Origin of the sequence: Thermoanaerobacterium xylanolyticum LX-11, assembly GCF_000189775.2 — a bacterium.
GTDB classification, from domain to species: Bacteria; Bacillota; Thermoanaerobacteria; order Thermoanaerobacterales; family Thermoanaerobacteraceae; genus Thermoanaerobacterium; species Thermoanaerobacterium thermosulfurigenes.
In genome coordinates this window covers 2,117,474-2,348,159 of record NC_015555.1, presented here as the reverse complement: position 1 = coordinate 2,348,159, position 230,686 = coordinate 2,117,474, and the positions used below count along the sequence as shown (strand labels likewise).

General features: G+C 36.2%; 207 protein-coding genes, 2 pseudogenes and 1 other annotated feature (2 of these 210 cut by a window edge). Of the genes and pseudogenes, 182 read left to right on the top strand and 27 right to left on the bottom strand.

The features are described from left to right. The 8 genes from THEXY_RS11300 to THEXY_RS11265 form a co-directional block, all read left to right on the top strand. Positions 1–1,125: the 3' portion of a glycosyltransferase family 39 protein gene (locus THEXY_RS11300; RefSeq protein WP_013788967.1), read on the top strand. It extends 483 nt beyond the left edge of the window; 1,125 of the gene's 1,608 nt are visible here — the last part of the coding sequence; its start codon lies off the left edge, out of view; the stop codon is at positions 1,123–1,125. 300 nt (positions 1,126–1,425) lie between these two features. Beyond that, positions 1,426–3,483, top strand: a complete 2,058-nt coding sequence (locus tag THEXY_RS11295) for a glycosyltransferase family 39 protein (protein ID WP_013788966.1) — start codon at positions 1,426–1,428, stop codon at positions 3,481–3,483. Between the two features lie 42 nt (positions 3,484–3,525). After that, positions 3,526–4,491: a glycosyltransferase family 2 protein gene (locus THEXY_RS11290; RefSeq protein WP_013788965.1), complete on the top strand. Its 966-nt coding sequence runs from the start codon at positions 3,526–3,528 to the stop codon at positions 4,489–4,491. Further along, a complete protein-coding gene (locus THEXY_RS11285) occupies positions 4,463–4,870 on the top strand; it encodes a GtrA family protein (RefSeq protein WP_013788964.1) in 408 nt (135 codons plus the stop codon). Before THEXY_RS11290 ends, THEXY_RS11285 begins: the two co-directional genes overlap by 29 nt. Before the next feature lie 94 nt (positions 4,871–4,964). Beyond that, positions 4,965–5,675 carry a glycosyltransferase family 2 protein gene (locus tag THEXY_RS11280; RefSeq protein ID WP_013788963.1) on the top strand — a complete coding sequence of 237 codons (711 nt, stop codon included), beginning with the start codon at positions 4,965–4,967 and terminating at the stop codon, positions 5,673–5,675. A 13-nt stretch (positions 5,676–5,688) separates the two neighbouring features. Beyond that, positions 5,689–6,060, top strand: a complete 372-nt coding sequence (locus THEXY_RS11275; RefSeq protein WP_013788962.1) for a DUF2304 domain-containing protein — start codon at positions 5,689–5,691, stop codon at positions 6,058–6,060. Next, the gene (locus tag THEXY_RS11270; RefSeq protein ID WP_013788961.1) at positions 6,057–6,395 is read left to right on the top strand and encodes an EamA family transporter; all 339 of its coding nucleotides are present in this window, start codon (positions 6,057–6,059) and stop codon (positions 6,393–6,395) included. The genes THEXY_RS11275 and THEXY_RS11270 overlap by 4 nt, the downstream gene beginning before the upstream one ends. A 9-nt stretch (positions 6,396–6,404) precedes the next feature. Then, positions 6,405–7,589 (top strand): ArnT family glycosyltransferase, encoded by a 1,185-nt coding sequence (locus THEXY_RS11265; RefSeq protein WP_013788960.1) that lies wholly within the window; start codon positions 6,405–6,407, stop codon positions 7,587–7,589. Here THEXY_RS11265 and THEXY_RS11260 read toward each other — a convergent pair whose 3' ends face one another. Beyond that, positions 7,590–8,522 carry a hypothetical protein gene (locus THEXY_RS11260; protein WP_013788959.1) on the bottom strand — a complete coding sequence of 311 codons (933 nt, stop codon included), beginning with the start codon at positions 8,520–8,522 and terminating at the stop codon, positions 7,590–7,592. A gap of 207 nt (positions 8,523–8,729) precedes the next feature. On the opposite strand from THEXY_RS11260, the gene THEXY_RS11255 reads away from it, so the two are divergent. Genes THEXY_RS11255 through THEXY_RS11240 form a run of 4 tightly spaced genes read left to right on the top strand, consistent with a single transcriptional unit; the run spans position 8,730 to position 12,260 of the window. Then, on the top strand, positions 8,730–9,557 hold the full coding sequence (locus tag THEXY_RS11255) for a DeoR/GlpR family DNA-binding transcription regulator (protein WP_013788958.1): 828 nt from the start codon (positions 8,730–8,732) through the stop codon (positions 9,555–9,557). Continuing rightward, positions 9,502–10,434 carry a 1-phosphofructokinase gene (pfkB, locus tag THEXY_RS11250; RefSeq protein ID WP_013788957.1) on the top strand — a complete coding sequence of 311 codons (933 nt, stop codon included), beginning with the start codon at positions 9,502–9,504 and terminating at the stop codon, positions 10,432–10,434. The genes THEXY_RS11255 and pfkB overlap by 56 nt, the downstream gene beginning before the upstream one ends. 5 nt (positions 10,435–10,439) lie before the next feature. Further along, positions 10,440–10,889 carry a PTS sugar transporter subunit IIA gene (locus THEXY_RS11245; RefSeq protein WP_013788956.1) on the top strand — a complete coding sequence of 150 codons (450 nt, stop codon included), beginning with the start codon at positions 10,440–10,442 and terminating at the stop codon, positions 10,887–10,889. Between the two features lie 12 nt (positions 10,890–10,901). Next, positions 10,902–12,260: a PTS fructose transporter subunit IIC gene (locus THEXY_RS11240; protein WP_013788955.1), complete on the top strand. Its 1,359-nt coding sequence runs from the start codon at positions 10,902–10,904 to the stop codon at positions 12,258–12,260. Positions 12,261–12,807: 547 nt separating this feature from the next. Here the strand turns inward: THEXY_RS11240 and THEXY_RS11235 are convergent. After that, a complete protein-coding gene (locus THEXY_RS11235; RefSeq protein WP_013786890.1) occupies positions 12,808–14,004 on the bottom strand; it encodes an IS701 family transposase in 1,197 nt (398 codons plus the stop codon). A gap of 176 nt (positions 14,005–14,180) precedes the next feature. On the opposite strand from THEXY_RS11235, the gene THEXY_RS11230 reads away from it, so the two are divergent. From THEXY_RS11230 to THEXY_RS13060, 4 genes are all read left to right on the top strand, one after another. After that, positions 14,181–16,163 (top strand): methyl-accepting chemotaxis protein, encoded by a 1,983-nt coding sequence (locus THEXY_RS11230; protein WP_013788954.1) that lies wholly within the window; start codon positions 14,181–14,183, stop codon positions 16,161–16,163. 368 nt (positions 16,164–16,531) lie between these two features. Beyond that, complete coding sequence (locus tag THEXY_RS12590) at positions 16,532–16,681, top strand: hypothetical protein (RefSeq protein ID WP_013788953.1); 150 nt, start codon at positions 16,532–16,534, stop codon at positions 16,679–16,681. 55 nt (positions 16,682–16,736) lie between these two features. Then, on the top strand, positions 16,737–17,282 hold the full coding sequence (locus tag THEXY_RS11225) for a helix-turn-helix domain-containing protein (protein WP_041592141.1): 546 nt from the start codon (positions 16,737–16,739) through the stop codon (positions 17,280–17,282). Then, entirely contained in the window at positions 17,264–17,542 is a 279-nt protein-coding gene (locus tag THEXY_RS13060) for a transposase (RefSeq protein ID WP_083815344.1), read from the top strand. The genes THEXY_RS11225 and THEXY_RS13060 overlap by 19 nt, the downstream gene beginning before the upstream one ends. Positions 17,543–18,546: 1,004 nt before the next feature. On the opposite strand, the gene THEXY_RS11220 is transcribed toward THEXY_RS13060, so the two are convergent. Together THEXY_RS11220 and THEXY_RS12845 are read right to left on the bottom strand one after the other, a co-directional pair. Further along, entirely contained in the window at positions 18,547–19,539 is a 993-nt protein-coding gene (locus THEXY_RS11220) for a transposase (protein WP_230197597.1), read from the bottom strand. Further along, on the bottom strand, positions 19,484–20,059 hold the full coding sequence (locus THEXY_RS12845; protein ID WP_230197596.1) for a hypothetical protein: 576 nt from the start codon (positions 20,057–20,059) through the stop codon (positions 19,484–19,486). The genes THEXY_RS11220 and THEXY_RS12845 overlap by 56 nt, the downstream gene beginning before the upstream one ends. Before the next feature lie 458 nt (positions 20,060–20,517). On the opposite strand from THEXY_RS12845, the gene THEXY_RS11215 reads away from it, so the two are divergent. Continuing rightward, a complete protein-coding gene (locus THEXY_RS11215; protein WP_230197595.1) occupies positions 20,518–21,792 on the top strand; it encodes an extracellular solute-binding protein in 1,275 nt (424 codons plus the stop codon). Positions 21,793–22,271: 479 nt separating this feature from the next. On the opposite strand, the gene THEXY_RS13055 is transcribed toward THEXY_RS11215, so the two are convergent. Then, the gene (locus THEXY_RS13055; RefSeq protein ID WP_432416177.1) at positions 22,272–22,340 is read right to left on the bottom strand and encodes a hypothetical protein; all 69 of its coding nucleotides are present in this window, start codon (positions 22,338–22,340) and stop codon (positions 22,272–22,274) included. A gap of 544 nt (positions 22,341–22,884) precedes the next feature. On the opposite strand from THEXY_RS13055, the gene THEXY_RS12445 reads away from it, so the two are divergent. From THEXY_RS12445 to THEXY_RS11180, 6 genes are all read left to right on the top strand, one after another. Next, the gene (locus tag THEXY_RS12445) at positions 22,885–27,426 is read left to right on the top strand and encodes a carbohydrate binding domain-containing protein (RefSeq protein WP_013788951.1); all 4,542 of its coding nucleotides are present in this window, start codon (positions 22,885–22,887) and stop codon (positions 27,424–27,426) included. Positions 27,427–27,581: 155 nt separating this feature from the next. After that, a complete protein-coding gene (locus THEXY_RS11200; RefSeq protein ID WP_268257787.1) occupies positions 27,582–28,628 on the top strand; it encodes a LacI family DNA-binding transcriptional regulator in 1,047 nt (348 codons plus the stop codon). A 279-nt stretch (positions 28,629–28,907) separates the two neighbouring features. Further along, positions 28,908–30,287, top strand: coding sequence for a sugar ABC transporter substrate-binding protein (locus THEXY_RS11195; RefSeq protein ID WP_013788949.1), 1,380 nt, complete (start codon positions 28,908–28,910; stop codon positions 30,285–30,287). Between the two features lie 66 nt (positions 30,288–30,353). Beyond that, a complete protein-coding gene (locus THEXY_RS11190; RefSeq protein ID WP_013788948.1) occupies positions 30,354–31,286 on the top strand; it encodes a carbohydrate ABC transporter permease in 933 nt (310 codons plus the stop codon). Positions 31,287–31,300: 14 nt separating this feature from the next. Beyond that, positions 31,301–32,200: a carbohydrate ABC transporter permease gene (locus tag THEXY_RS11185; protein ID WP_013788947.1), complete on the top strand. Its 900-nt coding sequence runs from the start codon at positions 31,301–31,303 to the stop codon at positions 32,198–32,200. A 29-nt stretch (positions 32,201–32,229) separates the two neighbouring features. Then, a complete protein-coding gene (locus tag THEXY_RS11180) occupies positions 32,230–33,570 on the top strand; it encodes a GH1 family beta-glucosidase (RefSeq protein WP_013788946.1) in 1,341 nt (446 codons plus the stop codon). 83 nt (positions 33,571–33,653) lie between these two features. Here THEXY_RS11180 and THEXY_RS11175 read toward each other — a convergent pair. Further along, a pseudogene (locus THEXY_RS11175) lies at positions 33,654–34,399 on the bottom strand (transposase family protein). Between the two features lie 249 nt (positions 34,400–34,648). Between THEXY_RS11175 and THEXY_RS11170 the strand changes: the two are divergent. The 31 genes from THEXY_RS11170 to THEXY_RS12440 all read left to right on the top strand — a co-directional run bounded on the left by THEXY_RS11170 (position 34,649) and on the right by THEXY_RS12440 (position 69,322). Further along, positions 34,649–37,069 (top strand): GH116 family glycosyl hydrolase, encoded by a 2,421-nt coding sequence (locus THEXY_RS11170; RefSeq protein WP_013788945.1) that lies wholly within the window; start codon positions 34,649–34,651, stop codon positions 37,067–37,069. After that, positions 37,059–39,395 carry a glycosyl hydrolase gene (locus THEXY_RS11165; RefSeq protein ID WP_013788944.1) on the top strand — a complete coding sequence of 779 codons (2,337 nt, stop codon included), beginning with the start codon at positions 37,059–37,061 and terminating at the stop codon, positions 39,393–39,395. Before THEXY_RS11170 ends, THEXY_RS11165 begins: the two co-directional genes overlap by 11 nt. A gap of 425 nt (positions 39,396–39,820) precedes the next feature. Continuing rightward, positions 39,821–41,569, top strand: a complete 1,749-nt coding sequence (locus tag THEXY_RS11160) for an ABC transporter ATP-binding protein (RefSeq protein ID WP_013788943.1) — start codon at positions 39,821–39,823, stop codon at positions 41,567–41,569. 33 nt (positions 41,570–41,602) lie between these two features. Continuing rightward, complete coding sequence (locus THEXY_RS11155) at positions 41,603–43,387, top strand: ABC transporter ATP-binding protein (RefSeq protein ID WP_013788942.1); 1,785 nt, start codon at positions 41,603–41,605, stop codon at positions 43,385–43,387. Positions 43,388–43,655: 268 nt separating this feature from the next. Further along, on the top strand, positions 43,656–45,569 hold the full coding sequence (locus tag THEXY_RS11150) for an FAD-dependent oxidoreductase (RefSeq protein ID WP_013788941.1): 1,914 nt from the start codon (positions 43,656–43,658) through the stop codon (positions 45,567–45,569). 208 nt (positions 45,570–45,777) lie between these two features. Continuing rightward, a complete protein-coding gene (locus THEXY_RS11145; RefSeq protein ID WP_013788940.1) occupies positions 45,778–47,208 on the top strand; it encodes an N-acetylmuramoyl-L-alanine amidase in 1,431 nt (476 codons plus the stop codon). A 189-nt stretch (positions 47,209–47,397) separates the two neighbouring features. Beyond that, positions 47,398–47,751, top strand: coding sequence for a response regulator (locus tag THEXY_RS11140; RefSeq protein WP_013788939.1), 354 nt, complete (start codon positions 47,398–47,400; stop codon positions 47,749–47,751). Between the two features lie 73 nt (positions 47,752–47,824). Next, a complete protein-coding gene (locus tag THEXY_RS11135; RefSeq protein ID WP_013788938.1) occupies positions 47,825–48,676 on the top strand; it encodes a class II fructose-1,6-bisphosphate aldolase in 852 nt (283 codons plus the stop codon). A 66-nt stretch (positions 48,677–48,742) separates the two neighbouring features. After that, positions 48,743–49,390: a fructose-6-phosphate aldolase gene (fsa, locus tag THEXY_RS11130; protein WP_013788937.1), complete on the top strand. Its 648-nt coding sequence runs from the start codon at positions 48,743–48,745 to the stop codon at positions 49,388–49,390. 348 nt (positions 49,391–49,738) lie between these two features. Further along, positions 49,739–51,580, top strand: a complete 1,842-nt coding sequence (gene rho, locus THEXY_RS11125) for a transcription termination factor Rho (protein ID WP_013788936.1) — start codon at positions 49,739–49,741, stop codon at positions 51,578–51,580. 63 nt (positions 51,581–51,643) lie between these two features. Beyond that, positions 51,644–51,853 (top strand): 50S ribosomal protein L31, encoded by a 210-nt coding sequence (gene rpmE / locus THEXY_RS11120; RefSeq protein WP_013788935.1) that lies wholly within the window; start codon positions 51,644–51,646, stop codon positions 51,851–51,853. A gap of 350 nt (positions 51,854–52,203) precedes the next feature. Then, on the top strand, positions 52,204–52,785 hold the full coding sequence (locus THEXY_RS11115; protein ID WP_041592139.1) for a thymidine kinase: 582 nt from the start codon (positions 52,204–52,206) through the stop codon (positions 52,783–52,785). A 24-nt stretch (positions 52,786–52,809) separates the two neighbouring features. Further along, on the top strand, positions 52,810–53,739 hold the full coding sequence (locus THEXY_RS11110; RefSeq protein ID WP_013788933.1) for a DUF1385 domain-containing protein: 930 nt from the start codon (positions 52,810–52,812) through the stop codon (positions 53,737–53,739). Further along, complete coding sequence (gene prmC, locus THEXY_RS11105) at positions 53,726–54,565, top strand: peptide chain release factor N(5)-glutamine methyltransferase (RefSeq protein WP_013788932.1); 840 nt, start codon at positions 53,726–53,728, stop codon at positions 54,563–54,565. Before THEXY_RS11110 ends, prmC begins: the two co-directional genes overlap by 14 nt. 51 nt (positions 54,566–54,616) lie before the next feature. Next, the gene (prfA, locus tag THEXY_RS11100) at positions 54,617–55,678 is read left to right on the top strand and encodes a peptide chain release factor 1 (RefSeq protein WP_013788931.1); all 1,062 of its coding nucleotides are present in this window, start codon (positions 54,617–54,619) and stop codon (positions 55,676–55,678) included. A 309-nt stretch (positions 55,679–55,987) separates the two neighbouring features. Then, positions 55,988–56,707 carry a ZIP family metal transporter gene (locus THEXY_RS11095; protein ID WP_013788930.1) on the top strand — a complete coding sequence of 240 codons (720 nt, stop codon included), beginning with the start codon at positions 55,988–55,990 and terminating at the stop codon, positions 56,705–56,707. A 23-nt stretch (positions 56,708–56,730) separates the two neighbouring features. Further along, positions 56,731–57,780 carry an L-threonylcarbamoyladenylate synthase gene (locus tag THEXY_RS11090; protein WP_013788929.1) on the top strand — a complete coding sequence of 350 codons (1,050 nt, stop codon included), beginning with the start codon at positions 56,731–56,733 and terminating at the stop codon, positions 57,778–57,780. 17 nt (positions 57,781–57,797) lie between these two features. Continuing rightward, entirely contained in the window at positions 57,798–58,238 is a 441-nt protein-coding gene (locus tag THEXY_RS11085; protein ID WP_041592138.1) for a low molecular weight protein arginine phosphatase, read from the top strand. 14 nt (positions 58,239–58,252) lie between these two features. Beyond that, positions 58,253–58,699 carry a ribose 5-phosphate isomerase B gene (gene rpiB, locus THEXY_RS11080; RefSeq protein ID WP_013788927.1) on the top strand — a complete coding sequence of 149 codons (447 nt, stop codon included), beginning with the start codon at positions 58,253–58,255 and terminating at the stop codon, positions 58,697–58,699. A gap of 16 nt (positions 58,700–58,715) precedes the next feature. Continuing rightward, the gene (gene upp, locus THEXY_RS11075) at positions 58,716–59,348 is read left to right on the top strand and encodes a uracil phosphoribosyltransferase (protein WP_013788926.1); all 633 of its coding nucleotides are present in this window, start codon (positions 58,716–58,718) and stop codon (positions 59,346–59,348) included. 13 nt (positions 59,349–59,361) lie between these two features. Further along, a complete protein-coding gene (locus tag THEXY_RS11070) occupies positions 59,362–59,808 on the top strand; it encodes a deoxycytidylate deaminase (protein WP_041592137.1) in 447 nt (148 codons plus the stop codon). Positions 59,809–59,873: 65 nt separating this feature from the next. Beyond that, entirely contained in the window at positions 59,874–60,908 is a 1,035-nt protein-coding gene (locus THEXY_RS11065; protein ID WP_013788924.1) for an MraY family glycosyltransferase, read from the top strand. An 18-nt stretch (positions 60,909–60,926) separates the two neighbouring features. Beyond that, a complete protein-coding gene (gene wecB, locus THEXY_RS11060; RefSeq protein ID WP_013788923.1) occupies positions 60,927–62,078 on the top strand; it encodes a non-hydrolyzing UDP-N-acetylglucosamine 2-epimerase in 1,152 nt (383 codons plus the stop codon). Between the two features lie 199 nt (positions 62,079–62,277). Continuing rightward, complete coding sequence (locus tag THEXY_RS11055) at positions 62,278–63,030, top strand: YwmB family TATA-box binding protein (RefSeq protein WP_041592136.1); 753 nt, start codon at positions 62,278–62,280, stop codon at positions 63,028–63,030. Positions 63,031–63,039: 9 nt separating this feature from the next. Continuing rightward, positions 63,040–64,293: a UDP-N-acetylglucosamine 1-carboxyvinyltransferase gene (murA, locus tag THEXY_RS11050; protein WP_013788921.1), complete on the top strand. Its 1,254-nt coding sequence runs from the start codon at positions 63,040–63,042 to the stop codon at positions 64,291–64,293. A gap of 257 nt (positions 64,294–64,550) precedes the next feature. Next, positions 64,551–65,378, top strand: coding sequence for a 5'-methylthioadenosine/S-adenosylhomocysteine nucleosidase family protein (locus THEXY_RS11045; protein WP_013788920.1), 828 nt, complete (start codon positions 64,551–64,553; stop codon positions 65,376–65,378). A 112-nt stretch (positions 65,379–65,490) separates the two neighbouring features. Next, positions 65,491–67,005 carry a glutamate/gamma-aminobutyrate family transporter YjeM gene (gene yjeM, locus THEXY_RS11040; RefSeq protein ID WP_013788919.1) on the top strand — a complete coding sequence of 505 codons (1,515 nt, stop codon included), beginning with the start codon at positions 65,491–65,493 and terminating at the stop codon, positions 67,003–67,005. Positions 67,006–67,099: 94 nt separating this feature from the next. After that, positions 67,100–68,494, top strand: coding sequence for a dipeptidase PepV (pepV, locus tag THEXY_RS11035; RefSeq protein WP_013788918.1), 1,395 nt, complete (start codon positions 67,100–67,102; stop codon positions 68,492–68,494). Positions 68,495–68,604: 110 nt separating this feature from the next. Beyond that, positions 68,605–68,829 (top strand): DUF1659 domain-containing protein, encoded by a 225-nt coding sequence (locus THEXY_RS11030; protein ID WP_013788917.1) that lies wholly within the window; start codon positions 68,605–68,607, stop codon positions 68,827–68,829. Positions 68,830–68,867: 38 nt separating this feature from the next. Beyond that, the gene (locus THEXY_RS11025) at positions 68,868–69,086 is read left to right on the top strand and encodes a DUF2922 domain-containing protein (RefSeq protein WP_013788916.1); all 219 of its coding nucleotides are present in this window, start codon (positions 68,868–68,870) and stop codon (positions 69,084–69,086) included. 92 nt (positions 69,087–69,178) lie between these two features. Beyond that, positions 69,179–69,322 (top strand): YvrJ family protein, encoded by a 144-nt coding sequence (locus tag THEXY_RS12440; protein ID WP_013788915.1) that lies wholly within the window; start codon positions 69,179–69,181, stop codon positions 69,320–69,322. A gap of 20 nt (positions 69,323–69,342) precedes the next feature. Here the strand turns inward: THEXY_RS12440 and THEXY_RS11020 are convergent, their stop codons facing one another. Further along, positions 69,343–69,633 carry an MTH1187 family thiamine-binding protein gene (locus THEXY_RS11020; RefSeq protein ID WP_013788914.1) on the bottom strand — a complete coding sequence of 97 codons (291 nt, stop codon included), beginning with the start codon at positions 69,631–69,633 and terminating at the stop codon, positions 69,343–69,345. A gap of 419 nt (positions 69,634–70,052) precedes the next feature. Here THEXY_RS11020 and THEXY_RS11015 point away from each other — a divergent pair, with 419 nt between their 5' ends. The 10 genes from THEXY_RS11015 (at position 70,053) to THEXY_RS10970 (ending at position 84,796) form a co-directional block, all read left to right on the top strand. Beyond that, entirely contained in the window at positions 70,053–75,305 is a 5,253-nt protein-coding gene (locus THEXY_RS11015) for an IPT/TIG domain-containing protein (RefSeq protein WP_013788913.1), read from the top strand. 13 nt (positions 75,306–75,318) lie between these two features. Then, the gene (locus THEXY_RS11010; RefSeq protein ID WP_013788912.1) at positions 75,319–77,814 is read left to right on the top strand and encodes an S-layer homology domain-containing protein; all 2,496 of its coding nucleotides are present in this window, start codon (positions 75,319–75,321) and stop codon (positions 77,812–77,814) included. A gap of 15 nt (positions 77,815–77,829) precedes the next feature. Then, entirely contained in the window at positions 77,830–79,290 is a 1,461-nt protein-coding gene (locus tag THEXY_RS11005; RefSeq protein WP_013788911.1) for an S-layer homology domain-containing protein, read from the top strand. 57 nt (positions 79,291–79,347) lie between these two features. Then, positions 79,348–80,415 (top strand): stage II sporulation protein D, encoded by a 1,068-nt coding sequence (gene spoIID / locus THEXY_RS11000; RefSeq protein ID WP_013788910.1) that lies wholly within the window; start codon positions 79,348–79,350, stop codon positions 80,413–80,415. A gap of 79 nt (positions 80,416–80,494) precedes the next feature. Beyond that, a complete protein-coding gene (locus tag THEXY_RS10995) occupies positions 80,495–81,310 on the top strand; it encodes a M23 family metallopeptidase (RefSeq protein ID WP_013788909.1) in 816 nt (271 codons plus the stop codon). A gap of 134 nt (positions 81,311–81,444) precedes the next feature. Then, complete coding sequence (gene spoIIID / locus THEXY_RS10990) at positions 81,445–81,696, top strand: sporulation transcriptional regulator SpoIIID (RefSeq protein WP_013788908.1); 252 nt, start codon at positions 81,445–81,447, stop codon at positions 81,694–81,696. A gap of 129 nt (positions 81,697–81,825) precedes the next feature. Then, positions 81,826–82,854 (top strand): rod shape-determining protein, encoded by a 1,029-nt coding sequence (locus THEXY_RS10985; RefSeq protein WP_013788907.1) that lies wholly within the window; start codon positions 81,826–81,828, stop codon positions 82,852–82,854. Positions 82,855–82,866: 12 nt separating this feature from the next. Further along, positions 82,867–83,613: a flagellar basal-body rod protein FlgF gene (gene flgF / locus THEXY_RS10980; protein WP_013788906.1), complete on the top strand. Its 747-nt coding sequence runs from the start codon at positions 82,867–82,869 to the stop codon at positions 83,611–83,613. A gap of 15 nt (positions 83,614–83,628) precedes the next feature. Beyond that, positions 83,629–84,429, top strand: a complete 801-nt coding sequence (gene flgG / locus THEXY_RS10975; RefSeq protein WP_013788905.1) for a flagellar basal-body rod protein FlgG — start codon at positions 83,629–83,631, stop codon at positions 84,427–84,429. 25 nt (positions 84,430–84,454) lie between these two features. Continuing rightward, positions 84,455–84,796, top strand: a complete 342-nt coding sequence (locus THEXY_RS10970) for a rod-binding protein (protein WP_013788904.1) — start codon at positions 84,455–84,457, stop codon at positions 84,794–84,796. A gap of 52 nt (positions 84,797–84,848) precedes the next feature. On the opposite strand, the gene THEXY_RS10965 is transcribed toward THEXY_RS10970, so the two are convergent. Then, on the bottom strand, positions 84,849–85,346 hold the full coding sequence (locus THEXY_RS10965; RefSeq protein ID WP_041592135.1) for an ABC transporter ATP-binding protein: 498 nt from the start codon (positions 85,344–85,346) through the stop codon (positions 84,849–84,851). Between the two features lie 188 nt (positions 85,347–85,534). Here THEXY_RS10965 and THEXY_RS10960 point away from each other — a divergent pair, with 188 nt between their 5' ends. The 3 genes from THEXY_RS10960 (at position 85,535) to THEXY_RS10950 (ending at position 88,406) form a co-directional block, all read left to right on the top strand. Continuing rightward, a complete protein-coding gene (locus tag THEXY_RS10960; protein ID WP_013788903.1) occupies positions 85,535–86,356 on the top strand; it encodes a DDE transposase family protein in 822 nt (273 codons plus the stop codon). 169 nt (positions 86,357–86,525) lie between these two features. Next, complete coding sequence (locus THEXY_RS10955; protein WP_013787621.1) at positions 86,526–87,779, top strand: transposase; 1,254 nt, start codon at positions 86,526–86,528, stop codon at positions 87,777–87,779. A 219-nt stretch (positions 87,780–87,998) separates the two neighbouring features. Then, the gene (locus THEXY_RS10950; protein ID WP_013788902.1) at positions 87,999–88,406 is read left to right on the top strand and encodes a transposase; all 408 of its coding nucleotides are present in this window, start codon (positions 87,999–88,001) and stop codon (positions 88,404–88,406) included. 300 nt (positions 88,407–88,706) lie between these two features. Here THEXY_RS10950 and THEXY_RS12965 read toward each other — a convergent pair whose 3' ends face one another. Continuing rightward, entirely contained in the window at positions 88,707–88,790 is an 84-nt protein-coding gene (locus tag THEXY_RS12965; RefSeq protein WP_432416176.1) for a putative holin-like toxin, read from the bottom strand. 197 nt (positions 88,791–88,987) lie between these two features. Here THEXY_RS12965 and fabZ point away from each other — a divergent pair, with 197 nt between their 5' ends. The 6 genes from fabZ to THEXY_RS10925 all read left to right on the top strand — a co-directional run bounded on the left by fabZ (position 88,988) and on the right by THEXY_RS10925 (position 95,295). After that, the gene (fabZ, locus tag THEXY_RS10945; protein ID WP_195890961.1) at positions 88,988–89,416 is read left to right on the top strand and encodes a 3-hydroxyacyl-ACP dehydratase FabZ; all 429 of its coding nucleotides are present in this window, start codon (positions 88,988–88,990) and stop codon (positions 89,414–89,416) included. A gap of 16 nt (positions 89,417–89,432) precedes the next feature. After that, entirely contained in the window at positions 89,433–90,989 is a 1,557-nt protein-coding gene (gene murJ, locus THEXY_RS10940) for a murein biosynthesis integral membrane protein MurJ (RefSeq protein ID WP_013788900.1), read from the top strand. 13 nt (positions 90,990–91,002) lie between these two features. Continuing rightward, positions 91,003–92,121, top strand: a complete 1,119-nt coding sequence (locus THEXY_RS10935; RefSeq protein WP_013788899.1) for a DUF362 domain-containing protein — start codon at positions 91,003–91,005, stop codon at positions 92,119–92,121. Between the two features lie 98 nt (positions 92,122–92,219). Next, the gene (locus THEXY_RS12665) at positions 92,220–92,357 is read left to right on the top strand and encodes a hypothetical protein (protein WP_168170199.1); all 138 of its coding nucleotides are present in this window, start codon (positions 92,220–92,222) and stop codon (positions 92,355–92,357) included. A gap of 58 nt (positions 92,358–92,415) precedes the next feature. Next, positions 92,416–93,231 carry a peptidoglycan editing factor PgeF gene (pgeF, locus tag THEXY_RS10930; protein ID WP_013788897.1) on the top strand — a complete coding sequence of 272 codons (816 nt, stop codon included), beginning with the start codon at positions 92,416–92,418 and terminating at the stop codon, positions 93,229–93,231. A gap of 87 nt (positions 93,232–93,318) precedes the next feature. Then, complete coding sequence (locus tag THEXY_RS10925) at positions 93,319–95,295, top strand: methyl-accepting chemotaxis protein (RefSeq protein WP_013788896.1); 1,977 nt, start codon at positions 93,319–93,321, stop codon at positions 95,293–95,295. A 38-nt stretch (positions 95,296–95,333) separates the two neighbouring features. Here the strand turns inward: THEXY_RS10925 and THEXY_RS10920 are convergent, their stop codons facing one another. Next, positions 95,334–96,404: a tetratricopeptide repeat-containing glycosyltransferase family 2 protein gene (locus THEXY_RS10920; protein ID WP_013788895.1), complete on the bottom strand. Its 1,071-nt coding sequence runs from the start codon at positions 96,402–96,404 to the stop codon at positions 95,334–95,336. Between the two features lie 77 nt (positions 96,405–96,481). Then, on the bottom strand, positions 96,482–97,531 hold the full coding sequence (locus THEXY_RS10915) for a DNRLRE domain-containing protein (protein WP_230197591.1): 1,050 nt from the start codon (positions 97,529–97,531) through the stop codon (positions 96,482–96,484). 179 nt (positions 97,532–97,710) lie between these two features. On the opposite strand from THEXY_RS10915, the gene THEXY_RS10910 reads away from it, so the two are divergent. From THEXY_RS10910 to THEXY_RS10885, 6 genes are all read left to right on the top strand, one after another. Beyond that, entirely contained in the window at positions 97,711–98,880 is a 1,170-nt protein-coding gene (locus tag THEXY_RS10910; RefSeq protein ID WP_013788893.1) for an iron-containing alcohol dehydrogenase, read from the top strand. A gap of 150 nt (positions 98,881–99,030) precedes the next feature. Continuing rightward, positions 99,031–99,288 (top strand): UPF0175 family protein, encoded by a 258-nt coding sequence (locus THEXY_RS10905; protein ID WP_013788892.1) that lies wholly within the window; start codon positions 99,031–99,033, stop codon positions 99,286–99,288. Further along, on the top strand, positions 99,281–99,748 hold the full coding sequence (locus tag THEXY_RS10900; protein WP_013788891.1) for a PIN domain-containing protein: 468 nt from the start codon (positions 99,281–99,283) through the stop codon (positions 99,746–99,748). The genes THEXY_RS10905 and THEXY_RS10900 overlap by 8 nt, the downstream gene beginning before the upstream one ends. Before the next feature lie 208 nt (positions 99,749–99,956). Continuing rightward, positions 99,957–100,910 carry a phosphodiester glycosidase family protein gene (locus tag THEXY_RS10895; RefSeq protein ID WP_041592134.1) on the top strand — a complete coding sequence of 318 codons (954 nt, stop codon included), beginning with the start codon at positions 99,957–99,959 and terminating at the stop codon, positions 100,908–100,910. A gap of 12 nt (positions 100,911–100,922) precedes the next feature. Next, positions 100,923–101,948, top strand: a complete 1,026-nt coding sequence (locus tag THEXY_RS10890) for a hypothetical protein (protein ID WP_013788889.1) — start codon at positions 100,923–100,925, stop codon at positions 101,946–101,948. A gap of 80 nt (positions 101,949–102,028) precedes the next feature. Next, positions 102,029–102,751, top strand: a complete 723-nt coding sequence (locus tag THEXY_RS10885) for an SGNH/GDSL hydrolase family protein (protein WP_013788888.1) — start codon at positions 102,029–102,031, stop codon at positions 102,749–102,751. A gap of 6 nt (positions 102,752–102,757) precedes the next feature. On the opposite strand, the gene THEXY_RS10880 is transcribed toward THEXY_RS10885, so the two are convergent. Next, complete coding sequence (locus tag THEXY_RS10880; RefSeq protein ID WP_013788887.1) at positions 102,758–103,639, bottom strand: selenium metabolism-associated LysR family transcriptional regulator; 882 nt, start codon at positions 103,637–103,639, stop codon at positions 102,758–102,760. Positions 103,640–103,776: 137 nt separating this feature from the next. On the opposite strand from THEXY_RS10880, the gene THEXY_RS10875 reads away from it, so the two are divergent. The 5 genes from THEXY_RS10875 (at position 103,777) to THEXY_RS10855 (ending at position 111,829) form a co-directional block, all read left to right on the top strand. Further along, positions 103,777–105,585 (top strand): NAD(P)/FAD-dependent oxidoreductase, encoded by a 1,809-nt coding sequence (locus tag THEXY_RS10875; protein WP_013788886.1) that lies wholly within the window; start codon positions 103,777–103,779, stop codon positions 105,583–105,585. Between the two features lie 165 nt (positions 105,586–105,750). Next, positions 105,751–107,070, top strand: coding sequence for a xylose isomerase (xylA, locus tag THEXY_RS10870; RefSeq protein ID WP_013788885.1), 1,320 nt, complete (start codon positions 105,751–105,753; stop codon positions 107,068–107,070). A gap of 66 nt (positions 107,071–107,136) precedes the next feature. Beyond that, positions 107,137–108,642, top strand: a complete 1,506-nt coding sequence (xylB, locus tag THEXY_RS10865) for a xylulokinase (RefSeq protein WP_013788884.1) — start codon at positions 107,137–107,139, stop codon at positions 108,640–108,642. Between the two features lie 254 nt (positions 108,643–108,896). Then, the gene (locus THEXY_RS10860; RefSeq protein WP_013788883.1) at positions 108,897–110,099 is read left to right on the top strand and encodes an ROK family transcriptional regulator; all 1,203 of its coding nucleotides are present in this window, start codon (positions 108,897–108,899) and stop codon (positions 110,097–110,099) included. Positions 110,100–110,215: 116 nt separating this feature from the next. Then, positions 110,216–111,829, top strand: coding sequence for an MBL fold metallo-hydrolase RNA specificity domain-containing protein (locus THEXY_RS10855; protein WP_013788882.1), 1,614 nt, complete (start codon positions 110,216–110,218; stop codon positions 111,827–111,829). A gap of 247 nt (positions 111,830–112,076) precedes the next feature. On the opposite strand, the gene THEXY_RS10850 is transcribed toward THEXY_RS10855, so the two are convergent. After that, positions 112,077–113,273 carry an IS701 family transposase gene (locus THEXY_RS10850; protein WP_013786955.1) on the bottom strand — a complete coding sequence of 399 codons (1,197 nt, stop codon included), beginning with the start codon at positions 113,271–113,273 and terminating at the stop codon, positions 112,077–112,079. 244 nt (positions 113,274–113,517) lie between these two features. Here THEXY_RS10850 and THEXY_RS10845 point away from each other — a divergent pair, with 244 nt between their 5' ends. The 12 genes from THEXY_RS10845 to THEXY_RS10790 all read left to right on the top strand — a co-directional run bounded on the left by THEXY_RS10845 (position 113,518) and on the right by THEXY_RS10790 (position 124,815). Next, positions 113,518–114,543 carry a LacI family DNA-binding transcriptional regulator gene (locus THEXY_RS10845; protein ID WP_013788881.1) on the top strand — a complete coding sequence of 342 codons (1,026 nt, stop codon included), beginning with the start codon at positions 113,518–113,520 and terminating at the stop codon, positions 114,541–114,543. Between the two features lie 27 nt (positions 114,544–114,570). After that, positions 114,571–115,200: a bifunctional 4-hydroxy-2-oxoglutarate aldolase/2-dehydro-3-deoxy-phosphogluconate aldolase gene (locus THEXY_RS10840; RefSeq protein ID WP_013788880.1), complete on the top strand. Its 630-nt coding sequence runs from the start codon at positions 114,571–114,573 to the stop codon at positions 115,198–115,200. Positions 115,201–115,214: 14 nt separating this feature from the next. Next, positions 115,215–116,150 carry a sugar kinase gene (locus THEXY_RS10835; RefSeq protein ID WP_013788879.1) on the top strand — a complete coding sequence of 312 codons (936 nt, stop codon included), beginning with the start codon at positions 115,215–115,217 and terminating at the stop codon, positions 116,148–116,150. A 98-nt stretch (positions 116,151–116,248) separates the two neighbouring features. Further along, positions 116,249–116,461 (top strand): hypothetical protein, encoded by a 213-nt coding sequence (locus THEXY_RS10830; RefSeq protein WP_013788878.1) that lies wholly within the window; start codon positions 116,249–116,251, stop codon positions 116,459–116,461. A gap of 122 nt (positions 116,462–116,583) precedes the next feature. Beyond that, a complete protein-coding gene (locus THEXY_RS10825; protein ID WP_013788877.1) occupies positions 116,584–116,880 on the top strand; it encodes a colicin immunity domain-containing protein in 297 nt (98 codons plus the stop codon). 141 nt (positions 116,881–117,021) lie between these two features. After that, positions 117,022–119,139 (top strand): BglG family transcription antiterminator, encoded by a 2,118-nt coding sequence (locus tag THEXY_RS10820; RefSeq protein WP_013788876.1) that lies wholly within the window; start codon positions 117,022–117,024, stop codon positions 119,137–119,139. A gap of 97 nt (positions 119,140–119,236) precedes the next feature. Beyond that, positions 119,237–119,509 carry a PTS sugar transporter subunit IIB gene (locus tag THEXY_RS10815; protein ID WP_013788875.1) on the top strand — a complete coding sequence of 91 codons (273 nt, stop codon included), beginning with the start codon at positions 119,237–119,239 and terminating at the stop codon, positions 119,507–119,509. Positions 119,510–119,544: 35 nt separating this feature from the next. Next, positions 119,545–120,864, top strand: coding sequence for a PTS ascorbate transporter subunit IIC (locus THEXY_RS10810; RefSeq protein WP_013788874.1), 1,320 nt, complete (start codon positions 119,545–119,547; stop codon positions 120,862–120,864). A 161-nt stretch (positions 120,865–121,025) separates the two neighbouring features. Next, on the top strand, positions 121,026–122,084 hold the full coding sequence (gene ulaG / locus THEXY_RS10805) for an L-ascorbate 6-phosphate lactonase (RefSeq protein ID WP_013788873.1): 1,059 nt from the start codon (positions 121,026–121,028) through the stop codon (positions 122,082–122,084). Positions 122,085–122,100: 16 nt separating this feature from the next. After that, on the top strand, positions 122,101–123,144 hold the full coding sequence (locus tag THEXY_RS10800) for a hypothetical protein (protein ID WP_013788872.1): 1,044 nt from the start codon (positions 122,101–122,103) through the stop codon (positions 123,142–123,144). 32 nt (positions 123,145–123,176) lie between these two features. After that, a complete protein-coding gene (locus tag THEXY_RS10795) occupies positions 123,177–124,022 on the top strand; it encodes an L-ribulose-5-phosphate 3-epimerase (RefSeq protein WP_041592132.1) in 846 nt (281 codons plus the stop codon). Positions 124,023–124,116: 94 nt separating this feature from the next. Next, a complete protein-coding gene (locus THEXY_RS10790) occupies positions 124,117–124,815 on the top strand; it encodes an L-ribulose-5-phosphate 4-epimerase (RefSeq protein WP_013788870.1) in 699 nt (232 codons plus the stop codon). A gap of 352 nt (positions 124,816–125,167) precedes the next feature. Here the strand turns inward: THEXY_RS10790 and THEXY_RS12920 are convergent, their stop codons facing one another. Continuing rightward, positions 125,168–125,320, bottom strand: a complete 153-nt coding sequence (locus THEXY_RS12920) for an anti sigma factor C-terminal domain-containing protein (protein ID WP_268257773.1) — start codon at positions 125,318–125,320, stop codon at positions 125,168–125,170. A gap of 153 nt (positions 125,321–125,473) precedes the next feature. On the opposite strand from THEXY_RS12920, the gene THEXY_RS10785 reads away from it, so the two are divergent. The 4 genes from THEXY_RS10785 (at position 125,474) to ltrA (ending at position 131,348) form a co-directional block, all read left to right on the top strand. Further along, positions 125,474–127,471 carry an oxidoreductase gene (locus THEXY_RS10785; RefSeq protein WP_013788869.1) on the top strand — a complete coding sequence of 666 codons (1,998 nt, stop codon included), beginning with the start codon at positions 125,474–125,476 and terminating at the stop codon, positions 127,469–127,471. A gap of 19 nt (positions 127,472–127,490) precedes the next feature. Continuing rightward, entirely contained in the window at positions 127,491–128,081 is a 591-nt protein-coding gene (locus tag THEXY_RS10780) for a TetR/AcrR family transcriptional regulator (protein WP_013788868.1), read from the top strand. A gap of 264 nt (positions 128,082–128,345) precedes the next feature. After that, a complete protein-coding gene (locus THEXY_RS10775) occupies positions 128,346–129,491 on the top strand; it encodes an MFS transporter (RefSeq protein WP_013788867.1) in 1,146 nt (381 codons plus the stop codon). 450 nt (positions 129,492–129,941) lie between these two features. Next, positions 129,942–131,348 (top strand): group II intron reverse transcriptase/maturase, encoded by a 1,407-nt coding sequence (gene ltrA, locus THEXY_RS10770; protein WP_013786870.1) that lies wholly within the window; start codon positions 129,942–129,944, stop codon positions 131,346–131,348. A 71-nt stretch (positions 131,349–131,419) separates the two neighbouring features. Here ltrA and THEXY_RS10765 read toward each other — a convergent pair whose 3' ends face one another. Genes THEXY_RS10765 through nikR form a run of 5 tightly spaced genes read right to left on the bottom strand, consistent with a single transcriptional unit; the run spans position 131,420 to position 134,412 of the window. After that, complete coding sequence (locus THEXY_RS10765) at positions 131,420–132,154, bottom strand: energy-coupling factor ABC transporter ATP-binding protein (RefSeq protein ID WP_013788866.1); 735 nt, start codon at positions 132,152–132,154, stop codon at positions 131,420–131,422. After that, entirely contained in the window at positions 132,145–132,975 is an 831-nt protein-coding gene (gene cbiQ, locus THEXY_RS10760; RefSeq protein ID WP_013788865.1) for a cobalt ECF transporter T component CbiQ, read from the bottom strand. Before cbiQ ends, THEXY_RS10765 begins: the two co-directional genes overlap by 10 nt. Beyond that, positions 132,968–133,285 (bottom strand): PDGLE domain-containing protein, encoded by a 318-nt coding sequence (locus THEXY_RS10755; RefSeq protein WP_013788864.1) that lies wholly within the window; start codon positions 133,283–133,285, stop codon positions 132,968–132,970. The genes cbiQ and THEXY_RS10755 overlap by 8 nt, the downstream gene beginning before the upstream one ends. Then, on the bottom strand, positions 133,282–133,974 hold the full coding sequence (gene cbiM / locus THEXY_RS10750) for a cobalt transporter CbiM (RefSeq protein ID WP_013788863.1): 693 nt from the start codon (positions 133,972–133,974) through the stop codon (positions 133,282–133,284). The genes THEXY_RS10755 and cbiM overlap by 4 nt, the downstream gene beginning before the upstream one ends. Before the next feature lie 12 nt (positions 133,975–133,986). Beyond that, positions 133,987–134,412: a nickel-responsive transcriptional regulator NikR gene (nikR, locus tag THEXY_RS10745; RefSeq protein ID WP_013788862.1), complete on the bottom strand. Its 426-nt coding sequence runs from the start codon at positions 134,410–134,412 to the stop codon at positions 133,987–133,989. Positions 134,413–134,585: 173 nt separating this feature from the next. Between nikR and THEXY_RS10740 the strand changes: the two genes are divergently transcribed. From THEXY_RS10740 to THEXY_RS10690, 11 genes are all read left to right on the top strand, one after another. After that, the gene (locus THEXY_RS10740) at positions 134,586–137,069 is read left to right on the top strand and encodes an ASKHA domain-containing protein (RefSeq protein WP_013788861.1); all 2,484 of its coding nucleotides are present in this window, start codon (positions 134,586–134,588) and stop codon (positions 137,067–137,069) included. A gap of 96 nt (positions 137,070–137,165) precedes the next feature. Then, a complete protein-coding gene (locus tag THEXY_RS10735; protein WP_013788860.1) occupies positions 137,166–138,041 on the top strand; it encodes an ABC transporter ATP-binding protein in 876 nt (291 codons plus the stop codon). 12 nt (positions 138,042–138,053) lie between these two features. Next, entirely contained in the window at positions 138,054–138,851 is a 798-nt protein-coding gene (locus THEXY_RS10730) for an ABC transporter permease subunit (RefSeq protein WP_013788859.1), read from the top strand. Positions 138,852–138,863: 12 nt separating this feature from the next. Continuing rightward, on the top strand, positions 138,864–139,664 hold the full coding sequence (locus tag THEXY_RS10725) for an ABC transporter permease subunit (protein WP_013788858.1): 801 nt from the start codon (positions 138,864–138,866) through the stop codon (positions 139,662–139,664). Positions 139,665–139,682: 18 nt separating this feature from the next. After that, positions 139,683–140,312 carry a TetR/AcrR family transcriptional regulator gene (locus THEXY_RS10720; RefSeq protein ID WP_013788857.1) on the top strand — a complete coding sequence of 210 codons (630 nt, stop codon included), beginning with the start codon at positions 139,683–139,685 and terminating at the stop codon, positions 140,310–140,312. Positions 140,313–140,433: 121 nt separating this feature from the next. Beyond that, positions 140,434–141,213, top strand: a complete 780-nt coding sequence (locus tag THEXY_RS10715; RefSeq protein ID WP_013788856.1) for a serine hydrolase — start codon at positions 140,434–140,436, stop codon at positions 141,211–141,213. A 314-nt stretch (positions 141,214–141,527) separates the two neighbouring features. After that, positions 141,528–142,667, top strand: a complete 1,140-nt coding sequence (locus THEXY_RS10710; protein WP_013788855.1) for a DNA polymerase IV — start codon at positions 141,528–141,530, stop codon at positions 142,665–142,667. Between the two features lie 10 nt (positions 142,668–142,677). Continuing rightward, entirely contained in the window at positions 142,678–144,045 is a 1,368-nt protein-coding gene (locus THEXY_RS10705) for an MATE family efflux transporter (protein WP_013788854.1), read from the top strand. Positions 144,046–144,113: 68 nt separating this feature from the next. Beyond that, a complete protein-coding gene (locus tag THEXY_RS10700) occupies positions 144,114–144,620 on the top strand; it encodes a DUF6106 family protein (RefSeq protein ID WP_013788853.1) in 507 nt (168 codons plus the stop codon). Between the two features lie 15 nt (positions 144,621–144,635). Further along, positions 144,636–145,106: a tRNA (uridine(34)/cytosine(34)/5-carboxymethylaminomethyluridine(34)-2'-O)-methyltransferase TrmL gene (gene trmL / locus THEXY_RS10695; RefSeq protein WP_013788852.1), complete on the top strand. Its 471-nt coding sequence runs from the start codon at positions 144,636–144,638 to the stop codon at positions 145,104–145,106. Between the two features lie 353 nt (positions 145,107–145,459). Next, positions 145,460–147,223 carry a restriction endonuclease gene (locus THEXY_RS10690; RefSeq protein ID WP_013788851.1) on the top strand — a complete coding sequence of 588 codons (1,764 nt, stop codon included), beginning with the start codon at positions 145,460–145,462 and terminating at the stop codon, positions 147,221–147,223. 16 nt (positions 147,224–147,239) lie between these two features. On the opposite strand, the gene aroF is transcribed toward THEXY_RS10690, so the two are convergent. After that, positions 147,240–148,247 carry a 3-deoxy-7-phosphoheptulonate synthase gene (aroF, locus tag THEXY_RS10685; RefSeq protein WP_013788850.1) on the bottom strand — a complete coding sequence of 336 codons (1,008 nt, stop codon included), beginning with the start codon at positions 148,245–148,247 and terminating at the stop codon, positions 147,240–147,242. 48 nt (positions 148,248–148,295) lie between these two features. Further along, positions 148,296–148,526: a binding site (T-box leader), on the bottom strand. 138 nt (positions 148,527–148,664) lie between these two features. Here aroF and THEXY_RS10680 point away from each other — a divergent pair. The 32 genes from THEXY_RS10680 to THEXY_RS12580 all read left to right on the top strand — a co-directional run bounded on the left by THEXY_RS10680 (position 148,665) and on the right by THEXY_RS12580 (position 181,254). Next, positions 148,665–149,393, top strand: coding sequence for a fumarylacetoacetate hydrolase family protein (locus tag THEXY_RS10680; RefSeq protein WP_013788848.1), 729 nt, complete (start codon positions 148,665–148,667; stop codon positions 149,391–149,393). 11 nt (positions 149,394–149,404) lie between these two features. Beyond that, positions 149,405–151,867 (top strand): MBL fold metallo-hydrolase, encoded by a 2,463-nt coding sequence (locus THEXY_RS10675; RefSeq protein WP_013788847.1) that lies wholly within the window; start codon positions 149,405–149,407, stop codon positions 151,865–151,867. A 26-nt stretch (positions 151,868–151,893) separates the two neighbouring features. Further along, on the top strand, positions 151,894–153,147 hold the full coding sequence (larAH6, locus tag THEXY_RS10670) for a nickel-dependent malate racemase, LarAH6 family (RefSeq protein WP_013788846.1): 1,254 nt from the start codon (positions 151,894–151,896) through the stop codon (positions 153,145–153,147). Positions 153,148–153,188: 41 nt separating this feature from the next. Beyond that, a complete protein-coding gene (locus THEXY_RS12430) occupies positions 153,189–153,332 on the top strand; it encodes a nucleotidyltransferase domain-containing protein (protein ID WP_013788845.1) in 144 nt (47 codons plus the stop codon). A gap of 304 nt (positions 153,333–153,636) precedes the next feature. Next, positions 153,637–154,503 carry an Rpn family recombination-promoting nuclease/putative transposase gene (locus tag THEXY_RS10660; protein WP_013788844.1) on the top strand — a complete coding sequence of 289 codons (867 nt, stop codon included), beginning with the start codon at positions 153,637–153,639 and terminating at the stop codon, positions 154,501–154,503. A 181-nt stretch (positions 154,504–154,684) separates the two neighbouring features. Further along, positions 154,685–155,446, top strand: coding sequence for a DeoR/GlpR family DNA-binding transcription regulator (locus THEXY_RS10655; RefSeq protein ID WP_013788843.1), 762 nt, complete (start codon positions 154,685–154,687; stop codon positions 155,444–155,446). 153 nt (positions 155,447–155,599) lie between these two features. Further along, complete coding sequence (locus tag THEXY_RS10650; protein ID WP_013788842.1) at positions 155,600–156,382, top strand: class II aldolase/adducin family protein; 783 nt, start codon at positions 155,600–155,602, stop codon at positions 156,380–156,382. Positions 156,383–156,414: 32 nt separating this feature from the next. Continuing rightward, positions 156,415–158,079, top strand: coding sequence for a propanediol/glycerol family dehydratase large subunit (locus tag THEXY_RS10645; RefSeq protein WP_013788841.1), 1,665 nt, complete (start codon positions 156,415–156,417; stop codon positions 158,077–158,079). A gap of 13 nt (positions 158,080–158,092) precedes the next feature. Beyond that, positions 158,093–158,719: a propanediol/glycerol family dehydratase medium subunit gene (locus THEXY_RS10640; protein WP_013788840.1), complete on the top strand. Its 627-nt coding sequence runs from the start codon at positions 158,093–158,095 to the stop codon at positions 158,717–158,719. 16 nt (positions 158,720–158,735) lie between these two features. After that, complete coding sequence (locus tag THEXY_RS10635; RefSeq protein WP_013788839.1) at positions 158,736–159,134, top strand: diol dehydratase small subunit; 399 nt, start codon at positions 158,736–158,738, stop codon at positions 159,132–159,134. A gap of 13 nt (positions 159,135–159,147) precedes the next feature. Beyond that, positions 159,148–160,965 carry a diol dehydratase reactivase subunit alpha gene (locus THEXY_RS10630; RefSeq protein ID WP_013788838.1) on the top strand — a complete coding sequence of 606 codons (1,818 nt, stop codon included), beginning with the start codon at positions 159,148–159,150 and terminating at the stop codon, positions 160,963–160,965. 4 nt (positions 160,966–160,969) lie between these two features. Further along, positions 160,970–161,308: a glycerol dehydratase reactivase beta/small subunit family protein gene (locus THEXY_RS10625; RefSeq protein ID WP_013788837.1), complete on the top strand. Its 339-nt coding sequence runs from the start codon at positions 160,970–160,972 to the stop codon at positions 161,306–161,308. A gap of 11 nt (positions 161,309–161,319) precedes the next feature. Continuing rightward, a complete protein-coding gene (locus tag THEXY_RS10620) occupies positions 161,320–162,291 on the top strand; it encodes a cob(I)yrinic acid a,c-diamide adenosyltransferase (RefSeq protein ID WP_013788836.1) in 972 nt (323 codons plus the stop codon). Next, positions 162,288–163,691: an aldehyde dehydrogenase family protein gene (locus THEXY_RS10615; protein ID WP_013788835.1), complete on the top strand. Its 1,404-nt coding sequence runs from the start codon at positions 162,288–162,290 to the stop codon at positions 163,689–163,691. Before THEXY_RS10620 ends, THEXY_RS10615 begins: the two co-directional genes overlap by 4 nt. Positions 163,692–163,702: 11 nt before the next feature. Further along, entirely contained in the window at positions 163,703–164,914 is a 1,212-nt protein-coding gene (locus THEXY_RS10610; protein WP_013788834.1) for a zinc-dependent alcohol dehydrogenase, read from the top strand. Between the two features lie 5 nt (positions 164,915–164,919). Continuing rightward, positions 164,920–165,228: a BMC domain-containing protein gene (locus THEXY_RS10605; RefSeq protein ID WP_041592131.1), complete on the top strand. Its 309-nt coding sequence runs from the start codon at positions 164,920–164,922 to the stop codon at positions 165,226–165,228. A 22-nt stretch (positions 165,229–165,250) separates the two neighbouring features. Continuing rightward, entirely contained in the window at positions 165,251–165,529 is a 279-nt protein-coding gene (gene pduA, locus THEXY_RS10600) for a propanediol utilization microcompartment protein PduA (protein ID WP_013788832.1), read from the top strand. 26 nt (positions 165,530–165,555) lie between these two features. Continuing rightward, the gene (locus THEXY_RS10595) at positions 165,556–165,873 is read left to right on the top strand and encodes a BMC domain-containing protein (protein WP_013788831.1); all 318 of its coding nucleotides are present in this window, start codon (positions 165,556–165,558) and stop codon (positions 165,871–165,873) included. Between the two features lie 91 nt (positions 165,874–165,964). Then, the gene (locus THEXY_RS10590; RefSeq protein WP_154645638.1) at positions 165,965–166,243 is read left to right on the top strand and encodes a BMC domain-containing protein; all 279 of its coding nucleotides are present in this window, start codon (positions 165,965–165,967) and stop codon (positions 166,241–166,243) included. Positions 166,244–166,253: 10 nt separating this feature from the next. Beyond that, complete coding sequence (pduL, locus tag THEXY_RS10585; RefSeq protein ID WP_013788829.1) at positions 166,254–166,898, top strand: phosphate propanoyltransferase; 645 nt, start codon at positions 166,254–166,256, stop codon at positions 166,896–166,898. A 5-nt stretch (positions 166,899–166,903) separates the two neighbouring features. After that, positions 166,904–167,182 (top strand): EutN/CcmL family microcompartment protein, encoded by a 279-nt coding sequence (locus tag THEXY_RS10580; protein WP_013788828.1) that lies wholly within the window; start codon positions 166,904–166,906, stop codon positions 167,180–167,182. Positions 167,183–167,200: 18 nt separating this feature from the next. Further along, positions 167,201–168,568 (top strand): 4Fe-4S dicluster domain-containing protein, encoded by a 1,368-nt coding sequence (locus tag THEXY_RS10575; RefSeq protein WP_013788827.1) that lies wholly within the window; start codon positions 167,201–167,203, stop codon positions 168,566–168,568. Continuing rightward, entirely contained in the window at positions 168,543–169,091 is a 549-nt protein-coding gene (locus THEXY_RS10570) for a BMC domain-containing protein (protein ID WP_013788826.1), read from the top strand. Before THEXY_RS10575 ends, THEXY_RS10570 begins: the two co-directional genes overlap by 26 nt. A 209-nt stretch (positions 169,092–169,300) precedes the next feature. After that, complete coding sequence (locus THEXY_RS10565) at positions 169,301–169,627, top strand: L-rhamnose mutarotase (protein ID WP_013788825.1); 327 nt, start codon at positions 169,301–169,303, stop codon at positions 169,625–169,627. 47 nt (positions 169,628–169,674) lie between these two features. Continuing rightward, a complete protein-coding gene (locus tag THEXY_RS10560; protein WP_013788824.1) occupies positions 169,675–170,952 on the top strand; it encodes an L-rhamnose isomerase in 1,278 nt (425 codons plus the stop codon). Positions 170,953–170,980: 28 nt separating this feature from the next. Beyond that, complete coding sequence (locus THEXY_RS10555) at positions 170,981–172,393, top strand: rhamnulokinase (protein ID WP_013788823.1); 1,413 nt, start codon at positions 170,981–170,983, stop codon at positions 172,391–172,393. A 239-nt stretch (positions 172,394–172,632) separates the two neighbouring features. Further along, positions 172,633–175,644, top strand: a complete 3,012-nt coding sequence (locus THEXY_RS10550; RefSeq protein WP_013788822.1) for a hypothetical protein — start codon at positions 172,633–172,635, stop codon at positions 175,642–175,644. A 253-nt stretch (positions 175,645–175,897) separates the two neighbouring features. After that, on the top strand, positions 175,898–177,199 hold the full coding sequence (locus THEXY_RS10545; RefSeq protein WP_013788821.1) for an ABC transporter substrate-binding protein: 1,302 nt from the start codon (positions 175,898–175,900) through the stop codon (positions 177,197–177,199). 202 nt (positions 177,200–177,401) lie between these two features. Beyond that, a complete protein-coding gene (locus THEXY_RS10540; RefSeq protein WP_195890937.1) occupies positions 177,402–178,157 on the top strand; it encodes a carbohydrate ABC transporter permease in 756 nt (251 codons plus the stop codon). Positions 178,158–178,160: 3 nt separating this feature from the next. Next, positions 178,161–179,024, top strand: coding sequence for a carbohydrate ABC transporter permease (locus THEXY_RS10535; RefSeq protein ID WP_013788819.1), 864 nt, complete (start codon positions 178,161–178,163; stop codon positions 179,022–179,024). A gap of 106 nt (positions 179,025–179,130) precedes the next feature. Then, positions 179,131–181,074 carry a thioredoxin family protein gene (locus THEXY_RS10530; protein WP_041592130.1) on the top strand — a complete coding sequence of 648 codons (1,944 nt, stop codon included), beginning with the start codon at positions 179,131–179,133 and terminating at the stop codon, positions 181,072–181,074. A 3-nt stretch (positions 181,075–181,077) separates the two neighbouring features. Next, entirely contained in the window at positions 181,078–181,254 is a 177-nt protein-coding gene (locus THEXY_RS12580; RefSeq protein WP_154645623.1) for a hypothetical protein, read from the top strand. Positions 181,255–181,507: 253 nt separating this feature from the next. Here the strand turns inward: THEXY_RS12580 and THEXY_RS10525 are convergent, their stop codons facing one another. Continuing rightward, positions 181,508–183,019, bottom strand: a complete 1,512-nt coding sequence (locus tag THEXY_RS10525) for a hypothetical protein (RefSeq protein WP_013788818.1) — start codon at positions 183,017–183,019, stop codon at positions 181,508–181,510. Between the two features lie 281 nt (positions 183,020–183,300). On the opposite strand from THEXY_RS10525, the gene THEXY_RS10520 reads away from it, so the two are divergent. Continuing rightward, complete coding sequence (locus THEXY_RS10520; protein WP_013788817.1) at positions 183,301–184,815, top strand: glycoside hydrolase family 43 protein; 1,515 nt, start codon at positions 183,301–183,303, stop codon at positions 184,813–184,815. A 438-nt stretch (positions 184,816–185,253) separates the two neighbouring features. Here THEXY_RS10520 and THEXY_RS10515 read toward each other — a convergent pair. Next, positions 185,254–186,487 (bottom strand): annotated as a pseudogene (locus tag THEXY_RS10515) (IS110 family RNA-guided transposase). Between the two features lie 575 nt (positions 186,488–187,062). Between THEXY_RS10515 and THEXY_RS10510 the strand changes: the two are divergent. From THEXY_RS10510 to THEXY_RS10490, 4 genes are all read left to right on the top strand, one after another. Beyond that, positions 187,063–187,410: a hypothetical protein gene (locus tag THEXY_RS10510; protein ID WP_041592129.1), complete on the top strand. Its 348-nt coding sequence runs from the start codon at positions 187,063–187,065 to the stop codon at positions 187,408–187,410. Between the two features lie 625 nt (positions 187,411–188,035). Beyond that, positions 188,036–188,449: an NfeD family protein gene (locus tag THEXY_RS10500; protein WP_013788816.1), complete on the top strand. Its 414-nt coding sequence runs from the start codon at positions 188,036–188,038 to the stop codon at positions 188,447–188,449. A 2-nt stretch (positions 188,450–188,451) separates the two neighbouring features. Beyond that, positions 188,452–189,384 carry an SPFH domain-containing protein gene (locus THEXY_RS10495; protein ID WP_013788815.1) on the top strand — a complete coding sequence of 311 codons (933 nt, stop codon included), beginning with the start codon at positions 188,452–188,454 and terminating at the stop codon, positions 189,382–189,384. 103 nt (positions 189,385–189,487) lie between these two features. Continuing rightward, positions 189,488–189,991 (top strand): flavin reductase family protein, encoded by a 504-nt coding sequence (locus THEXY_RS10490; RefSeq protein WP_013788814.1) that lies wholly within the window; start codon positions 189,488–189,490, stop codon positions 189,989–189,991. On the opposite strand, the gene THEXY_RS10485 is transcribed toward THEXY_RS10490, so the two are convergent. Beyond that, complete coding sequence (locus THEXY_RS10485) at positions 189,992–190,984, bottom strand: sodium:calcium antiporter (protein ID WP_013788813.1); 993 nt, start codon at positions 190,982–190,984, stop codon at positions 189,992–189,994. It lies immediately after the preceding gene. A 236-nt stretch (positions 190,985–191,220) separates the two neighbouring features. Continuing rightward, positions 191,221–191,358 (bottom strand): putative holin-like toxin, encoded by a 138-nt coding sequence (locus THEXY_RS13050; protein ID WP_432416175.1) that lies wholly within the window; start codon positions 191,356–191,358, stop codon positions 191,221–191,223. A gap of 162 nt (positions 191,359–191,520) precedes the next feature. Here THEXY_RS13050 and galT point away from each other — a divergent pair, with 162 nt between their 5' ends. The 5 genes from galT to THEXY_RS10460 all read left to right on the top strand — a co-directional run bounded on the left by galT (position 191,521) and on the right by THEXY_RS10460 (position 197,052). Continuing rightward, the gene (galT, locus tag THEXY_RS10480; protein WP_013788812.1) at positions 191,521–192,492 is read left to right on the top strand and encodes a galactose-1-phosphate uridylyltransferase; all 972 of its coding nucleotides are present in this window, start codon (positions 191,521–191,523) and stop codon (positions 192,490–192,492) included. A 9-nt stretch (positions 192,493–192,501) separates the two neighbouring features. Further along, a complete protein-coding gene (locus THEXY_RS10475; protein ID WP_230197674.1) occupies positions 192,502–194,079 on the top strand; it encodes a hypothetical protein in 1,578 nt (525 codons plus the stop codon). Further along, on the top strand, positions 194,072–195,238 hold the full coding sequence (glgA, locus tag THEXY_RS10470) for a glycogen synthase (protein ID WP_013788810.1): 1,167 nt from the start codon (positions 194,072–194,074) through the stop codon (positions 195,236–195,238). Before THEXY_RS10475 ends, glgA begins: the two co-directional genes overlap by 8 nt. Before the next feature lie 108 nt (positions 195,239–195,346). Beyond that, the gene (locus THEXY_RS10465) at positions 195,347–195,967 is read left to right on the top strand and encodes a DedA family protein (protein WP_041592127.1); all 621 of its coding nucleotides are present in this window, start codon (positions 195,347–195,349) and stop codon (positions 195,965–195,967) included. After that, positions 195,940–197,052 (top strand): GNAT family N-acetyltransferase, encoded by a 1,113-nt coding sequence (locus THEXY_RS10460; RefSeq protein ID WP_013788808.1) that lies wholly within the window; start codon positions 195,940–195,942, stop codon positions 197,050–197,052. Before THEXY_RS10465 ends, THEXY_RS10460 begins: the two co-directional genes overlap by 28 nt. A 38-nt stretch (positions 197,053–197,090) precedes the next feature. On the opposite strand, the gene THEXY_RS10455 is transcribed toward THEXY_RS10460, so the two are convergent. Together THEXY_RS10455 and THEXY_RS10450 are read right to left on the bottom strand one after the other, a co-directional pair. After that, the gene (locus THEXY_RS10455; protein ID WP_013788807.1) at positions 197,091–197,825 is read right to left on the bottom strand and encodes a DUF881 domain-containing protein; all 735 of its coding nucleotides are present in this window, start codon (positions 197,823–197,825) and stop codon (positions 197,091–197,093) included. A 150-nt stretch (positions 197,826–197,975) separates the two neighbouring features. After that, the gene (locus THEXY_RS10450) at positions 197,976–198,503 is read right to left on the bottom strand and encodes a hypothetical protein (protein ID WP_013788806.1); all 528 of its coding nucleotides are present in this window, start codon (positions 198,501–198,503) and stop codon (positions 197,976–197,978) included. Positions 198,504–198,686: 183 nt separating this feature from the next. On the opposite strand from THEXY_RS10450, the gene THEXY_RS10445 reads away from it, so the two are divergent. From THEXY_RS10445 to THEXY_RS10430, 4 genes are all read left to right on the top strand, one after another. Continuing rightward, positions 198,687–199,622, top strand: a complete 936-nt coding sequence (locus THEXY_RS10445; protein WP_013788805.1) for an L-lactate dehydrogenase — start codon at positions 198,687–198,689, stop codon at positions 199,620–199,622. 95 nt (positions 199,623–199,717) lie between these two features. Continuing rightward, positions 199,718–200,179: a hypothetical protein gene (locus THEXY_RS10440; protein ID WP_013788804.1), complete on the top strand. Its 462-nt coding sequence runs from the start codon at positions 199,718–199,720 to the stop codon at positions 200,177–200,179. Next, positions 200,176–201,252, top strand: a complete 1,077-nt coding sequence (locus tag THEXY_RS10435; RefSeq protein ID WP_013788803.1) for an FAD-dependent oxidoreductase — start codon at positions 200,176–200,178, stop codon at positions 201,250–201,252. Before THEXY_RS10440 ends, THEXY_RS10435 begins: the two co-directional genes overlap by 4 nt. 35 nt (positions 201,253–201,287) lie before the next feature. Continuing rightward, a complete protein-coding gene (locus tag THEXY_RS10430) occupies positions 201,288–202,343 on the top strand; it encodes an NAD(P)/FAD-dependent oxidoreductase (protein ID WP_013788802.1) in 1,056 nt (351 codons plus the stop codon). Between the two features lie 37 nt (positions 202,344–202,380). On the opposite strand, the gene THEXY_RS10425 is transcribed toward THEXY_RS10430, so the two are convergent. Further along, positions 202,381–202,809 (bottom strand): PPC domain-containing DNA-binding protein, encoded by a 429-nt coding sequence (locus THEXY_RS10425; RefSeq protein WP_013788801.1) that lies wholly within the window; start codon positions 202,807–202,809, stop codon positions 202,381–202,383. Positions 202,810–202,956: 147 nt separating this feature from the next. Between THEXY_RS10425 and THEXY_RS10420 the strand changes: the two genes are divergently transcribed. The 25 genes from THEXY_RS10420 to THEXY_RS10305 form a co-directional block, all read left to right on the top strand. Then, complete coding sequence (locus tag THEXY_RS10420) at positions 202,957–203,307, top strand: LysM peptidoglycan-binding domain-containing protein (RefSeq protein ID WP_013788800.1); 351 nt, start codon at positions 202,957–202,959, stop codon at positions 203,305–203,307. Between the two features lie 133 nt (positions 203,308–203,440). Continuing rightward, positions 203,441–204,841 (top strand): glucuronate isomerase, encoded by a 1,401-nt coding sequence (uxaC, locus tag THEXY_RS10415; RefSeq protein WP_013788799.1) that lies wholly within the window; start codon positions 203,441–203,443, stop codon positions 204,839–204,841. Between the two features lie 31 nt (positions 204,842–204,872). Beyond that, complete coding sequence (locus THEXY_RS10410) at positions 204,873–205,874, top strand: LacI family DNA-binding transcriptional regulator (protein ID WP_013788798.1); 1,002 nt, start codon at positions 204,873–204,875, stop codon at positions 205,872–205,874. Positions 205,875–205,977: 103 nt separating this feature from the next. Further along, entirely contained in the window at positions 205,978–207,063 is a 1,086-nt protein-coding gene (locus THEXY_RS10405) for a glycoside hydrolase family 88/105 protein (RefSeq protein ID WP_013788797.1), read from the top strand. Between the two features lie 89 nt (positions 207,064–207,152). Beyond that, positions 207,153–208,496, top strand: coding sequence for an ABC transporter substrate-binding protein (locus THEXY_RS10400; protein ID WP_013788796.1), 1,344 nt, complete (start codon positions 207,153–207,155; stop codon positions 208,494–208,496). Positions 208,497–208,590: 94 nt separating this feature from the next. After that, a complete protein-coding gene (locus tag THEXY_RS10395; RefSeq protein ID WP_013788795.1) occupies positions 208,591–209,472 on the top strand; it encodes a carbohydrate ABC transporter permease in 882 nt (293 codons plus the stop codon). Further along, a complete protein-coding gene (locus THEXY_RS10390; protein ID WP_230197589.1) occupies positions 209,469–210,377 on the top strand; it encodes a carbohydrate ABC transporter permease in 909 nt (302 codons plus the stop codon). Before THEXY_RS10395 ends, THEXY_RS10390 begins: the two co-directional genes overlap by 4 nt. Positions 210,378–210,401: 24 nt before the next feature. After that, complete coding sequence (locus tag THEXY_RS10385; RefSeq protein WP_013788793.1) at positions 210,402–211,958, top strand: glycoside hydrolase family 28 protein; 1,557 nt, start codon at positions 210,402–210,404, stop codon at positions 211,956–211,958. Positions 211,959–212,021: 63 nt separating this feature from the next. Beyond that, positions 212,022–213,473 carry a tagaturonate reductase gene (locus tag THEXY_RS10380; protein ID WP_041592258.1) on the top strand — a complete coding sequence of 484 codons (1,452 nt, stop codon included), beginning with the start codon at positions 212,022–212,024 and terminating at the stop codon, positions 213,471–213,473. A gap of 3 nt (positions 213,474–213,476) precedes the next feature. Then, on the top strand, positions 213,477–214,967 hold the full coding sequence (locus tag THEXY_RS10375) for a UxaA family hydrolase (protein WP_013788791.1): 1,491 nt from the start codon (positions 213,477–213,479) through the stop codon (positions 214,965–214,967). A 23-nt stretch (positions 214,968–214,990) separates the two neighbouring features. Next, on the top strand, positions 214,991–215,953 hold the full coding sequence (locus tag THEXY_RS10370) for an AEC family transporter (protein WP_013788790.1): 963 nt from the start codon (positions 214,991–214,993) through the stop codon (positions 215,951–215,953). 24 nt (positions 215,954–215,977) lie between these two features. Then, a complete protein-coding gene (locus THEXY_RS10365) occupies positions 215,978–217,315 on the top strand; it encodes an MATE family efflux transporter (RefSeq protein ID WP_013788789.1) in 1,338 nt (445 codons plus the stop codon). Beyond that, positions 217,294–217,932 carry a sugar phosphate isomerase/epimerase family protein gene (locus THEXY_RS10360; RefSeq protein WP_230197588.1) on the top strand — a complete coding sequence of 213 codons (639 nt, stop codon included), beginning with the start codon at positions 217,294–217,296 and terminating at the stop codon, positions 217,930–217,932. The genes THEXY_RS10365 and THEXY_RS10360 overlap by 22 nt, the downstream gene beginning before the upstream one ends. Positions 217,933–217,941: 9 nt before the next feature. Continuing rightward, positions 217,942–218,169, top strand: coding sequence for a hypothetical protein (locus tag THEXY_RS13045; RefSeq protein WP_230197587.1), 228 nt, complete (start codon positions 217,942–217,944; stop codon positions 218,167–218,169). 163 nt (positions 218,170–218,332) lie between these two features. Further along, entirely contained in the window at positions 218,333–219,097 is a 765-nt protein-coding gene (locus THEXY_RS10355) for a DeoR/GlpR family DNA-binding transcription regulator (RefSeq protein ID WP_013788788.1), read from the top strand. Positions 219,098–219,129: 32 nt separating this feature from the next. Next, the gene (locus THEXY_RS12575; RefSeq protein ID WP_013788787.1) at positions 219,130–220,578 is read left to right on the top strand and encodes a tagaturonate epimerase family protein; all 1,449 of its coding nucleotides are present in this window, start codon (positions 219,130–219,132) and stop codon (positions 220,576–220,578) included. An 18-nt stretch (positions 220,579–220,596) separates the two neighbouring features. Next, positions 220,597–221,577, top strand: a complete 981-nt coding sequence (locus THEXY_RS12570; RefSeq protein WP_013788786.1) for a D-isomer specific 2-hydroxyacid dehydrogenase family protein — start codon at positions 220,597–220,599, stop codon at positions 221,575–221,577. A 15-nt stretch (positions 221,578–221,592) separates the two neighbouring features. After that, on the top strand, positions 221,593–223,077 hold the full coding sequence (locus THEXY_RS10340; RefSeq protein WP_013788785.1) for a gluconokinase: 1,485 nt from the start codon (positions 221,593–221,595) through the stop codon (positions 223,075–223,077). Between the two features lie 18 nt (positions 223,078–223,095). Next, positions 223,096–224,496, top strand: coding sequence for an NADP-dependent phosphogluconate dehydrogenase (gene gndA, locus THEXY_RS10335; RefSeq protein WP_013788784.1), 1,401 nt, complete (start codon positions 223,096–223,098; stop codon positions 224,494–224,496). Positions 224,497–224,514: 18 nt separating this feature from the next. Next, the gene (locus THEXY_RS10330) at positions 224,515–226,131 is read left to right on the top strand and encodes a mannitol dehydrogenase family protein (RefSeq protein WP_013788783.1); all 1,617 of its coding nucleotides are present in this window, start codon (positions 224,515–224,517) and stop codon (positions 226,129–226,131) included. A 101-nt stretch (positions 226,132–226,232) separates the two neighbouring features. Next, entirely contained in the window at positions 226,233–226,457 is a 225-nt protein-coding gene (locus tag THEXY_RS10325) for a DUF2281 domain-containing protein (RefSeq protein WP_013788782.1), read from the top strand. 33 nt (positions 226,458–226,490) lie between these two features. Further along, positions 226,491–227,480 (top strand): LacI family DNA-binding transcriptional regulator, encoded by a 990-nt coding sequence (locus THEXY_RS10320; protein WP_013788781.1) that lies wholly within the window; start codon positions 226,491–226,493, stop codon positions 227,478–227,480. 86 nt (positions 227,481–227,566) lie between these two features. Further along, positions 227,567–228,397 (top strand): 5-dehydro-4-deoxy-D-glucuronate isomerase, encoded by an 831-nt coding sequence (gene kduI, locus THEXY_RS10315; protein WP_013788780.1) that lies wholly within the window; start codon positions 227,567–227,569, stop codon positions 228,395–228,397. Between the two features lie 12 nt (positions 228,398–228,409). After that, complete coding sequence (gene kduD / locus THEXY_RS10310) at positions 228,410–229,189, top strand: 2-dehydro-3-deoxy-D-gluconate 5-dehydrogenase KduD (protein ID WP_013788779.1); 780 nt, start codon at positions 228,410–228,412, stop codon at positions 229,187–229,189. A gap of 513 nt (positions 229,190–229,702) precedes the next feature. Then, positions 229,703–230,686, top strand: the 5' portion of a protein-coding gene (locus THEXY_RS10305; protein WP_013788778.1) for an ABC transporter substrate-binding protein. 339 nt of this gene lie beyond the right edge of the window; 984 of the gene's 1,323 nt are visible here — the first part of the coding sequence; its start codon is at positions 229,703–229,705; the stop codon falls past the right edge of the window.

Below are 230,686 nucleotides of genomic sequence, written 5' to 3'. Positions count from 1 at the left end.
GGGCTTTTTAGAAGCTGGGCACAGTCTGCATCGCAGGACATCTTAAACTTTTATAAAAATACTCCAAGCTGTGATTATCCACCGCTTTACATCTACGTGCTTTACTTAATAGGCAAGATAGCATCAATCGGAAATCTATCACATTACTACAATGTGATTTTAAAGCTTCCATCGATTTTAGCTGATATTGCATCATCTTACATCATATACAAAATAGCAAATAAGCATTTTGCAAAAAACATAAGTGCATTTATGTCGGCTTTGTACATTTTCAATCCGGCTGTATTCATAAATTCATCTGCGTGGGGACAGGTTGATTCGTTTTTCACGATGCTTGTAATAGTAGCGGTGTACTTTTTGTCAGAGAAAAAGCTGGGACTTTCGTCAGTGTTTTTCACCGCAGCAGTGCTTATGAAGCCACAGGGAATCATATTTGCACCAGTCTTGTTTTTTGAGATTGTAAATGAGAGAAGCTTTAAAAATTTCTTAAAGGCTTTTGTGGTGTCACTGGTTACGGCAGTTATAGTATTAGTGCCGTTTGCCATAGGTCAAGATCCTTTGTGGATATTTAAGCTGTATGAAAAGACCATTTCAGAGTATCCATACGCATCTGTAAATGGCTTTAATTTATACGGATTGCTGGGAGCAAACTATGTCAATTCTGGTACAAAATTGTTTGTATTTAGCTACAGCACATGGGGATTTTTATTCATAGTTCTAACGACTGCATTTTCATGGTTTATATACATTAAAGGGAAAAACAGCAAATTGTCATTTTTAGCAGCTTTAATTCAGATTGCAGGTGTATTTACATTTTCTACAGGGATGCATGAGAGGTACCTTTTCCCTGCTGTAACATTGGCGATAATAGCATTTTTGTATGTAAAAGACATGAGGCTATTTGGTTTTTTTGCCGGTTTCAGCATAACAAGCTTTTTAAATATGTACTATGTTTTGTTTGGAAGTTTAAGGAATTCTTTTGGTTTTATACCTATGATGGTTTCATTGGCAAATGTTGTGATGGCAATTTACCTTGTAAAAGTATCTTACGATGTGGCTGTATTAAATAGGGTATGTACTTTTGATTTAGATTTAGAATCACACGAAATTCACACAACTATTTGAAACTTATAAGACATTCTGAGGTTATATTGAGATATGTGGAATAAGCTTATATGAACGATAGAATTCAAGCAAGTACTTAATTTGTAATAATTTTATGAGCGAATATATTGCGTAGTGTTCGTTAATGTATCCGATGAACGTAGCGAAGTTTTGTGTATGAGCGTTAGCGAAAGCCGTCACAACGCATAGACGGCGTTAGCAAAACGAGGGAAGTGAATCGAAGATACATAGAACACGAAGCTTATATGAGCGACAAAATTATTACAATAATCTTACAGCAAAAAGGATTGGAGGATGACTATGAAAAGATTGAAGTTTAATAAAGACAATATCGGATTATATTTAATCTTACTATTATCAGCAATATTGAATTTTACTAATTTAAGTATTGAAGGATATGCAAACCAGTATTACGCTGCAGGCGTAAAAAGCATGAGCATGAGCCTTAAGAATTTTTTCTTTGTATCTTACGATCCGGCTGGATTTGTCACGATAGACAAGCCGCCGCTGGGCTTTTGGATACAGACTATTTTTGCTAAAATATTTGGATTTAGCGGCATAAGCATATTGCTGCCGCAGGCCATAGCAGGTGTCATATCAGTAGCCTTAATATACGTCCTCGTTAAAAGGTATTTTGGCAAGACAGCGGGGCTTATATCAGCATTGGTTTTGGCCACAACACCTGTATTTGTGGCAGACAGCAGAAACAATACAATAGACAATATGCTCCTTATGACCCTTTTGTTTGCAGTTTTAGCTTTTATGAAAGCCTTGGACACAGGCAAACTTAAGTATTTGCTGTTAAGCTTATTTTTAGTAGGCGTTGGCTTTAATGTAAAGATGCTGGAGGCATACATGATAATTCCAGCAGTGTATATAACGTACATCTTAGCATCAAAGATAAGTTTTAAGAAAAGGATCGGCTATTTGTCATTAGCTACTGTTGTGTTACTTATTGTATCCCTTTCGTGGGCAATCATTGTTGACATGACTCCTCAAAGCATGAGACCTTATGTAGGTAGCAGCACAGACAATTCAGAATTAGAGCTTATTATAGGGCACAATGGGCTTGAGAGGCTTGGGCTTGGCAGAAACACAGGTTTTGGCGGTGGATTTGGCGGCGGTCGCATAGGAAATTTCAATGGTGGAGAATTTAGGAGAAACTTTGGCAATTTCAATGCTCAGGTTAACCAAGGCAATTTTCCAAGGTTTAATGGGCAAAATGGTGCAAATCCAAATTTCGCAGGCGGCAATTTTGGAAGGCCAAATGGCAATAGAGGCGGAATGGGCGGTATGTTCGGCGGAGATGAAAAAGCCAGCATATTGAGGCTTTTTTCAAACAACAGCTTGTCTGATCAGATAATATGGCTTTTCCCTATGGCGATCTTTGGATTTTTAGCAGAACTTTTAAGAAAAAGGCTTAAAAGGCCATTTGATGATGGTAGGAAGCTTTCTCTGATATTGTGGATTTCATGGCTTGTGCCTGTGTTTATATACTTTAGCTTTACAACAGGCATGTTCCATCCGTACTATTTGACGATGATGGCACCTCCTATAGCGACACTTACAGGCATAGGCATCGTTTCAATGTGGGAGATGTATAAAGAAGGTGGTACAAAGTCGTGGCTTTTGCCTTTATCATTTGTGGCTGACGGCTTAGTCGAACTTCTCATATTGTACTACCACTACAATACATCTAACATTACAAAGTACATCATGTTGTCTGTTGCAGTGTTTTCTATCGGATCGGCAGTAGTTTTGTCATTGATGACTTTTGCTAAGAATGGCGGATTTAAAGTCAAAAAGGCGATGCTTACAGTAGGTGTAATAGGGCTTTTGATAGCGCCTACTATCTGGTCAGCTACGACGCTATTTTATCCTATGAACGGTACCATGCCATCAGCAGGATTAGAGCTTATGACAGGTAGAAATAGGTTTGATTTCGGTGGCGGAAATATAAATAGCAGTGCAGATTCTAAGCTTATAAGTTTCCTTGAGAAAAACAAAGGTAGCGCAAAGTATCTTTTAGTCGTATCATCATCACAAAGCGCCGATAGCATAATTATAAAGACAGGCGAACCTGTGATGGCATTAGGAGGTTTCTCAGGCTCAGACAATATTTTGACCTTAAGTCAATTTAAAGAGCTTGTGAAAAAAGGCGAAGTAAGGTATGTGATGACTGGCGGCATGGATAGAGGCTCTAATAGTGAGATAATGAACTGGGTAAGAGAAAATGGAAAGCTTGTGCCAACAAGCGAATGGAGCAGCACAAATTCTACTCAAAGCGGTAATGGCTTCGGAGGATTTGGCAGAGATTTTGGGGAACTTTATGATCTTAAAGGTGTCAATGTCAACTGACATTGACACTTGAACATAAATATTTTGAAAGAAGGGATAGATATGTCTCATATAAAGTATTCTGTTGTCATACCTGTGTACAACGAAGAACTTCTTATTGAAGAATCGTACAGGCGACTTAAAAAAGTCATGGACTCAACTGATGAGACTTACGAGCTTATATTTGTAGATGACGGCAGCCATGACAAGTCAGCAGAGATTCTAAGTGGGATAAGCATGAATGATAGAAATGTGAAACTTATAAGCTTTTCGAGAAATTTTGGGCATCAGACAGCTATAACCGCTGGCATGGATAATGCGAAAGGTGATGCTGTTGTTGTCATCGATGCAGATCTGCAGGATCCACCTGAAGTGATATTGAAGATGATTGAGAAGTGGAAAGAAGGATACGACGTTGTGTATGGCAAAAGGGCAGAAAGAAAAGGTGAGTCATTCTTTAAGCTCTTTACAGCAAGAGTATTCTACAGATTGCTAAAAAGTCTTACAAATGTAGATATACCAGTCGATACAGGTGATTTTCGCTTGATAGATAGAAAAGTATGTGATGTAATGAATTCTATGACATCAATAAAAGAAAAAAACAGGTATATAAGAGGGCTTGTAAGCTGGGTAGGTTTTAAGCAAACAGGTGTAGAATACGTAAGAGATCCAAGGCTTGCAGGTGAAACGAAATACACACTTAAAAAGATGCTTAAGCTTGCCATGGATGGTATTACGTCGTTTTCGTATGCACCGCTTAAATTGCCTTTGAATTTGGGCGTTTTTCTGTTAGTTACAGGATTTGCGTATTTGATTGTAGAGCTTGTTTTAAGGATTGCAGGCGTTGATGTATCGATAGAAAATACAGTCATAGCTATAAATATGATCTTATTTGGTCTAAACTTTTCAGTCTTAGGAGCATTTGGTGAGTACATCGGAAGGATATACGATGAAGTAAGGGATAGACCATTGTACATCATAGCGAGAAAGGTGGGGTTTGATGATGGAAAGACAGGAGAAACAAGATAATAGCAAAGCAGGGATTATACAGTTTATAAAGTTTAATCTTGTAGGCATAGTAAATACTTTGGTGGATTTTTCGGTTTTCACTGTTCTTACGTTTTTTGGAATGTACTACATGGCGGCGCAGGTGATATCTTATAGCTGTGGTGTTGTAAACAGCTTTATGATGAATAAATACTGGACATTTGGCGATAAATCAACTCCACATGGTTATGAAATATTCAAGTTTATTGCTGTCAATGGTGTATCATTAGCTGTATCTCTTTCCATCCTGTATCCAATAAAACCCGTTTTAGGCGTACTTTCCGCTAAGATTATTGCCACATTGTTTTCAATGATGATAAATTTTGTAGGCAGCAAGCTTTGGGTATTTAAGAAGGCTTAACGCAAATTTTGATGTAAAAATAAGGCAAAATTTAGTTATGTGATAAATTTATGATATAATGAAATGTGTATTAATGTGATGGGAGTTGAATAAATTGCCAAATGTCATTGTCATCATTCCGGCTTACAACGAGGAAAAGACTATCGATAGCGTCATTAATAACATAAAGTTAACAAATAAAGATGTAGATATACTCGTTGTCAATGACGGTTCCAGCGATAAGACGTCTTTTATCGCTAAAAACAATGGTGTCACAGTCATAGATCTTCCTTTTAACCTTGGGATCGGTGGATGTATGCAGACAGGGTATAAGTACGCTTACAAGTATGGATATGATATAGCAATACAGATTGATGCAGATGGGCAGCACGATGCAAGATTCATAGATAAGCTTATAAAGCCTATATTAGAAGATAAGGCTGATCTTGTTATAGGGTCCAGGTATGTTTCGAAGACCAATTACAAAGGATCGTATTTAAGGAGAACAGGTTCATACTTCTTTACGTTTTTATTAAAAGCTTTAACGGGAAAAGCCATATATGATACCACATCAGGCTTTAGGGCAGCTAACAGGAAAGTCATCAAATACTTTAGCGAAAGCTATCCTCAAGATTATCCGGAAGTTGAAGTTGTAGCAAAGCTTAGCAAAAGCGGATTTAAAATCATGGAGATACCTGTTGAGATGTATGAGAGATTAGGCGGACGTTCTTCTATCAATTTTAGGCGCTCAATTTATTACATGGTAAAGGTGACGCTGGCTATACTTATAAACTGCATCAAAACCAAAGAACAACAAAAAGCATAGGAGGTTTCTTTTTGTGTTTTTTAATGTCTACAGTTTTTCTTTAATTTTTAGCATACTGTTCTTAATTATAATCATAGTTGAGATAAAAAAAGGCAATCTGTTAGAGAAGTACAGCTTATTTTGGATATTTTTCTCCATAGTGATGATTGTCATATCGGCAAATTTGAGATTTTTAAATCTTTTAAGCCGAGCGCTTCACATATACTACGCTCCATCTGTCCTATTCTTGTTAGGACTTTTGTTTATCATCTCATACTGTTTTCACCTTACATTGATAATATCTAAACAAACAGAAAGCATTGTGAAACTGACGCAGGAAGTGGCCATATTAAAGAATATGGTAGAAAAAAGCAGCAGAGATATAGAAGGAGGCAAAGACAATTGATATACGTACTTGTTGCAGTAAATGTCCTGCTTTTGGTGACAGGACAAGTGCTGTGGAAAGTAGGCATTGGAAGTGCCAGCAGTTTTAAAGGCGTACTGATGTCACTCATGTCGCCGTACGTCATAAGTGGGATAATAGTATACGCATTAGCTACTGTCTTGTGGCTATACATTCTTGCAAAAGGAAAATTCAGCATCGTCTATCCTTTGCAGAGTACTGCTTATGCTTTAGGAGTATTTGTAGCATGGCTCATATTTAAAGAGACTATACCATTGACAAGATGGATTGGCGTAGTTCTAATCTTTGCAGGTGCATCGTTAATTGCGTTAAGATAGGAGGTAATCATGGTTATCAAACAAAAACTTAGCTTGAAGAAGTTTTTTGTCGCTGTTTCATTGATTGTTGTTTTGGCTATTGCTTTGTATTTGAGATTCCTATTTGTCTACAAAGTAATGCAGCCACCCCTTTCAGGTGATGCCAAGAATTACGACATAATGGTGAAACAGTTTTTGACAAAAGGCTTCTTAGGTTATATGTCAAATTCTCCAAATGCTTATGTGACACCGGGGTATCCTTTATTTCTCGCTTTAATCTACAAGATTTTTGGCTTTTCTAATGGTAGTCCGCTTCAAGCTGTAAGGATCGTGCAAAGTGTATTAAGCGTGTTGACGGTTTTATTTATTTTCCTCATAGGCAAAGAAATCAAAAATAGCAAAGTAGGGATTATGGCGGCTTTAATATCAGCTATTTATCCTACATTTATATGGGCATCTACGCTAATCCTTACAGAGACAGTGTACACTTTTGTTTTCATGGTGTATTTGTATTTGCAGGTTATTGCGCTTAAAAGACCTAAGGCGTATATAAATGTTTTAACAGGTATCTTATTTGGACTGGCAATCTTAGTAAGACCTGCTGCAGCACCGCTTATAGTGATACCTTACATTTTAATGTACATCGAAAATAGGGATCTAAATTACACTGTAAGGAATTTTTTGCAGGTTTTAATCGGATTCATAGTTACCATGATACCTTGGTGGATTAGGAACATTGTCACACTTCACAAGCTTATTTTATTTGCAACTCAAACTTGGAATCCAATGTTAGGAGGCGCCTTCCCTTTCTTCAATGGAATAGAGCATGTTCCACAGAACATTCGCTCCACCACGGATGTCATCAAGTTCATCATAAAAGGCTTTGAGAAAAGCCCCATCTATTATTTTAAATGGTATACCATAGGCAAGTTCAATATAATCTTCGGAAGCATGTGGTATGATCTTGACTCAAAATATCAATACTTGCGAAATATATATCTTCTTCACAGCTTTGTAATGGCTATAGGTTGGCTTGGAGCATTTTATTCCCTTAGAAAATATGAAATACGCTTTATCGGTTTATATGCTATTCTTTTGACGCTTATTCAGCTTATGTTTATACCGACTAATAGATATGCGTTTTCAATCATGCCGCTTCTCATAATTCTCGCATCTTATGTGATTGATAAGCTGCTATTTGAAAAAAGCATTTGATTATTGTCTAGTCCTCTTTCTTGACACTTCCAATAGCTTTTTCTCCAGCTCATCTACGTCGTACTTTCTTTGTGGGTATGAATTAAAGTAGTTTCTTGGTGCCGTATTTGACGATGCGGCATCTTTTAGTATTGATTTGTCTTTTAAGTAGTTTTGTATCACTTTCTCTAAAAATTTTGCTGGATATTTTATGTCCTTACCCTTCATGCGAGATATGCACAAATTCATCTCGTCATCTGTAAGATGGTACCTATTTTTAAGCATACTTTTGTCTATGTACTTAGGTGTGTTTTCACTTTTTTGATGCATCATATCATTGATATGATTGATAGATATACTATCAGAATTAATATCTATCATATCATTCATATCTGATATGATCATATTGTCTTCATTTTTTGAAAATGGAATGTTTTCAATGTTTTTAACATCATCTACCTTTTCGCTATCTGAAATACGGTTTTCACTTTCTTTATCTGCGTATTCATTTTTGTCGATGTATGGTATATGAGCAGAATCACTTGTTGTCATATTTTGCCAATCACCAAATTCGGTTATTCTACCGTTTTCGTCATATTTGTACGTGATGCCTTCGATGGATGTATTTTGTCTTAATGTGTAGTATTTTTTCTGCCGCAATTTGTCCTCGTTGTCGACGTAGCACACCAAAAATCCGTCTTTTATGGCATTTTTCAAGCTTTTACTTATGATGCCTGTAGATAGACCTGTGCCACTGTCTATCCTTTTGCCATTTTCAAATTTTCCCTTCTGAATTTCATTTATAGTAAGCTTTACTGGTTCAATACGTCCATTCTTTATTGTATGCTTTGCTATGTACATTATGATTTTTAACTGTGAACCGGATATTGAAGATAGACTTTCAAAAAAATTCTTTGGTACTATCCTGTATTCTCTCTCAAAACTATTTATCATTTTTTATTCCCCCATTTTCATTTTTAAATAGATGCTGTTTGAAAATATTATTATAAGCGAACAATTAATGAAGCTTTACATTTATAATATAGTAAAAAAGTGAAAATCTTATATATAAGCGATTGACAAAAAAACATTTTCAATGTATAATCATAATTGAGCATAATCAATCAATAATTATCATCTATTTTGAATGGATGTGATTGGATGTTTGGGGAAGAGCGCAGGATGAAGATAGCTGAGATACTAAGCAAGGATAAAAGCATTACGGTGTCTGAGCTTAGCGAGATTTTAGGCGTATCGGAGTCCACCATAAGAAGAGATCTAAAGATGTTGGAGATAGATGGGTTTATACAGAGGACACATGGCGGTGCTATATTGAATACGCATACACACTATGAGCCATCGTTTGTTGAGAAAGAGGACTATGAGCTTCCGTCAAAGATGCAGATCGGCAAGATAGCGGCTTCACTCATAGAAGAAGGTGATTCTGTAATCCTTGATGCTGGCACTACTACGCTGATGATCGCAAAATCCCTTCAAGATATACATCTTACAGTTGTCACAAATTCTCCTATCATCGCCATAGAGCTTTCAAACCGCAATAATATTGAGCTTATAGTTACAGGCGGTATAGAGAGGTTAAACACAAAGGCACTTGTAGGTCCTATAGCTGAGATGGTGATAAGGAATTTTAAAGTCGACAAGGCTTTCATCGGTGCAAATGCCATATCGTATGAAAACGGGCTTATGACACCAGACATCATAGAGGCGAATACGAAAAAAGCAATGATAGATGTCTCTAATGAAGTTTATGCAGTTGTAGACCACACCAAGTTTGGGAAGAAGTCTTTCGTAAAATTTGCGGACATAAGCGATATAACTGCCATTATAACCGATGACGAGCTGGACTACGAGATAGTGAAGAAGTATGAGCAGGCCAATGTGGATGTACTAAACTTTGGAAAGGATGTATTAGATGGTTACGACGGTGACGGTAAATCCGGCGATAGACAGGACGCTAATAGTAAATGATTTTAGATTAGGAGCAGTAAACAGGGTGTCAAGAACCATAATCGATGCAGGCGGTAAAGGCGTAAATGTCGCAAAAAACTTGAAAAATTTAGGCTGCGACGTTAAGTGTTTAGGCTTTATGGGGCCAAACGGCAAGTACATCGAAAATGTCTTAAGTGAATTAGGGATAAAGTTTAACTTTGTACAAATAAAAAATGATATAAGGACAAATATAAAGATAGTTGATGAGATTAGACACACTTATACAGATATAAACGAAGCTGGTCCAGATGTTTCTCGAGGTGAAATAGAAAAGCTGATTTTGAGCATAAATGAGCATGCTGATTTATCGGATGTGATTGTTTTGTCAGGGAGTCTACTACCTAACATGGATAAAGATTTTTACAGACAGATAATTGAGAAAGTCAGCGGTAAAGGCGTAAAAGTCATATTGGATGCTGATGGAGATGCTTTAAAGCTTGGCGTAGAAGGAAAGCCTTATATGATAAAGCCAAATATTCACGAGCTTAGAAGGATGACGGGGAAAAATCTTGAAAGTGTTGATGAGATTATTGAAGAAGGCATGAGGATAATTGAAAGTGGGATTTCAATTGTGGCAGTATCGATGGGTGGCAGCGGAAGCATCGTGGTGACGAAAGAGAAGGCTTACAAAGTAAACCCAATAAAAGTTCAGGTGAAAGGGACAGTAGGAGCTGGAGATGCCTATGTGGCAGGTTTTGCCTATGGCTTAAGTAAAGACCTTCCCATAGAAGAAGCTATAAAGATGGCATCATCTGCATCTACATCAGTTATCATGAGGGAAGGCACTAAGGCGTGTTCTTTAAAAGATGTGGAAGAACTTAAAGAAAAAGTTGAGATTGAAGTAATAGAAAGGTGATAACTATGATTGAAGAGATACTTGATAAAGACATGATGATATTTGATTTAAAATCAAAAGACAAATTATCTGTATTAAAAGAGCTTATAAAGCCATTGGCAGCAAAAGGAGCCATTGACGATGAAGGCAAGTTTTTGGAAGTGGTGCTAAAAAGAGAAGAGGAGTTTTCCACAGGCATTGGAATGGGTGTTGCAATACCACATGGAAAAAGCAGTTTAGTGAAAAAGGCGTCATTGGTTTTTGGAAAGTCGAAATATGGCATAGACTATAACTCCATGGATGGAAAACCAGCTTATCTGTTTTTCTTGATAGCGGCTCCTGAGGATTCTGACAATTTACATCTTAAGATTTTAGCTAAACTTTCAAGGTCATTAATGCATGAGGAGGTGAGAGATGAACTAAATAGGGCTGAGACTTACGAGGATGTCATAAATGCTTTCAAAAAATATGAGTAAGGGGGATTTTTGATGAAAAAGATTGTTGCCATCACTGCATGCCCTACAGGTATAGCACATACCTATATGGCTGCAGAAAACTTAGAAATGGCAGGTAAAGAGCTTAATGTAGCTATAAAAGTTGAGACACAAGGGTCTATAGGGGCAGAAAATCAATTGACAGAAAGTGACATAAATGAAGCAGATGCAGTCATAATTGCTGCTGCGACAAAAGTCGACAAGTCACGTTTCGAAGGTAAACCTATACTGGAAGTTCCAGTAGAGGAAGCTATAAAAAATCCAAAAGAATTGATTGAAAAAGCATTGAAGATGGAAAAACCAAAGAATTACGTAGAAAAAGTGGAAAAGATTCACGAAGAAAGGTCCAGCCAAAGAACAGGTGCCTACAAGCACTTGATGACAGGTGTATCATATATGATACCTTTCGTAGTAGCAGGAGGTATATCAATAGCACTTTCATTCCTATGGGGATACAAGGCATTTCAGGTGCCAGGGACTTTGCCTGCTGCACTGATGCAAATCGGTGGTGGCTCTGCATTCGCACTTATGGTTCCAATACTTTCGGGATTTTTGGCTTATTCTATAGCAGATAGACCTGGACTTGTACCAGGTATGGTAGGCGGTATGTTAGCAGTATCAACTGGTGCAGGATTTTTAGGCGGTATTATATCTGGTTTTCTTGCTGGTTATACAGTCTACTATCTGAAAAAGACCATAAAATTGCCTAAGACGATGGAAGGCCTCATGCCTGTCCTTATACTGCCTGTATTATCGACGCTTATTGTAGGTCTTCTCATGATATATGTAGTAGGAACACCTATGAAGACCATAATGACAGGACTTACAAATTGGCTTAAAGGTATGAGCTCTACAAATGCAGTCATATTTGGTGCACTATTAGGACTTATGATGGCATTTGATATGGGTGGTCCAGTTAACAAGACAGCATACACATTTGCAACAGGTCTTTTGGCATCAAATGTATTTATGCCTATGGCAGCAGTAATGGCTGCAGGAATGACACCACCTTTAGGCTTGGCACTTGCCACAGTCATATTTAAAAATAGATTTACTAAAGAAGAAAGAGAAGCAGGTAAAGCGGCATGGGTTTTAGGTGCATCATTTATAACAGAAGGTGCTATACCATTTGCTGCAGCAGATCCATTTAGAGTAATACCATCTATAATGGTAGGATCTGCAGTTACAGGCGCGCTTTCCATGTTGTTCCATATAGAACTTAGAGCGCCCCACGGCGGGATATTCGTAATACCAATCGCTGTATCAAATCCGCTCTTGTATATTCTTGCCATACTTGTCGGCATGGTTGTGACAGCTTTCATGATAGGACTTTTGAAAAAGAAAGTATCGTGATTGATACAAAAATCGCTCCAGAATATGGGGCGATTTTTTTGTAGTGTGTCCGGTGTGGGCGAGATTACGGAAATCACTACCCGAACCGCAAGGGTGCCTATCGTGAGTGAAATCTGAAGGAAGCGATAGGTAAAATCTTGACATTATAGAAAAAATTAGATGAGCGGCTGAATTTGGGTGACGAGTTTGCGATACAAAATGAAGTCTAACACTACCCGAACCCCATACAGTAAATCTGGCAGATATATGAGATGAAGGTTATCGTTCTTACCCGGGGAGTTCTCAAGGATAAGTCATTAAAGTGAACTCTGAAATGACAACCAATACAGTGATGTATGGCTGAACCTTGAGAAAGCAGTAGAGATCATGGTACGGTAATCTGTCTTATATATTATGCTAAAAAAATATTTAAAAAGTATCAATTTTTAATTATAAAAGCCGAAATTATATACTGTAGGTAAATTAATTTTAAGATTTAAATTTAATTTTTAAGCTATAGATGAGAAAAAATGATAACAAATATTACCATCAAATAGATACACTACACCTATGCTAACTGTAGTTCTGCTAAAATTTCATCAATAGGTACTTTATTATTAGCTTGCTCATATAGCCATTGAACACGCTGCTTTTGTACTTCTTTGCGTACTATTTTTATTCCTTGCCCAAATTTGCAATATTCGTCGCCTGAAGTCGTACAATACATGTATGTCAATGATATAAGCCATAATAATCTATCTATTGATTTTGTTGAGCGTACTTGATATGTATTTAGTCCAAGATTATTCTTTGTCTGCCTAAAGAATATTTCTATAGGCCATCTCTGACTATAGTATTTTAGAATAGTCTCAGTATCTAATTCAGTATCAGTACAGATAAATGCATGTAGAGCATTTTCATTTTTAAAAGCTTTCTCAGGCCAGCACATTAGAACTACAGCATTATCTATGCCATTTAAGGCTCCTTCATAGCGATATACCCAGTAATTAGAACCGTTCACTGTAACGAGGTGAACTTCGTTCTTTTCGATATATTGGGCAAAATCTTTTATCTGAATTCTGATGCCTTGTGGATAGATAATCCTGTTAGTTTTTAGTGCTCCTATGAGATGGTATCCTCTTTCGAAATGTGCTTCTATTACTTTTTTGTTTATGTACCATGAATCACATAGTCCATATGCTGGTCCTTTAGGTATTGGAAGCATAGATACCATTTCACATATTCTTTCGATTTTGCTTTTGCCACCTTTTTCATAGCGCTCAATACAGTAAGGTAATACCACATTGCCGCAAGATAGCATCATGGTAAGAAGTTGATGTCCCCAAACTTGCTTCCCTTTTAAATGTGATTGATGGAATCCTGTTGCCTGGATAGTATGTTTAGCCTGTAACGAAGGCTTTGTCTTCTCAGCAATAGTATCATCAAAAATCACAAATATCGGCTTGTTGCTAGTTTGGAATAATTCAAATATAATGCGAATAACTTCTCGCCTTATAGCTCTCCATGCATACTCTATATTCCAAACACCTTGGCTTAAGAATTTGCCAAAGGTAGTTCTATGGCAATTAGCAAGGCTTAAATTAACTATATCTGTAACAGTACCACTATAACCTTTTTGAGTGGCAGCAATTATAAATTCTAAAACATGACGAATAACAGGTTTAGTAAAATATAATGCAAAATTTAATTTCATTAAGTACTGGATTATTGATGAATTTTCTGTTATTCTTTTATTATGAGACATTTGCTCCACTCCTATGGTTAATATTGTTATAGTGTAACAACATATTAATACCATAAAAGCGAGCATTTGTCTCTATTTTTTATTAAATTTTTTCATGTAAGTTTATTATGGTAATTTATGTTAGTGAATTTTCTCATCTATAGTTTTAAGCTTAATTTATAAATGGAGGCTTTTAGATGAAAAGTATAAAAACAAAACTTCTTGTGTTCATAGCATTATTAATTTCTGTTTCATTAATAGTAACTGGATATTTTTCTATAAGTATTGCTGAAAGTGTATTAAAAACAAAAGTGAATGAATCCAATCAAGCTGCATTAGAGGTGTTTAATAAATATGTAAATTCTTTTAAAGTAGATACCGAATCATTGTTAAATGCTGTATCAGAGTCTAATGCATTTGTAGATTATGATGGAAGCAGTGCTTCAGAACAGTTGATATTTAATAAATTAGAAGAAACTAAAAAATCAATGCCAAATATATTATATGCATATTTTGGAACTCCTGATAAAAAATACATTCTATATCCACCAGATCCAACATTAAAAGATTATGATCCGACAAAACGACCTTGGTATATAGAAGCATTAAAATCAAATGGTAAAATTATTTGGACTGAACCATATCAAGATTATGGTACAAAAACGCCAATGATAACTATTGCTAAAGCTGTTATAAATTCGGATGGCAAAATGCTTGGAGTAATTGGTATTGATATAAGCTTATCTCAGTTGTCAAAAGACTTATCAAGCATAAAATTAGGTCGATCGGGACATATATATGTTATAACAAAAGATGGCACAATAGTTTCAGATCCTGACCAAAAGCGGTTATTTACTTCTATAAAAAAGTATAATTATGGGAATAGATTACTTTCAACAAATAATTCAATAATTAATTACATATCGAATAATGATTATAAATATGCAAGCATAAGAAATCTTAGCGATTTTAACTGGAAAGCAATAGTTGAAATGAGCAATAGTGAATTAACTGGAGACCTTTCAAAAATCCGTGATACTTTGATTGTTGTTAGTATAATTGTGCTATTAATTGGTTTCTTTATAGCATATCTATTTGCAAATTTAATAACTTCTGGAATAAAAAAGATTGTTAATGCGATGTCATTAGCATCTAAGGGAAATATATCAGTAAAAATTGCTCTGAAATCTAAAGATGAAACAAGTGTATTAGCTGAAAGTTTCAATAATATGATTGAGCAAATTAAAAATATGATATTAAATATAAAAAATGTTTCTAATTCCTTATCAGAGTCAGCTACAAATATGTCTAGCTCATCTGAACAAGCTGCACAGGCTACACAAGATATAGCTAAGGCTATAGAACAAGTTGCACAAGGTGCATCAAGCCAAGCAAAGGATGCAGAGGAGAGTGCAAATGAAGCTGTTATGCTTGCTAGACTTATTGATAAGTCTGTCGGTGACGCTGAAGTAATGAATAATGAAATAAAAAATGTCAATACTGTATCTAATGAAGGATTAACAACAATAAATAATTTAGTTGAAAAAACAAATACAACAATAGAAACGAACAATGATCTAAAGAAATCGACGGATTATTTAATGGAAAAATCAGAAGAAATCAGCAAGATAATAGACCTGATAACAGAAATTTCAGATCAAACTAAATTATTATCTCTTAATGCTGCTATAGAAGCAGCAAGAGCTGGCGACGCTGGAAGAGGTTTTGCAGTTGTAGCTACAGAAATAAGAAAATTAGCCGAAAAATCATCTGAAGCTACAAATAATATAACGAACTTAATAAAAGCCATAAAAGATACTATTTCTGATACTTATAAGACAGTTGAAAATTCTATTAATTCAATAGAAGAACAAAACAATGCTGTTGATATGACGAGAAGTGCTTTTGAAGGAATTATTTCTACTGTGAGTGTTATTGTAGAAAAAATAAACAACTTAAATAATTCTTTAAAAGAATTAGAATCTCATAAAAATAAAATTGTAAATTCTATTGAAAATATTGCTGCTGTTTCTGAAGAAACTGCGGCATCAACACAAGAAGTATCAGCATCTTCAGAAGAACAATCGGCTATTGTTGAAGAAATGGCTTCAACAGCTAATCAATTAAAAGAATATTCAAATATCCTTAGTAAAGAAGTTGAAAAATTCAAAATAGATTAGTTAAAACTTAATAAGAACAAATATAAGGTGGGATATAGTCCACCTTATGTTTTTGTTAAACAGTGAGATAGCACATCCTAAAAAATAGAGATTAATTATAGAAAAAATGGTTCTATTTTTAAACCCTCAATTTTTTAGTAAAAATTGGAGTTTACATATTTCAATCGCAATTCATTTAATAATTGATATATTAAAGGGCTTCACTCTATATATTTTGTCAGTTACGAAATCTCTGGCTTAGTGTATAATTTTAGTAGGCGGTAAAAAATAGAAAAAGGAAGGAATCCAAAAGATACCTTCCACTTACATGAATCATCCGCTATAATGTTTAAATAGAAAAAACAAAAAAGCGTTATAGAGGTGATTACATGTTCAAATTAAGTTTAAACGAAAATGAAATAAATTTCAAGGATTTAGAAGTAAAAATTTACAAATTAGTCTGCGAAGAAGCTTGCAAAATAATGGCTCAAATCCTTATGGAAATAGATGATATGTTACTATATATGAGTGTAGAATAATTCCGAAATATTCGATATATATAAGAGAAAAAATATATCGGGGGCGTATTTACAAATGAAAAAGAAAAGTATTATTAAAAATGAACATGGGCAGACCATAAAGAGTTTAAAGAAATTCAAAAGAGGACTTAAAGATTCAAGGAAAATAGACCGTATTAATGTTATTATTCTTGCATTTCGAGGGAAGAATCGGCTGGAGATAGCAAAAATACTTGGATTTAACAATCAAACCGTTGGAGAATATGTGAAAAAATACAATGAAGGCGGCTTGGAGGAATTGCTGACCATAGGGAAGGCACCTGGACGTATTCCGAAAATCACTCCTGATATTCAGGAGGAGTTAAAGGAAGTAATTTTAAAGACACCAAGTGAAATCGGGTATGCTGTGAATGTAAACTGGAATTCAAGAATTATCGCTCAATATGTAAAAGATGTTTATAATATTAATATTGAAGCCTCAAGCATTAGACGATTGATGAAGCGGATGGGTTTTACCTATACCAGGCCCACATATGTTTTGATGAAAGCAGACGAAGAAGAGCAGAAAAAATTTGAGGAAAAGTTTGAAGATATAAAAAAAACATTAAAAGAGATGAAGTAATTCTTTTCGAAGATGAATGTAAAATCAGGGATTATCAAGCCATTACAGCTACTTGGTTTTTAAAAGGGCGTCAGAGAATTGTTAAGACATATGGGCATCACATAGGAGTCGGAATATTTGGAGTCATTGACTATTTTACAGGGGATATTATATATTCCGAAACTGAGACGTTGGATGCACAATCATTTTTGGACTTTTTAAGAAAGGTTGTGGAAGCCTATCCTGGCAAGAAAATAAAGATGATTTTGGACAATGGTTGAAGGAAACTGTCATATATAATACTTTTTATAAAATTAGAAAGGAAATTAGTAATGTTATAAAACGATTTATGGATACTATTTCTAAGAATAAATCAGCCATTATTAAAATGGTTATGTTGGTAATTTCGAAATTATATTACACGAGTATATAATAAAAAAATATTATTGACAATAAAAAAAATATATTATATAATCTAAATTAAGCTAGTTAAATATAAACACGTGTTTATTATACTCGTGGTATGGAAGATAACTTGGCATAAAAGTCCGATGCGTGCAAGGCTACATGAACCGCTAGCTGAACCGCAAGGGTGTTCAATCGTGAGGTGGAATCTGAAAGAAGCGGTTGACAAAATCTCAGTCTGAAAAATACGAAACATATAAGAGGCCTAATTGTGGCTGATGAATTTGCAATACAAAACGGAGTCAAACACTATCCGAACCCTATACAGTCAACTTTAAGATATATGATTATGAAGGTTATCGTTCTTACACGGGAAGGTCTCAAGGACAAGTCATTAAAAGTGAACTCTGAAATGACAACGCATACAACGATGTATTGCTGAACCTTGAGAAGTTAGCAACGGTACATACGGTTGTGTAAAAGAACGATGAATAATAATTATTAAACTGCTACTTGATTTTATTTATAATATGTCTGACGATTTAAAAAAACATAAAAATAATTAAAAACTTGTCGACTTATGCAAAGGCAACATTATGTTATCGTTTTGTAAACACGTGTTCATAAAACGATAATATAATAGACAAGGATGTAATAAGAATTACATTTCATTTTTTGAGTGATTTCGGAAACTAATTTCCAGCGTCATACTATGGCATAAATTAGAAATTAGATACAGAAAATAACAAAGCCTTTGCGATAAAATACTGAAAAGAGGAAAGAAAATGTAAAATAATGAAAATCAATTTTAAAAAAGAGTATAAGAAATAAAGCCTAATAAAATAGGTTTAAAAATTAACAGTATATGGAATCTCAATATTTATGCTGCTCTACCTAATAATCCATCAAGCATAGAAATAAAATCAAACTTAGATTTTTTCAATCTAGCATCAAGATGGATATTAATAGAATGTATCATAATCCAGAAAGACCAACGCTTTTTGCCTCTGGTTTTAGATAGCTCCAACTCATAGTCATTAAGAAGCCTTTTGTTAACACGCTCAGAAGAAGTTCGCTTTTTCATCTCGCTTTTCCATTCATCAGAACCACGTGGAATGACGGTAAACAAGCGAGGATCAGATGAAGGCTTCGTATAAACGGTTCTACCATAATCAGAAGAGGAGCACTTATCTTTACAATTACATGAATCAACTTTACCAGTCGCAAAAGGACAGCGCCATTTAATTCTGTTACGGTCTTTCATAAAACCATTGTAAACCATAGATAATCCTGCCATACAGACAGGAATACCATTTTCATTGATTTTAATAGTACCTTGGTACTTGCTGTTGTTTTTATTCTTCTTATTAAGCGGAATTACAGGTTTAATATTCCACTTATTAAGAAGATGATAAGTAGGGTAATTATCATGAGCACAATCACCAATAAATTTATCAAAAACGAAATCAGGATACAAAGCCCTTGCTTCAGACAAAGCAATAATAGCAGTAACACCATCATAACGAGGAGCCTCAACCAAGCGAAGATAAATCGGAATATCAGATTTAAGCTCTTCGTTGTATGTCACTAAAAAATAACCAGAATAACCATAAAACCATGTCTCATGATAACTATCCCAACCATAGCGAGCATCGGGGTCAGAGAACTTGCGATGGCAGTCACAATTAAATATACCCTTATTAGCACAATCACAAGTTCTAATACCGAAAGGACTTCCGCCGGTTTTAATGCAAGTACCGTCACCGGAGATAGTAAGTTTTTCAATATCACCGAGGATGCCATCATTGGCGGAAGGCCTAACAGCAACATCGGCAAAAATTTGTTGAAGAAGCTTTCTCAGGTCTTGACTCAAAAATTTTACCCTGTAAAGCCAAATCAACAAATTTCTGTATAATACCAGGGTGGCGTGGTGGAAGCTTCTGATTTTTAGCAAGTTTTTTACGTGGTTTGCGTTTAAAAGGATGGAGAGAATCCTGTCGGTCTTTTTCAATATCAGGATCCTCAAGCCATAACCTGTTAATCAAGTCATAATGAGTACCGACACCAGGAATATTATCAGGAGACACGCCAATCATGTAACACAAAAGGTAATCATGATGAAGCATGTAAACCCATTTAGTAATACTGTGACATTTAAGAAGAGACATAAGTACAAAAGACCGAAAAACTTCAGGCTGATTTTTGGCTGGAGAACCAGTATTAGAGTAATAAGGTTCCAGTACAGGTTTAAGAACATCAAGATCTAAATTATAGAGTTTAGATAAAGCTTCAGAAAATTGAATGACACGATTTTTATCTGAAGCATAAATGGGTTGAATATTTTCGACAAGGAAAGACTTATAATCAGGATGCGAACGCCATGCGCCCAACATAAAATCACCTCAATAACAAGTAGTATGGTAAAAACACCATCCATTTCGATTATTGGGGCGATTTAAAAAAGTCAAGATAGAATGTAACCATATATGTTAAATAAAGGGAAATATAAAGAAAAAATTTTACAATGTAAATAAAGATGTAAATGAATTGGAAATCGGAAAAGGATTTCAGAATGAAATTTTGGGGGATAAATTTAAAATATGTCTCCTGAAATTCAGATATATCAGGCAACAGAAGTTGCCGAGAATATTCATTATTAAGAAGGAGGAAGAGATAATGGCAAAAAAATTCAGTCAAAATTTTAGTGTTTCTGATACTTTTTTCGCTTTTATTGACTTCATTTACCGGGTGTAGCAGCAGAAGTGTATCTACAAATGAACAATCCAATAAAGCTACTGAAACTCAAAAAACGGACCAAAAAACTGCAATTAAGGATGAGCCTGGCTGGAAATTGGATACTTCACCTATTACTTTCGATTGGTATGTAAATTTTTCGTGGTTTAATGCAAAATGGGGTGAAGATGCTGTTTCAAAATATGTAACTAAGAAAACAGGTGTAAACATTAATTTTATAGTTCCGGCAGGTAATGAACAAGAAAAATTGAATACAATGATTGCTTCTGGACAATTACCAGATTTTATCACTTTAGGTTGGTGGGAAGATGCTGTAAAGAAGATGATAGAAGGACAATTAGTTTTACCATTAAATAAGCTAGCTGAAAAATATGATATATATTTTTTTAAGGTAGCAGATCCAGAAAAATTAGCATGGTATAAACAGGACGATAGAAATGTTTGTAAATATCCTAATGCTTCTTCTTCACCTAAGGATTTTGCCAAATACAAAGATTTAAAACCATCTAACCAAACTTTTGTGGTTAGAAAAGATATTTATGAAGCAATTGGAAGCCCAGATATGCGTACACCGGAAGGATTTCTTAATGCGTTGAAAGCAGCTAAGGAGAAGTTTCCTACGTTTGATGGCCAACCTTTAATTCCTCTGGGATTGCATGAATTTACTGATACAGGTAATTATTCATTAGAAAGCTATTTACAAAACTTTTTAGCGATTCCTATGGTTAAAGATGGGAAATTATATGATCGCTATACTGATCCAGAATATATAAGATGGTTAAAGACATTAAGAAAGGCTAGTGAAATGGGTCTTCTCTCAAAAGATATCTTTATCGATAAAGATCCTCAGATAAAAGAAAAAATAGCTCAAGGACGCTATTTTGCTATGCTTTATCAAAGAAGTGATTTTACTCAACAGGAACAAGCGCTGTATAGCAAAGATCCAAATAAAATTTATATTGCAGTTGATGGGCCAGCAAATTCTAAGTTAGATCCTCCAACATTAGCTGGTGATTCAATATCTGGATGGACAGTAACATTAATTTCGAAAAATGTTAAAGATCCTGCTAGAGCAATTAGATTCTTAAGTTATTTAGTCAGTGAAGAAGGACAAAGAGATCTTTACCTTGGTATAAAAGGACAAACATGGGATACTATTGACGGAAAGGATCAGTTTAAACCAGAAGTGCTTAATTTATTAAATAAAGATCGTGCTCAATTCGATCAAAAATATGGTGCAGCTTTTAAATATTGGATGCTAATGGATACAAATATGATGCTGCAATGGGTTCCACCTACAGCTGAGCCTTTTAAACAACTTGAAGATTGGACAAAAGGTAAGACCGTAAGCTTTGCTGCATTTGACGAATAAGTCCAACTGGAAGCTCAGATGAAGGAGTCGCAGCAAATAAAATTGCGCAATTGTGGGGTCAAACTTTACCTAAATTATTGTTAGCAAGATCTGATGAAGAATTTGATAAAATTTTTAATAATTTTCTCAAAAAACGTGAGGAATATGGGTATGAAAAGGTTCTTAAATATCAGCAAATGAAATATGAAGAAAAACTGAAAAAGTTAGGGCAATAATATAAGTATTCAAAAATGTCAAGATGGGTTTTCTTCCTCCTATATACTATTGTAAATATCACAGGGATTAATTTTCTAACAGTTACGATAGGGCACGTTTATGTGGTGTTTAGGTATCTGGCAATGCTTCTTGTTGTAGTACTCTTTAAATCTCACTGCCTGCTCATAATACAGTTAGTGGCTTCAATAAGATAGTATTGTAGGTATTTATCACAACATTTAACTAAAGAAGTATACAGTGCATCGGAATTACCAGACTAATATTTATATCCAGATGAGGTCGGCATATTTGGCAATAGCGGCTTCAATATTAAACTTTTTGATATCTCCAATTTCAGCGATGATACCAGCAGCAATAAAATCCCCAATGCCGAGGATAATAGGGCTAAATGGTTTGCTTCAACGAAATCAGGATGAAGTCTGTAAGCTTAGTTAGAACGCTTTTAAAGTCTTGGCGATTAAATGGTATTTGAGAGTCCGCTATTGCCAATTTTCACATTAAAGTTTATGAGGTCAACAAGAGGCATGGAAGCAATATCAGCAGGAGTAAAAATTCAATGATAGCTAAGAAAATTTTACCAAGCACGTTATTAAGAGAAAAAAATATAAAGGATAGGTTAAGAACTCGTATAATAAGGCTTATGGTGCGATTTTTTCACGGATCAAACCGCAGACAATATGATCGCATGCGAGTTAATCTTTGAAATGCAGTGTACCTCAAGCCTGGTAGATGAGTTGGCTTGACTGCCCAAACCTAGCACATTCGGTGATAACAGCTGCATCAATGGAGTCTGTTTTAGGAAGATGAATAAAGTGTCATAAATTATTTTTAATAATATCATTAAGATAAATAATTTTAGAAAAGGGGATTTGAGAAATGAAATTAAGTATAGAAAAAGTGTTCTCTGTGTTTATGGTATTTGTATTAATAATATCATTTTTGCCGAGAATTGCTATGGCTGATACTATACCTAATAATCAAAATACAGAGGATACATGGAAGCTTATATGGGAAGATGATTTTAGCAAAGATACTAGCATAGATACTAGCAAGTGGAATTTTACAATTGGCGCTGGTGGATATGGAAATAACGAATTGCAGTATTACACTGATAGACCTGATAATGCAAGAATTGAGAATGGTAAATTAGTTATTGAAGCAAGAAAAGAAAATTATAATGGTAGTCCTTATACTTCGGCAAAACTTACGACGCAAGGAAAGTTTTCATTTACTTATGGAAGAGTAGAAGTAAAGGCGAAACTTCCTGAAGGGCAGGGCATGTGGCCAGCTATTTGGATGATGCCAGAAGACATGAACCTATATGGGGGATGGCCTGCTTGTGGTGAAATAGATATAATGGAATTGTTAGGAAACGAACCTAATAAAGTATACGGAACTATTCATTATGGTGATCCACATACTTATCGTGGAGGAAATTATGCATTGCCAGATGGTAAAAAATTTTCTGATGATTTCCATGTTTTTGCACTTGAATGGGAACCAGGAGAAATTAGATGGTATGTTGACGATGTTTTGTATTATCAAACGAGTGATTGGTTTTCGCGTTCAATGAATGAGGCTTTTGACTATACGTATCCTGCTCCGTTTGATAGAAATTTTTATTTAATACTGAATGCGGCAGTTGGAGGTAATTGGCCGGGATACCCTCCAAATGATGCTAACTATTTTCCTCAAAAAATGGAAGTTGAATATGTAAAAGTATACCAAAAAGATGCGTATAAAGAGGCTGTAAAGCCAGTATCTGATACAAGTGCAACATATCCAGAGAATGCACGACCTCCATTAAATGATGGCAACCTCATTTATAATGGGAGTTTTAACACCACTGTTGATAATGTATATGGAATACCTAGTGTTCCTAATACAAGCTATTGGCAGTTTGTACATTTAGATCAATTTGGTGGTAATGGGACTATTGAAAATACAGGGCAAGGTGTAAAAATAAATATTACAAATGGTGGTAGTCAGACTTATTCTGTTCAGCTTATGCAAAGACCTATTTGTCTAATAAGGGGTAAGACATATAAGCTTTCGTTTGATGCAAAAAGTGATGGACAGCGTACGATTGAAACCAAACTATCAAGTGGAGGTGGGGATGATGGTAATACATGGATAGACTATGCTCTACAAACTTTCACATTAGATAGCAATTGGAAGAATTATTCTTATTTGTTTACAATGCAAAATGATACCTATGTAAATTCGCGATTAGAATTTAATGTAGGTTTGAGTACGTTACCTGTTTATATAAATAATGTGAGATTAGAAGAGTATAATTTCTTGGATCCTAATGCTATTAAAGAACCACTTCCTAATGGAAATCTAATATATAATGGAACTTTTGATCAAGGAGATGACAGGTTTGCAGCCTGGGAATTTATAAATTTAGAAAATACTGGTGCTTCTTATGAAATAGGTTCATTACCTGATGATAGGTACTTCAAATCAGTAATTACAGATGGTGGTAAAGACTTTGCAGATATAAAATTAGTACAATCAAACTTAAAAGTAAAAAGTAGCTCTACTTACCTTTTAGATTTAAAAGCAAAAGCTTTTGATTCACCGAGAGAAATAAAAGTATATTTGTCTGACCAAGATTATAATCCAATATCAGATGTAAAAGTTTTAAAACTTTCATCTGACTGGGATGATTATAGGATTAACCTTACAACTAATAAAAGTTTTTCTAATGGTTGTAAACCTAAGTTTGTAATTGAATTTGGAGGATCCAATGTCAACATAGGACTTGATAATATTTCTATGAAAGAAGTATCACCTTCAAGCTTTGTGACTGTTTTTCCAGATCAATTTTATGATCTTGAAAATGCGCAAATTGGAAACGAAATGGTTGGTTTTACACAGAATGGTAAAGCAAAATTTGATGTAAATATACCAAAAAACAGCAACTATGTAGTTTCATTTAAGTTAATGAAAGCACAAGAAAATAGCAGTCTTAAACTTATTGTATCTGATAAAACTTATGAAATTCCCACATATATTACTAACGATAAAGCTGCCATAGTGACAAAACAAGTGTATTTAAATGAAGGTAATAATAATATTGAAATAAATGCTGAAAATATAGAATTAGCTTATATTGAAATATCGCCTAATTTAATAAAAAATGGAGATTTTTCTGATGATTTAAATGAATGGACAAATTGGATTGGTGAAGGTGGAACGGGGAATATAACAACATCATCAGGCCAATTAAAGGCAGAGATTAATAATATCGGAAATCAGTTTTGGAGCATTCAAATAAAACAGGCACCTATGGAATTAGAAAGTGGTAAAATTTACAGAGTATCTTTTGATGCTAAATCTACAGAGCCTCGTGATATATTTATAAAAATTGAAGACAGTGGATATTTCGGACATTTAGAAAAATATATTCCTTTAACTACAACAATGAAAAATTACACATTTGATTTTGAGATGGATTCTACGAGGTCAGACATAGACTTAGTTATAGGTTTAGGCAACATGGAGCCAGGTGGCAAAAATCCAACTAATATGAGTCATGTTGTTACAATGGACAATATATCGATAGCTGAGGTTTCGGAGAATAACGGTTATTTTGAGAGCGATGTGCCTGAGGAAATTTCTAATGAAATTCAATCAGAGACAGAGACACCAGCACAAAAAATAGGTGACAAATTGCTACCTGAAGGACAATTTAATGACAATTCTGCATTAAATTATTGGAAATACTGGTCTTCAGCATCAGCAGGGAACAATGCACAAATGACAATAGAAAACGGAGAATTAAAGGTTCATGTTACATCTATAGGAAATGACTCTTGGGATCCTCAGATATACAGGGAAGGAATTACCCTTATAGATGGGAAAACTTATAAAATTTCCTTTAAAGGAAGAGCGAATGAAGATAGAAAGATAAATGTTGTGATAGGTAAACCACTTAATTCGGATCCATGGTTTATAGAATATATGCCTAAAAAGACCTTTGACATAACAAAAGATACAAAAGAGTATGAAGTAACCTTTAAAATGGATAATTCTACAGATACAAATGCAAAACTTGTATTTGAGATTGGGAAAGTAGATGGATATAATATAGTGCCTTCTGATTTATATTTTGATGAAATACAAATTGAAGTGGTTGATCCAAATGCAGAAACAAAACCAGAAAATAATAGTGATGGTAGTGGAAGTAATTCAAGCAGTGCAGGGAATAATAACACTGAAAGCACAAGTACAAGCACAACAAGTACTACAAGCGTCAATAGCAGCAATACAAACAATACAAACAATACAAACAATACAAACAATACAATTGGAGCAGTCAATAAGAATGGTAACATTATTACATTGACGCTTGATGCAGGAAAAGCTAAAGACCTGATAATAAATTCAAAAGACAAGAAAGTAGTATTTGACATAACTACAATAGGCCAAGGACAGCAAAAAGTCGTGCAGATTTCCAAAGACATTTTAGATACAAGTGCTGCTAACGGCAAAGACATCGTCATAAAATCAGATAACGCATCAATAGCACTTACAAAAGATGCACTTAACCAAAACCAGATACAAAACGGCGTCAATGTATCTATAAAAGACAATGGAAAGCCTAATGTAACAAACTATATGCCGCTTTCTAATGTAGTAGACATAACAATAGGTAATAGCAGTGGAAATGTAGCATTGGCAAAACCAGTAGAAGTAACATTAAATATATCAAAAGCTAACGATCCAAGAAAAGTAGCAGTTTACTACTACAACCCAACGACAAATCAATGGGAATACGTGGGTGGAAAAGTAGACGTGTCATCTAGAACAATAACATTCAATGCGACGCACTTCTCGCAATATGCAGCATTTGAGTACGACAAGACGTTTAATGACATAAAAGACAATTGGGCGAAAGACGTAATAGAAGTATTAGCATCAAGGCATATAGTAGAAGGAATGACAGACACTCAGTATGAACCCAATAAGACAGTGACGAGAGCAGAATTCACAGCAATGATACTGAGGCTTTTAAACATAAAAGAAGAAACATACAATGGAGAATTTAGTGATGTTAAGAGCGGAGACTGGTATGCAAACGCAATAGAAGCAGCATACAAAGCAGGAATAATAGAAGGTGACGGAAAGAACGCAAGGCCCAATGACAATATAACAAGAGAAGAGATGACAGCAATAGCAATGAGAGCATACGAGATGCTGACACAGTACAAAGAAGAAAACATAGGTGCTACATCATTTAGCGATGACAAATCCATAAGCGACTGGGCAAGGAATGTAGTAGCAAATGCAGCGAAATTAGGAATAGTAAATGGAGAACCTAACAATGTATTTGCACCTAAAGGTGTAGCTACGAGAGCAGAAGCAGCAGCTATCATATACGGCTTATTAGAGAAAAGCGGAAACATATAATCATTTCAACTGCCAACACTTCGTAAGAAGCTGTTGGCAGTTGCTATTTATACATTCTTAATAGATAATAATGGAGATGCTTTTTATTAAATAGAATTTGTGTTATAATAAAATATAAACACGAGTTTATAATTTTATTGATTTTTAGAGGAGAAATAAATATGAATAGCAAAGAAATAGCAAAAATTGCAGGTGTTTCACGCAGTACTGTTTCAAGAGTAATAAATAATTACCCAAATGTACCTCCTGATACAAGAGAAAAAGTATTAAAAGTTATTAAAGAATACAATTATGTTCCACACGCATCAGCAAGAATGTTGAGGGGCAAAACATCTAAAACAATAGGCCTTGTCATAGTTGATATAAAAAAAGATTCAGAAATACATAGAATATACGATAACGTATATTTTGGACCGTTTACTACTGCAGTAGTAGATTTTGCAAATAGAATTGGCTATAATGTTCTTATAACAACGGTTTTTAAAGTTAAGGATTATAAAAAAGTAAAGGAGATTTTTTATAACAAAACTATCAGTGGTGCTATATTTGTTGGTGTGAGAAATAGTGATCCTGAAATAAAAAGTCTTATCGAGGAAGGATTCAAGATAGCAATTGTAGATCAAGAAATAAAAGAAGAAGATGAAGTATTCAATAAAAGTATTATTGTAAATATGGACAACTTAAATGGATCTTATGAAGCGACCAAATATCTCATAAACTTAGGACATAAAGAAATTGCTCATATAACAGGCGATTTGGATAAACTGTCAGGCTTTGCACGATTAGAAGGATATAAAAAAGCATTAAAAGAAGCTGATATTACTTACGATGCACACTATATTGTGAAAGGTAATTTTGTTGAAGAAAGTGGATATAACGCAATACATAAATTGTTTAAAAAAGTAAAACCAACTGCAATTTTTGCGGCAAATGACCAAATGGCAATAGGTGCTATGCAAGCACTTCAAGAATTAGAATATGCTGTACCTGAAGATGTTTCGATTATTGGGTTTGATGATATTACTATATCTCGATATGTAAAGCCATCATTAACAACAATGAGTGTTTCACTATTGCAAATGGCAGAGTTATGTGTAGAGAATTTAGTTAAATCGATTGAAGGTGAATCAAGCATTGTGGCAAAATTTCTTGTATCAGCAAAATTGATAGAAAGAGATTCGTGCAAAAAAATTATTGATTAGTTTGGGTTTGATGTTTACTATTGACAATGCAAAAAATATATTGTATAATAAAAGTGAAAAGTTTGTAAACATTTAAAATAAACACGTGTTTACAAACAATAAAAATAAATCGAATGTTGCGTATTATTATATATTGTTAATACATATAATTATTAATGGCTTTAAGTGATTTTAAACTAATTTTAAGCAGATTTTTGTCTAAATATGCATAATAAAGGTATTACCTTTATTATAAATAATTATTAACACGTGTTAATATATTTTGAGGGGGTTATTTGCATGAACAAAAAAGTTATTGCTATGTTGCTAGTATTAATGCTGGCATTAGGAAGTTTAGCTGGCTGTGGTAATTCATCAACAAAAACCACCAGCAGCAATAATGATCAATCTAAAAGCACATCATCTGAAAAAGTTACTTTACAAGTATGGATTATGCCTAATAGTGCTCAAAGTGCTAGTGACTTTTTAAACGTCGTAAAACCATTTACAGATGCTCATCCTAATATCAACATAAAAGTGACAGTTATAGATTGGGGATCCGCATGGACAAAAATTACTACGGCAGCAACAAGTGGCATAGGGCCTGATGTTTTGCAGCTTGGTACGACGTGGGTTCCTGCTATCGCTTCAATGGGTGCACTTGAAGATTTGACAGATAAAGTTTCTGATTTAGGCGGAGCAAGTGCTTTTTTACCTGCAGCGTGGAGTTCAACGGGTATTAAAGATTCTGGTAAAACGTCTGCAGTACCTTGGTTCGTCGATACGAGGGGGATATTTTATAGGACAGATGTATTTGAAAAAGCTGGAATAGATCCGAAACAAGCTTTTGCAACATGGGATTCTTTTTTAGATGCTGCTAAAAAGATTAACAATATGGACATTAATGGTCAAAAGATAGCTGCTATAGGTATACCTGGTAAAAATGACTGGAATGTAGTGCATAATTTTGCTGCATGGATATGGGGCGCAGGTGGGGATTATTTATCGCCTGACAATAAACATGCTGTGTTTAATAGCCAAGCAGCTTTGAAGGGAATAGATTTTTACACAGGTCTTGCGCTACAAGGATTAGTGCCTAAAGCTGTACTTGAGAAAAATAGTGCTGATGTTGAAAGCCTTTTTGCAAAAGGACAATTTGCAATAACCTTTTCAGGTCCTTGGTTAGTTAAGAATTTTTCAACGCCGGCTGATAAAGGTGGATTAGCAGATACTATAGCAGCTAAAAATTATGCAGTTGCTAATTTGCCAGAAGGGCCTGCTGGGAGATATTCTTTCTTTGGCGGTAGCGATCTGGCAATATTTAAAGCATCGACACATAAAAAAGAAGCTTACGATTTGGTTAAATATCTTGTAACAAAAGATGCACAAGTAAATTATGCAAAAGTAACAGGTATGCTTCCTGCTTTGAAAGAAGCGCTTGATGATCCTTATATAACATCAGATCCTAATATGGCGGTATTTAAAGAGATTGCTCAATATGGTCGTTCTTATCCTGCAGTACCTGCATGGGGACAAATAGAAAATATTTTACTAACACATTTAGGCAATGTGTGGGACGATGTAGCTGGTGTAAAGGGACCATTTAATCAGAATATGATAGCTGATGAAATGAATAAAGCTGCTGAAGAGGTAGACGGAGTATTGCAACAAGCAAAATAATAAAAATTTTTAGGGAGTATTATTGCTGATTGCAATAATACTCCTGTTGTAAAGGAGTTGAATAATTTGGAGTATATTAAACAAAATTTCAAAAAGAATAAACTGGCTTATTTACTAATTTTACCTGCTATTATCGCTATGCTTATGATACATTTTATTCCGATGGTAGAAGGATTATATATTTCTTTGCTAAACTTAAATCAGTATACACTATTAAAATTTTTACATGCTCCTTTTATTGGATTAAAAAATTTTTATACAATATTATTTGATCCGTCTAGTACATTAAGAATTGGTTTCATGGATGCAGTTAGGAATACGATTATTTATACTATAGTTACTAATTTATTAGTTTTAATTATTGGATTATGGCTTGCTCATGTTTTAAAGCAAGAATTTAAAGGGAGAGGTATAGCACGTACACTGCTTTTGCTACCTTGGGTTGTACCTTCATATGTTGTAGGTTTACTTTGGGGATTTATGTGGAGACAGGATAGCGGCATTATAGACAAGATTCTCGTTGATTATCTACACATTTTACATCATAAACCGTTTTGGCTTATTGGTCCCAATGTTCTAATAGCAATAATTATTCCAACAATATGGAGATCATTCCCTATGACTATGATAATGTTGTTAGCTGCATTACAAACAATATCAGATGATTATTATGAAGCGGCTGAAATTGATGGTGCTACAGGTTGGCAAAAGCTTATATATATTACATTGCCATTTTTGAAGCCAGTTATAGGTACTCTAATACTTTTCGGTATGATAGGAAGCATTTATTCTTACAATATAGTGGCAATGATGTTTGGAAATGGTGCTGGATACCCGGGCGATTGGGGTGATTTAGTCATGACAAACATTTCAAGAAACTCATTTAATATGTGGCAATTTGGTACTGGCGCTGCTGCCTCTGTAATGTTGATGATAGGTGTTTTGGCTTTAACAGGCATTTGGTATAAAGTATTTAAAGATTCATTAACAATGCAATAAAGGGGGTTATTATTTTGATTGCAAACAAAGTGAACATACAAAATACATCAAAAAAACATTTAAGTTATAGACAAAAGAAAAAAATAAAGAGATATATTTCGCTTACAATGTTGTGGATATTTATTGGTATTACAATATTTCCTTTGATATGGATGGTAATATCATCAATGAGTGATCAAGAAGGATTACTAACAGGGAAGATACAACCACAGTTAAAGAATATTTTAGTAAATTACCATGATATGTGGACAAACATAAATTTTGGATTATATTTCAAAAATAGTCTTATTATTGATGCATCAACAACAGTTATAGCTTTATCGATTGCAGTTTTAGCTGGTTATGCATTAGCCAGGTTTAAATTTATAGGATCAAATTTATTTGGGATAGCGACACTTGGTACACAAATGATTCCAGGTATATTGTTTTTACTTCCACTATATTTGATATTTCTTCAAATCCAACAGACTTTTGGAATAAAAATGGTGAATACTTATCAGGGAATAATTATTACGTATTCTGCGTTTTATATTCCATTTAGTATCTGGATTTTAAGAGGTTTTTTTGCATCTATACCTTTGGAAATAGAGGAAGCGGCAAGAATAGATGGATGCACGCAGTTTAGTGCATTTATACGTGTGATTTTGCCGTTAGCTATACCAGGTATAATTGCAGCTGCTATTTATATTTTCTTGATGGCATGGGATGAGTTGTTGTTTGCATGGGTACTTACAACATCAGCTGATGTACAGACTATACCTGTCGGTATAAGGCTTTTTGTAGGCAATTATCAAAACAGATATGATTTACTTATGGCAGCGGCTACAGTTGTTACAATACCAGTCGCTTTAATGTTTTTCTTGTTGCAGAAGTATTTTATTAGTGGAATGACAGCAGGAGCTGTAAAAGGTTAAATTTATTATAAAAGACAGGAGTGAATATAATGGCTAATTTTCCAAAAGATTTTTTGTTTGGTGTAGCAACATCATCATATCAAATAGAAGGAGCAGTGAATGAAGATGGTAGAACGCCTTCTATATGGGATACATTTTCAAAAATTAAGGGTAAGACATATAATGGTGACACAGGAGACATAGCTTGTGATCATTATCACAGATATAAGGAAGATATAGGAATATTGAAAGAAATTGGTGTAAAAGCTTATAGATTTTCTATAGCATGGCCGAGAATTTATCCGGAAAAAGGAAAGTTTAATCAAAAGGGAATGGATTTCTATAAGAAGTTGATAGATGAATTATTAAAAAATAATATAAAACCTGTTGCGACAATATATCATTGGGATTTACCACAATGGGCTGGGGATTTAGGAGGATGGTTAAATAGAGACTCAATATATTGGTATTCAGAATACTCTCAAAAATTGTTTAAAGAAATTGGTGATGTTGTTCCAATGTGGATAACCCATAATGAACCATGGTGTGCATCAATATTAAGTTACGGAATTGGTGAGCATGCACCGGGACATAAAGACTACAGAGAGGCATTAATTGCTGCACATCATATATTACTATCTCATGGAGAAGCAGTAAAGATTTTTAGAGATATGAATATAAAAGAAAGTCAAATTGGAATAACATTAAATTTGACGCCAGCGTATCCAGCAACAGAAAAAGAAGAAGATTATTTGGCAGCTAAGTATGCCGATGGTTTTTCTAACAGATGGTTTTTAGATCCAATTTTTAAAGGGAAATATCCTGTAGATATGATAGAGTTATACAAAAAAGAAATTGGAGAATTTGATTTCATAAAAAACGAAGATTTAGGTATTATAAGTCAACCAATAGACTTTTTAGGGATTAATTTTTATAGCAGATCGATAGTAAAATATGATGAAAATTCTCTGATAAAAGGAGAAGCAGTAGAAGGGCCTGGGAAAAAGACGGATATGGGTTGGGAGATAAGTCCTGAATCACTGTATGATCTTTTGAAAAGGATTGATAAAGAGTATACAAATATGCCAATTTATATAACTGAAAATGGAGCAGCATTTAAAGATATAGTAAATAAAGACGAGGTTCATGATCAAGAACGGATAGAATATGTAAAGGAACATTTAAAATATGCTATTAAATTTATAGAGGATGGAGGAAATCTAAAAGGGTACTTTTTATGGTCTCTTTTGGACAATTTTGAATGGGCTTATGGATATTCTAAAAGGTTCGGTATTGTTTATGTGGATTTTGAAACGCAAAAAAGAATTTTGAAAGATAGTGCTATATGGTACAAAGAAGTAATAAATAAAAACTTAATTGACAATATATAAAGCATAATTGCGTGATGATAAGTAATGTACTATAGATGAGAAAAAATGATAACAAATATTACCATCAAATATATACACTACGCCTATGCTAACTGTAGTTCTGCTAAAATTTCATCAATAGGTACTTTATTATTAGCTCGCTCATACAGCCATTGAACACGCTGCTTTTGTACTTCTTTGCGTACTATTTTTATTCCTTGCCCAAATTTATAATATTCGTCACCTGAAGTCGTACAATACAGGTATGTCAATGATATAAGCCATAATAATCTATCTATTGATTTTGTTGAGCGTACTTGATATGTATTTAGTCCAAGGTTATTCTTTGTCTGCTTTCATAGCGCTCAATGCAGTAAGGTAATACCACATTGCCGCAAGATAGCATCATGGTAAGAAGTTGATGTCCCCAAACTTGCTTCCCTTTTAAATGTGATTGATGGAATCCTGTTGCCTGGATAGTATGTTTAGCCTGTAACGAAGGCTTTGTCTTCTCAGCAATAGTATCATCAAAAATCACAAATATCGGCTTATTGCTAGTTTGGGATAATTCAAATATAATGCGAATAACTTCTCGCCTTATAGCTCTCCATGCATACTCTATATTCCAAACACCTTGGCTTAAGAATTTGCCAAATGTAGTTCTATGGCAATTAGCAAAGCTTAAATTAACTATATCTGTAACAGTACCACTATAACCTTTTTGAGTGGCAGCAATTATAAATTCTACAATATGACGAATAACAGGTTTAGTAAAATATAATGCAAAATTTAATTTCATTAAGTACTGGATTATTGATGAATTTTCTGTTATTCTTTTATTATGAGACATTTGCTCCACTCCTATGATTAATATTGTTATAGTGTAACAACATATTAAATACCATAGAAGCGAGCATTTGTCTCTATTTTTTATTAAATTTTTTCATGTAAGTTTATTATGGCAATTTATGTTAGTGAATTTCTCATCTATAGTAATATATTAATAAATTGTGCAAATAATTGAAAAAAGGCAGAGCATCCTTGGCTTGGCAGGAAATGAGATGTTCTGCCTTTAATAATAGTTTTGGAGGACAACTAAATGAGAAAAGTAATAATATTGTTATTTATTTTTATATTTACAATTAGTGCAATACTAACAGGATGTTCAGAAAAAATTAACATAAATGAAGACAAAATAAGTCATAAAATAGATATACCAGATAGTGCGTGGACAATAGGCATAGGTGAGAAATTTAAAAATGCAGGTCATCCAAATGTTAAATACCCAATGATTGATGATTCATATGTACAAGGAGCTCCACTTGGTGGATTTGGGGCTGGCACAATAGGAAGGACATATAACGGTGGGTTTTCAAGATGGCACCTTGAAATAGGCAAAAACAAATATACTACGGTTTATGCTAATCAGTTTAGCGTATTTCAGAAGGTTGAAGGAAATAAAGATGGTGTGGCACAGGTACTATATGCGGGCGAACCGGAAAACGGCTATCTTAGCAGCTGGAAATGGGATTATCCAAAGGAAAGTGGAATGTATTATGCGTTATATCCTAATTCATGGTATACATACACTAACAAAGATTTGCCTGTACAACTTGCGGTAAAGCAGTTTTCTCCTATAATACCTTATAATTATAAAGAAACATCATACCCTGTTGCTGTTTTTAAATGGACTGCATATAACCCAACAAATAAAAATGTCGACGTTTCTATAATGTTTACATGGCAAAATATGATTGGTTTTTTTGGTAAACAAGTAAATGTCAATAGTGGCAACTTCAATAAAATTATTAAAGACAAATCTAAAGATAGTGAGATTGTTGCGGCTGTTATGGGCAATATATCAAACGATAATGAAGAATGGAATGGAGAATATTCAATTGGTGTTAAAAAAGTTCCGGGCGTTGATATTTCATATAAAGCTAAATTTGTAACTACTGGTGATGGTAGCGACTTATGGCATGAATTTTCGAAAAATGGGATTCTTGATAATAAAGATGACGAAACCCCAACAAAACAGGATGGAATAGGCAGTGCAATAGCAGTTAACTTTAAATTGCAACCCGGACAAACAATTGAGGTACCATTTGCTTTAAGTTGGGATTTGCCAATAATGAAATTTGGTGGCGGCGATAAATGGTATAAAATGTATACAAAGTATTTTGGAAAAAACGGGAAAAATTCTTTTGCAATTTTAAAAGAGGCATTAAATAATTATCAAAAGTGGGAAAAGATGATAGATGACTGGCAAAAGCCAATATTATCAAATAAGAGTAAACCCGACTGGTATAAAACTGCTTTGTTTAATGAACTTTATTATCTTGCTGATGGCGGGACAGCTTGGGAAAATGGTAAAGTTGGGGAAAAAGATAAAAGAACAAACAACATGTTTGGCCTTTTGGAGTGTTTTGACTATAACTATTATGAGACACTTGATGTAAGGTTTTATGGTTCGTTTCCGCTTGTAATGTTGTGGCCGGATATAGAAAAACAGGTTATGAGACAGTTTGCTGATACTATAAATGTGCAGGATAGTTCAGAGTTTAAAGTTGGCTCGAACGGAGCAATGGCAGTAAAAAAGGTTCAAGGCATGATACCGCATGATCTAGGTTCTTCATATGCTCTGCCTTGGATAAAGATTAATGCATATGATTGGCAGAATCCAAATATCTGGAAAGATTTAAATTCTAAATATGTGCTTCTTGTGTACAGAGATTATGTCCTGACTGGAAAAACAGATAAAGAATTTTTGAAATACACATGGAAATCAGTAAAGACCGCTCTTGATAAATTAAAAGAAATGGATAAAGACAACGACGGTATACCAGATAATGAAGGTATACCTGACCAGACGTATGATACTTGGTCAATGAAAGGAACAAGTGCATATTGTGGGAGTCTCTGGCTTGCTGCTTTAAAGGCAGCGCAGGAAATAGGAAAAGTTTTAAAAGATAATGAAGCATATATAAAATACAATGAATGGTATAAAATTGCTCAACAAAACTTTGAAAAAGAATTGTGGAATGGTGAGTATTACAATTTTGATACAGAGAGCGACCATAAAGATAGTATTATGGCGGATCAACTTGCTGGTCAGTGGTATGCGGATATATTAAGATTAGGAGATATATTGCCAAAAGATCATGTGCAAAAAGCCTTAAAGAAAATATATGAATTTAATGTTATGAAATTTGAAAATGGTAAGATGGGTGCAGTAAATGGTATGAGGCCGGACGGTATAGTTGATGAGTCCGATATACAGGCACAGGAAGTTTGGACAGGTGTGACATATGCTTTAGCATCTTTTATGAAATACAGAGGTATGACAGAAGAAGCGTATAACACAGCATATGGAGTATATAAAATGACTTATGATAAAAGTGGAAAGGGCTATTGGTTCAGGACTCCTGAAGCATGGACCAAGGACGGAAATTATAGAGCTTCAATGTATATGAGGCCGCTTTCTATATGGTCTATGGAGGTAAATTATAATGAAGTTTAATATGAAGTTTAATATGAAGTTTTTAGTAGTATTATTGATTATAATAATAGTCATCGGTTCTTATATCTTCTACTCTAAATTTTACTCTAAAAATGCACATGGAAACACTATAAGTGCAGGAGCTGGGAGTTATACCGATATTCTTCCTGCAGGACAAGTGGGCCCACAATCAGCAGTGTATAAGACATCTAATTTAACCGGTGCTATTCCAACAAATAGCTGGGAAAGTTCTATTTTATGGACACAGTATTCAGAAGCAATGTATCCAATTCCATTATCAGTTAAATTTACGGGAAATGGATTGCAAGTATGCAAACCACAAAAAAGTGGAGAAGGTGAAAGTTCCTATACTGGGCGATATGTGCTATGGGAGCACAATGCTAATACACCGGATATGACAATAAAAAATTCTAACTATGGTGGTTATACAGATGCACGTGCCGATAAGATAACTGATTGGTCATTCGATGGAGTGTTGACATCTGGTTCTACAAATGTTTTAAAAGCAACTATAACGGAAGGAAGTCCATATATCTACTTTGACTTTCCAACTGGGAATCCCCAAATAGTATTTAATACTATTCCCACAGTATTTTATGGGGATAGCAATAGTCAATATTTAGGTATAACAATAAATGGAATAAGTTATGGTTTATTTGCGCCGGCAGGGGCAACTTGGAGCGGTATTGGCACATCGGTATTGACATGTAATTTGCCAAGTGGTAAAACATATTTTTCAATAGCAGGTTTACCTGATAATACAACTTCTACATTAAATTATTTCAAAGACAGAGCTTATGCATTTATTACAGATACAAAAGTTTCATGGTCGTATGATGGAAATAATAGCCAAGTTATAACGACATTTACGATTTCAACAACAGCGAAAGAAGGTACAAATTTAGATACTATAATTGGTCTTTATCCTCATCAATGGAGAGATAATTCATTATCATATTTACCATATACTTACAACACAGTAAGAGGATTGATGAAGACAATATCGGGTACAAGTTTTACAACGACATATAAATATTATGGCATATTACCCACTATTCCGCTAAATGGTTCTGATCCATCTACATTGAACTCTCTATTGAATAGCGAATCAATTGGTATTTCATCGACGGATACCTATTGGAACGGAAAAGATCAAAATAGAGTTTCTTCTATTCTTCAGCTTGCTAAGATGAATAATAATACAACAGTTTTCAATAATGCACTATCTAATTTGGAGAGTAATTTAGAGGATTGGTTTACTTACAGTGGTTCTTCAGATTCTAAATGTTTTTATTATGACCCAACATGGGGAACATTGATTGGTTATCCGGCAAGTTATGGTTCAAATGATCAACTTAATGATCACCATTTTCATTATGGGTATTTCATAAATGCTGCTGCACAAATAGCCTTAGTAGATAAAAATTGGGCAGATCAGAGCAAATGGGGTAGTATGGTAAATTTACTTATAAAAGATATTGCAAATTGGGATCGGACAGATACCAGATTTCCATTTTTAAGAAATTTTGATCCGTATGCGGGGCATTCATGGGCAAGTGGTAATGCTCTCTTTACAGATGGAAATAATCAAGAGTCATTTTCCGAAGCGATGAATGCATGGCAAGCAATGATTTTATGGGGAACTGCAACTGGTCAAACAGCAATTAGAGATTTAGGGATATACATGTATACAACTGAAGCAGAATCTATGTATAACTATGTATTTGACTTGTACCATGACGTTATTGATCATAGTGGAGTATACAATTGGAACTATTCATCTATGATTTGGGGTGGAAAATATTGCGCAGAGATTTGGTGGGATCCAGGTTCAACAGCTAACTTTGCGGCACAAGGCAGAGGAATTGAACTTTTGCCTATAACCGGTGGTTCATTTTATCTTGCAAAGGACAAAAATTACGTCAAGAACTATTATGATGAAATGTTAACTCAAGGGGGAACTACAGAACCTTCGTCCTGGCAGGATATATGGTATATGTATTTAGCACTTTCTGATCCTTCTACAGCATTGAGCAAGTGGAATAGTTCTATAGCAAATGAACCAGGGCAATCAAAGTCTTTTACTTATGCGTGGTTAAATGCATTAAATACTTTGGGAGTTCCTGACATGACAGTGACTGCAAATACTCCATTGTATCAAGTATTTAATAAAAATGGTGCTAAGACATATGTTGTATATAATCCTACGAATAATCAATTAACTGTTACATTCTCTGATGGTAAAGTAGTAAATGCCTCTGCAAACAGCTTAACGATTGACAATGGAAGTTCAAGTTCGACAAGCAGTAGTTCGTATTTACCTTAAACTAATGGTATTTGTTTAACTAAGGCTTCCCATCCTCTATAGGATGGAGTAGGTTCACTGCTTGTTAAGCTTCTGGTCATTAAGGGTTTTTTTACTAAAATTTGTTGCAATCGTTTTGTCCCCAGTGGTATAATATTTGTAGTTTCTCTTTGAAAGGAAAGATTGTGATGATTAAGGGTGTTCTTAAATAAGCCATTAGACTGAAAATGGCATGATAAGTATGGCATTTTATTTTGAAGCCGTAAATTTCTGGCAATTTATTGGCTTTGTTTGCTATACTTTAAATTGTTTAAGAACACAGTCCAACACGATCTTTGCCTTTATACGCAATAATTGCACATATAATTATTGTGCATCAAAGTTTGCTTAAAAAGACTGTATAAGACTATGTTCTTGTACAGTTTTTATTTTTAGGGGGGATTTTTTTGAGGAGAGTCTTAAAATACGTCTTAAGGTACAAGTTATACGTGATAGTGCCATCTATTGCTATGGTACTGGCAATCGCACTTGATATGTTTAATCCATATCTACAGGAGGTAATTACCGACAAGGTATTTATAGGTGGCGATAAGAGCCTTCTTTGGCCAATTTTGTGGGCTTTCATTGCCATCACAGCAGTGAGGGCTGTATTAGGATATTTAAGAGAGTATATATTTGATGTACTTTCAGCAAAGATAAGCGTAGACATAAAAAAGGACCTTTTTGACCACATTCAAAGCCTTCCTTTTAGCTTCTTTGACGGAATGAATACAGGTGAGCTTATGTCCAGGATAGGTGAAGATGTTGACAATGTGTGGAGGAGTATATCATTTGGCATAAGGCTTTTTATTGAAAACATGATATATTTTATTACTGCATCCACAATACTCTTTTTTATAAACTGGAAGCTTACTTTAGTAAGTCTTTTAGGAATGCCTATCATTGGATATCTTGCACTTCAGTTTGAAAAGAAGATTGGCATATCTTATGGGAAACTAAGCGATCAAGGTGTGCTTATGAATACGGCGGCACAGGAGAATATAGCAGGTGTGAGGCTTGTGAAGGCATTTGCGAGAGAAAAGTATGAAATCATGAAATTTTTAAACTTAAATAATGAAAATTTTGAGCTTAGCATGGAGCAAAACAGGATAGTGGCTAAGTATTTTCCGCCTATAGATTTTTTGACGAACTTCTCTATAGTCATATTGGTAGTCTTTGGCGGCATGTTGGTAATCAGAAGCTCTCTATCTATTGGAGAATTGGTGGCTTTTAGCGGATATATATACATGCTTATATGGCCTATGAGAATGCTGGGATTTTTGACGAATCTGATTGCACAGTCAGATGCGTCAGCTAAAAAGATAATGAGGATCATGGACATCGTTCCATCTATCAAAGACAGTGAAGATTCTGTAAGGATAAAAGAATTAAAAGGTGATGTGGAGTTTAAGCATGTGTTTTTTAAGTACAATGATGATATGGTCTTAAAAGATATAAATTTCAAGGTTTCGTCGGGTCAAACTGTAGCAATAATGGGTACAACTGGTTCCGGAAAGTCGTCTTTAGTAAATCTTATTGGCAGGTATTACGATGTCTCTGATGGTGCTGTATACATTGACGGCTACGACGTAAGGCGCATAAATCTTCACGATTTGAGAAGTCAGATGGCGGTGGTGCAGCAGGATACATTTTTGTTTTCTGAAAGCATCGAGGAGAATGTAAAATTTGGGAAAGAAGATGCATCATTTGAAGAGGTGAAAGAAGCATTAAGGCTGGCTTGTGCAGATGATTTTGTTGAGGAGTTTGACGACAAGTACGATACGATAGTAGGTGAAAGAGGTATCGGCTTATCAGGTGGTCAAAAGCAAAGGATAGCCATTGCGAGAGCCCTTATAAGGGATGCGAAGATATTGATACTTGATGATGCGACATCTGCACTTGACATGGATACAGAATTTAGACTTTTAAAAAATTTAAGTGAAAGGCGGAAAAACGCTACGACGTTTATCATTGCTCATAGAATATCGGCTGTTAAAAATGCAGACATGATCCTTTACATGGAAGATGGACGTATCGTTGAGAAGGGAACCCATGATGAGCTTCTTAAAAAGAGAGGTAGGTATTACGAGATTTATCTCGAGCAGTTTAAAGATTTTAGCGATGAAGAGTACAGCATTCCGGATGCTTGCAGCTAAAATGTTCGTCAAACGATGGAGGGAGGCACGAAGATGGCTAAAAATATGGTAAAGCAAGATGAAGATTTAAGGCGAATGTCGAATTTTGTCATATTAAAAAGGCTTTTCAGCTACCTTGGCAGATACAAGTTTAAGGTATTTGTTGTGATAATGTTTTTGATATTTGAGATGACTGTAAGTTTGATAAACCCGGTTCTTATGAAGACGGCCATTGATAAAAACATACGAAATGGCGATATAAATGGGCTATTTATCATCGGAATTTTGATGGTGTCATTAAATTTCTTAGCGATGATGGCATCAAGAACCAGGATAGTAAAGATGGCTTCTGTCACAAATGATATACTTTTAAATATAAGGCATGAATTATATAGCCACATACAGAAGCTTTCGTTTTCTTTTTTTGACTCAAGGCCAGTAGGGAAAATTTTAGCAAGGGTTATAGGTGATGTGAATTCACTACAGGATTTATTTAATAACAGCGTTACAAATTTTATACCGCAGATATTGACGGTAATATGTGTTGGCGCTATGATGTTTTATTTAAATAGCAAATTGGCTATGGCTTCCATGATTTTGCTGCCGATGCTTGTGATTGGTCTTTTTTCGGTGGAGACTTTATCGAGAAGAAGATGGCAGGAATTTAGAAGAAAGAGGTCTACATTTAATGCGTATACACATGAAGATTTTTCAGGGATAAAAGTTGTACAGGAATTTGCGAATGAAGACAAGACTTCTTCAGTGTTCTTTAAACTTGTCAAAGATATGATGGACAGTTTTATTAAAGCTGTGAGATTGAATGACCTTTTTTGGCCTATGGTTGATGCGTCTTATGGGATTGGAGCTGTCATACTTTATTATTTTAGCGCAAAGTTTATGGGATACGGTATTACAATCGGGACAATAATAGCATTTACCATGTATATAGGCATGTTTTGGAGGCCAATTCTCGACATAAGCAATTTTTACAACAGTTTGGTCATGTCGTTTGCATCTGCAGAGAGAATATTTGAGATAATGGACATTGAGCCAGATATTGTAGACATGAAAAATGCTATTAAAATGCCTAAGATAAAAGGAAATGTGGAGTTTAAAAATGTAACGTTTGGTTATGACGATGGCAATGTTGTTTTAGATAATGTAAGTTTTAAAGTTAATGCTGGCGAAACTATCGCACTTGTTGGTCCTACCGGTGCAGGAAAGACTACGATTGTAAATCTCATAAGCCGTTTTTACGATCCGTCTAAAGGAGCTGTCTTGATAGATGGAAAAGACATAAAGCATGTGGAGCTGGAGTCTCTGAGAAGCCAGATGGGCATAATGCTGCAGGATACGTTTTTGTTTTCGGATACAATAAAGGAAAACATAAGGTACGGAAAACTTGATGCCACAGATGATGAAATCATAGCAGCGGCAAAAGCGGTAAATGCCCATGAATTCATAATGAAAATGGAAAAAGGCTATGATACAGAGGTAAACGAGAGAGGATCAAGGCTTTCTGTAGGGCAAAGACAGTTAATATCATTTGCAAGGGCACTTCTAGCAAACCCGCGAATATTGATTTTAGATGAAGCCACATCTAACATAGATACTCAGACGGAAAGGCTTGTGCAACAAGGTATAAAAAAGCTTCTTTCTGGAAGGACGTCTTTTGTTATAGCCCACAGGCTTTCTACCATAAGGGATGCCGATAGGATAATGGTGGTAGATGGAGGAAGAATCGTAGAGGTAGGGACGCATGATGAGCTTATGAATCTTAAAGGCCTTTATTACGACCTCTACATGTCACAGTACAAATTTTTAAGTGAAGGAGCTTAAATATATAGGCGGAGGGTGAAAATTTTCATCTTCTGCCTTTTTATATCACATAAATTTCACAAAATTTTCACATCAAAATTATAAAGTACAGTTGTAGTATTTTTTACAAGATTATTAAACCAAGTGATAATGATGGAGATGATAGGATGTCAAAATTATTGACAAAAGAAGAGGGAAAAAATTTATTCGAAAGGCTGAGAAATTTATATTCAAATATAGGCAAATCATGATATAATCAACATATGAGTAATATGTTGAGGTGATTTTTTTGCCTAAGAAGTATTTTATAATCATCATTACGCTTTTCATCGTATCAGTATTAATAATAACAGCAGTAGGTGGCTACTTTTACGTAGAAAAGTACAAAAAAGTACCCCAAAAGACGACATCAAAGGTTATAGAAGAAAATGAGAATCTTCCCAAACCGATTAAGCTTAATCTACCTGATGGTGGTAGTCAATACGATGTCATAGTAGTAGGAGCAGAGCCGGAAGGCGTTGCTGCTGCAAGGTCTGCTGCAAAAAACGACGCCAAAGTCTTAATAATCGACAATCACGATGGACCTGGCGGCCTCATGACGTACGGCATGCTAAATACCATAGACATGAGTAAGGCTCCTGACGGTACATTGCTTACACAAGGCACATTCAAAGAGTTTTTTAAAGGCATAGGCTCAAAAAACTCCTTTGATGTAAAAAAGGCAAAAGAAGTATTCTTGAAGCTTTTAAGCCTTCCAAACATCACCCAGTCTTACAATACAACATTTGAAAAGCCTATAATGAACGGAAACAAGATAATAGGCATAACAGCATTGAAGGACGGAAAAGAAGTAAACTACTACGGCAAAAGGATAATCGATGCAACACAGGATGCTTCAGTTGCAGCATCTGCAGGTGTGCCATACACAATCGGCGCAGAAGACATGGGCTTAAAGGGAAAAGTACAGGCATCGACTCTTGTCTTTAGATTAAAAGGTATTGATTGGGACAACCTTATAAAAATAATAAAATACGAAAAAAAGATACCAGCAACGTATATAAACGACACATCTGCAAATGGATTTCTATCCATCACGAAAAACTACAAGCCTTCAACGCCTATGCTTAGGTTAAGAGGTCTTAATCTCGGTAGACAAGATGATGGCACAGTATTAGTAAACGCACTTTTGATATACGGCGTAGACGGACTTAATCGATCATCAATAGAAAAAGGAATGGAATTAGCTAAGAAAGAGCTCCAAAGAATAGTGCAGTTTTTTAGAGAAAACATCCCTGGTTTTGAGAAAGTGCAGCTTGACGGCACAGCAGATGAGCTGTATGTAAGAGAGACGAGGCACATAAAAGGATACTACACACTTGACATAAACGATGTTGTATTCAACAGGGACTTTTATGACAGGATAGCAATAGGGTCATATCCTGTAGACGTACAAGCAACATCACCAGAAGACACGGGATATGTATACGGAAAGCCTGTAGAGTATGCAGTGCCATTTAGGTGCATAGTGCCAGAAAAAGTAGACAACCTTTTAGTAGTAGGGCGATCAGCATCCTACAGCCACTTAGCTGCAAGCTCTGCCAGAACAATACCAATAGGCATGGCAGAAGGAGATGCGGCAGGTGTAGCGTCAGCATACTCAATAGCCAAAGACAAATCATTTGAAGACATCGCAAAGAATGAAGAAGATATAAAGAACATACAGTCCATATTAGTAAGCCAAGGAGCGTACCTTAAGCCGTTTAAAGTAGAAGAATCCGTAGAAAAAAGTTGGGCCTTTGACGGACTAAAATTTGTCCTTCACTGGGGGCTTATAGTGCCTGGATACACAAATGATTTTAAGCTTGATGAAAACATAAAAAGCATATCATTTTATTATATGACGTACAAAATGATAGAAAGGTCTATGCCCAGTAAGCAACAGCTATTAAGCGAAAATAGTCAGTATCTGCAAAAATACATTGTAGACAAGCCACTTACAAAAGAAGAAGCTGCGGATATACTATTGACGTATGCTGGATACAGAAATGAGGTAAATGTCAATAGTGGAGATCTTTTTAAATTGGCTTATGAAAAAGGGCTTGTGTCTAAAGAAGCGTATATGGACGTTTTGAAAAGTGGATATGTTAAGTGGCAGGATGCCTATGACATGACACTGTCATTATATAATTACATTAATAAATAAGCTACAAAAAATACCTGGAGACAGGTATTTTTTTTGTAATACGGTGGCGAAAAAAGTCTATTAATGGCATATTGAAAATCAAGAAGTGCTGGTTATCCATGATAAGTTAATAAATTGTAATGTGTCTGTAACTTATCTGTAATAAAAATAGGCTATCATGTAAATATGTTTATAAATAATAGAATTTTTGTCGAAAGGGGGTAGAGAATTGAGAAAAGCCATCGCGATTCTATCCATTTTGCTTTTTGTTTTGGCACTTCACGCTACTTCGTACGCATTAAGCGGAAATATCGTTGTAGACGGCAAAGTCGTAAATTACAACGTGCCTGATGTCAGCATAACTGTAGATGGAAACCCATTTAATACATACGGCAATCCGCCTCTTATATTGGACGGGAACACCATAGTACCATTAAGATCGATTGCACAAGGATTAGGTGCCAGTGTAAACTGGGATGGGACAACTCAGACGATAACTATAACGAAGGAAAAGGTCTTTAAATTTTTCATAGGCAAAAATTACGCCACTGTCGACGGAAACCAAGTACAACTTCCAGCGCCTGCAAGACTTATAAATTATGATACATCGTACGTTCCTATGAGATTTTTGTTTGAAAGTTTAGGGTATGATGTGAAATGGATAGGTGATAAGTATTTAATACAGGTCACATCAAAAACACCGGATCCACAAACATCAAACAATGTAAATATCACAAGCTTTAGCTCAACTTATGCAAATGGTGTTTACACAGTGACTTTGAAGGCAGATGGTCCATTGGTGTACCAAAAAGGGATTCTGACTGATAGCTCTGGCGTAAGAGTGTACTTCGACTTTGATAATGCTATAAATGCAGTCACTAATAAGCAGATCTCTATAAATCAAGGTGGACTTAACATGGCTTATATTGGACAGAACCAACTTCAGCCTGCCATAACAAGGTTTGTTGTAAGTATGTCTTCAAGCCTTCTATATACGATAACACAGTCACAAGACAAAAAGGAATTCGACATTTCATTTAATATTGGCAGTCCCAGCCAGGCTTCCAATAACGGCCCGCTTATATACATAGATCCAGGACATGGAGGCTCTGACCCGGGGGCAATAGGAATTGGCGGCATACACGAAGCAGATATAGCATTGGCAATCGGGCTTAAGTTAAAAACACTTCTTGACAACGGTGGATTTCGCACCATGATGTCTCGCACCACAGATACGTATGTAGGACTTTATGATAGACCTGATCAGGCAAATAGTGCAGGTGCAGATGCGTTTGTAAGCATTCACTGCGATGCTTTTGACTCACCATCTGCAAATGGGACGACGGTTCTTTACTATCCAAATGGATACAATGGTGACACGAGGGATGACAAGACGTTTGCGCAAATAATACACGACAACTTGATGCAGGAAATAAACACGACGGATAGAGGTTTATCAGAGAGGCCTAATTTGGTGGTATTAAACCAGACGAAGATGGTTGCTGTCTTAGTGGAAACAGGATTCGTTACGAGCCCTACGGATGCTCAGCTTCTCACAGATGATAATTTCCAGTGGAAAGTGGCTCAAGGCATATACAATGGCATAGTACAGTATTTCAATGAGTTAAAGAGTGGTGCTATTAAATCTACTATTTCATAACATATAAGTATTATCGTTAAAAAAGAGTGGATATCTATCCGCTCCTTTTTTTAAAAAATTTTTTTTAGATTAAAGGAATATTAAAATTTTTGTAGAATATATATATTTGTGTGTGCGTTGGTAGAAAAACGTTTGAATTTGTTGAAAAATTAATTTATGAGTAAGTAAGCAGTAGGGAGGTTCTTGTAGTTGGGGAGGATTTTGATTGTAGATGATAACAAAGGTGTCTGTTCTCTCTTAAAAGAGCTTTTTACGATGGAGGGACACCTTGCAAAAACATGCAGTGAAATTGAAAGAGTACACGAAAAATTGGAAAGCTTTAAGCCTGATGTGAGCATTTTCGACATACATATAGGAAAGTGTGATGTTTTAGAGTTTACGAAAACTTTAAAAACGCGACACCCAGAGATGGAAATCATTTTCATGTCTGCTGATGATCCTGATGAATGTTTTAAAGGACAAAGGTTTATAAAAAAACCTTTCGACATTTTCAAAGTCAAGGAATACGTAAATAAAATTTTGCTGGAAAGAGTAGCAGTGTAAAGGTATCGCATAGGTACCTTTTTTCTTGATTTATATACGTTAATTGGTTAAAATATATTAAGGAGGTGTTATGATGTTAGTAACAGGTATAGAATTATTAAAAAAGGCCAATGAAGAAGGCTATGCAGTAGGTGCTTTTAATACGAGCAATCTTGAGATAACACAAGCCATTGTTGAGGCTGCAGAAGAGATGAAATCTCCTGCCATAATTCAGGTTAGTGAAGGCGGTTTAAAATATGCTGGCATAGAGACAATTTCTGCAATCGTAAGAACATTGGCAGCTAAAGCATCAGTTCCCATCGCATTACACTTAGATCACGGTACAGATTTCAACAATGTCATGAAGTGTCTCAGAAATGGTTGGACTTCAGTTATGATGGACGCATCAAAGTTACCCCTCGAGAAAAACATTGAAGTGACGAAAAACGTTGTAACTATTGCACACGGCATGGGTGTATCTGTAGAGGCAGAGATAGGCAAAATCGGCGGTACAGAAGACAATGTCACTGTTGACGAAAGGGAAGCATCTATGACAGACCCAGATGAAGCTTACAGGTTTGCAAAAGAGACGGGTGTTGATTACTTGGCAATATCCATAGGTACTGCACACGGTCCATACAAAGGTGAACCCAAACTTGACTTTGACAGGCTTGTAAAGATTAAAGAGATGCTTAAGATGCCTATAGTTCTTCACGGTGCATCAGGAGTTCCAGAAGCTGATATAAGGAAGGCAGTAAGCTTAGGTGTAAATAAGATAAATATCGACACTGACATAAGACAAGCTTTCGCTGCAAGGCTTAGAGAGCTATTGAAAAATGATGAAGAAGTGTACGATCCAAGGAAAATTTTAGGTCCATGCAAAGAAGCTATGAAAGAAGTAGTAAAGAACAAGATGAGGATGTTTGGCTCAGAAGGAAGAGCTTAAGTTTTAGATTAATAAGGGACGCTTTTTGCCCCTATGGGATAAATTTGTTTTAAAGGAGTGTGCAATATGAAGTTTTTTATTGATACTGCCAATGTCGATGAGATAAGGGAAGCAAATGAGCTTGGCGTAATATGCGGTGTTACCACTAATCCTTCTCTTATAGCTAAAGAAGGCAGAGACTTCATAGAGGTTGTAAAAGAGATAACAACGATTGTAGACGGCCCTATCAGTGCAGAAGTCGTATCAGAAGATCACGACGGTATGGTGAAAGAAGCTTTAGAGCTGGCTAAGATTCATAAGAATATCGTCATAAAGATACCTATGACGGCTGAAGGTCTAAAGGCAGTTAAAATACTCACCGAAAAAGGCGTAAAGACTAATGTAACACTGGTATTTTCAGCGACACAAGCACTTCTCGCAGCAAGAGCAGGTGCTACATATGTAAGTCCTTTTGTAGGCAGGCTTGACGATATTTCCACAGACGGATTGCAGTTGGTGTCTGACATAGTCCAGATATTTGATATATACGGAATTGAAACAGAAGTGATAGCAGCAAGTATAAGACATCCGATGCATGTATTGGAAGCGGCGAAAGTAGGAGCACATATAGCTACAGTGCCGTATAAAGTGATCATGCAGATGATAAAACATCCATTGACAGATATAGGTATTGAAAGGTTCTTGAAAGATTGGGAGACAGTTCCTAAGAAATAATTTTAAGTCAGGGGATATTTCCTCTGACTTTTTTTATAAAATTATAAGAAAAAAATTACATAAGCTGAATATTTTTATAAAATGTGTCGATAATATTAACGTGATGTTAAAAAATTATTAAAATTACGCTGTGTTACTTGACTTTTTTAAAAGGTATAATAAAATATAAATAGTGTATAACGTTTGAGGGCTCAAGAATACATCATTATCTATTTACAAATATTATAACCGTGTATTCTAAGACCAATCTAAAACAATTCTTTTTTATTAAAAATATTATTTAAAAATTTTTTAATAAAATCCCATTTACAATGTAAATAATTATTTTATTTAGGAGGTGCCTTTTTTTTGGATTTTAATGATTTAGAAGGGAAATCCCTTGCAGAACTTAGGGATATAGCCAAAAGATATGGCGTAAAAAGCATTACGAAGTACAGGAAACAACAGTTAAAAGAGCTTATTGTAGAGAAATCAAAGCAGATTAAACTTGAAGAAAAGACAGACGAAGAAGCAAAAAATGATATAGAGAATTTGTCTTTAGAAAAAAATCTTGATGAGAAAGCAAGATTAGAAGGACAAGAAGATGAAAAGGATTCTGAAAATGAAAAAGAAGAAAAAGCATCTGATACTGAAAAAATCATAGAAACTGTATCAGAAGACAATGATGCAAAGACAGAAGAAGCAGAATCTGGTAAAGAGGAAGAGAAAAAGACCATAGGGAAGATAAGCATACCAGTGGAGGAGCTTGAAAAATCAGATGCAGATTATGAGGAGCTTAGAAGAAAGCTCAGGATGCGCTTAAGAAGCAAAGAAAATATCACAGAAAATGTGGAGGAAGCCAAAAAGGATATAGATGAGGCAATAAAGGTTAAGCACGAAGATGAAGCATACGAAGATGAAGAAAGTGTCAAGGAAGATATATCTTTAGATGTTACAGAGGAAAAGAAAGAGGAAGAAAAGTCCGAAGAAAAAGAAAAAGAGCAAAGGAAAAACAACAGCATATTTATAAAAGAAGGGCTTCCACTGATAAGTGATGTATCTGAGCCATTGAAAGAGCTTATAGAGACTCAGGGAGACGTGGTTGCAGAGGGCGTTCTTGACATAATGCCTGATGGATATGGATTTTTAAGAGTTGATAATTTTATACAAGGCAATAAAGATATTTATATATCACAATCGCAGATTAGAAGGTTTGGGCTTAAAGTTGGTGATAAAGTAAAAGGAATTACAAGGATTCCGAGAGAAGGAGAAAAATATTCCGCAATTCTTTATGTGGAGTCTATAAATGGTGAAAGTCCGGATCTTGCCAAGAAGAGGATTCCTTTCGATGAGCTTACACCTATTTTCCCAGATGAAAAATTGAAACTTGAAACGATTCCAACAGAACTTGCTATGAGGCTTGTGGACATAATAGCTCCTATAGGAAAAGGCCAAAGGGGAATGATCGTGGCTCCACCGAAAGCTGGCAAGACTACCCTTTTAAAGAAGATAGCCAATAGCATTTCTATAAATCATCCTGAAGTTCACCTTATTGTGCTTCTCATCGATGAAAGGCCTGAAGAAGTTACAGACATGAAAAGGTCTATAAAAGGCGAAGTTGTATACTCCACTTTTGATGAACTTCCAGAGCACCATACAAAAGTGGCAGAGATGGTGTTGGAATACGCGAAAAGACTGGTGGAATATGGCAAAGATGTTGTCATTCTCATGGACAGCATAACAAGGCTTGCAAGAGCATACAATCTTGTGACGCCTCCATCTGGAAGAACTCTATCTGGTGGTCTTGATCCGTCGGCACTTCACCCACCTAAGAGATTTTTTGGTGCTGCCAGAAATATTGAAGAAGGTGGAAGCTTGACAATCTTAGCTACAGCTTTAATCGAGACGGGAAGTCGCATGGATGATGTCATATTTGAGGAGTTTAAAGGAACAGGCAACATGGAGCTTCATCTTGACAGAAAGCTGCAAGAAAGGCGTATATTTCCTGCAATTGATATATACAAATCAGGTACAAGGAAAGAAGAATTGTTGCTTTCGCAAAAAGAGCTGGAAGCAATGTGGATGATAAGAAAGGCCATGAGCAGCATTGCGCCTAATGAAGTCACTGAGGTGTTGATAGATAGGCTTATGAGGACAAGGACTAATGCAGAGTTTATAGAGGCCATAAGATCCCAACTTTATAAATCTTGATATTATATATTATGTGTGATATAATCATTTAAGTGTAATTTCGGTTTGAAAGAGGTGAAGGCGATGAAAGAAGGAATACATCCAACTTATTATCATGATGCAGTTGTAAGGTGTGCATGTGGAAATACATTTGTGACAGGTTCTACAAAGAAAGAACTTAGAGTTGAAATATGCTCAAAGTGCCATCCACTTTTTACTGGTCAGCAGAAGTTGATTGATACAGGTGGAAGGGTAGAAAGGTTTAAGAAAAAATACAATCTGGATACAAAATAATGAAGTGGTTAGAGTTATTGCTCTAACCTTTTATTGTATGAAACGTACATGGAGGGAATCAGCCCATAATATATAATGAAAAATTAATTGTTAATTTATATAATTAGTGTAAAAGTTTATCATAAGCGAACGATTAATGAAGCTTTCGTAATATATCACGATGAATGTAGCGCAGTTTGGCGTATGAGCGAAAGCGAAAGCCGTCACAACGCATAGACGGCGTTAGCCAAACAAGCGGAATGAATCGATGATATATTAGATAAGCGAAATTTGTGAGCGTTGATAAATTTTTCTGGATTTTATTAACAAGCTTTTTGTTGTCTTAAACTATTTGTCTTAAGAGGTGGATTATGATGTACGGGCCTAAAGACCACGGGTACATAGAAGTTGTAACTGGTCCTATGTTTAGTGGAAAAAGTGAGGAGCTTATAAGAAGGATAAAAAGAGCCAAGATTGCCAAGCAAAAAGTTCAAGTCTTTAAACCGGCCATAGATGATAGGTATTCCATAGATAAAGTCGTATCTCATAATGGTGACAACATGCACGCAATTGCCATTGTAAAGGCATCTGATATATTGACATACGCTGAAGAAGATACGGATGTATTTGCTATAGATGAAATTCAGTTTTTTGATTCTGAAATAGTAGACATCGTAAAAGAGATCGCTGACAGCGGAAAAAGGGTCATATGTGCAGGGCTTGACATGGACTTTAGAGGTGAGCCATTTGGTCCCACTCCGGAATTGATGGCCATAGCTGAATTCGTCGACAAGCTTACTGCTATATGTATGAAATGTGGCAATCCCGCTACTCGCACACAAAGGCTTATAAATGGTAGGCCTGCCAATTACGATGATCCTATTATAATGGTGGGAGCAAAGGAGTCTTATGAAGCAAGGTGCAGAAAGTGCCACGAAGTCCCGCGAACTTAAATGGATTTTTAAGGAGGTGCTGCAATGAAGAAGACGGATATTGGTGGACAAGCGGTAATAGAAGGTGTAATGATGAGGGGTCACAACAGCATAGCTACTGCTGTAAGGTGTGGAAATGATATAGTTGTAAAAAAGGATATGGTAAAGCCTTTGACCAAAAGGCATAAGATACTGTCAGTGCCATTTATAAGAGGAACAGTTGCACTTATAGATTCTTTGATAATTGGAATCAGGACATTAAGCTATTCTGCTGAATTGATAGAAGGTGAAAGCGGAGATGAGGAGCCTTCTAAGTTTGAGATATTTTTGAAAAAGGTCTTTGGCGACAAACTGGATGATGTCATAATGTATCTTTCTGTGGCTTTATCGTTGGCTATATCCATAATCGTATTTTTCGTAGGGCCAACTTATGTGGCAGGCTTTTTAAAGCGATACACCGAAAATACGTTTTTCATAAACCTTTTTGAAGGAGTCCTAAGGGTTGCAATATTCATCGCGTATCTTGCGCTCATATCGAGGATGGAAGACATAAAGAGGGTGTTTGAATACCATGGTGCTGAGCATAAGACGATACACTGTTTCGAACATGAAGAGGAACTTACCGTTGAAAATGCCAGAAAGTATACGACGCTTCATCCGAGGTGCGGCACAAACTTTTTGTTTATAGTAATGATTGTGTCAATTATCGTATTTTCGTTTTTAAGATGGCCCTCATTATACATAAGGATAATATCCAGAATACTGCTTTTGCCTGTCGTTGCTGGCATATCGTATGAAGTGATAAAAATAGCTGGTCATAGCGATAATAAGGTGATAGCAGCACTTGTTTATCCGGGACTGCTTCTTCAAAAGCTTACCACAAAAGAACCTGATGACAGCCAGTTAGAGGTAGCCATAGCATCTTTAAAAAGTGTTTTAGAAGATGAGGGAGGAAAAGCTTTTGAAGATATTTGATGCTTTAAATTTTGGGACACAGTATCTTAAAAATTATGTGTCAGAACCGCGGCTTGAAGCAGAAGGACTTTTATCTTTTTTATTAGGAGTAGGAAGGGAATACATTATTGTAAATAGAGATAAAGAGTTAAGCGAAAATATTTTTGAAAGATACAAAGGTTTGTTGGACTTGCGAAAAGACGGTATGCCTTATCAATATATAGTTGGGAAAAAGCATTTTATGGGACTTATATTTAAAGTAAGTCCCAATGTTTTAATACCGAGAAACGATACAGAGGTGTTAGTAGAGGAAGTCTTAAAGAGGCTTCAGAAAAACGATGTGGTATTGGATATAGGCACTGGAAGCGGCGCTATTGCTGTAAGCATAGCGAAATACAAAGATGTGAAAGTATACGCAGTTGATATAAGCGACGATGCTTTATCTGTTGCGAGAGATAATGCTTATGAGAACGGTGTTTTAGATAAGATCGTCTTTTTAAAAAGCGATTTATTTTCATCGGTGCCGAAAGATGTTAAGTTTGATGTAATTGTGTCAAATCCGCCGTATATTAGAAGTGGTGATATTGATAAATTGCAGGAAGAAGTAAAAAAAGAGCCTAAGATAGCCCTTGATGGAGGAGAGGACGGCCTTTTATTTTACAGAAAGATAGTCAGAGATTCTAAAGAATATATTAAAAGCAGTGGTATAATAGCATTTGAAGTGGGATATGATGAAGCAGGCGATGTATCGCGAATACTTTTAGATGGTGGATATGGCAATATAGAAATCGTAAAAGACCTTCAAGGAATAGACAGGGTAGTTTTAGGGAAATGGCTTGGTTCTTGATACTTTTAAAAATATTATTTATGTGATATAATCAGCTTTTGAGGTGAGATGATGATAGATAAACTTAAGGCAATTGAAGATAGATATGTGGAGCTTAGTCAGAAATTAAGCGATCCTGAATCCATGAAAGACATGGATGAATGGAAGAAGATGGCGAAAGAGCAGGCTGGATTAGAGGAAATCGTCCAAAAGTATCGAGAGTATAAAAAGGTCAAAGATGACATAGAGTCAACTAAAGAGCTAATCGAGATGGATGACGAGCTAAAAGACATGGCAGAGGATGAGCTAAAAAGCCTGGAGGAGAAAGAGGAAAGCCTCCTGAATGAGATAAAGCTTCTGCTGCTTCCGAAAGATCCAAACGATGAGAAAGATGTCATAATGGAGATAAGGGCAGGAGCTGGTGGCGAAGAAGCTGCGCTTTTTGCATATGACCTTTTTAGGATGTACACCATGTACGCAGAGAAAAAACGCTGGAAGTACGAGATAATGAGCTCCAATGCTACGGAGCTTGGCGGATTTAAGGAAGTCATATTCAGCATAGCCGGCAAAGGAGCGTATAGCAGGCTTAAATTTGAAAGCGGCGTTCACAGGGTTCAGAGGATACCCACCACAGAAGCTGGCGGAAGGATACACACATCTACTGCTACAGTTGCGGTATTGCCGGAAGTAGAAGATGTAGACATAGAGATAAACCCAAATGACATAAAGATAGATGTGTTTAGGTCTGGTGGCCACGGTGGGCAAAGCGTAAACACAACTGACTCGGCTGTAAGGCTTACCCACATACCCACAGGTATAGTCATATCGTGCCAAGATGAAAGGTCACAGCTTCAAAACAGGGAAAGAGCCATGAAGATACTTAGGGCTAAACTTTATGAGATGGCCAGAGAAGAAAAAGAAAGAGAAATTTCTATGACGAGGAAGCTGCAAGTTGGCACAGGGGACAGAAGCGAGAGAATAAGGACTTATAACTTCCCGCAAGGTAGAGTTACAGATCACAGGATAGGACTTACGCTTTACAAATTGCAGATGGTTTTAGATGGCGATTTAGACGAGATAATCGATGCCCTTTTGGCAGAAGACCAGGCAGAAAGGCTTGAAAGCATGCAGTGATGCTTACAAAGCCTTTTCTTTTAGCATTAAATGAATTATCTGAAAGAGATTATTGCTACTTACACAACTTATATATTTTTTTAAATTGTTAAATTTTTTTAACTTGACCAAATATTGATTTCTCATTTATAATAAAGAAAACACTTTAATGATTCACATTATGAAAATATAAATATTGCCCCCCAGCTGTCCTCATTGAGGGCGCTTTTCTACCCGGATGGACCTCCTACCATCCGGGTAGATTTTATTTTGCCACATATCATATTATGCTTTTTTGCAGAATAAATTTTACTTAGATGAGGTGATATTGTGAGCAATTTTCACGTTGTTGTGTTGGGGTTTGTTATCGGCATAATAGGCACTGGTACAGGTGGTGCCATAACATTTCTTTTTAAAAAACCATCAAAGCGATTTTTAAGCACAATACTGGGCTTTGCAGGTGGTCTCATGCTGTCTGTAGTCACATTTGATTTGCTTCCACATGCCTTTGAGACAGGTGGATTGAATGTGGGTATGTTGGGGCTTATAGCAGGAGTATTAATCGTGGTGTTTTTTGAAGATATACTGCCTGATAAGGAGAAAATAAATAACTACTTAAAAGAGGGGATAATAATGGGATTTGCTATTGCAATACATAATTTTCCTGAAGGACTTGCTGTAGGCTCTGGATTTATGTCATCCAGTAGTTTCGGCTTAAGCATTGCAATTGTCATTGCCCTTCACGACATACCTGAAGGAATAGCTATGGCGACGCCTCTATCGATAGGTGGTGTAACGCCATTTAAAAACATGATTTATGCAATACTGGCGGGTATACCTACAGGCTTAGGAGCTATTGCTGGCGTTTATATGGGAGAGATATCCCCTTTTTTCATAGCGCTTAATTTAGGGATTGCTGGCGGCGCCATGCTTTATGTAACTTGCGGTGAGATGATCCCTGAGTCGAGAGACTTGTACAGGGGAAGGATTTCTGTATTTGGAATGATTGCAGGAATCATTAGTGGTATAATAATTACGAGAGTTTTATGAAATGATTGAAAGGGTTGTGACAAATGACAAAAGTAGTTAAGCTTGACAGAGATAATCCAGACATAAATTTAATTGACGAAGCAGCAAGTATACTTCTAAATGGTGGACTTGTGGCTTTTCCCACCGAGACAGTTTACGGCATTGGTGCCAATTCACTAAATCCAGATGCAGTTGCAAAGATATTTATAGCTAAAGGTAGACCTCAGGATAATCCACTTATTTTGCATATTTCAGAGTTTCAGGATCTCTTTAAATATGCTAAAAATGTCCCAAATGATGCGTTAAAGCTGGCACGTCAGTTTTGGCCGGGACCATTGACCATGATATTTGAAAAGTCTGATATTGTTCCGTCTATAAATACAGCCGGAATGAATACTGTAGCCATTAGAATGCCGTCTAATAAGATTGCACATACACTTATAAAAAGAGCTGGCATACCTGTGTCTGCTCCAAGTGCTAATCTATCCGGTAAGCCAAGCCCTACAGATGCTTCACACGTTATTAGCGACCTTTACGGCAGAGTTGACATGATAATAGATGGTGGAAGCTGTGATGTAGGTGTAGAGTCTACAGTGGTAGACATGACGGGAGAGATTCCTACCATTTTAAGGCCAGGTGGTATTACAAAAGAGATGATAATGGGCGTAGTTGGCAGTGTTGAAGTAGATCCTATAGTATATAAAAAGCCTTCTTTGGATGTAAAGCCTAAATCACCAGGCATGAAGTACAAGCACTATTCACCAGATGCAGAAGTCTACATAGTCAAGGGAAATATAGGCGATGTTATAAAAAAAATACAAGAGTTGACAGAATTTCAATTGAATAATGGCAAAAAAGTTGGTATAATGGCAACAGAGCAAACATGCGAAAAATATCGAAATGGGGAAGTTTTAGTAGTAGGCAACAGGGAAAGACCGGAGACTATCGCTAAAAATCTGTTTAGGTGTCTTAGGGAATTCGACAAAAAAGGCGTTGATGTAGTGTACGCTGAAGGGTTTGACTATGATGAAATTGGACTAGCTATAATGAATAGGCTTGAAAAAGCCGCTGGATACAAGGAAATCAATGTGTAAGGAGAAAAATGTATTTTATGAAGGTATTATTCGTTTGCACAGGAAATACATGCAGAAGCAGCATGGCTGAAGGAATATTTAACCATATAGCAAGGGAGAAAGGCTTATCTCATGTAGCGGAATCAGCAGGCACTATGACTTACGATGGATTGCCAGCCACAGATGAAGCTATTAGGGTTTTAAAAGAAAAATACGGCATTGATATATCAAATCACAAATCGAGGCTCATTAAAGAAGAGCATATTAAGGATGCTGATTTAGTCTTGACTATGACAGAGGCGCAAAGGGAGTTTATCTTAAAAAGACATCCCGAATTTGCAGATAAAGTCTTTACATTAAATGAATTTGCAGGTCAAAAAGGAGATATTGAGGATCCGTTTGGAAGAGGCATAGATGTGTACAAGAAAACTGCAGAGGAAATATATGCATCTATAATGCGTATAATAGAAAAATTGTAGAAAGGAGCTTTTCAATGATTGCAATAGGTTCTGATCACGGTGGATATGAGCTTAAAGAAGCCATAAAGAAGCATCTTGAGGAAAGAGGGATAGAGTATAAGGATTTCGGTACATTTAGTGAGGAGTCTGTAGACTATCCTGATTACGCCAGAGAAGTGGCAGAGGCTGTAGCCAGCGGACAGTATGAGAAAGGCATACTTTTGTGTGGAACAGGCGTTGGCATATCGATTGCTGCCAATAAAGTGCCTGGCATAAGGGCAGCGCACGTGTCTGATGCCTTTTCAGCAAGGTACTCAAAAGAGCACAACAATGCAAACGTGCTTTGCATGGGGGGAAGAGTTGTAGGACCAGGTCTTGCAGCACTTTTGGTGGATGAATGGCTTGACGCAGAATTTCAAGGCGGTAGGCATCAAAAGAGGATTGACAAGATTTCTGAGATTGAAAAAAAATACTTGAGATGACATAGGAGGTAAATGAATGTACGATAATGTTTATGTGTTAGATCATCCATTAATACAGCACAAAATCAGTTTGATAAGAGACGAAAATACAGGGTCAAAGGAATTTAGAGAGCTTGTAGAAGAGATATCTATGCTTATGGCGTATGAAGTGACGAGAGATCTTCCATTGGAAGAGATAGAAGTAAAGACACCTATTGCGGTTGCCAAGACGAAGGTTATAGCTGGCAAAAAGTTAGGCATAGTGCCAATCTTAAGAGCAGGACTTGGCATGGTAGATGGCATGATGAAGCTTATACCTGCAGCTAAGGTTGGACATATAGGGCTTTACAGGGATCCCGAGACATTGAAGCCTGTTGAATACTACTGCAAGTTGCCTTCTGATATAAATGAGAGGGATCTCATTGTAGTAGATCCTATGCTTGCAACAGGTGGATCCGCATCTGCTGCCATACACTTTCTGAAAGAGAGAGGTGCACAAAGCATAAAGCTTGTCAACCTCATAGCTGCACCTGAAGGCATAGAAGCTGTTCACAGGGATCATCCGGAAGTGCCTATCTATTTAGCTTGCATAGATGAGAGGCTAAATGAGCATGGATATATTGTGCCCGGTCTTGGCGATGCCGGTGACAGGCTTTTCGGAACGAAGTAAGAGGAACGTAAAGATGAGGCCATCGTGGGATGAGTATTTTATGATGGTGGTAGATGTGGTGAAGACCAGATCTACTTGTTTGAGGAGGCAGGTTGGTGCTGTCATTGTGAAGGACAAGCACATCATATCGACAGGGTACAACGGTGCACCCACAGGTCTTAAACACTGTGAGGAAGTAGGGTGCATGAGGGAAAGCCTAAACATACCATCAGGTGAGAGACACGAGCTTTGTAGAGGCACTCATGCCGAGCAGAATGCCATAATACAAGCCGCATTAAACGGTGTAAGCACAAAAGATGCTACTATCTATGTAAGTGCAAGCCCGTGTTCTATGTGTGCCAAGATGATTATCAATGCAGGCATAAAAAGAGTTGTCTATGAAGGGGATTACCCTGATAATCTTTCATTTGAGTATTTGAAGGAAGCTTCTGTAGAAGTTGTGAAGATGGAAAGACGATAAATAGTTGACAATAATGGCGTTGGTGGAATATTATATAATTATGATAAGTTCAGGGGAGTGTTAAAATGAAAATATACATTTTGTCGTTTGTTGTGGCTTTTGTGGCTGCACTTATGGCTACACCAGCGGCAAAGAAGTTGGCTTATAAAATCGGAGCCATCGACATACCAAAGGATAAAAGACGTGTTCACAATAAGCCTGTACCGCTTATAGGCGGATTGGCCATATACTTTGGTACAGTTTTAAGTATGCTTCTGTTTTTGCCAAAATCGGAGACTAACCTTGGAATCATTGCAGGAAGCACGATAATAGTCGCTTTAGGGATATTTGACGATAAATACGAATTAAAAGCTAAAGTGAAGCTATTAGGACAGCTTTTAGCAGCATTTGTGGTTGTCTTAAGCGGTGTAAGGATCGATTGGCTTACAAATCCATTTGGCGATGGCATGATAAATATGGGTGTTTTTGCGATACCTCTTAGTATATTTTGGATCGTAGGTATTACAAATGCCATGAACCTTATTGATGGACTTGACGGATTAGCTGCAGGTATAGCATCCATATCATCAGGTTCGCTGTTTGTGGTGTCTTTGCTAAATGGGCGATATGCTACTGCGCTTATTACTGTTGCTGTCACTGGAGCGGCACTGGGATTCTTGCCGTACAATTTCAACCCTGCCAAGATATTCATGGGCGATACTGGCGCCATGTTTTTAGGCTTCATTTTGTCGGCGGTATCTATACAAGGTGCAGTAAAATCGGCTGCTGCCATTGCGATTGCTGTTCCCATATTAGCTCTTGGCGTTCCGGTATTTGACACGATATTTGCAATAATAAGGCGTTTGGCAAATAAAAAGCCTATCATGGAGGCAGACAAAGGGCATTTGCACCACAGGCTTTTAGCGTTGGGCCTTTCGCAGAAGCAGGCGGTTTTTGTCATGTACGGTGTAAGTTTGTTCTTAGGTTTAAGCGCGATACTTATATCCTCCACAAATGGTGCAAAAGGCTACATCATATTGATTGTTGCGATCTTAGCTGTTTTGTGGGGCGCAGACAAGATGGGACTTTATGGGCACAAAGCTAAAAACATGAATGTGTAAATATAAGGAGCTGAAGACATGCTAAAAGTAATGCCTATTTTCGGCACAAGGCCTGAGGCGATTAAGATGGCACCGCTTGTAAAAGAGCTTCAATGTGCCGATGGAATAGATACAGTCGTGTGCGTTACAGCTCAGCACCGGGACATGCTTGATCAGGTGCTGAGGCTTTTTAATGTCATTCCTAAGTATGACCTTGATGTGATGAAGGAAAGCCAGTCACTATCCGACATAACATCATCTGTCTTAAGAGGGCTTGACGATGTCTTGGAGAAGGAAAAGCCTGATTTGATTTTGGTTCACGGCGATACCACTACGACCTTTGTTGCTGCTTTGTCGGCTTTTTACAAAAAGATAAAGGTAGGCCATGTAGAAGCAGGGCTAAGGTCTTTCGATAAATGGTTTCCGTACCCTGAGGAGATGAATAGAAAGCTTACAGGGGTTCTTACAGATTTGCACTTTGCACCGACACAGACTGCAAAGGAAAATCTCATAAAAGAAGGCGTAGATGAAAGCAGCATATTTGTCACAGGCAACACTGTCATAGATGCCATGAAATACACTGTGAAGGAAAATTACATCTTTCGGGATGACAGGTTAAATGACGTTGACTACAATAACAAAAGAGTCATCGTTGTTACGGCACATCGCAGAGAAAATTGGGGTTTGCCAATAGAAAATATATGCAATGCATTGAGGAAAATAGCCATCGATTTTAAGGATACGTATATCATATACCCAGTTCACAAAAATCCCATCGTAAGGGATACGGTATTTAGCGTTCTTGACAATCTTGACAATGTGTTGCTGCTGGATCCAATCGATACGGATGAGATGCACAACCTCTTAAAAAGGTGTTACATGGTTATGACAGACTCAGGAGGACTTCAGGAAGAAGTGCCATCATTAGGAAAACCTGTCTTGGTATTAAGAGATGTTACAGAAAGGCCTGAAGCAGTTAAAGCAGGTACTGTAAAGATAATAGGAACGGACTTTGATAGAGTATACAGTGAAGCAAAACTTTTACTTACAGATAAAAATGAATACGACAGGATGGCAAATGCAGTAAATCCATATGGGGATGGCAATGCATCAAGGCGCATTGTACAAGCCATAAAATACGCATTTGGCATGACAGATGAAAAAATAGATGAATTTAAAGGCAGCGTATAACGCTGCCTTTAAAAATTATAAAGTGCTTTAAGGAGTTTAAACATCCATCGTTAAATTGATGGATGTTTTTATGTATAAATACATTAAAATTGTCAATAATTATATTAGGTTGGGCGGAACGTATGGTGAATTTATTATCCCCCTTGTGAATTTACCGTATGATACCGCCCACTTTTATTTTGATTTTGGAGGAATGAATATGTTTAATAAGTTATCATTGATTGCTGTTACAATAGTCGTGGTGGTTTTTATGTTAAACTCTCAGATGGATGCGTTTTCTGCAAAAGGGAATGATGTTTCAGTCATAGAAGAGGCTTTTTCAAAAACTGGGGCATCGTACCAGTACGCAAATATCAACGGATGGGCGAAGTTGAATTCCGATTTTACGCCTTTTAGTCAAATGAATAAAATTGTAGAAAATCTTATAAAATCGTTGGAAATTGACGATAAAGTTGTTAAAGTTTCGAAACTTGATCAGTCCAATTTCAGACAGTACGATGCGGAATACGACGCTAAAGACAAAAAAATTTCAATTGTCGTACAAAGCGTCAAAAACGATGCTGCTAATGAAACATACATTTTAATAGACGAATATTTGCTTCATGGAAATAAGGATGTTGTCAATGAGGATGAAAAAATCAAAAAGGCGTATTCAAGTTTAAGTCTTACTCCAGAGATTGCTACGTGTTTTGTCGGTACATACGATGGAAAGTTGAATAATGGCAAAATAAGTAGTATATTAGAAGAAGTGATGAAGGACACGGATGCTTCTAAAGTAGAAGGATTAAATGATGAAAATTTAGTCAGTATTTCTGCTCACACAAATAAAATTAAGGAATATATTGAGATTGGTAGTGAAAAAATAAATTTGAACGTTGCAGTAAGGTATAGCAGTTACGATGACAAAACATATATCTGGCTGGCAACACCTGTTATAGCAATAGAATATTAACAATAGAGGGTGGTATACACGAGGATTGTCGTTGAAAGTAGCCCTGCGCTGAAGGGCACTGTAAAGGTAAGTGGAGCGAAAAATTCTGTTTTGCCTATCATCGCAGCATCTTTGCTTTCGCAAGGTGAAGTAATTATAGATGATGTGCCAGAGCTTAAAGATGTGAATGTGATGATAGAGCTTATCAGATTTTTGGGTGCCAAGTGTACATTACAAGATGGAAAGCTTAAGATAAATGTGGACATAAAAGATGTGGAGGCGCCGTATGAACTGGTTAAAAAGATGAGAGCATCTTTCCTTGTGATGGGGCCTATCCTGGCAAGATTGGGTCATGCAAAGATATCGCTGCCGGGTGGCTGTGCCATAGGGACAAGACCTATAGACTTGCACTTAAAAGGGTTTCAGACGTTGGGGGCGGAGATAGACATAGGTCATGGCTATGTGGAAGCAAAAGCTAAAAAGCTTGTAGGCAAAAAGGTTTATCTGGACTTTCCAAGCGTTGGCGCAACGGAGAATATCATGATGGCTGCCGTATTTGCAGATGGGCTTACTACCATTGAAAATGCAGCCGAAGAGCCGGAAGTAGTGGATCTTGCCAATTTTCTCAATAAGATGGGAGCTAACATAAAAGGTGCTGGCACAGACACAATAAGGATAGAAGGCGTGAAAGAGCTGAAAGCCACAGAACACACTGTTATACCAGATAGAATTGAAGCCGGTACGTACATGGTTGCGTCTGCCATGACTGGCGGTGATGTGCTTATAGAAAATGTCATAGTCGATCACGTCAAGCCCATAATTGCCAAATTAACCGAGTGTGGTATTGAAGTGTATGAAGAAGGCACAGGCGTGAGGGTAAAAGGTTGTGAAAGCTATAAAGCAGTGGACATAAAGACACTGCCGTATCCGGGTTTTCCTACAGACATGCAGGCTCAGATGATGGCTATGATGGCTGGAGCGAAAGGAACCAGTGTAATCATAGAGACAGTGTTTGAAAACAGATTTATGCATGTAGACGAGCTAAAAAGGATGGGTGCGGATATAAAAATCGAAGGAAGAACCGCAGTCGTAACAGGTATTGATCATTTATCAGGTGCAGAAGTGAAGGCAACAGATTTAAGAGCTGGAGCTGCACTAATATTAGCAGGACTTATAGCGGATGGAAAGACCATTATAAACGATGTTTACCATATAGATAGAGGTTATGTAAACATCGAGGATAAGCTTAGAAGTCTTGGAGCAATCATATATAGAGTTGATTGAACAAAAATAGTAGCCGCAATCTCCACCTATAATAAAAATTTAGGTGCTGCATTGCGTTTTACTTTATTCCAAAATGAGTAGATATACGCAGAAAAAGACGGGAATGCACCTCCCGCCTTTTTCATTACCATTGACACCTGACTTTTATTGCTTACATATTTACTATGGCATAAAATTAAAATTTATTTGTTAAGTCACGGTAAAAGAATTATAATATTATAGGCGTTTTGCAAAGTTAAAAAAGGAGTTTAGGAATTATGGTTTACATATCTGTATCTATGTATGTGGAGGCAAAGCCTATTATAGATTATTACAATTTGAAGAAAGATGTGGACGAAAGATTTTATCAAATTTTTAAAAGCGATAACATGAGATTGATAATAACGGGTGTTGGCAAGGTTAATTGTGCTGCAGCTACATCATATCTTTTAGCAAAAACACCGCCTAATGATGGTGACATTGTAGTAAATATAGGCATTTGCGGTGCAAAAGATGGATTTCAAATAGGCACACCGCATCTTATCAATAAAATAAAAGATGCTTCAACTGGAAAAGACTACTATACAGATGTGCTTTTGAAGCATGATTTTAAGGAATGTTCTATCGAAACTTTTGATAAGCCTATTTCAAGTCCAGAACTTTTAGAGGAAGATTTGTGCGATATGGAGTCCAGTGGCTTTTATATTTCTGCATCAAAATACATAGAGCAACATAGGATCTTTTTAATTAAAGTGGTTTCAGATAGAGTTGGCATTGATACGGTTTCTAAAGAAGATGTCTTGGAGTTTATTCAAGGTAATATTGAAAAAATTGATGCTTTCATAAAAAAAGCTGAGAATTTTGCAAAAGTTGATGACAGCTTTTTCAAAAAAGAAGAAGTTATGTTGATCGAAAAGATTTGTTCTCTTTTGAAACTTACAAAAAGTTTAAGAGAAATCCTTTATAAATCATGTTTACACTACAAAGTGAGAACAGGCAAGGATATTTTGTTTTTAGAGAATATTGAGCTTTCAGATGTCAATAATAAAAGAGAAAGAAAAAAGCTTTTTGACTTAATTATCTCGTATTTGGAGAAGAATGGTTGATGAATTTTAGATGAGAAATGCTGGAAAATGCTTAAATATTGCAAAAATCGCAAGTTTAAATTATAATAAATGTATTAAAATAATTTAATAATTAAACAAAAGGAGGAATCAGATGACAACAAAAGAAAATGCTAGAAAGAAGTTATCCCAATTATCATTGATTTTAATGATATTTACATCTGTCTTTGGCTTTACAAACATGCCAAGATCTTTCTACCTTATGGGATATGGCGCTATTCCATGGTATATTTTATCAGGCATCACGTTTTTCATCCCATTTGCATTTATGATGGCTGAGTATGGTGCTGCTTTTAAAGAAGAAAGCGGCGGTATATATACATGGATGGAGAAATCCGTAGGACCGCTTTTTGCATTTACAGGCACTTTTATGTGGTATGCATCGTATGTTGTATGGCTTGTAAACATATGCTCGACGATTTGGATTCCACTTTCGAATGCCATATTTGGAAGCGACAAGACATCTGAGCTTCACTTTTTAGGGCTTAATTCAACTCAGACGCTGGGAATGCTGGGAATAATCCTTATCATCGTCATAACTTTTGTGGCCAGCAAAGGTCTAAGCGGTGTCTCGAAAGTAGCTTCTGTAGGTGGCACGGCTGTACTTTTGCTAAACGTTGTTTTGTTAGTTGGCTCTTTGATAGTGTTTATTGCTACAGGCGGGAAATTTAAAGAGCCGATTACGGGAATTAGCTCGTTTGTGGCATCGCCAAACCCTTCCTATGCAACACCGCTATCTGTCTTGTCATTTGTGGTATTTGCAATTTTTGCATACGGTGGCACAGAAGTAGTGGGCGGTGTCGTAGATCAGACGGAAAATGCTGAAAAGACGTTCCCGAGAGGCATGATGATAGCTGCTTCAATAATAGCTGTGGGTTATTCGCTTGGTATTTTCTTAATCGGTATTTTTACAAACTGGAAAGATGTTTTATCTTCTGACAAGATAAACTTAGCCAATGTGGCGTACGTGATAATGAATAATCTTGGTTATCAGTTGGGGACAAGTTTAGGCATGGGTCAAGCAGCATCCGTATCACTGGGAAATTGGGTTGCCAGGATCGTAGGCATATCCATGTTTTTAGCGCTTACAGGAGCGTTTTTCACGCTTGCTTATGCACCGCTTAAACAGCTTGTAGAAGGTACTCCGAAAGAACTATGGCCTTCCAACATAGGTTATGTTGAAGATGGAATACCAAAAGTGGCTATATGGGTTCAGTGCGGCATCGTGGTGGCTATGATATTTTTGGTGTCATTTGGCGGAGATATCGCGAAGGTATTCTTCACAAGGCTTGTTTTGATGGCTAATGTTGCCATGACACTGCCTTATATGTTCTTAATCATCGCATATCCTTATTTTAAAGGCAAAAGCAGCATAAAGAAAGGATATCAAGTGTTTAAAAGCAAAGGAATGGTGATGACTGTCACTATTTTAAGTGCAGCTACGGTAGGTTTTGCAAATTTCTTCACCATTATAGAGCCTATGACATCAGGTGACTACACGTCTACTATATGGATGATAATTGGGCCTGTATTTTTCTCAGCAACAGCGCTTCTTCTTTACAGAAGGTATGCAAATAAATATTTACGGGCTTTAAGGGATGACGAATAACTTTTGAGGCAATGCGAGTTTAACTCGTATTGCTTTATTTCTTTTTAAAAAGGGACTATAATGTAATTAAAGTAAATAAATAGGAGGGCTTTTTATGGTATTAGATCAATATGTAAATGCTTTAAAAGACGACTTAATCAAGTCGACGCAGGAAATCATCAAGATAAAAAGCACTGAGGGGGACATGAAGCCGGGGATGCCTTATGGCGAAGGAGTCGCAAAGGCGTTGGAATTAGCTTTAGACATAGCTAAAAGATTGGGCTTCAAGACGAAAAATGTAGACGGATATGTAGGATATGCAGAATACGGTGAAGGCGATGAGATAGTAGGCGTCTTAGGGCATCTGGATGTAGTGCCTGAAGGGGACGGCTGGGATTATCCACCTTATGGAGCCGAAATCCATGATGGCAAGATATACGGCAGGGGGGCAACAGACGATAAAGGACCTATAATGGCTGCTCTTTACGCATTAAAAGCCATTAAAGATTCTGGGCTTAAATTAAACAAGAGGGTAAGGATACTTTTTGGCACAAATGAAGAGACAGGCTCTAAAGAAATAGAGTATTACCTTAAACACGATGAATCACCATCAATCGGTTTTACACCAGATGCCAATTACCCAGTCATATACGCAGAAAAAGGCATCACCATGTTTGAGGTAGTAAAAGATTTTGAAAAGAAGTCTAAAGATATGGTTATTAAGTATATAAAAGGTGGCAATAGACCTAATATGGTTTCAGACTACTGTGAATGCGGTATTTATGTGAAAGATGAAGACAAAAGAAAAGCTCTTCGTGATGAGGTTAAGAGGTTTAAGGATGTTTCAGGCTTTGATTTAGATAGCGAAGTAGAAGACGACATGCTTATAGTAAAATCCCGCGGCGTATCAGCTCATGGCAGTCTTCCACATCTTGGGAAGAATGCGATAATGCAGCTTTTGATGTTTTTAAATGTCATATATCAAGATGAAGACGATGTGAAAGATTTCATAGACTTTTTTGCGAAAAATGTCGGACTTGAGACAGATGGCAAGACATTTGGAGTTTACCTAAAGGATGATACAGGAGAGCTTTCGTTTAACGTAGGAACTATCAATTTTGACGAGGAGAGAGGCTCAATAGGTTTAAATATAAGGTATCCTGTAACTTATAAGTACGAGGATCTGATGAATCCATTTAATGCGAAAATAAGTGAACACGGCATGAGATTTGAAAACATGATGCATCAGCCGCCGCTTTATTTTCCTAAAGATCACATCCTCGTAAAGACTCTTATGAAAGTCTATGAGGATGTGACTGGAAGGAAAGATGAGCCATTGTCGATTGGCGGTGGAACGTACGCCAAAGAGATGAAAAACATGGTGGCATTTGGGCCGATTTTTCCAGGCAAACCAGATCTTGACCATCAGGCAAATGAGTACATTGAGATAGACGATCTCGTCTTAAATGCCAAGATATACGCCCGTGCCATATACGAGCTGGCAAAGTAAATACATTAAAAACAGGAACTTATCTTTATGATAATTTCCTGTTTTTTTATGGGTAAGATTTTTTCGCTTTTTCTATATTATAAGTGTAAAAACTAAAAGGAGGTGTTAAAATGGCGGTTATATCTACACCACAAGGCTCAAGGATTTCCATATCATACATCACTGGAAAAGACGAAAGAGGTGTCGACGTCATAAGAAGCAGGACATACAACAACATTAAAAGTTCTGCCCTTGATCAGGATGTGATGGATGTGGCATCAGTTTTAAGCGGACTTCAAACATATCCTGTGAAGTCTGTGACCCGCATAAACCAAGTAGATCTGGCTCAGCAGTAATAATTTAAGATGATTATGGAAGAAGGGAGGGTATAGAAGTGGCGGTACAGCTTCAGATGAACTTTAAAAATAAGCTTGGCAGTAATTTCAGAATAAATGTGGATAACGCACTTGAAACGCTTACTGATAGCCAAGTTAAAGCAGCTATGGATACTATAATTTCAAAAAACATATTTGACACAAATGGCGGTGAACTGGTAGAAGCAGTTAGCGCCAGCCTTGTATCCACAACCGAAAAAGAATTTGCAGTCAAATAATACGGCGGGGGCAACCCCGCTTTTAAATTTATTGAACAGTGCCATAGCTTTTATGCAAGAATGGCATTGTAAATATGTAAAGGAGGGTTATCATGAATGAGATTTTTACAGGTATCGCCAATCTTGGGTTTCCAATAGTAGTAAGCATTTACCTTTTAGTTAGAATCGAAGGTAAATTAGATAGCCTGACCAATTCTATAAACGAGTTGACAAAAGCCATAACAAAGATAGAATAAGCGCAGAAGCGCTTATTCTATCAACTGATTACTTCACTTACCCTCTTTTCCATATTATCAGGCTTATCCCGCCTTTCATCGATCATGATGTTTGTCACTACCCTCATTGCTCCATCTTTAAATGGTATGTTGTGGATTTCTTCTGCTACTTTCATAAGTTCTCCTGTATTTCCTTCAATGACTGTCGATGTAGGTGTAACAGTGTATTTGAGGCCTCTCGTGTTTAAAAGTTCTACTGCCTCTTGTACAAAACTTGAGTAAGAAGCGCTACCTGTTCCAACAGGGACAAAATTTATTTCCAATATTGGCATTTGAATACCTCCTTTGTCAGTTTGCTATATTGAATTATCTTGTAGAATATTAATATATTTTGTCGAAAAAGATTTTTTTATCCGTTTTTATAAAATGCTGAAAATAAGCCGATTTGAAGAAAAAATTACAAATAAATGATTAAATTTTGGATTAATTGGGTCTTAAGACCTATTTATTTCGACAAATTGTTGTAATATAATAGAACATGTAAGAATGATTCCCCTTTTCCCCATAATTAATTTATATTCTGCACCCCCAACCCAATATGGTGTGCTGCATTTATTGCAGCGTTTTTTTTATGCTTTTAACTATAAAATTTCAAAGAAAAGTGTCGATATAAATATTGGATTATATAGTTTTTCATTTGCATTCATAGAACTATTTAAATAAAGTATTTGATGAAATGAGGGTATGTGGGATGAAGAGATTTGTGTCGCTATTGTTGATATTTGTCATTTTGTTTTCGTTTTTCCCAGGAAATATGTCGAAAGCTTATGCTTCAAATCCACCTAATATAACTTCTGTCGAGTCATTGCGCTATGATGGCACTATGGCGTCACCTGCCAAAGGACCTTATGATACATCCACAGCTATAGAGATAGATGGCAGTGCTTTTATGACATTTGACAGCTCAGGAAACATGACATCTCAAATTGATGCGGTTTACATCGATTCTATTTCGGACAACACGAAGCTTACCATACTTAGTGTAAATGAAAGCAAGATATACGCAAAGGTTCCTACAATGAGTGCTGCAGGCCTTTTATTGAACAAGCCGTATATGATTATCGCCCATAGAAGCGATGGGCAAAGTGCAGCTATACCTAACGGATTCACATACATCGACAATCCTAATATACAAAGTGCAGCATTGGATAATTATAAGACTGTGACGAGAGATTCCAGTGGCAATGTGACAGGTATATCGCAGCCACAGTCGTACATAAGAATGGAAGGCAGCAATTTAAGCGATATAGCTGTAGGGAATATAAACGGTGAGACGTCAAATGTGGTGTCCCAAAGCGGCTCTGTCTTGATTTCAGATATACCTTCCAGCATAAGGATCGATCCTTATACAACATACAATATCAACGTGACAAATATATACGGTGGTCAATCAAATACATACAGTACGAATTTATCTGCAGTCAATCAGGATATAACAAGCTTATCAAAGTATACAGCCATTGTAGGCGATACTATAACGATATATGGTCATGGGTTTTCTACGCTTGGCAGTGGCATGAGAGTTTACGTTGGGGAAAACCTTGTAAATAGCGGCAATGTTACGGTGGTAAGTGATACCGAGATGAGTGTAGTAGTGCCTGCTCCAAAGGATACCACATTGCCATATCAAAACATCGATATCATTGCATCAAATGGTGCAACAGTCACATTGGTAAATGCACTTCAAATAATTCCTACACCATCAATCATAACGATTGACAGCATAACGCCTAATGCAGGCACAGTGTCTGGCGGCACGAAGGTCATCATAGTCGGCCAAAATTTGAGGCAAGATCTTATAGTGAAATTTGGTGGTGTTCAAGGGCAAAACGTTCAAATGGTAAGTTTGCCTGGCCTTACAGACAACATGGATGCCATACAGGTTACAACACCTCCTTATTCAAAATCTGGACCTGTGAATGTAGACATAGTAGACCCTATTACAGGGTACACTGTAACAGAGCAAAACGGATACTTCTACCTTGCTGTTCAAGACAGCCTTGTGGCTATAGACATGAATCCATACAGTGGATATGAAAATGGCAGTACAGATGTGACTATCTGGGGCTACAACTTCCAAAGAAGTGACGATCCATCCACATATACCGCAAATCCAGACAATACGGAGATAACATACACTAATAGCAGCTATACATATACAGATCCTGTGACAGGGCAAAATGTAGTAGGTACGAGAGTAAGGAAGCTTTATGTGACATTTGGTGGTAATAAAGCTGTGATAGAAGGTGTTTCTGCGCCATCTGGAGGACAGGAGATTTTGAAAGTATTATCTCCCAGCATTACTTTAAACCCGCCAGGACAGCCCATGTCTGTGGATGTAGTAGTGACAGTGGAGACAACGATTATGGATTCAAATGGAAATGTCGTTATGCAGTACTCCGAGCAAAGCTCGCCGGCTAATAAGTTTACGTACAATCCGCTTCCTTCAAATCCTCAAATATTAAGCATATCTCCTAATAGCGGTAGTAGAGCAGGCGGTGATACTGTCACAATACAAGGATTTGATATAAGACCAGGCGTCAGCGTGTATTTTGGAGGTGTCTTGGCTACTGTAAAAGACTTGACTATTGATTCCAGCAATAGGTCAATAGTGACTGTCATAACGCCCAAAAGCAGTGCCCTTGGATATGTAGATGTGGAAGTCGTAAATAAAGATGCGGATCAAAACCGTGGATTTACGACGATGACAAATGGCTATTACTACTATACTGCACCTACTATCACAAATGTGTTTACAAATTTTGGCTCTAAGTACGGAGGAAATTTAATAACAATAACAGGGACAGATTTCTATGTTGGACAAACTGTGCAAAATGGTGTATATGTCCCTGTGTACCCTATGGTAACTATAAGAAATATAAATTTACAAGTAATAAGCGTTGTGGACAATAGTGGCAACATCATAGATGGCAAGAAGTTAAACATAGGCACACAGATAAAAGCGATAGTGCCTGTTACGACAAGTCCTTATCCGGTAGGATGGCAGGATGTGACGGTTACCAACTACGATGGGGTAAATGGCTCGGCAGGCGGCACAGTCACACTTAAAAACGGGTTTGAAATAAAAGATACACAGAAGACTCCCACGATTACTTCTGTCAATCCTAATAAAGGCCCCACAAAGGGTGGTACACAGATTACTATTACAGGCAGCAATTTTGAGACAGGAAGTATTGTCACCATAGATGGCGTACAAGCTAATGTGAAAAGTGTCACATCAGGGAATACTGTAATAAATGCTGTTACACCTGCAGGTACATTGGGGCAAAAGATAGTGCAGGTTATCAATCCATCAGATGGCGGTACGGCATCATTGAAGGATGGATTTGAATACTTGCTTATTGAGACAAACCCAAAAATAACCAGCGTGTCTCCCAATTACGGTGGAAAAGGTACTCTTGTGTACATCTTTGGCAGTGATTTTTCGAGAAAAATAGGCGACAGCGAAGGTGCAACAGTTTATATAGGCAATACGGTTATGGACGATGTGTACGTAATAGATCAGAATACTATAACCGCAGTTGTGCCAGATATGCAGTACACAGGACTGTATGACATAACAGTAGTAAATCCTGATACGGCTACAGCAAAATCCCCACAGAAGTTCCACTACCTTGTTCCTGAATCAAATCCCGTCATAACGTCGATAACGCCAGATCAAGGCACTGTAAACGGCGGTACGGCAATAACAATAACAGGAAGCGATTTTAGGCGTGGAGCACAAGTCTATATCGGTGGACAACTTGCCACGAACATTACTGTAAGTTCTGACGGCACCACCATACAGGCTATGACGCCGCCAGGAAATCCGGGAATGACTTACGTCACAGTTATAAACTACGATGGTGGCAACTACACCTATGGACTTCACAGTGGTGAAGCAGGGTTTACTTACGTCGTCCCAAACAGCTTGCCTGTCATAACGAAGATAGATCCAAATACAGGTTCTACGTATGGCGGTGACACCATCACCATAACAGGGCAAGATTTTAGGATAGCAAAAGACCAAAATGGCAATATCCTAAAAGACAGCGATGGCAATCCTATAGGACCTGATGTGTACTTTGGCAATGTGAAAGCCACAAAGGTAATATACGTAGACTATGGAACGTTGAAGGTTGTGACGCCTCCCAATGTGCCGGGGCCTGTAAGGGTATCTGTCGTAAACTACGACACAGGCATAGGATATCTTGACAATGGCTTTACGTACGTTCAATCTAAACCTACAATAAGCGGTATTGTACCACCAAAAGTCAACGTAAATGGTACGACGCACGTCATTGTCGTAGGCTCTAATTTTGCTGTACCTATATATGACGGTAACACTCTTGTAAGACCCGGCTCTAAAGTCTACATTGATGATGTAGAAGTGACAAATGTCACTGTAGTAAGCGGCAGTGAGATAAAATTTGTAGCACCAGCGATGAGCGATATAGGTATAAAGACATTAAAGATTGTAAATCCGGATGGTGGTATGGTTACAGCAAACATCGAGTATGTTTCACCTGTTTCAAATCCTGCCATAACTAAAGTAGATCCTTCTAAAGGAAGCATTGCAGGTGGTACAACTGTTACAATAACTGGCAGCGACTTTAGAAGCAATGTGTCGGTGTACTTTGAAGGCAATAAAGCCACGGTTGTATCAAGCAGTAGTACAGAAATAGTTGTCAAGACCCCGGCAGGCGATCCGAGTCTACTCAATGTGCCGATAGATGTCACGGTGTACAACGTAGATGACGGAGCAAGTACAACAATGCAAGGTGCATTTACTTATGTGAAGACAGGTGCAAACCCTGTTATAACATCTATAACTCCTAATACAGGATCTACAAGAGGAGGAGATACTGTAACGATTGTGGGTGACAATTTCAAAACGGGACTTCTCGTCTACTTTGGAGATGCATTGGCTCAGTCAGTGGTTGTCAATAATTACACCACTGTAACTGTAGTCACGCCACAGCATACCGCTGGAAAAGTAGATGTAAGGATATTGAACCCGGATTACGCAGATGCTGTGCTATCAGGCGGATTTACGTATGTTCAGACAGCGCCAGACAATCCATCTGGATTTTATGCCCAGACGATTTACGGAAATGATCACGCGATACATTTGTACTGGAATGCCGTAAATGGTGCAAATCTCTATGAGATATACGGCAAAAGAAGCATTGATACAAATTATTCCTTTATCGCATCAACAGATAAGTTGGAGTATTACGTTGATGGGCTAAGCCCAAATACTCTTTACAATTTTGAGTTAAGGCCTATTAATGATAAAGGCAATAGCGGCTTTGCTTATGCATCTGCATACACCGATTCTTCAACTAACTCAAAGTACGATACTGGTGTGCCGGATGTAATAGGCAATACAACTACAAATATATCAGGTAATGTAGTCTATATAACGCTTGGAAATGATGCTGCAAGTTCCAGCGCATACACAGTAGATTTGACTGGATACAAATACAAAGATACAAACACATGGGTTTTAAATATCCCAAAAAGCTTTAGCGGCAAAAGTGGAAGCATTGTTGTAAGGACTCCAAATTTCAGCATAAATTTTTCACCTCAGGCTTTAAACTTGACATCTAATATAGATAGGATCACAGTCAAATTGCTTGATGGTAAAGTGATAGATGATTTAAACAAAAGCCTTGGAAAATCCAGTACAATTGTATCTGATGTGTATCAGATAAATTACGATGAGATAAATGGAAGCATTGTGACACACATGGCTAACTTTAAACAAGCTGTAAATGTAGCGATGAATTATTACAGCAACAGAGCAAAAAATAGTTCATTGTCACTAAAAAATTTTGATGGTATAACGACTTACTACCAATATGTAGATCCTGTTTTGCATTACGTCTCAGGGTATGTTTTATACACTGGAAGGTATGCTGTAGTTGATTCTAATTTATGATGAGGTATGTGCTATGAAGAGGCTAATTAAAATAATCACTGTGGTTTCAATTTTATCCATTTTGCTGTTTGCTTCCGTTTACGGTTCAACGGTTTATTCCGGTGTAAACAATGCATCAGCAATATTTGCGAACATGACTTACAATGATATAGGCAATAGCTTTGCAAAAAGCGATATAATGAGGATGACAGCCTTGGCAGTCATAAGAGGCAATGGAGATGGACTTTATTATCCTGCAAGTTATTTAAAAAGAGAAGAAGCACTTGCCATGATACTAAGGCTCATGGGGAAAGAGAAAGACGTGCAAGTGGCTCAAAACAGCGCATCTGGTGGAGCACCAGGTGCTGCTGGTACTGCTTCCAGCGGTACAGTGGATAGCTGGGCACAAGGTGTAATAACCGTTGCTAAAAATACAGGGCTTCTGTCAAAGCAGGAGCAGTCATTGGATTTTACGAAAAACGCCACGAGGCAGGAGATAGCCAACTGGATTGCTAAAGGTATAAATCTGACGCCTGTTTATGGGAAAGATGCACAGTACGTCTATTCGTACAAAGATAGCAGCCTATTCGATGCAGATAAATTGCCGTACATAGAAGCGACGATTGAATCGAAAATAATGTCGGGATACACAAATGGCTATTTTGGGCCAAACGACTACATCACAAGGGAACAGATGGCAGCCGTATTAAGCAGGGCTTTTAATATTTCATATACAATGATGGGATACACAAAAGACATGGGCTATGTCGAAGACATACAAAAAGACAGCGTAAACGGCGGCACAAGGTACACATACGAAATTAAAAATGATAGTGGACAAGATATTGCATTGATTTCCGAAAATTCGCAAAGTGCAAATTACGACTTTGCAGTTTTGAAAAACGGTGTTGCAGGGTTATCTTCATTAATCACAAATGGCGACAGAATCACATATTACACAAATGGCAGCAATGTGGTATTTGCTGAAACAGAAAGTACATCTTCATATGTTTTAAGCGGTACAATCGATGCTGTTTGGCAAGGAAGTTTTAGGCTCATAGATGACAGTGGAAATAGCTATATAATATACTATAATAACAATACACAACTTACTATGAATTCTGTTGATGCATCTATAAGCGACTTAAAGTACGGGGAGACAGCTAAAGTCACTGTTTTTGGCAGTACAGCCACAAGAATAGATATCGTGTACACTGATTTAAGTGGAAATGGTCAGGTCAATCTTGGAGATAGGCAGGACAGCGGAAAAATAGCCGACATAGAGACAAATAGCAGTCAAGTTTCAATAACATTGGACAATGGAAATACGTATACGGCAAATGTTGATATGCCTGTTGAAGGTGGAAGTGGTTCACTAAGCGTAGGAGATTTGAAAGTCGGAGAGTATATAAAGCTTTATTTCAGCAGCATAAGCTCCAATACGCCTGATGAAGTGTTTTTAGAAGGGGACTACAACAAGGCTGTTGCAGTCATAAGAGGGACCATATCAGGAGTTTCTGGCTTTAACCCTAAAATACAGCTTAAGAATGTCCAAATTTATAGACAAGGCCAATGGAATACATCATCTGATTATTCCATGTACAGTCTTGATGGTGCATCAGTCTACCTTAATGGTCTAAAAATACCTGTAAGCGATATTAGCAAGTACAAAGGATATGATGCATATATAATGGTGGAAAACCATTATGGCACAGATACTGCAACACTTGTATCTATACAAAATGGATTTAATATGAGCTACGTTGGCAACATATCGTACGATGGAAATACTTTGACGGTGACTCTTAGCGACAATCGTCAGGTAAGCGTCAATGACGGCACTATCATATTGGATGATGGGCTTTTGGTGCCAAAAGACCAGTTGTCTAAGGTAAGTCAGGCTTACATTTCATTTGCAAGAGGTGGCGGGGCAAACTTCATATCAATATTGGATGCAAATGGTCCATCTGGATACTACTACGCCAAAGGAAATATTATAACCGTGACGTCAGATTCCATAACGCTTGGCAATTACTACTATTACAGTGGCAATGATTACGGCGATGAATCTTTAAGCAACAACGAATGGGTTGCCAATGGCGACGAAATTTTTTACGTCGGCGATGAAACATATATTGTAGATAATACTGGCAACAGCCCTTCAAACATACCGTACAGTCAATTTTTAAATCAGAAGTACAGCGGCTCTAAGTATTATTCTGCATACGTCGTTTCCAGCAATAATAATGCAATAGCTGTAAACTTAAGGCCTTTAGTTAGTACAGACAGGGTGACTAAAGCGGTATTAAGCAGCGTTAATGGCAATGTCTTGACTTTGGACAATGTGATGGATTGGAATGGACTCAACAACAATTGGGAGCTTAATACGTCTTTAGACTCTATAGATGTTACTAAGGCAGTCATAGTGAAGAACAACAAAGTAATATCTGTCAATGATTTAAATAGCGGAGATAGTCTCTACATAGTGAGAGATGGCGCTTCGGGGATAATAGTCACTGTACAGCAGTAAATGGGGAGATGCAGCATGAAGAAGATTATGATTATATTGATACTATTGTTTATGGTTATTCCAGTTTACGCCTTTGCCAACGACGCAGGGTATGAAGGTGGTATTGCCAATGAATATGAATACAAAGAAGTAGTGTTTATAACAGGCAGTCCTGTCGTATTTGATGGAAAACTTACCGTATCACAGTCTACAAGATCTGGAACTACCACGTCAACGTACAGGTATCAATTGTCATCAAGTGATGGTGGTAAGCTTACAAGGACATTGACATTTACTACTGTGGACACGCCAAAGGATCAGTACAATCAAGTTCAGTCAAATACCACTTTAAGCCGGTTTTCAGAGACCATAACAGAAGGCGGCAAAGTGTACAGGCTGTCATCTTATGATTTCAATGGCTCTGACATTAAATCGATAAACCCAGGTGTAGATTATTTTGCAGGCAATTTTGCAGGCAGAAAGGTGTACACCCTAAACAATAACGGCGGAACCATTGTTGTAGACATAACTGACAAAACGGTAGGGTATAGCCACGCTTACGGTAGTGTAAAGACACAGCAGATTAACTACACGATAGAAGGGAAAACCGTATCTAACAATACGAATATATCGTGGAGCGGCACTGCCAATGTGAATGTATCATTTACTGTAAGCTCTGACCTTCAGTACGTGACAAATGATCCTAACTACATAAGCTTTAGGGGCGGTTATCTTTTAAGTCAAGCTGGACAAGACGTCATGACGTACACATACGATTTGCCAGAGTTCGATGGAAGTGGTAATGTGATAGGAAGAAATACAGGATCAAGTAGCGCAAGTTTAGACGAAGTGCCGCAAGAAAAAAGGCTTGTGGTGCCGGATGTACGGGATATAAACGGCACATGGGGATATGACGATATATTGAAGCTTATGAGCATGGAGATTTTCCCGAATGATTCAAAATATTTTGGCCCCAAACTTCCTATAACGAGGACTGATTTTACAGTTGCAGTTGCAAAAGCCATAAATTTGGCACCTTATACTGTCCCGAAGATGACGGGCTACTCAAAGTCTAAAACTGCAGAAGTATCCCCGTTTGTAGATGTATCTACTTCTGACAGCAATTACGGCTACATAAAAGCAGCAAGTCAAGCTGGGCTTATATCAGGAACTGCGCCAAATCAGTTTAGCCCTGATAAGCCACTTACCAGGGCAGAAGCGGCAGTCATCTTCATAAGAGCACTAGGTCTTTCTAACCTTGCTCCATCGGGCAATTTCAATACAGGCTTTAAAGATGATTTTAGCATACCAGCGTGGGCTAAAAGAGATATTTACGTTGCAAATGAGATTGGATTATTAGAAGGTGATAGCTACGGCAACATAGATGCCAATGACACATTGACAAGGGAGGAAGCGGCAGCCATGATATCCCGCATGATAGACTTCATGATGAAGGATCTGACGGTTGATTATGTACAGAAGGTTATAAATTATTGATTCATAAATTTTTACCCCGACGCATATACTTTACTATCCTGTATTAAGGAGGATATAATGAAGCATATTGCGTACGGGGTTATTTTAATTGTCTTTGCGACTATTTTACTGCCAACTGTAATCGTCATAGGATTGGCGCCTGCAAGAAGTGTTGTATCCCATGGAAGCACTGTCAGGCTTATAAATAGTGGAGGACTTAAAGACATAAAGACCAATGTAGAAGAAGCACCTGCTGATTACAATACGATTAATGTGTTTGTGGTGGATGAAGACAAAAATGTAAAGATGAATCTGGAAGATTACCTTGTAGGTGTTGTGGCAGCAGAGATGCCAGCGGATTTTGAATTAGAAGCTTTAAAGGCTCAAGCAGTTGCTGCAAGGACGTATGCACTTTCGAAGGAATTATCTTTAGGTGGTAAAGGTTGCAATCTTCATCCAGGTAGCGATATATGCACAGATTCAAAGCACTGTCAGGCATGGATATCAGACGATGTAATGAAATCTCGATGGGGTGATAAGTACAATTTGTACCATGACAAGATAGTGAAAGCGGTAAATGACACGAAAGGTCTTGTGATAGTTTACAATGATGCACTTATAGATCCTGTATATCATGCCATAAGCGGTGGTGAGACGGAAGACGCCATTAACGTGTGGAAGGAGAACTTTCCTTATTTAAAAAGCGTGCCATCTCCAGGGGAAGAAGTGGCCCAGAAATTTAAGACGACTGTGACAGTATCATCAGAAGAATTTGTAAACCGCATAAAAAGCAAAACGCCTAAAGCTAATATAAGCACAAAAAATGTATTAGGATACATAAAAAACGTAAAAAGGACTGAAGCAGGACACGTTTTATCGCTGAACATAGGTGGCGTAGACTTTACAGGAACAGATATACAAGATCTATTCCAGCTAAATTCCACCAACTTTAGCTTTAGCATGAAAGGAAGCAACGTGGTGATAAATGTGATTGGATATGGACATGGTGTAGGAATGAGTCAATATGGTGCAAATGCAATGGCTGAGGATGGCAAAAACTTTGAAGATATATTGAAGCACTACTATACAGGTGTAGAAATAATGAAGATAGATAACCTTTTAAAATTAAAAAATGGAAAAGCTTAAGCTTACATAGATATCGTGAAACCTCCTTTGGTATAAATTAAATTATATTGGTTAAAATACCAAAAGGAGGTGAATTTTTGTGAAGATAAATAGAGACGATTTAGCAAGGTTTTTTGACAGAAAAGGATTCTACTTAATTTTGTTTTTGTGCATAGTTGTCGTAGCTGTTACTGCTGTCTATGTTACAGACAATAACTTAAAGAAGATGGCAGAGCTTAGTACAACGCAAAATACTGTGAAGACAGACTCCAGCACAAAGAATACTGTTTCGGAGTACCCTACTACTAAGAATAATAGCACGACAAAAGAAGAAAACAAGGTGAAAGTTGAAAACACAAATTCCACCAATGTATCATCGTCCTCGAAAACTAATGTATCAAATACAGCATCTAAGACAGTGGAGAACAAGCCGCAATCAAATAACGCTGTAAATACCATGTCAAACATCACTACAGCAAGTGCGGATACGAAGAGTCAAAGCAATGCTACGTTATCGCTGATAAAACCAGTCAATGGAGATGTGATAATGGAATTTGCTGTGACGAAGCTTACATATTCAAAGACTCTCGATGAATGGACAACCCACAAAGGAGTTGATTTAAAAGCGGATTTAGGCACTGATGTGGTGGCAGCAATGAACGGTATTGTGACAAAAGTGTACAACGATAGTAGGCTTGGAAACACTGTAGAGATAAAAAATGGTTCGTATATAACTCGCTATAGCAATCTTGAGGATGACGTCAGTGTGAAAGTGGGACAGGCAGTACAACAAGGAAGTGTCATAGGAAAAGTTGGAAATACTGCTAAGTTTGAAATTGCGGAAGATCCACATGTCCACTTCGAGTTACTAAAAGATGGAAATTATATAGACCCCATGCAATACTTCAGCAAATAAACAGTGTGTTTATTATCAGGATAACAGGGGAAAACCCTGTTATTTTTTTGCGTTGAAGCTTGTCATTTTATTCTATTGATACAATCCCCGCATATAAATATATTGAAAGGTCTATACTTAAGGGGGTTTTTGTATTGAAAGATTATATCGAAGAGAGGACATTGGAGATAGGGAAATATATAATAAAGAACAAATCGACTGTAAGAGAAGCTGCAAAAGTTTTTGGTGTTAGCAAAAGCACAGTTCATAAAGATGTAACAGAAAGACTTGAGAATATAAACCCTAAGCTCTACCAAGAAGTCAAAGAAGTATTGGAGAAAAATAAGGCTGAAAGACATATAAGAGGTGGCAATGCCACTAAAATAAAGTACAAGTCAGGAAAATAAAAATTTAATATTAAAAAGAGGAATTATGAAATATTTGTCGAATTTATTTATTAAATATTTATTTTTAAGTGTCGATAAAGAATATGGATGCCAATACAATGTCGAAAAACAGAAGAAAGGTGTGTTTAGATGTTTGCTTTATCAAAAGATATTGGAATTGACCTCGGCACGGCATCTGTACTTGTCTATATGAAGGATGAGGGGATCGTCTTAAACGAGCCATCTGTTGTGGCCATCGATAGAAATACAGGCAAAGTACTTGCAATAGGCGATGAGGCAAAAAGAATGGTAGGCAGGACGCCGGGGGATATTATAGCTGTCAGGCCAATGAGTGCTGGAGTGATTTCAGATTATGATATAACCGAAAAAATGCTAAGATATTTTATTCAAAAGGCCTGCGGCGGGGGAATTATAATGAGGCCCAGAATAATGATCTGCATACCCAGTGAGGTGACACAGGTTCAAAAGAGGGCTGTCATAGATGCTGCAGTACATGCAGGTGCCAGAAGAGCTTTTTTGATTGAGGAACCTATAGCTGCAGCTATAGGGGCAGGTCTTGACATAGAGAAGCCGTGTGGCAATATGGTAGTAGATATTGGGGGAGGCACCACTGATGTTGCTGTCATTTCTTTAGGTAACGCAGTGGTGTCTAAAAGCATTAAAGTTGCAGGAAATAATTTTGACAGCGCTATAATAAAGTACATAAGGAAAAAGTACAATATCATCATAGGTGATAGGACTGCTGAGGAAATAAAGATAAACATAGGTTCTGCTCTTAAAAAAGACAAGGAAGAGTATATGACTGTAAAGGGAAGAAGCCTTATATCGGGGCTTCCGAAAAGTTTCGATATAAGCTCAGATGAGGTTGCGGAAGCACTGGAAGAGCCGTTAGCTGATATCGTCGATCTGGTCCACAGCGTATTAGAAAAAACTCCGCCAGAATTAGCAGCAGACATATGCGATAGAGGTATAGTGCTTACTGGTGGGGGTTCGCTGCTGCATGGACTTGACAAATTGCTGGAGGAAAAGATGGATGTGCCAGTCGTACTGGCGAATGATCCAATATCATGTGTGGCTTTAGGTACGGGAAAGGCATTAGAGTCTTTGCCATTTATGGAAGACCACGAAACTGTCATTGATGCGTTTAAAATCAAGTGAGAAGGTGTTTGTATGCTAAGAGGTTTGTACACAGCATCATCAGGAATGATAGCACAGCAGAAGATAGTAGATGTGCTTTCAAATAACATCGCCAATGTAAATACCGCAGGCTACAAAAAGGACACTGTGACGACGATGGCTTTTCCTGATTATATGGTTACAAGAAACGGTGGCGACAATGTGCCCTACAATGGCAACATTGGTACTATGGATTACGGTGTTTTAGTTGAGACGTTTAACACCAATTTCTCTGAAGGTGACATTGAAAAGACCGATGGGAAGCTGGATTTTGCCATAGACGGTTCAGGATTTTTTACTGTAAGCACGCCAAGTGGCGTAAGGTACACGAGAGATGGTTCGTTTACTTTAAACAACAATGGGTATCTTGTGACAAAAGATGGATACTACGTTTTAGGGCAGAATGGCCCTATACAGCTTAATAACGGAGATATATCCGTTGATGAGTCTGGAAACATAAGCGTAAATGGGCAAGTTGTTGATAAGTTAAACATAGTGGATTTTGCAAATTACAATACACTCAGAAAAGAAGGCAACAACCTGTTTTTCACAACTGGTGGACAAGCTATACCTGCGACTTCAAAAGTAAAGCAGGGTTATTTAGAGGGTTCAAACGTAAATCCAGTAGATGAGATGGTGACTATGATAAGCGCAATGAGGACTTATGAGGCAAATCAAAAGTCAGTGTCTGCATTCGATGAAACACTTGATAAAAGTGTAAACGAAGTTGGAAAAGTATAAAAAGAGGTGGTATAAGTGATAAGAGCATTGTGGTCTGCTGCATCAGGCATGAATGCCCAGCAGCTTAATGTTGATGTGATTTCAAATAATCTTGCAAATGTAAATACGACTGCATTTAAGAGGGATAGGGCGGAATTTCAGGATCTTATATATCAGACGCTTCAGACTGAAGACGTAAATGGAGGACAGGGGAAACCTGTAAACATGCAGGTGGGAGTTGGTGTAAGGCCATCTGCCATTGTCAAAGACTTTAGCGAAGGAAGCCTGCAAGAGACAGATAATCCTTTAGATGTGGCGTTAGACGGAGAAGGATTTTTCGCAGTGTTAGGCCCTGATGGAAATACGTACTACACGAGAGATGGAAGCTTTAAGTTAAGCGTAGATCAAAACACTGCTACACTTACTACTGCTGATGGCTATCCTGTTTTAGACGACGGAGGAAATCCTATAACATTTGATAGTACCCAAAAGGATATATCCATATCACCTCTGGGAGTCATATCTGTGAAAAACTCTGATGGGACACAGCAGGATGTAGCGACTTTAGGTATCTACAATTTTCAAAATCCAGATGGACTTTTGGACAAAGGCGATAACCTTTATGAGGCAACAGCAGCATCTGGAGATCCTGGCACAAGAGATGATTTTCAGGGTAGAATGGGGAACGTCCGTCAAGGCTTTTTAGAAACTTCAAATGTGCAAGTGGTAAATGAGATGGTAAACATGATAGCAGCTCAAAGGGCTTATGAACTAAATTCAAAGGCTATTCAAGCAGCAGATGATATGCTTAGCATTGCCAACAATTTAAGGAGATAATATTTACAATTGGAGGAAGTTTTAAATGAACATAGATCCTGTAAGCAGTATAAATGAAGTAAATCAGGTGAATCAGCTTAATGTCAACACTAATACCGGCGATTTTCAAAAGGCGATACAAGATGCTTTAAACAATAAGGACAAGCAAAAGTTGAAAGAAGCGTGTATCGACTTGGAAGCCGTATTTGTAAATCAAATGCTTACTGAGATGAGAAATACTATACCAAAGGATCCGCTAACTGGTGATGACTTTGCTACAGATGTATTTACTACAATGATGTATGACAATTATTCACAGGAAATAGCGAAAAACTCAGGGCTTGGATTGGCAGATGAAATGTACAACCAATTGTCAAAGAAGATATGACAAAGAAGATGCAGCATTGAACTGCATCTTCTTAATTAATAAGTCCTAATCGCTATACCGCAAATTTAATTTGTGAAACTTGAAGATCATAATATTTACCATGCTTTGCCATTAGTTCTTCATGTGTTCCTTCTTCAACAATATTCCCATCTTCTACTACAAAGATTCTATCGGCATTTCTTATTGTTGAAAGTCTGTGAGCTATTACAAATGAAGTTCTTCCTTTAAGTAACTCTTCCAATGCCATTTGAACTAGTATCTCTGTATGTGTATCTATACTAGACGTAGCTTCATCCAGTATTATTATTGCAGGATTTTTAAGCAATGTGCGAGCGAAAGATATAAGCTGCCTTTGACCTACAGACAACCTTGAACCTCTTTCATTAACTTGTGTATAATAACCATCTTTCAATTGAGTTATAAATTCATCAGCATGTACTGCTTTAGCTGCTGCTATAACTTCTTCATATGTGGCGTCAGGCTTTCCATATTTAATATTGTCGTATATTGTGCCAGCAAAAATAAATGTGTCTTGTAAAACTATACCCATTCAGAGATTTCGCATTTAAAAATTTATAGAGTGATAAACACGTTGATTTATATAATTTAACTAAGAGCAGCTAGAAATATGTGATTTTCCGTTTTTTACTGGAAATTGAAAGAAAAAAATTTGCAAAATAAAAGCATCCTTTCTATAATATGTTTTGCGAAAACCTAAATAGAAAGGATGCTGATAAAATGAACAAAAGTTATTTAAAACAAATGCTTATTTACTTCTCTAAGATATACCATCTTGGAGAAAAAATCAATACCCTAAAAGATAAAAGAGCAAAATCTTCAGTAAAAATTTCAACAGTTACCTTTGTAGTATTATTTGGATTTATGCTTCAAATAAGGAGTTTTAATAGGTTGGAACATTGGCTTAAAAAAGGTAAATTTAAAAAAGTATTACCTAAAAAGACTAAAATTCCTCGTATTGACACTATTAGGCGTGTTTTAAGTAATTTTGATTTAGATGGCTTAAATGAACTTAATAATAGTATAATCAAGACAAGTACAAAAAATAAGGTTTTTAGAAAAGGAACTATAGATGGACTAAAAGTTGTTGCAATAGATGGTGTAGAGTTATTTGAAAGCACTAATAAGTGCTGTGATAATTGTCTTACACGAGTCCAAAAGGACGGGATTACTCATTACTTTCATAGGTCAGTAATATGTGCATCTGTAGGTTCTGATCCACATCTTATCATAGGTCAGGAAATGCTTGAACCAAAAAGAGATGCTTCAGATAAAGACGAAGGAGAAATCACAGCAGGCAAGCGTCTAATTAGAAAATTGCATAAAGAATTTCATCATTTTGCAGACATTATAGTAGCTGATGCATTATATTGCAAATCTACTTGGATTAAAGAAGTATTATCAATAGGGATGGATGCAGTAGTAAGGGTTAAAGATGAAAGACTTAATATAGTTAAGGATGCACTTGGTTTATTCAAGTGTCGAGAAGCAGATAAAGAATGGACTGTTAAGAAAAAAAGTAACCAGAGATTTCGCATTTAAAAAATTATAGAGTGATAAACACGTTGATTTATATAATTTAACTAAGAGCAGCTAGAAATATGTGATTTTCCGTTTTTTACTGGAAATTGAAAGAAAAAAATTTGCAAAATAAAAGCATCCTTTCTATAATATGTTTTGCGAAAACCTAAATAGAAAGGATGCTGATAAAATGAACAAAAGTTATTTAAAACAAATGCTTATTTACTTCTCTAAGATATACCATCTTGGAGAAAAAATCAATACCCTAAAAGATAAAAGAGCAAAATCTTCAGTAAAAATTTCAACAGTTACCTTTGTAGTATTATTTGGATTTATGCTTCAAATAAGGAGTTTTAATAGGTTGGAACATTGGCTTAAAAAAGGTAAATTTAAAAAAGTATTACCTAAAAAGACTAAAATTCCTCGTATTGACACTATTAGGCGTGTTTTAAGCAATTTTGATTTAGATGGCTTAAATGAACTTAATAATAGTATAATCAAGACAAGTACAAAAAATAAGGTTTTTAGAAAAGGAACTATAGATGGACTAAAAGTTGTTGCAATAGATGGTGTAGAGTTATTTGAAAGCACTAATAAGTGCTGTGATAATTGTCTTACACGAGTCCAAAAGGACGGGATTACTCATTACTTTCATAGGTCAGTAATATGTGCATCTGTAGGTTCTGATCCACATCTTATCATAGGTCAGGAAATGCTTGAACCAAAAAGAGATGCTTCAGATAAAGACGAAGGAGAAATCACAGCAGGCAAGCGTCTAATTAGAAAATTGCATAAAGAATTTCATCATTTTGCAGACATTATAGTAGCTGATGCATTATATTGCAAATCTACTTGGATTAAAGAAGTATTATCAATAGGGATGGATGCAGTAGTAAGGGTTAAAGATGAAAGACTTAATATAGTTAAGGATGCACTTGGTTTATTCAAGTGTCGAGAAGCAGATAAAGAATGGACTGTTAAGAAAAAAAGTAACAATTATATTAAAATAAAGGCCTGGGACGAAGACAATTTTCAAATGCCTAATTCCGACATAGAAGTAAGGTTTATAAAATTTATAGAGGAGATACATAGCTCAAGCAAAGTAGAAACAAAAGAATCATGGATAATAACTACCTCTAAAGTTACTTCAGTAGAAACTTTATGGAAAATAATACATAAAAGATGGGAAATTGAAAACAATGCTTTTCATCAATTAAAAACAGAATGGCACTTAAATCACTGTTTTATGCACAGTCCTGAGGGTGTAGAAACTGTGTTAATGTTTATAATAATAGCATTTAATTTGATGCAATTATATTTCTTCAGGTGTATAAGAAATTTTAGGGAAAAGCATATGCTTCAAATAGATATTATTGAAGATATAAAAGATGAGATATTTATCATAGAAACTGGATGGAGTAATCCACTGTTTGTGAAGACATAATTTGAAACAAAACTGGAAATTCATTATTAAAATTCATGGGGTAAGGGGAAAGTATAACTTTTTTAGCATCTAAATGGATTTACTATTACCATATATTCAACTAGATGTAAAATATAAAAATTCTTGTAAAGATAAATTTTTTGCTGGAATTTTGATGCGAAATCTCTGAAAAGTAACAATTATATTAAAATAAAGGCCTGGGACGAAGACAATTTTCAAATGCCTAATTCCGACATAGAAGTAAGGTTTATAAAATTTATAGAGGAGATACATAGCTCAAGCAAAGTAGAAACAAAAGAATCATGGATAATAACTACCTCTAAAGTTACTTCAGTAGAAACTCTATGGAAAATAATACATAAAAGATGGGAAATTGAAAACAATGCTTTTCATCAATTAAAAACAGAATGGCACTTAAATCACTGTTTTCTGCACAGTCCTGAGGGTGTAGAAACTGTGTTAATGTTTATAATAATAGCATTTAATTTGATGCAATTATATTTCTTCAGGTGTATAAGAACTTTTAGGGAAAAGCATATGCTTCAAATAGATATTATTGAAGATATAAAAGATGAGATATTTATCATAGAAACTGGATGGAGTAATCCACTGTTTGTGAAGACATAATTTGAAACAAAACTGGGAATTCATTATTAAAATTCATGGGGTAAGGGGAAAGTGCAACTTTTTTAGCATCTAAATGGATTTACTATTACCATATATTCAACTAGATGTAAAATATAAAAATTCTTGTAGAGATAAATTTTTTGCTGGAATTTTGATGCGAAATCTCTGTCTCTTTTATTTTTTTGTTTATTTTTTCAAAGAATGTGATATAATATAGATAAAGAGGTAACCGTCCGCAAAATGCGGTTGCCCAGATAAGTTAAGGTTTAAACCATAACCGCACTGGTGCTAGCAGGGCGGTTATTTTTCTCTTTTAAAGCCGAGAATCGCTATAATTAACATTCCGAACATTATCATCAAAGACAATGTCTCGTATGTATTCATCATAGCAACCACCTCCTTTTAAGGAGAGTGGCAACCGCACCCTGCTACAGGCTACCTCAAATACAATTATAACATATATTTATAATTATAGCAGGTAAAAAGCGCATCAAAATAACATTTTTAGTTGCGCAATTTTCATATTTTCATCCTATATGGTATAATCATAGTAAAAAGCAAAAGTAGGAGTGGATTAGATGATAGATAATAAAGAAATCAGGGAGGTCATACCCCACAGGTATCCGTTTTTGATGATTGATAAAGTGTTGGAGATTGAAGATGGTAAGAAAGCCGTAGGCATAAAAAACGTCTCTGCAAATGAACCTTTTTTTCAAGGGCATTTTCCGGGGAATCCCATTATGCCGGGTGTACTTATTGTAGAGGCTATGGCGCAGCTTGGTGGAATAACCGTTATGCACGGGAAAGACAATAATAACATGATAGGGCTTTTTACAGGCATCAATAAGTGCAAATTCAAAAGAGTAGTAGGGCCTGGAGATCAGTTAAAGATTGAAGTTGAGATAATCTCGTCAAAATTGAATCTCATAAAGGCGAAAGGCGTTGCGACGGTAGATGGTGACTTGGCAGCCGAAGCTGAGATATCGTTTATGCTGGTGGAGAAAAATTAAATTGAAGGTGCGTTAAATGTCAACAGTCAAAAAAACTGCTAAAGCTGCAGGACTTGTGATGGTTATAACATTAATAAGCAAAATAACTGGTTTTTTGAGAGAGGTAGTCATAGGGTCAAAATTTGGCACCACAAAATACGTAGATGCTTACAACATGGCTCAAAACATACCGATGGTTTTGTTTGCTGCAATTGCGGCATCTATCGGTACCACAGTCATACCCCTTTTTTCTGAATACCTTGCAAAGAAAGGAAAGGATAAGGCTTTTGACTTTATAAACAACCTTTTAAATGCTTTGATTCTATTGACAGTTATCTTTGCGTCAGTAGGCATAGTGATGGCGCCGATTTTAGTCAAAATAATGGCACCGGGATTTAAAGGTGATGTCTACCACGCTACATTGAAGCTTACGATGATTTTGATGCCTGTGATGGTATTTGTGTTAGTGTCAAATATCATAACAGGTGTTTTGCAATCACTTGACCATTTTTCTGTACCTGCAATGATAGGCATACCGTACAACATCATCATAATAGGTGTAGCACTTTTATACGGAGCTAAATACGGTATATATGGTGTAGCTGTAGCAACTGTGGCAGGGTCTATCATTCAGGTGATTATGCAGCTTCCGGTCCTTTATAAGTTTGGCTTCAGGTACAGATTTGTGCTGGATTTGAAAGATGAAGGGGTAAAAAGAGTAATCATATTGGCAATGCCTGTTCTCGTTGGAACATCAATACAAGTTATAAACACCTACGTTGACAGGATGATAGCGTCATATTTGCCATCAGGCAGCATTGCAGCTCTAAACTATGCAAATAGGCTCATAGGCTTTGACATATTTTCAATGGCAATCGCAATTGTAATATATCCGATGCTTTCAAAGCACTTTGCGGCTAACAACATAGATGAGTTTAAAAAAGGCATAAAGATGGCAGTTAAAGCGATACTCTACATCATGATTCCAGTAACAGTAGGTGCCATAATATTTAGGTACCCGATTATAAGGATCTTGTTTGAGAGAGGAGCCTTTAACGAAAGATCAACTTATCTTACTTCTATTGCTTTCATGTTTTTAAGTTTAGGCATGACAGCCAATGGGCTTAGAAATGTCCTAAGCAGAGGCTTTTATTCTTTAAAAGATACCAAGACGCCGATGGTAAATGGTGCAATTGCCGTTTTAGTAAATATAGGACTTAATCTAATTATCGTAAGATATCTTGCATTAGGAGGACTTGCATTGTCTACGTCCGTTGCAGCAACTTTAACATCGTTGATGCTTATGTATTCCTTGAAGAGGAAGATAGGCACTATCGGGGGATATGAAATTTTAGCTTCGTTTATAAAAGCAATTACAGGATCTATAGTAATGGGGGGATTTGCATATTTGACATTCAATCTTGTCATGAGACATTTTCCGGCTACAAAAATTTACGAAGCCGTATCATTAGTAACTGCAATTTTTGCGGGTTCTATCGTCTACATTGCGATTATAATGCTATCGGACAATTCTATATTGGGTTATGTAAAAAAAGGTGCAAAAATGTTAAAGGGAAAATTAGCTGGTGATTAAAGGAGTGATTTCGATGAAATCAAAGGTATACTATTACAATATGAGGTCTTTAAAGCCATCAGGAAGTATTACATCAAAAGTATCAAGGCTTTTTGACGTAGCAGGATTTAAAAGCATTTTTAAGAAAGACGATTTGGTTGCAATAAAACTGCATTTTGGAGAAAGAGGAAATAACGCATACATAAATCCCATCTTTGTAAGACAAGTGGTAGACAAGGTTAAGGCCAACGGCGGCAAACCGTTTTTGACTGATTCGAATACACTTTATAAGGGAAGCCGCGCGAATGCCGTAGACCATTTGATTACAGCCATAGAAAATGGTTTCGCTTATGCCGTTGTCAATGCACCCTTGATAATAGCAGATGGCTTATTAAGCAAAGATGCGGATGAAGTAGAGATAAACAAGAAGCACTTTAAGACGGTAAAAATATCGTCTAACATAGTCAATGCCAATTCCATGATCGTGCTTTCGCATTTTAAGGCACATGAGATTGCTGGATTTGGTGGTGCCATAAAAAATCTTGCTATGGGGTGTGCTACAAGAGCAGGCAAACAGCAGCAGCACTCTACCGTAAGCCCAAAAGTAGGCAAAAAATGCACTGCCTGTCAGACATGTATCAAAAATTGTCCGGAAGATGCCATATCACTGGTAGATGGCAAAGCTTACATAGATCCTGAAAAATGCATCGGATGTGGAGAATGCATCACAATGTGCCAGTACGACGCCATAAATCCGCAGTGGGGCACAGACATGGATGAGTTTGTGGAGAGAATGACGGAGTACGCCTATGGAGCCTATATGAATAAAAAAGGCAAAATAGCCTTTATGAACTTTGTAATGAATGTGACGCCATTGTGTGATTGCACACCGTGGAGCGATGCGCCTATTGTACAGGATATAGGAATACTGGCATCATTTGACCCTGTTGCCATAGACAAGGCCAGCTTTGACCTTGTAAATAGACAAGCAGGAAATCCACATTCTGCATTAGGAGATTTAGGCAGAGGGCTTAATGAAGGTGATGACAAATTTGCCGCTGTTCATCCTGAGACGAGAGGAGATATACAATTTAAATATGGTGAAGAGCTTGGAATGGGTACTACAGATTATGAGCTTGTAGAACTTAAATAATGCAGAGAAATCTGCATTATTTTTTTTAAAAAAGTAAACAAATTTGTATACGATTATAGTATAATGTATGTATAAGGTTAAAAAGGGAGAGGTCAATGATGGAAAAGTATATTATAATTATACCGGTTGCAGGGGTGCTGACGGTAGCATTGCTTTTTTTAATAATGCTTTCAATGATCAAGTTTTCTGACAAGTACATAAATAAAAAAGAAGAGAAAAAGAAAAAGGCAAGTTGAATTGAGGACAGTGATGTCCTTTTTTTATACAATAATAATATAGAAAGGTTTGATTAAAGTGAATAGAGGATTTAAAAGAAATGAAATTGATGGCGTCGTCTTTTACACGATACCCGAATTTGAAAATACAGGGAAAGTAAAACATCTTTTTTCCACAAGAATAGGTGGTGTAAGTGGTGGGCCCTACAGTTCTCTTAACTTGAGCCTTACAAGGTACGATGATAGGGAAAGCGTGTACGAAAATTTTAGTCGTATATGCCATGTTGCAAATATCAATTACAGCGATATGGTTTTTTCAAATCAAGTCCATTCAGATGGCATTAGAATTGTTAATAGATCTGACAAAGGTAAAAACTTTGGAATAAGTGATATAAAAAATGCAGATGCTTTGATGACCAATGAAAGAGGCATACCAATTGTGACATTTTATGCTGACTGCACACCTCTTTATTTCTTAGATCCTGTAAAAAACATTATAGCATTAGCGCATGCTGGATGGAGAGGTACGGCGAAAGAGATTGGTCCTAAGACTGTTGAGACGATGGTAACTGCTTTTGGCTCTCATAAAAAAGACATACTCGCAGCTATAGGTCCAGCTATAGGTGTTTGCTGCTATGAGGTAGGGAAAGATGTGGCAGACAAGATATCAAAATTAAATATCAACATAGGTGATGTATTGTTAGACAAAGGCGATGGAAAGTGGATGTTAAATCTTGAGATGACAAACTACTATGAGCTTATAAATTGTGGGATAAAAGATGAGAACATAACTTTGTCAGGCCTTTGCACATCTTGCAATGCTTATGAGTTTTACTCCTACAGAAGGGATAAGGGTGCAACCGGCAGCATGGCGGCATTTATGGAATTGATATGAGAAAAAATACAAAAAACGCTTAAGATTATTGTTAAAATAGCCGATAAACAATTTATGAGCAAAATTAATACATGAGGTGATAAGGCAGTGAAAAGTATAAGGTTCAAAATTTTCTCATTGGTTACCCTGTTTATCGTCGTACCGCTTCTTATTACAGGCTATTTTTCTGTAAATGAAGCGCAGACAATTTTAAAAAGCAGAATAGACAAATCAAATCAAGCGGCTCTTTCAGTGCTTGACAATTACGTTGGAATGGTGAAGCAAAATGCGGAGATTTCACTTAATGATATTGCCAATTCCAGCGACCTTAAAAACTACATAAAAACAGGCGATTCAAGCAGTTTGTTGGATAAATTAAAAGGTGTAGAAGACAACAATTCGATCATATTGAACGCGTATTTTACAGCTAAAGACGGTAAGACCATCATTTATCCTGTTCAAGATGTTAGCGGCATAGATCTCACTAAAAGGCCTTGGTATCAGGCTGCTTTAGATGCAGGAGGTGCTATTGCTTCTACTGAGCCTTACAAGGACATCCTGTCTGGCAAACCCGAGATAACCATGTCAAAAGCCATATTTGATGAAAATCAAAACTTAGCAGGCGTTGTTGGAATAGACATAGACCTATCAAAGCTTTCTGATGCCATAAGCAGCATAAAGATAGGAAATACAGGATACTTTTACCTTATGACAAGCGATGGTACTGTAATATCACATCCAGACAAAACTGAGATGTTTACAAAAATGACGAAGTACAGCTTTGGCAAACAGCTTTTGTCACTTAACAATAAGACGATTGAGTATACTCGTAATAACCAATTGAAGTTTGCCAGCGTCAAAAAGCTAAGCGAATTTGGATGGATCGGCGTTGTTTCGACAACTATTCAGGAGTTAAATGCTGATACAAACTCAATAAAGAATACAATGATAACAGTGATGATTATCTGTCTCATATTTGGTTTGCTGCTGGCATTTATATTTATTTCTACTTTGACAGGCGGCATCAGGAAAATATCAAAGACGATGGAAAAAGCGTCAAAAGGTGAGCTTGTGCTTAGCACCGATATAAAATCAAGAGATGAAGTAGGACTGCTTTCAAAAAGCTACAATGACATGATTGAAGGAATACGATCATTGGTCATGAAGATAAAAAATGTTGCTGAATCTGTAAACAACATTTCCAATAACATTGCATCATCATCAGAGCAAGTTTCGTCCACAATGCAGGATGTGGCCAGGGCAATAGAGCAGATAGCTGAGGGCTCATCGAATCAGGCTGAAAGCACTCAAAGCAGTGCTAAAGCAACACTGGAGCTTGGAAAGCTTATAGATACAGCTATGAAGGACTCTAACAACATTTTGGACGAAGTCACAAACATAAACATGATTTCGGAAAGCAGCAATGAGATAATTGAAAGCCTTTTAGCAAAGACGCAGCAAAGCATTGAATCTAACAACAAAGTAAGAGAGTCTACTCTTTTCTTAAGAGATAAATCGAACCAGATAGGAAAGATAGTGGATACAATAAGGCAAATAGCGGATCAGACCAATTTGCTGTCTTTAAATGCAGCCATAGAAGCTGCAAGGGCGGGAGAGGCTGGAAAAGGCTTTGCTGTTGTTGCTGACGAAGTGAGAAAATTGGCTGATGAGTCAAGCCTTGCTGCTAAAAGCATATCAGAGCTTATATCTGAGATACAAAATGATGTAAATGAAACAGTTGCAACGGTGGAAAATGCCAATAATATCGTCATGGAGCAAAGCAATTCCGTCAATAACACGAAAGAGATATTTGAAGGCATTATACAAGCCTTGAAGTTTGTGACAGATATGATAAACAGCCTGAACGACTCTTTAAAAGAGATAGAAGCTAATAAGAACAAGATCGTTGATGCTGTGCAGGATATAGCTGCTGTATCTGAGGAGACTGCGGCGTCAACCGAGGAGATTTCGGCATCATCACAAGAGCAAACAGCTATAATCGAGGAGCTTTCAAGCACGGCAAACGAGCTTAAAGGGTATGCAGAAGAGCTTATGGAGTCACTTAAGATGTTTAAAATAGAGTAAAGTACAAAAGAACAGGTAAGTAAAAAGACCTGTTCTTTTTATAATATGCTTTCCAAAAATGCTTTGTTTTGAAGTACCATAGGATTGTTTGGGTCATACTTTCTCGCTTCTTCATTATGCATATATGATTTTTCTATGTCACCTAATCTGTAATAGCATATGCACAACTGAATATGTGGAAGCCATGTTGAACATGCTATATTTACAAAGCCTTGATTAGGTTTTTCGACTTTTGTCGCAAGCTCATACCAGAAAATAGATTGCTTTATCTTGTTTTCTTGTAAAAATTTATATCCTAATCTACAACATAATTCAGGCCTTGGCACGTCGTATTCAAAAGATTTAAAAAGCACTTCATCCCTTTTGTCTAAGTCTCCTAAAGCTTCATAGCAATCAGCAAGCTTTCCGAGAGAATACAGTATATCTTCCATCCATCCTTTCTTGGAGTCTATAAACATGTTGTAGTATTGGATGGCTTCAGTATATCTTTTGTGCTCGGCTAATTCATTTGCATAGTAAAACATGTCTCTTGGTGAAAAGTCTTTTTTGCTTTCAATCATTTTTTCGTAAATTTCAATGTTTCTATTCGATGTATTTTTTACTTTACCATGCATAATTTGTATATCGCTATCGTAAATTTTTCCGTAGACCTCAAGGTATTCATGCACTGCACCAATCCATTTGAAGTTTTTTGCTCTTTTTATAAGGCGATTTCTAATGCTTACAAAAGATGGACTGCCATTTGATGTTTTAGTCAAGACGTATTTCATCGTCACTGAGTCGATAGATGCGTCAAAATTGTTTTTAAGATCTATAAGCTTTTCTAAATCGCCTGGTTCCACATAATCATCTGCATCAAGCCATAATATATAATCCATTGTCGCTTTGCTAAATGAAAAATTTCTTGCTGCGCTAAAATCGTCTATCCACTTAAAATCAAATATTTTATCAGTAAATTTCTTTGCAATGTTTTTTGTTAAGTCAGTAGAACCTGTATCAACTATGATTATTTCATCTACCGCATCTTTTATGGATGTTAAGCACCTATCCAATGTCAGTTCTTCATTTTTTACTATCATGCACAGACTTATAGTTATACTCTGGCACATAGACATCCTCCTTATCTGATTTCAATAAATTTACATCTAAGGGCTGGCAAAACCAAACCCTTAGATGTCTTTTAATATCAGTCAAGCTTTAGCAATGTGATAGAAGCATTTACAACACCAGAAGCCAAAGTCAAGGCGACGCCTGTATTTCTCAAAGTCAAGACATCTCCAGCGGATACTGTTATTATAGCTTCACCTACTAATTCTGTTGCATTGATGATTGTGGAGTACTGTGTTTGAGGTAATGGAGTGCCGTTTAATGTCAATACCATTGAATTCAAAATAGCTACTGAAGCTGTCGTAGTATAGCCAATTCTATAGGTTCCTCCTATGACAAATGTTATAGGTGCGGTTCCTGCAGTGTGAGAGATGCCTACTAATGGTCCATTGCTGTCAAATGTTACATCTCCACCTAAAATGACGGTGTTACCAGTTGTGTTGTAAATATATCCGTAAGCTGCTATTCCTGCACCAGTAGGGCCAGTCGGACCAGTCGGACCAGTCGGGCCAGTCGGACCAGTCGGACCAGTCGGGCCAGTCGGACCAGTAGGACCGGTTGGACCAGTAGGACATACAGGACATGGTTCATAAGTTATTTCAAGATATGGCTTATTTACATTGTTAGTTGATTCATATCCTATTATAGTGTCAACTACATTTTCTATTCCCTTTATGGTTATGCCAAAGTTTAAAGGTGGTGTTAAGACCCATTTATATGCTAAGTTTGTTATATCAATTCCTATATAGCTTCCTACCATGCTGTCGGTAACAGTAAAACTATAAGGAGTTACGACGGTAAAAGGTGCCGTATTCCAAGTTACCGTCGATTGACTGAAGTCATTTAAGTTTTCATAGATTGTAATATTCTGTGGATACAGTACGCTGTCAGGCATATCTTTTCTGTTTACATAAAGATACAGTTTAGCATCTGTCATCACATTGCCAGACGGTATAGCTCCTGATAAGTCAAACTTTAATAGAGTTCTGTAAGCATCCGGCATATTTCCAAACCTTAAATATTCGCCAGTAAATAGTGAAATAGAATTGCCGAAATTTTGAGTAGGAAAATACTGCGATATATAAGCATCGTCAGTAGGGTTAATTTGAATAGTTGGCAAAATAACCACCTCATTTGGAATATTTAGAGCACGATTGAATATAAATCGTGTTCTAAAACTAATATATGAAGTTGTATATTAGTTGTTACATATCGGATGCTATCATAGTGTACTATCAAAATATGTTTTTTAAAAAACCAGTGGTATAATTATTTCAAAAGAACTATTAAAAAGAGGGTGTGATTTCTATGAACAATTTTGATTTTGTTTGTCCGACAAAGATCATCTTTGGCAAAGGGACTGAAAATAGAGTAGGCCAGGAAACAAAAAAATATTCAAAAAAAGTATTGTTTGTCTATGGCAGTGGCAGTATAAAAAAGACAGGTCTTTACGATAAAGTCGTAAAATCGCTAAAAGACAATGACGTGGATTACATAGAATTATCAGGAGTAAAACCAAATCCAAGGCTTAGCTTGGTTTATGAAGGGATAAAGATTTGCAAGGAAAATGGCATTGACTTTATATTGGCTGTAGGCGGAGGTAGCGCAATAGACACCGCAAAGGCTATCGCTGTTGGTGCGCTTTATGATGGCGATGTGTGGGATTTTTTTGTAGGCAAAGCTGAGATTGAAAAGGCATTGCCAGTAGGTGTAATATTGACATTGGCTGCAACAGGAAGCGAAGCCAGCGACAGTGCAGTCATAACAAATGAAGATGGTTGGTACAAGAAGGGTATACACTCTGATCTCATAAGGCCTCAATTTGCCATAATGAATCCAGAGCTTTTGTACACGCTTCCTCAGTATCAGACGGCTGCAGGTGCAGCGGATATAATGGCTCATATAATGGAAAGGTACTTTACAAATGTCCGCAATGTAGATCTTACAGATAGGCTTTGTGAAGCAACGCTTAAGACAATGATAAACAATGTTCCAAGGCTTTTTGAAAATCCTGAAGATTATGATGCGAGAGCTGAAGTGATGTGGGCAGGCACTATTGCACATAATGGACTGCTGGATACCGGAAGAATCGGCGATTGGGCATCACACAGGATTGAGCATGAACTAAGCGCAATCTACGATATAGCACACGGTGCAGGACTTGCTATAATATTCCCAGCATGGATGAAATACGTGTATAAACACGACTTGGATAGATTTGTCCAGTTTGCCGTTAAAGTTTGGGATGTAGACTTGACATTTACCGACAGAGAAGCGATAGCGCTGGAAGGTATAAAAAGACTTGAGGATTTCTTTAGAAACATTGGTCTTCCTGTCACACTGAAGGAGGCTAATATACCTTATGACAGGTTTGAGGAGATGGCTGACAAATGCACGTCAAATGGGACGGCAACCGTCGGACAATTTGTTAAACTTACGAAAGAAGACATAATAAACATATACAATCTTGCAAAATAACCCAATACAAGTAAATATATCCTGGTTATGCTATAAAAATAGCTATTCAGGATATATTTTTTTATATCTTTATTTTTTCATTATGTTTCCGCTAACTTAAGATATATGTGATATAATATAATCATAAGGTTTAAAGCAGAAGGTGATTTTATGAAGTTTACAGAGAAAATAGAAATTCCTGAAGAAATATTATTAAGTCTTGGAAAAAGTGGAGAAGAGCTTATAGATGAGATGAAAAAAACTTTAGCAGTTAGATATTATCAAGAGAAAAAGCTTTCATTAGGTCAATGTGCTGGACTTGCTGGTGTAAGTGAGGAAGATTTCATAAAGTATTTATCTGGTTTTAATATAAGCATTTTTTCTTACGTTGGTGGAGAAGAACTTGCGGCGGATATAAGAAATGCGTAAAGTTGTTTTAAACTCTACACCGATTATAATTCTTCGAAATATAGGCCGAATGGATCTTTTAAAACAGCTTTACGAGAATGTATATATCCCTTATGGTGTATATGAAGAAGTGAATATTATTGAAAATTGCCAAATTGAGGACTTTATAAAAATTGTTAAGATAAAAAATGAAGAGGCAAAGCAATTTTTCCCTACAAGCCTTCATAAGGGTGAAGTTGAAGTGATGATTTTGGCTAAAGAGATTAATGCTGATTTGTGTATTATTGATGATTACCTTGCAAGACAGCATTCAAAAAGCTTAGGACTTGTTGTAAGTGGCACGCTGGGGATTTTGGTAAAGGCAAAGGAAAAAGGAATCATAAAAAGAGTAAAACCAGTTGTAGACGATATGATACGAAAGGGATTCTACATCGACAAAAAATTGTATAATGAGATCTTAAATATTTGTGGCGAAAAGTAAAATTGCGTAGAAAAATGTCTAATAACCATGTACAATCTTGCAAAATAACCCAATATATGTAAATATATCCTAATTATGCTATAAAAATAGCTATTCAGGATATATTTTTTTATATATTTGCGATTTTTTTAATAAAATATTAATAATTTTCTTGTATAATAGAATATGTGTAAAATTATAAGGTGTTAAAATGGGAGAGAGAAATTGTATGAAAAAGATAATAGCTTATGTAATATTTCAAGTATTTTTGGCTGTCATAGTTATACCGATGTCAATATTTTACGGTCCTTTTACAAATATCAGAAATACTTTGGTAGCGACAGCTATGACTACATTCAGCCATAAGTACATTGCCACATTATTTTTGCCTCAAAGCAAAATTGACGCTATAATGAAGGAAATGACAAATATATCTACAGACAGCAGTAAAAGTAGTCTATTGAATTTCAAAAACAACCACGACACGACTATTGAAGTGAACGACATAAGCAGCAGCAGATTTAAAGGAAAGGTGATTTTAATTCACGATCCTACGAGAGTTGAAGTAGGTATATCAAGTAAGCTTCCTAAAGAAGGGGAGACAGTAAGTGAGATAGCGAAAGAAAATGGGGCTATAGCTGCAATAAACGCTGGAGGCTTTATTGGATACGTTGATGGTGCATGGACTGGAAGTGGAGGAACGCCAGGCGGAATAATAATACACAATGGAAAGCTCATATACAACAATGCCTACAGTAAAGACGGTAAAATAGACCTTGCGGGATTTACAACAGACGGCAAACTTTTGGTGGGAAAATACACGTTGGACGAGATAAAGAATTTAAACATAAAAGAAGCTGTAAGCTTTGGCCCTGCCCTCGTAGTCAATGGGAAACCTATGATAAAGACTGGCGATGGTGGATGGGGTATTGCTCCAAGGACTGCAATAGGACAGAAGGCCGATGGCACAGTTATTTTTTTAGTCATAGACGGTAGAGCAATATCCAGCGTTGGAGCTACATTAAAGGATGTACAAAATATAATGCTTGATTACGGTGCCGTAAATGCCACAAATCTTGACGGAGGATCTTCAACCACCATGTACTACAAAGGGAAAGTCATAAACAATCCGTCAAATCCTTTAGGCGAGAGAATGGTTCCTACAATATTTTATGCAAAATAAGATGGAGGTATTATGAAAGCTATAAGAAGAATTTTTACGTGGATAGTGTTTCCGTTGATAATAGAGATGGGAGTGCTTTTCTATATAAATAATGTATATCTATCTACTACAACTACGTTTCACATACAAAAAGTCAATACTGAGTCAGATACAAACGCGATGAAGAAAACAATGAAAGTCCCAGTGCCCAGCGACGGAGAAAGTGTTGAGGCATCTTACGACGGAAGTTATGTTTCATATCTTTTAAACCATCAGATAATAGTCGTTGACACTAAGACCCAAGGCATAAAGAAGGTAATCGCGGCCAGCAATTATATACAGTATTACACATGGCTTAATGATAGAAACAGAATCATATATTTTTATAAGACGTATAGCCGCGGCAGTGAAGCGATACAGCTTGAAGCCTATGATCTTGATATAAACAACAAGATAAAGATAGACAAGCTTATATATGCTCCAAGAAACAGTCATATAGAAAATGTCACATTGTCGCCTCTTACAAACATGATCTATATAAATGTGGTTGATGCCAATGGGTATAGCTATCTGTACCGTATAGATATAATGGGACAGATTACAAACTTTAGACTGCCAGTTAAGAGGATTACAAGAATGTACGAGCTTCAAAGAAAAGATGTTCTTTTATACGAGTCATCAAACGGCATAATAAGAGTCATCAAAAATGGCAGTGGATACACATTTTTGAGTGGCGGCTTCTCACTTATTGGCACTGACAGCAATGACAATGTGTACGTAGGCAAATTAGACAGCGATAATAAAGTTGTGGAAATTTACTACGGTACAATTGATAAAAGCTTCAAAAACTGGAGTCACATAAAGCTAAATCATGCAATTGACCCAAATCAGGTGTATATACTGCCGAAGGACAATGCCTTGACTGTCACTTTTGATGGTAAAGATTTGATTGACGTAAATACAGGTAAAACCATAACTGGAAGCGGCGACATACTGGGTATTAACGCAAATTATATAATCTACAAAAATGATAATAATGTAATATTGAAATTAGAATGATGCCGAATATTTCGGCATTTTTTGTTAATAAATATGTTAATTTGTGGTATAATAGAATAAAAGGTTAGGGAGGCTAAATGATGGAGATGTTAAACATAAAAGAAAATTACAACTTTCTTGTGTGTGGGGATTCTATATCTAAAGGTGTGGTTCTTGACAAGATTAGAAATAAATATGTGGTTTTGAAGGATTCTTATGCAAATATTCTAAATGGATATTTAAAAGGAACTGTTGAAAACATATCGAAGTTTGGCAGTACAATACTGAGAGGCAAAGACAGGCTAAAAAAAGAGTTAAACAAAGCAAATCCTGATATTGTATTATTGGAATTTGGTGGAAATGATTGTGACTTTAATTGGGATGAAGTAGCAAAAAATCCTTACAAAGACCATCTGCCAAACACTGATTTCAATGTGTTTAAAGAGACATTAAAAGAACTCATAGATTCACTTAAAAATGCCAATATAGCTCCGGTTTTGCTTACACTTCCTCCATTGGATGCTGACAAGTATTTCAACTGGATTAGTAAAGGCAATAAGGAATCAGCCAAAAACATATTGACATGGCTTGGAAGCGTCACAAAGATATACTGGTGGCAGGAAAGGTACAATTCTGCCATATTGAGCATAGCATCAAGCACTAATACAAAGATAATAGATGTGAGAAGTGCGTTTTTAGATAGACCTGATTACAGAAAGCTTTTATGTGAAGATGGAATACATCCAAATGAGGAGGGTCACAAGGCGATTGCAGATAGGATAAAAGACTACGTCATGACATATTACGGTTTTCTTTTAAAATAACATGCTTCATTTTACACTGCAAAGGAAATCTATAAACTTCTTGTGGAGCTCTGACAGGTATTTGTCTTTGTGGTATATGATATTGAATTTTCTCGTAAATTTGATTCCTTCTATTTCTATTTTTATAAGCTTTGAACTTTTTAATTCTTCACTTAAAGCCAGCTTTGATATTACTGAAACACCTAAGTTTGCTTCGACTGCCTTTTTTATTGCCTCGATGCTGTTTAACTCCAACTTAATGTTGTATTCTATGTTGTTTGATTTCATAGTGTTTTCAAATACTTCTCTCGTGCCGCTGCCAGCTTCCCTTATTATAAAATCAGCTTTTGACAAATCATCCATCTGGATGATCTTCTTTTTTGTCCAATGATGTTTTTTTGAACAAATAAGGTACAACTCATCATCTAATAAATGTCTACTTTCGATGCTATCGGAGTGTATTGGACCTTCTACTATTCCAAGATCTATTTCGCTGTTTAGTATCATATTTACTATTTCCGCTGTATTGTTAATGCAAAATGGCAATTCTACATTCGTATATAATTTCAAAAAATTGCCTATCATTTTAGGCAGCAGATATGTACCATAAGTCCTGCTGGCACCAAGCTTAAGCTTTCCTGCCCTGCTATCAGATATATCCTGTAACGTGTTTTTAGTTTCAAATAGCAATAGATTGATTTTTTTTCCATAATCTCTTAAAATTTCGCCTGCATGTGTCAAGACAAGCTTTTTGCCTATTCTATCAAAAAGCTTCACGTTGTACTCTTCTTCCAGCTCGGAAATTGCCTGACTTATAGCTGGTTGTGTCATGTAAAGGTGTTTTGCAGCTTCAGACATGCTGCCATACTCACATACAGACAAAAATATATTCAATTCTCTAAAATTCATATAAATCACCAATCATAAGCAATAACTTATATATTTTATAATATTATATTATTTTACTTATATAAAAACAAGCATTACAATAAGTTTAAGAAATAACAATGATGGTTTTCATTAAAAACAAAAGGAAGTGCATTATCATGATTTTAAATGAAGGTAAAATAGGAAATGTAAGATTGAAAAACAGATTTGTAATGTTACCAACTGTCACAAATTTATCAAACGATGGATTTGTCAGTGAAAAAGAGATAGGATATTACGACAGAAGGTCAAAAGATGTGGCTTTAGTGATAGTCGAGGCATCATATGTAAATAAGTTTGGCAAGTTTTTTAAAAACCAGTTGGGCATAGACGACGATGATAAGATTGAGGGACTTAAAAAATTAGCAGATGTTATTCATGTCAACGGCGCAAAAGCTGCGGTGCAGATTGCTATGCATAACCCTAAATACAAGCCATCAGATTTTTCTGTCGAAGACATAAAAGGGTTTGTGAAGGACTTTGTGAATGCTGCAAAAAGAGCAAAGGAAGCAGGATTTGATGCAGTTGAGCTTCATTTTGCACATGGATGGTTTGTAAATCAATTCTTATCGCCAAATGTAAATACAAGAAATGATGAGTACGGCGGAAATTTCTATGGAAGGGCCAGATTTGCATTGGAGATATTAAAGAGAGTGAAAAGTGAAGTGCCAAATATTGCTGTAATATGCCGTATAAATGGAAGCGACTATACAGATGGCGGATTTGACATAGAAGAAAGTGTAAAACTTTCTCGCCTTTTGGAAGAACACGGAGCAGATGCAATAAACGTTTCGTCTGGTGTTGGTTCTACGTCAGAGTACCACATATCACCAATGGGAATAGATGATAAACCAATCATAGACTACGCAAAGAAAATAAGAGATAGTGTTTCGATTCCTGTCATTGCTGCTGATAAACTGGGTGATGCAGATGATTGGGAAGCAATCGTAAGAGATGGCTATGCTGACTTTATAGGCATTGCAAGAGGCCTTATAGGAGATCCTGACTGTATCTTTAAATATATCAATGGAAAAGCTGATGAGATAAAATACTGTATCCATTGTAATCAAGCATGTATTGCGTATATACAAAAAGGGCTTCCTGTATCATGCATGATGAATCCTACGGTAGGCAGAGAAAAAGAATTTGATGTGACTGCAGAAAATAAGCTTAATGTGGCTGTGATAGGCGGTGGTCCTGCTGGTATGTCTGCTGCTTTGTACTTGGCAAAAAAAGGGCACAATGTGGAGCTATTTGAGAAGTCAGATGCATTGGGAGGACAGTTGAAAGTGGCAAAAGTTCCTCCGCATAAGTCTGAAATAGGAAAAGTAGTAGATTATCTTGAAGCTGATTTAAAAAAATACGGCGTAAAAGTCAATCTAAATCGAGAAGTTACGTGCGATGAACTAAAAAATATGAATTATGACAAAGTAATAATTGCAACAGGCTCAATTCCAAAGGAATTGACGATTAAAACTGATGTAGTACCTTATAAAGGCATAGATGTTTTAAGTGGCAAAATGCCAAAAGGGATGAAAATAGCTGTAATAGGCGGTGGTTTGACAGGTTTGGAGACGGCAGAATACCTTGCAACAATGGGTAAAACTGTTACAGTATTAGAAGAGCTTGATGAAGTAGGCAAAGACATATACCTCATGAATAAGAAGCTTTTGATGGAAAGGTTGAAAAATCTCGGTGTAAGAATCGTGACAAACGCAAAAGTAGATGTGATAAACAATGGAAAAATTGTATACAATAATGGCAATGAAGTTGAGGCAGACGATGTGGTGATTGCAATAGGCAATACTCCTGATGAAATATTTAAAAAATGCATAAGCGACAATATGATTTTTATAGGCGACTGTAAAGAAGTAGCAACAGCAGTAGAAGCGATAAGGGATGGGGCAGAAGTGTCACTTATAATTTAAAAAAGAAGGTGACGGCTTTAAAGTTCAAGCCGCTTTTGGTTATATACCAGAGCGGTTATTTTTTTAAAATTTTTTTTATTTTAAAGAAGGATTTTTTAAATTTGTGTAGAATATATAATATATAATGTTTGTTGGACAGACAAACGAATAGAAGGAGGAAGCTTTATGAATAAATATTTTGAGAACGTATCTAAAATAAAATATGAAGGACCAAAATCAAACAATCCTTATTCTTTTAAATTTTACAATCCTGAGGAAGTAATCGATGGTAAGACGATGGAGGAGCATCTTCGCTTTTCTATAGCTTATTGGCACACTTTTACTGCTGATGGAACAGATCAATTTGGCAAAGCTACCATGCAAAGGCCATGGAATCACTATACAGATCCTATGGACATAGCTAAAGCAAGGGTAGAGGCAGCATTTGAGTTTTTTGATAAGATAAATGCACCGTATTTCTGCTTCCATGATAGAGATATTGCCCCTGAAGGAGACACTCTTAGAGAGACGAACAAAAATTTAGATACAATAGTTGCTATGATAAAGGATTACTTGAAGACCAGCAAGACGAAAGTTTTGTGGGGTACTGCGAATCTTTTCTCCAATCCAAGATTTGTGCATGGTGCATCAACGTCTTGCAATGCCGATGTTTTCGCATATTCTGCATCACAAGTCAAAAAAGCACTTGAGATTACTAAGGAGCTTGGTGGCGAAAACTACGTATTCTGGGGTGGAAGAGAAGGATATGAGACACTTCTCAATACAGATATGGAGTTTGAGCTTGATAATTTTGCAAGATTTTTGCACATGGCTGTTGATTATGCAAAGGAAATCGGCTTTGAAGGCCAGCTCTTGATTGAGCCGAAGCCAAAGGAGCCTACAAAGCATCAATACGACTTTGACGTGGCAAATGTATTGGCATTCTTGAGAAAATACGATCTTGACAAATATTTCAAAGTTAATATCGAAGCAAATCATGCAACATTAGCATTCCATGATTTCCAGCATGAGCTAAGATACGCCAGAATAAACGGTGTATTAGGATCGATTGACGCAAATACAGGTGATATGCTATTAGGCTGGGATACAGATCAGTTCCCTACAGATATACGCATGACAACACTTGCTATGTATGAAGTCATAAAGATGGGCGGATTTGACAAAGGTGGACTCAATTTCGATGCGAAAGTAAGACGTGCTTCATTTGAGCCAGAAGATCTTTTCTTGGGTCACATAGCAGGAATGGATGCTTTTGCAAAAGGCTTCAAAGTGGCTTACAAGCTTGTAAAAGATGGCGTTTTTGACAAGTTCATCGAGGAAAGATATGCAAGCTACAAAGATGGCATAGGTGCAGATATTGTAAGTGGAAAAGCTGATTTTAGAAGCCTTGAGAAGTACGCATTAGAGCACAGCCAGATTGTCAACAAATCAGGAAGACAAGAGCTATTAGAATCAATCCTAAATCAGTATTTGTTTGCAGAATAATGAAACATGAGGGCAGCTTCATGCTTCATTAAAGCTGCCCTTAACAAATATCATGGAGGTAAATGTATGTATTTTTTAGGGATAGATTTAGGAACATCGTCAGTTAAAATAATATTGATGAATGAAATCGGCAATGTGGTATCAAGTGTTTCAAAAGAATATCCTGTGTACTATCCAGAGCCAGGCTGGGCCGAGCAAAATCCAGAGGACTGGTGGAATGGCACGAGGGATGGAATAAAAGAGATTATTGCAAAAAGCGGCGTAAAAGGTGATGACATAAAAGGCATCGGCTTAAGCGGACAGATGCATGGACTGGTTCTTCTCGACAAAGACAATAACGTTTTAACACCAGCCATACTTTGGTGCGATCAAAGGACACAGGAAGAATGCGACTACATCACAGAGAAAATAGGGAAAGAAGGTCTTTTGAAGTACACGGGAAATAAAGCCTTGACAGGCTTCACCGCACCAAAGATATTGTGGGTAAAGAAACACCTTCCAGATGTATATGAAAGAATCGCCCATATCCTTTTGCCAAAAGACTATATAAGGTTTAAATTGACGGGTGAGTACGCTACAGAAGTTTCAGATGCATCAGGTACACTTCTTTTCGATGTGGAGAATAGAAGATGGTCAAAGGGAATGATAGATATATTTGAAATACCGGAAAAAGCCCTTCCTAAGTGCTATGAATCAACAGATGTCACAGGGCATGTCACCAAAGAGGCAGCAGATCTGACAGGGCTTCATGAAGGGACTATTGTTGTAGGCGGTGGTGGTGACCAAGCCAGTGGTGCTGTCGGCACTGGCACAGTAAAAAGTGGTATAGTGTCCATCGCATTGGGTACTTCAGGCGTCGTTTTTGCATCACAGGATGAGTACGCAGCAGATGATGAGCTTAGACTTCACTCGTTCTGTCATGCAAATGGCAAATGGCATGTGATGGGTGTAATGCTTTCAGCTGCATCTTGTCTTAAATGGTGGGTAGATGATGTAAATAATTACAAGACTGATGTTATGACATTTGATGCACTCTTAGAAGAAGCAGAAAAGGTAAAGCCAGGCAGTGATGGGCTATTATTCTTGCCGTACCTTATGGGTGAGAGGACGCCCTACAGCGATCCTTATGCAAGAGGCAGCTTTGTAGGTTTAACCATTACTCACAATAGAAGCCACATGACGAGATCTATATTAGAAGGTGTAGCATTTGGGCTTAAGGATTCGCTGGAACTTATAAAGGCTTTAAATATTCCTGTAAATGAAGCCAGGGTAAGTGGTGGTGGCGCTAAAAGCAGGCTTTGGAGGCAAATACTTGCCGACATATTCAATGTAAGGATCGACATGATAAATGCTACAGAAGGACCTTCATTTGGTGCAGCCATAATGGCATCTGTAGGATATGGCCTTTACAAAAATGTAGATGATGCCTGCGACAGTCTAATAAAAGTTACAGACAGCGTATACCCAATCCAAGAAAACGTTGAAAAGTACAACAAGCTGTATCCAATCTACGTAAGCTTGTATTCGAGACTTAAAGGTGCTTTTGAAGAAATTGGGAAGTTAAAATTATAAGGTTTTACTTAAAACTAACAAGTAAATTGTTAAAATAACAGGTTAAATCATCTCCCATCTTTAGATGGGAGATGATTAATATTGGAGCATATATTGTGGAATTGCTAAAGAAAAATTAAGTTATTGAAAATTCGTCAAATTGTTAAACTTTTCTATGTGTTTTTCGATTATTATGTTAAGGTCATATCATTGAGTAAGCACATTTTGATATGGTATAATATGCTGGTGAAAACGAAGTATTGCAAGGTGATTAAATGATAACAGGTGATCAGTTGCTGATAAAACAAATTAATAAATCTATCGTTTTAAACACTATCCGCAAAAAAGGCATAATATCGAGAGCTGACTTGGCAAATATTACAGGGCTTAATAAATCGACAGTTTCTTCTTTAGTTGATGAGCTTATAAAAGAAGGCTTTGTAGAGGAAGAAGGACCTGGCGAGTCAAAAGGCGGCAGAAAACCAATAATGCTTATGATAAATAGCCTGGCTGGTTGCGTCATTGGCGTAGATCTTGATGTAAATTACATCCTCGTCATTTTGACAGACATACTTGCAAACATATTGTGGCAAAAGCGGATAAATTTAAAGATCGGTGAAAGCAAGGAAGATGTCATATCTAAGATGCTGGAACTTATAGATGAGGCTATAAAAAATTCACCAAATACGGTGAAGGGAATATTAGGTATAGGTATCGGTGTACCTGGCATTACAGATTATAAAAGAGGCGTTGTGTTAAAAGCTCCAAACTTAAATTGGGAAAACGTGGAGCTTAAAAAGATGGTGGAAGAGAGATTCGATTTAAAAGTGTACATCGACAATGAGGCTAATACAGGTGCTATTGGTGAGAAGTGGTTTGGAGGAGGCAGAAACGCTAAAAATTTTGTCTACGTCAGTGCAGGCATCGGCATAGGTACAGGAATCATAATCAATAATGAGCTTTACAGGGGTTCCAGCGGATTAGCAGGTGAGATGGGGCACATGACGATTGATATAAATGACCACATGTGCAGTTGTGGAAACAGAGGATGCTGGGAAAACTATGCATCTGAAAAGTCACTTTTTCAATTTATAAAAGAAAGGCTTGAAGCAGGACAGAAAGATGACTTTATAGACAGTGAAAACATTGATTCTCTTGATATAAACGATATTGCAGGCTATGCGGAGCTGGGAAGCCCACTTGCTATCGATGCGATAAACGAAATTTCTAAAAATTTAAGCGTTGGAATTGTAAATATAGTTAATACATTTAACCCGGATTTGGTGCTTATAGGCAATACATTATCTGCTATTGGTGATATGTTGATAGACGCTGTCAAAGAGTACGTAAAAGAGAAATGTCTTGTATCAAGGTACAATGATGTTGCTATTGAGATCTCTAAGCTTGGAATGCTGGAAAGAGCCATAGGCGCTGTTACACTTGTCATATCTGAAGTGTTTTCGTATCCTGGATTGTAAAAGCGAGATGAAAGATTTAAGTCTTTCCTCGCTTTTTTTGTTAATTGTAGTATAATATTATTAAGACTATTGATAAAATCTTGAATATTTTTATCAATTGCGAGAGGAGAGATATGATGAAGATCACTTTTTTAGGTGCCGCAAAGGAAGTAACAGGTTCTTGCTATCTTGTGGAGACTGAAAAATCAAAATTTCTGATAGATTGTGGCATGTTTCAAGGAAGCGAAATAGAAGATGAGTACAATTATCAAGAGTTTGCATTTGATATTGCAGATATTGACTTCATGCTTTTGACACACGCTCATATAGATCACAGCGGAAGGATTCCCCTTCTTTTTAAAAGAGGATATAGAAAAAAGATATACGCAACTAAAGGCACTGTAGATCTTTGTGAATACATGCTGCAGGACAGTGGACATATACAGCAGATTGAAAATGAGTGGAAGAATAGGAAAAGAAAGAGGGCAGGAAAAACGCTTAGAATGCCGCTTTACACTGCTGACGACGGAAAAGCAGCAATGCAGCTTTTTTGCGGTGTCAATTATGATGAGATAATAGAGCCATCAGAAGATGTAAAAGTAAAGTTCAATGATGCAGGACACATGCTGGGTTCATCTATATTGGAAATTTGGGTAAAAGAAGGTGGAAAAGAGACGAAGGTAGTTTTTTCGGGGGATTTGGGAAACAAAAATATACCGATTTTGAGAGATCCTACAATAATAGACGAAGCGGACTATCTTGTGTGTGAATCTACATACGGTGATAGGCTGCATGAAGACGTAGGCGACAAAGCCAAAAAGCTTATGGAGATAATAAAAAAGACCATATCAAGAGGAGGTAATGTGATAATACCATCGTTTGCCGTAGGAAGGACACAAGAGCTGTTATATGAGATACATAAAGATGAAGAACTTTACAAAAATGAGATAGAGTACATAAGCAAAGTGCCTGTGTACGTAGATAGCCCTCTTGCTACGTCAGTCACAGATGTATTTAGAAAACATCTTGATTATTTTGATGACGAAGCCAGAAGCTATGTGGAAAATGGCGATTATCCACTGGATTTTCCAAATTTGCATTTCACTCATTCGACAGAAGAGTCAAAGGCGCTTAATGACCTTAAAGAACCTGTCATAATTATTTCAGCCAGTGGTATGTGTGAGGCCGGTCGCATAAAACATCATTTAAAGCACAATCTTTGGAGGTCTGACAGCACAATAGTATTTGTTGGCTATCAGGCTAAAGGGACTCTTGGTAGGAGAATATTGGAAGGTGAAAAGACTGTAAATATATTTGGAGAGGAAATAACAGTCAACGCAGAGATCCAAAACATAGAAAGTTTCTCTGGGCACGCCGATCAAAAAGGCATTATGGATTGGATATCGTCATTTAAGAAAAAGCCTAAAAAAGTATTTATTGTTCACGGCGAAGATAGTGCCCAAAAGGTACTTTCAGAGAAGATAAAGGATGTGTTTAACATTGAAACTGTCATTCCATCAAAGTACGATACGTATGACTTTGAGTCTGATGAAGTAAATGTGACAGAAATCCCATTGCCGTCAGATGATGAGATACTAAGACAGATAGAAGAATTGAGGACGGAAAACGATAAGATTTTGTCAAGACTTAAAGACATCATAAGTCAAAATAGAGGAAAGGTAAAAGAAGTCGGCAGCGATTTAGCAGCAATGTCAGATGTATTGTCGAGATTAAAAAGAAGATTTAGCTAATTATTGTGCGCCACAGTGCGCACTTTTTTGTTGTAACAAAATAATTGTATATGTTATAATATCATTAATTTTTTTATACTATTTTTAGGATTGTCTTTCGCTTTTCTAAATTTTCTTATGGGAATTTAATAGTTATATATATTTTTACAAAATGATGTACTCTACTTTAGAGAAAAAAGTTTACTAATTTTACTATAGATGAGAAAAATTGATAACAAAATATTACCATCAAATAGATGCACTACACCTATGCTAACTGTAGTTCTGCTAAAATTTTATCAATAGATACATTATTATTAGCTCGCTCATACAGCCATTGAACACGCTGCTTTTGTACTTCTTTGCGTACTATTTTTATTCCTTGCCCAAATTTGCAATATTCGTCACCTGAAGTCGTACAATACAGGTATGTCAATGATATAAGCCATAATAATCTATCTATTGATTTTGTTGAGCGTACTTGATATGTATTTAGTCCAAGATTATTCTTTGTCTGCCTAAAGAATATTTCTATAGGCCATCTTTGACTGTAGTAATTTAGAATAGTCTCGGTATCTAATTCAGTATCAGTACAGATAAATGCATGTAGAGCATTCTGATTTTTAAAAGCTTTCTCAGGCCAACACAATACTACTACAGCATTATCTATTCCATTTAAGGCTCCTTCATAGCGATATACCCAGTAATTAGAACCGTTTACTGTAACGAGGCAAACTTCGTTCTTTTCGATATATTGGGCAAAATCTTTTATCTGAATTCTGATACCTTGTGGATAGATAATTCTGTTAGTTTTTAGTGCTCCTATGAGATGGTATCCTCTTTCGAAATGTGCTTCTATTACTTTTTTGTTTATGTACCATGAATCACATAGTCCATATGCTGGTCCTTTAGGTATTGGAAGCATAGATACCATTTCGCATATTCTTTCGATTTTGCTTTTGCCACCTTTTTCATAGCGCTCAATACAGTAAGGTAATACCACATTGCCGCAAGATAGCATCATGGTAAGAAGTTGATGTCCCCAAACTTGCTTCCCTTTTAAATGTGATTGATGGAATCCTGTTGCCTGGATAGTATGTTTAGCCTGTGACGAAGGCTTTGTCTTTTCAGCAATAGTATCATCAAAAATCACAAATATCGGCTTGTTGCTAGTTTGGGATAATTCAAATATAATGCGAATAACTTCTCGCCTTATTGCTCTCCATGCATACTCTATATTCCAAACACCTTGGCTTAAGAATTTGCCAAATGTAGTTCTATGGCAATTAGCAAGGCTTAAATTAACTATATCTGTAACAGTACCACTATAACCTTTTTGAGTGGCAGCAATTATAAATTCTACAATATGACGAATAACAGGTTTAGTAAAATATAATGCAAAATTTAATTTCATTAAGTACTGGATTATTGATGAATTTTCTGTTATTCTTTTATTATGAGACATTTGCTCCACTCCTATGATTAATATTGTTATAGGGTAACAACATATTAATACCATAGAAGCGAGCATTTGTCTCTATTTTTTATTAAATTTTTTCATGTAAGTTTATTATGGTAATTTATGTTAGTGAATTTTCTCATCTATAGTAATTTTAATTAAACAAGAAGGATTTTTAAATATTGTGTAGAATATATTATATATACCGGTTTCGTAAACTGGTTTCTAAAAAATAAATGTTGGTGATTACATGAGCAATGATAACTTTAAAATCACGATCGATTATGTGGCGAAAAAAGCAGGTGTCTCAAAGACGACTATCTCCCGCTTCTTAAATGGCCGATTTGAGTACATGTCAGATGCCACAAGGGAAAACATCAAAAAAGTCATAGAAGAGCTTAACTATAGACCCAATAATTTAGCTCGCAGTTTAAAGCTTAATAGGTCAAATCTTATAGGCGTCCTTGTATCTGACATAGGCAATCATTTTTCGTCTATACTTGTTAAAGGAATAGAGAAAGTCTTAAAAGAAAAGGGATATAATCTGATAATAGCCAGCACAGATAATAATGCTACAAAAGAAAGAGAGTACATCTTATCACTTTTAGACAACAATGTAGACGGGCTTGTAATAAACACCGCTGGAGGCAATGACGAGTTTTTGATAGGACTGTCTAAAAAAGGCTTACCTGTAGTATTGGCTGATAGAAGCATAAAAGATACGGTATTTGATACAGTTGTTGTCAACAACTACGAAGTTACGTCGGAGCTTATTTTGCACCTTATAAAAAATGGATATGAAAGAATAGGTTTTTTTACTGAAAGGATAGGCGATATAAGCACCAGAACCGAAAGAAAGCAGGCATTTACAGATGTCTCAAAAAAATACGGAATAGATAACAACAATTTGATATTTGAAGTAGACGATGATTTAAACAAAATTGAAGAGAATATAGTATTAATGATGAGAGACTATAAGAAGTGCAGGACGGCATTATTTGCTGTAAATGGTGTTGTGCTTTTAAATGTACTACAAGTCGTAAATAAGATGAATTTAAAGGTACCTGATGATGTTGCCGTATGTGGTTACGACGATTGGGGATGGGCGTCCCTTATACCGCCAGGAATTACTACCATATCGCAGCCTACCTATGAAGTTGGTGTGGAATCAGCAAAAATGCTTATTAACAGGATAAGTAGAGGCGATGAAATTGAACCTAAAAAGGTTGTTTTAAAAGCGGAGCTTGTAATAAGGGGATCTACCAGATCTCATTAAATAAAATATATAGAAAGGATGATTTATATGAGTTTTAAGGAAATAAAAGAGAAAACAAAAGGCGGGATATTTTCAGTCATAAGGTGCAAAGATTATGAATTGGGACTTAAGATGGCAGAGAAAGTCATAGAAAGCGGCATAAACATAATAGAGATAACGTACACTGTGGATGGAGCAGGGAAGCTTATTGAGGAACTTAAAAGGAAATATCCTGATAAAATAGTAGGTGCAGGGACAGTATTAGAGCTAAATCAGGCAGAGGAAGCTGTAGGAAATGGGGCAGATTTTGTGGTGACACCCTGCATTGTTGAGGAAGTGGCAGCATATTGCAAGAAAAATGACGTATTTTTCTCGATGGCAGCAGCTACAACTACGGAGATGTATAAAGCTTACAAGATGGGCTCAGAAGTCATTAAGCTTTTCCCTGGAGAATTTGTCGATTCAAAGATAATAAAATCTCTCAAAGGACCATTTCCATTTCTGGAGTTTATGCCTACAGGCGGCGTAAATGATGAGAATATAAATGAGTGGTTTGAAAACGGCGCATATGCAGTTGGTGTAGGCGGTTATCTGACAAAGGGAATAAACTTTGACAATTTGGATCTTTTAGAGGAAAGAGCAAAAAGGCTCGTAAATGCATTGAAGCAAATTGGATAAGTAGGTGATACATTTTGGCAAAGGTTTTATTGGCAGGAGAACCTATGGCATTGTTCATTGCAGATGAAGAAGGTACTCTTGACAATGTCAGCAATTTTACGAAGGCATTGGCAGGTGCAGAAGCAAATGTGGCCATAGGCTTAAGTAGGCTTGGGCATAATGTTAAGTACATTACGAAGCTTGGCAATGACCCTTTCGGAAAGTACATTTACAAGAAATTGTCGGAAGAAAAAATCGATGTTTCATCTATAAAGTTTACAGATGAGTACCCGACAGGTTTTATGCTTAAATCAAAGACATCAGAAGGAGATCCAGATATATTTTACTTTAGAAAGGGTTCAGCAGCATCACACATAACACCTGACGACATTGATTGTGATGTGAGTCGGCTTAAGCACATACACATTACAGGCATAACAGCGGCTCTTTCAAAAGACACATTGAATACTGTCTACAAAATGATTCAGATTGGAAAAGAAAATGGCATAAGGATTTCATTTGATCCCAATATACGAAAGAGCCTGTGGAAAAGCGAAGATGAGATGGTGACTACGTTAAACGACATCGCATACAATTGCAATATTGTCATGCCAGGTATAAAAGAAGGCTTGATTTTGACAGGATCGAATGATGTTGATGATATAGCTGATTTTTACTTAAAGCGAGGAGTTGAAGCTGTTATCATAAAGATTGGTGACAAAGGAGCATATGTCAAGACAAAAGACGAAAGCTTTACTGTAAGAGGGTATAAAGTTGAAAAAGTAGTTGACACGGTGGGCGCTGGAGATGGATTTGCAACAGGTGTAATAAGCGGGCTGTTAGAAGGGCTTACGCTAAAAGATGCAGTAAAAAGAGGCAATGCAATAGGTGCGATAATAATCATGTCGCCAGGTGACAACGATGGACTGCCGGATAGAGATACATTGGAAAAATTTATGAATGAAAATTAAATGTGAGCCTTCTCAAGAGTAGTCTGAGAAGGCTTTTTATACTATATAGGTGATGCTTAGAAATTGACGCAAGTATATTAAAGCAGTATAATGAACTTATGGAGAAGCAAAACGGTGGTATAATGTTAAGAGGGAAGAATTATTCGGAGGAATATAAGGCGAAATTAGTTGAGACATATAATTATTTTAAAGAAAATGGATATAATTTTACTGAACATGCTTTAAATAGAATATTAGGTCGTATGGGACAAGGTAAAATATTTTCAATAGAGGATGTTTTAGATACTTTAACAAATGGCAAAAAATATTAAGAACCTGATGGCACGATTGTTAGATTTAAGAATAATTTATCAGTGCATATAGCGAAGGATAATGGAGATATTAAAACCGTAATAGCGAGAAAAAGACCTAAACTAGATTGGAGGGAGATTGAATGAAAGCAGTAGAGTATTTAGTCGAATTAGCTAATAAATATTTAATAGGTGAGATAGATGCAAAATCATTTTCTGAGAAGTTCGAGTCATATTTCTATGAAGCAGAAGAAGCTATCTATGATTATGATAAAAAAATTTATAATGTATTAGATAATATACGGGAAGCAATAGCATATTATGAGTCGGATGAGAACATCAGAGAAAAAACCAAGTATTTAATCGATGATGATGAATTAAATCATAAAGTCAAAATAAATCTTGAAAAACTTAAAAATATTAGCATTAAAACTGCATAGATAAACTATACCGTCAAGACTAAAAGTCGAGGCGGTATTTTTGTTTTGTAAAATGCAGTATAATATATAGTGCAATTTTGCCATAATTGATTTGAAAAATGTTAAGCTTTTCAAGAAAGATAAAAGGTAATATAATTTATAATGAAAGAGGTGATAATTATCATACTCAATGAAAGGTGCACACATATACTGATAAAGCTTGTTAATTCAAGCCTCCCGGTCAAGATCACTGAACTGGCCAGTTCATTTAAAGTGAGCTCAAGGACGATAAGATACGACCTTGATGCAATTGATGAATTTTTAAAGTACAACAATTTGCCACAATTAATGAGAAAACCAAATGTAGGTGTGAAATTTTCTGAATCATTGGAAGATAGAAAAAAGGCATTAGATATTTTAGACGACGTAAGCATTTACCATTATGCACTTTCGCAAAAAGAAAGGGTTAATATAATTTTAAGCAATTTGATGGGGCAGAAAGATTATACGACGATAAACACACTGGCAGACAAATTATTGGTATCAAGAAGCACTATAATAAATGACCTTGAAAATGTGAGAAAATGGCTTTTAGAGCATGGGCTTGAGCTTAAGTCAGTGCCAAAGTATGGATTGAAAGTCATAGGAGATGAGAAAAGAGTCAGAAAAGCTGCTATAGAACTTCTTACTGAAACGGTAGATATAGAAAAAGTGCTTGACATCGTGAAATCGCCTATGTACACGAAGATAAATGTAGGCATGGACAACGAAATAAAAAGGCTCTTTCAAGATATTGATATATCGTACATTGAAGAATGCATAAGAATTGCGGAAAATGAATTGGAGACGGTATTTTCCGATGCGGCTTTTACGGGATTAGTTGCCCACATTGCAATTGCCATAAAGAGGATAGAGCTTGGAAGAGACATCATAATGCCTACAGAAGAATTAAAATCGCTGGAAATGACAAAGGAATTCAGTGTCGCTTCAAATATAGCTAAGATGCTTGAAAAGCATTTTAATGTCAACATACCTATAGATGAGATTGGCTATATGACTGTCCATCTTTTAGGGAGTAATGTAACGAATAAGAAAAGCAACAAAGATAAAAATTGGCTTGAACTGGAGCTTATTACGAAAAAAATTATAAGCAATGTAGAAAGAGAAGTAAATATAGACTTATCCAGAGATGTGCAGCTTTTTGAAGGCCTTTTAGAGCATGTAAGGCCTACGGTATACAGATTAAGCCATGGCTTAGAGCTGAAGAATCCAGTATTGGATGAAATAAAAAGGAATTACAGCAGGCTTTTTGAAGTAGTGAAAGGATGTTTAAAGCCCTTAGAAGAATATGCAGGAAATAAGCTTAATGATGAAGAAATCGGTTATTTTGTGATGCATTTCGGTGCTGCTATAGAGAGGCAAAAATCACTGGTAATAAATAGAATGGATGTGCTTGTTGTATGTGGCACAGGAATTGGAACGGCAAAGATGCTGTCATCAAGGCTTCAATCGGTTTTCAATGTAAATATAAAAGGAACTGTAGCATACCATCAAGTAAAAGACGAATTAAAGAAAAAACATGTTGATTTGATAGTGTCTACTGTTCCAGTGGATGCGGAAGGAATTAAAACTGTAGTTGTAAATCCTTTGTTAACTGAAAATGACATTGAGAAGTTGAAATTGTTTATAAAAAATGACAGGACATACGCAATCAAGTTAGACGATCTAATTGAAATTATTGAGAAGCATTGCAGTATTTTAAACAGGCAAAAACTGATCGAAGAACTTAAAGAATTCTTAGATATAGAAGATGTAAACGAAGAGAGAGGAGTTGCAGAACCATTGTTAAAAGACCTTTTGACAGAAAAGACTATTAGGCTGAATGTTGAAGTGAAGGATTGGGAAGAAGCAGTAAGGATTGGAGGTGAGCTTCTAGAAAAAGATGGCGCCATAGAGCATAGGTATATAGACGCAATGATAGATTCTGTGAAAGAGATAGGACCATATATTGTCATTGCACCGGGTATAGCAATGCCTCATGCAAGACCAGAATCAGGAGCTAAAAAAATAGGCATGAGCCTCATCACTCTTAAAAATCCAGTAAATTTCGGCAATAAAGAAAATGATCCAGTAAAAATAGTTGTATGCCTTTGTGCCATAGACCATTCATCACACTTAAAAGCACTATCGGAGTTGGTGGAACTGCTGGGGGATGATGAGAAAGTTAAAAAGATAAAATATGCAGAAGATAGAGAAACAGTACTAAAATATATAAATTAAATACCAAATTGATTTCGAAGAAAAATTTTAAAAATATGTTATTGCAGGCTGTTTTGCAGGAAAATTACATAAAGTAGTTATTAGGAGGTGGATTTTTATGAAAATAGTAACAATTTGCGGTATGGGAGTAGGAACAAGTGTTATAGCAAAGATGAATGTAGAAAATCTCTTGAAGAAATTAAACTTAGATGGTGATGTTCAATCATGCGATTTAGGTAGTGTTACTTCCACAAATGCAGACATTTATGTAACAACAAAAGAGATATATGAAACTTTACCTGATTCGATTAAAAGTAAGACTATACAGATTTCAAATTTTGTTGTAATGAAAGAAGTTGAAGAAGCATTAATCCCTGTCTTAAAAAAATAATTTTTAAAATAAATCAAATGAAGGAGGAAAAATTTATGAATTTAATAACCAATAATATAATTATCCATTTTATAATATTTCAGTTAATGGATAAAGCTCCAATCTTTCTTGGCTTAGTAGCACTTGTAGGTTTACTTTTGCAGAAAAAGAAATCTGTTGAAGTTGTTGATGGTGTAGTTAAGACGATGATTGGAATGGTACTTTTATCAACAGGTGCAGGAGTTTTAAGTGGTACTGTCGGTCCTATTATGAGCACATTAAGTAAAGCTTTAAATGTAAAAGGTGTTATGCCTGCTAATGAAGCTGCATTTGGAGTAGCTATGGGTACAAAATTAGCGGATGCTATTACAATTACTTTTATTCTTGGTTTTTTTATTCATGTATTTTTAGCAAGAATAACACCATTTAAAAATACAAAAAATGTGTATTTAACTGCACATATGATGTTTTTCTTATCTGCTTTTTTAAATTTGGCTTTACCCAGCATTATAAAGATAAGTAATACTGGAACTATTATATTAGCTTCTATACTTGCAGCTCTTTATTGGACATATTTGCCGTCACTACCAAGAATTATAGGTAAAAGTTTTTTGAATGATACAATTACAATTGGGCATTGCAACATGACTGGTGCATTTATGGGTCATTATATTGGGAAATGGTTTGGAAATAAAGAACAGGATGCTGAAAACTTAAAGTTACCTGGTTTTCTCTCTGTATTTAAAGATAATACTATAGTTACAACAACTTTGATGATATTATTGTTTTTAGGAATTGGAATAGCAACTGGTTCGAAAAATATGACAACATTAAGCGGGAATACAAATTGGGTTGTTTGGGTTTTTATACAAAGTTTAACTTTTGCTGCAGGAATGGTTATACTTTTATCTGGTGTAAGGATGTTGATAGCTGCAATTGTGCCAGCATTTAAGGGTATATCTGACAAAATAATACCTAATGCTATACCAGCTGTAGATTGTGCTGCATTTTTCCCATATTCGCCTAATGGTGCAGTTATCGGATTTATAGGTTCAGTAGTAGGCGCATTAGTTGTATTAGCATTGTTAATTTCAATAAAAAGTTCAATTATTATTTTCCCAAGTCCAATTATAATGGTTTTTGATGGTGGCGTTGTAGGTGTTTTTGCTAATAAAACAGGTGGCTGGAGGGGATCTTTGATTGCAGGATTTGTGAATAGTTTTATAGCACATCTAGGATTGGTAGCTTTGTATCCATTAATGGGTTGTGTTTATGGATCTGGATTAATGTTTTCTAATATAGATTGGACAGTAGTTTGGTTGCCAGTGCTATATATTATTAAGGCAATTGGATCATTGTTTGGATTTGCAATTTAATCATTTATTGTATTTAAAAAATCGGCAAGTACAGCTTAAAAATTCAAACTATATAGAAATATTCAAAAACTTTTATATTATGAATCACAAGATATACTTGCCGATTTTTAATTATGTATTTTTATAAATTTTATCAGAAATAAAAGGAGATGTGGTATATTATGAGCAAAATTTCCGAAATTACAAGAGAAAAATGGATATTAGGGGCTTTTCCTGAATGGGGAACGTGGCTTAATGAGGAAATAGATGAAACACAAGTATTGCCAGGTACATTTGCTATGTGGTGGGTTGGATGTACAGGAATTTGGATTAAAACAGAAAACAATACTAATATAGCTATAGATCTTTGGTTTGGCAATGGTAAAAGAACACAGAAAAATAAAGAAATGGATTTATTTCATCAAATGAGAAATATGTCGGGTGGAAGAGCAACGCAGCCTAACCTTCGTGCAGCACCTATTGTATTTGATCCTTTTGCAGTAACGACGGTGGATGCGGTTTTGTCTACACATTTCCACAATGATCATATTGATCCATTCTTTGCGGCGGCAGTGATAAATAATTGTTCTGATGATGTTCCATTTATAGGTCCACTAAAAAGCGTAGAAAAATGGTTAAGCTACGGTGTGCCAAAGGAAAGATGTAAAGTTGTAAAACCGGGAGATATAGTTAAAATTAAAGATTGCGAGATTGTAGTACTCGATTCTTTTGATAGAACATGTATTGTTACAGCAAATGAAGATATTCGTGGTAAATGTCCTACTGATATGGACGAAAAGGCGGTCAATTATCTTATTAAAACACCCGCTGGTTCTGTATATCATAGTGGAGATTCGCATTACTCTATTTATTTTGCAAAACATGGTAAAGATTATCAGATAGATGTAGCCTTGGGTTCTTTTGGTGAGAATCCTGTAGGTGTTCAGGATAAAATGACTTCTGTAGACATTTTGAGAATGGCGGAAGCATTAAATTGCAAAATTGTTATACCTGTCCATTATGATGTGTGGACAAATTTTAAAGCTGATCCCGAGGAAATATTAATGCTTTATAAATTTAAGAAAGATATTTTGGATTACAAATTTAAGGTATTTATTTGGGACGTGGGTGGAAAATATGTATGGCCTACAGATAAAGATAAAATAAAATATCACTATCGCAGAGGATTTGAAGATTGCTTCACAGATGAACCAAATGTTCCTTTCCGGTCAATATTATAGAAAGGTGAGTTTGCGCATGAAAGTGGATAGAAAAAAAATAGGAGAATTAGAAAAATGTTATTCAATGACTTTACTTGATTATAATAATTCTAAACATATTGTTGTAGCAACAGAGAAAATAGGTAAATGTTTTTTATTTGATTTAGATGGAAATTTAGAAGAAACTATATGGGATGGATATGGAGGTACTATGTCCATCGTACAGGTACCTGGATCAAATGGTCAATTTTTAGCAACTCATAAATTTTATTCACCAAATGATTCAAAGAATGCTTCTATTGTAGTGGTAAGTCCCAAAGGTAAAGATTATTGGGAAATAAGAACATTAGTGAATTTACCTTTTGTTCATCGTTTTGATATTATAACTAGAAATGGCATCAATTATTTGATTGTATGTACTATAAAATCTGGTCATGAATACAAAGATGATTGGACAATTCCAGGCAAAGTATATTCAGCAGTACTACCTGATAATTTAGAGGATTTTAATGATAATAATCAATTGCAATTAGAAGTTATAAAAGATGGGATGTCAAAAAATCACGGATATTACCGCTATTTGAATAATGGTTCACAAAGCGCTGTGATTTCATGTGAGCAAGGTGTTTTTCATTTTGTTCCTCCAGCAAATATCAATGGGAAATGGACGATTGAAAAACTTATATCAACACCAGCAAGTGATGCATTACTCTTAGACTTTGATAATGATGGTATTGATGAATTAGTGGTCTTTTCGCCTTTTCATGGTGATAATCTTATTATTTATAAAAAAGATAATGAAAAATATACAGAAGTATTTTCAACGAAAATGGAATTTCTTCATGCAATTTATGGTGGGCTTATTTGTGGCAAACCAATGATTATTGTTGGGCATAGAGGTGGAAAACGTAATTTAATTGCTATAACTTACAATGATAAAACAGGAAACTATGATTTAGAAATACTTGATACGAACGCTGGTGCGGCAAATGTAATTACCTATAAGAACAAAAGCAAGGATATAATAATAGCAACTAATCGAGAGATTAATGAGATAACAATGTATACTTTACAATGCTAAAGTCAAAAACATAAAATTTAGGTGATGATTTTATGAGGACGTATATGATAGGTTTATATGAAAAAGCAATGCCAATGCAATTAAGCTGGAAGGAAAAGTTAGAAATAGCTAAAGCGGCTAATTATGATTATGTGGAAATGAGTATTGATGAAACAGATGAAAAATTAGCAAGATTAGATATGACCAAGAAAGACAGATTAGAACTTATAGAAACTATGTATGATGTTGGAATACCAATCCGTACAATGTGCTTGAGTGGACACAGGAAATATCCATTAGGAAGCAGCAATTATGAAATAAGTAATAAGAGTTTAGAAATTATGGAGAAAGCAATTAAATTAGCAGATGATTTAGGAATAAGAGTAATAATGATTGCTGGATATGATGTTTATTATGAAAATTCAACTTCAGAAACTCAAAAGAGATTTTTTGAGAATGTAAAAAAAGCAGTTTTAATGGCAGCAAAGTATGGAATAATGCTTGGATTTGAAACTATGGAGACCGAATTTATGAATACCGTATGGAAGGCAATGTTCTTTATAAAAAATATTAACTCACCATATTTAGGAATATATCCGGATAGCGGTAATATAAAAAATGCGTCACTGTTGTATGGCTCAGATGTATATGATGATTTAAAATCAGGTGTTGGGCATATTTTTTCATTACATTTGAAAGAAACATTGCCAGGAAAGTTTAGAGAAGTACCATATGGAAGTGGACATGTAGACTTTGAAAAAACTATAAAAACTGCTTGGAGTATTGGGGTTAGAAGGTATGTAACGGAATTTTGGTACATGGGAAATAAAAATTGGAAAGAAGATTTAATAAATATAAATAAGAAGATGAGAAAAATTTTAGACGCAATGACAGATTAGCATAAAATTAAGTTAATATTAAAATTTTTAAAATGTATTATTTTATTCACAAAAATTTGTGCACATGGATTTATAAAATTAAGGAGGAAACTGCATGTTAGAAGAACTAAAAAAGAAGGTATATGAAGCAAATATGTTGCTGGTACATTATGGTTTAGTTAAGTTAACATGGGGAAATGTAAGTGGGATTGATCGAAAAACTGGACTTTTTGTAATAAAACCAAGTGGAGTAGAATATGACAAGTTAACTTTACAGGACATGGTAGTAGTTGATTTGGAAGGGAATGTAGTAGAAGGTAAGTATAATCCTTCTACTGATACTGCTACTCATTTGGAGTTATATAAAGCATTTACTAAAATTGGTGGTGTAGCTCATACTCATTCTTCATGGGCTACAAGTTGGGCTCAGGCAGGATTGGGAATTCCTTGCTATGGTACTACACATGCTGATTATATGTATGGAGAAATTCCATGTGTTAGAAATCTTACAATAGAAGAAATAGATAAAGCATATGAGAAAAATACAGGTTTAATAATTGCTGAATATTTTAAAAATAGGGATTATATAGCTATGCCGGCAGTTTTATGTAGAAATCATGGCTCATTTACATGGGGCGTTGATGCATATGATGCCGTACAAAATGCTGTAGTTCTAGAAGAATCGGCAAAAATGGCGGCATACTCAAGAATTATTAATCCGTTTATTAATCCAGCACCACAAGAATTGCAAGATAAACATTATTATCGGAAACATGGGGCTAATGCTTATTATGGACAAAAAACAAAAAGTTAATGTTTTTTAATAATAATGGAGCTTTATTTTGTTAATTTCTATATTAATGCTGATGCTCTCCTTTAATGGCAATCTATAGTATTTTAGTCATTTTAGTAGCGATAAAAGTGGTAAATGCGTAAGGGTTCGAACAAAATGATTTATTTAAATATTGACATTTAGTCTAATATTACTGTTTTTTAACAGGTGAGAGAATGTCGCACATACAATCACTGATTTTATGAGATGGGCTGGTGATACCGATATGGTAACACTTGGTTCTATTCTTGGATGGATTTTGAAAATTTTTGGAATATAATATGTGAAAGTAACAAAATGAAGCTGCTGATTACAAGTCAGCAGCTTTTAATATTCAATACTTATCCGTGACAACACCTAATGATGATGCCTTTATAAAAGGTAAACCTCTAAGAGATTTTAAAGTTTCCGCAGTACCCGTCACAACGACGCCTTGTATCTTTAAGTTTTCATTAATATAACAAAACAGATAAACAAATGTATACAAACTTTTAAAATTTATTTTATTAAGCAAACTATAAATAATAATGACTAAATAATATTTTACCTTATTGACAATTAATTAACATACTGATATAATTTTCGTAGAATGCATTCGGTGAACATGTTCAATAAAATTAAGAAAAGAAGGGGACTTTTTATGGATAAAAAGTACAGCATTCTCTTTGATGAAGTGTCTATCGGAAGCTGTGTCATCAAAAACCGCTTTGCAATGGCTCCTATGGGACCATTAGGCCTTGGCGATTCCGAAGGTGGTTTCAATCAAAGAGGAATTGATTACTATGTTGAAAGAGCTAAAGGTGGTACAGGACTTATCATCACTGGCGTCACTTTTGTTGACAACGATATAGAAAAGCATGACATGCCTAATTGTCCATGTTCTACACATACTCCAGTTCACTTCATTAGGACTGCTCGTGAGATGACGGAGAAAATACATGCTTATGGTTCTAAGGTGTTTCTACAATTATCTGGTGGATTTGGAAGGGTTACAATTCCTACAAATTTAGGAGAACATCCGCCTGTTGCGCCATCACCTATCCCACACCGTTGGCTTGACAAGACATGCCGTCCTCTTACAAAAGAGGAAATTCGCAGGATAGTTGTGCAGTTTGGCAAGGGCGCTTACAATGCAAAGCGAGCAGGATTTGACGGCGTACAGATACACGCGGTACATGAAGGATACCTTTTAGACCAATTTGCCATATCTATGTTTAACAATCGAACAGATGAATACGGCGGAAGCCTTGAAAACAGACTGCGCTTTGCAAGGGAAGTCTTGGAGGAGATAAAAAACACATGTGGCAGTGATTTTCCGGTTACGCTAAGGTACAGTGTAAAAAGCTTCATCAAAGATTGGCGTAAAGGCGGTCTTCCAGGAGAGGAATTTGAAGAAAAGGGAAGAGATATTGAAGAAGGGATTGAGGCAGCTAAGCTTTTGGTTGAATATGGATACGATGCTTTGGACGTAGATGTAGGAAGTTACGACGCATGGTGGTGGAGCCATCCGCCAATGTACCAAGAAAAGGGGCTTTACATCCCATATGCAAAGATGGTGAAAGAAGCTGTAAATGTACCTGTCATATGTGCAGGACGCATGGATAACCCAGACCTTGCGTCAGATGCTGTAAGAGATGGAGCATGTGACATAGTTTCATTAGGTCGTCCACTTTTGGCTGATCCTGATTATGTAAATAAGCTTAAGGCAGGTGATACCGCTTCTATACGCCCTTGTTTATCATGTCATGAAGGATGTATGGGACGCATACAGGAGTATTCTGCTCTAAACTGCGCAGTAAACCCACAGGCATGCCGTGAAAGCGCTGAGCGGCTTATACCTACACAGCACAAAAAGAAGGTCTTAATTGTAGGTGGCGGTGTATCAGGCTGTGAGGCAGCCCGCGTTTTAGCACTTCGCGGACATGAGCCAATCGTGTATGAAAAAACTGGTAGGTTAGGCGGAAACCTGATTCCAGGCGGCGTGCCATCATTTAAAGAAGATGATCATGCGCTGGTGGCTTGGTATGAGAATGAGTTAAAGAAGTTAAACGTAGAAGTTCATCTAAATACAGAATTAGATGCCCATGATGTCATTAATTTTGATGCAGATGTAGTGATAGTTGCGACAGGTTCAAAGCCAAAAGTATTTTCACTGGGAGAAGGACCTTTATACACTGCACAAGATGTATTGTTAGGAAAAGTTGATATAGGAAATGATGTTGTCATAATTGGCGGTGGACTTGTAGGGTGTGAGACAGCACTGTGGCTTAAAGATATGGGCAAGAATGTGACGATAGTTGAGGCGCTTCCAAAGCTTTTGGCGGTAAATGGACCATTGTGTCATGCAAATAGCGAGATGCTAAAAGAATTGATACCTTTCAAAGGAATAAGGACTATAACATCTGCAAAAGCTACTGCATATGACGGAAAGGTGCTTAAAGTGAATACGCCTGATGGTGATATAGACATTGCAGCAGATACAGTTATTCTTGCAGTTGGATATGCTCCGTCTGATTCTCTGTATAAAGAGGTGGAAGACGAAATTCCAAATGTCTATCTGATTGGCGATGCTGGCAATGTTTCAAACATCATGTATGCAATATGGAATGCCTTTGAGGTTGCTAAAAATATAGATTAGAAGAACAGGAGAGAGATTGGTGCCAGAAAGTTTAACTTCCAGAGAAAAGCAGGCTATTGCTACTAAAAAGAGGATTTACAGTTGCGGTGTAGAGCTCATAAAAAAACACGGGTATGACAACATAACTGTAAAAGACATAGCAGAAAAGGCCAATGTTTCGATAGGAAATTATTATCACTACTTTAGATCCAAATATGACCTTTTGGTGGAAATATTTAAGCATGGCGATGAATTTTTTGAGGCTGAAGTGCCGAAAATTATAGAGGCTTATACCGACTGCAAAGATATATTGGTTCAGTATTTTCTCGTATATGCCAAGCTTGCAATAAATGATGGAATAGATATGGCTAAAAATCTGTATATTCCGACGAATAAGATGTTTTTAACGCATGGACGTTCAATGCAGAATATGCTTATTCAAATATTAAAAAATGAGCAAGAAAAAGGCAAGATACCCAACACTCTGGACTGTGAAGAAATTACAGAGAAGCTATTTATTGTAGCGAGGGGCGTCATTTTTGATTGGTGCTTAAAAGACGGAAAAACCGACCTTTTTGCTGAAATGCAAGACATAATATCCAGAATGGTAGAAAGCTATATTGAAAAGTAGAATAAAAATATTTCTTTTGGTTTACAAGTCATGAATTTGTGTTATAATAAAAGCAAATATTATTTCTAACAGTTTAAGCAGTAACTTAAAAATTTTGTACAAATCTATTTGGCGGTTTTGTTTCCGCCTTTTTTTGTTGGTGGACATTAGCTTCACCTCCTTTCCTTTGGAGGTTGTGACTATAAGTTCAAGATGTTATTTCATTGTATTATTCTCTTTAATGCTATATAATGAAGTATGGCATTACTGACAAGGGAGGAAAAAATGCAGATATTTATTGTTGTTTTAAATTACCTTTTGATGCTTTTAATAGGTCTTGTCGATAACATAAAAGGTCCTGTATTATCGTCAATTAAGTCGTTTTACAATGTTGATTATACGTACATTGGGCTTCTTCTGTTTATAGGAAGCCTTGGTTTTATCATAGCTTCTTTTGTTGGTGGGATGATTGTAAATAGATATGGTAGTAAGATGGCATTGTCCTTAGGACTTGTCTTTATCATCATAGGAATCTTGGGGTATTTTGCATCTCCGGTTTTCTTTGTGTTTTTGATTTTCTTCTTCTGCATGAATTTTGGTATAGGGATGCTGGAGATAGGCATAAATGCCACTGCTGCAGTTGCATTTTTGGTTAATCAAGCCATAATGATGAACCTTTTGCATTTCTTTTACGGTTTAGGTGCTACAATTTCGCCAAATGCGGCGGGAAGGCTTGTGGCTTTAAAGTATTCATGGCAAAGCATATATCTTTTTGGTGGCATTATAGCTCTTTTAATGCTTATTGTAATTTTGTTTACAAGATTTCCTGGTACAGCTAAATATGTAGATGGTGGTAAAGTAAAATATTTGGATGTATTAAAAGATAGGCATGTCATTTTATTTTCAGTCATGTTAGGATTTTACATTGCATCAGAAGTCGGCATAGGAAATTGGGCTGTGACGTACCTTAAAGGATCTTACGGCATGAACAGTGTAAAAAGCTCTATGTACTTGTCGCTTTTCTTTGCTGCTTTTACAATAGGCAGGCTTTTAGGTGGGTTTGTGGTTGAAAAAATAGGTTATGTAAAGAGCATTTTTATTTTTGCATCATTAGCAGCATCTTTTGTCGCTTTAAGCATGGTAAGTCAGAATTTATCGATTCTTCTGTCCATGGCAGGCTTATTTTACTCTATAATTTATCCTACGACTATGGCTTTGGCGATGAAGAGCTTTAAAGAAAATACAGGTGTTGTTATAAGTGTCATTGTAACTGTAAGTTCATCTATAAACATGATAGCCAATTTTATAATAGGTAAACTAAGTGATGTATTTGGCGTGTTTGTGGGATTTTCATTTATCGTAGTTTTTATGGTGCTGGTGATTGTGATGCTTAATGTTCTTCAGTCATCGCTTAAACTGTATTCTAAATAGAAAGCTCCCGATTGTGGGAGCTAAATTCAGTGCGCCCGGCATGGGCGATAACTTGGCGGTGAAAGTCCGCTGTGGGCTTGGTAGTGGGAACCACTAGCTGAACCGCAAGGGTGTCCATCGTGAGGTGGAATCTGAAGGAAGCGGTAGGCAAAATCTCGGTCTGAGGAATACGAACCAGATAAGAGGCTGAATTGGGGCGGACGAGTTTGCTGAACAAAACGAAGTCCAACACTACCCGAACCCCATACAGTAAATCTGGCAGATAGACGAGATGAAGGTTATCGTTCTTACCCGGGGAGGTCTCAAGGATAAGTCATTAAAGTGAACTCTGAAATGACAACCCATGCAGTGATGTATGGCTGAACCTTGAGAAGTCAGCAGAGGTCATAGTACTTATCTAGTCATGAATAGATAAGGAAGGACCGAACATTAGGAGGTTTTGGAAATCTTATGAACTCGAAAGATATGCAGAGACTGCAGACAACTCAACAAAGAGGCTATCCGCTCAATCAAGAAATGGAATTTCAAGAGAGAGCGGAAGTGCATAGTATATCATCGGCGTCAAAAGATAGAAGAAACAATGTACAAAGATACACCAGTAATATGCTTGAAATGATACTAGACCGAGAAAACATGAAAGAAGCATACAAACGAGTAGTTGCAAATAAAGGAAGCCATGGAGTCGATGGGATGGAAGTAGATGAACTTCTACCGTATCTCAAAGAAAACTGGCCGACCATAAAGCAACAATTACTGGAAGGAAAATATAAACCACAACCAGTGTTGAGAGTAGAAATACCAAAACCAGATGGAGGAACAAGACTACTAGGGATACCTACAGTACTAGACAGACTAATACAACAAGCAATAGCCCAAATACTAAGTGGAATATACGACCATACATTCTCTGATAACAGTTATGGTTTCAGACCTAGACGCAGTGCAAAAGACGCAGTAATAGCCGCAGAAGTATATATAAACGAAGGATGCACATGGGTAGTAGATATAGACTTAGAAAAGTTCTTTGACAGAGTAAACCACGACATACTAATGTCCAAATTAGAAAAGCGGATAGGAGACAAACGAGTACTGAAGCTAATACGAAGATACTTAGAATCAGGAGTAATGATAAATGGAATCAAAGTAGCAACAGAAGAAGGGACACCACAAGGAGGGCCATTAAGTCCGCTACTAGCAAACATAATGTTAGATGAACTAGACAAAGAACTAGAAAGAAGAGGACATAAATTCTGTCGATATGCAGATGATTGCAACATATACGTAAAAAGCAGGTCAGCAGGAAACAGAGTAATGAAAAGCATAAAGAAATTCATAGAAACCAAATTAAAACTAAAAGTCAATGAAACAAAAAGTGCTGTAGATAGACCATGGAAAAGAAAATTCTTAGGATTTTCGTTTTATACAAAAGAAAACGAAGTAAGAATAAGGATTCATGAAAAATCCATCAAAAGGTTTAAGGAAAAAGTAAGAGAAATAACCAATCGAAACAAGGGAATAAGCATGGAATACAGAATACGTAGATTGAATCAGATAACGACAGGATGGGTTAACTATTTTGGATTAGCAGATGCGAAAGGAATAATGAAAGCTCTTGACGAATGGATAAGGCGTAGACTAAGAGCATGTATATGGAAGCAATGGAAGAAGACAAAAACAAAGTATGACAATCTGATAAAATTAGGAGTAGAAAAACAAAAAGCCTGGGCATACGCCAATACGAGGAAAGGCTACTGGAGAATATCCAATAGCCAAATACTCAATATGACTCTTACAAATAAATACTTCGAAGACATAGGTTATAGAAGTTTATCAAAAAGGTATCTAATCGTACATTAAATCTTAATGAACCGCCGTATACCGAACGGTACGTACGGTGGTGTGAGAGGACGGCGGTTAGTCACCGCCTCCTACTCGATTATCAGATTCACATTTTCAAGTAGTGTGCTGTTATCAAGTATTTCATCGGTTCTTCCTACAGCTTCTATCGAGTGTGATTCATTCATCACGACGATTCTATCGGCAATGATTCTGGCTAAATCCAAATCGTGGGTAGATATTACAAGCGTCTTTTCCTCATCTTTTAGGTCGCTTAACATTTTGTAAAGCCACTTTCTCGATCTTGGATCGAGGCCGTTTGTAGGCTCATCTAAAAGCAACACATCTGGATTTATCACCATTATTGATGCTAGAGCAACCTTCTTTTTTTCGCCGCCACTTAATCTGTGCGGCGGTCTATCTTGTAATTTTGCAATGCCGAACGACTCAAGAGTCTTTTCTACCATTGTTTTTACTTTGTCAGGATTTAATCCCATCTGCAGTGGAGTAAATGCTACTTCATCAAATACACACGTATTAAAAAGCTGGACGTCAGAGTCCTGAAATAGGTAACCTACTTTTCTCCTAAATTGGTATTCGTAGTCGCTTTTCATGTTCAATATGGATTTGCCGAATGCTAATATATCTCCGCTATCTGGTTTTATTAACCCGTCCATTAATTTTAATAGCGTAGATTTTCCAGAGCCGTTGGCACCCAAAATTATTAGACTTTCTCCTTTTAATACGCTAAAGTTCACATTAATAAGCGCGGGTTGTGACTTTATATATGAGTATGAAATGTTTTTAAGTTCAAATACTATATCCAAAGTCTGCCTCCTTTTATAAGAAAAATTGCCGTGAAAAATGATATGTTGAACAATATCCAGACTACGTCAAAAATGCCGAATTTGAAGTCGCTTATTGTCTTGTACTCGCCTTTGTATCCGCGAGAAATCATGGCACTGTAGACTTCGCTGCTTAGATGTTCTGATCTTATTAAGAGATTTCCCATTGACGACGCTACAAATCTTCTCTCGCTTTTGCCTTTAGACTGCCCTACGTTTCTACTTTTTCTTGCAAGAAACATATTTGATGTTACATCGAGAAAGAGAGTTATATACCTGAATGACATATCGAGGGTGGCAGAGAAAATTTTCGGCAGTTTGAAATACCTAAAAGCTTTTAAAATCTCCACCCACTTTGTGGACAGTATCAAAATGTATATGAAGGAAAGGGAGACAAAAGAGCGCATTATAAAAATCGATGCGCTTAAAGCCCCATTGCTTGTTATATACAAGTTTCTTCCAATGTATATAAGTGGACTTCCAGGTTTTACGATGTTAAACAAGGATGGTATTAATACGATCCCTGTAAAGACCACAGAGACTGATGAAACCCTGAATATATAGGACTTTATTGGTACTTTCGAAAGTACAGCAACAAAGATAGAGTATACAATCATTAAGCACAAAAATTGCCATGAACTGCTTATATTGCATAAGATAATCAAAAGCAAAATGGATACAAGCCGCACTCTTGTATCCAGTGACTGCATAAGCCCTTGTCTGTTGGCAATTTCATCTGATTCAAACATATCTTGAAATGTACTTTGTATACTCAATACAGTCTTCTCAATAAAATTACTCATTTTTCCCCTCTTGTCTACCAATTATTTTGCTAAGGATAAAAAACACTATGGCAATTAATGCGATTCCTACAATAGCTGAAAATATGTAGCCTATGGATTGTTGGAAAAAGTTTTTGTCAAAGCCTGGTATGCCGTAATCAGGAAATAAAGCCTTCACCGTATTTGAAAAATGTTTCATTCCACTTGGTACATATCCTACCATGTTTTTTATCTCATCTATTCCCCATTCACCCCAAGCAGATCCTGGTGCTAAAAGTCCAATCGGTGTAAGCAGTATTATCACTACTGCAGCTATCAAAAGTTTCTTCATTTATTTTCACCTCTTAGTCTGTAAGCAAATTTATAGAGTATGTTACCTTCACCAGCTTTAATAAGGTAGTAAACTACAAGTCCAGTTACTGCTGCCTCTACTAACCCGGCTACTGTAAGGTGCGCCAACATCATGGCAGGTATAGACTGACTAAGCCCGTATGGGAAGTATAAGGCACGACCATCTGCTGTGTGAAAAAGTACAGGTTGAAGTCCTAATTCTATTGATGCTGCAAGTGCTGCAGCGTTTATTCCAATGTATGCACCTATGGCAGATGATATTACTTTTCCTACATTAAGCTTTTGAAGAAGCATGTATACACCGTATCCGACAAAAGGTGCTATGAATGCCATGTTAAAGCTATTCGCTCCTAATGCCAAGATGCCGCCGTCTCCGAAGAACAACGATTGTATAAGAAGTGCGACTGTAATAGAAATACTGGCTCCCCATGGACCTAATGCGATGGCCAAAAGCGTAGCACCAACAGCGTGTGCTGTTGTACCACCAGGTATAGGCACATTGAACATCATTATGGTGAAGGCAAATGCTGAACCTATCGCCATTGTTGGTACATCCTTCTTATCAAAAGTTTCATTTACTTTCTTTGTTGCCACAGCTAATACAGGCACCATTGCCGCACCCATTACGGCACATGTGGCAGGACTTAAATAGCCGTCTGGTATATGCATAAAAACTCCCCCTTATAAGTTTTTGCCTGTCGTCGTCATGACAAGCTTTCCGTGTTTTACGCCTTTTGTGCTGATTATCTCATCAGCTATTGATGATATAATCCTTGAAGTGCCTTTTACAACCATTACTTCAAGGCAGTTGTGTTCATCAAGGTGAACGTGCATGCTGGATATTATGTTTTCATGGTGTCCATGCTGAATGTCCACAAGTTTGTCGCTTATTTCCCTTACTTCATGGTTATAAACGTATGTGACAGTGCCAATTGATTCGGCATCGTCTGATTCGCAATGGTTTTCCACTATGTAATCTCTGATCAAATCTCTTATTGCCTCAGACCTGTTTTTGTAGTTTTTTGACTCAATCAATTTATCAAACTGTGAAAGTAAATTCGCTTCCATCGAGACCCCGAAACGTGTAATTTCTTCCAGATGTATCATCTCCTTTTGTGCTACTTTTATAAAAATAATAGCACTAAATCGATTGATAATCAATAGCGATTTAGAAATTTAGAATACTGTATTAATTTAAATTATTGAAATTCAATTTTCCTTAATATATGATATATAAAAAAGATTTCAGTATTCTTAATTAAATATATGAGGAGGAGAAGATGGATATAAGGTCTTATGAAATAGAGATAGATGAGAAGTCTGTTTTAAGGTATTTGGGATATAAAGATTCTGAGCCTTATAAAGGTTTATTGGACAAAATCAGGAATGCTATACATGATGCTTATGATCTCATTGAGCCTTTAGTTTGCTTTGACAGGGTTTCTTTTGAGTACGACCATGAAAATGATGCCATAAGGTTTCTAAGCGGTGATACGATAAATGAAAAGCACATAGTAGAAAGATTAAAAAGTGCAGAATATGTCGTCATGGCTGTTGTCACAATTAAAGACGGCATTGAAAATGCATCATCAAGATTTTTTGACGATGGAAAGTATATGGATGGGATGATATACGATGCCGTTGGAAATGCAGCATTAGATAAGCTTTGCGAGAAGTTTTACAGTGATGTGGCAAATGATGCATTAAAAGAGGGGTTTGAAGTGACTGAGATGATATTCCCCGGTGATGACAAGTGGGATATAGCATCACAGAAGCTCATTTTTAAAAATCTCGATGCGTCAAAAATAGGTGTCATACTGGACGAAAATAACATGATGCATCCTGTAAAATCTCTGTCCTTTGTATTAGGCGTTGGCAAAGGCATAAAGTCGTCATTTTCGCATCACAATTGCAGCAAATGCGATTTTTTTCAGTGTATTTACCGCAATGAGAAAAATATACATCACACACTGAAAGTTAAATACAAAGATGAATACAAGGAAATTTTAGCAGAAGATGGTTCAAACCTTTTTAAAACATTGATAGAAAACGGTGTGCCAGTGCCTAATTCTTGTGGCGGTTATCATACCTGCGGAAAGTGTAAAGTCATAGTAAGTGAAAAACTTCCTGTGACTTCCGACGAGATGAAAAATTTAAGTGATGAAGAGCTTAAAAAAGGTGTAAGGCTTTCATGCTTTGTAAATGTTGATAGAGATCTTTCTATTACAGTTTTAGATGAAGGAAAAATATCAGTCTTGACTGGAAGCATGGGTCTATTTGAAGTTGGCAATGTAAACCCGAGAGTTAAAAAAATCCGCATAAAGCTTGATATGCCTACACTGGATGACCAGAGAGATGATTTTAAGAGGATATGCGGTGCATTAGGATTTGACGCAAAAATTCCACTAAGTGTATTAAAGGGGCTTCCAGGCGTCTTAGAGAAAAATGGTTACAATGCCATTTGCGTATTGAGAAGGAATGAGGTCATATCCGTTGAAGGCGCTGACTTTGTTGGTAGTTTATACGGCGTATCTTTGGATATAGGCACTACTACAATCGCTGCATATTTGTACGACATTGATACAGGTAAAATGATAGACGTTTTTTCAGGTGTAAATCCACAAAGATCTTATGGCGCTGATGTCATATCGAGGATAAATTATACAATCGCTAAAGAAGATGGACTTTATAGATTGCATGTGGCTATAATTGAAGAAATCAATAGGATAGTAGATTATTTTTGTGAAAGACAAGGAATTTCAAATGAAAATATATATGAAATAGTGATGGTTGGCAATACCGTCATGGTCCACTTGGCTTTAGGAGTACCTGCTAAGAATATCGCTAATTCGCCTTATATACCTTCGTTTACGTCATCGATTGAGGTAAAGTCGAGAGATTTAGGAATAGATATAAACAAAGAAGGATACGTTGTGACGCTTCCTATGGTCGCTTCATACGTTGGAGCGGATACGGTGGCGGCTGTACTTTCAAGCCGCATCAGTGAAAGCGATGATATCATTTTGCTGGTAGATATAGGCACAAATGGCGAGATAGTGTTGGGAAATAAAGACTTTCTCATATCTTGTTCTGCCGCTGCAGGGCCTGCTTTTGAAGGAGCTGGCATTACTTTCGGATTAAGTGGTGTAGAAGGGGCTATAGATCATGTGGATTTTGAAAGAGATCCCGTATTTACTACAATTGGAGGAAAGGCAGCAAAAGGTATATGCGGTTCAGGTATCGTCGATGTGGTGGCAGAACTTTTTAAGCATGGGATAATTGATACCACTGGAAGGATATTGGATAAAGGTGAAGTGACAAGCGTAGTTGGCAAAAAGTTTTTAGATCGCATTGTGCAATATGACCATATGCCATCATTTTTAATAGACGAGGCAGGTGGCATATACCTTACACAAAAGGATATAAGGCAGGTACAATTGGCAAAGGGAGCCATACAGGCTGGAATCAATATTCTTATGAAAGAGATGAATATTGTTGAAAAAGATATAAAAAAAGTTTACTTAGCAGGAGGGTTTGGCAGTTACATAAGCGTAGAAAGCGCTGCAGAAATAGGGCTTATACCAAAGGGATTAAAAGAAAAGGCAGTTCAGATAGGGAACGCAGCAGGGTTAGGAGCATCTTTTGCGCTTCTTTCTGATGAGATGCTTGAGAAATCTAAAGCGATAAGAGATAAGGTTAAGTACATTGAACTTTCCAATAACCCATATTTTCAAGAGGAATTTTTAAAATCCCTGTACTTTTAAAATCCCTTTTATTTTTTAAAAGTGAATTGACTACATGGTCAATTAGAGTTATAATCAAATTGTAAATTGACCAAATGGTCAAAAGGAGGCGCTTTTATGAAAATCATTGAAGTTAATAACTTGACCAAGTATTACGGGAAATCGAGAGGCATAATCGATGTAAGCTTTGATGTGGAAGAAGGTGAAATCTTCGGCTTTATAGGGCCTAATGGAGCAGGGAAATCCACCACAATAAGGATACTTTTATCACTTATTTATCCCACATCTGGCAGTGCCAAGATTTTTGGCAAGGACTGCATAAAGTACGGCCCAGATATAAAAAAGGATATAGGATATCTGCCATCAGAAGTATTCTACTACGACAACATGAAGGTGATAGACCTTTTAAAGTATTCTGCAAGTTTTTATAAAAAGGACTGCAGCAAGAGGATAAAAGAGCTTTCCGAACTTATGGATTTGGATTCGGACAAAAGGATCGACGACCTTTCATATGGCAACAGAAAGAAAATAGGCATAGTCCAGGGGCTTTTGCATGAGCCTAAACTGCTTATATTAGATGAGCCGACAAGCGGACTTGACCCACTTATGCAGCAAAGATTTTTCAATCTTTTAAAAGAGGAAAACAAGAAAGGTGTTACAATTTTATTTTCATCCCATATACTAAGCGAAGTCCAGAAATTGTGCGATAGGGTGGCTATCATAAAGGAAGGTAAAATAGTGAGCCTTGAGAAGATAAGCACATTGAGGGAAAATAGCTATAAGAAAGTTTACGTTGAGGCAAACGCTCCTTTAAAGACTGAGTATTTTAATATGGATGGTGTAAGCGATCTTCAGGTAAAAGACAGGATAGTCAGCTTTTTATTTAAAGGTGATATAAACAATATAACGAAGAAGATAGCGGAGATAAGCATATCAGATATTGCCATTGAAGAGCCCAGTTTAGAAGAAATCTTCATGCACTACTACACTTAAGGGGGTGTCAATATGAACGTATTTTTGTACGAGTTGAAATCAAAAACAAAGTCTTTAGCCGTATGGTCTATATCATTAGCTTTTGTGGCAGTTTTTTTACTTTCCATGTATCCTACGTTTTACAAGAATGCGTCTTTGTTTAAGGATGTATTAGAAGGCTATCCTGTGGCCGTGAGGAAGGCTTTTGGCATTTCCATAGACGACATAATTGAGTTTTTAGGCTATTATTCTTATGTATTTTCTTATGTGGTGCTTTTAGGTGCTATACAAGCCATGAATTACGGTGTTGCTGCAATATCAAAGGAGATTAAGCTTAAAACGGCTGATTTTCTCATGACAAAGCCTGTAAAGCGAGGATCTATTTTGACGTCAAAGATTTTGTCATCCATTGTCATACTTCTGATTACAGATGCCGTTTACTTTTTATCTGCATTTATCATGGCAAAATCAGTGGTAAAAGAGCCCTTTAACATCAAACTCTTTTTCATGATTTCTGTCACACTTTTGTTTGTAGAGATGATATTTTTATCGCTGGGGGTTTTGTTGTCATCAGTTGTGAAGAAGATCAAGTCTACAACTTCTATATCTTTAGGAGTGGTATTTGCATTTTATGTAATTGGCATGATTCAGGCTATTTTAAACGACGACAACATGAAATATTTGACGCCTTTTAAATATTTCGATTTAAACTACATCATGAAGAATTCTTCCTACGACGTTCATTTTTCCATCATATCTTTGATTATAGTCGTTGTGTCGATTTTTTTAAGCTATGTCTTTTTCCAAAAAAGAGACATCTATGCAATGTAAGGGGGGATATGGGTGAATATTTACATTAAAGAGATGAAATCCAGCGTTAAGTCATTGCTTATATGGTGTTTGGTGATGATTGCCGTTGTAGCTTCGTCGATGGGAAAGTACGCTGCCAGCTCGTCTATATCTGGTCAATCTCTTAACGATATGATTTCAAAGATGCCTGACGCGCTAAAATCCATGTTTGGCAGTGGAAATTTTGACTTATCGAAGGCTATAGGTTTTTACGGCGCCATGTTTATATACATCGTATTGATGGCTGCTTTGCACGCTTCACTGATTGGCTCTAATATACTTTCTAAAGAGGAAGATGATAAGACTGCGGAATTTTTGATGTCAAAACCTGTGCCGAGAGCAAATGTTATTACGTCAAAGCTTTTTGCTGCGCTTACAAATATAATCATTTTCAATGCTGTTACTTTCATTTCGTCTTTGTACTTTGTGGGATACTACAGCAAGGGTGAAAACATTAGCGGTGATGTGTTAAAATTGATGTTGGGGGTATTTGCACTGCAGCTTATATATGTTTCATTGGGATTGTATTTTTCAGGTTTTTTAAAAAACCCTAGATTGTCTTCGCCTATTACTATAGGTGTGATGCTGGCAACGTATATTTTATCTCTTGCCATAGATATATACAGTCATCTTTCTCGCTTAAAGTACCTTACGCCTTTTAAGTATTTTGACGCAAAGAATTTGATGAATGGAAAAGGATTTGAGATAATATACGTTGTAATATCTGCTTTGATTGTGGTATTTTGTATTGGCGGGACTTATGTTTTCTATCAAAAGAGGGATTTGAAAATATAGTTTTAGGAAGGGATCTTTTTGTACGAAAGCTTTGAAAATCTAAGCGATGAAAAGAGAAACAGGATAATTGAAGCAAGCCTAAGAGAGTTTTCCGAAAAAGGCTATATGAGGGCTTCTACAAATGAAATTGTCAAGAATGCTGGAATATCAAAAGGCCTTCTTTTCCACTACTTTAAGAGCAAAAAGAATTTATTTTTGTATCTTTTTGATCGCATTGTAGATGAGTTTGTTGCTGCTTTTTATGAATTCATAGATGATTCGTCTTCAGATATATTTGACAGGCTCATGAGCTGGACAATGGTTAAATTCAGATTGTATTACAGAAAGCCCTTGGAGTACAGATTTTTGACAGTATCTATTTATGATTCGCCAGAAGAAATAAAAGATGACATATTGAAAAGATATGAGAGAATAAGCAGTGAAGTCATGAAGAAATTTATGGAAAATTTAGATTTGTCGCGATTTCGAAAAGATGTAGATATTAATAGGTCCTTAAGCTTTATCATGACTTCTATTGAAGCGATTGGCAACAATTATATAAAGATGTATAATCACGACATTGACAGACTTATTGCAGATAAAGATAAAATCATTGATGATTTAAAAAGTTGCATAAACATGCTTAAGTATGGTATATATGATAAGTGAGTAAATAAAATTGGGTGTTTAATACACCTGATTTTTTTGCCTTTAAATAGGTACTGGATTTTTTCTTCAAAAGTGATACTATTAAGACGTACGGAATTATGAGAAAAGGAAGTGCTTAATTATGAGTTTACATGATGACATAATGAATTTCGTCAGTAATGCTGGTGGAGACATAGGTGTTTCTGTAAAAAATCTGAAGACTGGAGAAATGATAGGCGTAAATGAAGAAATGATGTTTCCATCTGCCAGCACGATAAAAATACTTATCATGGCACAGATATATAAGATGGCTAAAGAAGGGTACATAAGACTGACTGACAATATCGTTTTATCTGACTTTATGAAAACTGCAGGCAGCGGGGTTTTGTACCAGTTAAATAGCAAGCACAAATTCACTATAGAAGAACTTATAACATTGATGATCATTATAAGTGACAACACTGCCGCAAATGTTTTGATCGATATAGCAGATATGAAAAACATAAATAAGATGGCAGAGGATTTAGGTTTGTTTCATACTAAAATCCAGAGAAAGATGATGGATTTTGAAGCTATAAAATCTGGGAAAGACAATTATACATGTCCAAAGGATATGACACGCCTTTTAGAGCAGATGTACTCTGGAAAAGTTGTAGATGAGGAGTACAGCATCAAGATGATAGAAATCTTAAAGAAGCAGCAAGATTTAGGCAGGCTTGATATGTACTTGCCAGATGATGTATTGATTGCTCATAAGCCTGGGGAACTTAAGTCATTAGAGCATGATGTAGGGATAGTGTTTTTAAAAGATTGTGACTACATAATAAGCGTGATGACAAACAACATGAATACGAATCTTGATGGGAAAATGGCCATAGGGAAAATATCAAAGATGGTTTACGACGAATACGTAAATGCATAAAAGCAGCAAGACTTGCTGCTATTTTTATTGCATCAACCAATTTGTGAGGTTAGTTTGCCATCAGCACCACGTCTGATTCTTCTATAGCTGCACCAGTGCCGATTCTTCCCATTGCAATTCCGATGTCTGCTCTTGTTAAAGCGGGAACATTATCCCATCTCCAACAAAAGCTACTTTGCCTTTTAAATCAGTATTGCTGCACAGCTTCTCAAAACATATTCTATCTATCTTTTTTTATAGTATATTCCATTTTTGCTGTAAACAAGATGCTGTGCTATAATATATTTTAGTAATTCAGTTATGAGGGATAAAAAATGATGCGCAAGATAATCCATGTTGATATGGATGCTTTTTTTGCCTCTATTGAGCAACATGACAATCCAAAACTTAGAGGAAAACCTGTCATAGTAGGTGGGCTATCTGGTAGAGGTGTTGTATCTACATGCTCTTATGAAGCGAGAAAATATGGTGTTCATTCAGCTATGCCTATGTACATGGCGAAGACTTTATGTCCACACGGTATTTTTTTGCCAGTAAGATTTCAGCGGTACAGAGAGGTGTCTGAAAAAGTATTTGATATTTTATATGAAGTTACTGATATTGTGGAGCCGCTGTCGATTGATGAAGCATACCTGGATGTGACTGATATCGACAAAAATCCAGAAGATATTGCCAAGGAAATAAAAGAGAAAGTGCACATGGTGACAGGGCTTACTGTGTCTGCAGGCGTTTCATACAACAAATTTCTTGCCAAGATTGCGTCGGATTGGAATAAACCTGATGGACTCATGATCATAACTGAAGATATGGTGCCTGATATATTGAGGCCTTTAAGCGTGTCGAAAGTTTACGGTATTGGGAAAAAATCTTCTGAAAGGCTTAAAAAAATAGGCGTAGAGAAAGTGGATGATTTGCTAAAATTAAGCCAAGATGAGCTTACGAATATATTTGGGAAGTACGGCAAAGAGATATACGACAGGATAAGAGGAATTGATTCAAGACCTGTTGAAACGTACAGGGAAACGAAATCAATAGGGAAAGAGACGACGCTAAAAAAAGACACCAGCGATGCAGACTTGCTTTTAAAGTATTTAAGAGGATTTGCTGACATAGTATCATCAGAGCTTAAGGGTGAGAGACTTTACTGCAGGACTGTAACTGTAAAGATAAAGACCTCAAATTTCACACTTCATACAAGAAGCCGCACATTAAATGAATACATAGATTCGTCAGATGATATTTATTCTGTTGCCGAGGCCATATTTAAAGAGGCTAAAATGACGCAGCCTGTAAGGCTTATAGGGCTTTCTGTGTCAAACTTAAGTGCAACAAAGATAAAGCAGTTGTCACTTTTTGATTTGGATGTCAAGAGAAATTTAAAGATCGACAAGATATTATATGATGTGAATAAAAAACTTGGAGGACATTTTGTAAAAAGAGGAAGCGATATATAGGGGGGTCAAAATGGAGAAAGCTGAACAGCGATTTAGTCTTCAGAAGGAAATATTAGAGCTGGCATGGCCTTCTATAACTGAACAAATGCTTATAATGATGGTCGGTATGGTGTCAACCATATTTGTGGGCCACATAAGCACAGCTGCTATAGCGGCAGTAGGCATGATAAATACTTTGGTGTTTTTCTTTCAATCTATCTTTGCAGGGCTGTCAACAGGGTGCACGGTAATCGTTGCAAGGCTAATAGGAGAAAATGACGATGACAATGCAAAGCTTGCTGTAATGCAGGCGCTTGTAATGTGCATAATCATTTTTATTTTGTTTACCGTTTTCGGATATATCTTTGCTGTCCCGCTGATAAAATTGTTTTTTGGTTCTGTAGCAAAAGATGTATTTGAGCTGGGGCTTATGTATTACAAGATCATTCTTTTGGGCATGCCATTTGTGATAATAGATATTGTATTAGGCGGTGCACTAAGGGGTGCAGGTGATACAAGGACGCCCATGTACATTACGGCTACCATAAACTTGATAAGCCTCATCTTAAACTCTCTTACGGTGTTTGGCGTAAATATCGGCGGACACCAGCTTATACCTGCTTTTGGAGTAAAAGGTTCTGCTATGTCTGTCACTATAGCCAGGGTTATAGGTGGTTTTATACAGCTTTATGTTCTTTACTTTGGAAAGAGAAGGATCAATTTAAGCATAAAAGACGGAGTGAAGCTTAATTTTCCTATGATGTTGAGGATTGTGAAGGTTGGCGTCCCTGCGTCCTTAGAGCAGCTTATAATGCAAGGCGGATTTTTAATAATGCAGGTTATAGTTTCTACAATGGGTACTGCGTCTATTGCAGTGTACCAAATAGGCATGAATGCCAATGGCCTTGCATTTATGCCTATATTCGGATTTCAACTGGCAGCTACTTCTTTGGTTGGAAGAAGCTTGGGGGCTAGAAAGATGATGCTGGCGGAGACGTACGGGAAACTGTCAAATAAAATAGCGGTGCGGATAATAACAGTCATAGGAGTCATCATGTTTATATTTGCACGTCAACTTGCCGCACTTTATTCTACAGATCCTGAAGTCATAAGGATGGGTGCTGTAGTCATAAGGATATTTGCTGCAATCGAACCGATGTTGGCTATAATGAATGTATTGTCTGGCGTTTTAAGAGCAGCGGGAGATCTGGTGTATATAGTTGTGACGGCATTTATAGGGCTTTGGCTTTTTAGGATTGCCATAGGATACGCTTTAGGCAAGTGGATGGGCATGGGCATATATGGCATATGGATAGGAATATGCTTTGACTTTGTTGTTCGTTCTTTCATGTACACATACAGATTCAAGCAGGGAAAGTGGAAATACCTCATGGTATAAATAATGATGTTGCAATTTTGATAAAATAAATTTATTATAAAAGTATAAGTAAGCTGGGAGTTGATTTTGTGGATATATTTATTGAAAAACTTGTAAAAAAACAAAAGACATCTAAGGACATGCTGAAAGCTATAGGACTTATTTTAGCTTCATTGGTAATTGTTTTTTTCATAGTACCTCTTATACCTTTTGTGAAGGGATTTCTCATCTTTTTTATCGTTGCAATACCTTTTTTTGCCTACTACGTTATTAAATCGCAAAACGTTGAATACGAGTACGCATATACCAACGGTGAGCTGGATGTAGATAGGATAGTAGCTGAAAGCAGAAGGAAAAGACTTTTAAGTGTTGACTGCAAAGACTTTGAAATCGTAGCAAAGGTGTCAAGCGACAAGTATTCAGATGAGTACAGAAAGATACCAAACAAGGTGGAAGCGGTAAGTTCAATGACATCACCTGATGTGTACTTCGCTGTCTTTGAAAATGCCGGCAAAAGGACTATTCTCTACTTTGAACCTAATGATAAGATGATAGAAGCCATGTGGAAGTACATACCAAGGAAGTTCTTTAAATAAACTGGAGGAATGCAAATGCCCATAAATGTAGTATTGGTTGAGCCGGAGATACCGCAAAATACAGGTAATATAGCAAGGACTTGTGTCCTTACAGGATCTAAGCTTCACTTAGTAAAACCGCTTGGTTTTTCTTTAAGTGAGAAGTATTTAAAAAGATCTGGACTTGACTATTGGCCATACCTTGACTTAAAGGTGTACGAAAACTTAGAGGAATTTTTAGAGTCTACGAAAGGCTGTAAATATTATTTAGCTACCACAAAAGGCAAACACTTTTATCACGAAGTAAAGTACGAAGATGAGTCTTACATCCTTTTCGGGAAAGAATCAGCAGGCCTTCCTCAGTGGCTTAGAGAGAAGTACGAAGATGATTGCATAAGGATACCTATGAACGAGGTAAAGGCGGAAAGATCTTTAAATTTGTCAAATTCTGTGGCAATTGTAGTCTATGAAGCTTTAAAACAATTGGGTTTTCCTAATATGTATTGATATAAAGTGCAGCTAAAATCAGTTTTTCTTTGGTAAGTGCTCGCAAAATACTAAAAGAAATGTTTTAGCTGCTATTTATTTTTTATGCTTTTCATTTATGGATAATAGAATTATCACTTGCGAATTCAAGTTTGTCATGATATTCCTGCTACTATTAGTAGAGTAGAAATGTTTTTAGCTCTAAATTGAGAAATACTAATATATGCCGATTTCACTTGCAACAATCGTATAGGAAAAAGCTTAAAAAGATATTCGATTGTAGGTATTTAAAGTCATTGTAAAAGTTTGTTGTTAATTACTGTTTGTTGCGGTATACTCATAATAGGAGATACCAATTACAAGGTGGTGCTATAATGGATGATAATAAATTGATATACGCAATTGAAGAAAGAATAGGACAGCCTGATTTATTTACTGGAAGAAAGGAGGAGCTGTCTTATTTTGAAAGATGGGCAGACGAAATACCTGTGAAATTATCAAGATCAACAGCACTGCTATCAAGAAGAAAAAAAGGGAAAACAGCGCTTGTGGAAAGGCTTTACAATATTATATACACAAAAAATGGTCCTTTAGTGCCGTTTTACTTCGAAGTAAAAGAAGGCAGCAAATGGATCGTTGACTTTGCTTTAAACTTTTATGCGTCTTTCATATCACAATATCTGGGTTTTAAACTAAGAGATGTAAACTTATGCCGTACAATAAAAAGCCTTGATGAATTAAATGAAATCGCATCGAAAAATGGATATAAAGCTGTTTCTGATAACATAAAACTATTTAAAGATGCATTAAAAGATAAAGACATGGTTGATACGATTTGGAATAATGCTCAATCGGCACCGCATAGAATCGCAAGCGTGACAGGTGATTACATAGTTCAAATAATCGATGAATTTCAGTTTATTAATAGCGAAATATACTGGGATATGGGAAGAACAAGAGTAGCTAATGACCTTGCAGGATCATATTTATCATTGGCAGAATCAAAAGTAGCGCCAATGCTTGTAACAGGAAGCTGGGTAAGCTGGCTTAAGAACATAATAAGAGGTCAATTGCCAGGAAGATTTATAGAAACAGAGCTTAATAATTTAAAAGAGGAAGAAGGACTTGAAGCAATATACAATTACAGCATAATAACAGGGGTTCCTGTGTCAGACGATGTAGCTCTATATCTAAACAAATTAGTAAATTCAGATCCATTTTATATAAGTGCTATAATACGAAGCATATACAAAGATAAAGATTTAACTACTGTTGATGGACTTATTAAAACACTTGATTTTGAATTAAGGCGTGGCAGCATATACGGAACATGGATGGAGTATATAAGCCGCACATTAAGCACAGTAAATGATAAAAATGCCAAAAAAATAGTCCTGTTTTTATCAAAAAATAGAGAAAAAGAGTGGACGCGGCAGGAGATAATAGCTAAGTGTAATTTACCGTACGATGACAGGGAAGCCGAGAACAAACTACAAATGCTATTAAAGGGAGATCTCATAAGTGAAGGAAGCACAAGCATAAGGTATAAAGGAATGACAGATGACATATTTTATAAAGTTTTTAGATACAAATACGAGGAAGAAATAGATAATTTTCCGCTAGAGAAAATATTAGATGAAGAACGGGAAAAGCAGCTTATGGAGATAGAGTCATTGCAAAAAGAGATAAAGAGCTTAAAAGGCAGGGAAAAATATTATAAAGGGCATATATTAGAATACGTATTGATGAAGTACCTAAAATTTGAACAATATAAAAAAGAAAATGTAATGCTCAAGGACAAAGTATATAATCCGGTACAAGGAGCTGAATTTGCAAGATATCAAGAAGTAAAGCCATACAAGGTTATGTTGGAAGGCGGGCGAGAACACGAAGTAGATATTTGGGCAAAAAGCTATGAAGAAGGAAAAGACCTTTTCATAGAGGTAAAAAGCTGGGAGAGGTCTATTAGCAAAAGTGATACTGAGAAGTTTGTAAAAACGGTAGAAGATATGAAGACTTTAGGCATAAAAGGTTACTTTATATATTATTCGCTTAATGGTTTTGAAGATGATGCAAAAAAATATCTTAATGAAAATGGAATAATGTATGCCGATAAAAAAAGCTGGGCTATCGTATGATAATCCAGCTTTAGTCTTAGCCTTTTAAAGCCAAAAGAATTTTATTTACTTCTTTTGAAACTTTGTCAAATTCTTCAGGCGTAAGTGACTGCCCGCCGTCTGAAAGTGCCATGTCTGGATGTGGGTGCACTTCTATGATAAGTCCGTCTGCGCCTACTGCTACAGCAGCCCTTGATAGTGGCGCTATAAGGTCACGCCTGCCTGTGCCGTGGCTTGGATCCACTATTACAGGAAGGTGGGATAAATTTTTTACTGCAGCGACAGCATTTAAATCAAGAGTATTTCTGGTGTACGTCTCAAATGTGCGTATGCCTCTTTCGCAAAGTATGACATTTGGATTTCCTTCTTTCATGATGTATTCCGCTGCATTAAGCCATTCTTCTATAGTTGACGATAAGCCCCGTTTCAATAGAACTGGCATGTTTGACTTGCCTATCTCTTTTAGAAGCTCGAAATTCTGCATGTTTCTTGAACCAACTTGCAGTATATCTGCGTATTGCGATACTTTCTCTATGTGAGAGCTGCTGACGATCTCTGTGATAGTGACCATGCCTGTTTCCCGTCCGACAGCATTTAGTATCTTAAGTCCTTCCTCTTCTAATCCTTGGAAAGAATATGGTGATGATCTTGGCTTGTATGCACCACCTCTTAAGACTTTTGCACCAGATTTCTTGACTGCTTTGGCAGCTTCAAGCATTTGCTCATAGCTTTCTACAGCACATGGTCCTGCCATCATGACAAAACTGCCTCCGCCGATGTCTACATCTTTGACTTTTACCACAGTGCTGTCAGGCTTTGCAGACCTTGATACAAGCTTATACGGAGAAGAAATCCTGACGACGTCGTACACGCCTTCCATCGAGGATATAGGCTTATCTTCAAGTATTTCCACATTTCCGATGACGCCGATTATGGACCTTTCAGCACCATTTACTACATGTGTTGATAGATTGAATTTATTTACGTATTCGCAGACGGTTTTTATATTTTCTTCTGTGGCGTTTTCTTTCATTATAATGACCATCAAATCAACCCCTTTTAACATATTATCTTATAAAAAAAATCTCTCATCCCAAAGGACGGAGATTTTCCGCGGTACCACCTTTATTAACCATGAAAGGTTCACTCTAAGAGTACAATCATACTCCCTTCTTTTTAACGGTAGAAGACTCCGGCATCACCTACTTTAGTTTCAGATCGCAACTTAAGAGGGAACTTCAATATGCTTAAGATATCCGGCTTCCACCATCCCGGACTCTCTATAATCCTCTGCATACCTACTTTCCTCTTTCATCGTCTTTCACTCAAATTATTGTAATAATAATACAACAAAAATATCTATGTGTCAATAAAATTTTTTACTTTAAACTGCTAAAACATTTTTACACGTGTTGTATATTATGCTAAAATATCTATAAAAGATAAAAAAGGAGCGGTGAATATGAGAATTGTGAGAATAGACGATGAAGGAAAGAAGTATGGAGTAGTAGATGGTGAAAATATTTTTACAATAGATGGAGGTTTGATGAAAAGTTTAAAGATTGACGACGTGAAGCTTTTGCCGCCATGCGAGATGACAAAGGCTGTATGCGTTGGTTTAAATTATGGAGACCACATTGAGGAGATGGGAGACAAGCGCCCTGATGAGCCTACATTGTTTATAAAACCTGCTACTGCAGTGATAGGACCTGATGATTACATAGTAATTCCTAAAATGTCAGAGAGGGTTGACTATGAAGGAGAATTAGCTGTCGTTATAAAAAAGACAGCAAAGGATGTTTCAGAAGGTGATGCATTAGATTACGTTCTTGGATATACGATTGCAAATGATGTCACAGCCAGAGATCTGCAGTCAAAAGACGGGCAATGGACGAGGGCAAAATCATTTGACACGTTTTTGCCTATAGGACCATGGATTGAGACAGATTTAGATCCATCAAACTTAGAGATAAAAACATACGTAAATGGTGTATTAAAGCAGCACAGCAACACAAAGCACCTTATATTTAATGTACCTAAGCTTGTATCATTCATATCACATGTGATGACGTTAAATCCTGGCGATGTAATACTTACAGGGACTCCATCTGGAGTAGGGCCGATAAAGCCGGGTGATGTGGTCACAATTGAAATTGAAGGAATAGGTAAGCTTATAAATAAAGTCAAGTAAAGGGGATACACATGAAATTTTATTTTTGCGGTGGAGCAAGCGAAGTAGGTGCATCGTGCTATTTGGTAAATATAGATGGGAAAAATATTTTATTAGATTGTGGAATAAGGATGGCATCAGGTAAGGACAATCTTCCTGATTTTCAGCTTATTCAGGAAAATGGCGGAGTAGATGTGATATTGATAAGCCATGCTCATATGGATCACATTGGCGCATTGCCTATATTATCAAGGATCTACCCTGATGCCAAGATATACATGACACATGCTGCAAAAGATTTGACAAGGGTACTCTTGTACGACAGCTTAAAGATAATGGAAAGAGAAGCGGAGATACCCGCTTATGCCGAGATACATGTAAAGGAAATGCTAAACAGGATAATATGCCATACACCGGGTCATACATTTTCACCTTTTTTAGATTCTGATTTAAAGGTGACTTTCTACAGCGCTGGACATATAGCAGGTGCAGCATCAACATACATAGTTGGAAATGAGGGAAGCTTTTTTTACTCAGGTGACTTCTCAAGATTTAGGCAAAATACGATAGAGGGTGCGTCAATACCAAAATTAAGACCTGATGTAGCTTTCTTTGAATCTACGTATGGCGATAAGCTTCATGCAAATAGAGAATTAGAAGAATCAAGGCTTGTTGAGAAGATAGGATATGTAATTAAAAATGGTGGAAAAGTGTTGATACCTGCTTTTGCACTGGGGAGAGCGCAGGAAATAATACTCATACTTAAAAAAGCCATAAATAAAGGAATGATAGAAACAAAAGTGTACGTTGATGGCATGGTGAAAGACATATGCAGGATTTATAAATTAAATCCAAACTACCTAAGGGAAAGCTTAGCTAAGAAGATTTTTAAAGGCGGAGAAATATTTTTTGATGACAATATAATGCCAGTTGACAAATCAGAAATGAGGGAAGAAATCATAAAAGAGCCATGCGTGATAGTATCAAGTTCAGGAATGCTTACAGGCGGTCCCAGCCAGTGGTATGCTGAAAAACTGGCAGGAGATGAAAAAAATCTGATAGCTATAACAGGGTATCAAGACGAGGAGTCACCTGGAAGAAAGCTTTTGGAGCTTACGGATGAAAAAGACGATGATAAAAAGCTTAAATTGGCGGATAAAGAAATACCAATAAAATGTGCAGTTGACAAGTTTGGACTTTCAGCACATGCTGACATGAGCGAGATACTGTCACTTGCCAATATCCTTCATCCTAAAAAGGTATTTTTGATCCATGGCGATCCAGACACGATAAATTTTTTAGGTAAAGAGATACAGAAGGATATAAATACAGATGTATACGTGCCACAGAATGGTGATGTGTACGATATTGATATACAAAATCCGCGAAAGCAGCTTAAAAGAGAACCATATCCTTCAATGAACATGGGAGAAACTTTAAACGAAGGCAATATAGAAAAGCTTTGGAGATTTGTGTTGGATGAAATCGGTACAGATGCTGCATTATCTGTAGAAGATATAGCTGAAATCTGGGGCTGTGTGGAAGATACTGATGCTTTAAAAGATTTACTAAATAACTCAGTGTACTTTCAGCCTGACAAAAGGAGAATGTTTTTGTATCACCCTGTATCAGAAGAAGAACTGAAGTCAGAAGAAGATGAAGGCCCTATGGAAGTGAACAAGATGCTTTCATTAGTTGATGAATACTTTAGTAGAGAGTCAGGACTATACAAAAAGGGTGCCAGATTTGATGAGAAGATAGCTATTTTGTACTTTGATTTTCCAGATGTAGCTAAAAATAAGTATTCAGATTTATTTAAAGAATTTGAGGAGAGGACAGGATGGACAGTTGAATTAAACGAGAATATAAACACATCAGCCATAAATGACGTTATATATAAGCTTATGCCAAATGTTACTATTAACAAAGTTTCTTATAAAGCGGCCGACAAATTAGTATCTGTAAAGATCGACGGAGAAATTGGAAATATTGAGGAAGTAAAAGATAAATTTTACAATGAGACGGGACTTAAGCTTAACGTTAATGGGCAAGACGTGCCAGTTGATACAATTGCTGTTGTTGATACAGGTTCTGACAAACTGGAGCAGAATGAAGCACTTAAGATCATAGATGAGGCATTTAAGGATTTGCCACATAAGCCCTATAAAAAGAGCATAAAGACATTAAATGGCGTAAGATATATTGAGCTATCATTTATATCTAAAGCAGTCGGTGAAAGGTATACAGAAAAAATAGACGAGCTTATAAAGAGGACTGGTTGGCCGATCTTAGTAGGAAATGGATGCAATCAGATAGAAGTCATAAATATTGCAAAGAGAGTATTTGGAGAAATGGGAGTTAAGCTCAAGAAAAATCCAAGCGTGTATTTAGACGACATGACGATTGGCATATCAATAGATGGCGATGTCACAGATGAAATCATCAAAAAAATAAATGACACATTGTACGATATGACAGGATTAAGGCTTAGGTAAATATAAATTGTAAAGGAAGGTTTGCGATGGGATATAAGGATGTTTCATTAAAATACGGGAAAGGTGCGGTAGACATAAGAATAGATGAAAATATGTGTACAGTGCTTTATCCTGAGGATTTGCCTGGCGTTGAAGACCCTATGGCGGAAGTATTAAGATCGCTTGTAAACCCGATTGGTAAAGCGCCTTTATCGGATTTGGTTAAAGGCAAGAAAGATGTCGTCATACTTGCCAGTGATATAACACGACCATCTCCATCTCACATTTTGATACCGCCTATAATTGATGAATTAAACAAGGCAGGCATAAGCGATGACAGCATAAAAATCGTTTTTGGGCTTGGATACCACAGGAAACATACAGATGATGAAAAGAGGACACTTGTTGGTGAAGCAGTGTTTAATAGGATAAAGTGCATCGACCATGATATAAATGACTGCGTGTACGTTGGCACTACAAAAAGAGGTACGCCTGTAGAAATCTTTCGTGAAGTGTACAATGCAGATTTCATCATAGCTACAGGCAACTTAGAGCTTCACTATAAAGCAGGGTACAGCGGCGGACATAAAGCGCTGCTTCCAGGTGTTTGCAGCAAAAATACAATAGAAAAAAACCACGTCCTCATGTTTTCAGAAGGAGCGATGCCAGGCAAAATTGATGGAAATCCAATGAGAGAGGATATCGAAGAAGGAGGCAAGCTGGCAGGTGTAGATTTCATAGTCAATGCAGTCTTAAATAGCCACAAGGAGATAGTGAAAGTGGTATCAGGGGATCCCGTAAAAGCTCACAGAGAAGGCGCTAAATACATCGATAAGATGTACAAAAGAGTTATACCAGAAAAAGCCGATATTGTCGTAGCATCTTGCGGAGGATACCCAAAAGACATTAACCTTTATCAAGCTCAAAAAGGGCTTGACAACGCCCAATATTCTGTAAAAGACGGCGGTACTATAATATTAGTGGCGGAATGCAGAGAAGGGCTTGGAGAGAAGCTTTTTTCAGACTGGATGGTAAACTCATCATCTGTAGATGAGCCATTGAAATGGATAAAAGAAGAATTTAGGCTTGGAGCACATAAAGCCGCTGTAATCTGCGAAGTATTAAAAAGGGCTGATATCTACCTCATATCATCTTTTGACCGCAGTTTCACTGAAAAGATATTCTTTAAATACGCAAAGACTCCGCAGGATGCACTTGATGAAGCTATTAAAAAATATCACGATCCCAAGGTACTTGTTCTTCCATACGCAAATTCTACGTTGCCATATGTGGAGAATTGATAATAATGTCATGTGTATCATGATGAATGGTGGTGATGACGATGAATATTAACGACGAACAAGTCAATGTAATAAAGAATTTTCTTATAAATAAAGTAAAGCCGTATGTAATATATCTGTTTGGTTCGGCTGTAAATGGCATCTTTAGAAGCGATAGTGATATTGATATCGCATATTTAAGTTGAAATAATTGATAAAATATTAAAAAGGGGACGGATTTACAATGAGTGATGTTGTAATTAATAAAACGGAAATTATGCATTCCTTAAAATAGCAGAGATGCATATGCAAAGGTGGTCTTTAAAACCGCCTTATTTTTATGCAAAAAATCGATGTTTTTATCATGCTTTTATTTATTTTCTATTGTGTTATTTGATAATATGTTGTTTATTGTTGATTTTTAGTATATTTAGTGTGTACAAAAACTGGTTTTCTATAGCTGCATATGGTATAATAAATATAAGATGAAGAGGAATGGAAGGAAGAAAAATGGCGCAAAAATACGATATAACGATGAAAAATATTTTTTCTGATATGGCAGATGACATAATGAGTTATTTTTTAGGACTACAATACACAAAGATTGATGAACTTAATATAGAATTTGCAAGAGTAGAACGAAGAGACAGCGACATGATATTCAAATGTACCACAGACAAAGGAAATGTCGCTGTACACATAGAATTTCAATCAGAAAATGACGAAAAGATGCCTTACAGGATGCTGAGATATTCCCTGGAGATAATGGAAAAGCATAATCTCTTACCATATCAGATAGTCGTTTATATAGGCAAAGACAATGTAAAAATGAAAAATAGCTTAAATTATAACTTTGGAGAACAAAATACATTAAACTATAAATACAGGATAATAAATGTCAGTGACATAAAATATACTGATGTTGTAGGAACAGACTATTATGACTTGTATTCGCTTCTACCATTGATGGATCAAAATAGAAGGAAAGAAGAAGGAGAAAAATATCTAGAAAGATGTGTTGAAGCTATAAAAGATATTCCATTAGACATAAACAAAAAGAAAGACATAGTTTTTAAGGCAGAAATATTATCGGGCATAATTTATAAAAAAGAAGTTATTGAGAGAGTTTTTTCGGAGGTGATAAGGATGTTTAGGATTGAAGAATCTGAAACGTACAAAATGATAATCGAAAAAGGTATGCAAAAAGGTATTGAGAAGGGAATCGAAAAAGGTATAGAAAAAGGTATAGAAAAAGGGGCACAACAAGAAAAAATTTCAATAGCAAGAAAATTATTAAAGGAAGGTATGGACGTTGATAAAGTAGCAGACATCACTGAGCTTAGCAAAGATGAGGTAAAAAAATTAATTCAGCATTAAAAAAGTTAATAAGCTGTGGTATATGCAAAGGTGGTTTTTAAATCCGCCTTATTTTTATGCAAAAAATCGATGTTTTTATCATGCTTTTATTTATTTTCTATTGTGTTATTTGACAATATGTTGTTTATTGTTGACTTTTAGTATATAATTTAATTAAAATTTAAAAACTGGAGGAAAGTGTATGCTTGCAATAGAACGAAGGAAGAGGATAATGAGGCTTATACAGGAAAACCAAAGCGTTTTAGTGCCGGAGCTGAGTAAGCTGTTTAATGTGACAGAGGAGACAATAAGGAGGGACTTGGAGAAACTTGAAGCAGAAGGACTTTTAAAGAGGACTTATGGTGGAGCGGTTATAAATGAAAATTCAAGTGCGGATATTCCCCTAAATATAAGGGAAATAACGAATATAGAAAGCAAACAGGCCATAAGTATGAAAGTTGCTGAATACATTGAAGATGGTGACACTCTCTTGCTTGATTCAAGCTCTACAGTTCTTCAGGTAGCAAAGCAGATAAAATTTAAGAAAAAGCTTACTGTCATAACAAATTCGGAAAAGATAATATTAGAGTTGGCAAATGCGAAAGACTGCAAAGTAATCTCAACAGGAGGAGTATTAAAACAGAATTCCATGTCGTTGATCGGAAATTTTGCGGAAGATATGATAAAAAATTTCTGTGTAGATAAAGCCATAATATCATCAAAAGGATTTGATATGACAAATGGTATTACGGAGTCGAACGAAATGGAAGCTGAAATAAAAAAAGCCATGGCCAACTCGGCAGAAAAGGTATTTTTGCTTCTTGATCACAACAAATTTGACAAGTCATCGTTTGTCAAGATGTTTGACTTAGATAAAATTGATTATCTATTTACCGATAGAAAGCTGTCTTTAGAATGGGAAGAATTCTTGAAAAAACACAATATTGATTTAATCTATTGTTAGTTGTATCTCACATTTTGTGAGATATTTTTTTTAAATGAAATTTTATAATTGACATTTCACGAATTCGTGATATAATAAAGATAAACAAAATAAAACAGACATAAATCAAAATAAATTCAATAAAAATTAACTTTATTTAAAGGAGGGCAAAAAGTGTATTCTGAATATGAGGTAAAAAAACAGATTTGCGAAATAGGAAAAAGGATTTACATGAATGGATTTGTGGCAGCGAATGATGGAAATATCACTGTAAGAATCGGTGAAAATGAAATAATTACAACACCGACCGGTGTAAGTAAAGGTTTCATGACTCCAGACATGCTATTGAATATTAATTTAAACGGCGAAGTATTAAAATCATCAGGAGATTATAAACCGTCTACAGAAATAAAAATGCATCTTAGAGTTTACAGAGAAAGACCGGATGTTAAGTCGGTTATACATGCACATCCGCCGTTTGGCACAGGGTTTGCGATTGTCGGCATTCCACTTACAAAGCCGATAATGCCTGAAGCTGTCATATCTTTAGGGTGCGTGCCGATAGCTGAGTATGGAACACCATCCACTGAAGAGTTGCCAGATGCAGTTTCTAAATATTTACAAAATTACGATGCGCTGCTTTTAGAAAATCACGGTGCGTTGACGTACGGTCCTGACTTGATCAGTGCATATTACAAGATGGAATCACTTGAATTTTACGCAAAGTTGACATTTATTTCTACACTTCTAGGTGGTCCAAAAGAGTTATCAGATAGCCAAGTAGAAAAGCTTTATGAGATCAGAAGAAAGTTTGGTCTAAAAGGAAGACATCCAGGCGATTTGTGTAGCACATTGGGATGCAGCACAAATTCTTCAAAATCGAATGATGACGGTGACATTTCTGAACTTGTGAATGTTATTACTAAGAAAGTATTAGAACAATTGAAATACAATTAAAAACACATTTCGAATAAAAAGAGGAATTCTCTATGAAACATTCTAAGCGATTTGAGGTTCTCAGCAAAAGACCTGTTAATCAGGATGGATTTATAAATGAATGGCCAGAGAAAGGCTTTATAGCAATATCTAGTCCCAATGATCCTAAGCCATCAATAAAGATTGAAAATGATAAGATAGTAGAGATGGATGGAAAAAGAAGAGAGGATTTTGACTTTATAGATATATTTATAGCTGATCACACTATTAACATAAGACAAGCTGAAAAATCAATGAAAATGAATTCACTTGATATAGCCAGAATGCTTGTTGATATAAATGTAGAAAGGAAGACCATCATAAAGATTGTGTCAGGGCTCACACCCGCTAAAATAATGGAAGTCGTAAATCATCTTAATGTCGTGGAAATGATGATGGCTATGCAGAAAATGCGAGCAAGAAAAATACCAGCTAATCAAGCACATATCACAAATCTTAAAGATAATCCTGTACAGATTGCAGCAGATGCTGCCGAATGTGCCTTAAGAGGCTTTAGGGAAGAAGAGACCACCGTCGGAGTCACAAAATATGCTCCTTTTAACGCAATAGCATTATTGATAGGATCTCAAGCATTAAAAAGAGGTGTGCTTACTCAGTGTGCTGTTGAAGAGGCGACGGAGCTTGAATTAGGCATGAGAGGATTTACTACGTACGCTGAGACTATATCTGTTTATGGTACTGAAAGTGTTTTTATAGATGGTGACGATACACCTTACTCGAAAGCTTTTCTCGCTTCTGCTTATGCGTCAAGAGGATTGAAAATGAGGTTTACATCTGGAACAGGTTCAGAAGTTCTTATGGGAAATGCAGAAGGTAAGTCAATGCTGTACCTGGAAATTAGATGTATCATGGTTACAAAGGGTGCAGGAGTACAGGGGCTTCAAAACGGTGCAATAAGCTGTATAGGCATAACCAGTTCAGTTCCTTCAGGTATAAGAGCAGTGCTGGCTGAAAACCTTATAGCATCTATGCTTGATTTAGAGGTAGCATCGGGTAATGATCAGACTTTTACACATTCAGACATAAGAAGGACAGCAAGGACTATGATGCAGTTTTTACCCGGTACGGACTTCATATTTTCAGGATACAGTGGAACACCTAATTACGACAACATGTTTGCTGGTTCTAATTTTGATGCAGAAGACTTTGACGATTACAACGTACTGCAAAGAGATTTGATGGTGGATGGAGGCTTAAAGCCTGTAAAAGAAGAGGATGTAATAGCAGTCAGGAGAAAAGCTGCTAAAGCTTTGCAAGACGTTTTTAGAGAGTTAAATCTTGGAGTAGTTACAGATGAAGAAGTAGAAGCAGCAGCATATGCCCATGGCAGTAAGGATATGCCTGAAAGAGATGTTTTGTCTGACCTTGAATCAATCGATGAAATGATGAAAAGAGGGATTACAGGCATTGACATTGTGAAAGCTTTATATAGATCTGGACATGAGGATATAGCAGGAAATATTTTAAATATGTTAAAACAGCGCATATCTGGAGACTATCTGCAGACATCAGCTATTCTTGACGAGGATTTTAATGTTATAAGCGCCATAAATTGTCCCAATGATTACTTAGGACCTGGGACAGGATATAGGATTGACAAAGATAGATGGGAAGAGATAAAGAATATTCCTTACACCATTAATCCTGACAATTTGTAAAGATGGTGAAAAAATGTACGTGGATGAAGATTTATTAGAAGAAATAACTAAACGTGTTATAGAAGAAATAAATAAGAAACATAAAACTGATGACCTGCCTTCGTATTTTATCGAAAATGGAGTTGCTCATAAGGGTAAGAATATAAAGGAAGTCGTTATAGGTATTGGGCCTGCATTTGGAAAGCATATAAAAAAGACTATAAATGGACTTGATCATAAAGATGTAATAAAAGAAATAATTGCAGGTATCGAAGAAGAAGGTATGGTTCCTAGGATTGTAAGAGTTCTAAAGACATCTGATGTTGCGTTTATAGGTAAAGAAGCTGCTTTGTTGAGTGGGTCAGGAATAGGTATAGGCTTACAGTCAAAAGGTACGACAGTGATTCATCAAAAAGATCTATATCCTTTAAGCAATCTAGAGCTATTTCCACAAGCTCCACTGTTAAATTTAGAATTATACAGGGAAATAGGCAAAAATGCAGCAAGATATGCCAAAGGCATGATGGTAAAACCTATATTAATTCAAAATGATTACATGGTAAGGCCTAAATATCAGGTGAAAGCTGCAATAATGCATATAAAAGAGACAGAAAGAATATTGAAAAATGCTCAATCAATTGAATTGGCGGTAGATTTGTAATGTAGGGATGATGAAGATGGACGAATATCCGTTGTCAAAAAGTGATTTTGATAAATTGGTGACAAAAACAGGTAAACATTTAAATGAAATAAATATTGAAAATGTAATGATGGGAAACGTAAAACCTGACGATATTAAGATTTCAAAAGAAGTACTTCTAATGCAAGGGAAAATTGCAGAAAAATACGGCAGACACCAGATGAAAGAGAATTTTACAAGGGCATCGGAGCTTACAGATGTTCCAGATGAAAAGATTCTGGAAATATATGAGAGCTTAAGGCCGTTTAGATCAACAAAGGAAGAGCTTATAAATCTTGCCTATGAATTAAGAGATAAATATAATGCCATTAACTGTGCTAACTTGATACTTGAGGCCGCGGAAGTATATGAAAAAAGAAACATTTTGAGAACTTAAAGGGGCTTTTCAGATGAAACTCATAGCAGGTGTTGATATTGGCAATTCTACAACAGAGGTATGTATAGCCGCTATTAAAGATGACAATACATTAGAATTTTTAAGCAGTTCCTTGACAGCAACGACAGGTGTAAAAGGCACTGTAGACAATGTGACAGGGGTTATTAATGGATTGACTGAGGCTTTAAAAAAAATTGATAAAAATATCAGTGATTTAAGCCTTATTAGAATAAATGAAGCTGCTCCAGTTGTCTGTGGTGCTGCTATGGAGACAATAACGGAAACTGTTATCACAGGCTCCACTATGATAGGTCATAATCCATCCACACCGGGAGGTGTCGGACTTGGAGTAGGAGAGATAATACATATAAAGGATTTACCTGATGCTGCGAAAAAAAAAAGTTACATTGTGGTGATACCTAAGGAAATTGGATATGAAGAAGCTTCAAGAATCATAAACATGTCATTTGAAAACGATATTGATGTAAAAGCTGCTATAGTTCAAAATGATGAAGCAGTTTTAATCAACAACAGACTAAAAAAGACTATACCAATTGTGGACGAAGTAAGACAGATAGAGAAGATTCCATTAGGAGTTGTAGCGGCTGTAGAGGTAGCACCGGAAGGCAAGTCCATAAGCACGCTATCAAATCCTTATGGTATCGCAACAATATTTGATCTTACTCCAGAAGAGACAAAGTACGTCATACCGATTTCGAAAAGTTTGATTGGGAAAAAGTCGGCAGTGGTTATAAAAACGCCAAAAGGACAAGTAAAAGAGAGGATAATTCCGGCGGGAAACCTCTTAATCATTGGTTCAACAATGTCATCAAAAGTAAGTGTTGATTCTGGAGCTGAAGCTATAATGGAATCAGTTGAGGAAGTTGGAACAATTGATGATGTAGAAGGCGAAAAAAATACAAATGTTGGAAACATGATAAAAAATCTAAAAAGCAAAATGTCAAGTATTACCGGTCAAAAAATAGACAAGGTAAAGATTAAAGACATTTTTGCGGTTGACACAACCGTTCCTGTTAAAGTAGAAGGTGGGCTTGCTGGTGAGACTTCAATGGAGAAAGCAGTTGTATTGGCAGCTATGGTAAAGACGAATGCGCTTCCTATGATAGAGATTGCAGAAAAGCTCCAAAGAGAATTGGGTGTATTTGTAAAAATAGCTGGAGTGGAAGCTGTGATGGCTGCATTAGGTGCATTGACAACGCCAGGTACAAAGTTACCACTTGCAATACTGGATATTGGTGGAGGCTCTACAGATGCAGCTGTGATTGATGAAAAAGGCATTGTAAAATCTATACACATGGCAGGTGCTGGAGAATTAGTCACAATGCTTATTGATTCAGAATTAGGATTAAATGATAGATATTTGTCAGAAGAAATAAAAAAGAACCCGATTGGAAAAGTTGAAAGTTTATTTCACATAAGAATGGAAAATAGGGAGATAAAGTTTTTTGCTAAACCCTTAAATCCTCGATTTTACGGAAGAATCGTGATTTTAAAAGAAAATGATATGATTCCTATATTTAAAGAAGATTTGACTATGGAAAAGATTATTTACGTACGAAGGCAAGCAAAATATAAAGTCTTTGTAAAAAATGCTTTCAGAGCTTTAACAAAAATTGCTCCGGGAAATAATTTAAGGCAAATACCAAATGTCGTATTAGTTGGAGGTTCTGCTTTGGATTTTGAAATTCCGGAGATGATTTTGACTGAGCTATCAAACTATAAAATCATAGCAGGTAGGGGAAATATAAGAAAAGTCGAAGGTCCAAGAAACGCTGTAGCAACAGGTCTCGTGATGTCTTATTTAGGGTGATTTTATGGAATTTATAATACCTCAAATTGTGATTTTTTCGAATACAGAAAACAGGGACTTAATAAATGAAGTTATAGCTGGCATCGAAGAAGAAGGTGCGTTATATAGATTAGCTGCCAATGAGTGCACTGATGTTGTGAAAATGGCTTATGATGCGGCAAAAGCATCTGTATTAGGTGTTGGAATAGGTATACAGGGAGATCTAATATGTCTACATTCTAAAAATTTAGAGATGATGGAACCTTTGATTCTTTCAAAAAAAGATAAAAATTTTAGCCCTAAGCTTATTGGATGCAATGCTGCAAGATATGTAAAAGGATTGCCGCTTAAATACATAGATTAGCAGGTGGTGTTATGAGTATTTATTCTAAAACTGGTGATGATGGTTACACGTCGCTATTAAATGGGGAAAGAGTTCCAAAAGACGATTTAAGAATAGAGACGTTAGGAAATTTGGATGAATTGACAAGTTATTTAGGTTTTGCAAAAGCTCAAATAGATGATGATTCCATAAAAAAAGAGATAGAAAATATTCAGATAAAGGTAAAAGTAATACTTTCAGAGATAGCAGATGGCAAAAGCGATAAATGGCATATATCAGAAAATGATGTCTTTGACATAGAAAGATTAATTGACGATTATCAAAACATGGTAAAGATTAAAAATGGTTTTGTAATACCTGGTAAAAACCAAATCTCAGCATTATTAGATGTTGTAAGGACTATAACGAGAAAAACTGAGAGAAGCTTAATCGAAGTCGACAAGAAATATTCTGTAAATATTAATTCGAAAGTTTACATCAATAGATTGTCTGACTATTTGTTTGTTTTAGCAAGGTATATGGAAATAAAAACGGAAATAGAAGAAAAAGTAAAAGACGCGATAAGAAAGCATTATGGAAAGAACAAAGGCGAAATAAAGCTAAATTTAGATATAGCAAAAAATTTGATGGCGAAGGTAGAAAAGAAGGCAGAAAGCATTAATCTACCGGTTGCTATTGCAATAGTCGACATGCATGGCAATTTGATAGCGGCTCATTTTATGGATGGTACACTTCTTGAAAGCATGAATCTAGCAATAAATAAAGCTTATACATCAGTAGCGCTTAAAATGCCGACGCATGAGTTGTCAAAACTTGCACAACCAGGGCAGCCTCTTTACGGAATAAATACAACTGACAGCAGAATCGTAGTGTTTGGAGGTGGTTGTCCTATAAAGTATCAAGGTGAAATTGTTGGAGGAATTGGAGTTAGCGGTGGTACAGTAGAGCAAGATGTGGAACTTTCTATTTATGGTGCAGATGTATTTGAGGAGGTTATATCATGAAAGTTAAAGAGGAAGATATTGAAGCGATTGTCAAAAAAGTCTTATCGGAATTTAATCTTGAAAAGACTACCAGTAAGTATGGGGATGTTGGAATATTTCAAGATATGAATGATGCTATTAGTGCTGCAAAAGATGCCCAGAAAAAATTGAGGAATATGCCCATGGAATCGAGAGAAAAGATTATACAGAATATAAGAAAAAAGATTATGGAGAACAAAAAAATACTTGCAGAAATGGGCGTTAGAGAAACTGGCATGGGGAGGGTAGAGCACAAAATAGTCAAACATGAACTCGTAGCACTTAAGACACCAGGTACAGAAGATATAACAACTACAGCATGGTCAGGTGATAAAGGACTGACATTAGTTGAAATGGGGCCGTTTGGTGTAATAGGTGCGATTACTCCTTCTACAAATCCAAGTGAAACTGTCCTTTGCAATAGTATTGGAATGATAGCAGCGGGCAATTCTGTCGTATTTAATCCACATCCAGGTGCGGTAAATGTATCTAATTACGCTGTCAAGTTAGTAAATGAAGCGGCTATGGAAGCTGGTGGACCTGAAAATTTAGTTGTATCTGTTGAAAAGCCAACACTTGAAACAGGAAATGTTATGTTCAAAAGTTCTGATGTTTCGTTATTAGTTGCAACTGGCGGACCTGGCGTAGTTACAGCAGTTCTTTCATCTGGTAAAAGAGCTATTGGTGCCGGAGCTGGAAATCCACCAGTTGTAGTTGATGAAACTGCAGATATCAAAAAGGCTGCAAAAGACATTATCGATGGTGCTACATTTGACAACAATTTACCTTGCATTGCTGAGAAAGAAGTAGTATCTGTAGATAAAATAACAGATGAGCTTATTTATTACATGCAAAAGAATGGATGCTACAAGATTGAAGGAAGAGAAATTGAAAAACTCATTGAGCTTGTATTAGATCACGAAGGTGGCAAAACAACATTAAATAGGAAATGGGTCGGCAAAGATGCCCATTTAATACTAAAAGCTATAGGTATAGATGCTGATGAGAGCGTAAGGTGCATAATTTTTGAGGCTGAAAAAGATAATCCGCTGGTGGTAGAAGAGCTAATGATGCCTATTTTAGGAATAGTAAGAGCTAAAAATGTTGATGAAGCTATAATGATTGCGACAGAATTAGAACACGGCAATAGGCATTCAGCACACATGCATTCAAAAAACATTGATAATTTAACAAAGTTTGGCAAAATCATCGACACCGCTATATTCGTAAAAAATGCGCCATCGTACGCCGCGTTAGGATATGGCGGTGAAGGTTACTGTACATTCACGATTGCAAGCAGAACAGGTGAAGGATTGACATCTGCAAGGACTTTTACCAAAAGCAGGAGATGTGTATTGGCAGATGGATTATCAATAAGATAGGAGAGGATAATATGGAAGTCAATCAGATAGACATTGAGGAAATAGTGAAAAAAATATTAAATGATTTGAAAAATGAGCCTAAAGAAAATATTAAAGAGAGCAATTCAACATTACCATCTACATGTAGAGCTGCTGTACTTACTGACGTTAAAAAAATAGAAGTAAAGGAATTTAACATCCCAGAAATAAATGATGATGAAATGCTTGTTAAAGTAGAAGGATGCGGTGTATGCGGTACTGATATTCATGAATACAAAGGAGATCCCTTTGGTCTTATACCATTGGTTTTAGGACATGAAGGAACAGGCGAGATAGTCAAACTGGGAAAAAACGTAAGACGTGACTCTGCAGGTAAGGAAATTAAAAAAGGAGATAAAATTGTTACATCTGTAGTTCCGTGCGGTGAATGCGATATATGCTTAAATCATCCAGATAAGACGAATTTATGTGAGAATTCAAAAATTTATGGTTTAATACCTGATGATAATTATCATTTAAATGGCTGGTTCTCAGAGTACATCGTCATAAGGAAAGGCTCAACATTTTATAAGGTCAATGACATGAATCTTAATTTGAGGCTTCTTGTAGAGCCGGCGGCAGTAGTCGTACATGCCGTAGAACGTGCAAAAACGACAGGACTTTTAAAATTCAACAGTAAAGTCCTTGTACAAGGTTGTGGTCCTATAGGATTACTGTTGCTTTCAGTTGTAAAGACACTTGGAGTAGAAAATATCATAGCTGTTGATGGTGATGAAAATAGACTAAATATGGCTAAAAGATTAGGTGCTACAGCACTCGTTAATTTTACGAAATACAGCAATATTGATGAACTTGTTGAAGCTGTTAAAAAGGCAAGCGATGGAATTGGCGCAGATTTCGCATTTCAATGTACAGGTGTTCCTTCTGCAGCGTCTAATATTTGGAAGTTTGTAAGACGGGGAGGTGGTTTGTGCGAAGTTGGGTTCTTTGTAAATAATGGTGATTGTAAGATAAATCCCCATTATGATATTTGCAACAAAGAAATAACAGCAGTTGGCTCATGGACTTACACTCCTCAAGATTATTTGACAACTTTTGATTTTCTCAAAAGAGCTAAAGAAATAGGACTTCCAATCGAAGAGTTGATAACACATAGATTTTCACTTGATAAAATGAATGAAGCTATGGAAATCAATATGAAGCAGGAAGGGATAAAAGTAGTGTATATAAATGACAGATTTTAGGTGATATGATGCAAGCTGTTGGATTAATCGAAGTATATGGATTGGTAGCGGCGTTTGTAGCAGCAGATGCTGCATGCAAAAAAGCTAATGTCGTAATAGAGTCTTTCGATAATAATAAGCCATTAAACGCTGAAGCATTGCCAGTTCCATTGATAATAGTTGTTAAACTTAGAGGAGATCTTGAGAATGTAAAAATAGCAGTTGATGCTGCAGTTGATGCAGCTAACAAAATATCTGGAGTAGTTTCCACAGATATAATAGCAAAACCAGAAGAAGACACCGAAAAGCTATTAAAGCTAAATTGTCTAAAATAAAAAATCGAGGAGGATTTTGATTATGGTACAAGAAGCATTGGGAATGGTAGAAACGAGAGGATTGGTAGCAGCAATAGAAGCGGCAGATGCAATGGTTAAGGCTGCAGATGTTACTTTGATAGGAACTGAGAAAATAGGATCAGGGCTAGTGACTGTCATGGTAAGAGGAGATGTCGGTGCAGTAAAAGCAGCGACAGAGGTTGGCGCAAATGCTGCTTCAAAATTAGGAGAGTTAGTAGCTGTTCATGTAATACCAAGGCCTCACACTGATGTTGAAAAGATATTGCCGACCATTAAATAATTTTGGCACATTTAGGAGTGCAATAAATGCATGCAATTGGACTTATTGAAGTAAATGGATTTGTTACAGCGGTAGAAACACTGGATGCCATGTTAAAAACAGCGAATGTAGAGTTTGTAACATGGGAGAAAAAACTTGGAGGCAGACTTGTGACGATCATTATTAAGGGAGATGTTTCAGCAGTTGAAGAGGCAATTTTAAATGGAAAGAATGAAGCTGATAAAATTACACGGACAGTAACATACGCGGTAATACCAAATCCACATCCAGAAACTATAAAGATGGTAAATATTAGTGCAGGAAAGCTATTTAAAATAGATGGTGGTGAAATAAATGAGTTCTGAAGAAAAGGACACAAATGTCAAAGATGTTAAAGGCGAAAAACAAAAAAATAATTTAGTAAAAGTATCAAATGAAATTAAGGAGGAAATGATTATGGAACAACAAGCATTGGGAATGGTAGAAACGAGAGGATTGGTTGCTGCAATCGAAGCGGCAGATTCAATGGTAAAAGCTGCTAATGTCACATTGATAGGCACTGAAAAAATAGGTTCAGGGCTTGTAACTGTTATGGTAAGAGGAGATGTTGGCGCAGTAAAGGCAGCGACAGAGACCGGCGCAAATGCTGCTAAAAAATTAGGCGAGTTAGTAGCTGTTCACGTAATACCGAGACCTCATGCAGATGTAGAAAAAATATTGCCTACAATAAAGTAGTGTGATAAAAGTGAACGATAAATTGATAGAAATCATATCAAAGACGATAGCGGATACGCTTAGTGAAAGGAATTCGTTGAAGATACCAGTAGGTGTATCAGCGCGCCATGTACATTTGACTAAAGAACATTTGGAGATATTGTTTGGGAAAGATTATGTTTTAAAAAAGAAAAAGGAATTGATGGGTGGACAGTTTGCAGCAGAAGAGTGTGTAACAATAATCGGCTTTAAATTAAATGCTATTGAGAAAGTGAGAGTTTTGGGTCCTTTAAGAGATAAAACGCAGGTAGAAATATCGAAGACTGATGCAATAAGTTTAGGATTAAACCCTCCTATACGGGAATCAGGTGATATAAAAGGCTCATCACCAATCACAATTGTAGGGCCGAAAGGTTCCATATCATTAAAAGAAGGATGCATAATAGCCAAGAGACATGTTCACATGTCACCTGAAGATTCTAAAAAATTCAAAGTTTTGGATAACGAAATAATATCAGTTAAAGTAAGTGGTCAGCGAGGCGGAGTTTTAGAAAATGTACAGGTTAGAGTTGACGAAAAGTATACACTTGAGATGCATATTGATACAGATGAAGCTAATTGCATGGGACTAAAAAGCGGCGATTTTGTTGAAATAGTTAGAGATAATAGGAGTTGAAAAAATTGATAATAGCTAAAGTTGTTGGTACTGTTATTTCTACCCGCAAAAATCAAAATTTAATAGGCAATAAATTTCTAATAGTAGAACCAGTAAGTGAAATGAATTATGACAATAAAAATAGGATTGTTGCAATAGATAATGTAGGTGCAGGTGTAGGAGAAATAGTATTAGTTACCTTTGGAAGTTCAGCAAGAATTGGTTGTGGTATGGCAGATTCGCCTGTAGATGCAGCAATTGTAGGAATTGTTGATAGCATAAAAGATGTGATAATTGAGGATTAGTTTATTTGGGGTGAGAAAATGAATATTGACGAACTTAAAAATATCGTGTTTGAAAATGGAATAGTCGGTGCAGGCGGAGCTGGATTTCCTACACACGCAAAACTTACTACAGGTATAGACACAATCATATTAAATGGCGCTGAATGTGAACCGCTTTTAAGAGTCGATAGGCAGTTGCTTGCAATATATACTGATGAAATATTGATGACTTTATCATTTGTAGTTGATACTTTAGGAGCTAGAAGTGGCATTGTAGCAATAAAATCAGCATACAAGGCTGCAATTGATTCAGTTAAGAATTTAATTGGTAATTATAAAAACTTAGAGTTAAAGGTGTTGCCAGACGTTTATCCTGCTGGTGATGAAGTCGTATTAATATATGAAACGACTGGTAGAATTGTGCCAGAAGGTTCTATACCTATTTCTGTTGGAACCATTGTAATGAATGTGGAAACTGTGCTTAATGTTTATAATGCTATTTATTTAAAACACCCAGTCACAGAAAAGTATGTAACTGTAACTGGAAATGTCAAATGCCCTAGTACATTTAAAGTAAAAGTAGGCACATCTGTGGCTGAGCTTATTGAAAAGGCTGGAGGATGCTTAGAAGAAGATTATGAAGTAATAATGGGTGGTCCCATGACTGGGAAAATAGTTGATAGAAAAGCCCCAATAACAAAAACAACAAAAGCTATTATTGTTCTCCCAAAAGACCACCCTGTGATAACAAAAAGAAAGACAAACATAAGCATAGAGCTAAAACGTGCAATGTCTGTTTGTTCTCAATGCCAAATGTGCACAGATCTATGCCCTAGAAATTTATTAGGTCATTCCATCAAACCTCATAAAGTTATGAATGCAGTTGCAAATAGTATTGTTGATGATGTTGCTGCATATACGATGACAATGCTATGTTCTGAATGTGGATTGTGCGAGATGTATTCATGTCATCAAAGTTTGTCACCAAGAAAAATAATAAGCCAGATAAAGACAAAATTAAGGCAAAATGGTGTAAAAAATCCACACAACAAAAGACCAGAAAGAGCAAATGTAATGAGAGATGAGAGATTGGTGCCGATGGAAAGGCTTATTTCAAGACTTTCACTTAAAAAATACGATGTAGATGCTCCGATGAATTTTGATACTATCGTTCCTTCACATCATGTCGTCATGCAACTAAGTCAGCATGTTGGTGCCAAAGCGATACCTGTAGTAAAGGTAGGAGATATTGTGAAAGAAGGAGATCTGATAGGCGATGTCCCTGATAATAAGTTAGGTGCTAAATTGCATGCAAGTGTCGACGGCATTATAATAGATGTAACTGATGACAGAATTGTTATCAAGCCAAGAGGTGATTTTAATGGACAAAGCAATAGGATTAGTTGAATACAAATCAGTTGCTACAGGTATAACTGCTGCTGATGACATGGCTAAAACCGCTGATGTAGAAATAATTGAAGCCTATACAGTATGTCCGGGGAAATACATTGTTCTATTAGCTGGGAAATTAAGTGCAGTTAATTCGGCGATAGAAAAGGGCATAAATCAATATTCAGAAAATGTCATTGATAGTTTTATATTGGGGAATCCACATGAAACAATATATAAAGCTATGAATGGTACATCTGAAATAAATGACGTAGAAGCACTTGGCATCATAGAGACATTTTCTGCAGCATCAATAATACTTGCAGCAGACACCGCTGCAAAAGCTGCGAAAGTAAATCTTGTAGAAATAAGAATAGCCAGAGGTATGTGCGGCAAGTCGTATTTGCTGCTTACAGGAGAACTTGCTGCTGTTGAAGCATCTATAAATGCAGGATGCAACGCCCTGGAGAAATCGGGTATGCTTTTAAACAAATCTATAATACCTAACCCAGATAAATCTATTTGGGGCAAGATAATCTAGGTACAAAAGCGTGCAATAAAAGAAAACACAACATATACAATTACAAAACAAAAAAATAACAAAAAAATTAATAAAAAATATTAAAAACAAGAAGGAATTTAACAAAAAACGTCGAATATATATAATAATATAAAGAAATGTACTTGTATAATTGAAACTAATGTCAAGCTTGAAATAAATAATGAATAGATTTAAGAGGTGTCTTTTGAATGAAAAATAGTCATAAATTTGCTTGGACATGGACTGTAAAAAAAGAATATGTTGATGAATATGTAAAAATGCATCTTAATCCGTGGCCTGAAGTTTTAGAAGAACATCGCAAAGCCGGAATAAAGAATTATTCGATTTTTCAAAATGGGAACCAATTTTTTTACTGCTTTGAATGCGATGATGTCAATGCTGCATTTGATTATATTGCTAAAAGTGAATTTTGCAATAAGTGGAATGCAATAACATCAAAAATGGTGGAGGGCTCATTTGATTTTAATAGAGAGGAGCCTATAAAACCTTTGCGTGAGATATTTTATTTAGAATAGTTTTACATTTTAAAATATACTTATCATTTCCTGAAAGGATGTTTATTATGTATGAAGCAGAAAAAGATAAAATTTTAAATGATTATTATAATGCAAAAGAGATTTATGCAAAGTTTGACATAGATACTGATGAAGTATTAGACAAAATGAAAAAGATTCGTATTTCACTTCACTGCTGGCAGGGTGATGATGTAACCGGATTTGAAAAAAGTGCCAATGGATTAAGTGGTGGAGGAATCCTTGCTACAGGAAACTGGCCTGGCAGAGCAAGAAATGGTGAAGAATTAAGGCAAGACATTGAAAAAGCCTTAAGCCGTATACCAGGCAAACACAAAGTGAATTTACATGCCATTTACGCAGAAACAAATGGTGAATTTGTAGACAGAGATGAAATAAACGTGGAGCATTTCAGGAAATGGGTTGACTGGGCAAAAGAAAATGGCCTTGGCCTTGACTTTAATCCTACGTTTTTTTCGCATCCTAAAGCAAATGATGGCTATACGCTTTCAAGCAAAGATGAAAACATAAGGAAGTTTTGGATTGAACATGGCAAAAGATGCCGTGAAATCGCAAATGAGATAGGAAAAGAATTAAAAATCCAATGTGTCAACAATATTTGGATTCCAGATGGTTCTAAAGATTTGCCTGCTAATCGAATTGAACATAGAAAGATACTTAAAGAATCTTTAGATGAAATATTTTCAGTAAAATACGACAAAACAAACATCATCGATTCAGTTGAAAGCAAACTATTTGGTATCGGGTCAGAAAGTTATGTGGTTGGTTCACATGAGTTTTATATGAATTATGCATCAAGAAATGATGTAATGTTGTGCCTTGACATGGGGCATTTTCATCCTACTGAGAGTATAGCTGATAAGATATCATCAATACTTACATTTGATGATAATTTACTGGTTCACGTAAGCCGTGGCGTTCGCTGGGATAGCGATCATGTAGTCATTTTAAATGAAGATTTGCTCTCATTAGCAAAAGAAATAAGAAGATGTAATGCTTATGATAAAGTATATATTGCATTAGATTTCTTTGACGCAAGCATAAACAGGATAATGGCGTGGGTAATAGGCGCGAGAGCGACGCTAAAAGCTATATTAATATCACTATTAGAGCCTGTTCATCTACTTTTAGAAGAAGAGAACAAAGGCAATTTTGGTGCAAGGCTTGCTTTGATGGAGGAATTTAAAACATTGCCATTTTACTCCGTTTGGAACAAATACTGTATGGACGAAAATGTGCCTATTGGTACATCATGGATTGATGCTGTTAAAGAATATGAAAAAGAAATTATAAAAAATCGGACTTAGAAATTTAAGGCTAAAGGATGGTATTTCAATGAAAGATATTGTGTATAATTTAGCTTTCGATTTTGGTGCTTCTAGTGGACGTCTTATGTTATCGAAATTTGACGGTGAAAAAATCGATGTCGAAGAAGTTTATAGATTTCCAAATGAGCCAGTCAAGCTGGGACAATCACTTTATTGGGATTTTTTGAGGCTTTTTCACGAATTAAAAAACGGATTAAAAATAGCGTCAAAGAGGAAAATCAAAATATCCGGCATTGGTATAGATACTTGGGGTGTCGATTATGGCTTGCTTGATAAAAACGATGAATTAATTTCAAACCCAATTCATTACAGAGATCAGAGAACAAATGGGATAATGAAAAAAGTTGAAAAGGTATTGCCATTAGAAGAGATTTATAATATTACTGGCATACAGTTTATGGAATTTAATACAATATTTCAATTGTATTGTGATTTAATGAGACGCCCAGAATTATTGGATAATGCGAAGACATTGTTATTTATTCCAGATTTGTTGAACTTTTATCTGACTAATGATAAATACAATGAATACACCGTTGCATCAACATCACAGATGCTGGATGCTGAAAAAAGGGATTGGGCGATCGATCTTATAAAAAAGTTAAATATACCGGAAAGCATTTTTCAAAAAATATTGATGCCGGGGAAGATAATTGGCTATCTATCAAAAGAAATTCAAGAAGAAACAGGACTATCTGATATTCCTGTGATTTCAGTTGGAAGCCATGATACGGCATCTGCAGTTGCGGGTACACCAATTGAAAACGGTTCAAGTGCCTATTTGATTTGTGGTACGTGGTCACTATTAGGTGTTGAAAGTGAAAGTCCTATAATAAATGAAAATACAAAAAAGTACAACTTTACAAATGAAGGTGGAGTAGAAGGCTTTATTAGGCTACTTAAAAATATAAATGGCTTGTGGATTATTCAACAATTAAAACAAAGCTGGAATTCAAATGGTATAAAAATAGGATTTCCAGGGATCAGCCAGATGGCATCTAAAGCTGAGCATGAGGAGTTTATAATTAATCCCGATGACAAATTGTTTATAGCTCCCGATGATATGGCTGAAGCAATAAAGCAATATTGTGTAGAAACAGGGCAGGGTTTGCCTCAGGATATTGGTGATATAGCGAGAGCTGCTTACAATGGTATAGTTGAACAATACAAAAATTGCTTAAACAATTTAGAAGACATTATAGGGCGAAAAATAGATACTATCCATATGGTTGGCGGAGGAATACAGGATAAGTTCCTTTGTGAGTTAACTGCGGATGTTACCGGTAGAAAAGTCATAACAGGACCTGTAGAAGCTTCAATCTATGGCAATGTGATAGTTCAACTTATGGCCTTAGGATACATCAAAGATTTAAAAGAGGGAAGAAAGATAATAAAGAATTATAGTGAACTCAGGAAATAATTTTCGGAAGCTTAACTTTAACCGTGAAAGGAATGAAAGATGTAATAAAAGAAAAAATCATGAAAAATAGAAAATACAATGTAAGTAAATAGAATTTCATATAATATATTAATAATATGGGTGGTTATGGAAATATTATACTAAGAGGTAATTTCCAATTATCAATGTGTTTTATTAAGTTTTAAGATGTGAGACAAATTTATTGTTTACAAAAATAATTAAATGAGGAGGTTTATAATATGAAACTTGAAGAATTTAAAAATCCAGAAGCACTTTATAGAAACGCACCATTTTTTAGTTGGAATGATAAATTGGATAAAGATGAACTCAAAAGACAGATAAAAGATATGGCTGAAAAAGGATGGGGTAGTTATTTTATGCACTCACGAGTAGGGTTAGTTACTGGTTATTTGTCAGAAGAATGGATGGATATGATAAAAGCTTGTGCAGAAACGGCAAGAGAGACGGGCACATATGCATGGCTATATGATGAAGATAAATGGCCTTCTGGTTTTGCTGGTGGTATTGTTCCTAATACTAATGAAAAATTTCGAAGCAGTGCTCTTGTTTTAATAAAATCTAATGAAATCACTAAAAACGATATAATTATGTCTGAAATAGATTGGGAAGGACAAAGATACATTATATGCAAAAGGATTTCTCCTTTAGGAAATTTATGGTTTAATGGTAGCAGTTATGTAGATCTTATGAATCCTGAAGCTGTAAAAACATTTATAAAAGTGACTCATGAAAAATACAAAGAAACTGTGGGGAAATATTTTGGTAAAGAAATTCCCGGTATCTTTACTGATGAGCCATGTTATTTGATGGAAATTTATTACAATGTTCCTGCTATTCCATGGTCTATATATTTACCAGATTTTTTCAAAAAATTAAAAGGCTATAATATAGAGGAACATGTCAAAGAACTTTTCTTTGATATTGGAGATTATAAGAAGATAAGATTTGATTTTTATGATGCTGCTACAAGGCTATTTTTAGAAAGTTGGACAAAGCAGTATTATGATTGGTGTGAAAAAAACAATCTTAAAATGACAGGGCACTTTATGGGAGAAGATGACTTAGTCTCTCAAACACAATGGATAGGAGCAGCAATGCCTCATTATGAATTTATGCATTGGCCAGGCATTGATAAATTAGGAAGGAATATAAATCAACTAGTAACAGTAAATCAGGTATCATCTGTGGCTGATCAGCTCAATAAAGAAAGAGTACTTTGTGAAGTATTTGGAACAATTGGGCAACAGGTGAGTTTTTATCATCGTAAGTGGATAGCTGATTGGGAAGCTGCTTTAGGCATAAGTTTTGTCAACTCTCACTTGTCACTTTATTCTATGAGGGGTGAAAGGAAGAGAGATTATCCTGCAAACCTTTATTATCAGCAACCATGGTGGGATGATGAACGTAAATTTGCAGATTATATAGGTAGAATAAGCTATGCAGTATCGCAAGGGAAAAGAGAAGTAGATATATTAGTTTTACATCCAATTGCAAGTGTTTGGAGCGAATATTCACCTTTGCATAAACAAAATGGATTTCCTGTAGAAAACAGTATCTATAATAGACATTTTGAAGTGTTATCAACAATGCTGAGAGAATGGAAATTAGATTATCATTATGGCGATGAAATAATAATGGAGAGCCATGCAAAAGTGCAAGATGGTAAACTTATTATCGGTCAACACAAATATTCTACGGTTATAGTACCACCTTCTCTTACACTTAGAACTAATACTGTAAAACTTTTAAGAGAATTTGCAGAACAAGCAGGAGCAGATAGGTTAATATTTATAAAACCTGTGCCTTCACGTGTTGATGGTATTTTGGGAGATATGAATTTACCTGATGGTGTTTTATATGTTAATTCTGTGAAAGATGCTTTAGATATAGTAGATAAGTATTATGATTACAGAATTAAGATAACGGATAAAATGACGGGAGAAAATGCAGATAAGATCTATTGTCATAGTCGAATCGCAAAAGAAGGTAGAAGTATATTTCTTGTAAATACAGATGAACAAAGAGAAATTAATGCAATTATATCTTTGCCTTATGAGGAAGAGCCATATATTTTAGACCTTATGAGTGGTGAAATTTTCGCAATACCTTCAATAGTTAAGGACGGAAGAAGAGAAATCTCTGTTAAATTCTACCCTGCGGGGAGTATGTTGCTTTATTATACCGATGAAAATGTCAATGTTCAAAAAGTTCCAAACTATTTAGATAGTGGGCTAGCCTTTACAGATGATGACGTTACTTTAAAAGATTTAGTAATTACAGTTGATAATTGGGAGGTAAATTTTTTAGAGCAAAATGTATTGCCACTAAATGATGTTACACTTTATTTAGATGGTAAAAAAGTATTAGAAAATGAGCCTGTAGCATATGCATGGAATCAGCACTTTTACAAAGTGGATGATGGAACACCTTTCAAAGCAGAGTATACTTTTGAAGTTATAAATATACCGGAAGGAGAAATATTTGCAGTTATAGAAGTAGCAGAAAATTTAGATAGAATTACCATAAATGATATAGAAATAAGGCCATTAAAGCAGAGAGGAGAACTTGGAGCTTTTGATCCTAATAAAAGTTGGAAGGACATTAACTTCACAAAAGTACCTTTGACTGGAAAGATTTGCGAAGGAGTTAACAAACTAACCATTGAGGGTAAAAAGGTAAATAATATCACAGGTCCAGGTACACATATAAGTGTCAAAGATTTTAAGAATCATTTTCCTACAGAAGTAGAAGCAGTATATATAGTTGGGAACTTTATAGTTATGGACTTTAACAAAAAACACTTTACAATTGATGGTAAATTTAAAAAACCAAATTACAAGGATTTGACTGAATCTGGTTATCCATTTTATGCAGGAAAAGTAGAATTTGTTTCTCAAATCGAATACAAAAAAGAAAATGCGAAGGCCTATCTGATTATAAACGATGTAAAAGCTGCATGTATTGAGTTATATGTAAATGATAAGTATGTTGATGTTAAGTACTGGGAACCTTACGTATTCGATGTTACTAATGTACTAAAAGAAGGGAAAAATGAAATAAAGATAGTAGCTGCAACTACATTATTTAATTTAATGGGACCTAATAGAATAGCTAGAATTTTTGATGACGAATTTGTTGGACCTAACACTTTTGTAGATTTTAATAGATTTACTGAAAAGTATGCATTGCTTCCACTGGGAATTGGAAGTGCGTCATTGCTCTGTATATAATCTACAGTATAATAAAAGAAATGATAACGTGGATTAGAAAATTTCTATTCAGTTATAGGTAAAACTTTAATGAGAAGTAGAAATATGATATCTGGGAATAGGCAAAATTAGAGTTCTCTAAGTTTTCATGGACATACATTCAAGGAGAGGAGGTGTTTGAAGCAAATAAGAATAAATTTTTTATAAGAAATATACCATGACAAAAATAATTTTAGCAAAAAATGAATTTTAAAATAATAAAGGAGATGAGTTTATGTCAAAACTTTTGAGAATTAATTTGATGGTTCTTATTGTTACTTTGTTGCTTTCTTTCACGCTGACTGGATGCAGCAACTCAACTAAAAATTCGGTTAAATCTAATGATCAGCGTATTACACTTCGCTTTGCAACTCTGGATGACCCTGGAATGAAAAAAGAAGTTGAAGCATTTGCAAAAGGATTTGAGGCAAAACACCCAAACGTTACTATACAATATGAACCTTATTCTGGAAATTATGAACAAAAAATTATTTTACAGGCATCTGCTGGTACGCTTGCTGATGTATGTTGGATTCCTGATGTTGATGTGGGGATGTTTGCGTCAAAGCATATTATACTTGATCTTGATAGCTATTTCAAAAAATTTGGAGTTTCTAAAGATGATTTCTTCCCTGCAATGCTTGAGACAGGACAATATAAAGGCAAACAGTATATGATACCGAGAGATTACAATCATGTAGTGACATTTTACAATAAAGAATTATTTACTGAAGCAGGTGTTCCTTTTCCTAAAAATGGATGGACATGGCAAGAGTTTTTAGATACTGCGAAAAAGCTTGTTAAAAAGCAAGGAAATAAGATTGTCCAATATGGATGCCAAGCTCAGTTGAACTGGCAGGCAGCAGCAATTCCTATGATAATGGGTTTAGGAGGAACTATTACTAAACCATATCCTGGTGGTAATTCTGCGGACTTTGATACTCCTGGAACAATAAATGCGCTTAAAACTTTTAAAAGCCTTGTAGATGAGGGAATATTTACTAATGATTATGTAAATGGTGAACCTGATTTTCTTTCAAAAAAAGTCGCTATGGTATTTTGGGTTAGGCCTTTAATTACAACATTTGAACAGCAAATAGGTCATGATAAATATGGTGTTGTTACATTTCCTATAATGCCTGACAAACCGGTTGTTGGGTCAGGTGCTAGCGGGTATGCTGTGAGTGCAAATACTAAGTATCCAGACTTAGCCGCAGAGCTAGTGTTTTATATAGTCTCTCGTGAAGGACAAAAAGTTTTTATGGAAACGGGAGATTCTGTACCTGTAAGAAAAAGTTTAATTAATAGTGATATATGGAGAAGTCTTCCTAGTAAGAATTTTAATCAAGAAGCATTTGTATATCATCCTGAATATGATATTCCTCCGCTTACATGTACGTTAGAGGATCCTTCAAAAGGTTCTGAGATTGAAAAAGCTTGGCAAAACGCTATAGAATCGGTATTGATGGGAGTTTCATCTCCAGAAGCCGCGGCTAAACAATGCCAGCAAGAGATGAACAAGGTATTTGGTAAATGATTTTGCAAAAACCTGGGAGAGGTATTAGAGCCTCCCAGGTTTTTGAAAGGAGAGTGTAAAGTTTACTATGTCAAAGAAAACAAAAATGAAAGAAAGTATTATAGGTTATGGCTTTATTTTGCCAGTCATATTGGGAATTCTCTTTTTTAATGTTATTCCGATGTTATTTTCGCTGTATATAAGTTTTACGAATTACGATAGTTTGTCTACTCCTGAGTTTATAGGCCTAAAAAATTACACAGATTTATTTACTGACAGTAGGGTGATCCATTCTCTGAAAATAACTATTTTATATGCCGTAGTTTCAACGGCTATGGGTTTAATTTTATCTTTTTTTCTAGCATTGCTTCTTTATCAAAAAATAATTGGAATAAAAATTTTTCGTTCAATTTTGTATTCACCTGTTATTATTCCTGTTGTAGCCGCTTCATTTGTATGGAAAGATCTTTACAATGTTGATTATGGCATACTTAATAAAGTTATTACTTCATTTGGATTGAAACCATTTCCTTTTATATCTTCGCCCAAAACAGCATTATTTTCTATAATTATTTTTTCTCTATGGGGTATAGGAGGTCCAATGCTTATATGGCTTGCGGGTTTTAATAATGTTCCTAAAAGTTATTATGAATCTGCAGATTTGGATGGTGCTTCATCTTTAAAAAAACTCCTGCATATAACTATTCCTATGGTTTCTCCGGTAATATTTTACAATTTAGTTATGAGTATTATAGCTAATTTACAAACTTTCACTCAAGTGTTTATTATGACAGATGATGGTGGACCTTTGGATGCTACAAATTTTCTTGTTTTAAACATCTTCAGGGATGGATTCAGGAATTTCAAAATGGGATATGCTTCAGCACAAGCATGGGTTTTGTTCACGATAATATTTATATTGACTCTAATTGTTTTCAGGACTAGCAGGTGGGTATTTTATGGTGATGAGGAGGTATAATCTATGAAAAAGAGGACTAAAATAAAAAAGATTGTTATATTTTCAGTTCTTGCTGTTCTCTCTTTTATATTTATTTATCCAGTATTAAATATGATACTGAAAAGTCTTATGACAACACAGGAAGTTAGAATGCTTCCCCCCAGGTTTTTACCTGAAAAACCACAATGGATAAATTATGTAGTGGCACTTTCATATCCCGGTTATTATAAAGGGATACCATATATATTGGTTTATTTAAAAAACACATTAATTGTTGTGTTTGGTGTTACTATAGGTGGTACATTCAGTGCTTTGATGTGTGCATTTGGATTTTCGAAAATTAAATTTCCTGGAAGAGACATAATTTTTTTTGGAGTCCTTGCAACAATGATGTTACCATATGCTGTTATGATGATTCCGCTATACGCAATTTTTCACAAAATTGGTTGGACTAATTCATTGTATCCTTTGTGGGTACCAGCATGGTTTGGCGGGGGAGCTGTTTCTATATTCTTCTTAAGGCAATTTATGAAAACTTTTCCTGATGAAATTATAGAAAGTGCAAAAATTGACGGAGCCAGCTATTGGACAATATTTCTAAAAATAATTATACCTTATACTAAACCAATGATAATAGTATTAATTATGAATTACTTTTTTAGTTCATGGAATGACCTTATGGGTCCATTGATTTATACTGATACGCAGGATAAATGGACACTCGCCCTTGGTGTTACTAATATGGGACAAGGTGCGTTAGGGACAATTCAGGGATTGAATTATGTAATGGCTGCATGTACAATGATGACTTTGATACCTTTTTTGATATTCTTATTTGGTCAAAAATATTTTATTGAAAATATAACTTTTACAGGAATTAAAGGATAAAACTTATTTTAAATAATATACATTTTTAAAGAATATAGCTTAAAAATTAAATAAACAGATTATTAAGGTTAGCGATATTTATCAATTTTATTTTGGAGGAGTTCATATGGACAATAATAATCTTTTTGAATTGACGATTAAAAATTTCAGAAATTTGATAGCGAACTCTGATAAACCATTGTTTATACATTTTAAAAGCCCATGGAACAAGTCGTGTTTTGAAGTTACGACCATCATGCGGAAATTAACTCAGGAATATAGAGATAAAGTTGTATTTGGAGAAGTTAATTGCGATATTGAAGCTGAAATAGCTGCTTGGATGCGAATAATAAATATGTCCACTGTAATTTTTTTTATAAATGGCGAACAAGTGGCAAGATTAGTGGGATTAAGAGAGAAAACCGAATATACTTTCATGCTTGAATCCAGTCTTATTGGCGATAAAAACAGGGATTGCATCAGCGAAAGATTCCGTGATACCTTCAGTGACACATGGGTGAGTACAGACAGGCTCGGTAGGAATATATCAACCTTCAATGACGTAGGCGGGATTCGAAAAGATAAGTATATTGCCATGTTTTATTTTATAAATTATGGAAGCGAAGGATTATGTGGCCCGTATGATGTAACAAAGATCATGGAAAAAAATCCATGCGCAATTGATAGCGATGAAAGTCCACCATGGGGCCCATATTGGCATCCTCATCACTGGGGTGAACCATTATTTGGATACTATCTCAACCAGGATGAATATGTAATTCGCAAACATTCTCAAATGCTCAGCGATGCAGGAGTAGATGTTATTATTTTTGATGTAAGTAATTTCCAGCCTGGCAATCCTCCACAGGCTTATTTCAAGGATACATTCATAAAGATTATGGATATCTTCACTGCAATAAGAAATGAAGGTAAACGTACGCCATGTGTGGCATTTCTGTTTAATTTCTGGGCAGGACCATATGGAGTTTATGAAATTTATAAAGATGTTTATTCTAAAGGACTTTATAAGGATCTATGGTTTATATGGGACGGTAAACCATTGATTTTGTATGATAAAGAGAAAATTGGCGAAGATAGAAAGGAAATACTGGATTTCTTTACTTTTCGCAGACCTATGCCGGATTATTTTTACGGACCGCTAGCCCCCGATCAATGGTCGTGGCTTGAAGTTTATCCGCAACATGGTTTTTATAGTTCCAGGGAACCTGAAAAAATAGAAGAGGTATCCGTGAGTGTTGCCCAGAATGCGGTCCCTGATGGTAGGGGCGGATGGACATTAGGATGCATGAGTGAACGTGATAAAAATGGCAGATTTGTAGCTCACGGGAGGAGTTTTCATAATGGTAGATACCCTGAGAGGTTCACACCGGAATATGGTTATAATTTTGCTGAACAGTGGAAAAGGGCATTGGAATTAGACCCGAAGATTATATTTGTAACGGGCTGGAATGAATGGATTGCAGGAAGAATGCCTGGATTTCTTCATTATTCTGCCCCAAATGTTTTTGTGGATCAATTCGATCATGAATTTAGCAGAGATATTGAACCAATGAAAGGCGGGTATGTGGACAATTATTACTGTCAGTTTGTAAATTATGCAAGAAAGTTCAAAGGCGCAAGACCAATACCTACAGCCGGCTTGCCCAAAACGATCGTTATTGATGGGAATTTTGATGAATGGATTGATGTGCAGCCTGAGTACAGAGACGATATTGGCGATGCATTATCAAGGAACTACCCAGGGTTTGGATCGGCAGGTCCTTATATAGATGATACCGGCAGAAATGATTTTGAGCTGATGAAGGTATCCAGAGACGATAACTATATATATTTTTATGTCAAAACAGTAAAAGATATTACTCCATGGACAGATTCCGACTGGATGATGCTACTTTTGAAAACTGACCCTCAAAAGCCTAACTGGGAAGGTGTTAATTTTATTGTAAATAGAAGAGTTATGGGACCAGAAACGACTGTTCTTGAGGTCAGCAAAGGAGGTTGGGATTGGGAAATTGCAGAGGATGAAATCCATTATTGGATATTAGGATGAGAAATGGAACTTGCAATTCCAAGGAAGTCTTTAGGCATGGAAATTGAGAAAGGACCGATTAGATTCGATTTTAAATGGTCTGACAATATAAAACTTGGTAATGACGGTACTGAATTTTATGTATATGGTGATACAGCTCCAAATGGCAGGTTTTTTTATAGATATCAAGAATTAGTATGAGATTGCAAATTATAAAATGATAACAATTTATTATATGATTTTGGATTTATGAGTGATTTCGGAAACTAATTTCCAGTGTCATACTATGGCATAAATTAAAAATTAGATACAGAAAATAACAAAGCCTTTGCGATAAAATACTGAAAAGAGGAAAGAAAATGTAAAATAATGAAAATCAATTTAAAAAAAGAGTATAAGAAATAAAGCCTAATAAAATAGGTTTAAAAATTAACAGTATATGGAATCTCAATATTTATGCTACTCTACCTAATAATCCATCAAGCATAGAAATAAAATCAAACTTAGATTTTTTCAATCTAGCATCAAGATGGATATTAATAGAGTGTATCATAATCCAGAAAGACCAACGCTTTTTGCCTCTGGTTTTAGATAGCTCCAACTCATAGTCATTAAGAAGCCTTTTGTTAACACGCTCAGAAGAAGTTCGCTTTTTCATCTCGCCTTTCCATTCATCAGAACCACGTGGAATGACGGTAAACAAGCGAGGATCAGATGAAGGCTTCGTATAAACGGTTCTACCATAATCAGAAGAGGAGCACTTATCTTTACAATTACATGAATCAACTTTACCAGTCGCAAAAGGACAGCGCCATTTAATTCTGTTACGGTCTTTCATAAAACCATTGTAAACCATAGATAATCCTGCCATACAGACAGGAATACCATTTTCATTGATTTTAATAGTACCTTGGTACTTGCTGTTGTTTTTATTCTTCTTATTAAGCGGAATTACAGGTTTAATATTCCACTTATTAAGAAGATGATAAGTAGGGTAATTATCATGAGCACAATCACCAATAAATTTATCAAAAACGAAATCAGGATACAAAGCCCTTGCTTCAGACAAAGCAATAATAGCAGTAACACCATCATAACGAGGAGCCTCAACCAAGCGAAGATAAATCGGAATATCAGATTTAAGCTCTTCGTTGTATGTCACTAAAAAATAACCAGAATAACCATAAAACCATGTCTCATGATAACTATCCCAACCATAGCGAGCATCGGGGTCAGAGAACTTGCGATGGCAGTCACAATTAAATATACCCTTATTAGCACAATCACAAGTTCTAATACCGAAAGGACTTCCGCCGGTTTTAATACAAGTACCGTCACCGGAAATAGTAAGTTTTTCAATATCACCGAGGATGCCATCATTGGCGGAAGGCCTAACAGCAACATCGGCAAAAATTTGTTGAAGAAGCTTCTCAGGTCTTGACTCAAAAATTTTACCCTGTAAAGCCAAATCAACAAATTTCTGTATAATACCAGGGTGGCGTGGTGGAAGCTTCTGATTTTTAGCAAGTTTTTTACGTGGTTTGCGTTTAAAAGGATGGAGAGAATCCTGTCGGTCTTTTTCAATATCAGGATCTTCAAGCCATAACCTGTTAATCAAGTCATAATGAGTACCAACACCAGGAATATTATCAGGAGACACGCCAATCATGTAACACAAAAGGTCATCATGATGAAGCATGTAAACCCATTTAGTAATACTGTGACATTTAAGAAGAGACATAAGTACAAAAGACCGAAAAACTTCAGGCTGATTTTTGGCTGGAGAACCAGTATTAGAGTAATAAGGTTCCAGTACAGGTTTAAGAACATCAAGATCTAAATTATAGAGTTTAGATAAAGCTTCAGAAAATTGAATGACACGATTTTTATCTGAAGCATAAATGGGTTGAATATTTTCGACAAGGAAAGACTGATAATCAGAATGCGAACGCCATGCGCCCAACATAAAATCACCTCAATAACAAGTAGTATGGTAAAAACACCATCCATTTCGATTATTGGGGCGATTTAAAAAAGTCAAGATAGAATGCAACCATATATGTTAAATAAAGGGAAATATAAAGAAAAAATCTTACAATGTAAATAAAGATGTAAATGAATTGGAAATCGAAAAAGGATTTCAGAATGAAATTTTGGGGGATAAATTTAAAAGATGTCTCCTGAAATTCAGATATATCAGGCAACAGAAGTTGCCGAGAATATTCTTTATTTTAGGAGAGGTGTGATATGAAATTTAAAAATCCAATTATTCCAGGTTTTCATCCTGACCCTAGTATTTGTAGAGTAGGAGAAGATTATTATCTTGTTACAAGTTCCTTTGAGTATTTTCCTGGAGTTCCTATATTTCATAGTAAGGATTTGGTTCATTGGAGACAAATAGGTTATTGCCTTACGAGACGCAGCCAATTGGAACTTGAATATGCTAAAAATTCAATGGGAATATGGGCTCCTACTCTAAGATATTATAATGGAAGGTTTTATATGATTACTACGAATGTAAGTCATGGAGGGCATTTTTACGTTTATACAGATGATATATATGGGGAATGGTCTGATCCCATATGGATTGAAGGTGATGGTCATGATCCTGATATCTTTTTTGACGATGATGGAAAAGTATATATTTTGAGGCATAACGGGTACAAGGGGATAACTATGTGGGAAATGGATATTGAGACAGGATATTTGAAAGGAGAGCCTAAATATATATGGCAAGGATGGGAAGATAAGCAATGTGAAGCGCCGCACATTTATAAAATAAATGGGAAATATTATTTGATTACTGCTGAAGGTGGAACATGGAAAGGACACATGGTGACAATAGCGCGGAGTGACAAAATAGATGGTCCATATGAGGGATGTCATTATAATCCTATACTTACACATCGCCACTTAGTAGGACATCCTGTTCAATCAACAGGGCATGGAGATTTGGTACAAGCTCATGATGGCTCATGGTGGATGGTTTTCCTTGCCACAAGACCTGTAAATTATCAATATCACCATCTTGGTAGGGAAACGTTTTTAGCCCCCGTAACTTGGAAAGATGATGGATGGCCTATAGTAAATGATGGCAAACCAATAGAAATTAATATGGAAGTTGAGACAAGTTTACCTGTTTATATAGTTGAGCCAGAAAATTCAAAAGATGATTTTAATAGTGATAAATTGCATCTTTGTTGGAATTTTAGAAGGAATCCTTCGGATGAATATTGGTCTCTTAAAGAAAGACCAGGATTTTTAGCAATACGAGGAGATAGATATACACTTGATGATGTTGAATTTAAATCATTTATAGGCAGAAGGCAAGAACATTTCAATTGTTCTGTAAAAGCATTAATGGTTTTTCTATCAAATGTAGAAGGAGATGAAGCAGGGCTTACTATTTTTGCAAATGAAGAACATCATTATGAAATTGGAATTATAGTTTTAAATGGGATAAGAAAGATAATTGTAAGAAAGAGAATTGGTGATGTAAAGATTATTGAATATTGTGAGCCAATCGAAAAAGGAGATGTAATTTTAAATATTAATGCTACCAGAACAGATTATCATATAGGTTATAGTATTGATGGCGTAAATTATAAAGTTGTTGCTAAAGCAATGACCCGCTATATATCTGAAGAAGTTGCAGATAGCTATACAGGGACATATATTGCCATGTATTCAACGGGAAATGGTAAAATGGCCTCATGTCCGGTATATTTTGACTGGTTTGAATATGTGGAAAAAGAAGAATAAAAACTGAAAAGAGGGATAAGCCGTTTGTAGAATTTCTTTATCCAATTCATGAAAACATTGGATGATAAACTCATAACTCATAGAGTTTTCTTCAAACTTTCATCTTGACTGATTGAACATCCCTTAATTTGTATCCTGAGCGAATTTCATATTTTAAATAGCTTGATATTCTTAACTTTTTAAAAGATGAGTGATTTCGGAAACTAATTTCCAACGTCATACTATGGCATAAATTAAAAATTAGATACAGAAAATAACAAAGCCTTTGCGATAAAATACTGAAAAGACAAGCGGTGTAATGTCAAGTAGTATTTTTTGGAACCTTGAAAAATAAAGGTCTCAAAAGCTCTAAAAAAGGCAACACTTAATAAACCTACCATAAATTGGATAATAATGGAAGGAACTTAGAGTATATTCAGTTAAAAATACTTATTAAATCTATCCATTACCTCCTGGTTGGTAGATTTGGCCTTTACTCAGCATAGCAAAGACCAGTCTTACAAGCTTACGTGCCGTTAAGACGAGGGCTCTTTTATGCTGGTGTTTTGTAACCTCATTGTACTTCTTGCAGTAGAAATCAGCATATTCTTTTGCGTGTATCCTTACGCAATTAGCTGCTTCTACAAGATAGTACCTTAAATACTGGTTACCGCACTTAGCTAAAGAGGTATCTTCAGCACTAAAGTTGCCAGATTGATATTTATTCCACACGAGGCCTGCAAATTTAGCTACAGCGCATTCATTTTTAAACCGCTTAACATCGCCAATCTCAGCCACAAGGCCTGCGGCTAATACATTACCGAAACCTGGAATAGTAGTCAGAGTTTGGTGAAAGCCATTAAGCTGTTTAGAGATTTCTTTGTCAAGTTTTTTAAGTTGTGACTCAAGAAATCTTATATTTTCAAGAGTCATGGTCAAAGTCATGCTAACAGTATCGCACATGTAAGGATTAAGACGATATGCCCTATTAGCAGCAGACTTAAGTGTCTTAGCAATTTCTTCGGGATTTTTCAATCTATTGTTGCCATGACTCAAGACAAAATCTACAAGTTCCTCCACAGGCATAACAGCGATCTCATCAGGAGTAAAAGAATCAAAAACAGAAGTAGATGCTGAGCCAAAGACGTCGCTAAAAGGACAGTCTTCCTTGTATGAAGAGAACTTGAGATAAAGGAGGTTCAAAGCTCTGCTCTTTTCACTGGATATAGTTTGTACCAGATGGTATCTAAAACGAGTAAGGCGCTGTAGCGCAGCATACCTAAAGTCAGGCATAGGAGTAGGGTTTACCCTACCGAATCTGACACAATCAGCAATGATTCTGGCATCAAAATCGTCAGTTTTAGGCAAATAGGTATAAGCCTTTTTAAAACCCTTGACGACACCTGGATTCATAACAAAGAATTTAGGGTTAAAAGGTGCCAGGTCAGGAGAAGAAGCCAGGTGAAGATGGAGGTGCCATGCATAATGAGAAGTGGCTTCCATACCAATTTTGACACAGGAAGCATTAATAGCGTTAGCATGAGAAATCACCTCAGAGATGATACAAAGCACCTGGGATATCATTAGAAACCGAAAAAGGTTTCTTAATGAGGTTATTGCCATCTTGATCAATAAAGAAAACAGAATTAGATTGACTGCTTACGTCTATACCGACGAATAAAGTACTGGGCACGTAAATTCCTCCTTTCATTAAAAAAATTGAGAACCAGTACCAGGTTAATCCCTGACAGATTACCGAGAAACAGCCTCGCGATATCAGAACTATATCAATACTCATAGGATACACCGTATGGATGCTGAAACATACGGAAGAGTATGATATGGACAGCAAGCGAGTCAGAACTAAACGAGTAATCCCAGGGGTGCAGTCTTAGACGAGAAGTACCCTAAAGTAGGGTCTTCAGGAGGTTTTCAGAGCGACCCTGAAACCAAATTCTAAAAATAGTTTAACAGAGACAACCTGAAGAAGAAAGAGGGAATTCGTGTACTACAAATGCAAAATACAGCGATCCAGCATACATCGTATAGAAGATTATATGTTTGGCCGATGTATAGTCAAGCCTAAAATAAACTCACTGCGTTCGGGCTTGACAATCCATCATTCTAAACATAGATAGTAGTTATGCGATGTATGCATAAGTATCAAGTGGCACTTGAGAGAGCTAATAATAACAAAATTAAAAAACAATATTCAATTATCAAGGTTAAATTAAATTTTGTAATCTTTTTAAAGATCGATCTTTTTAGTTGATTACAAATCATATTATACGAGGAGATTTAAAAAAGCTTAGTTTACCTGTTAATGCTGGTGATATAGAGTTATTAAAAATTTTTAATAACATGGAAAAAACCACAAAAGATTTAAAATTGATTTTTAAAACAGGACCAGTAGTTGACTTTCGAGTGAAAAAAGGTTTGAATATTAAAGAATGTGGAGATTGTGTTCCTTTAATTTGGTGTGAAAATTTTGGATCTTACAAAATTAATTGGCCTTTACCAGGATCAAAGTTTAAACAATATATAAGTTTTAAACATAATAAAAATATTCTTCTACCAATAAGTAATTATATTCTTATAAAAAGATTTTCTATATAGTAAAGAAGAAGGAAAAAGGTTAAATTTAAATATTTTACTAAAAGATCAATTAAAGTATGATTATATTGGTATAGAAAATCATGTTAATTACTTGATGTTTGATGATGATAATATAGAAATTATGAAAGGTATCTATATTTTGCTTAATTCAACTTTTCATAATAGATATTTTAAAATAATAAATGGCACAACGCAAATAAACGTTACGGATTTAAATACTTTACCGATTTTTCCATATAAAGTGCTGAGGGAAATCTCAAGTATCAAATTAACATTTGGTGAACTAAATAATAAAATATGTGATGATATTGTCGAAAAATATTTTGAGTATTATAAATGAGAATGAGCAAATTTGCTAGCGTAAAATTATAATAATAAATGTTTGTGCGAAAAATTTACAAAAATCGACATAGATATTCATTTCTGTGGTACCAATATTCTGTAATATTTTCATTCTGATAAAAGAGCCGATACTTTGCGATCGGCTCTAATATATTACCTAAAAAATTTATAGAAAATTTATAAAATAGCTTGTCTGACTACTTTATGTTGGACACATACTGTGATATACTAAGATAAAATATCAAATTTTTAACAAGAAAGGGGGATAAATACGGAAGGATTATTGACATTATGGTTGGCAGTAATGATAGTAGGAGTTGTAATTGACTTAATAACAAGCAACTTCATATTTTTCAATTTTTCCATCGGAGCTTTTTTTGCAATATGTGCAGATCTATTAGGAGCTAATACGCCGATTCAGATTTTTGCATTTCTCGCAGTAGGAATTGTTTCGCTTATTTTTTCATTTAAATACTTGAGAAAGAAATTCAAAAACATACCAAAGACTTATCCATATGAAAACCAGTATATAGGTATGACAATAGAGATAAAAGACGATATCGGCAAGACTGGTCAGGTGTTTTTTGAAGGCATATATTGGACTGTTCAGTCTGATGTGCCCCTAAAAAGCGGTGACAACGCGGTTATAACAGGTATATCTGGAAATAAATTAATTGTAAAGAGATTGGAGGAATAAAAGTGTTTATTTTGCTTATAATATTGCTTCTTCTCATATTTATCGCTGCTGTAGCATCCATAAAAGTCGTTCAAACAGGTTATGTTTACGTCATTGAGAGATTGGGACAGTTTTACAAAGTGTTGGAGCCAGGATGGCATTTTGTGATACCATTTGTGGACTATGTGCGGGCGAAAGTATCTACAAAGCAGCAGATATTGGACATTGAGCCGCAAAACGTCATTACAAAAGATAATGTGAAAATATCCGTTGACAATGTCATATTTTATAAGGTCATGAGTGCAAAAGACGCCATATACAACATAGAAAACTATAGATCAGGTATAGTTTATTCTACTATTACAAACATGAGAAACATCATTGGCGATATGACGCTTGACGAAGTTTTGTCAGGCAGGGACAAGATAAATGCAGTGCTTCTTAAAGTGATTGATCAGCTTACAGACGCATACGGTATAAAGATACTGTCTGTAGAGATAAAGGATATTACTCCTCCAGATGAAATAAGGCAAGCGATGGAGAAGCAGATGAAGGCTGAAAGAGATAAGCGTGCTACAATACTTCAGGCAGAAGGTGAGAAACAAAGTGCCATAGCTGTCGCTGAAGGTCAAAAGCAGGCAAAAATTTTGCAGGCAGAGGCTGAGAAGGAAGCAAATATAAGAAAGGCTGAAGGCTTAAGGCAGTCGCAGATATTAGAGGCGGAAGGCAAGGCAAAAGCCATTGAGGCAATTGCTGAAGCGCAGGCAAAAGCCATTGAATTGGTAAATAAGGCCATATTAGAATCAGGCACAAATGAGACTGTCATAGCATTGAAGCAAATTGAAGCACTGCAGGAGATGGCAAAGAATCCTGCCAATAAGCTTATTATTCCTGATAAATTGGTTGGAACATTAGGAAGTATAACGGCAGTTGCAGATCTCATTAAGAATCAATAGATTTCTATACCTCGAGTTTTCTCGGGGTTTTTTCATATGATTTGGTTTTTTAAAGATTAAGCTATAAAATGTATAATGTAAAAATACTATGGAGGGATGAAATATGACTATTAAAGAAGTGCCTTACGACATGTACTTAAAAGAGGTGAACCAAAAGCTTACATCAAGAGGCATATTTTTGACTACTAAAGAGAATAAGTTAAATACCATGATAATCGGATGGGGAGGAATAACTTATTTTTGGGGAAAACCTATATTCTTAGTTGCAGTTAGAAAGTCCCGCTTTACATACAATCAAATCGAAAAATCAGGCGAATTTACGGTCAGCATACCTTTAAATGAGGATTTAAATAAAGCTATTGCATTTTGCGGAACAAAATCAGGCAGGGATTTTGACAAGTTTAAGGAGTGCAATCTTACACCTATTCCAGCCCAAAAGATTGAGACACCTATAATAGGGGAGTGCTCATTGCACTACGAATGTAAAGTCGTCTACAAACAGGATATGATAAAAGAAAATCTGGATGCTGGTATTGATAAAAGATGGTATCCAGATTACCATACGTTTTACTTTGGCGAAATTGTTGCATCATACATAAAAGAATAGTCAAAGCAATGCCATTAAAAAGATTGCATAGAAAATGATGCCTGACATCAAAACAAATGGGCTTAAACTTTTTTTGTTGGATGCATATAAAAGGCATATGTATGATGATATAAGCGATAACATGGTTGTAAGCATAGTAAGTCCAGTCAAATGCCATTCTGTAAACATCATGCCTATGGCTACAGGCACAGATGATTGAAATACCATTGCACCTGTTATGTTTAAAAGGGCAAGGGTATCTTTTTTTTGCCCTATCCATAAGACAGAGTTAAGCTTTTCTGGGAGCTCAGTTGCTATAGGCGTTATGATTAATGACAGTATAGCGGGAGGAATCCCTGCCATCGCAGATACTTGTTCTGTGTACTTTATAAAGATGTGGGCGCCATAGGATATTCCCAAAAGGGAAAGTATAAGCTGCAAAAGGATGAGATTTACAGCAGGCTTTGAATGAAAATGGGCTGAGAAGTACAAATTTTTTACATCATTTATGCTTTCATCATTAGATGAGAATGTGCGAATGACGTAAACGAAGTATGAAACAAGTATAGCAATTGATACAATGTTTTTAATATCTATGTAGTTATTCACTATGGAAGTGATGACGGCTAAAGAGTACATGGTTATGAAATACGACATATCCCTTTGAAATCCAGTCAGCGAAGGGGTTATTTTTAAAGATCTCTTGTGAAATAAAGCGTATATTATTGCAGATGCACCTGTGACAAAGAAGCCAAGTGTCGACAGCATGAAAGGAGCACCGACTATCGCACCAATACCTATTTCTTCTGATGCTTGGCCATTGTGAAATATGATTGCAATTACAGGTATAATCGTCTCTGGCATTGCTGTTCCTACAGCGGCAAAGATGCTTCCGATTACTCCTTGATTTAAGTTGAACTTTTTGCCTAACCATTCTACGGCATTTGTAAAATAAGCACACGAAACCAATATAAATGTCAGGCTCATTAAAAGCATGATTGTAAGCAAAGCCAATATAAACAGCTCCTTTTATTTCTGAATAAGCGTAAGACTACACTAAATTATAATTTGGAATGAGAGATTATATTCATGGAATATTAGTTTAATAGTAGATTTAAGACAGCTAAATTTTTGTTTATTTTTTTAAGAATTATGCTATAATATAAGTAAAGAGGCAGCCGTCCGCAAAATGCGGTTGCCCTAATATCGGTTTACAAAAATTTTAAACCGCTCTGGGGCTAGCAGGGCGGTTATTTCTTCCTCGTAAAATCGAGGATTGCTATAATTAACATTCCAAACATTATCATTAAAGACAACGTTTGATATGTATTCGTTAGGCACTCATCAGTTTGAGTGCTTTTTTGTTTGGCTGCATTAAAACCATATATATTGCGATAGATTATAAAAATTAGATTGACATTTTATATAAAAAAGTATATTATATACTTAAGAAGTGCACTCGGTTGCACATACCTATAATTAATAGATAGCTGATTTTTCTTACTTAGTTGATTTAATTGTGCTTTTTATTTTTTGATAAGGGTGATGATATGTCGGAGATTAGATATGATGTCGTTACAGGCAAGATGGCAGTTATTTCCACTGAAAGAGGTAAAAGGCCACATGATTTTAAGAAAGCAGATGTCATAAAGAATAATGGAGTATGTCCATTTTGCCCTGGAAATGAAAACATGACACCACCTACGCTTGTGGAGTTTCGAGGTGAAGATGGCATGTGGACATTAAGAGGATTTAGCAACAAGTTTGCAGCATTTAAAAAAGATATGGATGTGGCTAAGCATGAAGGCGAATTGTACAAGGTGGATGATGGGTACGGTGTGGCAGAGATTATTGTTGAAAGCCAGCATCATGATATGACCTTGGGGCAGATGGAAGTAGAAGGTATTGAGAACATCATGAAGGCACTCATCTTAAGATACGAGGATATTGTGAAAGATGAGAAGATTAAGTACGTTCAGATGTTTAAAAACTTTGGTGCAAACGGTGGTGCTTCCTTAGAACATGGGCATTGGCAGATTATGGCTGTAACATTTATACCTGAGGTTTTGGAGAGAGAGCTAAAAGGTGTTGAAAGGCATGAAGCAGAAACCGGAAGATGTCCTTACTGCCACATCATTGATGAGGAAATGAAAGAAAATGCAAGAATCGTTGCTGAGAATGATAAGTTTGTGGTTATATGTCCTTATGCATCGCAATTTGCGTATGAATCGTGGATACTGCCTAAAAAACACGCTAAAGCTTTTAATGAAATGGATAGCGATGACGTAAGAAGTCTTTCGTACATTCTTAAATCGCTGATAAAGAAGTATGAGGATCTTTTTGATAATCCGCCGTACAATATAGTCATTCATACAGTGCCACATCATGATAGACGGGATTTTCATTGGCATGTAGAGATATTGCCAAGGCTTACCACATTTGCGGGATTTGAGCTTGCAACAGGAGCGTATATAAATCCTACACCGCCAGAAGAAGCAGCTTCAATCTTAAGGTTAGATTAATTGAAAGGAATGGTTTATGTGCACATTGGAGAAGGAGATTTTGATGGTTTCTTGTCGAAGATGGATTATATTGTAAAAACCATCAAAGATGACAAGGTTCAAGAATTCAGATGGTTTCAGGAAAAGGCCTCTTATATAAAAGACAAGATGCTTTTTGACTATGCTATATTAGGTATTGATAGATCGTTTATTATTATTGCAGCACTTATAGATTTTATTTTTGAAACCATAAGCGGTGAAGAAAAAAAATCTCGGTATTATTTTCCTATTATTGTAAGAAAGAATTCTTTTGATGATAGCTGTCTTGCCATATATGATGGTGGTGATTGCGTGTACGGAGTATATGATGCGGTTGACGATGTGGAGTACATCAGATGCTTAGATGATATATTAAGAAGTGGAAGGAAAATTGAGTTTAAATCAGGTAGCCGACTTAAGCCTTATATGATTTTAAACCATGACATATACAGCTCAAAAAGATTAAACAACAAGTCCAGCAATAGCCTTACATTGCTTAGTAAAAACGAGATAGTTAAGACTTTTAGGAGAATGGCTAATGGCATGAATCCCGATCTTGAAATGACTTACATGCTTAGAAAGTACGGTTTTCATGATGTTCAGGATATTAGAGGGTATTTTTTGTACGACGATGGTAAAGGAACTATATACACTCTTTCAATGTTTTCACAGTACATCGAAAATGTAGAAGACATGTGGCAGTACACACAGAAATACTTAAAAGAGCTTCTAAAAAAATACGACGGTAGCGACTTTGTAAGCTTTGTATACAAAAATTGCGGTGATTATATAGGCGAAGTAAAAAAGATAGCAGAACTTATTGCCAATATGCACATTAAGCTGTCACTTATTAATGAAGGCAATTTTGGCGTCTTAGAGCCCGATGAGTCTAACATAGATGAGATTATAAATCAGATAATATCTAATTTTAATTTGCTTTTGGATTATATGAAAAATCAGGATTACAGTGGAGATGTCGAAAGCCTTATAAAAGAAATAATGGATGATAAGAATTTATTGATGGAAAGCATCGAAAATATTAAATCTTTATCGCCATACTTTGGCAAATATCTAAGATGCCATGGTGATTTGCACTTAGAGCAGCTTTTAAAGAAAGAAGACGGTTATATACTTATAGACTTTGAGGGAGAGCCTACAAAACCTATTTCTGAGAGGAGTAGGCACATGTCACCTTTAAAAGATGTGGCTGGCATGATAAGGTCATTTGATTATGCCGCTTACTCACAGTTTTTTGCTCACAAGGAAAATGGTGAAGATGGTATTGATTTAGAAAAAGTAGAAAATCTTTTGTCCGCATGGGCAACCGTTATAACAAACGTATTTGTTGAAAGCTATGTAAATCTAATCGATGAACACGATGCAGATTTAATACCTGATGAAAAATACATTACTGCCATTTTAGCCTTGTTTAAGCTGGATAAAGCTGTGTTTGAAGCAATTTATGAGGTCAACAACAGGCCATCTTGGTTTAAGATACCTTTAAAGGGCATTATTGAGTGCATAGATGAATTAAAAAATATTTCAAGTTTGGAGGTATACAATGGATAATTTGAAAGTCACTTTATTTACAAATGAATTTCCACCTAATATTTACGGTGGTGCAGGTGTACATGTGGATTATTTGACGAGGGAATTGTCAAAGCTTATGAATGTTGATGTCAGATGCTTTGGAGATCAGGATGATCATATTGAAAATATGGAAGTAAAAGGTTACAGAGAATGGGAGATGTTAAAAAAAGCTTCTGACGATAAATTTAAAAAAGTGTTGGGGCCTTTGACAACAGATATTGCCATGGTCAGTGATGCGATTTCGTCAGATATTGTCCACTGTCACACATGGTACACGTTTATGGCAGGCTTTCTGGCGAAGATGCTTTACGATATACCGCTTATTGTCACTATTCATAGCTTAGAACCTCTAAGGCCTTGGAAGGAAGAGCAGCTTGGGAGAGGGTATCACTTAAGCACGTGGATGGAGAGGACAGGTGTTGAGGCGGCAGACAAGATAATAGCTGTGTCTAACGATTCTAAAAAAGATATCATGAAGTGTTACAATGTGCCGGAAGATAAGATTGAGGTTATATACAATGGAATAGACTTAAACCAGTACAAGAAGACAGATTCAAACATGGCAAGAGAAAAATACGGAATAGAGGGAAGGTACATTTTATTTGTAGGAAGGATATCAAGGCAAAAGGGAATAATTCATCTTATAGATGCTGTAAAATATTTGCCACAGGATGTAAAAGTCGTGTTGTGCGCTTCATCACCTGATACACGGGAAATAAAGGGGGAAATGGAGGAAAAAGTCAAGCTTTATGAAAACATCATCTGGATTGACAAGATGGTTTCAAAGGAAGAAGTCATAGAGCTTTACAGCAATGCTGATGTTTTTGTATGTCCATCCATATACGAGCCTTTTGGCATTATAAATCTTGAGGCAATGGCTTGCAACACGCCGGTTGTTGCCAGCGCTACAGGCGGAATAAAAGAAGTAGTGGTAGACGGAGAAACGGGATTCTTAGTGGAGCCTGGCAATTCACATGAATTAGCGGAAAAAATCAATATTCTGCTTAACGATAGAAATTTGGCTGCTTTATTTGGCGCAAACGGCAGAAGGAGAGTAGAAGACATGTTTAGCTGGGAATCAATCGCAAGAAAGACTTATGACCTTTACAAAAATGTCATAGAAAATTACAAAAAATAAATTGATTTTTTGAGAGCCTAAAGGCTCTTTTTTATTGTGTCATTTGCTTTTAAATTTTGCGATAAAGATGTATACTATTATATAGAAATTTTTGATTGGAAGGTAATTATGGAGAACACTAATATCTTATACAGCTTAATAATAGATTACGGTTATTTGGCATTGTTTCTGTCATTGCTGGTTGAAGGTACTGGTATGCCGGGACCTGTGGAGATACTTTTTCTTGCGGCGGGTTACCTTATATCAAGAGGACAGATGAGCTTTTTGGCTGTAGTTTTGATTGCAGCATTAGGGAATGTGTCAGGTAATGTATTAGCGTACATAATAGGTGCCAAATCAGGCAGGACTTTTGTAGAAAAGTATGGCCATTTTTTAAAGATAACTGTTAAAGACTTAGAAGGTATGGATCGGTGGTTTTCGAAGTATGGTGGTGTTACTAACCTTTTAGGGCGCCTCATAGGGCTGCCAAGGACGCCTGCTATCTGGGCTTCAGGCATAACAAGGATGGATTTCAAGTCGTTTTTTGTGTTTTCTGCCATTGGCGATCTTTTATGGTCACTTTTTTGGACGTCTGTTTCGTATTTAGTGTCGATGCAGATTTTGAAGATAGATTTAATCGGCAGGACGTACCCATGGTGGAGTTATTTGTTAATGCTTGTAGGCTTTATCCTATTTATGTACGTCGTTTGGAGGATATTTTTATGGATGAAAGAAAGATACTTGACATAGAGATAAAGATAGTGAGGGACGTAAAGACTCTTTTAAGCATCAAGGATATATGGCATCAACTGGAGGAGAATTCTAAGGTGTACCCTTTCAACACTTTTGAATGGGTCGTGAATTGGTGGAAGTATTTTGGCGGCGGCAAAAAACTGTGGATTCTTTTGGTGGTTGGCGATCAAGGCCCTATTGGGATAGCTCCTTTTATGATTACATTTGGTGAGATGGGACTTCCTATAAAGAGGATAAAATTCATAGGCTCTAATAACAGCGATTACCTTGACTTTATAGTGAAATACGGATATGAAGATATTTTTTATCGTTCACTTATAAAGTATCTGGAGTCTACGATAGATAGATTTACGGTATTAGACTTGGAGCACCTTCCAGAAAGCAGCGGCATATATCCGTATATAATGGATAGCTGGCTTTACTACGATTACGATATTCAAGATGTATGCCCATATATAAAGTTGCCGGCAACGTGGGATGAATACTTAAGCACTCTTGACGGCAAATTTAGAAGAAATATAAAGTATGAGATCAAGAGATTTTTCACAAAGTGCGATGGAAGTTTTATGAGCGTCGCTGACGAAAATGATATAGACGATTCAATGGATAGACTAATAGAGCTGCATCAGGCAAGGTGGAGAAAAAGACATATGCCGGGTGCATTTTATTCTAAAAGGATTAGGGATTTTCATAAGGCTTTGGCATTTGACTTTTTCAATAGGGGCATTTTAAGCTTGTTTGAATTAAAAGACGGCGATAAAATCGTAGCGAGCTTATTAAGTTACCATGTAGGTGGAAAAAGGTATTACTACATAAGTGGATATGATTTGGATTACAGCAGATTAAGCGTTGGTGCTGTAACATTAGGTTTATCGATAAAGCGCTCAATAGAAGTCGGAGATGAAGTCTACGACTTTTTAAGAGGAGACGAAAAGTACAAAGAAGATTGGACTAAGGATAAAAAGAGGAACATGAGGCTTGTTGCTTCATACCCTTCTGTTGCAGGCAGGTTTTACCTTTACTATATCATCGCTGAAAATAAAATAATAAACAAGATAAAAGATAGGTTCAGTCATGACTGAACCTATCTTAATAAAATGTATTAAGGTAAGAGGCAAAGTTAATTTGTCGCTTTAGCGTATTTTAAGCTTATGGGATCTGTGTAGGCAGGGACTACGATGTTTTTAGATGTCTGTATGTCCACTTTTATCCCATAGTATTTAAGAGTGTCTACAATGCCACCTTTAAGGTTTAGTGAAGCTTCTAATGTGTCAGGATTTCCAATTGCTTTTATGACGTATGGAGGGGCATATCTTGTAGAATTTATGTTGATGGTAGGTCCTACACACCTTATTTCAGATGTAGCTATAAGCCTTTGGTCATTTATAGATATGGCTTCAGCACCACCTGCTTTTAGCTCGTTTACTACTTTTATCAGGTCTTCATCGTGTACCAAAAACATATTTGGATCTTCTCCATCTTTTGGCTGAAGGTCGCTGTCGTTTAAAGTGACTATGACTCCTGGACCTGTCATGGCAGTAAAACCTGCAAGCTCTTTATACTTTTCTACATCTTGTGACAGAGCATTTAGAGTCGCTTCGTATTTTGAAGATGAGCTGTTTAATTCATCAAGCTTTTGATTAAGATCTGCCACTTGCTGCTTTAAGGCATTTCTCTCGTCAGTCATGTTTTGCAGTTCGCTGCTTAGCTCATCAACATTTACGCTGCTTCCGCGAGATGTATCTGCTGCAGTCTTTACACTGCCTTGTATTGTCTTAAATTCCATTGATATCATAAAGCCCATCATTAAAAACACCATGACAAAAGAAACAACCTGAAAAACCTTACCCTTCATTTTTTCATCCTCCCCATGGGCTGATACATCAATTTATGAAAACTTCATTTTCATTCTATATATAATAATATCACGTATAAAGATAAAATTTATTAAAAAAATATTAATATTGTGTAACACATCGGTAACAAAAATTTATTTTTATGAAAATTATTGCTTTTGTTCGTTTGACTTATTTTCTTCAGTCGTATTTTTTAAAGCCAATATCTCCTCTAAATCTTTGTTGTACTTGTCGATTTTAAGCATAGTGCTTTTGTATGCCAATATGTCTTCTTCGTTTTTCTGTATGCATTTTATCAAAGATTTTTTCACGCTATCAAAGAGAGTGTCGTAGCTCATATAGTCGTGAATGTCTAAATCCTCTATTTTTTCTGTCACCAACTGGTCATTTTCTACTTTATAAAGGTAAAAGCTTCCGTCTGATTTTAAGATTATTTTTTCGTCTATGCCTCTATCGTAGATTATGATTCCTTCCCCGGTGGTGAATGTTTTGCCGCTGTAGCTTCTTAATGTTACATTTTCATTAGCTATGTATTTTTTTAATGTCAGCAGTATTTCTTTTACCTCTCTAATGGATTTGCTTAATACTTCCTGCATCTTTTTGCTGGCTTCCTCTTTGTCTTTTTCGCTTTCTGTAAGTCTTTCCATCAATTTTTTTATCTCATCTATATCGCTCATTTAAACTCAATCCTTTCACAAAGCATTCATATACTTACTTCTAATATTCCACTTGTGTTTATTTTTAAACCAATAATATTTCAAAGCAATAAGGACAAAATAAGATTAAAATTTAGACAATTTCACCAAAACTATGTTATAATATTATTAAGAGAAAATACATATTATTTAGGAGGCGATTTCATGAGTAAGGTAGCGATAATAGGATCTGGTTTCGTCGGTGCAACATCGGCATTTACGTTGGCATTAAGTGGGACTGTAACAGATATCGTATTGGTAGATTTGAATAAGGACAAGGCTATAGGTGATGCACTGGACATAAGCCACGGCATACCGCTAATACAACCAGTAAATGTGTATGCTGGCGACTACAAAGATGTGGAAGGGGCAGATGTAATAGTTGTGACAGCAGGTGCTGCTCAAAAACCGGGAGAGACGCGGCTTGACCTGGTGAAGAAAAATACTGCTATATTTAAGTCTATGATACCTGAGCTTTTAAAGCACAATGACAAGGCTATATATTTGATTGTGACAAATCCTGTAGATATACTTACGTACGTTACATACAAGATTTCTGGACTTCCATGGGGTAGAGTTTTCGGTTCTGGCACTGTTCTTGATAGCTCGAGGTTTAGGTATCTATTAAGTAAGCACTGCAATATAGATCCAAGAAATGTCCACGGAAGGATAATCGGTGAGCATGGAGATAGCGAGTTTGCGGCATGGAGCATAACAAACATATCTGGAATATCATTTAATGAATACTGCAGCATATGTGGTCGCGTTTGCAATACGAATTTTAGGAAAGAAGTAGAAGATGAGGTCGTAAACGCTGCTTACAAGATAATAGACAAAAAAGGTGCTACATACTATGCTGTCGCAGTTGCAGTGAGAAGGATTGTTGAGTGCATTTTAAGAGATGAAAATTCCATCCTCACAGTATCATCTCCATTAAATGGACAGTACGGCGTGAAAGATGTTTCATTAAGCTTGCCGTCTATCGTAGGCAGGAATGGTGTCGCAAGGATTTTGGACTTGCCTTTATCTGACGAAGAAGTGGAGAAGTTTAGGCATTCGGCAAATGTCATGGCAGATGCCATAAAGCAATTGGATATATGATTAAATACTTTTTGAGGCTTCACATATATGTGGTGAGGCCTCTTTTTATGTATATAAGGGATGCAATATGGAAAATCTAATAACGGTGATGCAAAATGCAGAATATGAGCCCACAGGAGATAATATCGAGTACCTTTAAAAAGGCTAAAAATTACGAAAATGTGATACACAAAAAGGCAAAAGATTACGGCAAAAACATACCAGATAGTCAAGTTAAAGGAGTATTAAAGCAGATAGAGATTACTGCTTTAAACCATGTGGACAAGATAGTCGCTGCTGAAAAGACGATGCGGATAGATTCCCTTGTGAAGAAAAATATGTCTTATGATATGATGGACGCTTTGCAAGATATAGAGAAGGATCTAATAAATCAGCAAATGTTTTACAACGAGAATCTCATAAGCATAACTAATCCATACGTAAGGCAGATATTCACCCAGATGAGGGATGATGAGATGCGATTTATCACTATCATACAGCAGAACATAGAATCGTTAAAGTCAAAGCCGACTGAGCCCAACAGCATAGTATATACGACGCCGAGGGAAAATAAATGAAAGTAGCTATTATAGGTGCAGGCTCGGCAGGCTTAACTGCAGCCATAAGGCTTGAATCTTATGGGATAAAGCCTGATATATTTGAGAGAAAATCGAAAGTCGGCGATGCTTTTAACCATGTAGCAGGACTTTTAAATGTCATAAATAGGCCAATAAACGATCCTTTGGAATACTTAAAGAATAACTTTGATGTAGCTATTGCACCGCTTAACAACATAGACAAGATTGTAATGCACGGGCCAACTGTCACTCGCACTATTAAAGGCAGAAGGCTGGGATACTTTATGCTGAAAGGGCAAGGAGAATTGTCTGTAGAAAGCCAGCTATACAAGAATTTAAAGACGAACGTCAACTTTAATGTCCATGCAGACTACAAGAATCTAAAGGAAGTTTATGATTATGTCATTGTAGCGACTGGAAATCATCAGATACCAAATGAATTAGGATGTTGGCAGACACTGGTTGATACAAGGCTTAAAATAGCTGAGGTAATCGGTAAATTCGATCCAAATGCACTTATAATGTGGATGAACACAGTCTACTGCAAAAGCGGTTATGTATACCTTGCACCTTTTGATGATAAAAGAGCAGTTTTAGCACTCATAGTTCCTTACATCACAAAGGAAGAAATAGACAAATACTGGGAGATGTTTTTAAAAATAGAGAAGATTAGTTATGATGTGGTAAGCGTGTACGACTATGAACACATATCAGGCAATGCATTTCCACATACATATGAAAACATGTACTTTGTGGGAAACGCAGGAGGCGCCATTGAGCCATTCTTGGGTTTTGGTCAATTTGCATCAATTTTAGGTGGCGCATTGGCAGCAAAAAGCATTGCAACAGGCTGTAACTTTGAAAATGAAATGGCGTATCTTTCAAATGCAAATTTGAAGCTTTTAGAGTTCAGGAAAGCCATTGACACTGTAGATAACGATAAGATAGACAGGCTTATAAAGTTTTTGACAACGCCACTCATAAAGCAGCTTATTTACGATACAAATTTTAACATAGTAAAGTATTCTTCATTCATAATACGATACGCCGTCAATGAATTATTTAAGTTTTGATGTTGATAAAAACTACATGAAAGGAATTTTATGCTATGAAGGTTGCCATAATAGGAGCGGGAATATCAGGACTTGCATGTGCTCATGAGCTTGAAAGGCTTGGAATAACGTGTGTGATTTTTGAGAGAAAAAATGCTATAGGGACGATTCAGCCTAACATCGGTTCATTTTTAAACATGGAAGATAGGCCGATTAAAGATCCTGTCTATTACTTTAGGCGTACTTATGGCATATCATTGACGCCTGTTGAGAAGATGACAAAAATCATCATGCATTCTCCAATGTACACTTCAGCAGTAAAAGGAAATCATGGATATTTCGTCTTAAGAAGCAAAGATGCGGATTCACTTGACAATCAGTTGGCGATGGGAGTAAAGTCAAAGATAAACTTTAATGCAGACCCTGATTACAAAGAGCTATCAAGAGAATTTGACTTTGTAGTTGTAGCTACTGGAAATTCCGGGATACTGGAGAATCTTACAGAGTGGAGGACTACTGTTACGACGTGGATAAAAGGTGCCACAATCTTAGGAAATTTTGAACCACATACGGCAGAGATGTGGTTTAACATTGATTACGCAAGATCTGGGTACGGATACATCATGCCCTTTGATAAAACCAAAGCATCTTTAGGACTTATAACAACCTATGCACAGCACGGCGAGATAGACAGTTTATGGCAGCTTTTTCTAAAAACCGAGAAATTTAGTTATGAGATGGTGGAAACCTATGAATTGGAACTTAACGCAGGTATTGCTAAAGAGCACAAAATCGACAATGTATATTTCGTTGGAAATGCCGCTGGATTTTTAGATCCACTTTTAGGGCTTGGAGCATTTCACGCTTTAGAAAGCGGCATTTACGCTGCAAGATCAATTGCAACAGGCGAAGACTATGAAAAAATGGTCAAAACTATAACTGATAAGGTACAAATGCTTTCAGATTACAGAGATAAACTGGATAAATTCAGTAACAGCGATTATGACAGGATGGTTAAGATATTAGGCATGCCGCTTATTAGGCATATAGTGTATAACACAAATATAGACGTGATAAAATACGGACACACGATGCTAAAGTTTATAAAGTAAAAGCTTAAAAGGCGTTAAAAACCTTTTAAGCTTTTTTTCATAGATTCCAAAGAGATAATCCGGTGTAGTCATCATCGACTCTTTCTAAGTTGTTTTCGCCATAGTCTACGATGACAAATTCAGCAGCAAATATTTTTGTGCCTTCCATGAGATGACCGCCAAAGGCATTTCCGTTTTCGTCAGCAAGAATTATATGTACGTGTGGAAACGGCTTGCCATCTTTTAAGGATATATTTCCTATGGCACTCAGTATTTCCATGTGCTCATTTTTCTCGATAAATTTGTATTCCTTTGTAGATTGGTTAAAGTAGCCGAACCGGGCCTTTTTTACTGCACCTATAATCCTTATCTCGCCAGATCTTATATTCTCATTTGTTATGAAAGTCGTTATCTCCTGCAAAAGATCGTTATCGTACTTAAACCTGCCCATAAACCTTCTTTTCACATCTATATTAATATGACCCATACAAAAACCTCCTCGATTGTATTTATGTGAGCGTTTTTATTGTATCAATTCTTATACATATTATACCACAGCGTATTCTGAAAAAATATGTCAACGGGCTTTTTTGTGAATATAATGGTAAAAAATTAAATGAAAGGTTGTGTTACAATGCCATATTGTCCATCGGGAAGGTATTACACTGTAGAGCCAGGGGATACGTTGTGGCTCATATCTCAGAAAATCAATAGGCCTGTAGACGACATTATAAGAGTGAACCCTGGAATAGATCCAAATAGATTGATGGTAGGACAAGTAATATGTTTGCCGCCAATAATACCTTATGGCAAAACGACAGAATGTCCAACAGGTATATATTGGGAAGTAGCACCTGGTGATACGCTTTATAAAGTTGCAAAAACCGTAGGAACTACTGTCGATAAGATTATTGAATTAAACCCGTATATAGATCCAAATAACCTTGTGGTAGGACAGGTGATATGTTTGCCTTTGCCAGGATAAAATTACCCTGTTAAAAGCAGGGTAATTTAAAGCAAAAAATTTTTAACATTAACTTGACAATCTCCGTTGGCAGTAATATAATTAAATTAAATAAATGTTAACGTGAACAAAATTTCGTGGGAGAGCTGATTTTATGAAGAATTTTATGGATGACGATTTTCTGTTAAACAACGAAGTTGCTGTTAAACTATTTCACGACTATGCATCAAAGATGCCTATATTTGATTTTCACTGTCATTTGAACCCTAAAGATATTTACGAAGACAAGAAATTTAAAAACATCACGGAAGTTTGGCTATATGGAGATCACTATAAATGGAGACTTATGAGAAGCAATGGTGTCGATGAAAAGTACATTACAGGTGATGCTGATGATTACAGCAAATTTTTAGAGTTTGCAAAGACTATGCCTATGGCTATCGGCAATCCTGTTTTTCATTGGACACATTTGGAGCTTCAAAGGTACTTTGGTGTTAATGAGCTTCTAAATGAGAAAACAGCTCCAATGATATGGGAAAAAGTCAATTCAGTATTGGAGAGTAGCGAATTCAGTGTCAGAAACATCATTAAGAAGTCAAACGTAAAGATACTGTGCACAACAGACGATCCGACAGATAGCCTTGAGTATCACAAGCTTTTGATGGATGATGAAAGCTTTGGTGTAAAGGTTTTGCCTGCATTTAGACCTGACAAAGGTATAAATATTGAAAGAGACGATTTTAGAGATTGGGTCAAAAAGCTTGGAGAAGTAAGTGGGAAGACTATTGAAGATTACGAAGATTACTTAGATGCCTTAAATTCAAGAATAGAGTACTTTGACAGCTTAGGCTGCAGGTTATCAGATCATGCACTTGACTTTGTGGCTTATGAAGAAAGCACAAAAAGCAAAGTGAATGAAATATTTAAGAAAGCCTTAGAAGGCGAAGAACTTTCCAAATTTGAAATTGACCAATACAAGACAAGTGTTCTTCAGTTTTTAGCAAGAAAATATAAAGAATTCGGATGGGCTATGCAGCTTCACATTGCAGCTTTAAGAAACACAAATACCAGGATGTTTAGAAAGCTGGGGCCTGATACTGGATATGATGCAATAAATGATGTAGATATAGCACAAAAAGTAGCGAAGCTTTTAGACTCATTAGATTTAACTGGCTCATTGCCGAAGACTATATTGTACACGCTAAACCCCAAAGATAACTATGTTTTAGCTACAATTATGGGGTGTTTCCAAGGTGAAGGGATTCCGGGGAAAATGCAATTTGGCTCTGCATGGTGGTTTAATGACAACATCGACGGAATGAGAGAGCAGATGAGGACACTGGCAAATGTAGGGCTTTTAAGCAAATTTGTTGGAATGGTAACTGATTCAAGAAGTTTCTTGTCATATCCAAGGCACGAATACTTCAGAAGGATACTGTGCAATTTGATTGGCGAATGGGTAGATAGAGGCGAGGTGCCTTACGATATAGACTTATTAGGAAAGATAGTTCAGGACATATCCTACAATAATGCAGTCAATTATTTTGGAGTATAGTCTTCTATAATGAATGTGGAAGGTGTTTGAGATGAGCGTTACAATAAAGGATATAGCAAAACTTGCAAATGTATCACATACTACAGTTTCCAGAGCTTTAAACGACAGTCCGCAGATAAAAGAGGAGACGAAAGAGAAGATAAAAGAAATCGCAAAAAAGCTTAATTACGTGCCTAATTACAACGCTAAAAGTCTTGTTCTCAATAAATCATATAATATCGGTTTGTTCTTTTCTACAATCTTCAAAGGAACATCTCCCAGTTTCTTCTATGAGACTGTAAGGGGTGTAAACAGTGCAATCAAAAAAAATTACAATCTCATCATAAGAGGGATAGACGAGTACAAGGACTACTCGTCTATCGAGAAAAACCGTTTTGACGGAATCGTACTTACAAGCCAAAGCGAAAGCGATAATGAATTTATGTACTACGTCATGAGAAAAGGTATACCTCTGGTTGTTTTAAATAGGGAAGTCAATGAAAAATCTGTCGTAAATATACTAAGTGAAGAAAAGACGGGAGCTTACAATGCAGTGAAGTACCTGATTGAAAATGGACATAGGGATATAGCCATAATTGAAGGTAAAGAAGGCTTCAAATCGACTGTGGATAGAAAAGACGGATTTTTGAAGGCACTTATTGAAAGCAAGATTTTGATAAACAATGATTACATCGTAAGCGGGGAGTACGACATAGAAAGTGGCTACAGTGCCATGAACAAGCTTTTGAAGCTAAAGAAAAAACCTACAGCCGTATTTTGTTCAAATGATGACATGGCGGTAGGTGCTATAAAGGCTATATATGAAAAAGGTCTTAAAGTTCCTGATGACATTTCAGTAGTGGGCTTTGATGACAGTGAATTTTGCAGGTATATAATACCTGCTCTTACAACAGTGAGAAAGCCTATAAAAGATGTCAGCCAAAAAGGTGCAGAAATATTGATGAACATGATTGAAAATGACGAAAACAGCGGAGAAAAGATATACGTACCTACAAAGTTAAAGATAAGAGATTCTGTAATGGCAATAAAATAATTTTTGCATAAATCCAGTTAACGTGTGCAAAACAGTTTAAATGAAAAGCTTTAATCGAAAATTGTCGCTGGAAATTGAAAAATCATTTGGAGGATTGAAAGCTTTGAACAAAGTTGAGAAATTTATAGATGGCTACATTAAAGATTACAAAAGCTACAAGCCATCATGGAATTACGAAGATGGATGTGTACTAAAAGGCGCACTTGATCTGTACAGTGCAACAGATGATGAAAAGTATAAAGCATTTGTATTGAAATACCTCGATGAATTTATAGAAAAAGACGGAGAGATAAAAGGCTACAACATGGAAAATCATCATTTAGACGATATAAATTCGGGCAAAGTGCTATTTGATGTTTATAAAATGACAGGTGATGATAAGTACAAGAAAGCCATAGAGACGATTTTTACTCAAGTTAAGACACAACCAAGGACAAACGAAGGAAATTTCTGGCACAAAGATATATATCCATATCAAGTATGGCTCGATGGATTGTATATGGTGATGCCTTTCTACATTAAATACATCAAAAATTTTGGCAACATTAATGACTTATCTGATATTGTGAATCAGTTTGTTAATGTGAGAAAGCATATGTATGACACCCAAAAAAAGCTTTACTACCATGGGTACGACGAAAGCAGAAAAGAAGCCTGGGCAGATAAAAAAACTGGTGTATCCCCGAATTTTTGGGGAAGAGCTGAAGGCTGGTTTGTCATGGCCCTTGTTGATGTGCTGGAAGAGATGGACGAGAGAATGAAGCCTGAAAAAGATGCCCTTATTAAGATATTTAATGAAGCAATAGATGGACTTTTAATTTACCAAGATGAAGAAAAAGGCATGTGGTACCAAGTTTTAGATAAGAAAAATGAGAGAGGAAATTATCAGGAGACATCTGCCACGCTGATGATTTCATACAGCATACTTAAAGGTGTAAGATTAAATCTTTTGCCACAAAAATATAAAGAGCATGGGGTAAAGGCATTTGAAGGTACAGTCAATAAATACCTTGTAGAAGATGAAGGGAAATTGATGCTTGGAGGTATATGTTCTGTTGCGGGATTAGGCAATACTCCATACAGAGATGGAAGTTACGACTACTATATATCAGAAAAGGTTGTTTATGACGATCCTAAAGGCGTAGGAGCATTAATGATGGCATACAGTGAAATAATTAAAATACAATAAATTATGCATTTGAAAGGGGTGATAAAGGGAGGTCAAATTCAACATCTTTGTACATGCAAAAATAAAAAAATTTTTAAGGAGGATCATCTATGAAAAAACTAGTAGCATTAGCACTTGCGGCAGCTCTAGGTATTTCCACATTACTTACAGGATGTGGCTCATCAAACAATTCAACGAGCCAGAAAAATACAAATAGCAGTACAAAGACATCCGAAAGTCAGCCAGCAAAACAAGTAACGCTGAGATTTTCATGGTGGGGCGATGACACAAGGCATCAGGCAACATTAAATGCTATAAAGCTCTTTGAGCAGAAATACCCAAATATAAAGATACAAGCAGAATATGCTGGTTGGGATGGATACCTTGACAAACAGACAACACAAATGGCAGGTGGCACTGCTGCAGACATAATGCAGATAAACTGGAACTGGTTGCCACTATTCTCTAAAGACGGTAATGGTTTTTACGATTTGAACAAGCTGTCAAGCGAACTGGGATTAGACAATTATTCTAAAGATATTTTGGCTACAGGAACTGTTAACGGTAAACTGAATGGCATACCAGTAGCTATGACTGGAAGAGTGCTGTACGTAAATAAGACGATGTACGACAAATACGGTGCAACGATACCTAAAACATGGGATGACCTTATTAATGATGCTTCAAAGTTCCCGAAAGGCAGTTACCCAATCGTAACAGGTTCTTATGATTCTTGGCTTTTATCTATGACTTACGCAGAGCAGGAGACAGGAAAACCATTCCTCACAACAGATGGCAAGCTTAATTTCACTCAAGACGATATAAAGACAGCATTATCGTTCTACAAGACTTTATTAGACAAAAAAGTTACTACTCCAATTCAGTCAATAGCTGCAGAAGGCGGCAATGGGCTTGCACCAATAGCACAGCTTCCAAGCTTCTTAAATGGCAAATTTGCAGGCTTGTTTGAATGGACAAGTGCAATATCAAAAGAAGCAACTCCAATAAAGCAAAACAACATGGAACTTGTGACAGCAGGACTTCCTATGAATTCTGATGCTAAGACATCAGCGGCTATATTAAAGCCATCAATGCTTTTTGCCATCAATAAAGACTGCAAATATCCAAAAGAAGCAGCTACATTCTTGAATTTCATCTTGAATGATCCACAAGGCGTAGAAGCAATGGGTACCAGCAGAGGAATACCTGTAAGTAAATCCGCTGTAGATACACTTAAAAAGGACGGAAAAATATCAGGATTAGAGTATGAAGGTTTGCAGATATTGGAGTCAAATCCAGGTTTGCCATTAAGCCCGTATTTGGAGGATCCAAAGCTTCAACAAGTATATGATCAGACTATAGACAAGATTTCATACAACCAAGAAACGGTTGATCAAGCCGCAAAAGAGATGTATACAAATCTTCAGAATGTGCTAAGTCAAATAACAAAATAAAACACTGTGGTCAATTTGTGGAACTACAGAGAGAAAACTGTAGTTCCACGCATTTAATTAATTGCATCCACTTTGTATTGATAGGAGGGTTTTGATGGAAAACAGGCGCATAGGGCTTTTATATATACTGCCGTGGCTTATCGGTCTTGTGATATTTACCATATATCCGTTTGTGACATCTTTAATATTAAGTTTCACAAATTACAATATTATTAATGCACCGCAATTTATTGGTATTCAAAATTACGTCAATATGTTTCATGATAGCACATTCTGGACGTCATTTACTGCAACGTTGGAGTATGTTGTAATTACAGTGCCATTAAAGCTTATATTCTCGCTTTTTATAGCTTTTATCTTGAATTACAAGCTAAAAGGAATAAATTTTTACCGTACAGCGTATTATGTCCCATCGATTCTCGGAGGAAATATTGCTATAGCTGTTTTGTGGAAGTTTGTATTTGCAAATACAGGGCTTGTAAATCAGGTTTTGGGGGTATTTGGTATAAAGCCGGTAGGTTGGTTTTCGACAGGTTTAGGAGCGATATTTACCATAAGTGCTTTAAGAGTATGGGAGTTTGGTTCTACCATGGTTATTTTCTTGGCAGGTTTGAAGGATATACCACAAGAGCTTTATGAGGCAGCAGCAGTTGATGGTGCAGGTAAGATCAAGACATTCTTTAAAGTCACCATCCCGCTTTTGACACCTATAATATTTTTCAACTTGGTAATGCAGCTTATACAAGCTTTCCAAGAATTCAATGGACCTTACATGATAACGCAAGGTGGTCCTCTCTATAAGACGTATCTTTTGCCAATGATGATTTACGACAATTCATTTAAGTTCTTCAATATGGGATATGGCAGCGCTATATCATGGTTCCTCTTCATAATAATAATGATATTTACAATGTTTGTATTCTCATCGTCAAAGTACTGGGTGTTTTATTCAGATGAAGGAGGAGGCGAGTCATGATGAACAACGAGACAGCATTCAATAATATAAACCTTAAGATGGATAAAGGGTATAGGAAAAGAGAGTTTAGAAGAAAAGTCAACTTAGCTGTGAGATATGCAATACTGACAATTGGCGCTATTATAATGCTGTATCCAATTGTCTGGCTTGTAGGAGCGTCATTTAAGACAAACAGCGAGATATTTTCATCAATAAGCTTCATACCAAAAAGGATCGACTTTACACCGTATGTAAAAGGTTGGATAACAGGTACTCAGTACACATTTGCAACGTATTACTTGAATACTTTTAAGTACGTCATTCCTAAAGTGGTGTTTACAGTAATTTCATCTGTATTGACAGCATATGGTTTTTCGAGGTTTGATTTTCCATTTAAAAAGCCTTTATTCGCAATACTGATTTCGACGATGTTTTTGCCACAGATCGTTTTAAGGATACCGCTTTATTTGTTTTGGAAGCAACTGCATCTGCTGGATACATTTATTCCTCTGTATGCAAATGATATATTTGCAGCAGAAGCGTTTTTCGTGTTCATGATTATACAGTTTATGAGGGGCATACCAAAGGAGCTTGATGAAGCTGCAAAGATAGACGGATGTAATTCATTTACGATACTGACGAGGATATTGCTGCCTGTGATTACGCCAGCAATTGTGTCTGTAACGATATTTCAATTTATGTGGTCTATGAATGACTTTATGGGTCCTCTTATCTACATTTCAACTGTCAGCAAGTATCCTGTTTCAATAGCTTTGAAGATGGCTATGGATGCTACGTCTGGCAACTTTGAATGGAACAAGATAATCGCAATGTCGGTTATAGCTCTTATACCTTCAATCGTAGTATTTTTCTCGGCTCAAAAGTACTTTGTTGAAGGTATATCTACAAGCGGATTAAAAGGATGATTCTTTAAAGAAAGAGTGATTCGATTGGAAGAATTAAAAGTAATATCAACTACATCTACCACAATTACGTTTGAATTGAAAAGTTCAAAGCCTTATTATTTAGAGAAAAAGTATCAGTTGTACGTTAATTCAGATTATATGGGCGATGTCGATAGGAGTGTGTGGACGGTAAAAAATTTACAGCCGAGCGGACAGTATGAAATTACACTAAAGAATGAAGAAACAGGAGAAAGATTAACTGTATTCCAACAGACAAAACCAGAGACAGCGTATATTAATGTAAAGGACTTTGGTGCTGTTGGTGACGGAAAGCGTCTTGATACTTTTTCTATACAAGCAGCCATAATGGCGTGTCCTGATGGAGGAAGGGTGTATTTTCCTGAAGGTGTTTACTTGACATACCCGATTTTTTTAAAAAGCAATATAACTATAGAATTAGGTAAAGGTGCTGTGTTATTAGGAGCAAAAGGGAGGGAGATGTACCCTATCCTTCCTGGAGAGATAGATAGCCAAGAATTTAAAAATGGCTATTTGGGATCTTGGGAAGGCGAAACAAATAATATGTTTGCAAGCCTCATAACTGGCATTTCTGTGGAAAATGTGAATATCATAGGCGATGGTATTATAGACGGCAATTCCAGTTTTGATACATGGTGGCAGGACGCGAAAGTTAAAAGAATCGCATGGAGACCGAGAACAGTTTATTTAAATAAGTGCAAAAACGTATTGATAGAAGGCATCACAATAAAGAATTCGCCGTCGTGGACGATACATCCTTTGATGTCACAAAACCTTAAATTTGTGAATTTGAACATCGAAAATCCGAAAGATGCACCAAATACTGATGGTCTCGATCCTGAGTCATGTAAAGATGTTCTCATTGTAGGCACCAGATTTTCCGTTGGTGATGACTGCATTGCCATAAAATCAGGAAAGTTGTCTGTAAGCCAAAAGCTTCCTATGCCATCGGAAAATCTTATCATAAGAAACTGTCTTATGGAATACGGTCACGGTGCTGTCGTAATAGGAAGCGAGATGTCAGGCGGTGTAAAAAATGTCCATGTAGAGAATTGTATATTTAGAAAGACTGACCGTGGCATACGCATAAAGACCAGAAGAGGCAGAGGTAAGACTGGAGTCATCGATGAGATACACGCTTCCAATATTAGAATGGAAGGAGTTTTGACGCCTTTTACAATAAATAGCTTTTATTTTTGCGATGCTGATGGCAAGACTGAATACGTGTGGAGCAAGGAAAAGCTTCCTGTAGATGACAGGACGCCGTATGTCGGCAATATTTATCTAAAAGACATAACATGCATTGATACTCAGGTTGCGGCAGGATACATGTATGGGCTTCCTGAGAGAAAAATTGAGAGAGTTGATATGGAGAATATCTATGTAAGCTTTGACTTAAATGCTAAGCCTGATTATCCTGAGATGCTTAGCTTTGTAGAAGAAATGTGCAGAAATGGATTTTACCTTAACAACATTAAAAATCTTAGGTTGAAAAATGTAGTAGTGGAAGGTGCTTTGACAGAGCCTTTTACGAAGTTAAATATTGACAATGAAATTCAATAAAATATTTTTTTTAAAGTAAAATGTTCACGTGTGCTAAAAATCGAACTAAGGAGGAAGAAAATGATGAGGTTATCGTCGAAGGTATATAAGGATTATAAAAGATACCCAGAGAAAGTCGTACAGTTTGGAGAAGGGAATTTTCTAAGGGCGTTTGCGGACTGGATGATTGATGAGATGAACGAAAAAGGTGTTTTTAATGGAAGCGTCGTCGTTGTGCAGCCTTTAAGAGGTGGATTGGTGGATAAATTAAATGAGCAGGATGGACTTTACACCCTCATACTTCAAGGAATAAAGGATGGAAAGGCTGAAAGGTCTTATAAGGTTGTAAACAGCATAAGTAGAGGTATTAATCCCTATGATGACTACGAGGCGTTTTTAAAGGTGGCTGAATCAGAAACCATAAGATTTGTGATATCCAATACTACAGAGGCAGGCATTGCATTTGATGAAAATGATACGTTTGATGCTATCCCACACAACAGTTTTCCTGCAAAACTCACTGCTTTCATGTACAGAAGGTATAAATATTTTAATGGCGGCAGTGATAAAGGGCTTATAATTTTTCCTTGTGAGCTTATTGACAGAAACGGTGAAAAGCTAAAAGAGATGGTTCTTAAGTATGTAGATTATTGGAATCTTGAAAAAGGATTTGCCGACTGGGTCTTGGAGAGGAACGTTTTCTGCACGACTCTTGTAGACAGGATTGTGACAGGATACCCAAAAGAAGATGCTTTAGAGATTGAAAAAGAGCTTTGCTATGAAGACAGCTTGATTGATGTAGGAGAGATATTTCACCTGTGGGTTATAGAGGGACCAAAATGGATTGAAAAAGAGTTTCCTGCGGGGGAGATAGGCTTAAATGTAAGATTTGTTGATGATGTGACCCCATATCGCGACAGAAAAGTGAGGATATTAAATGGACTTCACACTGCTATGGTGCCTGTGGCGTACCTTTATGGAATTGATACTGTTGGAGAAGCCATGGAGGATGATGTTGTAGGAAAATTCATTAAAGGTGTGGCTTACGATGAGATCATGAAGACATTGGATTTGCCGGAAGATGAAGTTAAAAAATTCATTGAAGAAGTGTTTGATAGGTTTAAAAATCCTTACGTTAAGCACTACCTTATGAGCATTGCTTTAAATTCCATGTCAAAGTTTGAGACGAGGGTCTTGCCTTCACTTCTTCAGTACGTAAAAGCATATGGAGAACTGCCTAAAAAACTGGTATTTTCCCTTTCTGCATATATAGAGTTTTACAAAGGGCAAAGGGGCAGTGAAGTTATACCATTAAGCGACGATCCTGACATTCTAAAGATGTATCAAGATCTGTGGAAAGACTTTGATGGCAGTTATGATGGAATAAAAAACATTGTAACAAATGTTTTAGCGTACGATAAGGTGTGGAAGATGGATCTAAACGGTGTAACTGGGCTAAATGATGCTGTTACTGAGTATCTGTATTCGATTGAGAAGAATGGCATAAAAGAGTCTTTAAAAGAGGTGCTGAAATAAATTATGAAAGATTTCATAAAAATAAATTCTTCAGACAATGTGGCTGTTGCTTTGAGAAATTTGAAAAAAGGCGATGTTATTCCGTTAGGCGATAAGGCATTAGTTATCGTTGATGATGTGCCAAAAGGTCATAAATTTGCTTTAAAGGAGATTAAAAAAGGACATGATGTTGTAAAGTACGGTTACTCTATAGGGCATGCACTTTCAGATATACCTGAAGGTGCATGGGTTCATACCCACAATATTAAAACTAACTTAGGGGATATTTTGAACTACGTTTATGACAAAAAAGAAGCTGTTGTGGCTAAAGAGCATGAAGAAACCATGACATTTAAAGGGTACAAAAGGAAAAGTGGCGATATTGGCATAAGAAATGAGCTTTGGATCGTACCTACGGTAGGCTGTGTAAATGGCATAGGAGAGATGATAATAGAAAGATTTAAAAGAGAAGTCAAAGTTGAAGGAATCGATGATATTCAGATATTTAAACACAGCTATGGATGCTCCCAGTTGGGAGATGACCATATAAATACCAGAAAAATTTTATCAGATATAGTGAAGCATCCAAATGCCGGCGGTGTCTTAGTCTTGGGTTTAGGCTGTGAAAACAACAACATACCTTCTTTTAAGGAAAATTTGGGCCAATACGATGAGGAAAGGGTGAAGTTTCTCATTGCCCAACAAGTTGATGATGAGATCGAAGAAGGAGTGAGGCTCTTAAAAGAGCTGTATCAGAAGATGAAAGGCGATGTAAGAGTCGATATAGACATAAGTCAGTTGGTTGTTGGGCTTAAATGTGGCGGCTCTGATGGATTTTCAGGTATAACTGCGAATCCATTGTTAGGCGCATTTACAGATTTTATGGTATCCCATGGAGGTAGTGCAGTATTGACAGAAGTGCCGGAGATGTTTGGGGCAGAGCAGATTCTAATGGAAAGGTGTCAAGATGAAGATGTCTTTAACAGGACTGTCAACATGATAAATGGCTATAAGCAGTACTTTTTAGAACATCATCAACCTATATACGAAAATCCATCGCCTGGAAACAAGGCTGGCGGTATAACTACATTAGAGGAGAAGTCCTTAGGCTGTGTTCAAAAAGGTGGAAAATCAATCGTGGTAGATGTCTTAAATTATGGAGATACAGTGAAAAAGAGAGGACTTAATCTTTTGTACGGCCCAGGCAACGATCTTGTGTCTTCTACAGCTTTAGCTGCATCAGGATGTCATTTGATACTTTTTACAACAGGAAGAGGGACGCCTTTTGGCACATTTGTGCCTACTGTAAAGATTTCTACAAATTCAGAGCTTTATAGGAAGAAGAAAAATTGGATCGATTTTAACGCAGGAACGCTCATAGTAGATGAAGGGATAGATGTAGTATTAGATAGGTTAGTAAACTGTGTTTTAAAAGTAGCCAGCGGCGATAAAGTCAACAATGAGAAGAATAATTTCAAAGAAATCGCCATTTTCAAGTCAGGTGTGACATTGTAAATTTAAAAGCAAAGGTGAATGATGTGAGAATATTTTACTACATTTTGACATCTGATATTCTTCCTATATTTTTGATAATATTTATAGGATATGTCCTTGGCAGCAAGTTTAAGTTAGACGTAAATTCTTTTAGCAAAATAAATTTTTACGTCTTCGTTCCAGGATTTATATTTGTAAATATTTATACGACTAAGATTCCGCTAAACATGATGAAAGTGTTGGTATTTGCTATAACTATGCTTCTGGCAAATGTGGCAATCGGCAGCATTATAGCTAAGTTAAGAAATTATGACAAAGGCTATAAAAATGCCTTTAGGAATTCCATCATGTTCTACAACTCTGGCAATATAGGGCTGTCGCTTATAACACTTGTGTTTACTACGGGTCCGTATTTGATACATGGAAAGACTCCTTACGCCAATATGGCGATTACCGCACAGATAATGGTGCTTTTGATACAAAACATATCTACAAACAGCATAGGATTTTTTCTGGCCAGCAGTGCATCTATGGACTTTAAAGACAGCATGAAAAAGATATTTTCTATGCCAACAATTTACGCAATTCCAGCGGCTTTGCTTTTAAAACTGTTGCCTGTTGATTTGACAAAAATACCAATATGGCCTGCTGCTGAGTACATCAAAAACGCTTTTGTGCCTTTTGCACTTATATCTTTAGGTGCTCAACTTTCGTATACAAATATAAGCTTTAAAAACAAGGAAGTCTATTTATCAGCAGTCACAAGGCTATTAGGTGGCCCTATAATCGGATTTCTTTTAATAAAGATATTCGGTTTTTCTGGCGTTGTGGCACAGGCATTGATGATATCATCTTCTACACCTTCCGCAGTAAACACTGCTTTAATTGCCGTAGAATTTGATAATTGCAAAGACTATGCGTCGCAGTTAGTCATGGTTTCTACACTGCTTAGCACCATTACTTTGACTTTGGTCATTTATGTATCAAGGGTAATTTTTCCAGTTTGAATTTAGCTAAAAGGATGTTAATAGATGGTTATCAAGAAAGACATACTCAAACTTATTGGACCTATAATAACGGAGCAGACGTTTATAAGCTCCATGGGAATAATAAATACCATACTTGCCAGCAGACTTGGGAAAGAGGCGATTTCATCCATAGGGATGGCCGATTCTATAAATAATATTTTAATAGGATTCTTTTCGGCTCTTGCAGTTGGTGGCACTGTCGTTGTAGCGCAGTATGTGGGGCAGAAAAATCAAAAGGCGGCAAATGAAGCCAGCAAACAGATAATGTACTCCGGTGAGCTTATTACAATATTTATTACGATTCTAATATGGATTTTAAGGCATCCTATAGTGCTTTTGCTTTTTGGCAAAGCAGAAAAAATCGTATTTGACAATGCCATATTGTATTTAAGCATAAGCCTTGTAACATATCCATTTATAACAGCTCAGTTGGTAGCATTTGGGGTATTAAGAGGTGCTGGCGATACGAAAACGCCTATGTATATAAACGTGTTTATAAATGTCCTAAACGTCATATTAAGTTACGCATTCATATACGGCATAAAAATCATTAATCTTAAAGGTTTAGGTGTGGAAGGTGCTGCAATAGGCATAGGATTGTCCAGACTCATTGGTGCTATAGTAGCATTGTATATCTTGATTAAAGGTACAAGTGTTGTGAAGCTTTACGATTTGTGGCACTTCAGACCTGACATAAAAATGCTTAGATCTATCTTTAACATTGGACTTCCTGCCGGCCTTGAATCGCTTTTGTTTAGCGGCGGCAAATTGATAACGCAAGTATTTGTTGTGCTTTTTGGCACTGCATCAATTGCAGCAAATTCCATAGGTTTTTCTGTACAGCAGATATTCAATATTCCCGGCAACGCTTTAAGCATAGCTTCTACTATAGTCGTAGGACAGGATATGGGCAGTGGCGATCCTGTAGCCGCAAAAAAGTCCCTTTACTACATGACTTGGCTTGCCAGTATATGTATGGGTATACTTGGTGCAGTGTCGTTTCCTTTTGCAAGATTTCTTGTATCTATATACACCACAAATCAGGATGTCATAGATATCGCTGTGAAAGTCGTGAGGCTTAATTTGGCTTGTATGGTTTTATGGTCATTGTCATTCGTGCTGCCTGCAGGCTTAAAAGGCGCAGGAGATGCCAAGTACACATTGATGACATCTATAATAGGCATGTGGGCCTTTAGGATAGTTTTAGGATATGTACTTGGAGTAGTGATGAAATTTGGACTTGTAGGAGTATGGATAGGCATGTTTACAGATTGGGCAGTAAGAGGCACTCTTTACCTTATAAGGCTAAGAGGTACCAAGTGGCAAAAAGCAATTGTGTAGAGGTGCATTTTATGAATTTAGGAATAAGGGCACATGATCTAATAGGATTATCCTTGGAAAGATTGCCTGAAGAGGTTTCGAAATTGGGACTATCTTCAGTCCAATTGGCTTTAAGTAAATCATTTCCAGAGCTTCACATCAAAAATGGAAGTTTGACACCGGGTTTGGCTAACTATATAGGCAGCCATTTCAGAAATCATAACATTCAAATAGCAGTGTTAGGATGCTATGTAAACATCATTCATCCAGATTTAAGCGAAAGGAGGTTGTTATTAGAGCTTTTTAAAGAACATTTAAGGTATGCAAGAGATTTTGGCTGCAGCATTGTTGCTACAGAGACAGGCAATGTGCATGAGAAGATGGGATACACGACTGATAATTTCACAGAAGAGGCTTACAATGAAGTGGTGAAAAGCGTATCTGAATTAGTTGAGGAAGCCGAAAAATTTGGAGTCATAGTAGGCATAGAACCTGGCGTCAACCATCCTATTTACTCTCCCAAAGTCATGAGGAGGCTTATAGATGATGTAAAGTCCAGCAATTTGCAAGTCATATTTGACCCGGCCAACCTTTTGACTGAGGAAAATTACAAAAGCCAAAAGATTATTTTTGAATAGGCCTTTAAATTGTTTGGAGATAGGATTGTAGCAGTACATGCTAAAGATTTTTCGATAAATGAAGGAAAGTTTGAATTTGTGCCTGTAGGTGAGGGACTGCTGGATTACGAAACAGTATTCAAGTATTTAAAGGACACAAAACCGTATATAAACATCTTGATGGAAAACACAAAAGGCACATTTATAGAAAGTGGGATTTCGTATCTTAAGGGTAAATATGAAATCATAGTCCAATAATTCCACAAAAACCACACAAAAAAATTTGGATTTTTGAGAGGAATTGTTGGTTTTACGTCGAATATGTGTTAATATATAGATAGAAAAATGATTATCATTGATTTGATGATGAATTGGTATATGCCTTTAATATAGATGATAATTTTGTATAGGATGGTGTCATATGCTGGCTTCCACGAGAAGAAATAAGATAAAAGAAATACTCATGAAGAAAAAATCCGTGAAAGTATCTGAGCTTTGTGAGATGTTTCAAGTGTCAGATGAGACCATAAGACGGGACTTAGATGAGCTTGAAAGAGAAGGGCTTATAGAGAGAAACTACGGCGGTGGCGTGCTGAAGAAAAACATCGTTGTTCCTCCACTTTTATTCAGGATGGAAGAAAACATCGAAGAAAAAGAGAAGATAGCCAATAAAGCAATAGATGTGATTAAAGAGGGAATGAGCATTTTTCTTGATGCAGGGTCTACTACTTATCAGTTAGCACGGTATATTAACTACAAAGGCTTAAAGAACATCACGGTTATAACCAATGGACTTAACATAGCTGCCGAACTTGCAAGAAACACAAATATAACTTTACACGTGACAGGCGGAAATCTTAAAAACGTCAATTATTCTTTGATAGGTCCAGATGCTGTAGAGTACGTAAAAAAGTACAATGCTGACATTGCCTTTCTCGCAGCAGCGGGAGTGTCGTTAGAAAAGGGATTTACCACGTCTGATATCTTTGAGGCAGAAGTCAAAAGGTCTATGATTGGATCTTCAAGAACATCGATTGTCGTCGTCGACAGCAGTAAATTTGGCAAAGATGCTATGGTGTCATTTTGCAATATAGGTGATGTGGATAGGGTTATAACGTCAGGAGTGCAAAACATGGATGTGATAGATGATTTGAAAAATCATGTTGTAATAGATTTGGCTAATTAGCATGTTTTTCGATTTGAAAGGAGAGATGAGAAATGGTTGGAAATGTATCATCTGTGCTTAAAGAAAGTGGGTTTCAGATATATCCAGATTCTTTAAGGAAGCTTGGTGAAAACACATATATATTTGTGGTGAAAAAGCAAAAGGAAAAAATGATCGGCATACTGTCTAATGACGAGTTGAAGCTTAAAGAACCATACTTTTCAGAGAATAAGAAAATAAGCGATAACCTCCAATTTAATGTTTATTCTTTTACCTTCGATAACTATGTTACGCTAAACGGCAGATTTCATATAGGCCCTACTATATGCAGGGAAAATGCTTCGTTTGGCACAGGTGACAGGCTTGGGCTGGCAACAGCAGCACAGCTTGACGCTTTAAAAAAATTCAATGTATTCCCTATTTTGGCGCAGCAATCCCCAAGAGAGCTTGTAAAGACAAACAGGGATTTTAAAGATGTGCTTTTAAAAGTAGTATTGGGAGTTTTAGAGACCGGCTATATAGGCCATTATGGAGCTGATGCAGACCATATAAAGGATGAGAAGTACCTTTTAGAAGGCATAGATGCCGGTTACACCATGTACACGCTGGACTTAAGTGAACAGCTTTTTGATGTAAGCGGTGCAACGTCATTAGAAATCAAAGAAAAAGCAAAGACATTGTCAGATGTAAGCAGAAAGATTGTGGAAGACTTTTCAGGCAAATCTCTAAATGTGGGTTTTGGTGGTCATTTAGTCTCAGAAGACGAGCTTTTAAAATCTGCAGTTGCATATGAGGCTGCAATGAAGTTTGTCGAGAAGGTTAATGACATCTTAAAAGAAAAACTTAACGACTTTGACCTTGAAATCTCTATCGACGAAGGCGGAAAAGTGACGACTTTGGAGGATCACCTTTTTGTAGCAGAGTATCTCCATCGGAATGGCATTGACTTTTTCAGCATAGCTCCTAAATTTCCTGGGGAATTTGAAAAGGCAATTGACTACGTAGGAGACGTAAATGAATTTGAAAGAGAGCTTAAAAAGCACTACGATCTTACGAAGTTAATAGGCGGTTATAAGCTTAGCTTACATTCAGGCAGCGATAAATTTAGCATTTACAAGATTTTCAGCCAGACAACTGAGAAGAATTTTCACATAAAGACGTCTGGCACAAGTTGGCTACAGGCTGTAAATCTCATTTACAAATCTGACAAGGAGTTCTATAGAGAACTTTACAAAATAGCTTTATCAAATCTGGAAGAAAGCAAAAAATCATACAAGGTTTTGATTAAAAAGGATGACTTTAAAGATGAACCTGAGCTTGATAATTCAGAATTTATAATTAGACCAGAGATAAAGCAGCTTTTCCACATATCTTTTGGCGTTTTGCTTGACCTAAAAGGAAAAGAGATTAAAGACATGCTTTACGATTATGAAGAAGAACATTATAAAATGGTTTCTGATAACATAGAAAACCATTTGAAAGAAATATTCTATGAAAAATAAATCTTAGGAGGAGAAAAAATGGGTGTGAAAATAGCTATTGTAAATTCCAGTAGTTTCGGGAGAAATTTTCCTGAGCATTTAGAGAAGCTAAAAAAGTTTGGGGAAGTTGACAGGTTCCAATTTCCTTACGACATGCACGGCAAAGAACTGGCAGAGAAGCTTATGGGATATTCTATCATTGTTGCAAGCGTCAAGCCTTACTACGATAAAGAGTTTTTTGAGTATAAGGATAAAACGCTGCTTATAACAAGGCATGGCATTGGATACGATAATATCGACATAAAAAGTGCTCAAGAAAAAGGCACATACGTCACAAAAGTTGATGGGTATGTTGAAAGAGAAGCTGTGGCTGAGTCGGCTGTGACGCTTTTATTGGATGTGGTCAGGAAGGTAAGAGGAGCATCTCTTAAAGTAAAAGATGGCAAGTGGAGCGAAAGAGCCAGCTTCATGGGTGCAGAGCTAAGGGATAAGGTTATAGGCATAATAGGCATTGGCAATATAGGAAGCAGAGTTTGTGAAATACTCAGGTATGGGTTTAATGCAAAAGTTATAGCTTACGATCCGTACGTACCATCTGGTTTGATACGTGAAAGAGGTGCTGAGCCTGTAGAAACATTAGAAGAACTTTTAAAAGAGGCAGATATGATATCTCTAAATGCATCACTTAATAAGGGCAATTATCACATGCTATCATTTAAGCAGTTTTCTATGATGAAAGATGGTGTCTACATTGTGGATACAGCCAGAGGGGAGCTTATAGACAACGAGGCTTTGATGAAAGCTCTTGATGATGGAAAAGTGGCAGGTGTGGGATTAGATGTTGTAGAAAACGAGCCTATAGACGAGAATCATCCACTTTTGAAATATGAGAATGTGGTGATAACTCCTCACATATCTGCATACACAAGAGAATGCTTAAAAGGCATGGGCGACAAAGTTGTATCAGACATAGAGAAAGTATTGAATGGCGAAGAGCCTGACGGAGTGATAAAATTATAGTCGTGGAGGATTAATATGGATAGGGGATTAGCTCTTTGTATAGATATAGGCACAACAAACCTTAAAGCAGGTGTTGTAGACAAGGAAGGAAATGTATTAAGCCTTTATAGGTGCGAGATACCGCTTTTTAAAGGGGACGACGGGAAAGCGGAACACGATCCTGAAGTCTTGTTTTCTACATTTGTGAAGGCGGCTAAAGAAGCGTCAAAAGGTTACGAAGATGCGATTTCACTTGTTATACCGTCAACATACATGTTTGGTCTTGTACCTGTCGATGAGGATTTAAAACCATTGACGGGGATAATGACGCTTCTTGATACGAGGTCGAAAGAAACTTACGAAGAATTGCTAAACGATATTGACGTAAATGAGATGTACAAAAGGACTGGATTTGCTCCTACGTTTCATGCGCCGCTTTTTAAGATATATTGGCTTAAGAGAAAGAGGAGAGATATTTTTGAAAAATCAAAATACTTTTTAAGCTCAAAAGACTACATCATATCAAAGCTTTTAAATAAGCCGTATACAGAGCCCAGCATATCATCTGCCACAGGAATAATGAATATAAATACCCTTAAATGGGATAGTTACTCACTTAGTGCTTTAGGTATAGACGAGGATAGGCTTCCTGAGATTGTGCCTTCAGATGTGATTTTAGCTGAACTTCCCGACAAATCGAAAGAGCTTTTGGGGTTGAATGGTGATGTAAAACTGCTGCCTGGCGTGTACGATGGTGGTGCCGTAGGAATAGGTATTGGAGCATTCGATGATGGAGTTGGTGCAATAAATATAGGCACCACAGGAATGTTTAGAGTTGCGTATCCTGATGCAGTCCTTGACAAGGAGGATTTAATGAGGCTTCAGACATACTACCTTTCATCAGGAAAGTGGTTTGTAGGAGCAGCTATAAACAATGCAGGCATAATTTTAAGATGGCTTAGGGACAATATCTTTAACATGAGTTATGATGAATTAACAAAGGAAGCATTAAATGCTGACACTTCCAATCTGTTTTTCCTGCCTTATATCACAGGAGAGAGGGACAAAGAGATTGGCAACATTGCTTCTGGCGTCTATTTTGGATTGAAAAACAGTCACACAAAAGGGCATTTGATAAAGGCGGGTTTAGAAGGCGTTGCATATTCATTGAGAATGCTTTTTGAGGCTGTAAAAGACAATAATATAAATATAAAAGAAATAAGAGCTGGAGGTGGTGGCACAAACTCTGAGCTTTGGATGGAAATTTTCTCGTCTGTATTGGGACTGCCTATAAAGGTGTCAAATGTGGAAGAACCTGAGCTTTTAGGTTCGGCTTTGTTAGGATTTTGTGCATTAGGAGTCTACAAAGATGTATTAGAGGCAACTTATAAGATGGTGAAGATTAAGAAAGTTTTCATGCCTCAAGAGGAAAAGGTCCAGCAGTACGAAAAGGGATTTCAATTCTTTAAACTTATGACAAGGGATCTCAAAAACTTGTTTGAGGTTCACAACAAACTATAAAAATTGGAGGTAAGAGAAATGAACAATATTGGATTGATAGGCCTTGCAGTAATGGGACAAAACTTGGCTTTAAATATAGCCAGAAAAGGCTACAGCCTTTCTGGTTACAATAGATCACATGAGACGACTGAGAAATTCATTAAAGAAAAAGTGAAAGATGAAAAGATCTATCCGTACTATGACATAAAGTCATTCGTTGAGTCTTTGGAAAAACCCAGGAAGATAATACTCATGGTGAAGGCGGGAAAGCCAGTAGATGACGTTATTCACGAGCTTTTGCCATATCTTGATGAAGGCGACCTCATAATAGACGGAGGAAATTCGTACTTTAAAGACACTGACAGAAGAATAAAAGAGCTTAAGGACAAAGGGATACATTACTTAGGCATGGGTGTATCTGGCGGAGAATTTGGCGCATTAAACGGACCGTCACTTATGCCTGGCGGAACAAAAGAGGCTTACGAAATGGTAAAGGAGTTGCTTCTTAAGATAGCAGCAAAGACTGATTCTGGAGAATGCTGCACATATGTTGGAAATGATTCTGCAGGGCACTTCGTAAAGATGGTGCACAACGGAATAGAATACGCTATAATGCAGTCAATATCAGAAGTGTACGACGTAATGAGAAAAGTCTTGAAACTCACCAGTGAGGAAATCGGAGAGATTTTTGAGAAGTGGAATAACGGAGAGCTTAATTCATTCTTAATGGAAATATCTTACAAGATAATGAAACACAAAGACGACAAGACAGGTAAACCTTTGGTAGAGCTCATACTTGATGAAGCAGAGCAAAAGGGCACAGGCAAGTGGACCGCAGAGACGTCTCTTGATTTAGGTATTCCTACGCCATCTTTAAATCTTGCTGTTGTCGGCAGAACTCTTTCCTTCTTTAAAGATGACAGGGTAAAGCTTTCGAAAATGGTAAGCAGAAACTATCCTCAAAATGCCTTAAATAAAGATGAAGTCGTAGAAGATTTGAAAAATGCACTGCTGTTCTCGGTATTTTCATCATTTTCGCAAGGCATGTGGCTTATATCAGAGGCATCAAAAGTCTATGGCTACGGCATAGATTTAAAAGAAGTTTTGAGAATCTGGAAAGGTGGTTGCATCATAAGGGCAAGGCTTCTGGACTTTTTGATGGAGATAATAACAGAAGACAATGCCAACTTGCTTCTTAGCCCGAAATCCGTAAAATTCTTGGAAGAAAAAATAGATGCAGTTAAGAAGGTGACAAAGCTTGCTAAAGACAATTACATCCCTATGCTTACAGTAAATGCTTCTCTTGATTATTTCTACAGCATGTCAGAAGAAAACCTTCCTGCTAATTTGATACAAGGGCAGAGGGATTTCTTTGGTGCACACACTTACAAGAGGATTGACATGGATGGAATATTCCACACCGAGTGGCAGCAGGATTAAAATGAGGGGGATTAATTTATGAAATTAAGAAGGACTGAACTAAAGGATATAAAAAAATGGGAAGATGCAGGCATAAAGCTTCCGGAGTTTGACGTAGAAAAAGTAATTGATGTCACATCTAAAAGGCCTACATGGATTCACTTTGGCGCAGGCAACATATTCAGAGGGTTCATAGCAATGCTTATGCAAACCCTCTTGAATAAAGGTCTTATAGACACAGGAATAATTGCAGTCGAATCTTACGATTTTGAAGTCTCTGAGAAGATATATAAGCCTTACGACAATTTGGGTCTGAGAGTCATCATGAATGCCGATGGTACATTAGAAAAAGAAGTCGTAGGAAGCATTGCCGATATTGTAATGGCAGATCCATCAAACGAAGGTCAATGGGTTAAATTAAAGGGTATTTTCAAAAATCCATCACTGCAGATAGTAAGCATGACAATAACAGAGAAAGGCTATAATCTTAGAGATTTCTCAGGCAATTTTATAAAAGAAGTCACAGAAGATATTGAGGATGGTCCTGAGAAGCCGAAAAACGTAGTGTCAAAGCTTACTTCTCTGGTTTATTCAAGGTACAAAGATGGTGAACATCCACTGGCACTTGTAAGCCTTGATAACTTCTCAGGAAATGGCGATAGACTTAAAAGTGCAGTTATGACTATAGCGGAAGAATGGGCGAAGAAAAGCTATGTAGAAGATGGATTCCTTAAATACTTAAGCGATCCGTCGAAAGTTTCTTTTCCTCTTAGTATGATTGATAAAATCGTCCCAAGGCCGCATGAGATAGTCAAGAAATCTCTTGAAGATAGTGGCTTAGAGGATATGGACATAATAACAACTTCGAAAAATACCGTAATTGCACCCTTTGTTAATGCGGAAAGAGCTCAATACCTTGTTATAGAAGATAAATTTCCAAATGGGCGCATGAAGTTAGAAGAAGCTGGAGTGATATTGACAGATAAAGAAACTGTTGAAAAAGTCGAAAGGATGAAAGTCACCACTTGCTTGAATCCGCTTCACACAGCATTGGCCATATACGGATGCCTTTTGAACTACAAGACGATTGCTGATGAGATGAAAGACAGTTGTCTTAAAAAGCTTGTTGAAAAAGTGGGATATGTGGAAGGTATGCCTGTTGTCATAGATCCTAAAGTGCTTAATCCAGAAGAATTCATAAAAGAAGTAATCGAAGTAAGGCTGCCAAATCCGTATATGCCTGATACGCCACAGAGAATTGCTACAGATACATCGCAAAAGATGGGTATAAGGTTTGGAGAGACGATAAAATCATATATGCAAAGAAGCGATCTTGATGTAAAAAGCTTAAAGTATATACCATTAGTCATAGCAGGATGGTGTAGGTATTTGATGGGTATTGACGATAACGGCAATGAGATGGCCTTAAGCCCAGATCCGCTTCTAAATGATTTAAAATCCCATGTGTCAAATATAAAATTTGGGGACGTAGAATCAGTTAAGAACAACCTAAGGCCTATTTTATCAAATAAACAAATATTTGGACTCGATTTGTACGAGGCAGGAATAGGCGAAATGATAGAAAGCTACTTTAAGGAACTTATATCTGATACCGGCGCAGTGAGAAATACTCTTAAAAAATACCTTGAATGCTAAAATAATATGGTTAGTGCAGAGGACGATTTCTTCTGCACTTTTTATTTGCGCAAAAATAAATTATAATAAAAGAAAAAATAATAATAACGGTGGTGTTGAAAATGGATAATACTTTGAAGAAGAAGGTATTGGACATTATTGAAGAGTTACCTGAAGATAAGATCGCAGAAGTAATTGATTTTATTGAATTTTTAAAATTAAAAGATGAAGCAGAAGATGATGAAATACTTAATGATAAAGAATTGATGGAATCTATAGAAAGAGGATTAAAAGATATAGAAAACGGCAATGTGTATGACTTTGAGGACGTGTTCAAAGGTGTATAAAATTCAACTTTGTTATAAAAAGGGTGGATTAGTTTGGTTAACATAAGAGATGTGGCAAAATACTGTGGAGTCTCAGCCATGACTGTATCGAGAGCATTGAATAACAGCGGCCAAATATCAAAAGAGACGAAAGAAAGAATATTGAAAGCTTGTGAAGAATTAGGATACAGGCCTAATTTTGCTGCCAGAAGCCTCGTCACAAAGAAAACTAACATGATAGGACTCATTATACCTGATATAACAAATCAATATTATTCACAAGTAAGCAAAGGTGTCAGCTCATATCTAAGTCTTCATGGCTATGGGCTTTTGCTTTGCAATAGCGACAGAAAAAAAGAAGAAGAAAAAAGGTATCTTAACTTTTTATCAGAAGGCAGAGTTGACGGCATAATTATTTTTCCTGTAAAGCCAAAGAAAGAGGATTATGAAGGAATTTTAAAGGAAATACCGCTTGTTATGGCAGATAATTATGTGGATGGGCTTAATGCAAACTTTGTCGGCAATGATAACTATCATGGAGCATCAGAGATAATACGACACATGGTAAAACAAGGATTCAAAAAGATTGGGGTTATACTTGGACCAACAAGCTCCAGTGCTTCAAATGAAAGATTGAGAGCATACAAAGATGTGCTGGCAGAAAATAACATAGAATACCTAAGTGACATTGTATTAGAAAGCGATGCCACATTTGATGATGGATTTAACTTGGCAAAAGTTCTAATTGAAAAAGGTGTTGACAGTATATTTGCCATAAATGATACTGTGGCATTAGGAGTAATAAAGTACTGCTATTTAAACAACATTAATATACCTTATGATATAGGTATTGCAGGATATGACAATATTCAGCAATCGTCCATGTTACCTGTCCCATTGACTACGGTGGATCAAAACGGAAGCCGAATGGGAAAAGTAGTCGCAGAAACGATGTTGAATCTATTAACAGGTGGCGCGATAATTTCGAAGAAAATAATTCTCAAACCACAGCTTGTGATAAGAAAATCTTTAAGGGAAAGTTGATAGTGTCATTGACTATTTCCAAGATAAAGAGTATACTTTATTTAGACGTTACGTTAACGGTAACAGAAAAATCAGGAGGGATTTTTATGGAGATAAGGTATGCGAGTCATTATGAAGACGTTAAGCACTATGATACATCTGAATTGAGAAGACATTTTTTAATCGAAAATCTATTCGAGACAGGTAAGATTAATATGATCTACAGCCATGTAGATAGGATAATCGTGGCAGGTGTTGTACCGATAAATGAGGTGCTTCGCCTTGAGACAAGCAAAGAATTAGGGACAAATTATTTTTTGGAGAGGAGAGAGATGGGCATAATTAATATAGGCGGAACGGGCATCGTGAATTTAGATGGCGAAAAGTATGAGCTAAAAAATAGCGATGGATTGTACGTCGGCATGGGGGTAAAGGAAGTAAGCTTCGAAAGTGTAGATATTTCAAAACCTGCGAAGTTCTACATCAATAGCGCTACAGCTCATAAAAGCTATCCTACGGTCAAAATAGGTTTAAACGATGCAAATAAAGTAAAAGCAGGCACTGATGAGGAGTGCAATAAGAGGACTATAAATCAGTATATCCACCCTGCGGTATGCCAAAGCTGTCAATTAGTGATGGGCATGACCATATTAGAACCTGGTAGTATATGGAATACAATACCGTGCCATACCCATGACAGGAGGATGGAAGTCTATCTTTATTTCAATATGGACGAAGATAATGTTGTATTTCACTTTATGGGTACACCAAATGAGACAAGGCATATTGTCGTTAAAAATGAGCAAGCGGTCATATCACCAAGCTGGTCGATTCACTCGGGCGTAGGTACAAAGAATTACACATTTATATGGGGAATGGTAGGCGAGAATCAGGCATTCACAGATATGGATACTATACCTACAAAAGATCTAAGATGAGGAGGTTAAATCATGTACAGCATTAATGACTTTTCAATGGACTTTTTCAGATTAGATGGAAAAGTAGCAATCGTAACGGGTGGCAATACAGGATTAGGACAAGGGTATGCGGTGGCATTGGCGAAAGCCGGTGCTGACTTATTCATAGTTACCCATAATGACCGCTTTGATGAAACGAGAGATCTTATCGAAAAAGAAGGGAGAAAGGTAGAATTCTTTCAGACAGATTTATCGATCAGAGAGAATATAAATGCAGTTGTAGACAAATGTCTTGAGTTTTATGGTAAGATAGACATACTTGTAAACAATGCAGGTACAATAAAAAGGTCTCCTCTACTTGATTATAAAGACGAAGACTGGAAAGCAGTTCTCGACATAAATTTGAATGCAGTGTATTATTTAAGCCATGAAGTAGCGAAGGTAATGGTTAAACAAGGTGGCGGGAAAATCATAAACATAGCTTCGATGCTTTCGTTTCAAGGCGGAAAATTTGTGCCGGCATATACGGCATCAAAGCACGGGGTTGTAGGAATTACAAGGGCTTTTGCAAATGAATTGGCAGACAAAAACATACAGGTAAATGCAATAGCCCCAGGATATATTGAAACCAACAATACTGCTCCAATAAGAGCTGATGCAAGCAGAAATGCCGAGATACTTTCGAGAATACCTGCAGGGAGATGGGGACATCCGTTTGATGTGATGGGAGCATTAGTGTTTTTGGCAAGCAAAGCTTCAGACTATGTAAACGGACACGTATTGGCTGTCGATGGAGGCTGGCTTGTAAGATGATAGGAAAATGGCATGGCAAAGTGCCATGCTTTTTTAATACACTTTATAAAAAAATTTAATTAACAACAGAAATATTAGAAGGATTTTTTAAATTTGTGTCGAATATATTAATTAAGTGCTTGACGTTGAACAATATTAATGATAAAATTTATATTAAGAAAGGGAGTTGATTTTGTTAATGTTATACAAATAAAGGAATAAGTTTATAAGATTAATTAGAATATTTAATAAAGGGTACTGTCGGGCGAGCAATTTATTTATAGCAATTGAAAATGTTTAGATTAGATTCAAGGCTTTTAGTTTAGGCTTAAACTAATAAAATATTAATATTGATAAACCTTTTTAATAAAAAATTAATTGTAATAGTTAAATGTATTAAGAGGTAATGTAGGTATTCTTGCTTCTAAGTTTATCTAAAGACTATGCGATTACGAAAAGGGGTGATATATTAAGAATAACTCTATTCACTATAACTTTTAAAAAAATTGTTTTATAAGAAAGGAGAAGTTAGTAATGAAAAAAATAATTTCCTATGTTATTAGCGTGATTTTAATTGCTTCAGTTTTACTTACGGGTTGTGGAAATTCTAATAATTCGTCCACATCACAGAATTCAACTAAATCAACATCTTCGAGCTCTTCAAAGCAGAAAATTACGATATGGGCATGGGATCCAAATTTTAATATACCTGTAATGAACTTGGCTAAATCAATTTATGTAAAAGATCATCCAAATGTACAGATTGATGTTGTTGAGATGGCAAAAGCAGATGTTGAACAGAAATTAAATACTGTTTTAGCTTCAGGTTCAAAAGAAGGTTTACCGGATATTGTTTTAATTGAAGATTATAATGCTCAAAAATATTTACAAGCCTATCCAAACGCATTTGCAGATTTAACAAACAAAATCAATTATAATGATTTTGCAAATTATAAAATTAAATTTATGACATTAAATAATAAAATTTACGGTGTACCATTTGATTCAGGAGTAACAGGGTTTTTTTACAGAAGTGATATTCTCTCACAAGCAGGAATTAAACCGGAAGACCTAAATAATATTACTTGGGATCAATTTATGAATATAGGGAAGCAAGTCAAAGAAAAAACAGGTAAAGATATGATTAGTCTTGATCCTGCAGATGGTGGTGCGATGAGAATAATGCTGCAATCAGCAGGGCAGTGGTATTTTGATGCTAATGGTAAACCAAATCTGGTAAATAATGAAGTATTAAAAGAGGCAATTAATACGTATAAAGAATTAATTAATTCGAATTTTGTGAAAAAAGAAAGTGGATGGAATAATTGGGTGGCTTCATTTAACAATGGAGATGTAGCATCTGTTATTTCAGGCGTGTGGATAATTGGATCAATAAAAGCTGCAAAAGATCAATCTGGTAAATGGGCTCTTGCACCAATTCCTAGATTGAATGATAGTTCATCTGTTAATTATTCAAACCTTGGTGGTTCAAGCTGGTATGTTTTAAATGACTCAAAA

Bases quoted from the DNA above. Each gene is read 5' to 3' on its own strand.
- THEXY_RS11295 (WP_013788966.1), top strand. From the start codon at position 1,426: ATGAAAAGATTGAAGTTTAATAAAGACAATATCGGATTATATTTAATC.
- THEXY_RS11290 (WP_013788965.1), top strand. From the start codon at position 3,526: ATGTCTCATATAAAGTATTCTGTTGTCATACCTGTGTACAACGAAGAA.
- THEXY_RS11285 (WP_013788964.1), top strand. From the start codon at position 4,463: ATGATGGAAAGACAGGAGAAACAAGATAATAGCAAAGCAGGGATTATA.
- THEXY_RS11265 (WP_013788960.1), top strand. From the start codon at position 6,405: ATGGTTATCAAACAAAAACTTAGCTTGAAGAAGTTTTTTGTCGCTGTT.
- THEXY_RS11260 (WP_013788959.1), bottom strand. From the start codon at position 8,522: ATGATAAATAGTTTTGAGAGAGAATACAGGATAGTACCAAAGAATTTT.
- THEXY_RS11255 (WP_013788958.1), top strand. From the start codon at position 8,730: ATGTTTGGGGAAGAGCGCAGGATGAAGATAGCTGAGATACTAAGCAAG.
- pfkB (WP_013788957.1), top strand. From the start codon at position 9,502: ATGGTTACGACGGTGACGGTAAATCCGGCGATAGACAGGACGCTAATA.
- THEXY_RS11245 (WP_013788956.1), top strand. From the start codon at position 10,440: ATGATTGAAGAGATACTTGATAAAGACATGATGATATTTGATTTAAAA.
- THEXY_RS11240 (WP_013788955.1), top strand. From the start codon at position 10,902: ATGAAAAAGATTGTTGCCATCACTGCATGCCCTACAGGTATAGCACAT.
- THEXY_RS11235 (WP_013786890.1), bottom strand. From the start codon at position 14,004: ATGTCTCATAATAAAAGAATAACAGAAAATTCATCAATAATCCAGTAC.
- THEXY_RS11230 (WP_013788954.1), top strand. From the start codon at position 14,181: ATGAAAAGTATAAAAACAAAACTTCTTGTGTTCATAGCATTATTAATT.
- THEXY_RS12590 (WP_013788953.1), top strand. From the start codon at position 16,532: ATGTTCAAATTAAGTTTAAACGAAAATGAAATAAATTTCAAGGATTTA.
- THEXY_RS11225 (WP_041592141.1), top strand. From the start codon at position 16,737: ATGAAAAAGAAAAGTATTATTAAAAATGAACATGGGCAGACCATAAAG.
- THEXY_RS12845 (WP_230197596.1), bottom strand. From the start codon at position 20,059: ATGTTGGGCGCATGGCGTTCGCATCCTGATTATAAGTCTTTCCTTGTC.
- THEXY_RS12445 (WP_013788951.1), top strand. From the start codon at position 22,885: ATGAAATTAAGTATAGAAAAAGTGTTCTCTGTGTTTATGGTATTTGTA.
- THEXY_RS11195 (WP_013788949.1), top strand. From the start codon at position 28,908: ATGAACAAAAAAGTTATTGCTATGTTGCTAGTATTAATGCTGGCATTA.
- THEXY_RS11180 (WP_013788946.1), top strand. From the start codon at position 32,230: ATGGCTAATTTTCCAAAAGATTTTTTGTTTGGTGTAGCAACATCATCA.
- THEXY_RS11170 (WP_013788945.1), top strand. From the start codon at position 34,649: ATGAGAAAAGTAATAATATTGTTATTTATTTTTATATTTACAATTAGT.
- THEXY_RS11165 (WP_013788944.1), top strand. From the start codon at position 37,059: ATGAAGTTTAATATGAAGTTTAATATGAAGTTTTTAGTAGTATTATTG.
- THEXY_RS11155 (WP_013788942.1), top strand. From the start codon at position 41,603: ATGGCTAAAAATATGGTAAAGCAAGATGAAGATTTAAGGCGAATGTCG.
- THEXY_RS11135 (WP_013788938.1), top strand. From the start codon at position 47,825: ATGTTAGTAACAGGTATAGAATTATTAAAAAAGGCCAATGAAGAAGGC.
- fsa (WP_013788937.1), top strand. From the start codon at position 48,743: ATGAAGTTTTTTATTGATACTGCCAATGTCGATGAGATAAGGGAAGCA.
- rpmE (WP_013788935.1), top strand. From the start codon at position 51,644: ATGAAAGAAGGAATACATCCAACTTATTATCATGATGCAGTTGTAAGG.
- THEXY_RS11115 (WP_041592139.1), top strand. From the start codon at position 52,204: ATGATGTACGGGCCTAAAGACCACGGGTACATAGAAGTTGTAACTGGT.
- THEXY_RS11110 (WP_013788933.1), top strand. From the start codon at position 52,810: ATGAAGAAGACGGATATTGGTGGACAAGCGGTAATAGAAGGTGTAATG.
- prfA (WP_013788931.1), top strand. From the start codon at position 54,617: ATGATAGATAAACTTAAGGCAATTGAAGATAGATATGTGGAGCTTAGT.
- THEXY_RS11090 (WP_013788929.1), top strand. From the start codon at position 56,731: ATGACAAAAGTAGTTAAGCTTGACAGAGATAATCCAGACATAAATTTA.
- THEXY_RS11085 (WP_041592138.1), top strand. From the start codon at position 57,798: ATGAAGGTATTATTCGTTTGCACAGGAAATACATGCAGAAGCAGCATG.
- rpiB (WP_013788927.1), top strand. From the start codon at position 58,253: ATGATTGCAATAGGTTCTGATCACGGTGGATATGAGCTTAAAGAAGCC.
- upp (WP_013788926.1), top strand. From the start codon at position 58,716: ATGTACGATAATGTTTATGTGTTAGATCATCCATTAATACAGCACAAA.
- THEXY_RS11070 (WP_041592137.1), top strand. From the start codon at position 59,362: ATGAGGCCATCGTGGGATGAGTATTTTATGATGGTGGTAGATGTGGTG.
- THEXY_RS11065 (WP_013788924.1), top strand. From the start codon at position 59,874: ATGAAAATATACATTTTGTCGTTTGTTGTGGCTTTTGTGGCTGCACTT.
- wecB (WP_013788923.1), top strand. From the start codon at position 60,927: ATGCTAAAAGTAATGCCTATTTTCGGCACAAGGCCTGAGGCGATTAAG.
- THEXY_RS11055 (WP_041592136.1), top strand. From the start codon at position 62,278: ATGTTTAATAAGTTATCATTGATTGCTGTTACAATAGTCGTGGTGGTT.
- THEXY_RS11045 (WP_013788920.1), top strand. From the start codon at position 64,551: ATGGTTTACATATCTGTATCTATGTATGTGGAGGCAAAGCCTATTATA.
- yjeM (WP_013788919.1), top strand. From the start codon at position 65,491: ATGACAACAAAAGAAAATGCTAGAAAGAAGTTATCCCAATTATCATTG.
- pepV (WP_013788918.1), top strand. From the start codon at position 67,100: ATGGTATTAGATCAATATGTAAATGCTTTAAAAGACGACTTAATCAAG.
- THEXY_RS11030 (WP_013788917.1), top strand. From the start codon at position 68,605: ATGGCGGTTATATCTACACCACAAGGCTCAAGGATTTCCATATCATAC.
- THEXY_RS12440 (WP_013788915.1), top strand. From the start codon at position 69,179: ATGAATGAGATTTTTACAGGTATCGCCAATCTTGGGTTTCCAATAGTA.
- THEXY_RS11020 (WP_013788914.1), bottom strand. From the start codon at position 69,633: ATGCCAATATTGGAAATAAATTTTGTCCCTGTTGGAACAGGTAGCGCT.
- THEXY_RS11015 (WP_013788913.1), top strand. From the start codon at position 70,053: ATGAAGAGATTTGTGTCGCTATTGTTGATATTTGTCATTTTGTTTTCG.
- THEXY_RS11010 (WP_013788912.1), top strand. From the start codon at position 75,319: ATGAAGAGGCTAATTAAAATAATCACTGTGGTTTCAATTTTATCCATT.
- THEXY_RS11005 (WP_013788911.1), top strand. From the start codon at position 77,830: ATGAAGAAGATTATGATTATATTGATACTATTGTTTATGGTTATTCCA.
- spoIID (WP_013788910.1), top strand. From the start codon at position 79,348: ATGAAGCATATTGCGTACGGGGTTATTTTAATTGTCTTTGCGACTATT.
- THEXY_RS10985 (WP_013788907.1), top strand. From the start codon at position 81,826: ATGTTTGCTTTATCAAAAGATATTGGAATTGACCTCGGCACGGCATCT.
- flgF (WP_013788906.1), top strand. From the start codon at position 82,867: ATGCTAAGAGGTTTGTACACAGCATCATCAGGAATGATAGCACAGCAG.
- THEXY_RS10970 (WP_013788904.1), top strand. From the start codon at position 84,455: ATGAACATAGATCCTGTAAGCAGTATAAATGAAGTAAATCAGGTGAAT.
- THEXY_RS10965 (WP_041592135.1), bottom strand. From the start codon at position 85,346: ATGGGTATAGTTTTACAAGACACATTTATTTTTGCTGGCACAATATAC.
- THEXY_RS10960 (WP_013788903.1), top strand. From the start codon at position 85,535: ATGAACAAAAGTTATTTAAAACAAATGCTTATTTACTTCTCTAAGATA.
- THEXY_RS10955 (WP_013787621.1), top strand. From the start codon at position 86,526: ATGAACAAAAGTTATTTAAAACAAATGCTTATTTACTTCTCTAAGATA.
- THEXY_RS10950 (WP_013788902.1), top strand. From the start codon at position 87,999: ATGCCTAATTCCGACATAGAAGTAAGGTTTATAAAATTTATAGAGGAG.
- THEXY_RS12965 (WP_432416176.1), bottom strand. From the start codon at position 88,790: ATGAATACATACGAGACATTGTCTTTGATGATAATGTTCGGAATGTTA.
- murJ (WP_013788900.1), top strand. From the start codon at position 89,433: ATGTCAACAGTCAAAAAAACTGCTAAAGCTGCAGGACTTGTGATGGTT.
- THEXY_RS10935 (WP_013788899.1), top strand. From the start codon at position 91,003: ATGAAATCAAAGGTATACTATTACAATATGAGGTCTTTAAAGCCATCA.
- THEXY_RS12665 (WP_168170199.1), top strand. From the start codon at position 92,220: ATGGAAAAGTATATTATAATTATACCGGTTGCAGGGGTGCTGACGGTA.
- THEXY_RS10920 (WP_013788895.1), bottom strand. From the start codon at position 96,404: ATGTGCCAGAGTATAACTATAAGTCTGTGCATGATAGTAAAAAATGAA.
- THEXY_RS10910 (WP_013788893.1), top strand. From the start codon at position 97,711: ATGAACAATTTTGATTTTGTTTGTCCGACAAAGATCATCTTTGGCAAA.
- THEXY_RS10905 (WP_013788892.1), top strand. From the start codon at position 99,031: ATGAAGTTTACAGAGAAAATAGAAATTCCTGAAGAAATATTATTAAGT.
- THEXY_RS10900 (WP_013788891.1), top strand. From the start codon at position 99,281: ATGCGTAAAGTTGTTTTAAACTCTACACCGATTATAATTCTTCGAAAT.
- THEXY_RS10895 (WP_041592134.1), top strand. From the start codon at position 99,957: ATGAAAAAGATAATAGCTTATGTAATATTTCAAGTATTTTTGGCTGTC.
- THEXY_RS10890 (WP_013788889.1), top strand. From the start codon at position 100,923: ATGAAAGCTATAAGAAGAATTTTTACGTGGATAGTGTTTCCGTTGATA.
- THEXY_RS10885 (WP_013788888.1), top strand. From the start codon at position 102,029: ATGGAGATGTTAAACATAAAAGAAAATTACAACTTTCTTGTGTGTGGG.
- THEXY_RS10880 (WP_013788887.1), bottom strand. From the start codon at position 103,639: ATGAATTTTAGAGAATTGAATATATTTTTGTCTGTATGTGAGTATGGC.
- THEXY_RS10875 (WP_013788886.1), top strand. From the start codon at position 103,777: ATGATTTTAAATGAAGGTAAAATAGGAAATGTAAGATTGAAAAACAGA.
- xylA (WP_013788885.1), top strand. From the start codon at position 105,751: ATGAATAAATATTTTGAGAACGTATCTAAAATAAAATATGAAGGACCA.
- xylB (WP_013788884.1), top strand. From the start codon at position 107,137: ATGTATTTTTTAGGGATAGATTTAGGAACATCGTCAGTTAAAATAATA.
- THEXY_RS10860 (WP_013788883.1), top strand. From the start codon at position 108,897: ATGATAACAGGTGATCAGTTGCTGATAAAACAAATTAATAAATCTATC.
- THEXY_RS10855 (WP_013788882.1), top strand. From the start codon at position 110,216: ATGAAGATCACTTTTTTAGGTGCCGCAAAGGAAGTAACAGGTTCTTGC.
- THEXY_RS10850 (WP_013786955.1), bottom strand. From the start codon at position 113,273: ATGTCTCATAATAAAAGAATAACAGAAAATTCATCAATAATCCAGTAC.
- THEXY_RS10845 (WP_013788881.1), top strand. From the start codon at position 113,518: ATGAGCAATGATAACTTTAAAATCACGATCGATTATGTGGCGAAAAAA.
- THEXY_RS10840 (WP_013788880.1), top strand. From the start codon at position 114,571: ATGAGTTTTAAGGAAATAAAAGAGAAAACAAAAGGCGGGATATTTTCA.
- THEXY_RS10830 (WP_013788878.1), top strand. From the start codon at position 116,249: ATGGAGAAGCAAAACGGTGGTATAATGTTAAGAGGGAAGAATTATTCG.
- THEXY_RS10825 (WP_013788877.1), top strand. From the start codon at position 116,584: ATGAAAGCAGTAGAGTATTTAGTCGAATTAGCTAATAAATATTTAATA.
- THEXY_RS10820 (WP_013788876.1), top strand. From the start codon at position 117,022: ATGAAAGAGGTGATAATTATCATACTCAATGAAAGGTGCACACATATA.
- THEXY_RS10815 (WP_013788875.1), top strand. From the start codon at position 119,237: ATGAAAATAGTAACAATTTGCGGTATGGGAGTAGGAACAAGTGTTATA.
- THEXY_RS10810 (WP_013788874.1), top strand. From the start codon at position 119,545: ATGAATTTAATAACCAATAATATAATTATCCATTTTATAATATTTCAG.
- ulaG (WP_013788873.1), top strand. From the start codon at position 121,026: ATGAGCAAAATTTCCGAAATTACAAGAGAAAAATGGATATTAGGGGCT.
- THEXY_RS10800 (WP_013788872.1), top strand. From the start codon at position 122,101: ATGAAAGTGGATAGAAAAAAAATAGGAGAATTAGAAAAATGTTATTCA.
- THEXY_RS10795 (WP_041592132.1), top strand. From the start codon at position 123,177: ATGAGGACGTATATGATAGGTTTATATGAAAAAGCAATGCCAATGCAA.
- THEXY_RS10790 (WP_013788870.1), top strand. From the start codon at position 124,117: ATGTTAGAAGAACTAAAAAAGAAGGTATATGAAGCAAATATGTTGCTG.
- THEXY_RS10785 (WP_013788869.1), top strand. From the start codon at position 125,474: ATGGATAAAAAGTACAGCATTCTCTTTGATGAAGTGTCTATCGGAAGC.
- THEXY_RS10775 (WP_013788867.1), top strand. From the start codon at position 128,346: ATGCAGATATTTATTGTTGTTTTAAATTACCTTTTGATGCTTTTAATA.
- ltrA (WP_013786870.1), top strand. From the start codon at position 129,942: ATGAACTCGAAAGATATGCAGAGACTGCAGACAACTCAACAAAGAGGC.
- cbiQ (WP_013788865.1), bottom strand. From the start codon at position 132,975: ATGAGTAATTTTATTGAGAAGACTGTATTGAGTATACAAAGTACATTT.
- THEXY_RS10755 (WP_013788864.1), bottom strand. From the start codon at position 133,285: ATGAAGAAACTTTTGATAGCTGCAGTAGTGATAATACTGCTTACACCG.
- cbiM (WP_013788863.1), bottom strand. From the start codon at position 133,974: ATGCATATACCAGACGGCTATTTAAGTCCTGCCACATGTGCCGTAATG.
- nikR (WP_013788862.1), bottom strand. From the start codon at position 134,412: ATGATACATCTGGAAGAAATTACACGTTTCGGGGTCTCGATGGAAGCG.
- THEXY_RS10740 (WP_013788861.1), top strand. From the start codon at position 134,586: ATGGATATAAGGTCTTATGAAATAGAGATAGATGAGAAGTCTGTTTTA.
- THEXY_RS10735 (WP_013788860.1), top strand. From the start codon at position 137,166: ATGAAAATCATTGAAGTTAATAACTTGACCAAGTATTACGGGAAATCG.
- THEXY_RS10730 (WP_013788859.1), top strand. From the start codon at position 138,054: ATGAACGTATTTTTGTACGAGTTGAAATCAAAAACAAAGTCTTTAGCC.
- THEXY_RS10715 (WP_013788856.1), top strand. From the start codon at position 140,434: ATGAGTTTACATGATGACATAATGAATTTCGTCAGTAATGCTGGTGGA.
- THEXY_RS10710 (WP_013788855.1), top strand. From the start codon at position 141,528: ATGATGCGCAAGATAATCCATGTTGATATGGATGCTTTTTTTGCCTCT.
- THEXY_RS10705 (WP_013788854.1), top strand. From the start codon at position 142,678: ATGGAGAAAGCTGAACAGCGATTTAGTCTTCAGAAGGAAATATTAGAG.
- trmL (WP_013788852.1), top strand. From the start codon at position 144,636: ATGCCCATAAATGTAGTATTGGTTGAGCCGGAGATACCGCAAAATACA.
- THEXY_RS10690 (WP_013788851.1), top strand. From the start codon at position 145,460: ATGGATGATAATAAATTGATATACGCAATTGAAGAAAGAATAGGACAG.
- aroF (WP_013788850.1), bottom strand. From the start codon at position 148,247: ATGGTCATTATAATGAAAGAAAACGCCACAGAAGAAAATATAAAAACC.
- THEXY_RS10680 (WP_013788848.1), top strand. From the start codon at position 148,665: ATGAGAATTGTGAGAATAGACGATGAAGGAAAGAAGTATGGAGTAGTA.
- THEXY_RS10675 (WP_013788847.1), top strand. From the start codon at position 149,405: ATGAAATTTTATTTTTGCGGTGGAGCAAGCGAAGTAGGTGCATCGTGC.
- larAH6 (WP_013788846.1), top strand. From the start codon at position 151,894: ATGGGATATAAGGATGTTTCATTAAAATACGGGAAAGGTGCGGTAGAC.
- THEXY_RS12430 (WP_013788845.1), top strand. From the start codon at position 153,189: ATGAATATTAACGACGAACAAGTCAATGTAATAAAGAATTTTCTTATA.
- THEXY_RS10660 (WP_013788844.1), top strand. From the start codon at position 153,637: ATGGCGCAAAAATACGATATAACGATGAAAAATATTTTTTCTGATATG.
- THEXY_RS10655 (WP_013788843.1), top strand. From the start codon at position 154,685: ATGCTTGCAATAGAACGAAGGAAGAGGATAATGAGGCTTATACAGGAA.
- THEXY_RS10645 (WP_013788841.1), top strand. From the start codon at position 156,415: ATGAAACATTCTAAGCGATTTGAGGTTCTCAGCAAAAGACCTGTTAAT.
- THEXY_RS10640 (WP_013788840.1), top strand. From the start codon at position 158,093: ATGTACGTGGATGAAGATTTATTAGAAGAAATAACTAAACGTGTTATA.
- THEXY_RS10635 (WP_013788839.1), top strand. From the start codon at position 158,736: ATGGACGAATATCCGTTGTCAAAAAGTGATTTTGATAAATTGGTGACA.
- THEXY_RS10630 (WP_013788838.1), top strand. From the start codon at position 159,148: ATGAAACTCATAGCAGGTGTTGATATTGGCAATTCTACAACAGAGGTA.
- THEXY_RS10625 (WP_013788837.1), top strand. From the start codon at position 160,970: ATGGAATTTATAATACCTCAAATTGTGATTTTTTCGAATACAGAAAAC.
- THEXY_RS10620 (WP_013788836.1), top strand. From the start codon at position 161,320: ATGAGTATTTATTCTAAAACTGGTGATGATGGTTACACGTCGCTATTA.
- THEXY_RS10615 (WP_013788835.1), top strand. From the start codon at position 162,288: ATGAAAGTTAAAGAGGAAGATATTGAAGCGATTGTCAAAAAAGTCTTA.
- THEXY_RS10610 (WP_013788834.1), top strand. From the start codon at position 163,703: ATGGAAGTCAATCAGATAGACATTGAGGAAATAGTGAAAAAAATATTA.
- THEXY_RS10605 (WP_041592131.1), top strand. From the start codon at position 164,920: ATGATGCAAGCTGTTGGATTAATCGAAGTATATGGATTGGTAGCGGCG.
- pduA (WP_013788832.1), top strand. From the start codon at position 165,251: ATGGTACAAGAAGCATTGGGAATGGTAGAAACGAGAGGATTGGTAGCA.
- THEXY_RS10595 (WP_013788831.1), top strand. From the start codon at position 165,556: ATGCATGCAATTGGACTTATTGAAGTAAATGGATTTGTTACAGCGGTA.
- THEXY_RS10590 (WP_154645638.1), top strand. From the start codon at position 165,965: ATGGAACAACAAGCATTGGGAATGGTAGAAACGAGAGGATTGGTTGCT.
- THEXY_RS10575 (WP_013788827.1), top strand. From the start codon at position 167,201: ATGAATATTGACGAACTTAAAAATATCGTGTTTGAAAATGGAATAGTC.
- THEXY_RS10570 (WP_013788826.1), top strand. From the start codon at position 168,543: ATGGACAAAGCAATAGGATTAGTTGAATACAAATCAGTTGCTACAGGT.
- THEXY_RS10565 (WP_013788825.1), top strand. From the start codon at position 169,301: ATGAAAAATAGTCATAAATTTGCTTGGACATGGACTGTAAAAAAAGAA.
- THEXY_RS10560 (WP_013788824.1), top strand. From the start codon at position 169,675: ATGTATGAAGCAGAAAAAGATAAAATTTTAAATGATTATTATAATGCA.
- THEXY_RS10555 (WP_013788823.1), top strand. From the start codon at position 170,981: ATGAAAGATATTGTGTATAATTTAGCTTTCGATTTTGGTGCTTCTAGT.
- THEXY_RS10550 (WP_013788822.1), top strand. From the start codon at position 172,633: ATGAAACTTGAAGAATTTAAAAATCCAGAAGCACTTTATAGAAACGCA.
- THEXY_RS10545 (WP_013788821.1), top strand. From the start codon at position 175,898: ATGTCAAAACTTTTGAGAATTAATTTGATGGTTCTTATTGTTACTTTG.
- THEXY_RS10535 (WP_013788819.1), top strand. From the start codon at position 178,161: ATGAAAAAGAGGACTAAAATAAAAAAGATTGTTATATTTTCAGTTCTT.
- THEXY_RS10530 (WP_041592130.1), top strand. From the start codon at position 179,131: ATGGACAATAATAATCTTTTTGAATTGACGATTAAAAATTTCAGAAAT.
- THEXY_RS12580 (WP_154645623.1), top strand. From the start codon at position 181,078: ATGGAACTTGCAATTCCAAGGAAGTCTTTAGGCATGGAAATTGAGAAA.
- THEXY_RS10525 (WP_013788818.1), bottom strand. From the start codon at position 183,019: ATGTTGGGCGCATGGCGTTCGCATTCTGATTATCAGTCTTTCCTTGTC.
- THEXY_RS10520 (WP_013788817.1), top strand. From the start codon at position 183,301: ATGAAATTTAAAAATCCAATTATTCCAGGTTTTCATCCTGACCCTAGT.
- THEXY_RS10490 (WP_013788814.1), top strand. From the start codon at position 189,488: ATGACTATTAAAGAAGTGCCTTACGACATGTACTTAAAAGAGGTGAAC.
- galT (WP_013788812.1), top strand. From the start codon at position 191,521: ATGTCGGAGATTAGATATGATGTCGTTACAGGCAAGATGGCAGTTATT.
- THEXY_RS10475 (WP_230197674.1), top strand. From the start codon at position 192,502: ATGGTTTATGTGCACATTGGAGAAGGAGATTTTGATGGTTTCTTGTCG.
- glgA (WP_013788810.1), top strand. From the start codon at position 194,072: ATGGATAATTTGAAAGTCACTTTATTTACAAATGAATTTCCACCTAAT.
- THEXY_RS10465 (WP_041592127.1), top strand. From the start codon at position 195,347: ATGGAGAACACTAATATCTTATACAGCTTAATAATAGATTACGGTTAT.
- THEXY_RS10460 (WP_013788808.1), top strand. From the start codon at position 195,940: ATGGATGAAAGAAAGATACTTGACATAGAGATAAAGATAGTGAGGGAC.
- THEXY_RS10455 (WP_013788807.1), bottom strand. From the start codon at position 197,825: ATGAAGGGTAAGGTTTTTCAGGTTGTTTCTTTTGTCATGGTGTTTTTA.
- THEXY_RS10450 (WP_013788806.1), bottom strand. From the start codon at position 198,503: ATGAGCGATATAGATGAGATAAAAAAATTGATGGAAAGACTTACAGAA.
- THEXY_RS10445 (WP_013788805.1), top strand. From the start codon at position 198,687: ATGAGTAAGGTAGCGATAATAGGATCTGGTTTCGTCGGTGCAACATCG.
- THEXY_RS10440 (WP_013788804.1), top strand. From the start codon at position 199,718: ATGCAGAATATGAGCCCACAGGAGATAATATCGAGTACCTTTAAAAAG.
- THEXY_RS10435 (WP_013788803.1), top strand. From the start codon at position 200,176: ATGAAAGTAGCTATTATAGGTGCAGGCTCGGCAGGCTTAACTGCAGCC.
- THEXY_RS10430 (WP_013788802.1), top strand. From the start codon at position 201,288: ATGAAGGTTGCCATAATAGGAGCGGGAATATCAGGACTTGCATGTGCT.
- THEXY_RS10425 (WP_013788801.1), bottom strand. From the start codon at position 202,809: ATGGGTCATATTAATATAGATGTGAAAAGAAGGTTTATGGGCAGGTTT.
- THEXY_RS10420 (WP_013788800.1), top strand. From the start codon at position 202,957: ATGCCATATTGTCCATCGGGAAGGTATTACACTGTAGAGCCAGGGGAT.
- uxaC (WP_013788799.1), top strand. From the start codon at position 203,441: ATGAAGAATTTTATGGATGACGATTTTCTGTTAAACAACGAAGTTGCT.
- THEXY_RS10410 (WP_013788798.1), top strand. From the start codon at position 204,873: ATGAGCGTTACAATAAAGGATATAGCAAAACTTGCAAATGTATCACAT.
- THEXY_RS10400 (WP_013788796.1), top strand. From the start codon at position 207,153: ATGAAAAAACTAGTAGCATTAGCACTTGCGGCAGCTCTAGGTATTTCC.
- THEXY_RS10395 (WP_013788795.1), top strand. From the start codon at position 208,591: ATGGAAAACAGGCGCATAGGGCTTTTATATATACTGCCGTGGCTTATC.
- THEXY_RS10390 (WP_230197589.1), top strand. From the start codon at position 209,469: ATGATGAACAACGAGACAGCATTCAATAATATAAACCTTAAGATGGAT.
- THEXY_RS10380 (WP_041592258.1), top strand. From the start codon at position 212,022: ATGAGGTTATCGTCGAAGGTATATAAGGATTATAAAAGATACCCAGAG.
- THEXY_RS10375 (WP_013788791.1), top strand. From the start codon at position 213,477: ATGAAAGATTTCATAAAAATAAATTCTTCAGACAATGTGGCTGTTGCT.
- THEXY_RS10365 (WP_013788789.1), top strand. From the start codon at position 215,978: ATGGTTATCAAGAAAGACATACTCAAACTTATTGGACCTATAATAACG.
- THEXY_RS10355 (WP_013788788.1), top strand. From the start codon at position 218,333: ATGCTGGCTTCCACGAGAAGAAATAAGATAAAAGAAATACTCATGAAG.
- THEXY_RS12575 (WP_013788787.1), top strand. From the start codon at position 219,130: ATGGTTGGAAATGTATCATCTGTGCTTAAAGAAAGTGGGTTTCAGATA.
- THEXY_RS12570 (WP_013788786.1), top strand. From the start codon at position 220,597: ATGGGTGTGAAAATAGCTATTGTAAATTCCAGTAGTTTCGGGAGAAAT.
- THEXY_RS10340 (WP_013788785.1), top strand. From the start codon at position 221,593: ATGGATAGGGGATTAGCTCTTTGTATAGATATAGGCACAACAAACCTT.
- gndA (WP_013788784.1), top strand. From the start codon at position 223,096: ATGAACAATATTGGATTGATAGGCCTTGCAGTAATGGGACAAAACTTG.
- THEXY_RS10330 (WP_013788783.1), top strand. From the start codon at position 224,515: ATGAAATTAAGAAGGACTGAACTAAAGGATATAAAAAAATGGGAAGAT.
- THEXY_RS10325 (WP_013788782.1), top strand. From the start codon at position 226,233: ATGGATAATACTTTGAAGAAGAAGGTATTGGACATTATTGAAGAGTTA.
- kduI (WP_013788780.1), top strand. From the start codon at position 227,567: ATGGAGATAAGGTATGCGAGTCATTATGAAGACGTTAAGCACTATGAT.
- kduD (WP_013788779.1), top strand. From the start codon at position 228,410: ATGTACAGCATTAATGACTTTTCAATGGACTTTTTCAGATTAGATGGA.